Raw genomic sequence first — 221,688 nt, forward strand, 5'->3', positions numbered from 1 at the left:
CCGCCGACGAGTTGCGGCGCCGGGCGGACGAACTGCACGAGATAAACCCGATGCTGGGCAACCGGGGCGCCCGGCTTGCGATCTGCTATCCCGAAATCGCCGAGATGCAGACGCGCGCGGTCATCGAAGCGGCGATCATCGCCGGCCGGCGCAGCGATGCGCCGGTGGTGCCCGAGATCGTCGTGCCGCTGGTCGCCTACTATGCCGAACTGCGCCATCTGCGCGAACGGATCGACGCCATCGCCGCCGACGTGAAGGCGCGCCACGGCAGCGACATCAAGCATCTGGTCGGCTGCATCATCGAATTGCCTCGTGCGGCGATCCGCGCCGACCTGATCGCCGGTGCGGCGGACTTCTTCTCGTTCGGCACCAACGATCTGACGCAGACGACGCTCGGCATCTCGCGCGACGACGCCGCCCATTTCCTGTCGCGCTACCTCACCGAGGGCATCATCGAGCGCGATCCGTTCATCAATCTGGACCGCGAAGGCGTCGGGGAGGTCATTCGCATGGCGACCGACAAGGGTCGCGGCGCCCATCCGGGCATCGTCACCGCCATCACCGGCGAGCACGGCGGCGATCCCGAATCGATCGCCTTCTGCGAGCAGATCGGCCTCGATTACGTCTCCTGCTCGCCCTATCGCGTGCCGGTCGCACGGCTGGCGGCCGCCCAGGCGGCGATCCGCGCGCGACGCGGCGAACTGGCCTGATTGGTCTACACCGTCATCAGATCGAACCAGGCGCGGGCGACGTCGGCGGCGTGGTCCAGACAATCGCAGCGCCGGTCGATGGTGATGGTCGACCCGTCCGCGCCGAGCGTGACGAAGGCGAACTCCGGCTCCGCAGCCTTACCCTCGCGCCATCCGGCGGCGGCGACGCGCTGCGCCTCGTCGGTTCCGAACACGGGCAGGTTGAACAGAAAGGCGACGCCGCAATCGGCGCACGCATTGCGCACGGCCGCTTCGAAGCCCTCGACGCGGATATCCTGCGCGCCGAGCGCGAGTTCCAGTTCGACATGCTTGAGTGCCGGCCCGCCGGCCTGCGTGCCCGCTTGCGCCGGGCGATCCAGTACGCGCGTATCCATCGTGCTTCCTCCAACGCCGCCCCCGGCAACCCTACACTCGGCGCGCGGCGTGGCGATTTTCTGGCATCGCCCGCTGCATTGTTTAACTTTGCACGACAAGGCGGTAACGCTGCGTGAGACCGGGGCGCCGACGGCGCCCGCCAACCGGGGAGCCCGATGCTGCTGCTGACCGCCGATCTGCCGAGTCGCCGCGAATCGCGCAGCGCCCGCGCAGCGCTCTCGCTGGCCGTCTTCCTTCCGGTGCTCGCAGGCCTTTCGATTCTGGCCCATCGCGGCGGCGTGATCGACACCAGAGCCTTCCTCATTCTGATCGCGCTTTGCGGGCTGATCTGTCTCTCCGGGCTCGGCCTGATCGCGTTCGGCCTGCGAAGCCTTTGGACGCACGGAACGCGTGGCGGCCGCCGGCTGTCATGGGCGCTGTTCCTGTTCATGCCCTTCATCGTGCTCTACCTCGTCGCCGCCCTTGCCTATCTCGTCCGGCCGACCCTTGCCGATGTGTCGACCGATCTGATCAATCCGCCCCTGTTCGCCTCGGAAATGCGCACAAGCGGCGCCAATGCATCGGCGCTGGTCGCCGGCCGGCTGCAAGACGGCTATCCCGATATTCTGGGTGTGCGGTTCAAGGCGCCGCTCGACGCGACGCGTGAAGTGATCACGCAGGTCGCCGCCGATATGGGGTGGCGGCGCGTGCGCCAGCGCGGGCGCATCGGCGCGGACAATGATCTGTTCATCGAGTACGAGCACCGGACGCCGGTTCTCGCCATGCCCGTCGACATCGTCATTCGTGCGACGGACGAGGGCGAGACCACCTTCGTCGACATCCGCGCACGCATGCCGGACGTGCCGCACGATCTGGGCGTCAGCGCCGGGCTGATCGCACGCTTCATGGCCGATCTGGACTATGCGATGATCGGCATCGCCGAGCCGTAGGCGTCGATCAGGCCGGTCGGAAACGCCCGTTGATCGCCGGCGGTCCGTCGGTTTCGACCAGCCCGCGGGCGACCATGTCCTCGAGATGGGCGAGAACCGAAAGCCCGGCGGCGCCGTGCAGGCGCGGATCGGTGTCGCGATAGATGCTCGCCACCATCGCCGGGATTGCCGCATCGCCGGCCCGGACCCGTTCGAGAATGGCCCGCTCGCGCATCTTCCGGTGCGTCTTCAGCCCGCGCACGAAGGCGATCGGGTTGTCGACCGTTCCGCCATGGCCGGGCAGATAGCGCCGGTCGGTGCCGGCGCGGGCAGCCATCGTGTCGAGCGAGGCCATGTAGTCGGTCATCGCCCCGTCGGGCGGGGCGACGATGGAGGTGGCCCAGCCCATCACGTGGTCTCCGGTGAAGACCAGACCGGTGTCCGAGAGCGCGAACGCAAGGTGATTGGCGGTATGGCCGGGCGTTGCGATCGTCTCGATTTGCCAGCCATCGCCGTCGACGATGTCGCCATGGCCGAGCACCCGATCGGGTTCATGTGCGCGGTCGGCCGCGGCGTCGAGCGGATTGACCTCGCCGATATGCAGTTCGCGCGCCGGATGATGGGCGGCGGCGCCGACGATCTGCGCGCCGGTTTCATCGCGCAGCCTGCGGGCAAGCGGCGAATGGTCGGCATGGGTGTGCGTGACGAAGATGTGGCTGACCGGTCGCCCGCCGATCGTCGAAACCAGCGCGGCCAGATGCTGTTCGCTCTCCGGGCCCGGATCGATCACCGCCAGCGTCTGCGAGCCGACGATGTAGCTGTTGGTGCCATGGAAGGTGAATGCCGACGGGTTGTCGGCCGTCACCCGCAAGACACCGTCGGCAACGGCGACCGGCTCGCCGTGGCGCGGATCAAAGGCAAGCGAAAAGGAAGGTGTCGGCGTCACGATATTGGCCTGGGAAGCACGCGCGGGACTGTCTTGCTGGCGGTTCGGCCAATCGGTATAGGTGGCATCGGGGCGCGGCGAAAGCCCGTTATCTTCAACCCGACCCTGGGAGAACATCCGACATGGCAATGCCATCGAACGCACAGGCGCCGGTCTACGGCGCAGTCCCCACCGAAGGCGTCATGCGCCTCGTCGTCCTCGTCCTGCTGGCGATCGGTGGGTCCCTGCTGATCGCGCTGGCGGGCCAGATCAAGGTGCCGTTCTACCCCGTGCCGGCAACGCTGCAGACGCTGGCCTGCCTTCTCATCGGCGCCGCGTTCGGTCTTCGACTCGGTGTCGCGACCGTTGCCTTCTATCTCGCCCAGGGCGCGCTCGGCCTGCCCGTCTTCACCGGCGGCGCCGGCCTTGCCTATATGGCCGGACCGACCGGCGGCTTCCTGATCGGCTTCATGGCGTGTGCCGCTGCTGCCGGCTGGGCCGCCGACCGTGGCTGGAACGCCCGGCCCATGCTGATGTTCGCCGCCATGCTTGTCGGCAGCATCGTCATGATGACGCTCGGTTTTGCCTGGCTCTCGACGCTGATCGGCGCCGACAAGGCCTGGATCGCCGGCGTGCAGCCTTTCCTTTTGTCGGAACTGACCAAGGCCGTCCTCGCCTCCGGCGTGATGGCCGTCGCCGTCGGCTGGCTTCGCCGCCGCTGACCGAGCACCAGCGTCAGACGATCGGCCGCGGCCCGCGCCGCGGCCTTTTTCTTTGCCCGGCTTGCACTTGCCTGCGACCAAAGTACAAACTGGTTCGCGATCGTCCGGCCCGCCCGGCCGGGACGCAGGAGTGTTCATGACCACGCACACCAGCTTCACCCTCAACGGCCAGCCGGTCACGACGGCCGCCCGGCCCGACATGACCGTGCTCGATCTGCTGCGCAACGAAATGTCGGCGCGCGGCACCAAGGAAGGTTGCGCCGAAGGCGATTGCGGCGCCTGCACGGTGCTGTTCCGCCGCGGCGGGCAAGAGGGCGCGGAACTGCTGGCGGCCAATGCCTGCATCATGACCGTCGCGCAGATCGACGGCGGCGAGATCGTCACCGTCGAGGGGCTGGGCGGCACCAAAGGCGTGCTCAACGCGGTTCAGGACGAGATGGCCAGGAACGGCTCGTCGCAATGCGGTTTCTGCACGCCGGGTATCGCCGTCGCGCTGTCGGGCCTTCTGGCCCGCGATCCCGATCCCGACGAGGCGGCGATCCATGACGCGCTTGCCGGCAACCTTTGCCGTTGCACCGGCTACCGGCCGATCGTCGACGCCGCCAGGGCCGCCGCCGCGCGGCTCAAGGCCGTGGACGCCGAGCCGAACGCCGCAATCGCCGAGCGCACGCTGGTCTCCTCGCACACCGATGCGTCGGGCGTCACCGCGCACCGGCCGCACGATCTGCGCGGCCTGCTCAAGCTGCGGCGTGATCATCCCGATGCGGTGCTGCTCGCCGGCGGCACCGATCTGGCCGTGCCGCTCGCCGGCTACGAAACCCGCTGGCCGGTGATCATCCATACCGGCCATGTCGCGGAACTGAGGGCCATCGATACCGCCGACGAGACCTGGACCTTCGGCGCGGCGGTCACCTGGGAAGAAGCGCTCGAGTCCGTGCGCGAGGAGTATCCGTCGTTCGCCACGCTGATCCGGCGGTTCGGGTCGACCCAGATCCGCTCGATGGGCACGATCGGCGGCAATATCGGCACCGCCAGCCCGATCGGCGACGGCCCGCCAGCCCTGATCGCGCTCGGCGCGACGATCACGCTCGCCTCGCTCAAGGGCGGCGAGCGCACCATGGCGCTCGAGGATTTCTTTCTCGACTATCGCAAGACCGAACTGCGCGCCGATGAGGTGATCGTCTCGGTCACCGTGCCGCGTGCCCGCCAGGGCGAGGTGATGCGCACCTACAAGGTCTCCAAGCGTTACGATCAGGACATATCGACCGTCTGCGGCGCCTACTGGCTGCGGATGGACGGTGACATCGTCGGCGATGTCCGCATCGCCTATGGCGGCATGGCCGCGACCCCGAAACGCGCCCCGCACGCCGAGGCGGCGCTGCGCGGCAGGGCGCTGACCGTCGAAGCCGCGCGCGCGGCGGGCGCGGCGCTGGCCTCGGACTTCGCGCCGCTGACCGACTGGCGCGGTTCGGACCGCTACCGGGCGCGAGCGGCGGCCGGACTGCTCGAGCGGCTCGCCCGCGAGCTTTCGGGCGAAACGGTGGAGGTGATGGCGCTGTGAACGAGCACGTCAAATCGGTCCAGCGCGCGATCGTCGGCAAGGGCATCGCGCATGACAGCGCCGTCAAGCACGTCTCCGGCGAGGCGGTCTATATCGACGACATGCCGGACCTGCCGGGCACCCTGCATGCCGCGCTGATCCTTTCGCCGGTTGCCGCCGGCACGCTCAATGGCATGGATACGGCGCGTGCCGCCGCGATGGAAGGCGTCGTCGCCATCGTCACAGCCGCCGACATACCCGGCCACAATGACATCGCGCCGATCCTGTCGGGCGAGCCGCTGTTCGCCGAGCGCGACCTCGACTATCTCGGCATGCCGGTCGGCGCCGTTGCCGCGACCAGCTACGAGCAGGCCGTACGCGCCGCCCACGCGGTCGTCTTCGACATCGCAGAAACCGAACCGGTTCTCGACGTCGAGGAGGCGCATCGGCGCGGCGATTACGTGCTCGACCCGCAGGAACTGATCAGCGGCGACGTCGATGCCGCGCTTCAAGAAGCCGATCTGATCCTCGAGGGCCGCCTGCAGATCGGCGGGCAGGACCATTTCTATCTGGAAACGCATATCGCCTACGCCGTGCCCGGCGAGGACGGCGACATGACCGTCCATTCCTCCACCCAGCACCCGACCGAGGTGCAGCACCATGTGGCCCATGTGCTTGGCGGCTATGCCAACGCGGTCGACGTGCAGGTGCGGCGCATGGGCGGCGGCTTCGGCGGCAAGGAAAGCCAGGCGACGATCATCGCCTGCGCCGCCGCGCTTCTGGCGCGCAGGACCGGCAGGCCGGTCAAGCTGCGCCTCAAGCGCTCGGCCGACATGGCCGCCACGGGCAAGCGCCACGACATGGTCTCGCGCTGGCGCGTGGGCGTGACGAAGAACGGCCGCATCGTCGGCGCCGATGTCGAATATCTCGCCCGCGCCGGCAACACGGCCGATCTGACCGGCCCGGTGATCACCCGCGCCATCACCCACACCGACAATGCCTACCACATCCCCGCCGCCCGCTTCGTCGGTCATGCCTGCAAGACTAACACGGTCTCCAACACCGCCTTTCGCGGCTTCGGCGGGCCCCAGGGCGTGGTGACGTCCGAAGCGATGATCGATCAGATCGCCCGCGAGCTGCAGCTCGATCCGAACCATGTCCGCGCGCTCAACTATTACGGGCCCGACACCGGCGAGACGACGCCCTACGACCAGCCGGTCGAGCACAACCGCCTCGTCGAGGTGACCGAGGCGATCCTGCATTCGGCGCAATGGCAGCAGCGGCGCGCCGAGGTCGACGAACACAACAAGGCCGATCCGGTCATCCGGCGCGGCCTTGCCATGATGCCGGTTAAGTTCGGCATTTCCTTCAACCTGCCTTCGCTGAACCAGGCCGGCGCCCTCGTTCACGTCTATCAGGACGGATCGGTCCATCTGAACCATGGCGGCACCGAGATGGGGCAGGGGCTCTTCGTCAAGGTCGCCCAGGTCGTCGCCGAGGTGTTCCAGCTCGACATCGACCGCATCAAGATCACCGCCACCCACACCGGCAAGGTGCCCAACACCTCACCGACCGCCGCATCGACCGGCTCGGACCTGAACGGCATGGCCGCCTTCAAGGCGGCGACGGCCATTCGCGACCGGATGACCCCGATCGCCGCACAGCATTTCGACGTGCCGCCCGAGGACATCGTCTTCCGCGAGAACCGGGTGCATGCGGGCAACCGGTCGATCGCCTTTTCGGAACTTGCGAAGATGAGCTGGGCGGCGCGGGTCTCGCTGTCCGAAGCCGGCCACTATGCCACGCCCAAGATCCATTGGGACGGAAAGTCGATGAAGGGCCGGCCCTTCTTCTATTTCACCTATGGCGCGGCGGTGGCCGAGGTCGCCATCGACACGCTGACCGGCGAGAACCGCTGCCTGCGCGCCGACATCCTGCAGGACTGCGGCGCTTCGCTGAACCCGGCGGTCGATCTGGGTCAGATCGAGGGCGCGTTCGTGCAGGGAATGGGCTGGCTGACCTGCGAGGAACTGTGGTGGGACAAGTCCGGCCGGCTGCGTACCGTCGGTCCGTCCACCTACAAGATTCCCGGCTCGCGCGACGTGCCGCCCGCCTTCAACGTGTTGATCCTCGACGGCGCCCCGAACGCCGAGGAGACCGTCTTTCGCTCCAAGGCCGTTGGCGAGCCGCCGCTCATGCTGGCCGTCTCGGTCTGGCTCGCGCTGCGCGACGCCGTCGCCTCGTGCGGCAGGCCGGGCCTGTCTCCGAACCTTCGGACGCCGGCAACGCCCGAAGCCGTGCTCGACGCGATCGACGACATCCGGGCGCGCTCGGCATAGCGGCACCGGTGGGCGCGGCGGAACAAATTTTCCCGCAATCGTGCCCCATTAGGCTTTCACACTTCGCCAGGCGGTCGCGAACCGTCTACCCATTGCCCATCGTCACGATGAGCGATGGGCAAACCCGTATCAGGACAAATGAGCGCCATCATGCTGACATCGCTGATCCCGATCCTGCGCCGCGCCGGCCGCGCCGCGCTCGACATCTATGAGGGCGGCTTCACCGTCAGCCACAAGGCCGACTGCACGCCGGTGACCGAAGCGGACGTGGCGGTCGACGAGATCGTCGTCTCGGCGCTGCAGAAGGCCTATCCGGCGATTCCCGTCGTCAGCGAGGAGCGCGTGGCGAGCCTTGCGGCGGCGCGCGGCGCCCATCGCTTCTTCCTGGTCGACCCGATCGACGGCACCAAGGAGTTCATCCGCAGAACGGGCGAATTCACCATCAATGTCGGCCTGATCGAGGGCGGCGAACCGGTCGCCGGCATCGTCTACGCCCCCGCGCTTGGGCGGCTGTTTCTGGCCGAGCCGGGCGAGGCGGCGCAGGAGCTGTGCGAGAAGGACACGCGCACCCCGCTGAAGGTCAGGCCGTGCGCCGACGACAGCGATCTGGTCGCGCTGGCGAGCCGCTTTCACGATTCGCCCGAGACCCGCGACTTCCTGCGTCAGCACGCCATCGAAAGCTGCGTCACCGCCGGCTCGTCGCTGAAATTCTGCGTGCTCGCCGCCGGCAAGGCCGACATTTATCCGCGCTTCGGCAAGACCATGGAGTGGGACACCGCCGCCGGCGATGCCGTGCTGCGCGCCGCTGGCGGGGAGGTCGTCACGCTCGACAACGCCCCGCTCGCCTATGGCAAGCCCGGCTACGAGAACCCCGATTTCATCGCCTCCTCGCCGCAGGCGCGCGCCCGGTGCCTTGGGGCGAGCCGCGCTGCCGATACCGGCCCCTAGTTCATCCCGGAGCAACCGCCATGTCCACGCTGTCGCATCTCGACCGTCTCGAAGCCGAAGCTGTCCACATCATGCGCGAAGTGGTGGCCGAGGCCGAGAACCCGGTCATGCTCTATTCGATCGGCAAGGACTCGGCGGTCATGCTGCATCTGGCGAAGAAGGCGTTCTATCCCTCGTTGCCGCCGTTCCCGCTGATGCACATCGACACCACTTGGAAGTTCCGCGAAATGATCGCTTTCCGCGACCGTCTGCCGGCCGAGACCGGCATGGAACTGATCGTTCACACCAATCCCGAAGGGCTGGCGCAGGGCGTCAATCCGTTCACGCACGGCTCGTCGGTCCATACCGACATCATGAAGACCCAGGCGCTGCGTCAGGCGCTTGACAAGCACAGGTTCGACGTCGCCTTCGGCGGCGCGCGGCGCGACGAGGAGAAATCTCGCGCCAAGGAGCGCGTCTTTTCGTTCCGCACCGCCGATCATCGCTGGGATCCGAAGAACCAGCGGCCCGAACCCTGGTCGCTCTACAATCCCAGAAAGCGCGCCGGCGAATCGATCCGCGTCTTCCCGCTGTCCAACTGGACCGAGCTCGATATCTGGCTCTACATCCACCGCGAGAACATCGAACTGGTGCCGCTGTATTTCGCCGCGCCGCGCCCGGTTGTCAGTCGCGACGGCATGCTGATCATGGTCGATGACGACCGCATCCCGCTGCATCCGAACGAGGTGCCGCAGACCAGGATGGTGCGCTTCCGCACGCTCGGCTGCTACCCGCTGACCGGCGCGGTGGAGAGCGAGGCGACGAGCTTGCTCGACATCATCCAGGAGATGCTGCTGACGACCACGTCCGAACGCCAGGGCCGGGCGATCGACCACGACCAGTCCGCCTCGATGGAAAAGAAGAAGCAGGAAGGCTATTTCTGATGGCCCATCACGTTTCGGACCTGGCCGCCTCCGACATCGCCGCCTATCTCGCCGCGCACGAGGAGAAGTCGCTGCTGCGCTTCCTGACCTGCGGCTCGGTGGACGACGGCAAGTCGACGCTGATCGGCCGGCTGCTCTATGAGTCAAAGCTCGTTTTCGAGGACCAGCTCGACGCGCTCTACAACGACTCGCGCCGGCTCGGCACGCAGGGAAACCGGCCCGATCTGGCGCTTTTGGTCGACGGGCTGGCCTCCGAGCGCGAGCAGGGCATCACCATCGATGTCGCCTACCGCTTCTTTTCGACCGAAAAGCGCAAGTTCATCGTCGCCGACACACCCGGACACGAACAGTACACGCGCAACATGGCCACCGGCGCCTCGACGGCTGATCTGGCGATCATCCTTGTCGATGCGCGCAAGGGCATCCTGACACAGACGCGACGCCATTCGTTCATCGTCTCACGGCTCGGCATCCGCAATATCGTCGTCGCCGTCAACAAGATGGATCTGGTCGATTATGACCCGGCCGTCTTCCGCCGCATCGAGCGCGAATATGCGCTTCTCGCCCGTGCGCTGGGCGAAGACCTCGATATCACCGCGATCCCGATCTCCGCGCTCGAGGGCGACAATGTCATCGCGCCGAGCGCCGCCATGCCCTGGTATGACGGCCCGACCCTGATGGAGCATCTCGAGCAGGTCGAGGTCGAGGACGCTCGCGCTGCGGCGCCCTTCCGACTGCCCGTTCAGTGGGTCAACCGACCCGACCTCGATTTCCGCGGCTTTGCCGGCCAGATCGCCGGCGGCTCTGTGCGCGTCGGCGACCCCGTCACCGTTCTGCCCTCGGGGCTGACCAGCACCGTGACCGGCATCGTCACCATGGACGAGCAGCGCGCCGAGGCCATCGCCGGCCAATCGGTGACGCTGACCCTCGCCCACGAGATCGACGTCTCGCGCGGCGACATGCTCGTTGCGTCCGAAGCGCCCGCGCAGACCGGCGACCGGTTCGAGGCGACGATCCTCTGGATGGCCGATGAGAAGATGTTCCCGGGCCGGTCCTACTGGATCAAGACCGCCGGCGGTACGGCGCAGGCGACGATCGGCGCGCCCGACCACCGCGTCGACATCAACACGCTCGCCACCGAACCGGCGCGCAACCTGGCGCTCAACGAGATCGGCGTGTGCGCGGTCACGCTCGACCGGCCGATCGCGTTCGATGCCTATGCCGACAACCGCGACACGGGCAGCTTCATCCTGATCGACCGGCTGACCAACGCAACCGTCGGCATGGGCATGATCCACCGCGCGCTCAGCCGGTCCGCCAACATCCACTGGCAGGCGACCGAGATCGACAGGCAGGCTCGCGCCGCGCTGAAGGGCCATCGGCCCGCCGTGGTCTGGTTCACCGGCCTGTCGGGTTCGGGCAAGTCGACCATCGCCAATCTGGTCGAGGCGCGGCTGGCGGCGGCGCAGGTCCACACCATGCTGCTCGACGGCGACAATGTGCGGCACGGGCTGAACAGGGATCTTGGCTTTTCCGACACCGACCGGGTCGAGAACATCCGCCGCATCGCCGAGGTGGCGCGGCTGATGACCGAGGCCGGACTCGTCACGCTCGTCTCGTTCATCTCGCCCTTCCGGGCCGAACGGCGCATGGCGCGCAGCCTTGTGCCCGATGGCGAGTTCTTCCTGGTTCATGTCGACACGCCGCTTAAGGTGGCCGAGGCGCGCGACCCCAAGGGTCTCTATGCCAAGGCCCGAGCCGGCGAGATCGCCAACTTCACCGGCATCGGCTCGCCCTATGAACGGCCCGAACAGCCCGACCTGCGCATCGACACGACGGCTCTCACGGCCCAGGAGGCAGCCGATCTGGTGATCGCCGAACTCGCAAGGCGCGGGATCATTGCGGCGGCCGGCATCTAGTCGTTTCGGCCAACTTGCGTTATCGCTCCGGCTTGGCGAACAATGCGCCAAATGGGAGCACGCATGTCATTCTCACCGCCGAACGTCGCCCTGACGGGGCTTGCCGCCGAACTGCGCAAGCGTGCGGAAACCGGCAACCCCATCCGTATCGGCCTGGTCGGCACCGGCGAGATGGGCACGGACATCTTCACCCAGGTCGCCATGATGGACGGCATCGAGGTGGCGACGGTGATGGAGCGCACCCCGGGCCGGGCCGAGCAAGGCTGCCGGATGGCCTATGGCGAGGCGGGCCGGACCCGGTTCGCCGCCAGCCATGACGCCGCCTCCGCGGCGATCGAAGCCGGCCGGATCGCCGTGACCGACGATCTTGACCTCGCCCTTTCGCACGATCTGGTGGACGTGGTCGTCGACGCGACCGGCGTGCCCGAAGCCGGCGCCGACATCGGCATGCGGGCGATCTCGTTCGGCAAGCATCTGATCATGATGAATGTCGAGTGCGACGTGTGCATCGGCCCCTATCTGAAACACGAGGCCGACAGGGCGGGCGTCATCTATACGCTCGGCGCGGGCGACGAGCCTTCGTCCTGCATGGAGATCATCGAGTTCGTCACCGCCATGGGCCATTCGGTCGTTTCGGCCGGCAAGGGCAAGAACAACCCGCTCGATTTCTTCGCCCATCCCGACGACTATCGCGACGAGGCCGACCGCCGGAACATGAACGTCCGCATGCTGGTCGAGTTCGTCGACGGTTCCAAGACGATGGTCGAGATGGCCGCCATCGCCAACGCGACGGGCCTCGTCCCCGACGTGCCGGGCATGCACGGGCCGCGCGCCACCGTCGACCAGCTTGCCTCGGTGCTGATCCCCGAGGATGATGGCGGCGTGCTGTCGAAACCGGGCTGCGTCGACTATTCGATCGGCAAGGGCGTCTCGCCCGGGGTCTTCGTCGTCATCAAGGCCGAGCACCCGCGCATCCACGAGCGGATGGCCGATCTGAAGATGGGCGAGGGGCCCTACTTTACCTTCCACCGGCCCTATCACCTGACCTCGCTCGAGGTGCCGCTGACCGCCGCGCGGATCATGCTGACCGGCAAGCCCGACATGGTGCCGCTGCCGCGTCGGGTCGCGGAAGTCTGCGCCGTCGCCAAGCGCGACATCGCCGCCGGCGAGACGCTCGGCGCGGTTGGCGAGTTCTGCTACCGGTCCTTCACCATGACCGCCGAGGACGCCGCTTCGGCAAACGCCGTGCCCTGCGGTCTGCTCGAACGCGGCACGGCGATCGCGCCGATCGGCAAGGGCCAGTTGCTGACCTGGGACAATTCAAGGCCAAGCGCCCGCTCGCGGATCGCAGAACTGCGTGCCCGCCAGGACGCGATGATGCCCGCGCCTGCCCCGGCCCGGGCCGTGCCCGCCGAATAGCTGGTTCCTTTCATGCAGGTAGGCCTCTGGTATTACCGGAGCGCGACGAAAAGGCGCTGGAACCGAACCGCTTTTCGGGCCATTGGGCGTGATCGTCCTCATGATGCCATGTTATGCCATTTCATGGCGAAACCGCTGAAATCCGCACTGTCAATTTGGATTGACATCGGAAAGCACAGAAGTGACAATCAAACTTGACACATCGGGATGTCGCATCATCGGAACGGCCGGAACACCCTGCGGCACGGGAGGCAACGATCATGAGCACCGGACCTGAAACGCCACTTCTCGACACGGTCCGCACGCCCGCCGATCTGCGCGCGCTCAGCGACGACCAGTTGCCGCAGCTTGCCGAGGAACTGCGCGCCGAACTGGTCGACGCTGTTTCCCAAACCGGCGGACATCTGGGTGCCGGGCTTGGCGTGGTCGAACTGACGATCGCCATCCATCACGTCTTCAACACGCCCCATGACCGGCTGATCTTCGACGTCGGCCACCAGTGCTATCCGCACAAGATCCTGACCGGTCGCCGCGACCGCATCCGCACGCTGCGCAAGGAAAACGGCCTGTCCGGCTTCACCAAGCGCGCCGAGAGCGAATATGATCCGTTCGGCGCGGCGCATTCGTCGACCTCGATTTCCGCAGGGCTCGGCATGGTCGAGGCGGCGCGCCATCAGGGCATCGCGCGCAACGTCATCTCGGTGATCGGCGATGGCGCCATGTCGGCGGGCATGGCCTATGAGGCCATGAACAATGCCGGCCACATGGATGCCCGCCAGATCGTCATCCTCAACGACAACGACATGTCGATCGCCCCGCCGACCGGGGCGATGAGCGCCTATCTCGCCCGGCTCGTTTCGGGCCGCACCTATATCGGCCTGAGGGAGGCCGCCAAGCAGTTCTCCAAGCGCATGCCGAAGTTCATTCAGGACAAGGCGCGCAAGACCGAGGAATACACCCGCACCTTCTTCTCCGGCGGCACACTGTTCGAGGAGCTGGGCTTCTTCTATGTCGGGCCGATCGACGGGCACAATCTGAACCACCTGCTGCCGATCCTGCGCAATGCGCGCGACGCCGAGGTCGGGCCGATCCTGATCCATGCCGTCACCCAGAAGGGCAAGGGCTACGCACCGGCCGAACAGGCCGCCGACAAGTATCACGGCGTCGCCAAGTTCGACGTGATCACCGGCGCCCAGGCGAAGGCCAAGCCGAACGCCCCGTCCTACACCAAGGTTTTCGGCCAGGCGTTGGTGCAAGAGGCCGAACATGACGACCGCGTGGTCGCCATCACGGCGGCGATGCCGTCGGGCACCGGCGTCGACATCTTCGAGAAGGCGTTCCCCGACCGCACCTACGATGTCGGCATCGCCGAGCAGCACGCGGTGACCTTCGCCGGCGGTCTGGCGGCCGACGGCATGAAGCCGTTCGCGGCGATCTATTCGACCTTCCTGCAGCGCGCCTACGACCAGGTCGTCCATGACGTGGCCATCCAGAAGCTGCCGGTGCGGTTCCCGATCGACCGGGCGGGCTTTGTCGGAGCGGATGGGCAGACCCATGCCGGCTCGTTCGACATCGCCTATCTGGGCTGCCTTCCGGGCTTCGTGATCATGGCCGCCGGCGACGAGGCCGAACTCAAGCACATGGTTCGCACCGCGACCGAGTATGACGAGGGGCCGCTCGCCTTCCGCTATCCGCGTGGCGAGGGCGTCGGCGTCGAAATGCCCGAGCGCGGCGAGGTCTTGGAGATCGGCAGGGGCCGGATCATGCGCGAGGGCGGCAAGGTCGCCATCCTGTCGCTTGGCGGCCGGCTCAAGCATGCCCTGCTCGCGGCCGAAAGGCTCGACGGGTTCGGACTGCCGGCGACGGTTGCCGACGCGCGTTTTGCCAAGCCGCTCGACACGGCTCTGATCGAACAGCTCGCGCGCAACCACGAACTGCTGATCACCGTGGAGGAGGGCTCGATCGGCGGCTTCGGCTCGTTCGTCGCCCAGCACCTGTTCAACGAGGGCCTGCTCGACAACGGCCTGAAATACCGCTCCCTGTTCCTGCCGGACCGGTTCATGGACCAGGCTTCGCCCGACCGCATGTACGAGGTTGCGGGTCTCGACGCCGACGGCATCGTCAAGGCCGTCTTCGGCGCGCTCGGGCGCGAGGAAATCGCGCAGGAGGGCGGCGCCAGCATCGCCTGATCGCGTTCGCCACACGCTTGCTGCAGTCGCCGCGCACCTCGGGGCCGGGACCGCGCGAAAAATCCTTGGCGTGCGCTTTCGGCGTCTCTTGCTCAACCGCATTTGCTGGTCTACATGAGCGCGGTCGCGTCGGCGGCACGGGCCGGAGTGTAGCGCAGCCTGGTAGCGCACCTCGTTCGGGACGAGGGGGTCGCAGGTTCGAATCCTGCCACTCCGACCATCTTCCAGCCCGCCGCCGATGGCCGATCGCAGCCCACCCGGCCGGTCGATCTGACCGCGGCGCGGTCCGCCACCGCGGCGATTGCCGGTTGCCGCGCCCGCCCGTTTGCGTCTATCCCCATGGCACTCGCCCGTCCCGTCCGCGCAAGGAGCCGCCATGAAGCCGGTCGCCGATCTTCAGCCCAACACCTATGCTTTCGAGACGACCGCGCTGGTCAAGCCGACCGGCTTTCGCGAGTATGACGCGCGCTGGTGGTTCGGCCATCCCGGCTCGGACAAGCCACCCGAGATCAATCTGCTCGGCATCCAGGCGCTCGGCATGGGGCTGGGCACGCTGATCAGGCGGCTCGGCGCCGGCCCGAAGATCGTTGTCGCTCATGATTTCCGCTCCTATTCGCTGGGCATCAAGCTGGCGCTGACGCAGGGGCTGATGGCGGCGGGCGCCGAGGTCAAGGATATCGGGCTGGCGGTCACGCCGATGGCCTACTTCGCCCAGTTCGCCCTCGACGTGCCGTCGGTCGCCATGGTCACCGCCTCGCACAATGAAAACGGCTGGACCGGCGTGAAGATGGGCTGCGAGCGCCCGCTTACCTTCGGCCCCGACGAGATGGGCAAGCTGCGCGAGATCGTCCTTTCGGGCGATTTCGACCTGCCCGGCGGGGGCACCTACGAGCACATCGAAGGCTTCCGCGAGCGTTACCTCGACGATCTGGCCGAGGGCCACCATATCGAACGCAAGCTCAAGGTCGTCGCCGCCTGCGGCAACGGCACGGCCGGCGCGTTCGCGCCGCAACTGCTCGAGAAGATCGGATGCGAGGTGATCCCGCTCGATGTCGAGCTCGATCACACCTTTCCGCGCTACAATCCCAATCCCGAAGACATGACGATGCTGCACGCGATCCGCGACGCGGTGCTCGAACATGGCGCCGATGTCGGGCTCGGCTTCGACGGTGACGGCGACCGCTGCGGCGTCGTCGACAGCGCCGGCCGCGAGATCTTCGCCGACAAGGTGGGCGTGATGCTGGCGCGCGACATCTCCGCGCTCAACCCGGACGCCGTCTTCGTCGCCGACGTCAAGTCGACCGGCCTTTACAAGACCGATCCGGTGCTGACCGGGAACGGCGCGACGACGGACTACTGGAAGACCGGCCATTCCTACATCAAGCGCCGCGTCACCGAACTGGGCGCCATCGCCGGGTTCGAGAAGTCCGGCCACTTCTTCTTCAATCCGCCGATCGGCCGCGGCTATGATGACGGGCTGGTCACCGCGATCGCCATCTGCGAGATGCTCGACCGCAATCCGGGCAAGTCGATGGGCGAACTCTATGACGCACTGCCCATGACCTACGGCTCGCCGACCATGTCGCCCCATTGCGACGACGAGATCAAGTACGAGGTCGTCGACCGCGTCATCAAGCGGTTCACGGACATGCACGAGAAGGGCGAACAGGTCGCCGGCCACCCGATCGCCGAACTGGTCACCGTCAACGGCGTGCGCGTCGTCGCCGACGACGGCACCTGGGGTCTGGTGCGGGCGTCCTCCAACAAGCCCGAACTGGTCGTGGTCGTCGAAAGCCCGGTCTCCGAACAGCGCAAGGTGGAGATGTTCGAGGCGGTCGACGCCGTGCTGCGCGAGAACGACGAGGTCGGCGCCTACAACCAGACGCTGTGATCAGCGTGCCATGCCGATGCGGCCGATGCCGGGCAGCTTCAGGGCCGGGCGGGTAAGGTCGATGCCGAGCGCCTGGCCCAGAAGATGCACCTCGAGCCCCGAGGGCAGGCCCGCCGAAAGCCCTGCAAGGCCATAGAGCGAGAAATGCACGTCGCGGCCGTCGGCGTCGACATGCACGCGCGGCCCGTCGCCGAGATAGTCGCGGCCGACCGCGTGCGGCGGCAGCACCGCGTCGAGTTCGGGCACGGCGCGCAGGACATGGGCGACGAAGCTGTTCGAGTTCGGCCCGGGCCAGATCCGGTAGTCGCCGCGTCCGTCATGCGGATAGGCGGCGATCGCCGCCTCGACGGCCGGCACCAGCGCGGCCGCCTTTGCCCCATGCACGGCCTTGACCACGAAGGGGGCGTTCGAATACCAGCGCGCGTCGGCGGCATAGGCGTTCACGCGCACCGGCCGGCCCCAGCCGACCTTGTCGTAGCGGTCATAGCGCCGGGCGCCCGCCGGCTTGACCACCAGCCAGCTGTGAACGGAGACCGCGCCCTTCAGCCCGCCGGTTCGGGCCGCCATCACATAGATGGCCGCATCCGGGCTCGCTGCCGGATCGGGCAACACGCCGCTGGCCGACCAGTCCGCCTCGCGCCAGCTTGCAGGCCGGTCGACCGACAGCCACCATGCCGTCGCCGAGCCGAGCGGCAGGAAGAAGACCATGACGATGGCGAGTGCGGCGACGCGCATGCGAACCCTTGCCTGTTGCGGACCCGGAGAATAAGGCCGGCGATTGGGGTCAAAATGCGTTCCTGACCCGGTACCGACAAGGAGAGCAGATGGCCAATCCGGTGATCGCCGAAGTCACGCGTGGCGGACGGGTCGAGAGCGTTCATCGCGGCCGTGTGGTCGCGATCGATGCCGACGGCGCCGTGCTGTTCCATTCAGGCGATGTCGAAGAGCCCGTCTATCCGCGCTCGGCGCTCAAGCTGATGCAGGCCTTGCCGCTCATCGAAAGCGGTGCGGCGGACGCGCTGGGCCTGTCTGACCGCGAACTGGCGCTCGCCTGCGCCTCCCATTCGTCGCTGCCGATCCATGTGCAGACCGCGCTGGCGATGCTCGGCAAGGCCGGCCTCGATGAAACCGATCTGCAATGCGGGCCACACTGGCCGCTCAACCGGCGCGAGGAACTGGTCGCCATGGCGCGCGCCGGCGATGAGCCGACCCGGGCACACAACAACTGCTCGGGCAAGCATGCGGGGTTTCTGTGCGCCTGTGTTCATCAGGACCTCGAGACGGCCGACTATCTCGATCCGGACGCCGACATCCAGCGCCAGGTCCGGTCCGCCATCGACGCGGTCGCCGGAACCACGCTCGGCCCGGACACGTGCGGCCGCGACGGCTGCTCGGCGCCGACCTATGCGCTGCCACTCGATGCGTTCGCGCGGGGTTTCGCCCGTCTGGCGACCGGGCAGGGCCTGGAGCCGCAGCGTGCCGACGCGGCGATACGGCTGATGCGCGCCGCGATGGCCGAACCGGAGATGGTGGCGGGGCCGCACCGCCTGTGCACCGAGTTGATGTCCGCGTGCGGCGGACGCGTCTATGTGAAGACCGGGGCCGAGGGGGTCTACGTCGCGACCGTGCCGGAGGCCGGGCTGGCGCTCGCGCTCAAATGCGATGATGGCGCGACGCGCGCCGCCGAAGTGGCGGTTGCCGCGGCGCTCATGCGCGCGCTCGCCGCCGGTCACGATCTGGCGCCGGCTCTTGCGCCGTTCGCCCGAGCGCCGGTGCGCGACTGGAACGGTGTCGAGGTCGGCGCGGTGAGGGCGGTCGAGCCCGCCTGATCAGGCGATCCGGTTGTTGGCGAGCACGATGTTGCCGGGCACGCCGCGCCGCGCCCCGACCAGTTCGCCGGACGACAGTTCCGCCCAGCGATGGGCCCGGATGGCGCCGTTGCGGGCCGCGATCACGTTTGCGCTGATCAGCGCCTGACCCGCGCCGGGCGCATCGGAAACGCCGATGCCGATCCGGACATCGCGGATGACGTTCGACGAGATCACGCAGTCGCGCAGATAGGGCCCCCAGCCCACATTGATGCCGAACAGGGCCGTGCCCTCGATCATGTTGCCGGTCACCGTCGTGTCCGCCTCGATGCCGATGCCTGTGCCGAAGCCGGGTGCGTCGGGCGTGTAGGGGCCGCTTGCCACGATGTTGCGGATGACATTGCCCGAAACGGTGGCCGCGCGCCCGCCATCGTTGAAATTGGTCACCGAAATGCCGTTGGCCGCGCCGTCGATCAGGTTGTCGGCAACGACCGCGTTCTCGAAGCCGAACTCGGAGTAGATCGCGGTTTCGCCGAGCGCCCGGCAATTGTTGCCGATCACCTGCAGGCCGCGCGCCGCATTGCCGCGCACGGCAGAGAACGCCGCGCCCTCGATCCGGTTGCCGGTCACCAGCACATCGTCCGCCCGGAACAGGTTGATCGCGTTGCCCCACTGGCCGGTGCCGCCATTGGCAGCGCCGATATCGGCGATGCGGTTGTTGGCGATGATCGTGCCGTCATGGGCTTCGGACCAGCGATGCACGATGATCCCGCCATTGGCGCAGGCCTCGATCCGGTTGTCGCGGATGGTGAGCCCGGTGCTCTCGACCGCGAAAAGCCCAAAGCGCGCCGCGCCGGATATCGCGCAATCGGCGACGCGCCCGCCGCAGCGTTCCAGATGGATGCCGTCCTGGCCGGCGCCGCGGATCGTCAGGTCTTCGAGCGTCGCTTCGGTCACGCCGCGCAGATCGACCAGCCCGTCCGTGCCCGCGCCGGTCCACCGGTTGGCGCCGTCGATCACCAATCCCGACAGGCGGACCTGCTGCAGCGTCTGGCCGGACAGGAAATGGCCGTCCCCGCCATAGACGAGTTGCGTCCGGCCCGGCACGCCGGCGACGATTGCCCCGTCGGGCAGCTTGATGTTGGAGATCACATAGGTGCCGGCCGGCAGGAACACGGGAATGCCGCGCCGGGCGGTCTCGTCCAGCATGCGCTGGAAGGCGGTGGACTGGTTGTCGAGCGCGCCGGGCCGCACGTCGAAATCGAGCGCGCTCGTCGAGCCGCGCAGTTCCGCCAGCGACAAGCCCTGCGGTGCCGACTGTGCCAGAGCGGGACGGCTCGCGGCGAGCGCGGCCAGCCCGGTGCCGAATTGGGTCAGAAATGCCCGTCGTTGCATGCCCGGTCTCCTCTCGGGGAGACCGGTGCAAGCATCGTGCCGTCAGGCCGCCGTCTCAGACGAACTGGCTGAGACCGGGGATCGAGTTGATCACCTCGTCGACCGGCTCGTCGCCGGCCTGTTCCTTGGCATAGGAGATCGTCTCCTTGGAGATGCCGGAGATCTCGCCCATGCCCAGCCCGAGACCCATCAGCTTGGAGCCAAGGCCCATCACGCCGCCGCCCATCATGCCGCCGAGCATGCCGCCGCCACCGCCGCCGGCCTTCTCGATCAGGTCACGCGCGCCCGGCATCGCATCGAGCATTTCGGCGATCTTGTCCTGCGGTCCTTCGCTTTGAAGAAAGCCCAGGATCATGCCGACGGCGTTTTCCGCCTTGTCGGCGTCGATGCCGACGCTGGTGGTGATGCGGTTGATCAGTTCGTCCATGAATGCCTCCGGGCGCGAATTTTGACGTTTACGTCATAGGCAGATCGGCAGGCCCGTTGCAAGGGCGGGTCGAGGACGGCCCGTCAAATTCGCCCGCGCCGGCATTGTCGCGGTCGTGCGCCGTGACTATAGGCGATAGGGGGACGATCAGACGGGGCGACGATGAGCGACAACGAAGCAATCTATATCGGCACGAGCCGAAAGCCGGACGACTCGATCCAGCAGAAGGAACACCTGCAGCTCAGATACGCCAACCGGCACGGGCTGGTCACCGGCGCGACGGGTACCGGAAAGACGGTGACGCTGCAGATTCTGGCCGAGGGCTTTTCCAACGCCGGGGTGCCCGTGTTCTGCGCCGACGTCAAAGGCGATCTGTCGGGCATCGCCGCGATGGGAGAGGCCAAGGATTTTCTCGTCAAGCGGGCAAAGACGATCGGTCTCGATCCCTACGAGATGCAGGAGTTCCCGGTCATCTTCTGGGACCTGTTCGGCGAGCAGGGCCACCCGATCCGGACCACAATCTCCGAAATGGGACCGCTCCTTCTGTCGCGCCTGATGGACTGCACCGATGCTCAGGAAGGCGTGATCAACATCGCCTTCAGGATCGCCGACGAGGAGGGCCTGCTCCTGCTCGACCTCAAGGACCTGCGTTCGCTCCTGTCCAACATGAGCGAGCGCGCCCGCGACCTGTCGCACCGCTACGGCAGCGTCAACCGCCAGTCGATCGGGGCGATCCAGCGCAAGCTTCTGGTGCTGGAGCAGCAGGGCGCCGAGATGTTCTTCGGCGAGCCGGCGCTGCGCATCGCCGACATCATGCGCACGACGCCGGACGGACGCGGCGCGATCAATGTTCTGGCCGCCGACAAGCTGATGATGAACCCGCGCCTTTACGCGACGTTCCTGCTGTGGCTGCTGTCTGAACTGTTCGAGGAACTGCCCGAGGTGGGCGACCCGGACAAGCCGCGCCTGGTCTTCTTCTTCGACGAGGCGCATCTTCTGTTCGACGAGGCGCCGAAGATCCTGCTCGACCGGGTCGAACAGGTTGTCCGGCTGATCCGGTCCAAGGGGGTCGGCGTCTTCTTCGTCACCCAGAACCCGCTCGATGTGCCCGACACAGTCCTGTCCCAGCTCGGCAACCGCATCCAGCATGCACTCAGGGCCTACACCCCGCGCGAACAGCGGGCGGTCAAGACGGCCGCCGACACGTTCCGTCCCAATCCCGATTTCGATGCGTTCGAGACGATCACAAGGCTCGGTGTCGGCGAAGCGCTCGTGTCGACGCTCGAGACCAAGGGCGTGCCCGGTATCGTCCAGCGCACGCTGATCCGTCCACCGTCCTCACGCCTGGGGCCGCTGGAGGACCATGAGCGTGCCGAGATCGTCAAGCTGAGCCCCGTGATGGGCCAGTATGACGAGGCGGTCGACCGGGATTCGGCGTACGAGATGCTCGCCCGCCGCGCCGAGGAGGATGCGCGTCGGGAAGAGGAGGCGCGCCGGCGCGAGGAAGAGGAGGAGCGCCGCGAACGCGAGGAAGAGGCCCGCGAGCGCAATGCCCGTTCCCAATGGCGCCTTCCGGACGACGACGATTATGAACATGGCTATCCGAGCCGGCGTTCGCGCCGCTCGTCGTCGCGCAAGGGGAGCAGCCCCCGGCGCCGGCGTACCAGCTACAAGCGCCAGACGGTCACCGAAGCGGCACTGAAGTCGCTGGCCCGGTCCGTCTCGACCCAACTCGGCCGCGCGATCGCACGTGGCATCCTGGGAAGCATCAAGCGCGGCCGCTGACGCAGTGACCATTGCGCAATGAAAAGGGGACGCCGCAGCGTCCCCTTTCGCCCGTCCCCGGCGAAGTCGGTGGTCGTCGTCAGCGCACGACGATCGGCGTGCCTTCGGGCACCCGTGAATGCAGGTCGATCGCGTCCTGGTTCATCAGGCGCACGCAGCCCGACGAGACGGACTGGCCGATCGAACTCCAGACCGGATTGCCGTGCAGCCGGTAGAGCGTGTCCTTGCCGTCCTGATAGACATAGAGGGCGCGCGCCCCGAGCGGGTTCATGATGCCCGGCTCCATGCCGCCTTCCCAGATGCCGGTCGAGGCGTTGTAGCTGGCCCGGTATTTTTCCAGATCCGGTTCGCGGTCGATCATTTCCGCCGGCGGGAACCAGCGCGGCCAGCGCGCCTTGCGGCCCACTTCGGCGCGGCCCGACCATTCAAAGCCCTCGCGGCCGAGGCCGACGCCGTAGCGGATGGCGTTGCCGTTGCCGAGAGTCAGGTAGAGGTAGTGATTGCGGGTCTCCACGACGACCGTGCCGGGCTTTTCGCCGGTCGTGTCGCGCACGACCTGGCGCAGATAGCGCTCGGGCACGCGCTCATAGGGTATGGCCGGAATCGTGAACCCGTCATCGTTCTTCTGGCCGTACATTTCCGAGAACGGCGGAAAGCGCGGCTCGGGTCCGAACGGCATCGCGCCGGTGATGGTGGGGCGGGGCGTGGTGCCGCCCTCGGGCGGCGCCGTCTGGGTGCATCCGGCCACGGCAGCCAGCGGCGCGGCGGCGGCGAACCCCAAGAATTGACGGCGCGATGAAAGAATCATGACGGACCCCATGATGAAAACCCCAGCCTCTGCTACGCCACGCACCGAACCATTGGAATATGCGGTCGACGTGAAACACCCCGGTTTCACGTGTCTGTGAGCCCGATTGGCGGGTTTGGAACGAAGCGTTGCAAAGCTGCAACAGGGCGTCCGGCGTCCGCGATCACGTTTCGAACTGCTCAGAGGTCGGCAAGGGTCGCCACAACGCGGCTTGGCGCATAGTTCGAGTACTCGTCGGGAAGGCCGGCCCGGTTGATCCAGATCGCGTGGAAACCGAACTTGGCGGCACCGGCAACGTCCCACCGGTTGGCCGACACGAACACGACCTTCCTGGGCTTGCAGTCCCAGGCGTCGGTGACCATCCGATAGGTTTCCGGTGCGGTCTTGAACACCTTGACGGCCTCGATCGAGAACATGTCGTCGACCAGTTCGCCGAGCCGCGCCGACTCGACCGCCGCGGCGAGCATGTCGGGCGAGCCGTTCGACAGGATCGCGATCCGCGTGCCCTCCTTGCGCAGCCGCTCAAGCGTTTCGTGAACGTCCGGATAGCTGTCGAGCGTCCAGTATGCGTCGAGCAGCGTGTTGCGCAGGGCCGGATCGTCGATCCGGTGCAGGGCGAGGGCATGGTCGAGCGCTTCTTCGGTCAGTCTCCAGAAGCTGGTGTAGCTGCCCATAAGGCCGCGCACCCAGGAATATTCGAGCTGCTTGGTGCGCCAGGTCGCCGAGATCGCTTCCCACTTGTCGCCGAGCGCGCCGGCGTTGGCGCGCATCGCCGCGTGCACGTCGAACAGCGTGCCGTAGGCGTCGAACACATATCCGGTCGGGGTCATGGAATCCGCTGCGTTGAAGGCGCGGGCATCATCGGCGAAACGCTCGCCGCGTCAAGCCGTCATCCGCGTTGACCTTGGGGGCAAAACCGGCCAAGTCGGATCGTCCGTATCGAAGGAGCGATGCATGGCCACCATTCCCCCCGCCCAGAGCGCAACCTGGACCTATGTCGACGGCGACTGGCACGAGGGCAACGTGCCGATCATGGGTGCGCGCACGCATGCCGTATGGCTCGGCTCGTCGGTGTTCGACGGCGCGCGCTGGTTCGAGGGAGTCGCGCCCGATCTCGACCTGCATTGCGAACGGGTGAACGCCTCGGCGCGCGCGCTCGGGCTCGAGCCCACGATGGAAGCCGACGAGATGGTGTCGCTGACGCTCGAGGGCATCAAGCGCTTCGACGGCGAGACGGCGGTGTACATCCGCCCGACCTACTGGGCCGAGCACGGCGGCTACATGTCGGTGCCGGCTGATCCCTCGTCGACGCGCTTCGCCCTGTGCCTGTTCGAAGCGCCGATGATCACGCCCAAGGGCTTTTCCGTGACCGTTTCCCCGTTCCGCCGGCCGACCGTCGAAACCATGCCGACCGACGCCAAGGCCGGCTGCCTTTATCCCAACAATGGCCGCGCGATCATGGAAGCAAAGGCGCGCGGCTTCGACAATTGCCTCGTGCGCGACATGCTCGGCAATATCTGCGAGACGGCGACGTCGAACGTGTTCATCGTCAAGGACGGTCAGGTGATGACGCCGGCGCCGAACCGGACCTTCCTCGCCGGCATCACCCGCGCCCGCATCATCGATCTTCTGTGGCAGTATGGCTTCAAGACGGTCGAAAAGACCCTGACCATCGACGATTTCATGGACGCCGACGAAATCTTCTCGACCGGGAACCATTCCAAGGTGGTGCCCGTTATCAGGATCAAGGATCGGGAACTGCAACCCGGTCCGGTCGGGCAGAAGGCGCGCGAACTCTATTGGGAATGGGCGCGCGGCTGACGATCGCAAGCGGCGATCCGACCCTCAAATCGGATCGCCGATGGTTGCCCGGAGCCCGACTTAAGTCTACATCACCGATCAGGATTTGCCCGCCCGCCAGAGGCCCGGCGCATGTCCGACCATCCGACGGAGAGGACCCCGACACATGGCTTTCGAACTTCCCGACCTTCCTTACGATTACGACGCGCTCGCTCCGTACATGTCGCGCGAAACGCTCGAATTCCACCACGACAAGCACCATCAGGCCTATGTCACCAAGGGCAGCGAGCTGGCGGCCGAGGCCGGCATGGACGGTCTGCCGCTCGAGGAGATCGTCAAGCAGTCGCATGGCAAGAACCCCGGCCTGTTCAACAATGCCGGCCAGCACTACAACCACATTCATTTCTGGAAATGGATGAAGAAGGGCGGCGGCGGCACCTCGCTGCCGGGCAAGCTGCAGTCCGCCATCGACAGCGACCTTGGCGGTTATGACAAGTTCCGCTCCGATTTCATCGCGGCCGGCGTCGGCCAGTTCGGTTCGGGCTGGGCCTGGATCGCGGTCAAGGACGGCAAGCTGGAAATCATGAAGACGCCGAACGGCGAGAACCCGCTGGTGCACGGCGCCGAGCCGATCCTCGGTGTCGATGTGTGGGAGCACTCCTACTACATCGACTATCGCAACGCCCGTCCCAAATATCTCGAGGCGTTCGTCGACAATCTGATCAACTGGGATTACGTGCTCGAACGCTACGAAAGCGCCACGGCGTAAACACCTGAAAGAAATATACAAATTCGGAGAGCCCGGGCACTGCCCGGGCTTTCCTGTTACAAACTGTTCACGCTTTCGCGACTTGATTTTGAAGCGCGGCGACCATTTGCTCTCTTCAGCGGGCCTGTGCGCGCTGCAAGACACGATACCGGAGAGCCATATGTTTCTAAGAACAGTGACGACCGCCGCAACCTTGTTGGCGATGGGGGTGACGGCCTCGCTTGCGCAGGACCCGATCGAGGAGCGCCAGCAGATCATGAAGGACAATGGACAGGCGATGCGCGTCCTGGTTCCGATGGCCCGTGGCCAGGCCGACTATGACGCCGAGGCCGCGCTGGCAGCGTTCGTTTCGATCCGCGACGATGCCGCCCGGTTCGGCGAACTGTTCCCCGAAGGCACCGAGACCGGCGGCGACACGCGCGCCAAGCCGGAAATCTGGACCGACCGCGAGGGCTTCGATGCCGCCGTGGCGGCGTTCGTCGAGGATGCCGAAGCCGCCGTCGCAGCCGCGCCTGCCGACCTGGACGCCTTCCGTCCGGTCTTCGGTGCGATGGCCGAGAATTGCGGCGATTGCCACGAGGTCTATCAGGTTCCCGAGAACTGATCGATCGGAGCGGCCCGTCCGGGTCGCGCTCCATCTTGGCCGGGCGGCATCCGTGCCGCCCGTTCGCTTGCGTGAACAGGGCAGGGAGCCATGCGCCGAGTTCTGATCGTCTTGAGCCTGCTGGTGATCGCGGGCGTCATCGGCTTCTGGTGGTTGACCATGCCGCAGCCGTTGCCCGCCGACCGCCTGGCGGCCGTCGATGGCCATGAGCCCGACCTGACAAATGGCGAAGCGCTTTTCTGGGCCGGTGGATGCGCCTCCTGCCATGCCGGTTCGGATGCCGAGGGCGACGCACGGCTTGAACTTGGCGGCGGCGCGCCGCTCGAGAGCCGCTATGGCACGTTCGGCGTGCCGAACGTTTCGCCGCATCGCGAGGACGGCATCGGCTCTTGGAGCTTCGCCGATTTCGCCAACGCCATGACACGCGGAATCGCGCCGGACGGACGGCACTACTATCCGGCGTTCCCCTATGCGTCCTATGCGAAGATGCCGCTCGACGATCTGGCCGATCTGTGGACGTTCATGCAGTCATTGCCGCCGGTGGAGAACGGCCCGCAGGTCGCGCGCGCCGAACTGACCTTTCCCTACAATCTGCGACGCGGGATCGGTCTGTGGAAGCGGGCCTATCTGTCCGACGAGCCGGTGGTCGCCGATGCGGCGCTCGATGACGATGCGCAATTGCTGCGCGGCCGCTACCTGGTCGAGGGGCCCGGCCATTGCGGCGAATGCCACACGCCGCGCAACTGGGCCGGCGCGATGGACACGGGCCGCTGGCTCGCCGGCGCGCCCAACCCCGAAGGCGAGGGACGCATTCCGAACATCACCCCGCACGAGGACGGTGTCGCCGGCTGGACCGAGGACGATCTCGTCTACGGGCTTGAATCGGGTTTCACGCCCGAGTTCGATTCGATGGGCTCGACCATGGCCGCCGTGGTCAAGAACTTCGCCAATGTCAGCGCCGACGACCGCGCCGCCATCGCGGCCTATCTCAAGGCGATCCCGGCGCTGCCGGACGCGCCATAGCCATCGCCTCAATCGGCCGTCCCGACCGCCTTCAGCGCGAAGGCATAGACCTCGGCGATCTCCTCGAGCCGCGAGAAGCGTCCCGATGCCCCGCCATGGCCCGCGCCCATGTTGGTCTTGAGCATGTATGGCCCGCCCTGCGGCGCCATCGCGCGCAGTTTCGCCACCCATTTGGCCGGTTCCCAGTAGGTCACCCGCGGGTCGGTCAGCCCGGCGACGGCCAGCACCGGCGGATAGGGCAGGGCCGCGACATTGTCGTAGGGCGAATAGGCGGCGATGGTCGCATAGTCGGCCTGCGAGGCGATCGGATTGCCCCATTCGGGCCATTCGGGCGGCGTCAGCGGCAGCGTGTCGTCGAGCATGGTGGTCAGCACGTCGACGAACGGCACCTCGGCGATGATCGCCCCGAACGCCTCGGGTGCCATGTTCATCACCGCGCCCATCAGCATGCCGCCGGCCGATCCGCCCTGCGCGACGAGCCTGTCCGGCGCCGTGTACCCCTCGGCCGGCAGATGACGCGCCACGGCCACGAAATCCTTGAACGTGTTGGCCTTGTCCTGCCGTTTGCCGGCCTCGTACCAGGCAAAGCCCTTGTCCTTGCCGCCCCGGATATGGGCGATCGCATAGACGAAGCCGCGATCGACCAGCGACAGGCAGTTCGTGTTGAACGATGCGGGAATGGCGATGCCGTAGGAGCCGTAACCGTAGAGCAGGCACGGCGCCGATCCGTCGAGCGGCGTGTCCTTCCTCATCACAAGCGATACCGGTACCAGTTCGCCATCATCGGCCGGCACCTGCAGGCGGCGCGTGACATAGGCGTCGGCATCGTGGCCGGACGGCACTTGCTGCGTCTTCAGCAGCGTGCGTTCACGGGTGGCCATGTTGTAGTCGAAGACCTGGCTCGGCGTCGTCATCGACGAATAGGACAAGCGGATCACGTCGGTGTCGTATTCGTGGCTGCCCTGGACACCGAGCGAATAGGCCTCCTCCTCGAAGGCGATGTGATGGATGTCGCCGCTCGCGCGGTCCATGATTGCAATGCGCGGCAACCCGTCCTTGCGTTCGAGCCAGGCCAGATGCCGCTTGTAGGCCTGGTGCTTGAGGATCAGTCGGCCCGGTTCGTGCGGCACAATCTCGGTCCAGTTGGCCTTCTGCGGCGCGTCCACCGGCGCGGTCATGATCTTGAAGTCCTTGGCGCCGTCGGCGTTGGTGACGATGAAGAAGACATCGCCGCCTTCCTCGAGTTCGTATTCGACGCCGGTCACGCGCGGTTCGACGATGACCGGCTCGCTGCCGGGCGCATCGGCCCGGATCAGCCGGAATTCGCTGGTCTCGTGATCGTGGATGTTGACGTAGATGAAATCGTTCAGGCGGCTTGATCCGACGCCCATGAAGAAGCCGGCATCGGCCTCCTCGTAGATCAGGCGGTCATCGCTCTGCGGTGTGCCCAGCCTGTGGTAGTAGAGCTTCGAGGGCCGGTGGTTGTCGTCCATCCTGGTGTAGAAGAAGCCGTCGCCGGCCGCATCGAACACGCCGTTGCCCGACGTGTCCTCGACCATGTCGTCGAGATCGGCAAGGGTCGACAGGTCGCGCACGCGCGCGGTGAAATACTCCGAGCCCTTGTCGTCATAGGTCCACAGGAGCCGCGCGTGATCGGCCGAGTGGTCGGCGCCGGCGAGACGGAAATAGTCCTTGCCCTCGGCTTCCTTGTCGCCATCGAGCAGGATCGTGCGTTCCGCGTCAAGATCATTGCGGGGCACGCGGAAGAAGCGCGGCTGCTGGCCGCCGGTTGCGAACGAGGAACCATAGGCCCACGGCCCGTCGGGCGCCGGCACGGTTTCGTCGTCTTCCTTGATGCGGCCCTTCATTTCGGTGAACAGCGTCTTCTGCAGAGCCTCCGTGTCGGCCATCAGCGCCTTCTGGTAGGCGTTTTCGGCCTCAAGGTGAGCCCGGATGTCGGCCTCCAGCACGCCGGGGTCCTTGAAGACGGCCTGCCAGTTGTCGGCCCGCAGCCACGCGTACTCGTCCGTGCGCGTGATGCCGTGGCGCGTGTCGGAGACCGGGCGCCTTTCGGCCGATGGCGGTGTCTGGTCGGTCGTGAACGGGTGCGGCATGAAGGTCTCCGGCGGGCGTGTGCGTTGGCCGCTTAGGTACGATGCTGTGACGCAAATGCAATCGCCGTCCGGCGGAAAGTTCGGGGCGCGGCGTAGAGGCGCGTCGATCCCCGCGCGCTGAACGCCGGGTGAACGGTCGGGTCACCGCCGGTTCAAGCCGCAAGCCGCATTCTTCGTGCAGATCGACGCAATCGCATGGAGACCGACGATGACCCGCGCAACCACTGCACTCGCCGCCCTGATTGCCGCGACAGGCCTGGCTTTTTCGAGCCTGCCTGCGCAGGCAGGCGCCTTCTTCGCATGGGAGGTGACCGACGTTCCCTGGGGCGACGTCCTCAATGCACGCAAGTGGCCGGCCAGCTACTCGCAGAAGCAGACCGCCTACCCGAACGGCACGGTCCTCTCGATGACCGGCCGCTGCAAGGGCGCACCGGACCTGCTCGGCCGGATCACCGCACTGGATGATGTCCGGCAGCGCCAGGTCGTGCGGTACCGCTGGTGCGAAATCTGGCACGACCCGGCCCGCAACGGCAGGTACACGACCGGCTGGGTCTACATGAAATACATGAAGCCGGCCCGCTAGGCGGCGGCGCGAAAGACGATGGAGGCGACAATGCATCTCAGGCACGTGGCCCTTGCGGCTCTCGCGGCCTTCTCGATCACGCCAGCGGCTCATGCGGACGCATCGTGGCCGATCGCGACGCAGATCGTTCCGTCCGCTTCCGTCGCGCCGAGCTACTCGATCCGCACGATCGGTTCTGCACCGGGCGCGGCGCCGGCGCCGATCCGCAAGATGCCCTTCCGTGGCTCGCAGCAGATTGGTATCACCCCGGCCGGCGGCGCGGTGCTGGTCACCGGCCATTGCACCGCCGACTACGGCCACTCGCCGGTGCATCCCTACGCCTGGGGCGGCAAGAGTTTCCCGGCGATATCCTCGTTCTGGTGCGAGACGTTCACGCGCGCGCCCGAAACGGGCCGAAGGGTCGTTGGCTGGATTCGCCGCGACCGCCTTGTGATTGGCAGATGAGGCGCGGCTAGCCCTTTTCGTCCGGCTCGAACGTCATCGCCACACCGTTCATGCAATAGCGAAGACCGGTCGGTTGCGGACCATCGTTGAAGACGTGACCCAGATGGGCATCGCAATCCGCGCAGCGGATTTCCGTGCGCACCATGAAGAACGAGCGGTCCTTGTGCTCGGTGACGGCCTCGTCATCGACGGGCGCGAAAAAGCTCGGCCAGCCGGTGCCGGAATCGAACTTGGTTTCGGAGCGGAACAGCGGCTTGTCGCAGCACACGCAGCGATAAAGGCCGGCATCCTTGGTGTCCCAGTTCGGTCCGGTGAAGGCGCGTTCGGTGCCGTGCTTGCGGGTCACCTTGTACTGCTCGGGCGTCAACTGGGCGCGCCATTCGGCGTCCGACTTGACGATCTTCGGCGCGGTCTTGGTCGTGGTCATTGGGCCTCTCCGTTATCGCCGAGTAGATAGGCGTGCTGGCAATCGGCGGCAAGAGAAGGCAGGGTGGGGCAAAGCAAGCCGTTTCGGCCATGAGGGGGCAATTCGTCGCGATTCATGCGGAAATCGGCCAAATCGGAGGTGCGGCGTCTTGCCAGCCCATTTCTTCCCGCCTAAATCCGGCGCAATTTACGACAATCACGCCGCTTTTTTGTCCCCCGCAAAAAAGACAACCTGCGCCAAGACCCGATGGATCTGACGTTTCTTGCCTTCTTTGCGCCCTTCCTGGCGGCACTCTTTGCACCGTTTCTGGTTCAGGTCTTCCGGCACAACGCCGCCTGGGTGCTGGCGCTCGTACCGGCGCTGATCTTCGTCCATTTCACCGGGTTTCTGCCCGAGATTTCCGACGGTGGCCGCGTAACGGGCGGTTATCAGTGGATCCCGTCCTTCAACGTCAATTTCTCCTGGCTGATCGACGGCCTGTCGTTGACCTTCGCGCTGCTGATCTCGGGGATCGGCACGCTGATCGTGCTCTATGCCGGCGGCTACATGAAGGGCGACCCGCAGCAGGGGCGGTTCCTGTCCTTCATCCTGATGTTCATGGGCGCCATGCAAGGGCTGGTCCTCTCCGACAGCTTCTTCATGTTCTTCGTGTTCTGGGAACTGACCTCGATCACCTCGTTCCTTCTGATCGGTTTCAAGCACAATTACGAACGCTCGCGCCGCGCCGCCATGCAGGCGCTGGTCGTCACCGGCGGCGGCGGGCTGGTCATGCTGGCCGGCCTGATCGTGATCTGGAACGTGACGGGCGTCAGCGAGTTCTCGCTGCTTCTGGCGACCGACGGCCTGCTCCGCGAGAGCCCGTTCTACCTGGCCGCGCTGCTGCTGATCCTCGGCGGCGCCTTCACCAAATCGGCGCAGTTTCCGCTGCATTTCTGGTTGCCCAACGCGATGGAAGCGCCGACGCCAGTGTCGGCCTATCTGCATTCGGCGACCATGGTGAAGGCGGGCGTCTATCTGGTCATGCGCCTCAATCCCGTGCTCGGCGAGACGGTCGCATGGGAGACGATCCTGCCGCTGTTCGGCGGCGCCACCTTGCTGGTCGGCACGCTGCTCGCCGTGCGCCAGACCGACTTGAAGCTGATGCTCGCCTATACGACCGTCGCTTCGCTCGGCCTTCTGGTCATGCTGACCGGTTTCGGCACGGAAAAGGCGATCGAGGGCGCCGTCCTCTATCTGGTCGCTCATTCGCTCTTCAAGGGGGCGCTGTTCATGGTCGCCGGCAATGTCGACCATGAGGCCGGCACGCGCGACGTCACCAGGCTCGGCGGGTTGATGGCCGCGATGCCGATCACCTTCGGCGCGGCCATTCTGGCCGCCCTGTCGATGGGCGGCCTGCCGCCCTTCGTCGGGTTCCTCGCCAAGGAAGAGATCTACTATGGCATCGCCGCATCCGATCCCTGGTCGATCTTCATCACCGCCGTCGCGATCGTGGGCAACGCGCTGATGCTGGTGATCGGCTTCGCGGTCGCGCTCAAGCCGTTCCTCGGCCAGAAGGTCGAAACGCCCAAACAGGCGCACGAGGCGCCGCTGCTGATGTTCGCTGGCCCGGTCGTGCTGGCGATCGTCGGTCTTGCCGCGGCGTTGTGGTCGGGGCTCTTCCACGCGCTGATCTCGAGCCCTATGGCCTCGGCCGTCGCGGGCACCCCGCTCGAGATCACCATCTCGATCATTCCCAAGCCCGGCATCGCGCTGACGCTGTCGGTCGTCACCGTGGCGCTCGGCATCGTGCTCTATCTCGCGATCGGCCGGCTGCGCGGGGCCATGGCCGCAACGCTCACCGCGATCGGGTGGGGCCCCGATCTTGGCTTCGATCAGTTCATGCGGGGGCTTGTCCGGCTGTCCGTCTCGATGACGCGGACGCTGCAGAACGGCAAGATGGAATTCTACATGACGGCCACCTTCGTGCTGCTGGCGCTGTGGCTGTTCCGCACCATGTTCGCCGCCAACGAGTGGCCGGCCATCCCCGCCTTCCCGGTCCTGACCTTCTATGAATGGGCCGTATTCATTATTGCCGCGATCGGCCTGATCGCCGTCGTCTATGCCTCCAACCGGCTCACCGCGATCGTCTCGCTGGGCATCCAGGGCTTCGCCGTGGCGATCCTGTTCATGCTGATGGGCGCGCCCGACCTGTCGTTCACCCAGTTCATGGTGGAGACGCTGACGGTCGTCATTCTGGCGCTGGCGATGACGCGGCTGCGCCTGTCGCCGCAGGACCATCGCTCGCTCGCGCAGACGATCCTCGACGGCGTCGTCGCGATCGCGTGCGGCGTCGCGCTGACCTTCATCCTGCTGCAGGTGCTAGAAACGCCGTTCGACCGGACGCTGACCGAATTCTTCAACCTCTATTCCTATTCGATCGCCCAGGGCCGCAACATCGTCAACGTGATCCTCGTCGACTTCCGTGGCGTGGATACGTTCGGCGAGATCGGCGTGGTGATGGTCGCCGGCCTGGCGATCCTGGCGCTGTTGCGGATCGTGCCGAAGCGGTCGCTCGGCAGCGCGCCGTCGCCGGCCGCTGCCTCGGCGCCGGCCCCCGATGCTCCGGCGATGCCGCGCGAGCCGGCCGGCGCGGTGAAGGAGTGAGCCGATGCGTACGCTGATCTTCCGTTCGACCGCGCCCTATCTGACGGCCCTGATGATGCTCTATTCGGTGTTCGTGCTGCTGCGCGGCCACAACGAGCCCGGCGGCGGCTTCATCGGCGGTCTGATCGCCGCGTCCGCGCTCGCCATCTACGGTATCGCCTGCGGCGTCTCGCCCGTGCGGCGGGCGATCCGCTATCATCCCATGGCGATCGCCGGATTCGGCCTGTTCGTCGCGGCGATCGCGGGTCTGTTCTCGCCGTTCGTCGGCGTGCCCTACATGACGGGCCTGTGGATCTATCCGGTGGTGTTCGGCATGGAACTCAAGCTGTCGACGACGCTCATCTTCGACATCGGCGTCTATCTGGTCGTGCTCGGTTCGATCACCTCGATCGCGCTGGCGCTCGAAGAAAGGGAGCGTGACTGATGGAAGTCGCCGTCGCGGTCCTCACGGGCCTTTACTTTGCCGTCTCGATCTATCTGATGCTGTCCCAGCACATCATCCGCATCCTGCTGGGCACGGTGACGCTGTCGACCGGCGCAAACCTGACGATCTTCGCGATGGGACGGATCACCCGCGAGGTGCCGCCGATCATTCCCGATGGCCGGTACCTTCCCGCCGAAGGGGCGGCCAACGCGCTGCCGCAGGCGCTGGTGCTGACCGCGATCGTCATCGCCTTTTCGCTGTTTGCCTTTCTGCTCGTGCTGGTGATGCGCTCCTATCAGGAGCTCGGCACCGACGACACCGAGGCCATGCGCGACGCCGAGCCGCGTGGCGAACCGCTGCCGCCGCTGGGCTACTGAACCGCAGGAACCGCTGACCCGATGGCCACCGCCGAAAAGCCGAAGATCAATCTTGAGGACGCCTTTGTCATGGAGGCGCCGGCGCTTGCCGACTGGCTGATCGTCGCGCCGCTGGTCGTCGGCTTCATCTTCGCGGCGCTGTGCCTGATGACGCGCAAGAACACGAAGCTGCAGCCGCTGATCGCGATGTCCGGGCTCGTGCTCATTCTCGCCTGTGTGGCGGGGCTGTTCCTGCACGTGCTCTTCAACGGCACGGTGATCATGGCGATGGGACGGTGGCTGCCGCCGTTCGGCATCGCTTTCGTCGCCGACATGCTCGGCGCGACGCTGGCGCTGGTGGCGGGCATCGTCGGTCTTGCGACCGGCATCTATGCGCTGCGCGAGGCCGACGACACCGAGCGGCGCTACGGTTTCTATCCGTTTCTCCTGATGATGCTTGCCGGGGTTATCTGCGCGTTTCTGACCGGCGACATCTTCAACCTCTATGTCTGGTTCGAGGTTCTTCTACTGGGCTCGTTCGGCCTTCTGGTGCTCGGCTCGCGGCGCGAGCAGCTCGACGGCGCGACCAAATACGCCTTCCTGAACCTGGTCGCGACGACGCTGTTCCTGATCGCCGTCGCCTATGTCTACGGCCTGTTCGGAACGCTCAACATGGCCGACATCGCACGCAAGGCCGCCGCGATGGAGGATGTCGGCCCCCGCCTGACGATCGCCGCGCTGTTCTTCTTCGCCTTCGCGATGAAGGCGGCCGCCTTTCCGCTCAACTTCTGGCTGCCCGCCTCCTACCACACGCCAAGGCTTGCCGTCGGCGCGGTCTTCGCCGGGCTTCTGACCAAGGTCGGCGTGTACGCGTTGCTCCGGGTGCTTCTGACCCTCTTCCCGACGGATCGGGACGATCTGGCGATTTCGATCGCCGTGGTCGCGGCGGCGTCCATGCTGCTCGGCGCACTCGGCGCTCTGGCGCAGACCGACATGCGCCGCCTTCTCGGCTATCTGGTGATTTCCGGCATCGGCATCATGCTGGCCGGCCTGGCACTCGGCAGTGCCACCGGCCTGTCGGGCACCGCGTTCTACACGGCCCATTCCATGGTGGTGATGACCGCGCTCTATCTGATGGTCGGCGTGATCGGCGCCGCCGGCGGCACCTTCGATCTCAACCGGGCCGGCGGCCTCTACAAGGCCATGCCCTGGCTTTCGGTGATCGCGCTGATCCTTGCGTTTTCGGCGTCCGGCCTGCCGCCATTCTCCGGCCTGTGGCCCAAGATCTATCTGGTCAAGGCCTCGATCGATGTCGGCGCCTGGTGGCTGGCCGGCGCGATCCTCGTGTCCGGCTTCCTGACGACGATCGCGCTCGTGCGCCTTTTCGCCTATGCTTTCTGGCGTCCGGCCCGCGAGGGCGCGTCGGTCGGTGACGCTGCCGCGCGGCCGATCATCGCCATCGGCTATCCGGTGCTCGCCGGGCTTTGCGCGCTGACGGTCATCGCCGGGGTCTATCCCGAGCCCTTCATCCAGGTGGCCGACCGGATCGCTGTCGAACTGATGAACCCGGCCGGCTATGTCGAGGCCGTCTACGGGCCGGCGCAGGCGGCGGACGCCGCCGTTTCGACAGGGGAGACGACACAATGAACCTGTTTCTCGCCAACCTGCTTCTGGCGCTGGTCTGGGCTGCGGTGACCGGCAGCTTCGCGCTGATCAACATCGTCTTCGGCTTCGTTCTCGGCGCGATCGCCCTGACCATCATTCAGGAGCAGGTCGGCGCGGTCGGCTATCTGTCGCGCCTTTACCGCATCGTCTCGCTGCTGCTGCTGTTCGTCTACGAACTGATCCTGTCGGCAACGCGCGTCGCCATCCTCGTCCTGTCGCCGCGCATGAACCTCAAGCCCGGCATTCTGGCCTATCCGCTCAAGGTCGACCGGGACCTCGAGATCACCATGCTCGCCAACCTGATCACCCTGACGCCGGGCACGCTGTCGGTGGATGTGTCGGCCGATCGCAAGACGCTCTACATCCACGCGCTCGATTGTTCCGATCCCGATTCCATCCGCGCCGACATCGCCGAAGGGTTCGAGCGCAAGATCCTGGAGGCCTTCCGCTGATGGACGCCGCCGCCTTCCTCGACGGATCGGTCCGGATCGCGCTGGTCATCCTGAGCGTCGCGCTGCTTGCGACCGTGTTCAAGGTGATCCGCGGGCCGACCCTGCCGGACCGGATCCTCGCGCTCGACATGCTGGTCGCCACAGCGATCGGCTTCATCGCGGCGATCGGCATCAAGACCGGCTTCACGCTCTATCTCGACATCGCGATCACGCTCGGCCTCGTCGGGTTCCTCGCCACGGTCGCCTTCGCGCGCTTCGTGCTCACGCGCGGCCGCAGCGAAAACGATGTGGCGGACCGGAAGGAACTCGCTGACCGCGACGTCGTGATCGTTCCGGACACCAACAAGCTCGAGCAGACCGAACAGGGACCATCGAGATGACAGAGATCGCGGCCATCATCGCCGGAGTGCTCGTTCTTACCGGCGCCTTTTTCGCGCTGGTCGCCACGATCGGCCTGTGGCGCCTGCCCGATATCTACACCCGCTCGCACGCCGCGTCGAAGACGGGCACGCTCGGCTCCGGCCTCGTCCTGATCGCGCTCGCAGTCCATGCGGGGGACGCGAGCACCACCAGCCGCGCGCTGGCCGGTGTCGTCTTCTTCCTGCTCACCGCGCCGATCGCCGCCCATCTTCTCGCCCGCGCGGCCTATGCGGTCGGATATCCGCTGAGCGAGGAAAGCGTCGCCGACGACCTGGCGAACGGGGACCGAAACGAATCAGTTGGGCCAACTTGAACGCGTCGACGAAAGATTTGCCCGTTCAGGTTGTGGCGGTTCATCATGTACCGGGCAAATTTTAGCGTATTGAATACATAAGTTGATTGCAGCGCGCGAAGAAACCGTTGCGCAGTCAGACAAGTTATGACATGAAAACTTAGCGGGTGAGTCTATCATAAAAAAACAAAGAGGTTCCCCCTTGGACAACGATCAAAGACAATCGACCGATAGCAACCTGCTCGTTGAGCTGACGGCGGAAGTCGTGTCCGCATATGTCGGCAACAACCCGGTTGCCGCCACCGATCTTCCTTCGCTGATTTCGCAGGTTCATTCGGCACTTGGTCGCACGAGCGAGAGCGGCGAGGCGGCCGCTGCCGAGAAGCCGACGCCGGCGGTGAACCCGAAGCGGTCGGTGACGCGCGATTACATCATCTGCCTTGAAGACGGCAAGAAGTTCAAATCGCTCAAGCGGCACCTGATGAGCCATTACGGCATGACACCGGAAGAGTATCGTGAGAAGTGGGGCCTGGCGCCCGACTATCCGATGGTCGCTCCGTCCTATGCCGAGCAGCGCTCGCGCCTTGCCCGCGAAATGGGTCTGGGCCGCAAGCCGGGCACCAAGGTCAGAAAGAAGTCCTAGGTCCGACCGGCTTAGCGCTTGACGGCCGCGCGCCTTCGCTCGCGGCCATTCGCGCTTGTCCGGCCTTCGGTGGCCGGCCCTGAGTCTTTCGGTGATCCGAGCGCTTCGACAATGACATCGCGCGCCTGCTTCAGCGCGATGTGACGATTGAGATCATAGCTCCAATGGCGGGCGGTCCCCTTGTTGCGCTCGCGCGCGAGGCGGCGGTCGATTCTGTCAAGATGGCCGCGCAGCTCCGCCTTTGTCGCCCTTTCGACCCGGGCAATGGACGTTCCGCAGAACCGTCCGAGGAGCCCGTCGAGCCGCCCGCGCTCGGCCGCCTTCGCGCATCCCGTATCCCGCAGATCCATCATGTGTCCTCGATCGATGCGTTCCGTGCGGCAGGCTAGGCCGGCGGCACCGACGTTGGATAACTCGCGCTCCCAGGATCAGTGCTTCGGCTGCATTACCCATACGTCTCAGAGACTTAACCCTCGCAGGCAAAAATTCCTATCAAACCAGACCGCCGTTGATATAAGAAAATATTCCTCAAAACGGAGGTTGCCATGCAGGGTTTGGGTCGTGTCGGCGCATGCGAGTTCAGTCGGTTCGTCACCGACGGGGAGACGAGAGATCTCCCCGAGTCCGATGAGCACGCCGACCCGTCGTCGCCGCTCGTGCACGCGATGGGGTTGCCGAGCGAATGCGAGGCGACCGTGCTCTGTGACGGCGTGATCGACCTGATGGCCGCCCTTTTCTCGGTCAGCGGTCGCCAGTTGCGCTCGCCCAAGCGCCAGGGCCGCGCCGTTTCGCGTGTACGCCAGATCGGCATGTACATCGCCCACACGACGCTAGGGCTGAGGATGGCGGCGGTCGCCACCGGCTTCGGCCGTGACAAGAGCACGGTGATGTATGCCTGCCACCTCGTCGAGGACATGCGTGACGATATCGAGTTCGACCGGATCGTCGGACGGGCGGAACGCGTCGTCCGTGTGGCCTTCAACCTGCACGTCCGGGATGGTGGCGATGGGCAATGAACCCGACGCCAAGCGGGCGCTCCGACTCCTCGATGCGCTCGCAGGGGGCCATGCGGCGCGGATGCGGCCGGCTGGTCCTTCGGCCTGTGTCCTAGAGCTTTGCGATGGTCGTCGGCGCCGCTGTCCGATCGCGCTGATCGAACAGATGGCGGCGCAGGGCTGGATCGTGCGGCAATCCGATGCCGGCGGCAAGGGAGACCGGATCATCGCCACCGAGGACGGCCTGTCCTGGCGCAGGCGCATGGCCGCAGGAGGCGGATTTGCCGACCAGCACCGAGACATCGGCACGCTCCGCCTCGGCGATCGGGAGCGTGCGACCGCGAACCTTGCCGAGTCGCCGCTCGCCCGGCTGGCGCGATCGCGGGGCAGGGGACAACGGCCCTGGCTCGACGCGGCCCAGCTTGCCGCCGGTGAACGTCTGCGCGCCGATTTCGAGTTCGGACAGCTCAGGCAGAAGGTGACGGCCTCCTGGAACCCCGCGCGCACGGTCCGCGATGGAGCCGGCGCCGGTGGCGCGGCCGATCTGTCCGATCGCGCCATCGATGCCCGCGCGCGGTTCAATGCGGCGCTCGATGCGGTCGGCCCGGAGCTTGCCGGTCTGCTGGTCGACGTGTGCTGTTTTCTGAAGGGGCTCGAGGAGATCGAGTGCGCGCGCGGCTGGCCGCGCAGGTCCGCCAAGGTCGTCTTGCGCACGGCGCTGTCGGCTCTCGACCGGCACTACAATCCGCCGCGAAACCGGTCGGCGCCCATGCGCCACTGGGGCTCGGACGGCTACCGGCCTACCCTGTCGACCTAGGCGGCGATACGACCGCTCGCCTCGGTCTTCATCCGGTCGACCATGGCGCGCAAGCCGTTCGAGCGCTGCGGCGTCAGGTGGCTGTCGAGGCCGATCTGCCTGAAGAGCCCCTCGGCGTCGTAGCGGACCACCTCCTCGGCGGGCCGGCCGGAAAGCGCGCTGATCATGATGGCGACGAGCCCGCGCACGATATGGGCGTCCGAATCGCCGCGGAACGTCACGGTCTTGCCGTCGCCGTCTTCAGTTTCGGCAACCAGCCAGACCTGGCTGACGCAGCCATTGACCTTGTTGGCGTCGGTCTTTTCGGTCTCGGGCATATCGGGCAGTTCGCGGCCCAGTTCGATGACGTAACGGTACTTGTCTTCCCAGTCGTCAAGAAGCTCGAAATCCTCGATGATGGACTGAAGGCTGCGTGACATGCGCTTTCCGGTGGCCGATCCTGCTCACGCTTACATATGGAGCGGGCCCGAAATGCTCAACCCCGGTCATCGCCCGGCGCAACTTCGGTAGTCAGACGTCCGTGGGTTCCGGAGCCGGCTCGGCGGTGCGTGCGCGGGCAATCAGGCCCGACGCGACGACAAGGCCCTCCTGCGCCCGCGCGATGGCCGCGTCCGCCAGTGCCCGGCCGCTTTCGCACAGTGCCGGCTGGCGGCTGCAGATCGATCCCACTTCCTGCGCGACGGCCCCGGCGACACGCGCTGCATGCACTGTCGTCTCGAGGTTCGCACCGGTCTCGGGGCGAGAAGGCTCGGTCGCGGGCGTTTCGCCGGGCACCAGGCTCGGCAGGGCGATCAGCCCCAGAAACCCCCAGAATGTCATCTTGATCGCAAGGCGGATCATGCTCGTGTCCCCGGTGATGAATATCCCCGCCGGAGAAGATGACGGAAGGCGCTGAAGCCCCGGTGCGCCGCGGTTCCGGCATTTTCGCCAAAATCGGCTAAAATGCGCGCTATCGCCAAAAACCATGATGCGGAATGCACTTAGGCGACGCACCAAGCGTTAACCATAGCAGGATTTCGCTCCGTCGAGCCGCCCCAAAGCCGCCCTGCACGGGCGCCGCCGCCGGTGGCGTTTATCCATTCGTAAACTGCCCCGTGTGAGGGTGGAACCACCGCCGATCCGGCGGAGCGTACGTGAGTGTAGTGTTGCGTCTTCCCGTTCCGATAGTCAGGCTGTTGTCGTCCGGCACGCCGTCGCAGTCCATGCCGCTCCTGCGCGCCCGATCCGCCGCGTTGTGGGCGACGGCGCTCGCCGCCACGAGCGCGACCGCGGGCGTGCTGCTGACGCTCGGCGTTGCGGGACCCGCCGGGGTCCCCGCGGGAATCGCGGCTTCGCTGGCCGCGGCGTTCCTGGCGCTCGGCTCGGTCTTTCTGGGACGCGGCGCGGCGATCCCTCTTCACTCGCCCGTACCCGTGCCGCGCGACGACCGTGAAGAACCGATCGGCGCCGACAGGGAAGCGCCGCAGGGCCTGTTTGCGATCGACGCGGACGGTCGGCTCGGCGATGCGGTCGTGTTCGGCGATCATTCGATCGCGCCACTGGCCGCCGGACAATCGCTGATCGACCGCGTCCATGTCGCCGATCGCGTCGGTCTGCTCCGTACCCTGTCCGTGGCGCGCCAGAGTGCAACCGGCCCAATGGCAGTCGCAATCCGCTTCAACCGGCTGCCGCCGGCCGAGGGCCAGGCCTTCATTGACACCTCGATGATCGTGATGCCCGGCCGCGTCGGCGCGGCGGTCTTCGTCGCCATGGCCGTGGCGCCCACGGTCGAAGCCGAACCGGAGCCGGCACCGGGTTCCGAGCGTGATGCCGACCGGCTGGCGGTTGTCAGCCACGAACTGCGGACGCCGCTCAACGCCATCATCGGCTTTTCGGACCTGCTGCGGGGCGAGGCGGGCGGTCTCGTGCCGGTCGCGCGCCGGGGCGAATATGTCGACCTCATCCACGAGGCGGCGACGCACCTTCTGTCCGTCGTCAACACCGTGCTCGACGTCTCCAAGATTGGTGCCGGACGCTATGCGATCAGTCGCGAGAGCTTCGATCTCGGCGAAACGATACGTTCCGCCGCGACGATGCTGGCCCCACGCGCCGCCGCCAAGGGCATCCATATCAACCTGCATCTGGAGAACGTCACGGCTCCGGCGACGGCGGACCGCCGCGCCGTCAAGCAGATCGTCATCAACCTGCTTTCGAACGCCATCAAGTTCACGCCCGACGGTGGCTGCGTGACGATCGAGGCGGCATCTCGGCCGGACGGCGTCGTTCTGACTGTCGCCGACACGGGCATTGGTATCGCCGAGGACGAGATCGCAAAGCTCGGTCAGCCGTTCCGGCAGGTCGACAATTCCTACACCCGCCAGTGCGAGGGGACCGGGCTCGGCCTGTCGCTCGTCAAGGGTCTTGCGGGGCTGCATGGCGGCGACATGCGGATCGAGAGCGCTCCGTCGATCGGAACCCGCGTGACCATCACGCTGCCCGCCGCCGACCCGGCCCGCTGCGAGCAATCCGACGGGCGCGTCACCCCGCTGCCGGCACGCCCGGTCGCCGATGCGGACCAGAACTACGAGGAGATGATCCATGCGCCGCTACGATTTGGCTGATGATGATGTCCATGACAGCGTGATCGCCGAACTGGTCGGCGGCGTATGGCGGCTTGCGCTGCGCAATCGCCGCTTGGTCCTTGGCGGTCTCGCCGCGTTGGGTGTCGTCACCTACGCCAGCGTCAACGCGCTGTTCCTCCAGGATGGCGCCCATCCCTCGGCCTTCTTCGAAACGCGCGACGTATCGCGCGACAGGTTCGCGCTGCGGGCCGACGAGGCCGACGGCCCGGCGGCTCAGCCGTCCACGCAGGTCACCCGGATCGTATTCGACGGACAGGCTGGCGACACCGATGCGCCGGTGGCGCCGCGTCCGGAGCGCCGGCCGGTCGCCGAGACGTTGCCTGAAGCCGATCCGGTGGCCGAGACCATCATTGCGGCGCCGGCCCCGGTCGAAGAGAAGACCGACGATCCCGTCACGTCGATCCAGACGATGCTCGCATCGCTCGGTTTTTACGATTCCGAAATCGACGGCATCGTCGGCCCACGCACGACTGCGGCGATCGAAGCCTACAAGACAAGCGTCGGCCTGCGCGGCATCGAGCTTTCGACCGACGAACTGCTCACCAGCCTGAACAACAACATGATGGTCACGGCGGCCATTCCCCGCCCCCGGCCGGAGACCACCGAACCGGTGCCGATTCCGCAGGTGACCCCCGCACCGCAATCCGAAAGACGCATCGGCGCGGCGGCCGAAGCGCCCGTCGCCGATCCCACCGTTCTGCGGGTCCAGGCCGGGCTGAAGGCCTTCGGCAACGAGGACATCAGGGTCGACGGTGTCGCCGGCGAACGCACCCGGCTCGCCGTCCGCGAGTTCCAGTCGCTGTTCCGACTGCCCGTGAACGGCGAGATCGACGACGCGCTGGTCGAGAAGATGGTCGCCGTCGGGCTCATCGACTGACGCGATGGCGCCGCGCGTCACCTCCGAACTGTTCGTCGCGGTTCTGGTCCGCAACGCGCGCGCCGGTGGCGGCTTTGCCTATGTGGCGCGCCGCGGCAACGCCCAGGCGGGCGCGATCCTCGTCGCGTTTTATGCCGGCGGCGGCAGCGGCTACGATCTCTACCAGGCCGCGCCGCCGGCCCTGAGCGATGAGGATACGGGCCGGGACACGCGGCGTTTTCATCACGCGCGGACGCTGTCCGATGACGCGGAACTGCGGGCGATGATCGACAGCGAAGCGCGTTTCGATCCCGACTTCTGGCTCATCGAGATCGAGAACTGGAACGCGGACGTGGGCGAGCTTCTGCCGCTTGTCGAAGGTGACTGAACGCCGTCGCCTCAGGCGGCGCCGCGTTGCCGTTCTTGCGAAGGCGGCTCGTCCTGGCTGGCGGGTTGCAGGGTCGCCAGCGACCGGATCTCGTCGAGCTGCCAGCCGCGCACCCTTTGGGCCGCTTCGCTGGACGTGACCAGCCGATAGGCTTCCCGAAAACGTTCCTCCACATCGTCGTCCGTGGCGAGATCGGGTGCGAGCCCCTTGAAGACGGACAGGGCCTGCTTGTCGGAAAAGCCCATGAAGCGGAGCGCGAACAGGAAGTTCCGTGAGGTCGGATCGTCGCACAGGATGCGCGCGCTGGTCATCGACAGGCCCGTGCTGTCGGCGAGCGCGGTCTCAAAGAGCGGACGCGATTCAATGCCGGCAAGCGTTGCGACCTGACCGAGAACCTCGGCGTCGAGGCGCTGGGCGATGGTGCCGCGCGGCTGGCCCGGCGTCCCGGCGGGTTCGGATGGCCGTGCCGTCTGGCGCAGTTCGAGCGCCCGGTCGATGGCGGGATCCTCAAGCGTGCGCAGGCCCGCCCTGACGGGCCCGGACAGCGCTCTGCGCCGCGCGATGGCGCGCGTGCGCGCGCCGGCGCCGTGCCGGGCGATGATGTCGAGAAGGATCTGATCGTCGAGCACCGCAGACCGCGCGATGAAGGGTGCGGCGATCGTCTCTTCGACCTCGCAGAGGAAGTGGGCAACCTCGAGCGGCGTCGTTTCGAGCGGCGCCAGCGTCCCGGCGATCGCGCGCAGATGCTCGTCGGAGACCAGGTCGATGTTCTCGAGAAGCTGTTTCTCGAATCGGGCGCGATCCTCGGGCGAAGGCGCGCGCAGCCGAGCGAAGCGTTCGGCGTTCTGGTGCAGCATCAGGGCGATACGGTCGTTCGTCATGATCGGAGGCTAGCAGCCAAGCGTTAGCGATGCGTTAACCATAAGCGCGCACGCTGGCGTCGTTCGGCGCAGGTCTCGAAGGGGGTGCCCATGGCCGATATCGTTGCAATGTCCGCCTACCGGTCGGTCCATGACCGCCTCCGGCGCAAGCGTCAGTCCGCGCTACTGCCACTTGCCGGACCGGCGACCCTGCTTCTGTTCACCGGCGTCCGCCGCGAGCCGATCGGCACGCCGTCGGGCAAGGTTGTGGGCAAGAACCGAAAGGGTGGCGGGGCTGCCAAGGAGCGTTAGCTCCGGATCCTCAAAAGCCGAGCGGCTCGCAGGCGAGTTCGTCGACGAACCGTTCGATCACCGTGTCCCATGTCGGATCAGGCCTGAACGCGCGCACGGTCACAAATCCCGTCGGTCGCGCGGCCGGCGCGATGATCGCGTTGGTAAGTTCGGGCGGTGCGTTCTGCCGCACGAAGCGAAGCTGGCTCGCATCGACCACCGCGAGATCGAGCCGTCGACCGGCGACGAGCCGGTCGTTGGCCGAAAAGATCACGGTGCCAAGGCTGTCGTGGACGCCCACCGTCCAGAGCGGCGCCAGTCCCGGTGATCGCACGTGCAGGGCCCCGGCGCGCAGATCGTAGCGGCAGATCACGGTGACAAAGAACGGATCGGGTCCGTACGCGCCCGCGCCAAGCGCGTTCCGCTCGTCGCCGGGCCGCATCGGCTCGTGTTCCGCGATCTGCGCCGCGACACGGTTCCAAGCCGTATCGGTCGAAACGAGCGGCAAAAGGAAGATCACCACCAGATGCACGACCGCCGCGCCGACCAGTCCGACCAGGGTCGCGTAGAAGAGGCGCGTCATGCCTGGCACTCCACCTCCTCGATCACCGGAAGCGTGACGTCGGCGAGGCCGACATTGGCGGCCACCGTCGTGTCGTAGAGCGTGAGGATCAGCCGGATGGGCCCGTCATGGCCCGGATGCAGCCAGTTGCCGGGTTGCACGTCCGGGGCGAGCATGATCCGGAAGCTTCCGTCCGGCTCTCGCAGCACGCTGCGGCTGCTCAGATGGGATGGCAGGTCCGGCCGCCCTTCGATGGTCCCGGCGCCCGGGCGCGCCATGCGAAGGGTCCAGAGCCGCGCCGCCGGCGCACGCCCGGCGATTCGGTATGCGCACGCTCCGTTCAGGATCGCCCCGTCCGTATCGCGCGTGGCAGTCAGGACGAGCCCTTCCGCCGTTCCGAGCGGAACGTCGCTGGTACGGGCAGCGCGCGCCCGTGCGTATGGGTCCGCCCGGCCGGCGCCCGCCTGTGGAGAGCCGGTCCACTGACCGATCGTCAGCGGATCGAAGCCGGCAAAGCGCTCGGTGACATACCAGGCGCTGGCGCCGCCCAGCCCCAGAGCGAGGGCAAGCACGTAGAGGATCGTCAGGACCGTGCGAAACATGATGGGGATCTTGGGCGGGTTGTCCGATCGAAGGGGCGGCCCGGGCATGAGGCCATGCACCGCACCTGGGGAGGTCGACTTGACGCGCGTTGGCGCGACCTGTCAACGGGTGCGGGACGCAAGCTGCTGCTGGTCGGCTGCAAGCGGTTCGGTGGCCGCCAGCTTCTCTTCGAGCGCGAACAGGAACCGGACGCTCTCCTCGGACAGCACCAGCCGGCGCGCAAGTCCGTTCTGTGCCTCTTCCTCGGCGACCTCGACCGCCTCCTCTTCGCTCGCCGCCGGAATCGAGTCCTCGACACCGGCCAGCGGCACGAGGTCGGCGTTCGCGTGGGCGTATTCCATGATCCTCTGCCACGTCATTGCCGGAAGACGCCCGCCCGTGAGCCGGTTCGTCGGCGTGTAGTCGTCATTGCCGTACCAGACGGCTGCGGCATAGTTGCCCGTATAGCCGACGAACCAGGCATCGCGGTAAGCCTGCGTGGTGCCCGTCTTGCCGGCGACCTTGATGCCTTCGAGCGCAGCGCGACGCCCGGTCCCCCACTCGGTCACGTTCACCAGCATGCGGTTGAGCATCTCGACCTTTCCCTGCTCGAGAATGCGAGTCCCTGTCTCCGGCGCGCGGCGCCGGTCATAGATGATCTCGCCGCTCAGATCGCTGATCTGGGTGAAGGCGTGGCGCAGTCCGGCGATGCCGCCGCTGGCCAGCGACAGATAGCCGGTCGCCTGATCCATCACCGTCATGCCCGAGGTGCCCAGCACCATCGTGTGGTGGCTGATGATGTTCGACTCGACGCCCATCTTCCGCGCCATCTCGACGACCGGCGCCGTCCCGCCCAGATGGTCGCGCGTGATCCAGACCGGCACCGTGTTGATCGACCGGGCAAGCGCGGTCGCAAGCGTCACCCGTCCTGCGAACGAGCGGTTGTAGTTCTGCGGCGACCAGCCCCGCCACGTGATCGGCCGGTCCGCGATTACCGTCTCGTCGGTCAGCCCGTGATCGATGGCCGCGGCGTAAACGTAGGTCTTGAAGGACGAACCCGCCTGCCGTTCGGCGGCGGTAGCGCGGTTGAACTGGCTGACGCCGTAGTCGCTGCCGCCCACGAGCGCGCGGACGGCGCCGTTGCGTTCGAGCACGACCATGGCGGACTGGCCGACATTGTAGTCCTGTCCATGCTTGCGCAGGAAGAACTGCACGGCCTCGTCCGCCGCCCGCTGCAGATCGGTATCGATCGTGGTGCGAACGACGACGGAGCGGGTCGGAATGCCGTTCTCGACGATGAAGCTTTTGACTTCCTCATAGGCCCAGTCGAGGAAATAGTCCGGGCTCTCGGTCGAGGCGCGCAGTACGACATCGGCCGGCTCGCGCCGTGCGCCGGTGACCTGACCTTCGGTCATGAAGTCGGCCTGGACGATGTTGGTCAGCACCTCGTTGGCGCGGCCGCGCGCGGCGGGCAGGTTGATGTGCGGCGCAAAGCGTGCCGGCGCCTTGAACAGGCCCGCCAGCATCGCCGCCTCGGCGAGCGTGACGTCGCGCACGTCCTTGTCGAAATAGAACTTGGCTGCCGCCCCGACGCCGAAAGTGCCGCCGCCCATGTAGGCGCGGTCGAGATAGAGCTTGAGGATCTCCTGCTTGCTCAGATTGGCCTCGAGCCAGAGTGCCAGGAACGCTTCCTTGACCTTGCGCTCGATCGTCCGCTCGTTCGACAGAAACAGGTTCTTGGCGAGCTGCTGGGTGATCGTCGACCCGCCCTGGACGACCGAATTGGCGCGGACATTCTCGGTCATGGCGCGCACCAGACCCATCGCGTCGATACCGAAATGGTCGAAGAAGCGCCGGTCCTCGGTGGCGAGCACCGCCTTGATCAGATGGTCCGGCAGATCCTCGACCGGCACGGCATCGGTGTGCAGGATCCCGCGCTGGCCGATCTCGCGGCCGTAGCGGTCGAGGAACGTAACGGCGAACTGCTCCTGATCACGCCAGTTCTGGGCGATCTCGCGCGACGAGGGGATGGCGAGCGCCAGCATGACGATCATGCCGGCCATGACGAGCGTCATCGTCTCTCCGGCGATCTCGAAGATGGCGCGGTTTAGGCCGTAGGGGCGGAACCGGCGGAAGAATATCGTGATGTCTTCCCAGGTCTGGGCGGCCTGGAAGCTTGAATCGTAGAGCGCCGAATCGATCCAGGCGTCGACTTCCAGAAGGAAAGACGACTTCTTGTGCGGGCGCTTGCCCTTCTCGTCATCGGGCAGATTCAGATCGTTCATCTCGTACCGGACGCGGGCTCTTTCGGGCGCACATGCGGCGCGCTGTCATGCCGCGCGCTCCTATGTGCCGCATTTCCGGCCGTCGGGCAATCGCCGGCGCGGGTCGGCGTTAACGCCGTCCGGGACCATGCCGGTCCTCCGGGCCTGCGATCGCGCCCTCGTGGGCGTTGTGAATGAACTGCTGGGCGACCAGCAATCCCTTGAGCGGCCGCAGCGGCAGGATGCAGAACAGCACCAGAAGCGGCAGCGTCAGGAGGGCGTTCAGCCAGTAGGGCGCGCCGATCGCGACCTCCATCCAGACGGCAAAGGCGACCACCGGGATGCAGGCGAACGTGATCACGAAAAAAGCCGGTCCGTCGGCCGGATCGGCGAAATCATAGTCGAGACCACAGACCTCGCACCGGTCGGCCATCGCCAGAAAGCCCGAGAAAAGACGGCCGCGCCCGCATCGCGGGCACTTGCCGACAAGGCCTGTCTGCTGCGGCTTGAGCGGCGGATAATCCTCATATGGATCGGCGTGAGCCATGGGTCACCAAAAAGGTCAGCGTTATAGGAATATGTTCTTGACACCGTCACGGTGATCGGGTAGCTTACTGGCATAATCACCGAAATGGGTCGACACGGCGCTTCGTCGCATGACGGGCGCCTTTTTTGTGCCTGCGAAACGGGGCAGTCAGTCCGGTTTCGGCGGCCGGGAGACGTATGACATGACCGAACCTATCGACGAATTTGACATGGCGATCCTGTCGCCGACGCTCACCCGGTCGCTGGCCGAGACACTGCGCGAGCAGGCCGGACATCTGCTCGCCGAAGCCCGGAAGGCGGGGACCTTTCACAAGCCTTTCACCGACGGCGTGGCGGCGATCGGCAAGGCCGCCACCAACCTGGCGGATCTGGTGGATGCCGCCGCGACCCGGCACGCCGCCCGCAACGAAGACGAACTGATGGATGTCCGCGCTTTCATCGCCGCGGCCGAACAACGGATCGACGATCTTGCCCGAGAACGCGCGGCCGCCATGGTACCCGAACGAACCCTCGACACTTGTCCGGCGTGCGGCGCTCACCTCGGGCCCGCTGGCGCTGCGTGAAGCGCAGAAGCCGCCGCGTCACCGACGCTGGTCGACCTGGCTGCTGCTGGGGGGCAGAGGCTCGGGCAAGACACGCGCCGGCGCCGAATGGGTGCATGGGCTGGCCAGCGCTGTCCGCCCGTTTGCCCGGACGGTGACGAGCCCGATCGCGCTGGTCGGCGAGACGCTCGCCGATGTGCGCGAGGTCATGATCGACGGACCCGCAGGCATTCTGGCATGTGCCCGCTACAATCGGCCGGTCTATGAAGTCACGCGCCGGCGTCTCGTCTGGCCGAACGGCGCGGTGGCGCAGGCCTTTTCGGCGCATGACCCGGGCAGTTTGCGCGGCCCGCAGTTCGCCGCCGCATGGTGCGATGAAGCGATGAAATGGCCGCACCCGCGCGAAGCCTGGGACATGCTGCAGTTCGGTTTGAGGCTCGGCGACTGGCCGCGCCTGGCCGCAACGACGACACCGCGACCGCTGAAGCTGCTGGCCGAGATCATGGCCGACGCGGCGACGGTCACGACGAGGATGAAGACGGCCGACAACGCGGCCAACCTCGCCGGCACGTTCCTGGCGACGATGCGCAAGCGCTATGGCGGCACGCGTCTTGGCCGGCAGGAACTTGATGCCGAAATCCTCGCCGAGCGCGAGGACGCGCTTTGGACGCGCGCCATGCTCGATCGCGTCCGCATCGGCGCGCCCGCCGACTATGCGCGTGTCGTTTTGGCCGTCGATCCGCCCGCCAGCGCGAAGCATACGTCGGACGCCTGCGGCATCGTCGTCGCCGGCATGACCGACGATGGCGCGATCCACGTTCTCGGCGACCATTCGGTGAGCGCGGCCGCCCCGAGCCAATGGGCGGGCCGGGCGGTCGCGGCCTATCACGCGGCCGGGGCCGACATTTTGGTGGCCGAGGTCAACCAGGGCGGCGACATGGTCAAAAGCGTGATCGCGACCGTCGACTCAAGCATAAACGTGCGCGCCGTGCGGGCGACACGCGGCAAGTGGCTGCGCGCCGAACCGGTTGCCGCGCTCTACGAGCAGGGCCGGGTGCGCCATGTCGGCGTACTGGCCGAACTCGAAGACGAGATGTGCGATTTCGGCCTCGACGGGCTGTCCTCGAACCGTTCGCCCGACCGGCTCGACGCGCTCGTGTGGGCGATCGCCGAGCTCGTCGCGGGCGCCGGCGGCAAGCCGCGCGTTCGCGCGGTCAGATAGCAAGGAGCATTCATGAACCGGCTGTTCGACTGGCTCGCCAGAGGGCGCGCCGGCGTCGCGCCCGTGCGCGACCGCACCGAGGCGGCGCCGCAGGCCAAGTCCGCCGTGGCGCAGGGATTTGTCGCCATGCACACCATGCTCGATGCGGACTGGACGCACGCATCGTTCGCCGCGCTCGCCCGCGAAGGCTTCATGCGCAACCCGATTGTCCATCGTTGCGTGCGCATGATTTCCGAAGCGGCGGCGGCGGTGCCGTGGCTCGTCTATGACGGCGCGACCGAACTCTCCGACCATCCGCTTGCCGCCGCGCTCGCCCGGCCCAATCCGGCGCAGTCGCGCATGGCTTTCATCGAAACGGTCTTCGGCAATCTCCTGCTGTCGGGCAATGCCTTTCTCGAACGCGTCGAAGCGGTCGGTGAGCGGGTGCACCTTTACAGCCTGCGGCCTGACCGGGTGCGTTTCGAGACCGATGCCCGCGGATGGCCAGTGCGCTGCGTGCACGAGACCATCGACGGTCCGCGTGTGATCCCGGTCGACGATGCCGGCAGCGCGCGCCTTTTGCACCTGTCGCTCTACAATCCCCTGAGCGAGGCCGACGGGTTCGCTCCGCTCGAAGCGGCGCTGATGGCGCTCGATGTCCACAATGCCGCCGCCCAATGGAACAAGGCGCTGCTCGACAATGCCGCCCGCCCCTCGGGGGCGCTGATCTATGCGCCGGGCGATGGCTCCAACCTGTCGCCCGAACAGTACGACCAGCTCAAGAAGGAGCTCGAGGACGGCTATTCGGGCGCGCTCAACGCCGGTCGGCCGCTGCTGCTCGAAGGGGGGCTCGACTGGAAGGCGATGGGCCTGACGCCAAGGGACATGGACTTCATCGAGGCCAAGAACTCGGCCAGCCGCGACATCGCGCTCGCCTTCGGCGTGCCGCCCATGCTGCTCGGCATTCCCGGCGACAACACCTATTCGAACTATCAGGAAGCCCAGCGCGCCTTCTACCGGCTGACCGTGCTGCCGCTGCTGCGCCGCACGACCGAGGAGATCGGCCACTGGCTCGCCCCGCTCTATGCCGGCCGCGTGCGCATCGACGTCGACCTCGACCAGGTCGAGGGCCTTGCCGCCGAACGCGATGCGCTTTGGGCTCGGCTCGAGGGCGCGTCCTTCCTCACCGACGCCGAAAAGCGCGCCGCGGTCGGCTATTCGCCCGAGCCCTGACAAGGCTGAACCGATGACCGACATCAACCCGGCCGGCACGGTGTGGCTGGCCAAGGTGGCGGGCGCGGTCGCCGGCTCGGCGATCTCGCTCGCCTACCTGTTCCCGCGCACCCGGCGCGAGGCGGCGCTGCGCTTTCTGACCGGCGTTACCGGCGGGGTCGTTTTCGGCACGACGGCGGGCGTGGCGGTCGCCCAGCGGCTCGCGATCGCCGATGTGCTTTCGGACACCGAGACGGTGCTGATGGGCGCCGCGCTCGCCTCGGTCAGCATCTGGTGGGCGATGGGGATCGCCATCCGCTTCGCCGACCGCAACGGCCGCCTGACCGGTGCGGGCGGGCAGGCCACTTCCAGCAAGGACGAGGGATCATGAGCGTCACCGAGACCAAGTTCGCCGGCACCGAACTCACCCATGTCGACGAGACAGGGACCTTTTCGGGTTATGCCAGCATCTTCGACGCTGTCGATCTGGGCCAGGAACTGGTCGCGCCCGGCGCCTTTGCCCGATCGCTCGCCGAAAAGGGCGCCGGCGGCATCCGCATGCTGTTCCAGCACAATCCCGACGAGCCGATCGGCACCTGGCTGAAGATCGTCGAGGACGGCCACGGCCTGAAGGTGGAAGGACGCATCAACACAGATGTCGCGCGCGGCCGCGAGGTGCTCTCGCTGATGCGCGCCGGCGGCCTTGACGGCCTGTCGATCGGCTTCCGGACCGTGCGCGCCAAGACCGATCCGGCGACCGGCGTCCGGCACATTCTCGAAGCCGATCTGTGGGAGATCTCCATCGTCACCTTTCCGATGCTGCCCGAGGCGCGCATCGCGGCGGTCAAGGCCGCCTCGCTGCCGACCGTCAGGCAGTTCGAACGCTGGCTCGTGCGCGATGCCGGGCTGACGCGCAGGCAGGCCAGGACGGTCATCACCAAGGGCTTTGCCGCACTGGATCGCGGGCGGGACGCCGCATCCGGAACCGCCGCGCGGGACGGTTTGCGCCTTTCGGGCGCCATCCGCCGCGCGACAGACCTGATCAACCGCAAGACACAAGAACTGCGATCATGACGAAACTCAAAAGCCGGAAGCGTGCGCCCGCCACCAAGGCCGCACCCGCCGCCGCGCCGGTCAAGCCGCTTCCCGCCTCCCATGCCCAGGATGTCGCCGAAGCGTTCGACGACTTCATGCGCGCCTTCGAGGCGTTCAAGCAGGCCAATGACGAGCGCCTGCGCGAACTCGAAACCCAGCTCGGCGAGGACGCGGTCTCGGCCGACAAGGTCGACCGGATCAACGATGCAGTCGACGAGCAGAAGCGCGTGCTCGAACGGCTGATCGCCAAGGCCTCGCGTCCGGGCGCGGGCGGCGCGCTGTTCGGCGCATCGGGCGAGCACAAGGCCGCCTTCGAGCGCTATGTGCGCAAGGGCGACGAGAACGGTCTCCGGCGTCTCGAGGGCAAGGCGATGTCCTATGGCTCGGGACCCGATGGCGGCTTTCTGGTGCCGCCCGAGACCGAAACGGCCATTGCCGGCCGGCTGCGCGACCTGTCGCCGATCCGGGCGCTGGCGACCGTGCGTCAGGTGACCGGCGCCGTGCTCAAGAAGCCATTCGCCACCAACGGGCCCGAAGTTGGCTGGGTCGGCGAGACCGACGCCCGGCCCCAGACCGACACGGCGACGCTCGCCGAACTGTCGTTCCCGACCGCCGAGATCTACGCCATGCCGGCGGCCACCGCCATGCTGCTCGAGGACAGCGCCGTCGACATCGACCAGTGGATCACCGCCGAGGTGGAAGCGGCCTTCGCCGAACAGGAGGGCGCCGCCTTCATCGCCGGCAACGGCACCAACAAGCCAAGGGGCCTTCTGGACTACACCAAGGTCGACGAGACGAGCTGGAGCTGGGGCAATATCGGCTATATCGCCACCGGCACCGACGCCGATCTGCCCGCCGACGATGCCGCCGGTGTCCTTCTCGACACGGTCTACGCGCTCAAGGCCGGTTACCGCCAGAACGGCAACTGGCTGATGAGCCGCAAGACCCAGGCCGCGATCCGCAAGCTCAAGGACACGGACGGCAACTATATCTGGCAGCCGCCGGCCACCGCCGACCAGAAGCCCTCGCTGATGGGCTTTGCCGTCCACGAGGCCGAGGACATGCCGGTGATCGGCTCGGACAGCTTCTCGATCGCCTTCGGCGACTTCGCCCGGGGCTATCTGGTCGTCGACCGGCGCGGCATCTCGGTGCTGCGCGATCCCTATTCCGCCAAGCCTTACGTGCTGTTCTACACCACCAAGCGCGTCGGCGGCGGGGTCCAGGATTTCGACGCCATCAAGCTGGTCAAGTTCGGCGTGAGCTGACCGGCGCGCGGCCACGTCCGCCCGCGCCCGCAACACGCCGTGCGGGCGGCCCGGTCTCCTCCCTGCCGGGCCGCCCGTTTCCAACGATCTTCAAGGACAGCCCATGATTTCGATGCCGCTTGGCGGACCGGCCGCGCCGCCGGTGACCGTGAACGATGCCAAGGCGCATATGCGCGTCACCCATGATGCCGAGGACGCGCTGATCGGCGAACTGATCGACGCCGCCGGCCGCTTCCTGACCGAGGATACGGGCATCGCGCTGACCGATCAGGACTGGCGTCTGTCGCTCTCCGGGGCGCCGTCCGGCCCAATCGCTCTGCCGCGCTATCCGGTCGCCTCGATCATCGCGGTGACCGTCTATGACGCCGAAGGCGCGCCCGCCCTGCTCGATGGCGGCGCCTACCGGCTCGACTTCCGCTGCCGGCCGGCGACCCTGACGTTCGAACCCGGCACCGTTCCGGCGACGACCAGCGGCATCGAGGTCGATTTCCGCGCCGGGTTCGGCGCCACCGCCGTCGAGGTGCCCGATACTCTCCGGCGCGCGGTGATGGCGCTCGTCGCCCATTGGTATGAGTTCCGCGCGGCCTATGACGCCGCCGACCAGCCCGTCGCCATTCCCATGGCCTATTCGCGTCTGGTGCGCGCCTGGCGCCGGATCGGCGTCTGACCATGGCCCGCGAACCCGTCGATCCGGGCCGGCTGCGCACGCAGTTCGCGCTCCAGCAGCTCTCGGCCGCGCCCGACGCCCATGGCGGCTTCACCGAGGTCTGGACCCATGTCGCCTTCGTCTGGGGCGTGGTCGAGGCCACGGGGCCGAGCGAACCGGTGCGCGCCGGCGATGCCGAACCGGTCATCGCCCGCACCATCGTCCTGCGCGCCGATCCGCGCGTGCAACCCGCCATGCGGCTGATCGCCGGAACCGAACGCTTCATCGTCGGCACGGTCCACGATCCGGACATGACCGGCCGGTTCCTTGAATGCCGCGTCGAAACCGAGGTGCCCGCATGAACATCAATGTCCGCCTGACCGTGAGCGACCTGATCGCCGCGCTGCGCCGCGCCGCGCTTCACACCGCGGACGCGCGCGCACAACGCCTCGCCGACGAAGCGGCCAGCAACAAGGACGAGCGTCGGTGATCGACGATCTGCACCTTTGGCTGTTCGGGCTCCTGTCGGGCGATGCGGCGCTGCGCGCGGAGCTGGGCGATCCGCCTTCGATCTTCGACCGGCCGCCACCGCGCCGCGCCTTGCCGGCGGTCTATCTGGGCCGCATCGAGGCGAGCGACTGGAGCACCGACGACGGGCCCGGCCAGGCATTCATCGCCACGATCGAAGTCTATGCGCGCGGATCCAACCGGAGCGGCCTTTACCCGATCACCGATCGCATCGGCGCGCTGATCGCGGGCGCGGCACCGGTGACGGCCGGCGGCACGCGGATCGTTCTCGCCACCCAACTGACGGCGGCCTACGCGCACGAACGCGCGCAGTCCGCCTTCCGCGGCACGCTGCGCTTGCGCTTCCTGTGCGAGCCGGCCGCCTGACCAATCGTCCCCTGTTCGAAACGGAGACCTTCCCATGGCAGCCCAGCGCGGCAAGGACATCCTTCTCAAGCTCTTTGACGACGGCGCCCAGGCCTTCGTCTCGGTCGCCGGCCTGCGCACCAAGCGCATCGCCTTCGGCGCCCAGAGCGTCGACATCACCGACACCGAATCGGCCGGCCGCTGGCGCGAACTGCTCGGCGGCGCCGGCGTCAGGCGTGTCTCGGTCTCGGGCACCGGCATCTTCAAGGACGCCGCCTCGGACGCGCTGGTGCGGCAGGCCTTCTTCGACGGCACGATCGCGCAATGGCAGATCGTCATCCCCGATTTCGGCACGATCACCGGAGCGTTCTCGATCACCGCGCTCGACTATGCCGGCAACCATGATGGCGAGGTGACGTTCGAACTGGCGCTCGAATCGGCCGCTGAGCCGGCCTTCGGGGCGCTGTGATGCTGGTCAACCGCAAGCGCGGCGAGATCGTCGCCAATCTGGGCGGCAAGGACCGGTGCCTGTGCCTGACGCTCGGCGCGCTCGCACGGCTCGAAAGCGCCTTCGCCGTCTCCGATCTCGCCGCGCTCGGCGAGCGCTTTTCGTCGGGCAGGCTGTCGGCGCGCGATCTGATGGTGATCATCCATGCCGGGCTTGAAGGGGGCGGGCACACCTTCGCGCTCGACGATGTCGCCGAGATGCAGGTCGATGGCGGCATCGCCGGTTATGCGGCCATCGTCAGCGACCTGCTGGCGGCGACCTTCGGGGAAGCGGGCGCCGATGGCTGACCGGCCGTTTCCGTGGGCCGATGCGATGCGCTTCGGCCTGGGCGTGCTGTGCCTTGCGCCGGCGGACTTCTGGGCGATGACGCCGCGCGAACTCGCCGCGGCCATGGGCGCGCTCGGCGGCAGCGCGCAGCCACCACCCGACCGCTACGCGCTCGACCGGCTGCTCAGTGAGTTTCCCGACCATCAGGACATTGCCCATGGATGAGCAGATCGTCGTCACCGTCGATGCCGACACGACCAAGCTCGAGGAAGCCCTCGGCCGCGTCGAGCGAAAGGCCAAAGGCTTCGGCAGCACCGTCACCCGGGCCTTCCGCGACATCGCCTTCGAGGGCAAGTCGGTCGAGGACGTCTTCCGCTCGATCGCGATGAGCGTTGCCGGCCGCGCCCTCGATGCCGGGCTCGCCCCTCTCCAGAGTGCGCTCGACGGGTTCGCCGCGCGCTCCTTCGGTGGCCTTGTCGGCGGGATCAGGCCGTTCGCCATGGGCGGCGTCGCCACGACCGGCCTGTTCGCCGGCAATGGCGGCGTGCTCGCCGCACCGGCCTATTTTCCCCACGAAGGCGGCGCGGGCGTTGCGGGCGAGGCCGGCGCCGAGGCGATCCTGCCGCTCCGGCGCGGCGCCGACGGCACGCTCGGTGTGAGCGCCGGCGACCCGGGCGGGGCGGCACCCACCGTGGTCGTCAATATCTCGACGCCGGACGTCAAAGGCTTCGAGCGTTCGCAATCCCAGATCAGCGCGGCGCTCACGCGCGCGGTCATGCGTGGCCGGCGCGGCGTCTGAGGAGATCCGTCTTGTCCGCATTCCATGATGTGGCGTTTACCGTGCGCCAGCCCTTCGGCGTTCAGGTCGCAACGCAGCGCCGCGTCGATGTCGTCGCGCTCGCTTCGGGCCATGAGACCCGCAATGCGCGCACGGCCGATGCGCTGCGCCGCTACACGATTCCGGTGGGCACGCGGCCCATCGCCGAGATACGCGCCATCCTGTCCTTCTTCGAAGCGCGGGGCGGTCCGCTGCACGCGTTCCGCTTCCGCGATCCCGTCGAGCCGTCGACGGCCGCTGATGGCGGCGCGCCTTCGGCGGTCGATGCGTCGGTCGGCATTGGCGATGGCACCGTCACCGACTTCCAGCTTCGCACTGCGAGCGGGCGGACGATCCGCAAGCCCGACGCGCAAACCGTGCTCGTCGCGCTCGACGGTGTGGCGGTCGATCCCGCCGACTATACGGTCGGTCAATCGACGGGACTGGTCGCGTTTGCGACACCGCCCGGCAGCGGCGTGCTCGTCACCGCCGGCTGTTTGTTCGACGTGCCCGTGCGGTTCGAAAACCAGAGCCTTTCGGTGACGCGCGCCGATCCTGAAAGCGGATCGCTCGACGATCTGGTGCTGATGGAGGTGATCGCATGAAGACGCTGCATCCGGGCCTTCAGGCGCATCTTGAGGGCGACGTCACCACGGTCTGCATGGTCTGGATCGTCACCCGCGCCGATGGCGAAAGGCTCGGCTTCACCGACCATGACCGGCCGCTGACTGTCAGGGGCGTGACCTGCGAGCCCGAGACCGGCTTTTCGGCGGGCGCTGCGGAAGCCTCGCTCGGCCTTGGTGGCGACATCTCCGATGTTTCCGGCGCGCTTGCCTCGGACCGCATCGCCGACGCCGACATCGAGCGCGGCCTCTATGACGGGGCCGATGTCGCGCTCTATCTGGTCGACTGGCAGGCGCCGGAGACCGCAACGCTGCTGCGCCGGTTTCACGTCGGCGAGATCGTGCGCGAGGGACCGGCGTTCCGGGCCGAACTGCGCAGCCTGTCGGCGGCACTCGACCAGCCGCGCGGCCGCTACTTCACGCGCCAGTGCGACGCCGCGCTCGGCGATGCGCGCTGCGGCTTCGATCTGGCCGGCACGCCGGGCTTTTCCGATGCGGGGACCGTCGCGGCGACCGATGATGCCCGGGTCGTCGATCTCGGTGGCATCGCGCCGTTCGCCGACCGCTGGTACGACCATGGCACGCTGCGCTTCGATACCGGCGCGCGCGCCGGCGACTTGCTCGCCGTGCAGACCGTGCGTCCGCTCGAGGCCGGGCAGGTGCGCGTTGCGCTGCGCGAACCGGTCGGCGTTGCGCCGGCTATCGGCGATCAGGCAACGCTTATGGCCGGTTGCGACAAGCGCTTCGAGACCTGCAAGGCGAGATTCGGCAATCATCTCAATTTCCGCGGATTTCCGCACATGCCCGGCGACGACCGGGCGCTTGGCTATCTGCGCCAGGACGATGTGTTCGACGGTGGACCGCTTGTCCCCTGACCCCGACGCGACACGCTCGGCGATCCTGTCGGCGGCCCGCCGCTGGATCGGCACCCCCTATCGGCACCAGGGCTGCCGGCGCGGCGTCGGCTGCGACTGTCTCGGCCTGATCGCCGGCATCTGGGGCGAGGTCTATGGCGCGATTCCCGCCTACGACCGCACCTATTCGGCCGACTGGGCCGAAAGCGCCGGCCGGGGCGAACCGCTGCTCGCCGCCTGCCGGGCCCGCTGCGCAGCGATGTCCCTGCAGACGATGCGGCCGGGCGATCTTCTGGTCTTCCGGTTCACGCCGCTCGTCGCCGCCAAGCATCTGGCGATCCTGACCGGCGCGCAAACCATGATCCACGCACGCGAACGCCATGCCGTCTGCGAGACCGCGCTGACGGCGTGGTGGCGCCGGCGCATTGCCGGCGTCTTCGCCTTTCCCCCGATCGACGGAAACCAATAGCCCGCCATGGCGACAATTCTGCTTCAGGCCGCCGGCGGCATGCTCGGCGGTGTTTTCGGCTCGTTCGGCGCAACGGTGGGCACCGCCGCCGGCGCGCTTGCCGGCTACTGGGTCGACGGGACCCTGTTCGGCAAGTCGACCCATCGCGAGGGCGCGCGCCTGACCGAAGCCCGGCCGATGACCGCCGAGGAGGGCGCGCCGGTGCCGCGCGCCTATGGCCATGTGCGCCTCGCCGGAACCGTCATCTGGGCAACCCGGCTCGAGGAGCAGGCGACGACCGAGCGCCAGGGCGGCAAGGGCGGCCCGCGCGTGACGACGACGACCTACAGCTATTTCGGCAATGTGGCGGTGGCCCTGTGCGAAGGGCCGGTCGCCATGGTCAAGCGCGTGTGGGCCGACGGGCGCGAGATCGACCTGACCGAAGTCGACATGCGCATCTACACCGGCACCGCCACCCAGCCCATCGATCCGCTGATCGAGGCGCGCCAGGGGGCCGGCAACGCGCCCGCCTATCGCAACGTCGTCTACATCGTTTTCGAGCGCCTGCCGCTTGAACCCTATGGCAACCGCATTCCGCAGATCGAAGCGGAGATCGTGCGCCCGGTCGGCGAACTCGAAACCGCGATCACAGCCGTCTCGGTCATCCCCGGCGCGACCGAACACGGCCTGTCGCCCGACCCGGCGACCAGCCTCGTTGGCTCCGGCGAGACCGTCGAGCACAACCGCCATATCCTGCATGCGGGCAATGACTGGACCGCCTCGATCGACGAGTTGCAGGCGATCTGCCCGAACCTCCAGCATGTCTCGCTGATCGTCACCTGGTTCGGGGATGATCTGCGCGCCGGCGACTGTGCGATCCGCCCCGGCGTCACCGAACGACAGATGGGCGCCGAAACGCCGGCCTGGCGGGTCAGCGGTCTGACGCGGTCCGATCCGGATGCGCGGCTGGTTAGCCGCGTCGACGGCCGGCCCGCCTATGGCGGAACGCCGACCGATGCGTCCGTCATCACGGCCATCCGTGACCTGAAGGCGCGCGGCCTTTCGGTCACCTTGCATCCGTTCATCATGATGGACGTGGCGCAGGACAATGCGTTGCCCGATCCCTATGGCGGGGCGGCGCAGGCGCCCTATCCATGGCGCGGCCGCATCACCTGCCATCCGGGGCCCGGTCAGCCCGGCAGCGCCGACCGCACGGCGACGGCGCAAGGCCAGGTCGCCGCTTTCGTCGGCACCACGCAGGCGACCGATCTGGCCGTCAGCGGCGAGACTGTCTTGCCCGGTCCGGCGGCCGATTGGGGCTATCGCCGCATGGTGCTGCACATGGCCCGGCTCGCCCAGATCGCCGGCGGGGTCGATGCGATGCTGATCGGCTCGGAACTGCGCGGGCTGACCTGGCTGCGCGGGGCAGGGGACACGTTCCCCTTCGTCGACGCGCTGCGGCAACTGGCGACCGATGTGCGCGCCATCCTCGGTCCGGGCTGCAATCTGACCTATGGCGCCGACTGGTCGGAGTATTTCGGCTATCACCCGCCGGACGGTTCGGGCGATGTCTATTACCACCTAGATCCGCTCTGGGCGGCCCAGGAGATCGACGCGGTCGGTATCGACAACTACATGCCGCTCGCCGACTGGCGCGAGGGCGACCTTTCCGAGGCGGGCGGCAATCCCGACGGCATGCTCGCCCATGACGATGCGGCCGCGATGGGGGCGGCCATCGCGGCGGGCGAGGGGTTCGACTGGTACTATGTCTCGCCCGCCGACCGGCAGAACCGCGTCCGCACGCCGATCGCCGACGGCGCTCACGGCAAGCCATGGGTCTATCGCTACAAGGATCTCGTGGCCTGGTGGTCGAACGCCCATGTCGACCGGCGCGGCGGCATCGAGACCGGCCCACAATCGCCCTGGGTGCCGCATGCCAAGCCGATCTGGTTCACTGAACTCGGCTGTCCGGCCGTCCACGCCGGCCCCAACCAGCCCAACGTCTTCCCCGATCCGAAGTCGGCTGAAAGCGCTCGGCCGCATTTTTCCAACGGCGCCCGTTCGGACGGCGCCCAGCGCGCCTTTGTCGACGCCCATCTCGCCCATTGGGCGCAGGTCGGCTCGGCGGCCAACCCGCTCGCGCCGGGCGCGAGCACGCCGATGGTCGATCCCGGTCGCATGTTCCTGTGGGCCTGGGATGCCCGGCCGTTTCCGGAGTTTCCGCGCAACGGCGCGATCTGGGGCGACGGTGCGAACTGGCTCACCGGTCACTGGCTGAACGGGCGCCTTGGCGGCGCGCCGCTCGCCGGCCTGATCGCCGCCGTGTTCGCCGACCATGGCCTGCCGCCGCCGGACGTCAGCGCCGTGCGCGGCACGGTTCTGGGCATGAGCGTCGACCGCCCGGCCGGCATCCGCGCCACGCTCGAACCGCTGGTCGACACGTTCGGCCTTGTGGTGACCGACACGGGCACCGAAGACGCGCCGAGCCTGCGCTTTGCCAGCGAAGCGTACCGACCCGTCACGTTGCCGGCCGAAGCGATCTGCCTTGGCCGTGAGACCGGAAATCGCCGTCTGGCCACCGGTCAGGCCGACGAATTGCCGGCGGAGGTCGTGGTGCGCTATCGGGACGCGCTGACCGACTACCGGATGCAATCGGCCCGCTCGCACCGGCGTGAGGGGCCGTCCGCGCGCCTTGTCGATCTCAATCTGCCGTGCACGCTCGATGGCGACGCGGCCCGTCACGTCGCCGAGGCCGCGATCGGGCGCTTCTGGGCCGGGCGCGACGGACTGCGGCTCGAACTGCCGGTGCGCTTCGCCGGTCTCGAGCCGGGCGACGTCATCGCGCTGGACGATGCGCCATCGGCCCACTGGCGCATCACCGGCATCGATCTGACCGACCGGCTCGAGGTCACGGCCGTCTCGGTCCATGGCGCGCCGGCCGGTGCCGCGCGTCCCTCGCTGCCCGACCGCGCCGCTTCCCCGGAGGCGCTCGGCCTGTTCGGCGGCCCGCCCGAGGCGCTGTTGCTCGATCTTCCCATGCTCGACCAGTCGGCCCCGGAAGCCAATTTCAGGATCGCCCTGCGCGCCGTGCCCGCGCGCCCGCAGGCGGTGTTCGCTTCACCGGGCGCCGACGGGTTCGAGTTGCGCCGCACCGTGCCGGGCAATGCCCTGATCGGTCGGCTCACGGCGCCGCTCGCCCCCGGACCGTCCGGCCGATACGACCGGGCGAACGCGATCGAGCTGGTGCTGCCGTCCGGTGAACTGGCGTCGGTCGCTGAGGACCTGCTTCTGGCCGGGCGCAACACGGTCGCCATCGAGGTGACGGACGGGCTGTTCGAGGTCGCCCAGTTCCGGTTCGCCGAGGAGATCGCGCAGGGGCACTGGCGACTGACAGCATTGCTGCGCGGCCAGGCGGGCACCGAGGATGCCGCCGCGCTCGGCGCGCCCGCGGACGCCCGCATCGTTGTGCTCGACGACCGCGTGCCAGCCGCCGGCCTCCGGGCGACGGAGATCGGCATTGCGCTCAACTGGCGCATCGGACCGGTCGGGCGGACCTTCTCGGACCGCTACTTCGCCACGCTCTCCGCCACCGGCGGGGTTCGCGCCCTGACGCCGCTTGCGCCGGTCCATCTGCGCGCGAAGGCGGGTGTGGACGGCTCGCTCGCACTGCGCTGGGTTCGCCGGTCCCGTCTCGGCTTCGGCACGCAACTTGCCGCGGACGCGCCGCTCGGCGAGGACGTCGAACGCTATGCGGTGACGCTGTTCGATGCGGGCGGCGCATCCATCCACGCCGCCGAGACCGGCACGCCCCTTCTCGAACTCGAGCCGTCCCTCGTCGGCTCCCTCTACGGCGCGACACCGTCCGAGGTGGACTGCGAGGTTCGCCAGATCGGCACACGGATCGGCGCAGGCCTGCCGGCACGCGCCGTCCTGCCTGTGGACCTTCCCTGACAACAAACCGAAAGGAAACGTGATGAACACCGTCAAACCCTGGTATCTGTCCAAGACGATCTGGGCCGCCCTCGTCTCCATCGCCGCCACGTTCGGCTCCGCTCTCGGTATTCCCGTCGATCAGGCCGCCCATGAGGGTCTTGTCGAGGCGATCCTGCAACTGGTATCGGCTGGCGCGGGCGCCGTCGCCATCCTCGGACGGATGACGGCCCACAGCCGCATCGGCTGAACGCATGCACCGGGCAACGTTCAGTTTGTGTTCAGGTGCCCGTGACTATACGGAAGCCATGATGATCAAGCACGCATACATGGTTGGCGTATTGGCCCTGGGACTGGCGTATTCCGCGCCCGCCCCGGCTGCCGAAACGATGCAGCTCGCGACCGACAACTGCTTCCAGGTCGGCCAGAACCTCGCCGCGCGTCAGGGCGCCACCCTCGTGGGCGCCGAAGCGGCACAGCAGAACGGCGCGTCAGGATGCCGCGTCGTGCTCCTCTACGAGGCCCAGGGCGGCGAGCGGCCGCGCCGCGAGGAGATTTTCGTCGCACAATAGACCGTGATAGAACGCACAGTGCTTGTGCGTGTGCCGGGCTAGACCGGACACGCAGGAAGGGAGCGGGCCGATGCGCATTTTGCTGGTCGAGGACGACGCCGAACTCAATCGTCAGATCAAGGAATCGCTCGAGGACGCCGGCTATGTGGTCGATTCGGCGCTAGACGGCGAGGAAGGCCATTTCCTCGGCGACACCGAGCCCTATGACTGCGTCGTGCTCGATATCGGCCTGCCGCTGATGGACGGCATCTCGGTGCTGCAGCGCTGGCGCGAGGACGAGCGCACCATGCCGGTCCTGATCCTGACCGCCCGCGATCGCTGGAACGACAAGGTAGCCGGCATCGACGCGGGCGCCGACGATTACGTCACCAAGCCGTTCCACATCGAGGAAGTGCTGGCCCGCGTGCGGGCGCTGATCCGCCGCGCTTCGGGTCACGCCACTTCGGAACTGGCCTGTGGCCCGCTCATCGTCGACACCAAGACATCGCGGGCGCTCGTCGACGGCAAGGCGCTCAAGCTGACCTCGCACGAATTCCGACTGCTCTCCTACCTGATCCATCACAAGGCCGAGGTCGTCTCGCGCACCGAATTGACCGAGCATCTGTATGATCAGGATTTCGACCGCGATTCCAACACGGTCGAGGTCTTCGTCGGCCGGCTCAGGCGCAAGATCGGCCATGATCTGATCGAGACCGTGCGCGGGCTCGGCTACCGCCTGCGCGACCCCGGCGAAGAGCAGGCCGGAACGCCTGCCGCAAGCTGATCGATGCCGATAGCGCCCGGTTCGCTGCGCAACCGCGTCATCGCCCTTTCGACCGTGTGGACGGTGCTGGCGGTGGCGATCCTCGGCTGGCTTCTGGTCAGCCAATACAGGGCGAATGCCGAACGCGGCTTTGCCGACCTGCAACAGGCCCAGCTCTACAGCCTGATCGCCGCGTTCACGATCACCGCGGACGGCACCCTGTCCGGCGTGCCAAATCTCGGCGACCGCAGTTTCCTCGATCCCGGATCGGGCTGGTACTGGCAGGTCGGCCTGGTCGACGCCGATGGCGATATCCGCCGGTCTCCCTCTCTTGCCGACAGCACCCTTGCGCGACCCCCGCTGTCGGACATCCCCTATGACGACCAGTTCACCCGCACCTTCGCAACGCAGGGTCCGGCCGGGCAGACGCTCCGCGTGCTCGAGGCCGAAGTGCAGATCGGGCAGGGCGGCGAGATCGCCCTTTTCCAGCTTGCCGGCAATCAGAGCGAGTTCGACGACGCCATCGGTTCGCTCGCCCGCAGCCTGGCGCTCCTGCTGACCGTGTTCGGCGTCGGCGTCGTGGCCATCAACGCCGCGATCATCGTATTCGGCATGCGTCCGCTCGGGCGCGTGCGCCGGGCGCTGCGCGCCATCCACGCCGGCGAGGAACACGCGCTGCCGGGCCGCTATCCCGACGAGATCCAGCCCATGGTCGACGAGATGAACATGCTCATCGACAACAACCGCCGCATCGTCGAGCGCGCCCGCACCCAGGTCGGCAACCTCGCCCATTCCCTGAAGACGCCGATTTCCGTTCTCCGGAACGAGGCCGAGCGCGGCAGGCCCGTCGAACCGCGTCTCGTCGGCGAACAGGCAAGCGCCATGAAGGCGCAGGTCGAGCATTATCTCAACCGCGCCCGGATCGCCGCCCAGGCCGGCGGCACGGCCTTCCGCACCGATGCGTCCGAGGCGCTCGAACGCCTCGTGAAGGTCATGCGCAAGCTCAACCCCGACAAGACCTTCACCCTCGACCTGCCCGAGCGTCCGGTCGCGTTCGCGGGCGAGAAGGAGGATTTCGAGGAAGTCTGCGGAAACCTGCTCGAAAACGCCTGCAAGTGGGGCAACGGAAAGATCGCGATCACGCTCGGTGAGGCGAAAGGCGGTCTCTTCGAGGTCACCGTCGAGGATGACGGCCCCGGAATTTCGGCCGAACAGCGCGCCGTCGCGCTCAGGCGCGGCCAGCGGCTGGACGAAACAAAGCCCGGCACGGGCCTTGGCCTGTCGATCGTGGTCGAGACCGTGGACGCCTACAAGGGCGAGGTCACGCTGTCGGACAGCGCGCTCGGCGGGCTCAAAGTCACCCTCAGCCTGCCCGCCGCGCGGTCGCTTTCCTGAACCGCCATATTGCGGCCACGTCCATCGACCCGTAAATGCGGCACGTCCGACATTGCCTGCGAGGTTGAACGAGATGGGCCGCCAAGCCTTCCCTTTCCGGTCGATCGCCCTGACGGCACTTGCCCTGTCGACGCTGACCGGCTGCGTCAGCCTTGGCCTTGGCGGTGGCAGCGGAACCGCTGACGCCGGTGCAGGTGCTGGCGCCGCCGTGGCGCCCGCGGCCGGCCTGAACCTGCTCGAACCGCTCGGGGGCGGCCTTGTCGGCCGCATCGAGGGCGCGCGCATCGGCCGCGCCGATCGCATCGCTGCCCTCCAGAGCGAATACCGCGCGCTCGAGTTCACGCCACCCGGCGACATCGTTTCCTGGCAGGCCCGCAATGGCGGCCTCACCGGCCAGGTCGTTCCCTCCCAGCCCTATCGCGTCGGCTCGCAGGACTGCCGCCAGTACACGCATACGATCAACGCCGAGGCTGCCTCGGCACCGATCGTGGTGCGGGGCACGGCCTGCCGCAATCCGGACGGGAGCTGGTCGCTCCTGTCCTAGGCCTGCCCCTACCGTCTCCAAGCGACTGCACCTTTGTCGCATCCGGTTTTTCTTGGAAACGCCGCAGGCTGACGATATCTGAGGCCCATGTTGTTCTGGTTGACAGTGCTGGCCTTGACCGTCGCCGCCGTCCTGATCGGCTTCCGACCGCTTTTCGCGCCGGGCCGTGGCGCGATGCTCGACCGCGCCGAGGATCATGAACACGATATCGCGGTCTATCGTCACCAGCTCGAGGAGCTCGACGCCGAACGGGAACGCGGCGCGATTTCGCCCGCCGAAGCCCAACAGGCGCGCAACGAGATCGCCCGGCGCATCCTCGCCGTCGAGGACCGGATGCAGGCCGGCGACACCGATGCCGACAACGCCCCGGCCAGGCGGTCCGGCCGCGCCGTGCTGGCGCTGTTCGCACTTGTCTTCGTGCCGGGCCTGACCTTCATCGTCTACACCGGGATCGGCTCGCCGGGATACGAGGCGCAGCCGCTCGCCATGCGTGTTGAGGCGCTGCGCGACGCGCAGGCGGCCGCGAGCGATGCCCGCACGCAGCTTCGCGACCTGGTCGCCCGCGCCGAGGACCATCTGCGCGAGAACCCCGACGACGGGCGCGGCTGGGACGTGCTCGCCCCGGTGTATTTCCGACTCGGCGACGTCGGTCGCGCCGAAACCGCATACCGCAACGCCATCCGGCTGATGGGCGAGACGCCCGCACGGCTGTCCGGGCTCGGCGAGGTGTTGGTGACGACGGCGGGCGGCATCGTCACCGAGGAGGCTTCCTCCCTTTTCGATCGTGCGCTCGAGGCCGATCCGGCCGACCCCCGCGGGCGCTTTTTCGACGGGCTTGGCGCCGTGCAGATCGGTCGTTACGAGCAGGCCGAGCAGATCTGGACCGAACTCGCCGCCGATCCGGACGCCGATCAGGCCTGGCGCGCCGTCGCCGGCCAGAGCCTGGCGCGGCTCGCCGAGACCGCGCCGCGGGCCGAAACGCCCGGCCGTCCGCCTGCGCTCGATGACGAGACGATCGAGCAGGTGAGCGAACTCAACGACGGCGAACGTGGCGCGATGATCGAGGGGATGGTCGCCTCGCTCGACGAGCGGCTGCGCGCCGAACCGGACGACATTGAAGGCTGGAAACGCCTCATTCGCGCCCGGATTGTCCTTGATCAACCTGAGGCGTTGCGTGACGCGCTAGAACGGGCCCGGGCGGCCTTCGAGGACCGCCCCGACGCGCTTGACGATCTGCGCGCGTTCGCAAGCGGGCTCGGACTGGACGTGGAGGACTATTGGCGGTGACGCGCAAGCAGAAACGTTTTGCGGTGATCTTCGGAGCGCTTGGCGTGCTGGGCGCGGCCGTGGCGCTCGTGCTGACCGGGCTCAGCGAGCAGGTCACCTTCTTCCGCACACCGACCGACATCGTCGCGCCGGCGAACGCCGCCGAGAACGAGGGGCGGCTGCGGCTCGGCGGTCTGGTCGTGATGGGCTCGGTCGAAACGCTCGAGGATTCGTCCGTGCGCTTTGCCATCGAGGACGCCAATCACGCCGTCACCGTCCGCTATGGCGGCATTCTGCCGGACCTGTTCCGCGAGGGTCAGGGTATCGTCGCCGAAGGCACGATGCAGCCGGATGGCACGTTCAGGGCCGACACCGTGCTCGCCAAGCACGACGAGACCTACATGCCGCGCGAGGTCGCCGACGCTCTCAAGGAGCAGGGCGTCTGGAAGGGCGAGGCTGGCGGGGATGCACCGGCAGGCAACGAATACTAGGCTGGGTTGGGAGGCCTGACATGATCGTCGAACTGGGTCACTACGCGCTGGTTCTCGGCCTCGCGCTTTCGCTCGCCCAGACGATCGTGCCGATGATCGGCCTGCGCACCAACGATGCGCGCATGCTGCATGTCGCCCCGCCGCTGACCATCGCCACGTTCCTCGTCGTCGCCGTATCCTTCGCGGCGCTCACCTGGGCCTATGTCACCTCCGACTTCTCGGTCCGAAACGTCTGGGCGAACTCGTTCTCCGACAAGCCGATGATCTTCAAGGTCACCGGCGTGTGGGGCAATCACGAGGGCTCGATGCTCTTGTGGATCCTAACGCTCGCCCTGTTCGGCGCGCTCGTCGCCTTCTTCGGCGGCAATCTGCCCTCGCGGCTGAAGGCGGCCGTCCTCTCCGTGCAGGGTTCGGTCACCGTCGCCTTCGCGCTGTTCATCCTGCTCACATCGAACCCGTTCGAGCGCCTGTCCCCCGCGCCGATGGAGGGTCGCGACCTCAATCCGATCCTGCAGGACATTGGCCTCGCCGTGCATCCGCCGCTTCTGTACCTGGGCTATGTCGGCTTTTCGATCTGCTTCTCCTTTGCGGTCGCCGCGCTGATCGAGGGCCGCATCGATGCCGCCTGGGCGCGCTGGGTGCGGCCATGGACGCTCGTCTCCTGGCTGTTCCTGACCGCCGGCATCTCGATGGGCTCCTACTGGGCCTATTATGAACTGGGCTGGGGCGGCTGGTGGTTCTGGGACCCGGTCGAGAACGCCTCCTTCATGCCATGGCTGATCGGCACCGCGCTCCTGCACTCCGCGCTGGTGATGGAAAAGCGCGAGGCGATGAAGGTCTGGACGATCCTTCTGGCGATCCTCGCCTTTTCCTTTTCGCTGCTGGGCACCTTCCTTGTGCGCTCGGGCGTTCTGACATCGGTGCATTCGTTCGCCACCGACCCGCAGCGCGGCCTGTTCATCCTGATGATCCTGGTGTTCTTCATCGCCGGATCGCTGATCCTGTTCGCCCTGCGCGCGGGCACCTTGCGCAATGGCGGCATGTTCCATCCGATCAGCCGCGAGGGCGCGCTCGTCCTCAACAATCTGTTCCTGACCACGGCGACGGCGACCGTGCTCGTCGGCACGCTTTATCCGCTGCTGGTCGAGGCCGTGACCGGAGAGAAGATCTCGGTCGGCGCGCCCTATTTCAACTACACCTTCATCCCGCTGATGATACCGCTCTTGATGGCCGTGCCGTTCGGGCCGCTGCTGGCCTGGAAGCGCGGCAATCTGTACGCCGCCGCCGAACGTCTCTGGCTGGCGGCTGCCCTTTCGCTCGTCGCCGCCCTGTTCATGGCCTATGTGCGCTACGAGGCGCCGGTCCTGTCGGCGCTCGCCTATTTCGTCGCCTTCTGGCTGATCATCGGCGCGTTCGCCGACGTCTGGCAGAAGGCGGGCTTTGCCAAGAATGGCCTCTCAAAGGGCTGGTCTCGGTTGCGCGGCCTGCCACGCGCCAACTGGGGCACCGCGCTCGCCCATGCCGGCCTCGGCGTCACGACGCTCGGCATCGTCGGCGTGACCACGTTCGAGGACGAGACCGTGCTGCGCATGACGCCCGGCGAGACCACGAGCTTTTCCGGCTATGAGGTCGCCTTTGATTCGCTGACGCCCGGCAAGGGTCCCAACTTCACCTATGACCGGGGCGTCTTCACTATCACGCGTGACGGCCGCGAGATCGGCACCGTCGAGCCGGAGAAGCGGGTCTATGTGGCAAGCCGCATGCCGACCACCGAGGCGGGCATCCAGATGGTCGGGCTGTTCAGCCAGTACTATATCGCGCTCGGCGATCCCGCGCCCGACACCGACGCCATCGTCGTACGCATCTGGTACAAGCCCTATGTCACGCTGATCTGGCACGGCACGATCGTCATGGTGCTGGCCGGGCTGATCTCGCTGTCCGACCGGCGCCTTCGGATCGGCGCACCCGTCGCCGCGCGCCGGCGGCGCGAGCAGACGGCGGCCCAGGCGCGACCGGAGCCGGCCGAATGAAGCGCCTTGTCGCAACGCTCGCACTGATCGCAGCGCTGGGCGCCACGCCCGCGCTCGCCGTCAATCCCGACGAGATTCTCGACGATCCGGCGCTCGAGGAGCGCGCGCGCGACATCTCGGCGGGCCTCAGATGCATGGTCTGCCAGAACCAGTCGATCGACGATTCCGATGCTGAACTGGCGCGCGACCTGCGCGTGCTGGTGCGCGACCGGCTCGTCGCCGGCGACAGCAATGAGGAGGTCGTGGCCTACGTCGTCGACCGCTATGGCGAGTTCGTGCTGCTGCGGCCGACCTTCTCGGCCCGCAATGCGCTTTTGTGGGCGACGCCCGCCATCATCCTGATCCTTGGCGGCACGGCGGCCCTCGTCTTCAGCCGCCGCCAGAGCAACTCACGGCTCGGCGAGGCGCTGACCGCCGAAGAACAAGCGCGCGTCGCAAAGATTTTAGATGAAGGTGACCGGCAGGAGCGGTAGGGAGCCCTCACATGAGGGGAGCCTGCCATGCCAGTCGAAAAACGCACCTTCCAGTCCCACGACGGCCACCAGCTTGCGGCGCGCTTCGACCGTCCCGAGGGTCGCGTCCGCGGCGTCGCCCTGTTCGCCCACTGCTTCACCTGCACCAAGGACATCGTCGCCGCCCGGCGCATCGCCGCCAATCTGGCACGCCTTGGCGTCGCGGTCCTGCGCTTTGATTTCACGGGCCTCGGTTCCTCCGAGGGCGAGTTCGCCAACACCTCCTTCGTCTCCAACGTCGCCGACCTGATCGCCGCTGCCGACCATTTGCGGCAGACCGAACAGGCCCCGGTTCTGCTGATCGGCCATTCGCTGGGCGGGGCGGCGGTGCTCGCCGCCGCCGGCGACATCCCCGAGGTCAAGGGCGTGGTCACGATCGGCGCGCCGGCCGATGCCGAGCATGTCCTGCACAACTTCGAGGGTGATCTCGACGCGATCGAGCGCGAGGGTTCGGCCGAGGTGACCCTTGGCGGCCGCACGTTCCGGATCGGCAAGGGGTTCGTCGAGGCCGCCCGCGAGACCGAGCTCACCGGCCGGATAAAGGCCCTGCGCGCCTCGCTTCTGGTCATGCATTCGCCGATCGACCAGACCGTCGGCATCGACAACGCCACGCGCATCTTCACGGCCGCCAGGCACCCCAAGAGCTTCATCTCGCTCGACACGGCCGATCACCTGCTGTCGAAGGCCGAGGACGCCGAATTCGCCGCCGAGGTCATCGCCGGCTGGGCCTCGCGCCTTTTGCCCGGGGACCAGCCGCAGGGCGAGGAAGCGATCGAGCATGTCCGCGTCACCGAAACGCGCGCCAGCAAGTTCCAGAACAGCGTCCAGGCCGGACGGCATCGCTTCTTCGCCGACGAGCCCGCCTCGGTCGGTGGCACCGACACCGGCCCCACGCCCTACGACTTCCTGTCGGCGGCGCTCGGTGCCTGCACCTCGATGACGCTGCGCATCTACGCCGAATTCAAGAAGCTCGATCTGGGCACGGTGACCGTCGATGTCAGCCACGCCAAGGTGCATGCGAAGGACTGCATGGACTGCACCGAGGAGCAGAAGAACGGCAAGGGCAAGATCGACCGCTTCGAGCGCGTGATCACGGTCGACGGCAACGTGCCGCCGGAACTGGCCGACAAGCTTGAGGAGATCGCCAACAAGTGCCCCGTCCACAAGACGCTGGAAGGCAAGGCGAGCGTGATCACCAAGGTCGAGACGGGGTAGGTACCTCACGCGCCCGTGACCCAACCTTACCGATTTTTCATGTGACGGCCATGTTTGGGCAACCTTGGGTTTCCTAGATTGACGGCAACGGCGCTCGCCGCGCCAGAACGTCAATCAAGAGGATGACCCAGATGAGAACGCCCCGTTTCACCGCGGCCGTCATGGCCGCTGCCGTCGTCGGCGCGGGCTTTGCCGGCTACGGCACCGCGCAGTTCGCCAACCCCGCCTACGCCGAACCGGTCCGCCTCGAGGCGCCCGCCATGGCGCCGGGCTTCGCCGATGTGGTCGAGGCCGTCTCGCCGGCCGTCGTCTCGGTGCGCGTGCGCGCCAGCGTCGATGAGGTTTCCGACCGGTCCTTCGGTCGCCAGTTCCGCGGCAGCCCGTTCGAGGACCTGCCCGAAGGCCACCCCTTCCGCCGCTTTTTCGATCGCGAGTTCGGCGACCGGTTCAACGAACGCCAGTTCGGCGAGCGCGGTCCCGACCGTCCGCGCCGCGCGCGCCCGGTCAGCCAGGGTTCGGGCTTCTTCATCTCCGGCGACGGCTTCATCGTCACCAACAACCACGTCATCGACAATGGCGAGGAGTTCACCGTCATCATGAATGACGGCACCGAACTCGACGCCGAACTGATCGGCGCCGATGCGCGCACCGATCTGGCCGTGCTGAAGGTCGATGCCGACCGCGAATTCACCTACGTGACCTTCGACGACGACAATCCGACGCGCGTCGGCGAATGGGTGGTCGCGGTGGGCAATCCGTTCGGCCTTGGCGGCACCGTCACCGCGGGAATCGTCTCCGCCCGCGGGCGCGACATCGGCGCCGGCCCCTATGACGACTTCATCCAGATCGACGCGGCGGTCAACCGCGGCAACTCCGGCGGTCCGACCTTCAACCTCGCCGGCGAGGTCGTCGGCGTGAACACGGCCATCTTCTCGCCCTCGGGCGGCAATGTGGGTATTGCGTTTGCCGTCCCGGCGGCGGTGGCGACCGATGTCGTCGCCGACCTGATCGACGATGGCAATGTCGAACGCGGTTGGCTCGGCGTGCGCATCCAGGCGGTCACCGACGAGATCGCCGAATCGCTCGGCCTCGCCGACGCGAGCGGCGCCATCGTCGCCGAACCCGAAGCCGGCGCGCCCGCCGCACAGGCCGGCATCGAGGCCGGTGACGTGATCACGGCGGTCAACGGCGAAGCCATCGAGGGCACCCGCGAACTGTCGCGTGCCATCGCCGCCTTCGATCCGGGCACCGAGGTGACGATCACTGTCCAGCGTGATGGCGAGGCTCGCGACATCGCGGTCGAACTGGGCGAACTGCCTTCGCTGCAGGAACTGGCCGGCACGCCCGACGCCGATCAGGGCGGCGAGCCCGAAAGCGCCCAGCCGTCCTCGATGGACGATCTCGGCCTGACGCTCGTTCCCGCCGAAGACGGCCAGGGCGTGCTGATCACCGACGTCGTGCCCGACAGCCCGGCCTTCCAGGCAGGCATCCGCGCCGGCGACATCATCCGCGAGGTCAACAACGAGCCGGTCGCCTCGACCGCCGATGTCGAGCAGCGCATCGGCGAGGTCGCCGATGCCGGCCGCAGCGCGGCGCTTCTGCGGCTTCAGGGCGAGGATGCCAGCCGCTTCGTCGCCGTGCCGCTGCCGCGCGGCTGACGCGTAAACCAGTTCCGTCCGGGCCCCTTCCATGTCATCCCCTCCGGACGGTTCCCACGGCGGCGGGCCTTCCCCCTCCAGCCCGCCGCCGGCCTTTCGGGCCGCTTTCCCCCTTGCTAAGACGACGCCCATGAAGGTGCTGATCATCGAGGACGATCCGCAGGCCGCCGCCTATCTGAAGAAGGCGCTCGGCGAGGCGGGCCACACGGCCGATGTCGCCCATGATGGCGACGACGGCTACGCCATGGCCTCGACCGGCTCCTATGACACGCTGATCGTCGACCGCATGCTGCCCCGGCGCGACGGGCTTTCGATCGTCGCCCAGTTGCGCGCCGAGGACGACCGCACCCCGGTGCTGATCCTGTCGGCGCTCGGCGAGGTCGATGACCGCGTCACCGGTCTGAGGGCCGGCGGCGACGACTATCTGACCAAGCCCTATGCCTTTTCCGAACTTCTGGCGCGCATCGAGGTGCTGCACCGGCGCAGCCAGAACGGCGACGGCGAGACCGCCTACCGGGTCGCCGACCTCGAACTCGACCGGCTTTCGCGCCGCGTCACGCGCGCCGGGCAGGACATCGTGCTGCAGCCTCGCGAGTTCCGCCTTCTGGAATATCTGATGCGCAACGCCGGCCGGGTCGTCACGCGCACCATGTTGCTCGAACATGTCTGGGACTACCATTTCGACCCGCAGACCAACGTGATCGACGTGCATGTGTCGCGCCTGCGCGGCAAGATCGAAAAGGGCTTCGACAAGCCGCTGCTGCACACCATCCGCGGCGCCGGCTATGTCATGCGCGAATGATGAGCGCTCCCGCTCCCCGCCGCCGTCTGGGCGCCATCTTCAAGACCACCGCGGTGCGCCTTTCGGCGCTCTATCTGCTGCTGTTCAGCGTCTGTGCGGTGCTGCTGGTCATCTACATGACCTCGCTGGCGGCAGGCTTTTTCCTCAACGAGACCCGCATGGCGATCGAGCAGGAGTTGCGTTCGCTCGATCGCATCTATCAGCGCGGCGGCATGCGTGGTCTCGTCGTCGCCATCGACCGGCGGGCACGGGCTCCGGGCGCCTTCGTCTATCTGGTCGCCGACCCGACCGGGCGCATCCTCGCCGGCAATGTGCGCGCGCTGGAGCCCGGCGTCATCGATCACACCGGCTGGACCCGACGTCCGTTCAGCTACGAGAAGTTCCGCGAACGCGGCGAGAACGGCGACCAGCCCCAGGCGGTGGCCAACATCTTCCGGTTCGAGAACGGGATGCGCGTGCTCGTCGGGCGTGATCTGGGCGAACCGGAGCGGTTTCGCGTCGTGGTGCGCCGGGCGCTGGCGCTGGCCCTGGGCCTGATGGCGCTCGGCGGGCTGCTGATCTGGCTGTTCATCGGCCGCCGCGCCCTCAAGCGCATCGACGCGGTCTCGGCGGCCAGCGCCGGCATCGTCGCCGGCGATCTCGGCCGAAGGCTTCCGGTCTCCAGCGCGGGCGACGAGTTCGACCGGCTTTCGGCCAGCCTGAACACCATGCTGGCGCGCATCGAAACGCTCAATGACGGGCTGCGCGAGGTGTCCGATTCGATCGCCCATGATCTGAAGACGCCGCTGACCCGCCTGCGCAACCGCGCCGAGGAGGCGCTGCGCAAGGACGAGGGCGAGGCCGGCTATCGCGACGCGCTCGAGGACATGATCTCCGAGGCCGACCAGCTCATCTCCATCTTCAACGCCATGTTGCAGATCTCGCGCGTCGAGGCCGGCTACACGCGCTTCACGCCCGAGCCCGTCGACCTGGCCACTGTCGCCACCGAACTGGCCGATCTCTACGAGCCGCTGGTCGAGGACGCCGGCGGCCATCTCAGAAACGAGGTGACCGGTCCGCTCGTCGCCGAGGGAAGCCGCGAACTGATCGGCCAGGCGGTCACCAATCTGATCGACAACGCCATCAAGTATGGCCTCAAGGGCGAGGGCGCGACCGTCACCCTGAAGGGCCGCGCCGACAAGGCGGCATCGCGCGTCGAACTGCTCGTCTGCGACACCGGCGACGGCATTCCCGAAGCCGATCGCGAGCGTGCCGTCCGCCGCTTCGAACGCCTCGAGGAGAGCCGCAGCGCGCCGGGCTCCGGCCTCGGCCTGTCGCTGGTCGACGCGATCATGCGCCAGCATGGCGGCGAACTCAGGCTTCAGGACAACGAACCGGGCCTGTGCGCGGTCCTGTCGTTTCCGGCTGCCGCACCTTAGCCCACTTCCTTCCGTCGACGACGGGCGCTAGGTGTCACCGACATGATGCGGAGGCAGAGCGTGTCCCAAACCGTCGACGCCCAGACGACAACATCATCGCCGCGCCCGATCGCCATCACCGACGCGGAGGCGGCCGACACCTGTCGTCACGTGCTGGCCGAGGCGGCCGACAAGGCCGGGCTCGAATGGCTGTCGGCGGCGCTCGGCGGCAAGGCCGACCCCTGGGCGGAATTTCTCGTCGGCGTCGCCGGCAACGCGCCGTTCCTCGCCGGCGCCATGCAGCGCCATGTCACGCACCTGGAGAAGCTGCCCGATACGCCGGTCGCCGCCTTCATCGACGAGGCGATCGCCGCCATCGACGATCTGGCGCGCACGGCCTTTCCGGCCGATGTCTCCGAACAGTCCCTGTCGCGGCAACTGCGTGAACTCAAGAGCCGGGCGCACCTGTTCATCGCGCTGGGCGATCTGTCCGGCGCACACACGGTCGAGCAGACCACGATGTTCCTGTCGCGCCTCGCCGAGGCGGCGCTGGCGGCGGTTGTCAACTGGCTGCTGCGCGACCTGCACGACAGGGGCAAGCTGAAGCTCGCCAACCCGGACGATCCGGCGACGGGCTCGGGGCTGATCGTGCTCGGCATGGGCAAGCTGGGTGCGTGCGAACTGAACTATTCGTCCGACATCGATCTGATCGTCTTCTTCGAGCACGACGCCCCCGGGCTGACCTGGGACGAGCCCTACGAGGCCGGCGACCTGCTGTCGAAGGCGCTGCGCCGGCTGATACGCATCATGGGCGAGCGCACGGGCGACGGTTACGTCTTCCGCACCGATCTGCGCCTCAGGCCCGATCCGGGGGCCATGCCGCTTGCCATCTCGGTCGACGCGGCGCTGACCTATTACGAGGCGCGCGGGCAGAACTGGGAGCGCGCCGCGCTGATCAAGGCGCGGCCCGTCGCCGGGGACCGGAAGGCTGGCGACGACTTCCTGCGCCAGCTCACCCCGTTCATCTGGCGCAAATATCTCGATTACGCCGCCATCTCCGACGTCCAGTCGATCAAGCGGCAGATCCACGCCCACAAGGGCCATGGCCGGATCGCCATCGAGGGCCACAACGTCAAGCTCGGTCGCGGCGGCATCCGCGAGATCGAGTTCTTCGTGCAGACCCAGCAGCTCATCGCCGGCGGACGCGCGCCACACCTGCGCGACCGCAGGACGCTGGAGATGCTGAACCGGTTCGCCGAGGACGGCTGGATCGCCGAGACCGTCCGCGACGAGATGGTGGACGCCTACCGCTTCCTGCGCCGCGTCGAGCATGTCGTCCAGATGATCGGCGACGAGCAGACCCATACGCTTCCCGAAACGGACGAGGCGATGGCCTCGGTCGCCGCCCTGATGGGCTATCCGGACTGCGACGAGTTCCGGCAGCAATTGCGTGCGCAACTGGTCATGGTCGAACGCCATTTCGGCGCCCTGTTCCAGGAAGGCGAGACGCTGGCCGCGACCGCCGGCAATCTGTCGTTCACCGGCGACGATCCCGACCCGGACACGCTGACGACGCTGTCCCAACTGGGCTTCGAACGCCCCGCCGACATGTGGGGCGTCATCCGCACCTGGCATTTCGGGCGCTATGGCGCGGTCCAGTCCCAGCGCGCCCGCGAGAGGCTGACCAACATCACCCCGGCGCTGCTCGGGGCGTTCGCCGGCACCGGCCAGCCCGACGCGGCGCTGTTGCGGTTCGATGCCTTTCTCAAGGGGCTGCCGGCCGGCATCCAGCTCTTCTCGATGCTCGATTCCAACCGGCATCTTCTGTCGCTGCTGATGACCATCCTGTCGGCCGCGCCGCGCCTTTCGGAGATCATCACCAAGCGCCCGCTTGTCTTCGACGGCATGCTCGATCCGGCCTTCTATGAGGGCCTGCCCGACAAGGACGAGATGGCCGACAGCCTGACCGCCTTTCTCGGGGACGCGCGCCTTTACGAGGACCGGCTCGACCGGTTGCGCATCTTCGCCGCCGAGCAGCGCTTTCTGGTCGGCGTGCGCTTCCTGACCGGTGCGGCGACTGCCGAGCAGATGGGCGAGGCGCTGACCGCGATCGCCGATCTGGTCATTGCCGAGGCGCTCGACGCGGCACGCGAGGAGGTCGCCCGCCGGCACGGGCAGGTGCCGGGCGGCGAGTGCTGCCTGATCGCGCTGGGCCGGCTCGGCTCGCGAGAGATGACCGCCGGCAGCGATGTCGATCTGATCCTGATCTACGACCATCCCGAAGGCGCCGAGGAGAGCGACGGCGACAAGCCGCTCGCGCCCTCGCAGTACTACGCGCGCCTTACCCAGAGGCTGATCGCGGCCCTGTCGGCGCCGACCAGCGAGGGCGTTCTCTACGAGGTCGATTTCCGGCTTCGACCGTCGGGGAACAAGGGCCCGCTCGCCACCTCTCTACGCGCGTTTTCGCACTACCAGCGCGACAGCGCGTGGACCTGGGAGCACATGGCGCTGACCCGCGCCCGCATCGTCGCCGGAGACGCCGGGATCGGCGCCCGCGCCGAGGAGGAACTGCGCGCCGTGCTCGCCCTGCCGAGCGACGCCGACAAGGTGCGCGCCGACGTGCTTTCCATGCGCGCGCGCCTGCTGCGCGACAAGGCCCCGCGCGGCCCGTGGGACCTCAAGCGCATCGCCGGCGGCGTCATGGACCTCGACTTCCTCGCCCAGTACTGGCGGCTGGTGGCCTTACCAAAGCTTAATTTGATCGGCTCCAGCGCGGCCGGTATCTTCACGGTGCTTGACGATGCGGTGATCGGCCGGCGGGAACGAGAGGATCTTCAGTCCGCCGCGCACGATTACGCAACGGTCGGCCACATGCTGCGGCTGTGCACGTCGGAAGCTTTCGAGCCGGACAATGCGCCCCGCGGACTGGTCGATGCGTTGTGCTCCAGATTGCATGAGCCGGACATAGGCCATGTGGAGGCGCGTCTGGAAAGTCACCGGGAGCGGGTGGAAGAGATCTTCCACCAGGTCATCGGTGAACCGGTGCCGGAGGCGTGACGGGAAGCATGCCTATGGCTTTGCATCGGGGATGACGAACGATGCAAAGGAGCAAGACCATGACCACCTTCCGCAAGACGACCTTCCACAAGACCACCATCGCCCTTCTGGCCGCGATCGTCACCGTGACGGGCGCCGGCTATGCCATGGCCGACGAGCGCGGTCCGCGCGGTGCCGAGCGCTTCGAGCGCCTTGACGCCGATTCCAGCGGTTCGGTCACGTTCGCCGAATTCAGCGCGCCGATGCTGGAGCGCTTCAACGAGGCCGATGCCGACGACAACGGCGTCGTCACGGCAGAGGAGATCGCCGCCGCGCTCGAGGGCCGGCGCGCCGAGCGCATGGCCGAACGCATGATCGAGCGTTTCGACATCGACGGCGACGAGCAGGTGTCGGCCGACGAACTGGTCAACCGCCAGGAGAAGATGTTCGCGCTGATGGACCGTGACGATTCCGGTGCCGTCACCGAGGATGAACTGCCCCGGCGCTTCGCCCGCCACGGCGGCCAGCGCGGCGGGTCCGGCGACCGCAACTGATCGGTCTCAGACGACCTCGGACGCGGCGTCCTCGGCGACGTCCGCGTCCGGCCCGCATCCGCACTCGACCGGAATGCGGACGACCACGACGGTTCCCTCGCCGGGCTTGGAGCGGATCGACACCGTCCCACCGTGCAGTTCGGCGAGCGACCGCGAGATCGCAAGGCCGAGCCCCGATCCGCCATGGGTCTTGGAGAACTGGTTGGCGACCTGTTCGAACGGCCGGCCCAGCCGCTTGAGCGCCTCGTGCGGAATGCCGCAGCCATCATCGGCGATCATGACCCGCGCCGTCTCGCCGTCGAGCTTGGCGCGGATGCGGATATGGCCGTCGCGATCGGTGAACTTCACCGCGTTTGTCACCAGATTAATCAGGATCTGCTTCATCGCCCGCCGGTCGGCGTGAATGTGCATCTGCGGCGCGATGTCCTCCTCGATCGCGATCGCCTTGGCGCCGGCCTGCAGCGAAACCATGTGCACCACCTCGCCGATCAGCGGCGCGAGATCGATGCATTCGCGTTCGAGGACCACGCGGCCCGCCTCGATCTTCGACATTTCCAGAATGTCGTCGATCACGTTGAGCAGGAACGCTCCGCTGTCATGGATGTCGGCGATGTATTCGTCATAGCGCTCCGAGCCGAGCGGTCCGAACATGCGCTGCTGCATCATCTCCGAAAAGCCGAGGATCGCGTTGAGCGGCGTCCGCAGTTCGTGGCTGACATTGGCGAGGAACTCGGTCTTCGCCTTGCTGGCCGCCTCGGCCCGGTCCTTGGCCTCGAGGAACTTGCGGTTCATGTCCTTGAGCGCCTGCGCCTTTTCGTGTTCGGCCCTCTGGGCGACGGACAGGTCCTGGATCGAGGCCATCAGCCGGCGCTCGGAGTCGATCAGCCGCTCTTCCTGCAGCTTGAGCTGGGTGATGTCCGCGCCCACAGAGATCGTGCCCCCCGACGGGGTCGACCGTTCGTTGATCTGCAGCCAGCGCCCGTCGGCGATCTGCCGCTCCAGCGTGACGGCGCCGTCGCCGCCCTGCGGGATGCGCCGCTCGGTGACCGGCGCGCGCATGATCGCGTCGACATCGGCGCGCTTCATGCCGGTGCGGATGCGGTTTTCGTCGATGCCGTTGATCTCCATGAACTTGCGGTTGCACAGGACCAGCCGTTCCTGCTTGTCCCACAGCGCAAAGCTCTCCGAGGTGCTCTCGATCGCGGCCTTCAGGTTCTGGCTGGCGATCTGCGACAGCTCGGTCAGCCGGTGCTGCTCGGTCATGTCGACCGCGATGCCGATCAGATGATTGCCGTGGCCGGGATGCTCGGCCAGTTCGGTGCGGATGCGCAGCCGCACATAGTGGCCCTCGGCATGGCGCATGCGCAGGATCCGGTCGACGCCCTTGATCTCCATGGCGGCGGCCCGCTCGGCCAGGTCGAACAGGTCGGCGTCCTCGGGATGGACGAGCTTTGAGACCTCGCCGAACGACAGCACGTCGTTGACCGGCGCGTAGCCGAGAAGATCGAACATCGAGCGCGACCAGTAGATGCGCCCGCGCGCCAGGTCCCAGTCCCACAGCCCGCAATGGCCGCGCGACAGCGCAAGGTCCATGCGCTTGTGGGTCTCGCAATAGACGAGATCGGCCTCGTGCGCCCGCGCGACCTGCCCGAAATAGGCATAGAGCAGGATCAGCAGGATCGAGGCCATGGCGACGAACAGCGCCACGTTCATCGAGGCGCGCTGGCGCCAGGTCGCGTAGATCGCCTCGGAGGGCTGCAGCGCCAGCATCAGGAAACCGGCCTCGGCCGATGTGAGCGCCGCCGCGCCCAGGAACACCCGGTCGCCCATCGTCACCTGCAGCACGCCGGCGTCCGCGCCGAACATCATCAGCGGCTGCACGCCGTCGAAATGGGTGCGAACCGCGTCGCCCACCATGTCGAGCCCGCCGCCGCGCTGGCCGACGACCGTGCCGTTCGTGTCCGCGATCAGGAACATGCGCGCATCGGCCAGCGCCTCGGTCGGCAGCGCCCGCGACAGGACGCGGTCGAAGTCGCCCGGCGTTTGCGGCGTGAAGTCGTTGCGCCCCGCTTCGCGCAGCGCACCCGCGCCGGCATCGGCCATCAGCGAAAGGAAGATGCGGGCCTGTTCGCCGGCCGCCTCGCGGTCGTTCATCAGCGCGATCGCGCGCGCGGTGAAGACCACGGCGAGGAAGACCAGGATCAGGACGGGGATGGAGCGCTTCAGCCAGGGCTCGAGGGCAAGCAGTCGTTTGAAGGCCGGTTCTGCGAGAAACCGCGCAAGGCCCGTCATGCCTCCCGGTTCAGCCTTGCTGGTCTCGCTGAATGCCACGTGCTCTCCCCGGCAGCCGCATGGGCTGCCCTTCCCGCCAGGGTCCGCTTGTTGGTGTCGTTGGAACGCGACGCAGGTACTGGAACTGCCGAATCGCAGACAATGAATCAAAACCGATTCGGCCTGTCCAGACGGCGGTAACGATTTTTTAACCGGTGCGGCGCCGATGCCGGCGCTCGCGGCGGCCGTCAGGCGAGGGTCCGCTCGATGATGTCCTTGAGGTCGCGCGACAAATGCGCCTTGCGGCCGAGCGCCGTGATCGCCGCTTCGGCACGCTGGCGCCGGCCCCGCTCGAGATTTCGCCACGAGCGCATCGCCGTCATCAGCCGGGCGGCCACCTGCGGATTGGCGCCGTCGATGCGGCCGATCGCGCCGGTGAGCAGCTCATACCCCTTGCCGTCGGGCCGGTTGAACGCGACCGGATTGCCGGTGGCGAACGCGCCGACCAGGGCTCTGATACGGTTGGGGTTGTCCCAGGAAAAGCCCGGCGCGCGGGTCAGCGCCTGCACCGTCTCGACCGTCTCGTGCCGCGGCACGGTCGCCTGCATCGTGAACCATTTGTCGAGCACGATCGGCTCGGCGCGGAAGGCGGTCCGGAACGCGTCGAGGCCGCGGCGGGCCGCCTCGCTGTCGGGCGCCAGATGGGCAAGCACGGTCAGCGCATGCGCCCGGTCGGTCATGTTGTCGGCGGCCGCGAGCGCCCGTTCGGCCAGATCGGTGCTGCCGGCGGCATGGCAAAGAAGCGTGAGCGCCACATTGCGCAGGGCCCGGCGGCCTGCGCCTTCGGCACCCGGATCGTAGGCGCGCCGCGGCTGCAACTCGTGATAGACCCTGGCCAGCACGCGTTCGCAGGCCTTCGAGAGCTGAGCGCTGATCGCGCGCCGCGCCACATGGATGGCGTCGGGGTCGATGTCGTGCCCGATCTCGCGGGCGATATCGGCCTCGCCGGGCAACGTCAGGCACAGCGCGCGATAGGCGTTGTCGAGCTCGCTGTCGCCGGCAAGGGCTGCCACGCTTTCGGTAAGCGTCGCGCTGGCGGCGATCTCGGCGCCCGTGCGCGCCGCTCCCGTCGCCGCCTTCAGTTCGTCCATCACCAGGCTGTTGAGCGCTTCCCAGCGCGAGAACGGATCGCCGTCATGGCGCGCAAGGAAGGCGCGGTCGGCGACCGAAGCATGCGGCACCCGGGTGACCGGCGCCGAGAAGCCGCGCAGCACTGACAGGACAGGTGGCACTTCGATGCCCGAAAACACGATCAAGTGGCGCGGCGCGGTGATGTGCATGACCGCGTCCTCGCCCGGGTGCTGCGTGATCGCCGCGCCCTCGACCTCGCCGAGCGCCATGTCGGCGCCGTCCGGACCGACCAGGCCGAACGCGACGGGGATGTGCAGCGGGGCGCTCGAGGCGCCCGCGACGGGTGGTCTGAGGGCCTGATCGACGGTCACGGTCAACATCCGCGCGTCGGCGTCGTAGCGCGCGCCGATCGACAGGTTCGGCGTGCCGGGCTGCTCGTACCACAGCGCGAACTGACCAAGGTCGGTGTCCGTCGCCTCGGCGAAGCAGGCCAGGAACTGCTCTATGGTCGCCGCCTGTCCGTCATGGCGCGCGAAATAGAGATCCATCCCCGCCGAAAAGCCGGCCTCGCCCAGCATGGTGCGCAGCATGCGGACGATCTCGGCACCCTTTTCGTACACGGTGGCCGTGTAGAAATTGTTGATTTCCTTGTAGGTTTTCGGCCGGACCGGGTGCGCGAGCGGGCCGGCATCCTCCGGAAACTGGTGCGCGCGCAGAACCCGGACGTCGGATATGCGCTTGACGGCGCGGCTGCGCATGTCGGCGGAGAATTCCTGGTCGCGGAAGACGGTCAGCCCCTCCTTGAGGCACAACTGGAACCAGTCCCGGCAGGTGATCCGGTTGCCCGTCCAGTTGTGGAAATATTCGTGCGCGATGATCGCCTCGATCGAGGCATAGTCCTGATCGGTGGCGGTCTCCGGATCGGCCAGAACATACTTGTCGTTGAAGATGTTCAGGCCCTTGTTCTCCATCGCGCCCATGTTGAAGTCCGACACGGCGACGATCTGGAAGATGTCGAGATCGTACTCGCGGCCGAAGCGTTCCTCGTCCCAGGCCATCGACCGTTTCAGCGCGTCCATCGCGTAGGCCGCGCGCGCCTCCTTGCCTTGCTCGACATGGATGCGCAGATCCACCTTGCGGCCCGAGGCGGTCGTGAAGCTGTCCTCGACAACGCCGAGGCTGCCGGCGAACAGCGCGAACAGGTAGGACGGCTTGGGATGGGGATCGTGCCAGACGGCAAAATGCCGCCCGTCGCCAAGTTCGCCCTGCTCCACCGGATTGCCGTTCGAAAGGAGTAGCGGCGTGTCCTTGCGGTCGCCCTCGATCCGCACCGTGTAGACCGACAGGATGTCCGGCCGGTCGAGGAAATAGGTGATGCGGCGGAAGCCTTCGGCCTCGCACTGCGTGCAGTAGTTGCCGCTTGTCCGGTAAAGGCCCATGAGCTGCGTGTTCGCGGTCGGGTCGACGACCGTTTCGATCTCGAGCGTGAAGGTCTCGCCGTCGGGCGGTTCGTTGATCGTCAGCGCGTCCGGCGTCGCGCTCACCGCATTGTCGCCGGCCGCCTCGCCATTGATGCGCGCGCCCTTGAAGGACAGCCCGTCCCCGTCGAGCGACAGCGGCGTGCCGGCGGCGACGCCCTCGCGCCGGCGCACGGTCAGCCGCGCCGTCACGTGCGTCCGTTCGGGGTCGAGCCGGAAGGTCAGGTGCGTGGCGTCGATCAGATAGTCGCTGGGCCGGTACTCATCGAGCCTGACAACCTGTCCGTCCTCGGTCCGCATCGGCCTGTCCTTCGCTGTTTGGGCGCCTCGAACGGGCCGTGTACACGATCGGCGCTATGCCGTCATGGGCAATTGCTCGCGGGTTCGCGCGGCCTTGCATTCGCCCCGACCCGGGTTCATGGAAAGCCGGTGACCTCCCCGGACGACGCCTCCAGCACCGAAAAGAACCCGCTCCTCGGCATCGCGCTGAAGGTTTCGTCGGTCTGTGCCTTCATGGCGATGGCGACCCTGATCAAGCTGGCGGGCCAGTTGCCACCGGGCCAGATGGTCTTCTTCCGCTCCTTCTTCGCGATCGTGCCGATCGCCGTCTACCTGCTGGTCACGCGCCAGTTCACCGAGGCATGGAAGACCGACCGCCCGCTCAGCCACGTCCTGCGCGGCCTCGTCGGCGTGACGGCGATGGGGCTTGGCTTTTTCGGCCTGACGCGCCTGCCGCTGCCCGACGCGATCGCCATCGGCTATGCGCGGCCGCTGCTGACGGTGGTTCTCGGCGCGGTGATCCTGGGCGAGGTGGTGCGCCGCTATCGCTGGGGCGCGGTCATCGTCGGCCTGATCGGGGTCATGATCATCTCCTGGCCGAACCTGCAACTCGTGCGCGGCGGCGGCGATGCGGGGCAGGCGCTGGGCGCGGTCGCCACCTTCATCGGCGCGCTGTTCGCCGCCTTCGCCTTCGTGCTGGTCCGGCGTCTGGTCGACACCGAAAAGACCACCACGATCGTGCTCTACTTCTCGATCACGGCCAGTACGATCGCGCTGTTCACGGTGCCGTTCGGCTGGCACGCGCTGACCTGGGAACAGGCGGCCGCGCTGATCGGGGCGGGCTTCTTCGGCGGGTTCGGCCAGATCCTCCTGACCCAGAGCTACCGCTATGCGGAGACCTCGACCATCGCGCCGTTCGAATATGCCTCGGTCGTCCTGTCGATCGTCATCGGCATCTTTCTGTTCGCCGAATATCCCTCGCTGGCGACGCTCGTCGGCTCGGCGATCGTGGTCGCCTCGGGCATCTTCATCATCTATCGCGAACACCGGCTCGGGCTCGAGCGGGGCAAGGCGCGCCCGGTCACCCCGCCGCACGGGTGAGTTCGGCTTGGCTCAACCCGAGGCGCCGGCCTCGAAGGGCAGCCAAAACGGGCCGGTCATTCCTCTTCCGAACGCGGATCGAGATTGAACGTTTCGGGCGTTTGGCTTCGCGTCGTCGGCATGTAGGCATAGTCGGTCATCTCGTCGGCCGGGACGGCCGCGCGCCGGGTGATGCGCCACGCCGCATAGCCGCCGAACACGGCGAAGGCGAGCGCCAGCGCGATGAAGAAGCCGCTCGGGCCGAGCCCGTCGATCAGCACGCCGGCAAGCACCGGGCCGATCATCGCGCCAGCGCCGTTGACGATCAGCAGGCCCGAGGAAATCTCGACGAACGCGCTCGGCTCGGCATAGTCGTTGGCGTGCGCGACGACGAGCGAGTAGATCGGGAAAAGAACGGCTCCCAGCACGAAGATCGTCACGAACACGCCGGGCGCGGTCGACGCGCCGGGGATCACGTTGAACGCGGCGGCACAGCCGACGCCGATGATGCCGGCGAAGATCATCACATAGCGCCGGTCCATCCGGTCCGAGGCACGGCCGAGCGGGAACTGGAAGATCGCCCCGGAGATCATCGCCAGCGCCAGCATCAACGGGATCTGGTTGCCCGAAAGGCCGGCCTGTTCGGCGAACACCGGCGCCTGGAAGTTCCAGATGCCGGCGATGATGCCGGTCATCAGCATGCCGACCATCGCCGCCGGCGAGTTGCGGTAGAGCTTGCCGAGGTCGAGGCTGACCTCGGTCAGCGGCTGCGGCGAGACGGCGTTGGAGAGCCCCGTGGGGATGACGGCCATCGCGTAGAGCAGGGCCGCGATCATGAACAGGCTGGTGGTGGCCGGATCGCCCAGCAGCACCATGAACTGGCCGGCCATCATGCCGACCATGTTCATGATCATGTAGAACGAGAAGATCTGGCCGCGCGACTCGTTGGTGGCCTTTTCGTTCAGCCAGCTCTCGACGACCATGTAGGCGCCGGCCAGCGAAAAGCCGGCAATGCCGCGAATGGCGATCCATGCCAGCGGATGGACGAACAGGGCGTGCAGCAGCAGCGACATGGCGAGCAGCGTCGCCAGCACCGCATAGACGCGCACATGGCCGACACGGCGCACCATGCGCGGCACGACCACGCAGCCGGCCGTGAAGCACAGCGCATATCCGAAGCCGATCCAGCCGATCGTGACCGGGCTCCAGCCCTCGATGCCGGCGCGCAACGGGATGGTGATGCCGGTCAGTCCGCTGCCTGCGAGCAGGAAGAAGGTCGACAGCATCAGCCCCGTGACCGGAACGATGTTGCGCAGCATTGTTGGCTCCCGTGGGCGTCGCCGAAGGCATTTCGACGGTTAGATCAAGGATGTGAAAGATGCGCGTCAGCGGGCGACACGGTGTGACGAAGGCGCGCCGTTAGGCGTTCGCACCGTCCTGTGTCAAACGCTTTTTCAACGCAAGAAGGTCGAGCCAGGCCATTCGCTTGAAGCGCGGCTCGTCGCGCAGGAACGATGGCGCGAACAGCGCCGTGACCGCGACCGGGCCGTCGCCGAAATCGACCTCGGTCCATTGCCCGCGAAGCCGGGTGATCGGGTCGGACGCCTCGAGCAGCTGGCGCGCGGCCACGTTGCCCAGCGCGACGACGATGCGGGGGCCGGCGAGCGCAATCTGGCGGCGCAGGAACGGCGCGCAGATCTTGAGGTGCAGCGGGGTCGGCGCCTCGCCGCCCGGCACCGCCCAGGGCACGCAGAAGCCGCAATAGGCATCGGCCCGCAGATCGAGCCCGATCGCCGAGATCATCTTGCCGAGCATGATGCCGTCGAGCCCGCTCATCGCCTCGCCCGTCTTGTCGTCGTCGCGCGAGGGCGCACCGCCGACCAGCATCAATGGCGCGCCGCGCGCGCCGCCCTCGAAAACGCTGTGCCGCGCGCTGCGTTTGAGGTTGCATGCTTCGAACCCTTCGACGGCCGCCTTCAGCGCGTCGAGATCGGCGGCGGCTGCGGCCGCTTCCGCGGCCATCGCCACGGCCCGGTCGTCGGGAATGCGCGCCGGTGCGGACGGTGGCCGTGCGGCCTCGGGGGGCGGTTCCCGATCGGGCGTCGTCGCCGGCGCGGCCGGGGCAGGGGCCGGCGCGGCAGTCGCCCCGGCATTCAGGGCGAAGCGGTCGACCGGTTCGGGTTCGAGCGCGATGTCGAGCCCTGCCTCGGCGTAGAAGCGCAGCAAGTGCTCGATCTGCTCGCGGGTGATGTCGGCGCTGTCGGTCACGGGCCTGTTCCTTCGCCCGTCTCTTTCGCAGAGCGGACCGGAGGGCGCAATGTCACGAGGCCGGGATGCGCGGGTCGAACTGGATGTAGAACAGCGGCGCCGGCGTCAGGTCCGTGATCAGGAAGCGGAACGAAACCGTCTCGCCGGGGTCGACGAACCCTTCGTGGAAAAGGATGCGGTCGTAGGGCTCGAAATCCTGGCGGCTGTCCGAAAACCGGTCGGAGACGGTTTGGTAGTTGCCGGTGCGGCGCTGGTCGAACGACAGCCCGTCGCCATAGACGCTTGCCTTGCCGAGCAGTTCCTGCAGCTCGAACTCGGCGCCGGTCCAGGGCAGGCCGGAGGCGTTGCTGATCGTGATGTCGAAGTGCAGCGTTCCGGTGGCGTGCGTCTTGGGGTGGGCGAACGGATTGATCGGCTTGGTGGCGCGGATGACGAGGGTCGAGGGCGTTGCCGAAAAGACCTGCTGGTCGAGACGGATCGGATCGGTCCGCGTGCCAAGGCCGGACATGGCGGTGATCCGAAAGCCGCCGAGCGCATCCGAAAACGCATAGCCGGCCGTCAGCGCGGCGTCGCGCGCGATGGCCACATCCTGCGCCGCCACCGGCCCGGCCGACGCGAGCACCGCGGCGGTCAGCAGGATCGGCATCGGTGGTGATCGTCTGGCGCGCATGGTCAAGAGGATAGCGCACAAGGCCCGGCCCGCAACGTCGGCCGGGATTTTGGCTTGCACGGGTCGGACGATCCATGCCTAATCGAACGAAAAACGGCGGGAGACAATCGGCATGAAGACACGCGCGGCAGTCGCCTTCGAGGCGGGCAAACCCCTTGAGATCGTCGAAGTTGACCTGGAAGGGCCGAGGGAAGGCGAGGTGCTCGTCGAGATCAGGGCGACCGGCATCTGCCATACCGACGAATTCACCCTTTCGGGCGCCGATCCCGAAGGCGCGTTTCCGGCGATTCTCGGTCACGAGGGTGCCGGCGTCGTCGTCGAGACCGGGCCGGGCGTCACCTCGGTCGAGGTCGGCGACCACGTCATTCCGCTTTATACGCCCGAGTGCCGCGAGTGCGAATACTGCCTGAACCCGAAGACCAATCTTTGCCAGAAGATCCGGTCGACACAGGGGCAGGGCGTCATGCCCGACGGCACCTCGCGCTTTTCCTACAAGGGCGACAAGCTGCTGCACTATATGGGCTGCTCGACCTTCTCGAACTATACCGTGCTGCCCGAGATCGCGCTGGCCAAGGTGCGCAAGGACGCCCCCTTCGACAAGATCTGCTACATCGGCTGCGGCGTGACCACCGGTATCGGCGCGGTGATGTTCACCGCCAAGGTCGAGCCCAATTCCACCGCCGTCGTGTTCGGCCTTGGCGGGATCGGGCTCAACGTCATCCAGGGCCTGAAGATGATCGGTGCGCGCCAGATCGTCGGCGTCGACACCAATCCGGCCAAGGAGGCGATGGCGCGCAAGTTCGGCATGACCGACTTCGTCAATCCCAAGACCGTCTCCGGCGATCTCGTCGGCCATCTGGTCGAACTGACCGGCGGCGGCGCGGACTATTCGTTCGAATGCATCGGCAATGTCGACGTGATGCGAACCGCGCTCGAATGCTGTCACAAGGGCTGGGGCACCTCGGTCATCATAGGCGTGGCGCCGGCGGGCGCGGAGATCTCGACACGGCCGTTCCAACTCGTCACCGGCCGCAACTGGCGCGGTTCGGCCTTTGGCGGGGCGAGGGGGCGCACCGATGTGCCGAAGATCGTCGACATGTACATGGACGGGCGCATCGACATCGATTCGCTGATCACCCACACCATGCCGCTCGAGGAGATCAACACCGGGTTCGATCTGATGCATGCCGGCGAGAGCATCCGCAGCGTGGTGCTCTACTAGTGTCCTTGAGGAGGTGATAGCACTATGCTATCATCACGATCATGGGACAGATATTGATCCGGAACATCGATGACGAGGTGCATGCGCGTCTGAAAGCGCAGGCCGCCGCCAGAGGCCGGTCTTTGGAAGCCCATGTGCGTGACTTGTTGAGCGACAGTGCCAAGCCTTCTAAGACAGAAGTTCTGGCGCGGGCGGCCGAGATCCGGAAGTCGTTCCGTGGACCTCCGATGACGGCGGAGCAGCATCAGGCGCGGATCGAAGAGAGCAAACGCGCCCTGGATGAGCGGGCCGGCAGGTTGAGCGACCTGGCGCGAGGAACCAAGGATTAGGGTCGGGGCCCGCAACCTTGCTTTTTGATGCGAGCGCATTTGTGCCGATCTTTGTCCCCGGCCCGGTTTCCGAGGTGGCCGGTGCATATTTCGCGCGTGAGGAGGTCGTTTCGCTCAGCTTTGCTGCTGTGGAAGTTTCCAGCGCGCTGGTTCAGGAGATGCGGTTTCACGGCATGACCCAGCAAAGCGCCAGCGACGCATTCGATCACTTGTCGGGTTTGGTGGATTGGCTGGACTCCCGTGCGTTCACCCAGGCGGCCATGCCGATGGCGGTTTCCTATCAGCACGGGGTCTATGATTGTCATTATGTGGCGGCCGCCCAGTCGCTGCGTGTCCCGCTCATCACCGCAGACAAGAAGCTGGCACGCAAATTCGCCGACGCCGTGCCCGCCGGCATCATCTGCCTTTACGACGAGATTACCGCCAAATGACCATGAACCCCGTCCTTTCCCACAAATGCTTCGGCGGCCTTCTGACCGTGCACGATCACGACAGCGCGGTCACGAACTGCACCATGCGCTTTGCGGTCTATTCGCCCCCGCAGGCCGAAACCGAAGCCGTGCCGGTCCTTTGGTACCTGTCGGGCCTGACCTGCACCTGGCAGAACGTCAACGAGAAGGCCGGCATCCAGCGCTATGCGGCCGAGCACGGAATCATGGTCGTCTTCCCCGACACCTCGCCGCGCGGCGACGACGTCGCCGACGACGCGGCCTACGATCTGGGGCAGGGCGCGGGCTTCTACCTGACCGCGACCGAGGAACCCTGGGCGCGCCATTTCCGCATGGACCGTTACGTGGTCGACGAACTGCCCGGCCTGATCGCCGATATGTTCCCCAAGGCCGACATGGACCGGCAGGGCATCACGGGCCATTCGATGGGTGGGCACGGCGCGCTGACGCTGCACCTGAAACATCCCGAGCGCTACCGGTCGGTCTCGGCCTTCGCGCCGATCGTCGCGCCCACGCAGGTCCCGTGGGGCGAAAAGGCCTTCAGCACCTATCTGGGCCCGGACCGGACGGTCTGGAACGACTATGACGCAACGAAGCTCGTCGCGCGCCGGCGAACCGACGCCCACATCCTGATCGACCAGGGCGGTTCGGACCAGTTCCTCGCCGAACAGCTTCGGCCCGAGCTGTTCGCCGAGGCCTGCCGCCATGCCGGTCAGAAGCTGACGCTGAACATGCGCGAGGGCTACGATCATTCCTACTATTTCGTCGGCACGTTCCTGGCCGAGCACTTCGCACACCATGGCGTGACGCTGAAGGGCTGACCCGCCGCCCGGCATGTCGCCGCTGCGACAGCCGCCGACCGGTTGTCGGGCCATGATGGGCCTGACCGCCGACCAGTTGGAGCGTAACGATGAAGGCCGCGCTTCTGGAGCGTTATGACGCGCCCCTGACGATCGCATCGGTGCCCGATCCCGAATGCCCGGCCGACGGGGCCATCGTCGCAGTGCGCGCCTGCGGCGTGTGCCGGTCGGACCATCACGCCTGGAAGGGCCTCGACCCGGACGTCGTCCTGCCGCACGTGATGGGCCATGAACTTGCCGGCGAAATCGTCGAGACCGGGCCCGCCTGTCGCCATTTCAGGGTCGGCGACCGCGTCACGGCGCCCTTCATCCTGGGCTGCGGCCACTGCGCCGACTGTCAGTCCGGCCGTCCGACCATATGCGAAGACCAGTCCGGCATCGGCTTCACCGTCTGGGGCGCGTTCGCCGAACGGCTTGCGATCACGGCCGCCGACTTCAACCTCGTCCACCTGCCTGAGACGATGGATTTCGTCTCCGCCGCCGGCATGGGCTGCCGGGTCACCACCGCCTGGCGCGCGCTGACCGACCGCGCGGACATCCGGCCCGGAGAATGGCTGGCCGTGCACGGCGCGGGCGGCGTCGGCCTGTCGGCGATCATGATCGCCGCCGCGCTCGGTGCGCGGGTGCTGGCCGTCGATGTCAGCGACGCGGCGCTGGCCAAGGCCAGGGAACTGGGCGCCAACGCGGTGCTGAACGCGACCGGCATCCACGATGTCGGCCAGGCGGTGCGCGACCTGACAGGTGGCGGCGCGCATGTGTCGATCGACGCGCTCGGTAGCGCCGTCACCTTCGACAACGCGCTGCGGTCGCTGCGCAAGCTCGGCCGGCACGTGCAGATCGGCATGCCGGTCGGTGCGAGTGCCACCGTGCCGTTGCCGCTGCTCGAGCTGGTCTATGCGCGTCAGCTGACGTTGCACGGCACGCGCGGGCTGGGCGCCCGCCAGTTCGCGCCGATGATGGACATGATCGCCGGCGGCCGGCTCGATCCGGGCCAACTCGTCACGCGCACGATCCCGCTGTCGGCGGCCGGGGACGCGCTTGCCGAAATGGACGGAGTCCAGCCCGCAGGCGTCACCGTGATCGACATGGCGATGGGTTGACCAGCAGATTTCGGCGCCGCATCAGCAGCCGATCTGCGCGCGGATCTGGTTGACGATCCGCCGGTTCGGTCAGACGTTCTCGCACGGTATGCCGTCGCCATCGCCGTCCGCGCGAGGATGCGAACCGTTGCACCAGGCGCGCACGGCCTGTTCGCAGTTCCAGTAGTCCGTGCATCGCGCTGCGATCGCCGGACTTGCCGCCGATATGATGACGAGGCCAGCAACGCTCATTGCCGCGATCCGTCGTGTCATGGTGCCGCTCCGCGCCTTCCGAACGGCGCGATCGTGCCACCGACGAAGCGGCTCCGCCACAGACCGGATGCAGCGCAGGGTTGTGGCGCCCTTCGCCCGGAACAGGGCGGTCCGCCCTACATGTTCGGATAGACCGGGCCTTCGCCGCCCTGCGGCACCGTCCAGTTGATGTTCTGGTTGGGGTCCTTGATGTCGCAGGTCTTGCAGTGCACGCAGTTCTGCGCGTTGATCTGGAACCGCGCCGCATCGTCGGGCGTGCGCGTGGCGCCGTCGCCCAGCGTGTTGCCCTCGGCATCGATCCATTCATAGACGCCGGCGGGGCAGTAGCGCCACGAAAGGCCGGCGAACTCGGCATATTCCGAGCGCTTCTGCAGCGCGTCGTCCTGTACCTTCAGATGGATCGGCTGGTCTTCCTCGTGATTGGTGTTCGACAGGAACACCGAGGACAGCCGGTCAAAGCTGATCTCGCCGTCGGGCTTGGGATAGTCGATCGGCTTGTGCCGGCCGGCCCGTTCGGTCGCCGCATAATCCGCCTTGCCGTGGCCGAGCGTGCCCAGCGGCGACCAGCCGCCGGTAATCTGGTTGATCCACATGTCGAGGCCGCCGATGGCGACACCCATCATCGTGCCGAAGCGGGTCCACAGCGGCTTGACGTTGCGGACGCGCTTCAGGTCGTGGCCGATCGCGCCCTCGCGCCATTCGGCCTCGTAGGCATCGAGCGCCCCGTCGTTGGCCTTGCCGCCGGCGATCGCCTCGGCGCACTTGTCGGCCGCCAGAATGCCCGACAGCATGGCGTTGTGCGAACCCTTGATGCGCGGCACGTTGACGAAGCCGGCCGAACAGCCGATCAGCGCGCCGCCGGGAAACGACACCTTCGGTACCGACTGCCATCCGCCCTCGGTGATCGCGCGCGCCCCGTAGGCGATGCGCTTGCCGCCCTCGAAGGTCTCGCGGATCCTTGGATGGGTCTTGAAGCGCTGGAACTCCTCGAACGGCTTCAGGTAGGGGTTCTTGTAGTTCAGGTGCACGACGAAGCCGACGGCCACCTGGTTGTCCTCGAGGTGATAGAGGAACGAGCCGCCACCGGTGCCGTTGGGCAGCGGCCAGCCGAACGAGTGCTGGACCAGGCCGGGCCGGTGCTTGGCCGGATCGACCTCCCAGAGTTCCTTCATGCCGAGGCCGAACTTGCCCGGCTCGCTGTCCCGGTCCAGTTCGAACTTTGCGATGAGCTGCTTGGCGAGCGAGCCGCGCACGCCTTCGCCGATCAGCACATACTTGCCGTGCAGCTCCATGCCGCGCGCGAACGCGGCCGTCGGCTCGCCGTCGCGTCCGATGCCCATGTCGCCGGTCGCCACGCCCTTGACCGCGCCATTGTCGTCGTAAACCAGTTCGGCGGCGGCGAAACCGGGATAGATCTCCACGCCCAGCGCCTCGGCGCGTCCGGCCATCCAGCGGCAGACATTGCCGAGCGAAGCGGTGTAGTTGCCGTGATTGTTCATCAGCGGCGGCATCATGAAATTGGGCAGCCGGACGGCGCCGGCCGGCCCCAGATAGAGGAAATGGTCGGCGGTGACCGGCGTTTTCAGCGGCGGGTCGGAATCGTCGCGCCAGTCGGGGAACAGCCTGTCGAGCCCGACCGGATCGATCACCGCGCCCGACAGGATGTGCGCTCCCACCTCGGCGCCCTTTTCGAGCACGACCACCGAAAGGTTCTCGTCGATCTGCTTGAGCCGGATCGCCGCGGCGAGCCCGGCCGGGCCGGCGCCGACGATGACCACGTCGAACTCCATGGATTCGCGCGGCTCGTTCCTGGGGTCGTCCGCTGCGTTGGCGTCGCTCATCAAATTCCTCCGGTCGCTGCGGAATTGCGGGGCATGTGCACGGGCCGGCCCGTTCCGTCTGCCGGCGACTTAGCCCGCGCGCGCCGACCGCTTCAAGCCGTGTTTGCGACGCATGACGGGGTTTTCGCCGAACCAATGATGATGCCGAGGCTATATGCCGTTTACGTAAACGTCAATATCGCCGGTGTTCGTGCCCCGTGCCCCGACAGGTGGCCGGTGCGAACGGGCCGCGGCGACCCGGCGGTGCGGCCCATGCCGTTCCGGTGCCGCCGCCTGTTGCGCTCGGGCGCGAAAGCGTTACATCTTCGATGCTTCGACCGCCGAGGCCGCCTTGCCCGATGCCGATGACATCGAAAAGCTGATCGAACGCTGCTCGCTCGGCGATCGCGCGGCGTTTCGCGCCCTCTACGACCGCACCTCCGCGAAACTTTTCGGCATCTGCCTGCGTGTTCTCAAGGACAGGGGCGATGCCCAGGAAGCGTTGCAAGAGGCATATGTGAAGATCTGGCGCGGGTCGCAGGCGTTCGCGGCCAACGGTCACAGCCCGATGGGCTGGCTGGTCGTGATCACCCGCAACCAGGCGATCGACCGGCTGCGGGCGCGCCGGCCGGAGGCGGCCGACATCGACGAGGCGCTCGATCTGGCCGACGACGGACCCGATCCCGAGGGCGCCGCGGTGATCGCCGGGGAGAACCGCCGGCTCGCCGACTGCCTCGACGAACTGGAGGCCAAACGGGCCGACGCCGTGCGCTCGGCCTACATGGAAGGATTTTCCTATCGTGAGCTCGCCGAGCGTCACGATGTACCGATCAACACGATGCGAACCTGGCTCCGCCGGTCGCTGATGAAGCTGAAAGCGTGCCTTGAACGATGAGCGGCGATCCTGCCATGCCTGACGAGCGAGACGACCGGCTTGCGGCCGAGTACGCCCTTGGCGTGCTGCCGCACGCCGAGCGCCGCGCGTTCGCGGACAGGCTCGAACGCGAGCCGGCGCTGCGGCTGGCCGTCGAGCGCTGGCAGGAACGGCTCCTGCCGATGGCCGACGAGATCGAGCCGGCGCCGCCGCCCGTCGGACTCGCCGACACGATCGAGCAGCGCCTGTTCGGCGCCGCCCCCGCATCGGCGCCGCGCCGCGCGATCTGGCCGTGGCGTGCGCTGGCGTTCGCCTCGCTCGCCGGCATGATCGTCTTCGGCGGCCTCTATCTCGACGCCCTGCGTAACGGTGAAGAACTGCCACGCTATGTCGCCACGGTCAGCGGCGAGACCGACGCGGTGCGGCTCGCCGTGCTGGTCGACGGCGAGCGCGGCCAGGTGACGGTGCGCCATGAGGGCGCCACACCGCCTCAGGGACGCGACTACGAACTTTGGCTGATCGAGGGCGACAATCCGCCGGTCTCGCTGGGCGTCATTGACGCGAACGGCCGCACCGCGATCGATACGGCGCCCGACCTGCGCGACGCCCTTGCCGGCGCGGTACTCGCCGTCAGCGACGAACCCGCCGGCGGTTCGCCGACCGGCGCGCCAACCGGCGCGGTTCTCGCCACCGGCTCGCTGCTGCCGTTCTGATCTTTCTCGCGGACGGGTGAAACTTTCGGCACGCCGCCTTCGTCTCCTCGATCGTTCGCAACACGGCGAACGCAACAATGAGAGGAGACTATCATGTTCTACCGCCGCATTCTGACCGCCGCCGCGATCACCCTTTCGCTCGGCACCGCTGCCGCGCAGGCCGACAACCCCATGGTCGGCGGCGCCGCCATGTATGAGGACCGCAACATCGTCGAGAACGCCGTGAACTCGGCCGACCACAGCACGCTGGTCGCTGCCGTCAAGGCCGCAGGCCTGGTCGACACGCTGTCGTCTGAAGGCCCGTTCACGGTCTTCGCGCCGACCAATGACGCGTTCGCCGCGCTGCCCGACGGCACCGTGGAATCGCTGCTCCAGCCCGAGAACAAGGATCAGCTCACCAGGATCCTGACGTGCCACGTGATCGGCGCCGAAGCCATGTCGGGCGCGATCGCCCAGATGGTCGCTGACGATGGCGGCATGCATCCCGTCACCACGGTCGGCGGATGCGAGTTCACCGTCATGACCGACGGCGACGACATCAAGATCGAGGACGGGCAGGGCCGCGTCGCCACCGTCACGATCGCTGATGTGGACCAGTCGAACGGCGTCATCCACGTCATCGACACGGTTCTCCTGCCGGCTTCGTAAGCGCGAGCCCGCAGATTTCTTCCGGACGGATGGGGCGCCCTGTCCGGAACGGCCGGCGGTGGTCCTCCGCCGCCGGCCACAACCAGGAGGTACGATAAGATGAAACGCCGAACGCTTCTTCTTGGCGGCTCCGGTCTGGCGGCGCTCGCCGCCGGCGGCCTTGGGGCCTGGCGCATCACCGCCGCCGATGACGCCGCCGTAGGCCAAAGCGGCTTCGCCGTGACCCGCACCGAGGAGCGGTGGCGGATGCTCCTGACCGACGCCGAATTTCAGGTCATGCGCGAGATGGGCACCGAACGCCCCTTTTCGAGCCCGCTCAATGCCGAGGACCGCGCCGGCACCTATCTGTGCAAGGGGTGCGCGCTGCCGGTCTATGCCTCGGACACGAAGTTCGAAAGCGGCACCGGCTGGCCGAGCTTCACCGAGGCTTTGCCGGATGCGGTCGGCACGCAGGACGACGATACCCTGTTTGCAACGCGCACCGAGGTCCATTGCCGCCGCTGCGGCAGCCATCTGGGCCATATCTTCGATGACGGCCCGCCGCCCACCGGCAAACGCCACTGCTTGAACGGCCTTGCGCTGCAATTCCTGCCGGCGTGAGCGCGGGTCCGCCGGTCAGTAGGGGGTTCCGTCCTTGCGGGTGAAGACCCATCGCCCCGCATCGTCGAGCGTCGCCGTCAGGTCGTCCTCCGGATAGGTGACCGCATCGTCCGGCGTCCGGTCGCCGATCTCCAGATAGACGACATCGGCACCCGTCCGGTTGACCAGACGATGGGCCTGCCCGCCGGCCGGAAAGCCGGCGCACATGCCCGGCGCCAGCGCGGTCTCGCCGCTCTCGGTGACGAGCGTCGGGTTCCCCTCGAGCACATAGACGAACTCGTCCTGCCGCGAATGGCCGTGCAGCAGGGCGCTTTCGCCGCCGGGCGCGAGCCGGGTCAGGTTGACGCCGAAATTGGTCAGCCCGAACAGATCGCCGAGCGGCCGCTTGTCGCGGCCGGCCATGCGGCCGGCGAAAGGTTCGGGATAGTTCGACTTGCGGCCGCGCGGCGGCGCGCTCGCCGCTTCGATGGCGGCCGGCTGCGGCTTGTCCTGGCTCACATCGCGTCTCCGGGTCCGGCAAGACTAGGGAACGCACGGGCGCGCGCGGCGTTGTCGTGGCGCAAACGCCAAGCGAGGAGCCCCATGCGCAATATTTTCTACATCATCGGCGTCGTGGTCGTCATCATCGCCGTCCTGTCGCTGGTCGGACTGGTCTGACGGACCTTTTCAAGCCCGCTCGTCCTTCGGCGAGCCCATCACGACATAGGTGGTGATCGAGCGAACCTGCGGGATCGCGCCGAGCACGTCGGCGTGGAACCGCTTGTAGTCGGCGATGTCGGCGACCTCGACCCGGAGCAGATATTCGATCATCCCGGTCACGTTGTGGCACTCGCGCACCTCCGACGCGTGCGCGATGGCGCGTTCGAAGTCCTCCTGCGCGGCCTTGGAGTGCTCGGCGAGCCCGACGCCCACATAGGCCGCGAACGTCTTGCCCACCTTCGATCGATCGGTCACCGCCCGGTAGGCGGTGATCACGCCCGAACGCTCCAGTTCCTGCACGCGCCGCAGGCAGGCGGAGGGTGACAGGTTCACGCGCGCGGCCAGATCGATATTGCTGATCCGACCGTCGCGCGTCAGAATGCGCAATATTTCTTCGCTCTTTGGATCGAGTGTGTTCATCGATTGCGCACTTTGCGCGGTCCACACCGAAAAAGAAAGCACATTGCTCCATTTGCGGTGCACCATTGCGGAATGGACCCGCAGTTGCTCATCGCCTTTGCGACCTTCGCCTTCGTCTCCTCGATCACGCCGGGGCCGAACAATCTCATGCTGATGGCGTCGGGCGCCAATTTCGGTCTCAGGCGAACCATCCCGCACATGCTCGGCATCGGCATCGGCTTCACGGTGATGATCGTGCTGGTCGGCATCGGCCTGATGGGCCTGTTCGACGCCGTGCCCGCAAGTTACACCATTCTGAGGATCGTCTCGGTCGCCTATCTGCTCTGGCTGGCCTGGAAGATCGCCAACGCGGCCGCGCCCGGGACCAGGGGCCGGGCCTCCGGCAGGCCGCTGACGTTCCTGCAGGCGGCCGCGTTCCAGTGGGTCAACCCGAAGGCGTGGACGATGGCGCTGACCGCGATCACCGTCTATGCGCCGGACCGCAGCCTTGGCGCGATCGGGCTCGTCGCGCTCGTCTTCGGCCTGATCAACCTGCCGACCGTCAGCACGTGGACGCTGATCGGCCAGCAGATGCAGAAATTCCTGACCGACGAACGCCGGCTGCAGATCTTCAACTGGACCATGGCGGCGCTGCTCGTCGCCTCGCTCTGGCCGGTGCTGGCCTGACCGGGCTCGCAGAACGGGCGTCCCTGGCGCTGGCGGCGCTACGGCCGGTCCTCTTGGGGCTCGTCCGCCGCCCTGTCCGAGCGCGGATTGAGGACCAGCGTCTGCGGCGTCGAGAACCGCGCCGTCAGGATGCGCACGAAGCGCTCGCGGGTGTCCGACGGTGCGCGCTGGCTGATCCTCCAGGCGGCAAAGGCGATCAGCGCCAGATGCGCCCCGGCCGTCGTCCAGAACATGCCCTCGGGCCCTGCCACGTTCATCACCACGCCGGCGACCAGCGGGCCGATGATCGAGCCGACGCCGAACAGCAACAGCAGTCCGCCCGCCGTGCGCAGGAAATCGCCGTCCGGCGCATGGTCGTTGGCATGGCTGATCAGCAGCGGATACATGGTGTGGATGAAGGCGCCGAAGAAGGTCGCGCCGATCAGGATCGGCACGATCGCGCGCGGGCTGACCGCAACGAACCATGCGGCCGTCACGATCGCGGCGGCGCACACGGCGATCAGCACGTAGCGCCTGTCCGTTCGGTCCGAGGCGTAGCCGACCGGCACCTGCGCGGCCGCGCCGGCAAGCAGCGTCGCCGACACGAAAATGGCGATCGCCGTGACGCTCATGCCGATCTGGTTGCCGTAGACGGCCGCCAGCGTGCCGAACGCCGAATTGGCGATGCCGACCAGGAGGATGCCGGCGACCGCGACCGGCGAGTTGCGCCACAGCTTGGGGATGTCGAGAGACACCTTGGTCAGCGGCGCCGGCTGCTGGGTGGCGTAGAGCGCCGTCGGGATCAGCGCCAGCGCGTAGAAGATCGCGCCCAGGACGAAGAACGTCGCCGCCGACGTGTCGCCGAGCGGCAGCACCATCTGGCCGGCCGTGTTGGCCGACAGATTGACCATCGCGTAGAGCCCGAACACGCGGCCGCGCGATTCCGGCCCGCTGCGTTCGTTGAGCCAGCTTTCCATGATCTGCTGGGCACCGGCGAAACAGAAGCCCGACAGCGCCCTGAGCGGCACCCAGGCGATCGGATGCATCAGAAGCAGCGACAGCAGGATCGCGACGCCGGCGAGCGCGGTCATCGCGCCGAACGCCCGGATATGCCCGACCCGCTTGACCGTGCGCGGCACGATCAGGCAGCCGAGCACGAAGCCGATCGCCCAGCCGGTTCCCAGAAGACCGAGGGAGAAGGCCGAAAAGCCCTCCTGCGCGCCACGAACGGGAAGGATGAGCCCGTTCAGCCCGCCCGCGAACATCAGCGAGGCGGCGCCGAGCAGCAACGGGCCGGTGGACGTGGGCAGTGTGGGCATGATTGTCACCCATGCCAGCGACCGCGCCGTCCGGCAAGTGAAACCTGACCGGGGCGACCGGCCGGGCGACGGCGAAACGGCCTATTGGAAGGCGGTCTCCGAAAAGCTTCTGAGTTTCCGAGAATGCAGCCGTTCGGGCGGCATCTTGGCGAGCGTCTCCATCGCCTTGATGCCGATGATCAGATGCTGGCCGACCTGCGTGCGGTAGAAGTCCGAGGCCATGCCCGGCATCTTCAGTTCGCCATGCAGCGGCTTGTCGGAAACGCACAGAAGCGTGCCATAGGGCACCCGGAAGCGGAAGCCGTTCGCCGCGATCGTCGCCGATTCCATGTCGAGCGCGATCGACCGCGACTGGCTGAGCCGCTTGACCGGCCCGCGCTGGTCGCGCAGTTCCCAGTTGCGGTTGTCGATCGTCGCGACCGTGCCCGTGCGCATGATCCGCTTGAGATCGTAACCCTTCAGGCCGGTCACCTCGGCGACGGCCTCCTCGAGCGCCACCTGCACCTCGGCCAGCGGCGGCACCGGCACCGACAGCGGCAGGTCGTCGTCGAGCACCGAGTCCTCGCGCACATAGGCATGCGCCAGAACGTAGTCGCCGAGCTGCTGCGTGTTGCGCAGGCCCGCACAGTGGCCGAGCATCAGCCAGGCGTGCGGGCGCAGCACCGCGATATGGTCGGTGATCGTCTTGGCGTTGGACGGGCCGACGCCGATGTTGACCATGGTGATCCCGCTGCGATCGGACCGGGTGAGATGGTAGGTCGGCATCTGCGGCAGCCGCGAGGGCGGCGCGCCGCTCTCGGGCTCGGTCGCGCCGGCGCGCGTGACGATGTTGCCAGGCTCGACGAAGGTTTCGTAGCCCGAGGCCGGATCGGCGATCTGCTGACGGGCGAACGCGCAGAACTCGTCGATGTAGAACTGGTAGTTGGTGAACAGCACGAAGTTCTGGAAATGCCAGGGGCTGGTGGCGGTGTAGTGCGACAGCCTGTGCAGCGAATAGTCGACCCGCTGCGCCGTGAACGGGGCGAGCGGCGAGGGCTGCCCCGGCGCGGCCTCGAAATCGCCGTTGGCGATGTCGTCGTTGGTCACGTTCAGGTCGGGCACGTCGAACACGTCGCGCAGCGGCCGGACGAGCCGGTCGGCCTTGGCGCCGTCGACATAGGTGCCTTCGAGAAAGGCGAAATGCAGCGGGATCGGCGTGCCCGACTCGCACACTTCGACGGCCACGTCATGATTGCGGATCAGGAGACCGATCTGCGTTTCAAGATAGCTGCCGAAGAGATCCGGCCGCGTCACGGTCGTGGCGTAATGGCCGGGCTGGGCCAGATGGCCGTAGGCGAGGCGTGAATCGACCTGGTCATAGGTCGCCGTCTTGACCGATATCTGCGGATAGTAGGCGCGCACCCGCGCGTCGAGATCGCCCTTTTCGGTCATCTCGGCGAACCGGTCGCGGATGAAGGCGGTGTTGCGCTCATAGAGCGCCCGCAGGGCGGCAACCGCCTCGGCGGGATCGGTGTAGAATTTCGGCCGTTCGGGCGGCGGCGTCAGGAAACCCGCCATCTCCGGGCCAAGGCTGGGATGTGATTCGTTCGTTCTCTTGTCCATGCATCATCATATACGGGCAGATCATTGCACGCAAAAGACGTCCGATGCCCGAAGGCGCGTCGGCTCAGGGGCGCATCAGGCTGACATAGAGAACGAAGCCGACGCCGCCGCCCTTGCGCGCGCCCTCGTCGGCCTGCGCGACGGCGAAGCCGGCGAGCGGCCCGATGAACAGGCCGGCCAGAAGCGCGGCTCTCGCGCAGGTGCGCACGGTGCCGAGCGTCCGGCGGGTGATGGTGTTGGTCGCGCTCATGAGATGCCCCTGACGAACTACTTGCGCGGGATCGCGCAGGCGCCGGGGCGTTCGAAGACGCACGGCACCGTCGATTGAACCTTCCAGGAATAGGCCGGCCCGCTGGCACGCTCGATCATGCCGATCATCGCAAAGGCGAAGATCATCGCGATCAGACAGATGATGGTGAAGCGGCGTGCGAGCATCGGTTTCGTCCTTTCCCGACGCCCACACTAGCGGTGTGCCGCTGAACCCATGCTGAGATCGGCGTTCAGCCAGCGTTCAGATAGGTAAACGCCGCTTATGGCTTTGCGCTGGGCCGGCCAGCGCCTATGTGGAGGGCACAAGAAGGGAGTGCCCGATGCCGCAACAGACCGCGCCGATAGAGCTTCACTACTGGCCGACGCCGAACGGCTGGAAGATCACGATCATGCTCGAGGAGCTGGGCGTGCCCTACGAGGTCCATTATGTCGACATCGGCAAGGGCGACCAGTTCAAGCCGGACTTCCTGAAGATCGCGCCCAACAACCGCATGCCGGCGATCATCGACCCGGAAGGCCCGGGCGGCGAGCCGATCTCCGTGTTCGAATCGGGCGCTATCCTTCAATATCTGGGGCGCAAGTTCGACCGCTTCTATCCGGCCGACCCGCGCGCGCGGACCGCCGTCGACGAGTGGCTGTTCTGGCAGATGGGCGGGCTCGGCCCGATGGCCGGCCAAGCACACCATTTCCGTCAGTACGCGCCCGAGAAGGTACCCTACGCGATCGATCGCTACACCAACGAGGTCAACCGGCTCTACGGCGTCATGAACACGCGCCTTGCCGACCATGACTTCCTCGCCGGCGCCTATTCGATCGCCGAAATGGCCTGCATCGGCTGGGTCGTGCCCCATGAGCGACAGGGGCAGGATCTGAACGATTTCCCGCACCTCAAGCGCTGGTTCGAGGCGATGCACGACCGTCCCGCCGTCGTGCGCGGCCTTGCCGTCGGCAAGGACCGCCGCGAGCAGACGAACCTGCGCGACGACAAGGACGCGCAGGCCATCCTGTTCGGTCAGAAGGCCCGGTAGGGGACGGGCGCCGGGCTTACTGGCGCTGCCAGTCCTCGCCGCGACAGATCAGGCCCCCGGCGACGCAGCCCTGCAGCTTCATCGTGTTGCCGTTGACCCTTGCCTTGCCGCGATAGGTCTTGCCCTCGGCGAGGTCGGTGATCTGGCCGTCATAGTTGCTGCCGCCGCCCGAGAGCCGGCCGATCGACTGGCCGGCATATTCGCCATTGCGCACGGTGCCGCAGAACTCGGCGCCGCACGGCGCAAACCGCACCAGCGTTCCGGTGCTCGGGCGCAGCCACGTGCCCTCGATGGGTTCGGCGGCGAGCGCCGGCGTGGTGATCATCGCCGCCGCGGCGGCAAGTGCGAGAATCGTCGTCTTCATCTGGTCCTCCCGATGGTCCGGCAGTGCGGGCTGGTTCGGCGCACTATGATTGACGCACACGTAAAAGTAAACCGAAACCATGTGCCGCCCTGTGACCCCGCGCCGTGGCGGGTCTGGCGTCGCGAACGGCGGCCGGCGGTCACCATTTGCGCCATCGAACCGTTGGCCACGGTTAGCGAATGCTTGCCGCCCGCGCGGTGTATGGTCCGTGAACGCGCGGCTTTTCCCGTTCATTTGCAGCGGCTTGGCTGCTTAACGAACGGTTCGGTTTACCCCCTGTTTTTGTTTCGTTTGCGCCCCATTAAGCACCCTTGTTTGCCAGCCGTTGAAACGCGGGCGGCATGCTCCTCCCCATCGAAGGCGCGGAAACGAAACACGGCGCCAGTGGAAAACAGGGTTACGCTAGAGGGGTTCGACATGGCACGCCTTGAAATCGAAAACGCGGACTTCGCCGGCCTCGGCGCGAACGCAAACGCCGACATTCTCTTCGAGATGGGTCTGGCCTGCGCCACCGGCCGGGACGGCGAGACCGACCTGGTCGCCGCGCACAAATGGTTCAACATCGCCGCCATCAAGGGTTCGGCGCGCGCCGGCGCTCTGCGCGCCGAGATCGCCGAGACGATGAGCAAGGCCGAACTGGCAAAGGCGCTTCGCGACGCGCGCGAATGGATGACGCGCCACTGACATCGGAGCGGCCGGCCGCATGACGGCTGGCCTCCGCCATTCAGCGGGTGGGCGCCGGGCAGGGGACGGCGCTTTCGGGGACCGCTGATCGGGCCGCGCGCCATGGGGGCAGGGCGCGCGGCCCCATTCCCTTTGCCGCCGCCCGAAGCGGGCGATCAGCTCACCCCGACATAGCGGCCCGGCTTGTGATTGACGCCGAGGATCAGGTTGAACATCACGGCCCCGGCGACAGACCAGATGATCCCCTGCCAGCCGATCACCAGCGCCGCGCCGGCGAGGATGACGGCGTCTATGCCGAGCTGGACGTAGCCCGCGCGCAGGCCGCGCGTCGACTGCAGCCAGTAGACCAGGATGTTGATGCCGCCCAGGCCCGCGCCGTGCCGGAACAGCGCCAGAAGTCCGAGGCCGATCATGATGCCGCCGATCAGGCCCGCGAAGGCCGGCTCGAGCGCCGCGATGTCGATCAGGGCGGGGTAGGTTCGGACCAGAACGCTCATCAGCGCGATCGCGCAGAAGGTCTTGATGACGAAGCGCCAGCCCATGCCGCCGACGGCCAGCGCATAAAAGGGTAGGTTGAGCGAAAAGAACAGCACCGAGAAGTCGAGCCCGGTTGCATAGGACAGCGCCAGCGCGATGCCGGCGACGCCCGAAACGACAAGCTCGGCCTGCTGGAACAGGAACACGCCGAACGAGACGAGCGCCACCCCGATCGTGATGGCAAAGACGTCCTCGGGCAGCGTGTGCCGGCTGGGCCGGATCATCATCACGTCCGGCGGCTTGCGCGTGCCCGCCTCGGACGCGCCCGTGCCGGATGCGGTGTCGGTGTTCATCGGATCGGGACCCTTTTCGTGTTTGCCCGTCATGATGGCCCAGATCACCGCCGCAGGGTGCGGCATCGGCGCGTCGCGATCAACCCGTCCCGCGCGCGGTCTCCAGCGCCGCGGGCAGGGCGGCCGCGAACGCTTCGAGTTCCTCGGCGCGGCCGACGCTGACCCGGATGCACCGGTCGAGCCCGGGCGCCATCGGCTTGCGCACGAAGATGCGCGCCGCCATCAGCGCCTTGAGGACGTTCATGGCGAAGGCGCCGTCGCCGCCACAGTCCAGCGCCACGAAATTGGTGGCCGAGGCGATCGGCACGAGCCCGGCGTCATGCCCGATCGTGGCGATCGTCTCGCGCGCGGCCGCGATCTGCGCGACCGTCTCGGCCAGCCAGAGCCGGTCATCGAGCGCCGCCCGCGCGGCGCGCTGGGCGACGAGATTGACGCCGAAATGGTCGCGCACCTTGTCGAACGGCGCGATCAGGTCGCGGTGGCCGAAGCCATAGCCGCACCTGAGGCCCGCCAGCCCGTAGGCCTTCGAAAAGGTGCGCAGGCGCAACAGGTTCGGCCGGGACGTGTCGACCGGCGGCAGCGTGCCTTCGGGCGCGGTCTCGCCATAGGCCTCGTCGAGCACGATCAGCGTGTCCTCGGGCACCGCATCGAAGAAGCGTCCGAGCGCGGACGCATCCCACCAGGTGCCCATCGGATTGTCGGGATTGGAGACATAGACGATGGCGGCCGCCGCGTCGCGGGCCGCAGCCGCCAGCGCCTCCAGATCCTCGTGATCGTCGCGATAGGGTACGGTGACCAGATTGGCGCCATGGCCGGCGACGTGGAAATTGAAGGTCGGATAGGCGCCAAGCGAACTGACGACCGGGGCGCCGGCACCGGCGAAGATGCGCACGACCAGCCCCAGCAGCCCGTCTATGCCCGGCCCGACGACGATCTCGTCCATCTTCGTGCCCAACTCCATGGCGAGCCGCTCGCGCAGGGGCCAGCATTCGGGATCGCAATAGCGCCACGCATCGCCCGAGGCCGCCTGAATGGCCGTCATCGCGGCGGGAGAAGCACCCAGATTGCCCTCATTGGCACCGAGCCGGGCGAGGAAGGGCCGGCCGGTGTCGCGCTCGGTGCGCTCGGGCGCGACGAACGGGATGGTCGCCGGCAAGGCCGCGACGAGCGGGGTGGGGCGGGGCGGCATCGGCGCGGCTCCTGCGGGGTGCGATCGTGCGCTGATAGCAGATTTTCCCGCTGCGGTAAGCCGCACGGCGACGACCGCCCGCGCCTGCGCGGACCAGGTCGTGTCAGGCCGCCGTGCCCGCCGCAGCGGGAGGCACGCCACCGTGCAGCCCGCCATCCTTGCTATCGCGCGGTCGGATCCCTCGTCGTCCCGGCACGCGGCCACAAGACAGAGTGCATCCGAAGTCCTGGCACGCGCCCACCAGGCAAGGTGCGCACCAAGCCCCGGCATGCCGCCGCCGGGCAGGATGCTTCCCAAGCCCCCACGCCGCCGCCGGACAGGTGCGCCCCAAGCCCCGGCACAGGGCCACCACGCACGGTGCGCACCTCGCCTCGGCAAGACGCCGCCGGGCAGGGTGGACCTCAAGCCCCCCACGACGCCGCCGGGCAGGATGCGTCCCTCGTCTGGGCGGCGGCAGGAGACCGAATTTGCGCTGTTTCCCTTCGAAGACATCTGGCGCGGAAGTTGGCCGCCGGTCTTCCAGGGCCTGTGCCTGGGGCGGGGCGGGCCTTGGCTGTCCGTTTTCGAAGGCGCATGCCGGCGAAGGCCGGATGGGTGGCGTCGGCGCTTTGACGGGCCGGAAAATCGTGATAGGCGGATTGCCGCGCGGAGAGGTGGCCGAGTGGTCGAAGGCGCTCCCCTGCTAAGGGAGTATACCCCAAAAGGGTATCGAGGGTTCGAATCCCTTCCTCTCCGCCATTGCTCGCCGAGTTCACCAGTGATTTGAAGTGGTTATGGGATTGGTGCCCGTGTGCGCCCCACATTTTGCCCCACATTGCAATGTGAATCATCCGCCCCTTCGTTCTTGCGAGTTCGATAAAGCCCCGGCGAGGACTAAGCTCATCTATTCGCTCCTTGGCTAAGTGCTAAAGACCTTCTGCACTTCGTCGCCGAAATGGTTGATCACCTTCACGCAGATGAGCCCGCCGTCCGGGCGCGGGAAGGGCGCGGAGACGGTGGTGTGCAGCGTCGCCCATGCTTCCTCGTCGATCTCGGCTTTCAGCGCGCGTTTGAGCGCCTTGTAAGGATCGCCTGATGCGCCGCCGAGGAAATAGGCCTGACGCACGAAGAAGCTCTCCTGATCATAATCATCGTCGATGAACCAACAGGCGATGTCCTCGGCCGGATCGTTCGACGAGTTCACCTCGCCCGTGGTCGGGTCGAAGATGTCGACGCCCTTGATCTCCACCTCGATCTGGCCCTCGCCCGCCTCGCGCACATCGATGTCCGGCTCGCCGAAGACGACGAACAGGTTGCCCGCGCCGGTGTTCTTCAGCTTGTCGCCCATGCGGATGTCCTGATTCATCCGCGCCTTCAGCACCTTCAGACGCCCGAAGTTGAGCATCGAGTCATCCACCTCTGGGGCGAACTGAAAGCCGCAAATGATCAGGATATCGAAGGCGTCGCGCGCCTCGCGAGCCGCGTTGCGGACGAATTCATAGCCGACAGCATCATATTCCGGGCCAATGGCAATGGCCGCGCGCCGGGTCGCACCACGTTCCTCGTAGCGCCCCTCGAAGGCGACGTATCCCTTGCCGGGCCATGGCTCGATGCAACCGAATTCCAGCCGCTCGCCCTTCTTGGTGTTCTGTACGCCCGCCGTCTTCAAGTGCTCCATGACGACTTCGGCAAAGTCTGTCTGCTCTTTGGGCAGCATCCGGGGTGGCAGATCGCCTTCCTCGTCGCGTAGCATGTCGAGAATGCCGAGATCGTCCTCGGACGGTATGACGCGGTAGGGCGACAGGCTTTCCACTGTGAAGGGTCCGGCGACGCGGACGACCTTCCTATCCTCATAGGGCTGGTCGTAGAGGAACTCGGCGTTCCGGTTGCCCTCGCGCTCGATGGAGGCGTCGATGGCCTGTTGCCGGGCGATGCGCGCGTTCCAAAAGGCTTCGAGTGCGGTCTTCGCTGCAATCGGCCAGCTTTCCGGTGCATCGCGCGGCACTTCCCATTCCATGAAGCCGTTTGCGGGTGCCAACTCACCGGACGGCATCTCAACGTCACCAGCGGCGGTGAAGTCGATAGCCTTGTCCGCGCGTCCGCCGGTCGTAACGGGGAAGGGTGTTCCATGGCCCTTCAGACTGTCATTGAGGGATGCCAGCGCCGTTTCGACGGCGGGGTGATAGTCATCCCACAGATCGTCGATCTCGGCATTGTTGGCCATAACAGCGGATGTGATTCTTGGAATGCGACGGTAGACAAAGCCAAGCGATAGATCGGGTCTGTGCCCCGCCCGGCGCACCTCGGCCAGCCGGTCGGCATGGGCGGCAAGGCCAGTGATCTCTGCTTCCTTCTCCAGCCCCGCTTCGGAATCCTTGAGATGGTAGAAGGGATAACAGGCGTCCATCAGACGCGCTCGAGCGAGCGCCAGCGCTACACGAGACGTATCCATGGTGATCCAGCGGCGCCCCCATTGCTCGGCAACATAAGCGGTCGTGCCTGAGCCGCAGCTTGGGTCCAGGACAAGATCCCCGGGGTCGGTACTCATAAGAATACAACGTTCCACCACCCGCTCGTTGGTTTGCACAACGTATCTTCTGTCGGATGCGCCCCCAAAGCCGCTCCACCAGTTCGAAACGGCTTGCATGCCGAAGTCACTGAATTTTCTGATGTACCTTATCTGTTTGTCGCCCACGTAGAGTCGGTCAGAGCGCGCAAGACGAGACATGCCGCTCTTTGTGCCCTGGTCCGGGTGGGCTGTATGTTTCCAGCAGTTGCCCTTTGCCAAACCCGGGTCGAACAGCCGACCCTGGTAGGGGAACAGGTGACTCTGATTAATCCGAACGCCTCCAGCGACGATGTTCTCTGACGTGAACAACTCAGAGCTTGGATGCGCGCGAGTCACTTCGGATGGTCGAATGGCATATAGCGAACCGACAGCGTCTTGCTTGGCCAAAGCCGCGATGGTTGTGAAAGAGCCGTCCAAGAGCCGAACATTCTTGAAGTCTTCTGCAATCTCGCTTTCATCGGATGGAGCTTCAAAAAGTGCATTAAACTTTGCTTTTCCCCGGTCTTTGAAGAACCAAACGATGTAATCATTGATTTCCTCAATGAATCCTGCCTTTTGCCCTCCCTTCTTTTTAACTAGCAGCAGCGCAACCCGGTTCTTCTCCCCAAACACCTCATCCATCAGCGCGCGGACGCGGTGTACGTTCTCATCCCCGATCTGCACGAAGATCGAGCCGCTCTCGGTGAGCAGGTCGCGCGCCACGGTTAGTCGGTCGCGCAGGTAGGAGAGGTAGGAGTGGATGCCGTCCTTCCAGGTGTCGCGGAAGGCCCGGATGACCTCCGGCTCCCGGCTGACATAGGCCGCCTTGTCATCCATGTTTCGCGAGCCAGTGGTCGCCTGCCAGTTTGAATTGAAGCTGATGCCATAGGGCGGGTCCATGTAGATGCACTGCACCTTGCCGCGCAGGTTCTCGCGCTCCGCGAGGTTCGCCATGACCATCAGCGCATCGCCGAGGATCATGCGGTTCTGCCAGTTCTGCTCGTGGGCATAGAACTCGGTGCGGGCTTCAAGGTCGTCCGGCCTGCCGTTGAAATCGGCAAACAGGTCCGGCATGTCGGCGGAAGCCTCACGCCTCGCCGCGGTCTCGCGTTTCAGCCGCTCGATGATCGCGCGCGGATGGATCTTTTCCTGAATGTAAACAGGGGGCGCATCGACATAGAGATCGGTCGCGTCCTCGGCATCCCTGCCGCGCCAGACAAGCTGCGGATCAAGGTCGGTATTGCGCGGATAGCGCAGCTTGATTGGCCGCGCCTCGTCCTCCTCCACAAAGCCCTGCTGCTCGGCCGTGGGGATCATGGTGCGCTTGGCGGCGTCGTGCTTGTAGTTTTCAACGTCCTGCGGTTTCGAGGGTTTCTTGGCCATCTTGTTATTCCTCTGCCCGCGCTTCGGTGGCGTGGATCAGGACGGCCTGTTTCACGCGGAATTCTTCTGTCATCATCTCAAGGCTTTTCTTGCTCAAATCGCCCAGCCGGTAATCGCCGCTCCACGACATGAACGCACGCGTCATGAAGCCGTGGAGGCTCTGGCGGCGCATCTGCGGTATCAGCTCGGGCGCGGTGTTCACCATCGATCCCGCCCGCAAGATCGAGATGCCAGCGGGTGAATAGAGCCAGACGTAGGCCTCGGAGGTGGTACGAAGCATGTCTTCGCACTGACCGAAAACACGGTCCGATTTCGAGAAAGGTGGCTTGCTGAACAGTTCGAGGTCGATGTGGTCGACCATCTTTGCCTGGATCAGGTAGCCTTTCGAGACGTCGAAGCCCTTGCCCGACATGCGCAGGACCAGGCCCAAGTCTGCCCCAAAGCGACGTTCTTCCGACTGAGGGCCGCGCCAAGGGAGCTTTCGAGTCTCAACGCTCCAAGTCATGCCGCCGACAAATGCACCATCGACGCTGCGCTCGATCCTGTCGGCCATACGCGAAGTGAAGTCGTCCTCGTCGTGAACGGATCGGCCAATGCGTCCGCAAAGATCATCGGTCTGCGACACGATCTGTCCGACAACAGCTTGAATGCCTTTATTATATCCGTGGAACATGCTTGCCGCTTCCAGTCACATGCACACGCCGCAGGTCGCCGCATCGTCATAGCCAAGCCCATCGAGGTATGTTCTGGCCGCTTCAATATCGGGGAAGGGTCGCCACTCCCCCGTGCTGCGGCTGTCCACGCCCTGCGTGCCTTTACCGAAGTTGCAGTAGCCACAAGACGGGCGATGCAGTCGGGCGCGCTTATGGACCCAGTTGCGATAAACCCAGTATTCGCCGGCCTCCGCTTTAGGTGGAGTGCTTTCTGGTTTAACGTCGTCGCGCTGCAAGCCCTGCATCGCTCTGACAAACAAGTTGATGGTGCGCAGTGTGTCGTCAGTAAAGTAGGCGCGCTGATGCCGGATACTGTTGGCGATCTCGGCCATGATGGACTGGAAGCTCCAAAGCTCAATGCCCGCCCTCGTGGCGGCTTCCTCGGCTTCGGGCGTCCAGTCCCAAGTGACAACGACCTTGTGTGAGTTGTCGTCGGTGAAGCCGTATTCTCTCAGCTTCGCGGCGATCTGCGGTTGGCCGAATTTGCGTTCGACGAAAAAGCCCACTGTGCGACGCTGGCCGGCCTTCTGGACGCGCTGGTTGTGCTTTTCGAGCGAGAATTCCTTGGCTGTCAGTTTCGAATAGCTTTGCGAGCCGGAGACGGTTGTCTCAATGTGGTAGCGCCCGAGGTTGACCGGGTCGATGGCGATCAGATCGATCTCGAACTGCCCGTCGCAACGCAGATTCGGTATAGTCGCCCATCCCTTCACGTAGCGCACATATGCTTCGACGATCTTCTCCGTGGTCTCCATCAGGCAGCCACCTTGCTTTGGCCGGCTATGAGAAGGCCGCGAACCCCGCCCGCGAACGTGTATGGATTGTCGAACTCCACGAAAGCCCAACGCCCGAAGCGACCAAGCGCGTTGACGCCCGGCACCCAGCGGGTCGCCATGGTGTCAGCCTTGGCCGCGTCCGGCTCGCCGCGCCGGCCCTTCACCTCGACGACGAGGTTCAGCGGATTGTCGGGACCGTGGCCGTCATCGAGGGAGAGGATGTAGTCGGGCCGGTAGCGGTGGGTCTCGCCGCGATACTCATACGGCACCTCGAAGCCGAGATTGTGGTTCTTCACATAGGCGCGGCAAACGTCCGAAAGCTCGCGCTCGATGGCTTCGGCAAAAGCTTTCTCCCAGTCCTGATCGGCGACGACAAACTCGACGTGGCAGAGGTTCGGATCGGTCTTGAACAGGTCAGCCTTCGAGGTTGCGAAATCGACGAAGCGGGTGGAGCCTTCCTCGTTGTAGGGATTGGGGATGGCTCGGACGAATTCCTGTGCTGACGACGGCGCACAGGCCCGCGCGATGCGCTCGGCCGCCTTCTGTGCCAGCGGACGCCAGAGGAACAGCCGCTTCATCGCCTCGCGGTTCTGGCCGTAGCAGGTCAGGCATTCATCGAACCAGCGCTCGGTGATCTTCAGCAGTTCGCCGAAGCGGTGGAGCGGGATTTCAGGCGCCGGTGACCGGTCCGGTTCCTCGCCGGGTGTGAATGCCTTGGGCTTGGAGTCCTCGCGGATGTAGCGGCGCAGCGTGTAGCCCGCGACGGCGTAGTAGACCGATTTCATCCGCTGGGTCTCGTAATTGTCGAGGGTCAGCTCGATGCCCTCGCCGACGATGGGTTCGACATCGGTCGTCGTTGGGATGTCGTCCGGCGTGACGGTGAGTTTGGAATCATCGGTGAAGTTCGCCACCAGCGGCCCCGGCGGATAGGCAACGCGATAGCCAGAGATGTTGGGGAAGCGGATTTCGCAGGCCGCCCGCTCGGGTAGCGCGCGAACCCGCGTCATGCGTGGCGGTGGCGTGATCTTCGCCGGCGACGGGCTTTGCGTGAAATCGAAGGGCACGCCCAACACATCGGCATATTCGGGCAACAGCTTGCCGTCCGCGCCCGGCGTGTAGCTGACCCGGCGAAGGCCGCGACCGACGACCTGCTCGCACAGAAGCTGGGTGCCGAACGCGCGCACGCCGAGAATGTGGCTGACCGTGTTGGCGTCCCAGCCTTCGGTGAGCATCGACACTGAGACGACGCAGCGGATGTCGCCGCCGAGCTTGCCGGTCTGGCCGACGGTGTTCATCACCTCGCGAAGGATTTGCGCGTCCGCTAATTTTTCCGCCGCTGCCGCACCGTCCCGCCGGGCGACTTCTGCGCGGAACTCTTCGATTTCCTGCGCTGCCGCCTTTCGGAAGTCATCGGGCAGGGAGTCGCCCGCTTCCAGCGCTTCGCTGTCGAGGAGGACCGTGCGCGGGCGATCCCTCCAGCCACCATTTTCATGCACATTGGAGAAGAGCTTCAGCTTGCCCTCGACCAATCGGCTTGTCGTTTGGTCGCCAACGGTCTGGCTGCGCTCATAACCGGAAATAAAATCGTAGATCAGCTTGGATGTCGCGGTGTTGTTGGCCACGACGATGAAGACCGGCGGACGGTCGATGCCCGCGTCCTCCCATTCGTCGAACGTCGTTTCGTAATGACGGTAGAGCGCTTCCAGCGCACCGCGCAGAAGCTCTGGCAGTTCCTCGGGGTCGAGTTCGTTCGCCGTCTTGCGCCGCCCCTTCTTGGGCAACGCGTTCTTGGGCAGATTGGCGTAGAGCGCGCGATATTTCGGCATGTCGCCAGAGACGGCATCGTCCAGCACTGGCAGGCGCGGCGTCTTCACGATGCCGCATTCGATGGCATCCATCAGCGTGAAATCGGAGACGACCCACGGAAACAGTGTGCCTTCCGGGTAGCCGGAGCCGCGCAAGAAGAATGGCGTGGCGGATAGGTCGTAGACAGCCTGAACACCGAGCTTGCGGGAGACGGCTTCCACGCCGGAAATCCAGACGCGGGCGGCCTCGTTGTTCTTTTTCGCCTCGTCCGCTTCCTCGCTGTCGAGCTCGCGTTCCTCGCTGTCACCTGGCTTCTCGCGATAGCAATGGTGCGCCTCGTCATTCAGGACGATGACCCGCTTCAGGCCCATGAGCTTGCCCGCGACCCGATGGATCATCTGCCCTTCCGTTTCGAGGAATTTTTTCGGCTCCTCGCCCCGGTCTGCGAGGAGCTTCCTCGCCTCCGGTTTCACGGCCATCGTCTCGCGAAGCTGGAAAGCGTGGTAGTTGGTCACCACCACCCGCGCCTTGCGCAGATCACCCAGCATCTCCGGCGGCACGATGCGCCGCTTGGGGTCTTCGAAGTAATTGCCGTTTTCCTCCGGCTGGAGCACCCGAAGCCGGTCGCGGATGGTGATGCCGGGCGCAATGAGCAGGAAGCCGCGTGTGAAGCGGCTGCTGGTCGGACGGCGCGCCGCGTTGATCGCCTGCCAAGCAATCAGCAGCGCCATGACGGTCGTCTTGCCCGACCCGGTCGCCATCTTGGCCGCGATGCGGAACAGGCCCGGATTGGCCGTGTCGTTCGCTACGATCAGTTCTTCGCGATAGGATTTCGGCGCGACCTCGGTTAGCCAGATGATCGTCTCGACGGCTTCCAGCTGGCAGAAGAAGAATGGGAACTCGCGCACAGACCTGTCACGCCACCAACGCAGAAGGCGTTCGGTCTCCGGGGTGACGTTCCATTTCGAAGGTGGCAGGGCGCGCCAGCGGTCGACCTCCGGACGGACCAGTTTGACCAGAGTGTTTTGCGTTGCGATCTTGTCGGCACCCAGGTTGAGCTCGTCTTGATTGTTCGAACGACGCGGTGCGGCAACGGGAACCACATAGCCCGGGTCGCGCCTGCCTTGTCTCACATCCCTGGTAGGCTGCCCCTTCGAGTCGAGAACCCAATGAGAAGTTGGCTCGGAAAAGGGGGTGTTCAGTATTGGACTTTGCTCAAATGAAGACATTCGAATGACGCTTAGTCGCCTCCCCGCGCACGTCGCAAGGCTCGAATCAGTAAATCATTGTAGCTCACAATGAAACGGTGCCTGGCGCGCTCCGTTCACGAGGGCGTCCGCTGTCGTTTCGCCTTCATTCGGGTGGCAGACCGGTCCCGGAATGTCGTCTTCGGTGTCGGTGGTGCTGTTCTCAAGTGCGAGATATCCGTTCGCGTCGGATTCCATGTGGTGCGGCGAACTCACTTGCTGTGCCTGAGACAGCCAAGGGCCGCGAGACGAGATGGATGCATCGTCAACGCGCTTCAGGCCATCAATCGTCGTGATGATACCCTCGTTGGTCCGACAACGCCTTTGCAGCAACGATTGATGCGCGACTTGCGCATCGGATCACCGATCACCCTTTTTGTCGGAGCAGTTCCTGCGCGCGGCGGTTCACTTCCGCCTCGAAGGCGTCCTTCTCGGCCTGCCGTTGGGCGTGCAGCTCCACCATAAACGCCCTCCGAAACTTGCCCCGGTTCTTGTCGGGAAACGCCTGCCTGACGAACCATACAATCAAGAGGAAGCACCCAAAGATCGCCCATTGACTGCCACCGCTGTAGCCGATGGCGAAGCCGACCCATCCGGTCATGGCGGCCAGCCAGATGAAAAACAGAAATCTGATCATCATTCTCTCCGGGCGACTTTAGTCCCGATCTGCATCAACCAGATGCCAAGGTGGCGGCGCAAATGGCAGCCGCGTCTCGAAAATCCAGACTCTGCTGCTTGTATACCGGGCTACCGAGCACAAGCGCACATTGCAGCACTTGCATTTCGGTTACCCCGTTCATGCCTGTGCGCAATGCGACCAACACATCACCGATTTCGTAATAGCTGCTGGACTGCTGCGGCATGTCATACCGATGGGCGGCTTCAACGACGAGGCGTCGAATGTGCGAAGCCGACGCGTTGCCCAAGAACACGTTCTCCAACTTCTGGAAGACGTCATGGGATTGGGCGAACGCCGTGCCAGGCGTGAAGATGGTGATGCAAGTCAGCGAAATCATGGTGGCCACGACCCAACTGCGTCGGTGAGCCCGACGGCTCCTTCTTCGCATGCTCTTTGATGCCTTCTTTTTCATTTCCGCTCCGCTCCGCTTAGGAACTCGGGTGAGGATTGCTGTGAGTACGATGTTAAACCCTTAGTATTGAAAAAACCCTAATCTAAATCCCTGCCGTCTCCCCGCAGCGCCTCTAAAGCTGCCGTGGGAGATTGCTTTGTCCGATCTGAAACGACGCTTCGGCCACCTTGTTGCTGCACACCGCAGGCGGTCCGGCATGACGCAGCAGCGGCTTGCCGAGCTCGTCGACGTAAGCGTCGACACAATTTCGAAAATTGAGACAGGCGCGTCAGGAGCTCGGTTTGCTCTTATCGAACGTCTTGCTCAAGCACTATCAGTTGATCCCGCCGAATTGTTCACGACCGAGATTCCGAGCGGAATCCTGCGAACGAAGGCCTACGCCGAATTGGCGGCACGACTCGCCAGGCTCGATGACAATGATCTGCGTTGGATTTCCGATCTGATCGACGTCGCGCTACGCTCCAAACACTGAGCATCGCTACAGAACCGCCCCCGCCGCGTTGTCTGTGAAGAGATCGCCGTCACGTATGTAGCGCGCGAGCATGGCGTCGTTGGCGTGACCGGTTTGCCCCCGGATTTTGAGCATGGATGCCCCGGCCATTGCCGCGCTGGTGGCAAAGCCCGCGCGCAGGGAATGACCGGAATATCCGGCCGGATTGATGCCGGCTTGGCGAAGTCGTGTCTTCAATATGATGGAGACGGCCTCGCCCGAGAGCCGCTTGTCACGCGTTCGCCCGTGTCGATCCATGACGACGAAGATCGGGTCGCGGTCAATCGCCGAATTATCCAGCCAACCTTCGAGCGCCTTGACAGGGCAATGGCGGGTTCGGCCGAAGGGGATGCCGATCTTGCGCCCCGCGCCGTCCTGATCGGTCTTGGAGCGCCGTAGCGTGATGACCATGCCCTGGCGGGCAAAGTCGATGTCCTCGGCGTTCAACCCTATGAGCTCGGATCGGCGGAAGGCGCCTGCAAAGCCGAGCAGGAGCAGCGCACGGTCACGCACGTCTTTCGGCCGATCTCCCATCCGTTCGAGGACGGCGAACAGATCGTCCCGCAATAGCGGCTTGGCCTCCACCTGGGCGGTGCCGTTGGTTCGCCTGATCCCGCGCATCGTGGCCTTGACCAATTCGGACTTGGTCGGGTCGGCGAGCCCGCGCGCACGATGTGTCTTGCCAATGGCGGCAAGCCTTCGCGCGATCGTCGAGACCGCATGCGTCTGAGCCAACAAGGCGATGTAGCCTGCGATCATCGCATCAGTTGAGGGGATGGTTCCCCCCACGCCTCATAGGCGGCCATGTCCGCCTTGTAAGCCCGTTTGGTGGCCGGGCTGAGGGATTGGGAAAGGAAGGATTGGACGGCTGTATCCGTGGATATGGGCGGAAATTGCCCCGAGTTTGCTTGGCCCTGTGAATTTGCAATTGATTGCACTGGGTTTTCTATGCGCCGATCAGTGCAATCAATTGCAAATTCTGCGGCACCCTCGTCTCGATTTGGTTCACGCATCGGCGTTTCCACGAAAGTCGTGATAATTGGGAGTTATAGCGAGTTAGCCGTGTTTGCGGCTTCGGCTCGGATTGCATCCAGAAGCGGAAGATCGGAGCGCATCTGGTTTAGGATTAGGTCGGCATCGGAACCGAACCGTGCGCTGACAATCGCAGTCGCTCTGTGCCGTAGGTCCGCTCCGGTCGTCCAGACCAGCCGCTTCTTCAGCAGACTGCTATCGGCATAGAACAGCAGCAATCCGAAAACCGAGCGCCGCTCATCGACAGCGATGTGATTGCGGACAAGGCGCGCCGTTTCAGATGGTCCTTGCAGGAACCGGCGCATCGCCCATTGCCCCTCGCGCGTGAACTGATCAAGGGCGAACAACGGAATTCCGAACGCGTCGTCAGTCTTGAGCGGCGGAATGGCATCGTCCCGCACTTGCCATCTTGGCGCTTGTGGGGATGGGCAGGTGATGTCCCCCACGTCGTCAAGCGAGCGCCAATCTGCAAGAAGCAGGGGAATGAAAGCGCAGATGATCTCGCCCGTCTTGGCATATCCGGCCCGAGCGATCTCGACCAGCGTATGCGGCCAACCCAAATCGATCATCAGATCAAATGTGGCCTTTGGTTGCCCTCGTCTGACGGGTAAACCGGTCACGCCCTTTTGTTGCGTACCCAACGCCAGCCACAGTGCAGAGGTACGTTCTTCGATAGGTATTTGGCTATCCATCACGCAGGCCATCAGGTCGGGCAGCGGCCAATCGAACCTCTCTTGCATGAAGCGGCTAATCTCCGATGAACCTTCAATTGTTGTATAGCTATCGTCACTGGCTCGACATTTGGGTGACGCGGCCAGTTCCTTCGCCATGAAGTGGACCGCTGTCGCTGCCATTCCCCGCTGTTCATAGGTTCGACGAAACTGAGTGGCGGCGGTCGCCTGTGCAATCAATTGCAAATTGGCGATGCCGACATCCTCGAAGGCTATGATGAGCAGCCGCCGCCAAAGGCGATCTGGATCGATGCGCAGCATGTGATCGGCGGCAGCCATTGCCCATTGTGTCTGTCCACGCCGGATCGATTTCTGCAGCAGGCTCGCTGCCAACCACGGGCTGACCCGCCGATTGAGTGGTCTCGGTGGCGCAGCGCCGGTCGTGCCAGCAAGAGCTGCATCCAGTTCCTGTTTGATGTCGTTGAAAAGCGCAGTTCGGCCCACGGTTCACCTCCTGTTTTTCCAGGGGGCAGACCAAATCGGGCGATCCCATCATTATCGTAGCTGATGGCGGGCGGGAACCAAGCGGAAAGCGCGCGATAAGGCCATGTTTGTACTTCCATTGTCGCACTGAAAATTCCATTCAAAACAATGACTAGACCGACCTTTTTTGTATTCTGACGCGAGTGCGAAGAATGGGTACACAATCGCTGTGCACCTCCTCCAACCGGGAAATCTGTACCTTTGAGTGCCTCCGGTTTGCCGCCAACATGCGGCTGATCTCACGCAAGAAGTCGCGTGTACGACTTCCGACACCAATTTGTATGTGTTGAGAGAGCCGGTTTATGGCTCAAAGATGGATGTACTTCGGCTTGAGCAGCACGATGTTATATTGGTCAAGAACTTTCGGCCAATCCTCCCAGAGGGCCTCGAACTCAGCGTCGGCACTGCCTTGGCTCTTGAGAGCCTTCCTTAGGATGTTGCGATCGGGTTTCGGCAGTTCCGAAAGGCCCCGATTGATACCGCGAAGTCGCAAACTGTCTTCGATCTGCTGCTTGTAAGGGCTGGGCGGAAGACAATCGAGAATGCTGACGTGCCATGCTCGAATGCCGCAAAAAGGGTTCTTGAGCGCAATCAGATCAGCACCGAACACGGCCGGATATAGCCGTCTCTCCAGCCGCAAAAGTGGTTTCTTCTTCGGTGGCTTTTGCTTGTCATACACCACAACCCTAGAACGGTTTGAGGCACCAAAATACTGGGTCTCGGGATAAGAATTGCGATCACCGTATACGCCATGCTTTTGCTTACGGCTTGAGCCAAAGAGCAGCTCAGACAACTGGCGGCCTGGCATGTCAATGGCCAAATCCAAGCGCGTGATCTTTCCTTTCCAGACAAATGTCTGCCATTCGAAGTTGGTTGAGCTCGCAATGAAAGCTTCCAATTCAATCCAGTCGTGAGGCTCGAAGTTGCTAGGATTGAGCTCAAGCCGATAGGTCGGAACACCAGGGGCTTTTGGCCCAGCCTGGAAAAATGCTTTTGCTACCGATGTCTTTCCCTTGAGAGGAGAGTGATTGCTCAGCAGGCCCAACGGAAAATCGAGCTTTACATCAATGACATAGCGGCTTCCCGGTCGGACCTTTATTCCTGAGAGTTCCTCAATGAAATTGGTGTGCATGAGGTGCTTGATACTGGCTTGGGCAAACTCGTGGTTAGGTTCATTTGTGCATATGGTGATCCGGTCGATCTTAATCTCTGATTGTAGGATCGTTTGGTTGAGCTGGAAGGACATGGTTTTTGCTCTTATTGAGGCTTTAAGACGAAAAGTTCGAAACAGCGGTCGCAGAGGCCCTCGACTGGACGCCAGCGGTTGGCGCCAATTCAAATGATCGATCAGGCATTTTCGGTCGGTGCTTTGCAGTCGTTCTCGAGCCAATCGTCCAACTCACTGCGGACGTACAGCACGACGCGGGAGCCAAATTTGCGATACGGCGGCCCGTCGCCGCGCATTCGCATTTTTGCAAGTACGGAATTGGAAACGCCCAGATAGCGGGCCGCTTCTTTGGCGCGAAGATATCTCTGATTATCGGTCATAGACGGTCCTCCTAATTTTGGGTGAGGACAGTCTGACTTGGTGCGACGGTGGGAAAAGAGGTGAATTAACTGTGAATTCGCCCCTTGACTATTTCTAGTTTTTCTGAGAGTGCCAGCTGGCGAACGCGGTCGGAAGGGTAGAACTTCTCTTGCAGAGGCTGCTTCTTGATAGCCGTACTCATGCCTCGCACGGACTTCTTTATGCTGCTTGCGACCGCATAATCATACTTGCGCTCCGCCAGCATCTCGGCTGCCCGCTCAAAGCGGTCGTCATCTTTAAAACCCTCCTGCATGGCCACGCGTACGGCGACCCACCTCAACAGCTCTAACTCGGATTGCTCATCTTTATTAGGTCGCGGAACGAGCTGAGAAAAAGACCGATTGCCAAAACTGCTCGAAGCGTCCTTTAGACCCGGCGCAATCCATTGGTGCTTTTTGAAATCGATGCCCGCGTCGGCAATCTGATCGAGCGCACCACGTTCCAACTGGCCTATCCAAAAGGCTGCAGCATCAAACAGCGCGGCGATCACGCCAATCTTGTAGAACTGATGATATGCGTCTAGGCGCGTGAACGGATTGACGTTGTAGGATACCAAGAGGCCGAAATGCCCATAGGCTAATGACGGGTGTCGTTCTTCTTTCCTCAGCATGAAGCCAAGATGGCTTCACTCAGTTGAAATTGCGTAACTGGCCCAGTTCATCATGGCACGTCGTCGTTGATCCAGCAGATCAGACCTTGCATAGGCGCGCTCCGTCGCATCGCCTCGCTGATGAGCTAGTGCCTGTTCCGCAACTTCCCAGGGTACATTGCCGGCTTCGGAACACCAATCGCGGAAAGTGGATCGAAACCCATGCGTGGTGATGTTCACGTAGCCCATGCGGTTGAGCAGCTGACTGAACGCCATGTCCGATTGCGGCTTGCTGGTGTGGGGAGATGGGAATATCAGCCTATCATGTAGCCCTTCGCAGCATCTCAAGACCATGATGGCCTCGTCGGACAACGGAACGCGATGCTGCCTGCCCATTTTCATACGGTCGGCAGGAACGGTCCAGAGCCGCTGTTCGACATCGATCTCGGACCATTCAGCAAACCGAACTTCACCGGATCGCGCGGCCGTCAGGATTGCAAACCGCAGCGCATACGCTGAAACGCTCGTCTGCGCGGCCAACACGGCGTAGAAAACAGGCAGTTGCCGCCAAGGCAACGCCGGAAAGTGCCGCACTTGCCGTCGGCGTTTGGGGAGAACGTGCGCCACGCCTTGGACCGGATTGGCATCCTTACGAAGCCCTTTGACGATGGACCATTCAAACACGACGTTCATACGTTGACGGACGCGGTTGGAGGTTTCGGGCTTGCTTAGCCAGATCGGCAGGAGGATTTCGATGATGTGATCGCTCGTCACATCGGCAACATGACATTTGCCGATCACTGGAAACGCATATGAGCGCAGCGTGTTGATCCATTGATCGGCGTGTTTCGGGTTACGCCAACTCGGACGGTTGTGGCGCCAAACCTCATCAGCCACCTTTTCGAATGTGTGTTCGCTATCGTCGCGCTTGCGCTGGTCAATTGGATCATCACCGGCGCGGATGGTCTTCTTGATCTCAAGGGCTTTAATCCGTGCATCGGCGAGCGTGACCGCGTCAGCCGGGCCGATACCGATATCTCTACGCTTATGGCCAGCGGCGGTGTATCGGACGATCCACTGCTTTGATCCGCCCGAACGAACGTGAAGGTAGAGCCCGTTGCCGTCCGAGTAGCGACCGGGCCGGGTCAACTCGCCAACCTGCTTTACCGTCAGTCCGTTGCGTTTGGGTCCTTGCCCCACAGTTTGTCCCACGAATTCCATTCCAAGACTGGAGCAAACGGTAGGCTTTGGTGTTCTTTGGGGTCAATTAAAAGAGCGATTTCAGAATGTTAAAGTGGCATGATCCATGGTAAAGAAACGCCTGTGGATATCCTTCCTCTCCGCCAGCCAGTCCCAGGTCCATTCCGGACACATGGGTTACAGTTTATTGCCGAGACATAGGTAACACATTTTGTCCGAAGGGGTCTTTGATCGGTTCCAGTCGGCAGGTGTCCTCGTCAAAGTATCCCAGATCGTAGCTCATGAAGCTGGCGAGCCAGAGGCGGTCTTCGACCTGACGGATGCCGACCTTCTGTCCTGCAAAGACTGTCGACAGGTTGACCTTTTTGCGCCTGACGCAGATGCGGCCGCAGCTGGTGGCGGTGACAGTCTTGTCGTGGAAGGGGTAGTCGATCTCCGGCAGCCCGCGATAGGGCCGCGTGTTTTCTTCGTAGCGCTCGGCGGGGGTCGCCATGCCGAGGCCCTGATGCGGACGTTCGGTGTTGTAGTACTCGATGAAGTCATCGAAACGGCCCTGCTGCTGCAGGACGTTCTCGCCTGCGGGCTTGGTGGCGTTGTCAAAGGAAACGGCGTTGATCGGGCGAGGGCGGTCTCGTAGCGTTGGGGTATGAGCAAGGCCAACCCGTTTCGCTACTTCAAGACATCACCAGAGATCATCCGCCTGGCGGTCATGATGTATGTGCGCTTCCCGCTGTCGCTGCGCAATGTCGAGGACCTGCTGCACGAGCGCGGCATCGATGTCAGCCATGAGACGGTGCGCTACTGGTGGAACCGGTTCGGGCCGATGTTTGCCGGAGAGATCCGCAAGCGCCGGATTGAAGCGATGCGCTCAAGCCGCTGCCGCTGGCATCTGGACGAGATGTTCGTGAAGGTGAATGGCGAGACTTGCTATCTGTGGCGTGCCGTTGACCACGAAGGCGAAGTGCTGGACGCGGTCGTTACGAAGACGCGTGATCGCAAAGCAGCACTGAAATTGCTGCGAAAACTCCTCAAACGCCATGGCAAGCCCGCGGCCATCGTCACCGACAAGCTGAAGTCCTATGGCGCGGCGATGCGGGAGCTGGGTATCGACGAAAGCCGTCATGAAACAAGCGGCCGCTGGATCAACAACCGGGCCGAGAACAGCCATCTACCGTTACGAAGACGAGAACGGGCGATGCTCCGGTTCCGGCAAATGCGAAGTCTGCAGAAGTTCGCCGCCATCCACGGCTCGGTTTATAACCACCCCCGGGTCAAGCCCGAGGGCGTGCTTCAATCAGGAACGCCACCTCTACAGCCGATCAAACTTCAAGCAAAACCGCACCGCCGCTCTTGCCGAGTGGCGTCAGCTTCTGGCGGCATAGGGCAGGGCACGTCCGGCAATCGGAGACTGGTTCGAGTTGGTCTGACAGCTCCATCGCGCCTGAACGTCCCGCGCCCGCGCGCGAGGAGTTCGCGGCGCTGGACGATGAGCCGGACGACGACGCGCAGCGGGCGAAGCAACTCCGGGACCGGTTCCGGGGCGTGGCGCGTCAGGCCTCGCTCGATCCTGAAGACGGGATCGAGCTTTGAGAGGGCCTAGATTTTGAGAGAACCTAGATGAAGAAGGATCGCCTCAACGTCTATTTCGATCCCACACTGGCGGCCGAGCTGGAAAGTCTCGCGGCGCGCCGAAAGGTGTCCAAGTCGCAGATCGTCGAAGCCGCGCTCGCCTCCTACCTCTCGCCCGACGGCGCCGATCAGCGCGAAGCCGCCATCGTCCGCCGGCTCGACCGGCTCACCCGCGCCATCGAACGCCTGGAACGCGACGTCACGATCTCCACTGAAGCTGTGGCGCTCTTCGTCAAGTTCTGGCTCACAACCACGCCGCCGCTGCCCGATGCGATGCGCGATGCCGCCCAGGCGAAGGGCCGTGAACGCTATGAGGGCTTCGTCGAGGCGCTCGGCCGGCGACTCGCCAAAGGCAGCACGCTGACGAAGGAGGTATCCCACGAGGCAGCTCCCAACCATGAATCAAAGAGCCCGACAAATGGGGCTTAGCTTCCTGCGCTCCGCCATGCGGCGCTAATGACCAAAAGGGTCATTGCTCAACTTTTTCAAGCACGCCCTTTCATGTTGCGATCGACTGATGCAGCGCGATGCGGTTGCCCTCGCTGTCCTCGATTTCGGCGACGAAGCCCTGATCGCCGATATCCTTTTTGGAATAGAGCACCTGCGCGCCGTTTTCCGCCGCCAGGGTCAGTGCCCTGTCGATGTCGGCAACCGAGAGATAGACGATCGCGCCGGCCTTTGACGGCTCATAGACATCGCCCTTGACCAGCGCGCCGCTTGCGCCGGGCTTGCCCTCGGCATGCGGGAAGAGCGCCATCTCGTAGCCGTCGATCGTCGCCCGTTCGAGTTCGAAACCGAAGACGGCACTGTAGAAGGCGATCGCCCGGTCGAGGTCGTTTGCCGGTATCTCGATGTATGAAACGGGATTGGCGGTCATGGGCGGATGTTCAAAGTTGCGTCTCCGGTTCGCAGTGCAGCCTACCGACCGGGTGTTGGAAACCGGCGATGGCGAAAGCGCGGGGTTACAAGACGAGTTGGGTCTGAACCGACAGCGCGATCGCACGTTTGGCCTCGTCCTCGATGGTCGTCTGCCACACCGAAACGCGCCTGCCCACCGAAACCGGCAACGCCGTACCGACGAGTCGCGTACCGCTCGCGGCGCGCCCCAGAAAATTCGTCTTGCTCTCGATGGTGATCGTGCCGGCCGCCCTCTCCGGCCGATTGAGATGGGCGCCGATCGCGGCGAGACAGTCGGCGAAGGCCATCAGCGTGCCGCCATGGGCGCTCTCGCCGATGGTGCACAGTTCCGCTCTGACCGTGACCGCACCGACCACCTTTTCCGGCGTCGCCTCGGTCACCTCGAGCCCGATAAGTCGGGCGAACGGCATCGCACGGGCGAAGTCCGCCTCGGCGAAGTTCGTCATCGCGAAGTCCGGCATGGCAACCTCCGATCCGCTGTTGTCACGCCCAGTCGGCCCGAACGAGGTACTGGAATCAATAACGTCAGGCGTTATGATGCTGCCGAAAGACACGCGCCCGTCTGTCGGGTGGCGGAGGCCAGATCCTTGAAGGCATTCGGACAGACATTGAAGGCCTGGCGAAGCCGGCGGCGGATGAGCCAGATGGCGCTGGCGCTCGCCGCCGACGTCTCGACGCGGCACATCTCCTACCTCGAAACCTCAAAGGCGGCGCCGAGCCGCGACATGGCGCTGCGCCTTGCCGAGGCGCTGAACGTGCCGGCTCATGCCCGCAATGACTGGCTGACGGCGGCGGGCTTCGCGCCGATCTATGAAAGCCGGCCGCTCGACAGCGCCGAACTTGCACCGTTCATGGAGGCCGTTACCCGCCTGCTGGATCGGCACGATCCCTATCCGGGCTGGGCGCTCGATCCGGACTGGCGGATCGTGCTGTGCAATCGCGTCGGCGAAACGCTGCTGCGCCGCGTCGGCATCGCGCCGGGCGACAGCCTCGTTGCCGCCCTGGTTGACGACCCGACGCTCGGCGGCGCCCTTCTCAACTGGCGGGAGGCGACATTGACCCTGTCCCAACGGCTCGGCGCCGAGGCAAGACGGCGCAACGATGCCGAGACGGCGAAGGCGGCGGAGACGCTCGCCGCGCTCAGCGGCCAGAGCCCGCTTGCCGCGCCGGCGTCGGCCGCCGTCACCACGAGGCTCGGTATCAACGGGCGGGTGATCGAGCTCGTCTCGATCCAGGCGGCCTTCAACACCGCGAACGATCTGACGCTCGCGGATCTGCGAACGGAACTGTTCTTTCCCGTCGGCGCCGACAGCGAACGCAATCTTGCCGAGACGTTTCCGCCGTAAGCCTTTAGCCCGATCAGGCGGCGCGCTTTTGCGCCTCGAAATAGTGGTTCTCGCCCTCGTCGACATGTTCGGCGATCACGTCCAGTCCCGCCTCGTCGAGAACGCGGATGTATTCCTCCGCCCCAAGCGACGACGACCGCCGGCCGGTCAGCACATCGTCCCAGGCGCAGGCCTGGCGCGGCGCAGTGAACAGGAACCGCCCCCCGGGCTTCAGCGCCCCGGCGACCTGTCCGATCAGGTCGCGCTGGGCGGTATCGGGCAAAAGGAACATCAGGCCGATCGCGACGGCGCCGTCGAAGCGGCGACCGAAGAACCGGCTGCGTTCGGCCGGCTCGCATGCCACCTCGACATCGGGGAAACGCCGCCGGAACGCAGCGACCAGCGCCGGCGAGGCATCGAGGGCGGATACGGTCAGGCCGGCGTCGAGCAGAGCGGCGGTGACCGGCTCGCCCGAACCGCAGCCGATATCGACAACCGTTCCAACGGCCGGAAGCGACGCCGCCCATTGGCGGACGATCGCGACGCCGGTGGTCGTGCGCGATCGCGCCGCCACGAACGCATCGGCGACCGCTTCATAGCCGTTGGACGTGTCGTCGATCATCAGGTCTTTCCAATGCCGAGAGCCGCGGCAAGCACCGTTCGGTGACTTTGCATTCGACGAGCAGGTAAAACGCCCACCTTGGCCGAACAATAACCTTCGACGTTATTGTCCTTCGGGCGGCTCCCTTGCCAAGTGGCGGCAGATGATTTGGCCAAGCCGACGGAGAACAGCCGCCATGGTCCGCTTTCGCAAGACGACGCCGATCCTGCTTGCCGAGGACGTCAAGGCGTGCGCCGAATTCTGGACAGCGCTCGGGCTTCAGGTGCCCGTGACCGTGCCCGAAGGCGACGGCATTGGCTTTGCCATCATCGCCGGCGACGGCGTCGAGCTGATGTACCAGTCGTTTTCGTCGGCGCGCGCGCAAAGGCCCGAAGCGGTCGACCGCGTCGACCGCTCCGTCGTCTTCCTCGAGGTGACCTCGCTCGACGCGGTGCTCGCCGCGCTGCCTCAGACCGAGACCGTCGTGCCCGATCACGTCACCGACTATGGGGCGCGCGAAATCTATGTGCGCGATCCGGCCGGCAACCTGATCGGCTTTTCGCAGTTCGGCTGGCAGGAGTGAGGCAGGAGACCGGCGCCGCGACACGGTCTCGCCCTCATGATCGGCGCATCTGCGCCCGACGATCCGATCCGAAACCATTCGACGAGAAACAAGCATGAGAATCCTGCGTGTCCTGCTGGCGATATTCGTCGCCATCGCTCTGGGGCTCTATCTCAACAACGCGTCCTGGCTGGCGCCTGCCCCCGAGGGCGAACCGAAGCTCTATGCCCATCGCGGCGTGCATCAGCCCTATGAGCGGGCCGGACTGACCAACGACACCTGCACGGCCGAGCGCATGCTGCCGCCCGCCCACGACTATCTGGAGAACACGATTGCCAGCATGGAGGCCGCCTTCGCCTACGGCGCCGACCGTATTGAGATGGACATCTACCGGACCGCGGACGGCGACTGGGCCGTCTTCCACGATTACGGCCTTGCCTGCCGGACCGACGGAGAGGGCCGCATCCGCGACCACACCATGGCTACGCTCAGGACGCTCGATATCGGCCATGGCTATACCGCCGATGGCGGGCAGACCTATCCGTTCCGGGGACGCTTCGTCGGCGCGATGCCGTCGCTGGCCGACGTGCTGACCCGTTTCCCGGACGAGGCCTTCGAACTGCATGCGAAGGGCGCCACTGCCGAGGAGGCCGACGCGCTCTGGGCCTATTTGCGGGAGATCGGGAACGTGAATGTCTCGCGCCTGACGGTCTTCGCGCTTCCGGCCTTCGACGCGCGTTGGAACGAACTCGACAACGGCGTGCCGGTGATCGGCAAGCACCGGGCGGCAGCGTGCGTCCGATCATACCTGCTCACCGGATGGACCGGGCGCCTGCCGGCCGCCTGCAATATGGGGATCGTCGTTCCGCAGGACATCGCCTGGCTGTTCTGGGGCTGGCCGGACCGGCTGCAGCAGCGCTTTGCCGACACGCCCGGCGGCGTCATGCTGATCGGCCCGGCGCTCAAGGAGAACGGCTCACGCGCCATCGACAGCCTCGAGGAACTGGCGCGCGTGCCCGACAGCTTTGCCGGCTGGATCTACACCAACCGCATCGAACTGATCGGCCCGGCCATCGAGGCGCGTTCGGATGGTCGATCAACAAGTGCAGCGATGCGGTGATCCCGACAGACGTTTCAATGCGAAACACCTTCCTGCTCCGCTTACACATCACGAAACACGGCTCTTTTTGAAGAGGTTTGAGCACTCGATCCCTTCGTTTGAATGCTTTGCGGTGCGGGCATAAGAACCGTCACAGGAGTTCTTGCTGGGCAAAAAGGTGAACCATGTTTGAGACATTGCTGATTGTGGCCATCGGCTTTGCCGGCGGCATCGCCGTCGGGACACAGGCGCCCATTGCCGGCGCGATGGGCCACCGCATCGGCGGCGCGGCCGGCAGCCTGATCGTTCATCTGGGCGGCGCGGTGGCCTCGCTCGCGCTGCTGATCGCCCGCGGCGGCGAAGGCATTCGTGAGTGGCGCAGCCTGCCCTGGTACATGCTCGGCAGCGGCGTGTTCGGGCTGATCCTTTACCTGTCGCTGAGCCAGACCATACCGAGGCTCGGCGCCACCACGGCGATCACGCTGGTCGTCGTCGGCCAGCTCGTCGCCGGCATGATCATCGACCATTTCGGTCTGTTCGACGTGCAGGTCCGGAGCGTCGACCTGCAAAGGGTCCTGGCGACCCTGCTGCTGCTCGTCGGTGCCTATCTGATGTTGCGATGAGACGTCATGAAGACCTCCATGCATGATCCGGGCGGATCGTAGGCTTTCTGTCACCGTTCATTTTTCAGCGCGAAACGGCGAAGCTGATCTCTCCGGCCACCGGGGCATTTCGCGCCAGTTCATGCTGATAGAGCGCCATCCGGGCATGCCGACCCCGATCCGGACCGAACAGGTCGAAAAGCAGGTCGGAAGCGCCGTCGAGCACCGCCGGCGCATCCCGAAAGCCGGGAGCGGCATTGACATAGCCCACGAGCCTTACGGGCCGCTCGATGTGTCGGAGATCGCCCAGAACAGTCTTGGCAAGGGCCAGGTGGTTGAGCATCATCTGACGCGCCGAAGCATAGCCGTCCTCGATGGTGAGTTCGGCGCCCAGCTTTCCGGGCATGTCGATGATATCTTGCCCGTCGTCGCTTCTGACTGTGCCGTATGTGCCCGACAGATAGAGCAGCCCGGCATGCACGACGCCTGGTGCGAAACGGCCGATCGGCATTGGCGGCACCGGCAGGCGCAGACCGTTCTGCGCAAGCCTTTCCTCGAGTGTGCCGGGGTCGAACATCTGCCCGTTCTCCTTCACGCCGCACCGAGCGCCCGGTGAACGATCGCCCCCATGCCGCGAAGGCGCTCGACCGGCTCGTTGGAAAACACGAAACGAATGTACTGGTCACCGTGGTCGACGCCCCAGCCGGCCATCGCGGTCGCGGCGATGCCATGCTCCATCAGGCGCGCAGATGCCGTTGCACCGGTATGGCCGAAGTCGGTCACCCGCATGAGCAGGGACCAGCCGCCCGCAGGCACGCCGACCGGCATGCCGTCCAACTCTTCCAACAGGACATCGCGGCGACGCTGCAGTTCGGAGACATAGGCCGGCAGGGTCTCGACGGACCGTTCCAGCGCCAGCGCGGCCGCGTCCTGGGCGATGCCAACGGGCACGACGACATTCGCCAGGTTGACGGCGATCAGGTCCTCCATCAGCGGCTCGGGCGCCACGATCCACCCCACCCGCCAGCCGATCATGCGCAGTTCCTTGGACGCACTGCCGACGGTGATCGTGCGCTCGGCCATGCCGGGCAATCCCGCCGCATGCAGCACCGGCCTACCATCAAACACCAGCCGTTCCATTGCCGCATCGACGATGAGCAGCAGATCTTTGGCGACGCACAGCTCCGCGACGAGCGCCCAGTCGTCAGCGTCCAGCCAGCCGCCCGACGGCATGGACGGGGACGTCAGAAGCATCGCCCGGCTCTCCGGGCCGACCGCCTCGCGCAGTGCCTGCCGGTCCAGGCGCCACGCGCCACCCGGCGTGAAGATGAAGGGAACAAAGCGCGGCACGCCGCCGGCCAGGTGGACCCGGTTGATCAGACCCGCATAGGTCGGGTCGGTGACGACCACTTCGTCGCCCGTGTCGACCGTGGCCAGAAGCACGTTGAGAACGCCGGACAGCCCGCCCGCGCAGATCAGGCAGTTGCGATCCCCATCGTAGCGGACGCCCGACAGGGCGGAGACATGGTCGGCCGCTACGCTGCGAAGTCGCGTCTGACCGATGAAGGGCAGATAGCTGTTGTCCTCATCGCGATCGACGGCTTCCCTGGTACGGGCAAGTGCGACTGGATCGACGGGTATATCGACATCGAGGTTCTCCAGCCGCAACAGATCGGCCGAGGAGGCGTCGGCGACGCGCCCAACGGCATCGACGCCGATACCGGCTATGTGAGCAAGTCGTGCGGGCCGCCTGCGGGCCATGACCGTTTCCTTCCATGTCTCTGCGCCGCTCGGCCAGTTTCGGCGGGCACTACAACAGTGTATCCTTCTTGAGTAAATTGGATACAAATTGACAGTTTGTGTCAAGGTCGCCATAGGAGACCGATGAGCACATCACCGTCATCCCGGATGTTGTTGGAACGCCAGCGCGGCGCGCAGGCCGGCGAGATCGCGGCAAGGCTGCGCGACGAGATCGTCTCGGGCGCGATCGAGGGCGGCGCGCGGCTCGGTCAGGACGCGCTCGCCGCGCGGTTCAGCGTCAGCCGCATGCCGGTGCGCGAGGCGTTGCGCCTTCTGGAAGCGCAGGGGCTGGTCGATGTGCCGCCGAACCGTTCGGCCATCGTGGCGCGGTTGAGCCGCGACGATCTTGTCGACATTTTCGACATGCGCGCGTGCGCCGAACCGCTGGCGCTCGGGCTTGCCCTGCCGCACCTGACCAACGCACAGATCGACCGCGCCGCCGAAATCCAGCGCGAGATCGAGAACGCGCCGCTCGACCGGTTCGGCGACCTCAATGCCGAATTCCACCGGACGCTGCATGCGCCCTGCGGCCGGCCGCGCCTTCTGGCCCATATCGAGAGCCTGAACGCGCTCGCCGACCGCTATCTGCGGCTCGCCATCGGCACGATGGACCATCAGGGCCCGTCCGATGACGAACACCACGCGTTGCTGGAGGCCTGCCGCGCCCGCGACGAGGCCAGTGCCCGCGCCGTCCTGACAGCGCATATCATGCGGGCGCGCGACGCGCTCGCGGCGGCTTTCGACGAGCGGGCGCATGAGCCCGACCGAGAGGACGCGTCCTTGTGATGGATTTGGAAGACCGGGAGCCGCGCGCCCTGTTCCGACCCCTCACGCTGCCCTGCGGCGCGGTTCTGAAGACCCGCATCGCCAAGGCGGCGATGTCGGATTCGCTGGGCGACGGGCGCGGCGCGCCGACGAACGCGCAGATGCGCCTTTACGAACGCTGGGCCGAAGGCGGCGCGGCGCTGTCGATCGTCGGCGAGGTGCAGGGCGATCCGCGCTTCGCCGAAAAGCCGGGCAATCTCGTGCTGGCCCCGGAGATGGACGAAGCCCGCTTTGCCGAACTCGCCCGGCGCGGCGGCGCCAATGGGTGCGCCTTGTTCGCTCAGCTCGGCCATGCCGGCGCCATGGCGCATCCGCCGATCTCCACCCCGAAGGGGCCCTCGGCGCTCGACCTGCCGGGCCTGACCTGCGAAGCCCTGACGCCGGCCGAGATCGAGGCGTTGCCGGCCGGCTTCGCCCGCACCGCCGCGATGGCGCAAAGGCTCGGCTTCGCCGGCGTGCAGGTCCATGCCGCGCACGGTTTTCTCTTCAGCCAGTTCCTGTCGCCGCTGTTCAACCGGCGTACGGACCGCTGGGGCGGGTCCCTCGCCAATCGCATGCGCGTGCTTGCCGAGACCATCGCCGCGGTGCGTGCGGCGGTGGGTCCCACCTTTCCGGTCGCGCTCAAACTCAACGCCACCGACCAGCTCGACGGCGGGCTGACCGAGGCCGAGGCGCTCGACATCATCGCCGCGCTCGACGGCGCCGGCCTCGATCTGATCGATATCAGTGGCGGCACCTATTTCCCCGGCGCGGCCTCCGCCTCGGATCGGCGCCAGAGCGGTCCCTATTTCGTCGATTTCGCAAGGCGGGCACGGGCCAGGACAACCGTGCCGCTGATGGTCACCGGCGGCTTCAAGCGGCGGACCGAGGCCATCGCAGCCGTGACGAGCGGGACGACTGACATGGTCGGGCTTGCCCGGGCGCTGGTGCTCGATCCGGACCTGCCGAACCGGTGGCGCATGGTGGAGGGCGACGATCCGGCCTTTCCGCGTTTCGCGTCGAGCCCCGACGGCGGCGTCACCGCCTGGTACACGATGCGGCTGACGGCGCTTGGCGAGGATCGCGTGCCGGACGACACGCTCGACGCGCATGCGGCGCTCGCCGCCTACGAGGCGCGCGATGCGAATCGGGTGGCGAGCTGGAACGCACGGTTTGCCGGGTAAGGTGACGTGCGCGCCGCTCTGCGTCACCGGGCGAACACGATCACGTCAAGCTTCGCGCCCAGTCATGCAGCCGCCTGACCGGCGCGGCGCCCCGGTCGGCGCGGCGCGTCACCAGATGATAGGTGGCGTTTCCCGGCGCGGTCCGGCGGGCCAGCACGCGCAGCCCCGGCCGGCCGCCGACATTGCAGGCGCGCACGCTGGCAATGCCATGGCCGAGTTCGGCGGCCCGCAGGCTCGCCGCATCGTCGCTCACGCGCGGTCCCCACGCGACGGCCTCAGGCGAGACGGTCAGTGCCTCAAGCCAGACCGGCCACTCCTCGAGGCCCGGCTGACAGATCAGCGGCTGGCTGCGCAGCAATGCGGCCGGGTTGTCGGTGGTCCGCGCGGTCGAAGCGACCAGCGCGATCTCCGAGGGCACCAGCGGCGTCGCCATCAGATCGGCGGCGAACGATGCGCCGTAGCGGATGGCGATGTCGGACGCCGTCCAGCCGCGCGTCTCCTCGAAGGGCGTGGCCGCCGTGACGAGGTCGACCGCGAAAGGCGCGGCCAGCGTCCGGATCGCCTCCAGCCGTGGCATCAGCCAGGCATCGGCGAAGGCGGGCGTGGCATGCAGGCGCAGCACACGGTCGCGCCCTTTCGGCGCCAGTGCGTCCTCGATCGCGCCAAGATGCGGGTGCACCTGTTCGTAAAGGGCGAGGCCGTCGCTCGTCGGCACGAGCTTGCGGCCGCGCCGCGTCACCAGCGTACGACCGAGATGGACCTCGAGTGCCGCAATGCGCTGGCTGACCGCGCCGGGCGTCACGTTCAGCCGCTCGGCGGCCTCGGCCGCGCTCGCGCCGCGGGCGATCTCCGCGAAGGTTCTGAGCGCGTCGAAGGGCAGGCGTGAGGTCATGAAAACAGTTTAGCATGGCTAAACCCGGCGTCGAGTGATCTCGCTTGTCCGGCGGACGATCCGGCCCGAAATGGCCGCCATGACCGATCCGCGCACGCCGCTCACCTTGTCCTCGGCCCTCCTGCTTGTCGTCGTCTTCGCCGCCTTCGGCGCGCAGCAGACGGCCGTCAAGCTCGCCGTCGCCGATATCGGCCCGATCATGCAGGCGGCATTGCGCTCGGCCGGCGGCGCGGCGCTGCTCGCCCTCTGGTTCGTCCTGCGCCGCACCAACCCGTTCGCCGCGCCTCTTGCGCTGTCCGTGCTGCTCGGCGTCCTGTTCGCCGTCGATTTCGGCCTTCTTTATGTCGGCATCGCGCTGACCTCGGCGAGCCATGCGACGGTGCTCTATTACACCGCGCCGATGATGATCGCGCTCGCGGCCATGACAGCCATTGCCGACGAGCCCTTCGACGCCGGCAAGATCGCCGGCATCGCCATCGCCTTTGCGGGTGTGGCCATTGTCGCGCTGATCCGACCGTCCGGCGGAACGGGCGGGGCGACGCTTGCCGGCGATCTTCTGTGCCTTGGCGCGGCGGCGGCCTGGGCGCTGACCGTGCTCACCATCCGTGCAACCCGCCTTAAGTCCGTCGACGCCTCGGTCGTGCTGTTCCATCAACTGTTCTGGTCGGTGCCGCTGCTGGCGGCGACGGCTTTTGTCCGGGGCGATGCGACCCTCCGCTGGAGCGCCACGGCGCTCGGCTCGCTTGCCTTCCAGACCGTTGCCGTGGCCTTTATCGGCTATCTGGTCTTCTTCCGGCTGATCCAGCTTCATCCGGCCTCGCAGGTCTCGGCGATGAGCTTCCTGGCGCCGCTCTTCGGCGTGCTCAGCGCCTGGGCCGTACTTGGCGAGAGACTGACGCCGGGCTTTGCCGCCGGCGCCGGGGCCATCCTGGTCGGGCTTTGTCTGACGAACCGGTCCCGACGGGGCCTTTCGTGAGCGCGGCCGCGTCGTCGGTGAGCCCCATACGGCGGCGCTTCGAGATCCCGCGCCGATCGCGGCCAGGGTTTTGGCGCTCGCCAGCAGAAAACCGGGGAAGAAAGAAGGAACCCCGCCGTCGAGACTCAAGCGGTACCATTGTCAGAAGGCCAGATTCCAATTAGTTGTGTGATACAACTGAATGGACGCTTCCATGCCTACAGACGCCGCAACCATCGCGCATATCCGGGATGCCTCGCGTCGGCTGGTGCGCGAACTGGGCTTCATGCAGGCAACGCTCGCCGGCACCGACCTGTCGCCATCGGCTGTGCACGCGATCATCGAGATCGGGCTCGGCGCAGTGTCAGCGCGCGCGATCTCGTAGCCGCTTTGCGGCTTGAGAAATCGACGGTCAGCCGGCTGGTGGGGGCGCTCGCCGCTGACGGCTATCTGAGCGAAACGCGCAATCCGGACGATACGCGCCGCAAGCGCTTGACGCTGACTGACAAGGGCCGGCGGGCCTACAGAGCCATCAATGATTTTGCCGACGATCAGGTTAAAGGCGCCCTCGACAGGCTCGACGGGCTGAGTGCGCCCGATCTGGCCCGCGCGCTCGACGGCTATGCCAGGGCACTCGATGATAAACCACAAGAACAGCCCGTGACTGAAATCGTCGAGGGCTACGTGCCCGGACTGATCGGACAGGCGGTTGCCATGCACGCGGCCTACTACAGCCGCGCGGCCGGGTTCGGTGCATCCTTCGAGGCAACGGTCGCCGGCGACATGGCCGCTTTCGTGCCGCGACTGGGTCGGTACGGCAACGCCATCTGGTGCGCAAGCAGCGATGGCGCGATCGTCGGCACCATCGCCATCGACGGCCAGGATCTCGAACCGGGCGTTGCGCATCTGCGCTGGTTCATCGTCGCCGAAGGCCTGCGCGGGGCGGGCATCGGCCGCGCGTTGATGCAGGCCGCCATGGGGTTCGTCGACGCCAACGGTTTCGCCGAGACCCGGCTCTGGACCTTTCCGGCTTGAAGGCGGCCCGCGCGCTTTATGAGCGCGCCGGCTTTCGGCTCGTCGAGGAGAAGCCGGGCCGGCAATGGGGCGAACAGGTGCGCGAGCAGCAATTCGTACGCCCCCACCCTGATCGCGTGTCCAACAATCAGGATCGCTAGTTCCACCCCGAACGAGAATTGGTTTCTCTAGTTCTATGATCGCGTTCACGACGCGCCCGACGGCAATCGGACGACAAGCGGAGCGGCTCCATGCAGATCGATCTTACAGGCAGAATAGCGGTCGTGACTGGCTCGACGAAGGGCATCGGCCTTGCCGCCGGCGCTGATGCTGCTGACGGTCGCCCTGTTCCATCTGCCGGCATCGGTCCCGGCGGAGCGGTCGTGGCTTCTGCTCCATATCGGGCTCGCGCCGACGGGATTTGCCGTCGTCTTCTTTGTTGGCATGAAGCGGGCGGGCGCGACCGTCGCCAGCATCCCCGCGCTGACCGAAGCGCTGACGGCAACGCTTCTGGCCTGGCTGGTGTTCGATGAGCGCCTCGGCGCGCTCGGCCTGATCGGCGCGGCCCTGCTCGTCGGCGCCATGGTGCTGCTGACGCGGAGCACGCGCGCGCCACGCTGACGGTGTGGTCAGAACCGGACCTGCCGCGATCACCGATTGCATGGCTTACGCTGCGCCCTGTCGGCCAGCTGCGCAGCGAGAACCTCAGTCGTGATGATGCCGCTTCGCCTGCGCGACCAGCCAATCGCGCACGCGCCGCACCGGTCGCGACACTTGCCGCGTGTCCGGCACCAGCATGAAGTAGCGCTCGCGGCTGGTCAGGGCCGGCCCGGGTAGCCGGACGAGCGCGCCCGCACGCAGCGCCTCGTCGCAGATGACATTGTCGCCGATGGCGAGGCCGGCGCCCCGCATCGCCGCATCGATGCACAGATGCGAGCGGTTGAAGTACAGATGGCCGGCCGCATCGTCGAGCGACAGGCCGAGCGCATCGAAACAGCGCCGCCACCAGTAGATGCCGCGCTCGTGGATCAGCCGGTGCGCCAGGAAGAAGGCCGGATCCTCCGGCGGCGAGCCTCTTTCGATCAGCGCCGGTGCTGCGACCGGAAAACCCTCGAAATCGAGGAACGGCTCGGTGCGGAAGCCTGTGCACTGCGCCGCGCCCCAGGTCAGCGCCAGATCGGCGTCGCCAAGGACGGCGCGCGGTGGATCGGGCCGCACGCGAATGTCGAGATGAACGTCGAGATCATCGAGCGCCGCGTCGGTCAGAAGCGGCATCAGCCATCGCGTGGCGAGATCGGATTCAACGTCAAGAACCACCGTGCGCCGGCCGACACCGCGCCTGAGGCGCCCGGTGTCGATCTCGAGTGCCGAAAGGGAATCGGCGACGGTGCGGGCAAAGAGGCTGCCCTCGCCGGTCAGCACCACATGGCGGGCATGGCGCTCGAACAGCGCCACGCCCAGCTCGGTCTCCAGATTGCGCACGTGGCGGCTGACGGCGGCATGGCTGACGCCAAGCTCGTCGGCGGCGCGGGCGAAGCTGCCTTGGCGGGCGGCGGCGTCGAAGGCGCGCAGGGCATTCAGATTGGGCAGTTTGCGCATGCAGTGAGCGTAACCAAAACGCACGCTGGGGCAAGAATTGATCGTTTGAGCCACACGCTAGTCTTCGCTTGTCTGCGCGCGAACGATCGGAGCGCAGCCATGAACGCATCCACCTTGCAAGCCGGCCGGGTCATCGCCGCGCTGATCGTCGGCGTGCTGATCTATGGCCTTGCCATGGGCACCACCTATCCGCTGCTCGGCGTGGTGCTGTCGGCTGAGGTCTCGGACGCGCTCAACGGTCTCAATGCCGCCGCTACCGGGCTCGGCCTGATCGTCGGCGTTCTCGTTATGCCGCAGGTGGCGCGGCGCGCCGGCGCCGGCACCACGGCGCTGATCGGCGTCGGCGTGATGGCGGCGTCGCTGGTCGTGCTGGCTCTCGCGCGCGATTTCTGGCTGGTCTTCATCGCCCGCATGGCGCTGGGGGTCGGCGCCAACCTTCTCTTCATCGTCGCCGAGACCGCGCTCAACACCTTCGCCGATCCGGCGCGACGCGGCCGGGTGATGGGGCTTTACAGCACCGCCGTGGCGGTGGGATTCGTCCTCGGCCCGGCCGTTGTCGCGGCGCTGCCCAACCGTCCGCTGCCGATCCTTGCCGCCTGCGCCATTGTCACCGTGCTGGCCGCGCTGCCGCTTTTGCGCGCGCGGCGGCCGGTCGATACGGCCGTGCGGCCCGCCTCGGCGCGCGCCGTGCTTCCGGCCATCATCGGCTATCCGTCCGCATTCGTCTTCGTCTTCATCGGCTCGTGCATCGATGCGGTGGCGATCAGCCTTCTGCCGGTGATCTCGCGCGGCCAGGGCTTTTCGCTGCAGGAGGGCGCGCTGTTCGTCACCGTCTTCCATATCGGCCTGCTCGCCGGCCAGCCGCTGATCGGCCACGCGCTCGACCGGATCGGCCGGCGCCGCACCGTGCTCGCCTGCGGGGGGATCTCGCTGGTCTGCACGCTCGCCATCGTGGGCGGGAGTTCGCTGGGCTTCTGGCCGGTCGCCGCGCTGATGCTGGTCTGGGGCGGCGCCAATTACGGCCTCTATACGGGCGGGCTGGCGCTGATCGGCGACCGGTTCGCGGGCGAAGCGCTGACCGCGGCGACGATCGCCTTTGCCGCCGTCTATGCCATCGCCTCGACCATTGCCCCGGCGCTCGCCGGCGGCGCCACGGCGCTTCTCGGCGCGACCGGCTTCTATGCCTTGGCGGCCAGCATCTACCTTGGGGCGACGCTCATCGGCGCGGTCGCCTTCCGGCCGGCCGAACCGACCCTTGAAGGCCGTGGCGCCCGCCGCCCGCAACGCTAAAGGCCCGCCTGATCGCCGTGCTCATCGCCTCAAGGGCATCGCCACCGGTCGAAGGCGCCCGGCGCAACACCAGAAAGGAGGGATGGCTGAAATCAAGGTCCGGCACCGGGCCGAGCGCGTCCGTGCCGTTGCCCCGATCGAGCAGGCCCGCGGCGATGCCCGCCTCGACCGCCGCGCGCACGCCCAGCGCGCTCTCGCTCGTGAACACGATCCGATAGGACTGCCCCGCGCTCTCAAGCCCCGCCAGCGCCACATCGCGCCACCAGCAGTCGCGATCAAACAGCGCCACGGGCAGTGTGCCCTCGGTTGCAAGATCGCGGTCGGTACGCGCCATCCAGACAAGGTCATCGCGCCGCAGCACCACATCGCGCGGCGCCGGCTCGGGCACCGCGAACACCGCCAGATCGAGCGCGCCCGCGCCAAGGGCCGCGTCATAGCCGGCCCCCAGCGCGCAATGGACATCCAGCTGCACCTCGGGATGACGTGCCGCAAAGTCGGCGACGATCCCCGTCAGCACGGCGCGGTCCTGATCGTCGGGCAGGCCGATGCGCAATCGGCCGCGAAGGCTTTCGCCGCGCAGTTCGGTGAGGACCGCATCGAGCGACTGCGTCACCCGCCGTGCCACCGGGACGAGCCGTTCGCCGGCATCGGTCGGCCGCACGCCGCGGCCGTGCCGTGCAAACAGCCGCTGGCCGACGATCCCCTCCAGTTGCTTGATCTGCAGGCTTGTCGCCGACTGCGACCGGCCGATGCGTGCCGCTCCGGCGGTGACGCTGCCGGTCTCGGCGACGGCGAGAAAGGTGCGCAGCAGGTCGCTGTCCAGTTGCGGCATGGATATTGGCATTTCCGATGACTGAGTTTGAAACTACGCGTTTCTCAAATGGCTGTCCACCCGCCACAGTGGCGCCGGAACGCAATCGGGAAACGCCATGTCCATCGCCGACACCATCCGCGCGACACGACCGACGGTCCGCCATGTCTATGGCGCGCTGGCGGTGATCCTCGTCGCCCTGATTGCCTGGCAGCCCGTGCTTGCCCGCGACACGGTGATCTTCGCCGTGACCGGTCTCATCGACGTGACGCCGATCGTCATCCCCGGCGTCCTGCTCGCCGCCTGGATGATGGCGAGCGGGGCCAGCGACCGGGTCGCCCGCCTGTTCGAGGGGCGAACGGTCCACACGGTCGTGTCGGCCACGGTGATCGGCGCATTGCTGCCGGTCTGCGGCATCACCGTGCTGCCGCTGATGGCCGGGCTTCTGGCCGCCGGTGTGCCGCTGGCGCCGGTGATGGCGTTCTGGCTCGCCTCGCCGATCACCGGGCCGGCCATGCTCGCGGCGACCATCGCCACGCTCGGCTGGCAGTTCGCGATCGGCAAGGCGCTGGCGGCGATCGGGCTCGGCCTGCTGGGCGGGTTGGCGACGTCGCTGTTTGCCGGGCGCGGTTGGGCGAAGGCGCCGCTGCGGTCGAACCGGCTGGTCGCCTCGCTGGGAGCCCCGTGCGGCGCGTCCGGAAACGAGCCGGCATTCGAGCCGCGCCTCTGGCGAAGCGCCGAGCGGCGACGGCGCTTTGTTCGGCAGTGCTGGTCGATCGGCCGGCTGATCGTCATCGTTCTGGTGCCCGCCTTCGCCGCCGAGTTCCTGCTCAATGCCTGGCTCGCCCCGGACGCGCTGAGCGCCTATGTCGGCCGCGACAACCCGATGGCCGTGCCGCTGGCCGTCATCGTCGGCGGGCCGGCCTACATCGACGGCTATGCCGCGCTGCCGCTGACGCGGGCCCTGCTCGAAGCGGGCATGTCGCCGGGCGCCGCGATGGCGTTCCTGGTCTCGGGCGGCGTCGCCAGCGTCTGGGGCGCGATGGCGATCGTGCCCGTGCTGCGCCTCCAGCCGTTCCTTCTCTATCTGGCGCTGGCAGCCGTCGGATCGATGCTGTCGGGCTGGGCGTTCGGGCTGGCAAGCTGACCGGCTCCCCGGGCCGGCTCGCTGGCTCGGCCTGCATGGGCGTTGCAGTGGCCCCTCATGCCATGGTCGCGCGCCCGCTCATGCCCGTCTCCGCACGCGCGCCTTCAGGCACACCATCATCGCCGCGAAGACGATGACGGCGCAGATGAACGCGGTCGGCGTGATCGTCTCGCCGAGAAAGAGCGCCGGCCAGACAAGCGCCGCCAGCGGCAACAGGAGATTGATCTGCCCGATGCGGGCGATGCCGCCGGCCGCCAGGCCGCGATACCAGAAGATCGCCGCAAGGAACATGCTGACGACGCCGAGATAGGCCATCGACACCCAGCTCCATGGCGCCACCGAGGCAAGGTCCACGCCGCGCAGCGACCAGACGAGCGGGCCGGCGGCAAACGGCGTCAGGAACAGCATCGCCCAACACAGCGTCGTGGTGCCGCCGAGCTCGGTCGAGACGCGCCCGCCTTCCACATAGGCCAGGCCGAGGCAGAGGAGCGCGAGAAGAAGCCAGCCGTCGGCCACACTGAACGCGCCGCCACCGGCGTCGTAGGCGTAGGTGAGAACCGCCGCCAAACCGATTGCGCAGGCCAGCCAGAAGACCGGCGGCGGGCGTTCGCCGGCGCGAAAGACGGCGATGATGGCGGTCGCCGCCGGCGCGAGGCCGGTGACGACGGCGCCATGCACCGCCGGAACCGATTGCAGCGCAACCGCCAGAAAGAACGGATAGCCCACCGCGAGCCCGAGCCCCATGACAGCGATGGCGACAAGGTGCCTTCGTTCCGGCAGCGCGGTTCTGCCCGTGAGAACGAGCGTGACGCCACCGAGAAGGCCGGCGACCACGATGCGCGCGCAGGTAATCGCGAGCGGCGAGAAATCCGCGACCGCGACGCGGGTCGCGGCCAAGGTGCCGCTGAAACCGAGCATGCCGACAAACCCGAAGAGGACGCCGACGGTCCAGGGCGCGGGTCGCGCACTCATCTCACGGCCGGCCGGTGAAGGGCGATGCCGGCCATGACGAACGCGACCCCGACCAGATCGCGCGAGCCCGGAAGCTGGGCCAGCACGATGGCACCGATCGCGGTCGCCGTCGCCGGCAGGAGCGCCAGAAGCAAGGCGAAGGAGGCGCGCGGCAGCCGCGCCATGGCGAGCTGGTCGCACACGTAGGGGATGACGGAAGACGCCAGCCCGACGCCGATTCCCGCCAGCACGATCAGCGGCATGCCGAAAACGCGCGCCGCCTCCAGAAAGCCGATGGGCATGAGAAGGACGAAGGCGATCGCCATGGCCGCGCCGAGCCGCTCGACGCCGCCGCCCGCGCCCGCTTCGGCAGCTCTATGGCCGAGGACGATGTAACCGGCAAAGAGCGCGGCGTTCAGCGCCGCCCAGAACAGGCCGAGCGGGTCCGACGCCCAGGCGACGTCGATCAGCAGGACGACGCCGAACGCGGCGAGACCCAGCGCCAGAAGGTTCCGCCCGGTTCTGAGGCCATGGAGCGCGACGATGAGCGTTCCGAGAAACTCCATCGCCGCGACGTGGCTTATGGGCAGCCGGTCGAGCGCAAGATAGAAGGCGGTGTTCATCGCAGTGAGACAGACGCCGAGACCCAGGAGCAGGAGCCGCGTGCGTCCGTCCGCCTCGCGCAGGGTCCGCCACGGCCGGGTCAGGGGCGCAAGGACAAGCGCCGCCGTCGCGATCCGGAACCAGGCGATGCCGAGCACGCCGACGGCGGGGAACAAAAGCACGGCGAAAGCGGGACCGAGATAGCGCGAGGTTGCGCCGACAATGAACCATCCATGCGGCGGCACCGCATTGGCGGCGCGGTCGAGCCCGGGGAACGGCGCGCGTGCGGAGGCGGTGGGCGGCACATTCATGCCTGAAATCATGAAGGGCCTTACGGCCTTTTCATATGCTCGAACGGCGTTATCCTGGGCCTTGATCGCAGCAATCGAAGGCCAACCCCATGAAACGCCTTGGATACCAAAACGGCGCACTCGACGCGGCTGACCGGAAGATCCTGACCCTGCTTGTCGAAAACGCCCGCACGACCACCGCCGAACTGGCGCGCGCTGTGGGGCTGTCCGCGCCGAGCGTCGCCGAGCGCGTCCGTCGCCTCGAGGAAGCCGGCGTGATCGGCGGCTATACGGCCGAGATCGCGCCGGAGGCCATCGGCCTGCCGGTCTCGGTCTGGCTGCGCATCCGCCCCGTTCCGGGTCAGCTGGAAAAGGTCGTCGAGATCATCCGGAGCATCGCGGAAATCACCGAGTGCGACCGGGTGACGGGCGAGGACTGCTTCCTCGCCCGCGCGCATCTGGCCTCCGTCGCCGAGATGGAGCGGATCATCGACCGGATCATTCCCCACGCGATGACCAACACCTCGGTCATCCAGTCCTCGCCGGTGAAGCGCCGCCTTCCGCCTTTGCCGGGCGCGTCGACCCGATGACGGCCAGGCGAGAGGCTCGGCGGTTCGTTGGGTGGACATTCTCATGCGGCGACCAGCGCCAGCCCGACCGAAGCCAGCAGCATCAGCGCGAACGCGATATTGGCCGCGCGGCCGATTCTCGGATGGCGCAGGAGACGCGAAAAGCCCGCGCCGAAGGCGAGCCAGGCGGTGTTCACGATGACGATGACAAGGACGAGCGCGGCGAGCTTGACGCCCGTATCCGCGCCGAGATGGCCCGGAACCAGGGTCTGGCTGGCATAGACCGCGCCGATGGCGGCAAAGGCCTTCGGATTGGCGATCGCCAGCAGAAAGCCCGGCACGAAGGCGGGCGCCGTGGCGCCATCGAGGGCCATCTTTCCGACCGGGGCCGTCGCGATCTTCCAGGCGAGATAGACGATATAGGCCGCCGCGATCCCGGTCAGGACCATCACAAGCTCCGGCCGCGCCAGGATCAGCGCGGTGACACCGGTCGCGATCATCAGGAGCACGCCGGTCGTGCCGGCGACGATGCCGGCGAGATAGGGCAGGCCCGGCCGGAAGCCGAAAGCCGTGCCGATCCCGGCAAGGCTGAGTGTCGCCGGGCCCGGGCTTCCCATCAGCGGGAAAGCGGCGAGCCAGAGCAGGCCGAGCGCGTTTGCAAGATGCGGCAGATCCTCCATCATCGGGCCATGATCGCCGCCGCGCTTCCCCCTGTCTTGAACGATTGTGCGCCATGACCCGCCCCGGCGCCGGCCTGATCCGCTCCCGCCCCATCGCGGCCGGGCTGGAGATCGTCGAGACGGCGGGCCTGAGAACCGGCTACAGACCGCATCGCCATGACAGCTATGTCATCGGGACGACGGCGCATGGCGTGCAACGCTTCCGCTACCGGGGCGAGGAGCGCCACGCTTTGGCCGGCCAGGCCTTCATCCTCCATCCCGACGAGCGGCATGACGGGCGGCCCGGCACGGACGACGGCTATGGCTATCGCGCGATCCACATCGCGCCCCGGCTTGTCGCGGAGGCCAACGGGCTGGGCCCGCTGCCTTTCGTCGCCTGCCCCGTCCTGGCCGATGCCGGGCTGATCGAGGCGATCGGCGCCCTGATCGAAACGCGGGACGATGCGCCATCGGACATTGCCCTCGTCAGCGCGCTCGCCGATCTCACCGACGCTCTGGAGCGCCTCGCCGGCCGGCCGCGGCGCCGGGCGCCCATCGCCGAGGAGACGCTGCGGCGCATCAAGGCCGAGCTCGACGAAACGCCCGGCTCCGCCGTCTCGATGTCGGAACTTGAGGCCACATACGGTCTCAGCCGCTTTGCGATCGCGCGGCAGTTCCGCCGGTGCTACGGCGTCAGCCCGATGCGTTACGGCCTGATGCGGCGGCTCGATGTGGCCAAAAGCTGGATCCTTGCGGGCGAAAGCCTGGCCGATGCGGCGCTCGCCGCCGGGTTCAGCGACCAGAGCCACATGACGCGGCACTTCCTGCGGGCCTTCGGCATGACGCCGGGGCGCTGGCGGGCGCTCCACGAGAGACGTTGAATTCGCTTGGAACCGAGCCGCTTCGCTGCGGCAGATCCCGCGTAGCATGGGCAATTGCTATCGCAACGCCAGTGGGCTCCGGAGCGCCGGTCATGCCCGCGGAAATTGCGCACGACATCATAAGCCGAACAGGGGTCCGATTCCGCGCATCGGAATTACCAGGTTCTCGCTTGCGGCATCCCGCTTGACTTGAGTCTGGAACCGGGCGTCCACCTCACCATCTCGGCCCAGGCCGGGCGGAAGCCGGCACTGGAAAAAAGGCGAATGGCCCCTGCGTTTCCGGCAATCGCCCCAACGCAGCAATCGCTGACGCCGCGTGCTTCCAGAAGCCGTCCCGCCGCCGCCAGAAGCGCCTTGCCGATACCGCGGCCACGCGCGTCTGCGCGCACGGCCATGACATCGATCTCCGCGACCGCGTTCCCGGTGGGCCAAGTGTCAGCGAAGTCGTCCCGCCCCACAGCAATGTCCAACACCGCAATGCCGAGTGGTGCGGCTGCCGGCCCTGCACGTAGCAGCAGCCCCCTGCGTGCGGCAGCCTCGAAAATCGGCAGGAATACACCCCATGAAGTATCGTCGTCGACAAAGGGGCCGAGCTCGGGGCTGACGACCTGATGGTGTCGATGTACCGGTAACCACAGCTCGCGCACGCCTAGCACTTCAACTGGATCCGCCGTTTCGATGGGCACGTCGGCGCCAACCAGGGATGGTATGGGGGCGCCAAGGCGAAGCAGCGTCATCCAGGCGGGCTGGAACCCGTGGCAGGCATAGAAGACGGCAGCCCGATCGTCGCCCGCAACGTGTCCGACATGCTGCGCGTTCACCCCGATTTCCGACGAGAAGTCGTCGACTGCGGCCATCAACCGGTTGCACAGACCTGCCTTGCGCATGTCCGCGCGAACGACCAATGTGAGGATGTCGACCCACTGTGCTTCGGCGTCGAACGTCGCTGGCCAAGCCATGCGCCGGGGCCGCATCGCGACGTAACCGAGCACCTCGCCGCCACGCTCGGCGACGAGGACACGTCCGCCTGTAGCGATCGCGCGATCGTAGGCTTTTCGCCTCTGCTCCCATGACAGGTCATCGGATACGAAGGGGCCAAGGTCTGGGTTGATCGACCGATGATGGCGATGCAGAGCGCGCCACAGCTCCTCGACCCGTCCAAGCTCGTCAGCATTTCCCGCGCACCATGGACCGCGGCCGCTTGGCCGTTCCCCGCACGCGCGGGGATGAACCGTCTGGCGGCCAACATCGACCGCGCCCGGAGGCGCCGTTCCCCGCACGCGCGGGGATGAAGACGCGTGATCGCAAAGCGGCACTGAACCGACGATCCGCGTAGCGAAATTGCTGCGAAAACTGCTCAAACGCCATGGGCAGCCCGAGGCGGTCGTCACCGACAAGCTCAATTCCTATGGCGCTGCGTTGCGCGAACTGGGTGTCGACGCCGGCAGCCACGAGACGTCTGGCCGCTGGATCAACAACCGTGCCGAGAACAGCCACCTGCCATTGCGAAGACGGGAGCGTGCGATGCTCCGGTTCCGGCAAATGCGAAGTCTTCAGAAATTCGCCGCCGTTCACGGCTCGGTCCATAATCGCTTCAACCTTGGGCGCGAGTTCTACTCGCGACACTACGTCAAGGAAAACCGAACCAGTGTTTCAACGAGTGGCGAAATAGCGACTTGCGGCCCGAGCAGATACCTCCATTCGCAGACCGGTTCGCGTTTGTCTGACAGCACCGCCACCTCCCATCTCCCCACGGAAATCCCCTCCAAATACCTGAACTGTGTGCTGGTTCTGGTGTTCGGGTTCGTCCACATGCTGGCCCCTTCCAGGGTTTTCCAGGAAGTTGAACGCGGGTTGAGCTACGCCTCGAATGTGCCGCGTCTTTCGGGATCTTTCTCGCCTCTTCCTGTGGCACCAGCTTCTGGCGCCCCGGCTTTGCGGTCGGCTTCTCGTACGCGCCCGGGTCCGCATCGCTTCCAACGTCGACGATTCGTGCCAGCAGGGCTTCGATCTGCGCTTCGGTTCCCGACGCCTCTCGCGGCGATCTCCTTGCCTCTGCAGCCCGAGCGAGGCGCTTGCTCCATACACCTGTGAATGTCGCGCACAAGCCGTCGCGCAATGTCGGTGCGGGTGTCATGCTTGCGCCGTTCGATGCCTTCTGATCGTGCGGCCTTTTCTCCCGAACGAAGGGATGCGCTATGGGACAGGCATTCAACGGCAGCGCATGCCGGGACGCCCTCTGGCGGGTGTATGCCAATCCGTGCGACGCGCACGGTATCGAACGCCGAAACCACGCGGTGGAGAGCGTGACATGACCAAAGCCCGACTGACGCAGGACCCGCACAAGACGCGCGCGCCCTCGGCGCAGCCCCTCGAGGTGGCGATCGGCCGCGCCGTGCGGAAGTTCCGGACCCAGCAGAAGCTGACGGTCGCCGAACTGTCCAGACTGACAGGCCTTTCGATCGGCATGTTGTCGAAGATCGAGTCGGGCTCGACCTCGCCGTCCCTGACGACGCTCCAGAGCCTGTCGAAAGCGTTGCGCGTGCCGCTGACAGCGTTCTTTCGCGGCTTCGAGCAGAGGCGCGAATTCGCGCACACGCCGGCGGGGAGCGCCGTCGAAGTGGAGCGGCCGGCAACGCGCGCGGGCCACCAGTACAAGCTGCTCGGCCACATCACGTCCCATGCGAGCGGGGTGATCGTCGAGCCCTACCTGATCACGCTGACCGACCAGAGCGACACCTTTCCGAGCTTTCAGCACGATGGCATCGAACTGCTCTACATGATCGAGGGCGAACTCGATTACCGGCACGACAAGCAATCGGTCCGGATGAAGCCGGGCGACACGCTTCTGTTCGAGGCCGACGCGCCGCACGGACCGCACAATTATGTCCGCCTTCCGGCGCGTTTCCTGTCGATCATCGCCTATCCGATCGACGACTGATCGCTCTCGAATAGCAAATGACAGGAATATTTGTTTCCTGACAGTTGCATGCCCGGGTTTTGCTTGATAGCCTGCCGTCATTTGTAGACGGAGGAGGGCGATGTGCGGGATCGTGGGCCTTTTTGCCAAGGACAAGCGCCTCGAGCCCCAGCTCGGCGCGCTTCTCTCGGACATGTTGATCACCATGAGCGACCGTGGTCCCGACAGCGCCGGTGTTGCCGTCTATGGCCACGGCCATGATGGCCGCGCGAAGATCACCCTTCAGAACGGCGACCCCGATGCCGATCTCGACGCGCTGGTGGCGGCTTTGCGCCATGCCACCGGCGAAACGATCGCGGCCACGCGGCGCGGCACGCACGCCGTGCTCGAGCTTGGCGCCGGGGCGGTGAATGCGGCACGCCGCATACTGATCGACCGGTTTGCGGAGTGGCGCGTGATGAGCACCGGCGGCGCGATCGAGATCTACAAGGAAGTCGGTCTGCCGGCCCGGGTGGTCGAGGCTTTCGACGTGCCCGGCATGACCGGGACCCATGGCATCGGACATACCCGCATGGCCACCGAATCCGCGGTGACGACGCATGGGGCGCATCCGTTCTCGACCGGCGCCGATGAGTGCCTGGTGCACAATGGTTCGCTGTCCAACCACAACAACATTCGCCGCGACCTGGCCCGCAAGGGTCTGACGTTCGAGACCGAGAACGACAGCGAGGTCGCCGCGGCCTATCTGACCGACCGGATGAACGACGGCGCCGATCTCGGCCAGGCGCTCGAATGTGCGCTGCGCGACCTCGACGGTTTCTTCACGTTCGTCGTCGGCACGCGCGACGGGTTCGGCGTGTTGCGCGACCCGATCGCCTGCAAGCCAGCCGTGATGGCGGAGACAGACAGGTTTGTCGCTTTCGGTTCGGAGTACCGGGCGCTGGTCGACCTGCCTGGCATCGAGGGCGCGCGGGTGTGGGAACCCGAGCCCGCCACGGTCTACTTCTGGAGGCACTAGGTGACCGCCGAGCTGCTCGATCTTGCGCAAACGCCGCTGCGCGACATCAACGCCGCCCTGCAGGCGCAGGCGCGCGGCGGAAACCGGACCCGATGGGAGATCGCCAATCCCCGCGGCTCTCATGCGCTGGCCGTCGGGCTTGACGCGCCGATCGAGGTCACGATCAGGGGGTCGACCGGTTATTATTGTGGCGGCATGAACAAGCAGGCGACCGTGCGCATCGCCGGTTCGGCTGGGCCGGGCGTGGCCGAGAACATGATGTCGGGAAGAGTGATCGTCGACGGCGATGCCAGCCAGTATGCCGGCGCCACCGGGCGCGGTGGCCTTCTGGTCGTCAACGGCAATGCAGCGTCGCGCTGCGGTATCTCGATGAAGGGCATCGACATCGTGGTGCGTGGCAATATCGGGCACAGTTCCGCGTTCATGGCGCAGAAGGGCAATCTGGTCGTGCTCGGCGACGCGGGCGAGGGACTGGGCGATTCCATCTACGAGGCACGGCTGTTCGTGCGCGGCACCGTCAGCAGCCTCGGCGCCGACTGCACCGAAAAGGAAATGCGCCCCGAACATCTGGCGCTTCTGGATCGGCTCCTCAAGGACGCCGGCATGGATGATGCCCGGCCCGATCAGTTCCGCCGCTACGGTTCGGCGCGCACGCTCTACAATTTCAACATAGACAACGCGTCGGCCTATTGAGATCGAGACCCAATGAGCCAGGCCCGTCCCAAAGTCCGCACCGAGCCCGTCCAGTCGGCGACATTCTCCAAGGCGGTGAACGCGGAGATCCGCCGCGCGGCCGAAACAGGCATTTATGACATTCGCGGCGGCGGATCGAAGCGGCGCGTGCCGCATTTCGACGACCTGCTGTTCCTCGGCGCATCGATCTCCCGCTATCCCCTGGAAGGGTATCGCGAAAAGTGCGCAACGAACGTGACGCTCGGTACGCGCTTCGCCAAGACGCCGATCGAACTGGCGATCCCGATCACCATCGCGGGCATGAGCTTCGGCGCCCTTTCGGCCCAGGCCAAGGAGGCGCTGGGACGCGGCGCGACGATCGCGGGAACGTCGACGACGACCGGCGATGGCGGCATGACCGAGGAGGAGCGCGGCCATTCGAAGACGCTGGTCTACCAGTATCTGCCGTCCCGCTATGGCATGAACCCGGACGACCTGCGCCGCGCCGATGCGATCGAGGTGGTCGTCGGCCAGGGCGCAAAGCCGGGCGGCGGGGGCATGCTGCTCGGCCAGAAGATCACCGACCGGGTCGCCGAGATGCGCGACCTGCCCAAGGGGATCGACCAGCGCTCGGCCTGCCGGCATCCGGACTGGACCGGGCCGGACGATCTGGAGATCAAGATCCTCGAACTGCGCGAGATCACGGGCTGGGAGAAGCCGATCTACATCAAGGTCGGCGGCGCGCGCCCCTATTTCGACACCGCGCTTGCGGTCAAGGCGGGGGCGGACGTCGTCGTGCTGGACGGAATGCAGGGCGGCACGGCGGCGACGCAGGATGTCTTCATCGAGCATGTCGGCCAGCCGACGCTGGCCTGCATCAGGCCCGCGGTCCGGGCGCTGCAGGAACTGGGGATGCACCGCAAGGTCCAGCTTGTCGTCTCCGGCGGCATCCGCACCGGCGCCGATGTGGCCAAGGCGCTGGCGCTGGGGGCCGACGCGGTCTCGATCGGCACCGCCGCGATGGTCGCGCTTGGCGACAACGATCCCAGATACGAGGACGAGTACCGCGCGCTCGGCACGACCGCCGGCGCCTATGACGACTGGCACGAGGGACAGGATCCCGCTGGCATATCGACGCAGGATGCAGAGCTTGCCGCACGGCTCGATCCGGTGCTGGGCGGCCGGCGGCTGGCCAACTATCTGGGGGTCATGACGCTCGAGGCACAGACCATCGCGCGCGCCTGCGGCAAGAGCCATGTCCACAATCTCGAACCGGAGGATCTGTGCGCGCTGACCATAGAGGCGGCCGCCATGGCCCGGGTGCCGCTCGCCGGCACCGACTGGATTCCGGGACAGACGCCGATTTGAGAGCGCGCTAGCACAAGGAGAGCACCCCATGACCCAGAGCCTGACGGACTTCGCCAAGGAGCATGGGGTGAAATACTTCCTGGTCTCGTTCACCGACCTTTTCGGCGCGCAGCGGGCCAAACTGGTTCCGGCGGCCGCGATCGGCGCGATGGAAGCGGACGGCGCGGGCTTTGCCGGCTTTGCCGCCTGGCTGGACATGACACCGGCCGACCCGGACGTTCTCGCCGTGCCCGATCCCGCTTCGGCGGTGGCTTTGCCCTGGAAGCCGGACGTTGCATGGGTCGCGGCGAACTGCACGATGGAGGGCGAGATCGTCGCCCATGCGCCGCGCAACGTGCTGCGCGCCCAGATCGCGCGGGCCACCGATCGGGGCCTGCGCGTGAAATCGGGCGTCGAAGCGGAGTTCTTCCTGCTCGGCGCGGATGGCTCGGACCTTTCCGATCCGGCCGACACCGCCGTCAAGCCTTGCTACGACCAGCAGGCGCTGATGCGCCGCTACGAGGTCGTCGCCGAGATCTGCGACTATATGCTGGATCTGGGCTGGCAGCCCTATCAGAACGACCATGAGGATGCGAACGGCCAGTTCGAGATGAACTGGCGGTTCGACGACGCGCTCACCACGGCCGACCGGCATTCCTTCTTCAAGTTCATGGTCAAGTCGGTGGCCGAGAAACACGGGTTCCGCGCGACCTTCATGCCCAAACCGTTCCAGAACCTGACCGGGAACGGCTGTCACGCCCATATCTCGGTATGGGATGCCGCCGGTGAGACGAACCTGTTCGCGGACGAAGCCGGCGAGACAGGCCTGTCCGATCTGGGCCGGCACTTTCTGGGCGGCATCATCGCGCACGCCGCCGCACTGACCGCGATCTCCAATCCCACCGTCAATTCGTTCAAGCGGATCGCCGCGGCGGGCACCGCATCGGGGGCGACCTGGGCGCCCAACGCGATCAGCTGGTCGGGCAACAACCGCACCCACATGGTGCGCGTGCCGGAGGGTGGACGCTTCGAACTGCGCCTCGCCGATGGCGCGGCCAACCCCTATCTGTTGCAGGCCGCCATCATCGCCGCTGGCATCGAGGGTATCGACGCCAAGGCCGACCCGGGCGAGCGGCTCGACTTCAACATGTATGCCGAGCCGCACAAGGCCAAGGATGTCGCCAAGCTGCCGGTCAACCTGCACGACGCGCTGCGCCTTCTGGACGGGAACAAGGCCCTGCGCGCGTCGCTGGGGGCGGAGTTCGTCGATGCGTTCGTCAAGCTGAAGACGCAGGAATGGCAGACCTATCTGTCCAAGCTGACCGACTGGGAGCGCGAGACGTATCTCGACGCCTGAAGGTCCCCGATCGCACGGTGCGGCAGACCGGCCCGTGCCGCTGCTGGATTGCCATTGCCGCGGGAAGCCGTGAAATTCGCTCCGATCACCTCCCAAGTGCGGCTGTGGCGCCGTCACCGTCGCGCCGTCTTGCTCCCTGGCCCCCGATCGCCATAATCGCCCGTGAGGGCCGCGGCCTGTCGCGCTGGGGTGCGGTTGCCGGTTCCCCGGCGAAAACCGCGATGGTTCCATTTCGGAGAGCGTCCGATGTTCCGCAAAGGGTCAACGGGATCGGTAGCGAGGCGTGGCGGGGCCATTCCGACGAACAAAGCGCGGCCGGTGGGCCGGTCATGCATGGCACGTCTGGGTAGGGCGCGGTGATGCGGCAGAACACGCTCGACAAGATCGACAGGATCCGCGCCCGGCTGGAAGAGCAGATCGCCGAGGCCAGTCCGGGGGACCGGCTGCCGACGGTCAAGGCGCTGATGCGTCAGCACCGGACGGCGCAACGCACGGTCGAAGCGGCATTGCGGCCGCTGCTGGAAGCCGGTCGCCTGCAGGCCAGGCCCGGTGTCGGCCTCGTCGTGCCGGGCGCGGAGGCCGCCATGGAGGAAGACGCCTGGGAGGGCGATCTTCTGGTCCTCTACCGGATCTCCGAGAGCCGGCTTGCCCGGTCGGTCCTGTTGGAGATGGAGCAGCGTCTGAAGCTGCGCGGCCGCACCGTCCTGCAGATCGGCTATTCGAGTGAAGCCCAGGCGCTCGACCTGCTCGCCCGGATGGGTCGGTTCAAGGCGTGCCTGATCCAGATCCATTTCGAGATCGTCTCGATCGACTTTCTTGCCGCCCTGCAGAGACACGCCCGAGCGATCATCGTCGACGGCGTTTCGGCCGTCGGCATCAATGCCGATGCCATCGGCACGAACTGGCGCGAGGCGCTGTCGATCGCGTTCCGTACGCTGCAGGCCCATGGCCATACGCGAATCGGCTTCCTCACCTCCGGACACGAGGCGCGCCAGATCGCCATGGCGCGGCGCGAGTTCCAGATGCTGTCGGGCTGGCTGCCCGAGGCCGACGCGAACTGGCTGATCGAACTGGACACGCTGCCCGGCGCGACGCAGATCGCCGACATCACCGCGGCGCTCGGCCCGCTGCGCGACGATAACGGCCGGCTGCCCTTCACCGCGCTGATCGCGTGGGGCATCGTCGAGGGCTTCGTGCTCGAGCGCGCGCTCACCGATCTCGGCCAGAGCATCGGTGAGGAACTCAGCGTCCTGCTTCTGGGAAGCACCGATTTTCCGTCCGAGCACGTGCGCCGCTTCGACGTCATCGGCAACTCCCAGCGCGAGAAACTCGACACGTTCGAGCGCGTCATCATCGATCGGATCGACGACCGCGGCGACGCGTCGCGCGTCCATTATCTGCCGATCAGCCATGTCGTGCATGGCAGTATCGTGCGGCTCGACCCGGATTGAGTATAACCAAGATTGTAGCCAAATCCGTACTCAATTAGCGTGCCCGCATCGGTTTCGGTGTTCGGCGGACAAAGTGCTACAGAAATCTCCCACCCAGGCCACAATCGGGGTCTCGATCATCGGAGCGGGTGAACGCGGCATCTACTATATCGGCACGCGGATGGCCGAGATCGCCGCCGATACCGGCTTCCGGATCGTCAACGTCCACGACACACTGGCGGATCGGGCGCGCTATGCCGCCGAGCATCTGAACGGCGTCTACGCCGCCGGCGGGTTTTCCCACACGGTTTCGCCGGTCGCCGATCTTCAGGCGGCCATCTGCGATCCGGCCGTCGATCTGGTCGTGGTGACGACCCATACCGACGCGCACCGCACGCCCGTCGAGATCGCCGCGCGGGCGGGCAAGCGCGTCTATCTCGACAAACCGATCGCGGTCACGCTCGAGGACGCGAGCGCGATCCTGGAGGCGGAGGCGCTGTCGGGCGAGCCGGTGATGATGGGTTTCACCCGCCGCTACGAACGCCCGTGGATCGAGGCCGTCGACATCGCCCGGAAAGGCCGTATCGGCGATCCGCAGATGATCCTGTTGAGGTCGGTCATTCCCTACACGCGCTACCTGCAGCTGTGGCATCGCAACCAGGCCAAGTCGGGCGGTGCCATCAACGACAAGTGCTCGCACCATTTCGACGTGCTCAACTGGATCGCCGGCAGCCCTGCGGTCTCGGTCTCGGCCATCGGCGGGCGCAGCGGCATCTTCAAGCCCGATCCGGGCGCCCCGCAGCGCTGCAGCGAATGCGCGCGCCAGTGCCCCTATCGCCGCCATCACACGCTGGTCGACAAGTTCGAGGGCGTCGGCCGGGTCGCAAACGACAGCTGGACCCATGCCGACCGCATCGAGGACCGCAACGACAATTGCGTCTATCTGCCCGGCGCCGACATCGACGATCACGCCATCGTTTCGGTAACCTACGAGAACGGCATGACGGCGTGCCTGTTTTTCACCATCTTCGGTCCCTGGGCGCCCGATCAGGAAACGCTGGAGATCGTCGGCTCGTCCGGCCGGCTCCGCATGGAGCGCCATTCCGGCGAGATTGACCTCGTCTCCGCGCACGGTCACAGGAACGAGACGATCCGTTTCGCCGATCCCGATCGCGGGTCGACCCATTTCGGTGCCGACCTCGAACTGGTTCGCACAATGCGCGGCTTCATGGATGGCGACGCTCCGCCGGTCGGGCCGAAAGACGGGCTGATGTCGCTGCGCATGGTGCATGCCGCCCTTTGGTCGCTGCGCAACAACGGACAGCCGATCAATCCGGCGCTGGCCATGGACATGGTGGAGGCCGCCTGATGCCAGCCAGCCTGCCAGAGCGCCTGACACCGATGGCCGCCGAGCGCGGTGTGCGCGCCTATTACGGCGACATCCACAATCACTGCGCGCTCTCCTACGGCCATGGAAGCCTTGATGGGGCGCTCAGGCGCGCCGCGCTGCAGCTCGACTTCGTCTCGATCACCGGCCACGCGCATTGGCCGGACATGCCCGTCGACGAGCCGTCGGTCGCCCACATCGTCGACTTTCACGAAAAGGGCTTCGCCAAGCTGCGCGCCGGCTGGCACGACCATTTCGGCACGCTCGCCGCCCATGACGACGAGGACGGGTTCTGGGTGTTTCCGGGATACGAGATCCATTCGTGCGCCGATGGCGACTACACGATCGTCTACGCCGACCTCGATCCGGATCCGATCGTGCTGGCCGACACGCCGGCCGAACTGAAGGCGCGGCTCGGCGAGGCCAAGAACGGGCGCGCGCTGACCTTCCCCCACCATATCGGCTACCGCCGGGGCGCCCGCGGCATCAATTGGGACACGTTCGATCCGGACCTGTCGCCGTTCGTCGAGATGTTCTCGATGCACGGCTGCGCCGAAGCCTCCGAAACGCCGCGCGGCTATCTGCACTCGATGGGGCCGGTCGACGGGCGCTCGACCATGGCCGAAGGGCTTCGACGCGGCATGCGGTTCGGCGTCGTCGGAAACACCGACCATCACAGCGGCTTTCCCGGCTCCTACGGTCACGGCCGGATGGCCGTTTATGGCCAACCCGGCGGTCGGGACGCCATCTGGGCCGGATTGAAGCACCGCCATACCAACGCCCTGACCGGCGACAACACCCACCTTCTGATTACGACCGGCGATGCGATCCAGGGCGATGTCGCCGCACCATCGAAGAACACGGTGCTGGCTGTGGAGGCGGTCGCCGGCGGGTTCATCGATACGATCGACATTATCCGCAATGGTCGCCTTTTCGATCGCATATCGCCCGATCTGGCGCCCGCGCCGGTCGATCCGGGCACTCCCGACACGGTCGAGACGGTTCTCTATCTCGAACTGGGCTGGGGCGCGCGGCGGACGGCCCATCACTGGACCGGGCGGATCGCCATCGAGAACGGGTCGATCGAGCAGGCGACGCCACGCTTTCGCGGGCCGGAGGTGGTCTCTCCGCTCGAAGGCGGCGACAACGCCCATCCGCTGCCGCAGCTCTGGCGTGACGAGGACGCGGTCGGCTTCGCGGTCACTGCCGACGCCAACCCCAACAACGTCACGTCCGCCACGCAAGGCTTCGCACTGCGCATCAAGGCGAGCCCCGATGCCATGATCCGGGCCGAGCTGAGCGGCATGCGGATCGACGTGCCGGTGACCCGGCTCGTCGAAGGCGCGCTCAGCGGAAATCTTGGCCCGATCGACACGCCCGCCTTTCGCTTTCACATGCTGCCGCAGGCGCATCAGTGGCAGTGGGCCGGAACCATCGATCTGGGCGAGACCGGGGCGGGCGAAAGCGTCTATGCGCGCCTGACCCAACGCGACGGCCAGATGGCCTGGACGTCACCGATCTTCTTTGGAGACGCAATGAACTGACGCGTCTCCTTCAACTGCCCACGTTTCACCAAAAGGGAGGATTCCAGATGAAACGACACCTTGCATTTCTCACCGCGCTGGCCGGCGCCACGGTGCTTGCCGGTACGGCGATCGCCGCCGAGTTGAACATCGTGCACGGCTCGGTCGGTCGAGACCAGGAGATCCTGCGCAGCCAGCTCGACAAGTTCGAGGCGGAGACAGGGCATACCGTGACGATCGTGTCGATGCCCGAATCGACCACCGACCAGTTCGCCCAGTACAAGCTGTGGCTGGCCGCCCAGTCGTCCGACATCGACGTCTACCGGCTCGACGTGATCTGGGCGCCGCAGATCGAGACCCACTTCATCGATCTCAAGCCGCATGTCGAGGACATCATCGACGACTACGTCCAGGGCGCCATTGAAAGCCAGATGGTCGGCGACAAGCTCGTCGCACTGCCCATGTTCCTGGGTGCGCCGGCGCTCTACTACCGTTCGGACCTGCTCGAAAAGCACGGTAAGGACGTGCCGGCGACCTGGCAGGAGATGACCGAGACCGCCAAGGCGATCATGGAAGCCGAGCGTGCCGAGGGCAATGAGGACATGTGGGGCTTCGTCTTCCAGGGCGCGGCGTATGAGGGCCTGACCTGCAACGCGCAGGAATGGATCGCCAGCTTCGGCGGGGGGCGCATCGTCGAGAACGATGGCACGATCGCCATCAACAACCCCAAGGCTGCCGAGGCGATCAACCTCGCCGCATCCTGGGTCGGCGACATCGCTCCCGATGGCGTCCTCAACTACAAGGAAGAAGATGCCCGCGGCGTCTTCCAGTCCGGCAACTCGGTGTTCATGCGCAACTGGAACTACGCCTATGCGCTTGGCAATGGCGACGACAGCCCGATCAAGGGCAAGTTCGGCGTCTCCACGCTGCCGACGGGCGGCGAGGGCATGGAACCGGCGCACACGCTGGGCGGCTGGCACCTGGGCGTTTCGAAGTATTCGGAGAACCAGGAAGAGGCGATCGAGCTGGTGCGGTTCCTGAACAATTACGAGAACCAGAAGGAACGCGCCATCGTCACCTCGCGCCCGCCGACCCTGACGGCGGTGTACGAAGATCCCGAAGTCGCCGCCGAGCAGGAGTTCATCCCGCTGTGGAAGCCGGTCGTCGATGGGGCGCTTCCAAGGCCCTCGGCCGCGACCAAGCGCCAGTACAACGAGGTTTCCTCCGAGTTCTGGACCGCCGTTCATGACACGATGAGCGGCAAGGGCACGGCCGAGGAGAACCTCGCCCGGCTCGAGGCACGCCTGCAGCGCCTGAAGGGCGCCAACTGGTAAGCCGACACTCCCCGCGCGTGGGCCCACGGGCCCGCGCGCAAACCGAACCGGGGACCGAGCCATGAGCCTGACATCGGATGCGGCCGCGACCGGCGCGCTGACGCCAACCAAGCCCAAGGCCTCACGCCTTTCGCGCGAACGCATCCGCTCGGCATGGCTGTTCCTGGCCCCGATGCTCATCGTGCTGGCCGCGGTGGCGCTCTATCCGCTCTACCGGACCATCTATTTCAGCTTCACCGATGCCTCGCTCGATCTGCTCGGCGAGGCGCGCTGGGTCGGCTTTCGCAACTATCTGGAATATCTCGACTACGGCAACGGCCAGGGCGAGTATTTCGGCCTTCTGGTCGACGCGCGCTGGTGGCGTTCGGTCTGGAACACGGTCTGGTTCGCCGTCGTCTCGGTCGCCCTCGAAACCGTATTCGGGCTGATCATCGCGCTGGTGCTGTTCAGGAAGTTTCCCGGCCGCGTCTGGGTGCAGGCGGCCGTGCTGATCCCCTGGGCGATCCCGACCATCGTGTCGGCGCGGATGTGGGCGTGGATGATGCATGACCAGTTCGGCATCCTCAACGACATGCTCGAGCGTGTCGGCCTGATCGACACGCCGATCGCATGGACCGCTTCTCCCGAGACCGCGATGATCGCGGTGATCATCGTCGATGTGTGGAAGACCACGCCCTTCATGGCGCTCTTGATCCTGGCCGGGCTCCAGATGGTGCCGCAGGACATCTACGAGGCCGCCAAACTCGACGGCGTGCCGCCGTTCCGCCTGTTCCGCAAGGTGACGCTGCCGCTGATCATGCCGGCGGTGCTGGTCGCCGTCGTCTTCCGCGCGCTCGACGCGCTGCGCGTCTTCGACATTATCTACGTGATGACGCCGAACACCGATTCGACCCGCTCGATGAGCGTGTTCGCCCGCGAGAACCTGTTCGATTTCGACCAGTTCGCCTACGGCTCGGCCGCATCCACGCTGCTGTTCTTCATCATCGCGCTGATGACCATCAGCTTCATCTATCTCACGCGCATGAACCTTGAGGGGGACGAGCGATGACCGCCCCCCGCTGGCTGAAGACCGCGGGCTTCTACGTGCTCGTGGCGATCATCTTCCTGCAGGCGGTGTTCCCGTTCTACTACGCGATCCTGACCTCGCTGGAGGACGGGCAGGCCCTGTTTGACGTCAACTACCTGCCGGCCGTTTTCGATCTGTCCAACTACCGGTCCATGCTGGCCGACGGCGTGTTCGGCAAGCAGATCCTCAATTCGGTGTTCGTGGCGACCGTCACCGTGGCGATCTCGCTGTTCCTGGCGATAACCGCCTCCTTCGCGCTCGCCCGCATCCGCTTCAGGGGCAGGGGTCTGCTGCTGCTGACGATCCTGTCGGTGTCGATGTTCCCGCAGATCGCGGTCCTGTCGGGCCTGTTCGAGCTGGTCCGCGCCTTCGGCCTGTTCAACTCGCTTTGGTCTCTCGTCTTCTCCTACATGATCTTCACCCTGCCGTTCACGGTCTGGGTGCTGACCACCTTCATGCGGGCGCTGCCGGTCGAGATCGAGGAGGCGGCGATCATGGACGGCGCCTCCTCGTTCACGATCATCCGGCGCGTGTTCCTGCCGCTGCTGTGGCCGGCGATGGTGACCACCGGGCTTCTTGCCTTTATCCAGGCGTGGAACGAGTTCCTTTTCGCGCTGACCTTCCTGTCCACCGATAGCCAGCGCACCGTGCCCGTCGCCATCGCGCTCATTTCGGGGCGCAGTGAGTTCGAGGTGCCCTGGGGCAACATCATGGCCGCCTCGGTCATCGTCACGCTGCCGCTGGTCGCGCTGGTCCTCATCTTCCAACGCCGCATCGTCTCCGGACTGACCGCCGGCGCCGTCAAGGGGTGATCCGTCATGGCTTCCGTCGAACTTCACAATGTCAGCAAGGCGTTCGGCGCCGTGAAGGTGCTGCACGATGTCAATCTGGCGCTGGAGAAGGGTGAGTTCATCGTCTTCGTCGGGCCGTCCGGCTGCGGGAAGTCGACGCTCCTGCGGCTGATTGCCGGGCTCGAGGACATCACCTCCGGCGATCTTCTGATCAGCGGCGAGCGCATGAACGATGTGCTTCCGGCCAAGCGCGGCATCTCGATGGTGTTCCAGTCCTACGCGCTCTACCCGCATATGACGGTGTTCGAGAACATGGCCTTCGGCCTCGAACAGGCAAAGCTTTCGCCCGACGAGATCAGGAGCCGCATCGCCCAGGCTGCCGAGATGCTGCAGATCAGCGACTACATGGACCGCAAGCCGCGGCAATTGTCTGGCGGCCAGCGCCAGCGTGTCGCCATCGGCCGCGCGATCACGCGACAGCCGCGCGTGTTCCTGTTCGACGAGCCGCTGTCGAACCTCGATGCGGCCCTGCGCGTCGACACGCGGCTGGAGATCGCCGCGCTTCACAAGCGGTTGTCCGATACGACCATGATCTATGTCACGCATGACCAGGTCGAGGCGATGACGCTCGCCGACCGCATCGTCGTGCTCAATGCCGGCAATGTCGAACAGGTCGGCACGCCGATGGACCTTTACCACAACCCCGCCTCGCAGTTCGTGGCCGGTTTCATCGGCTCGCCGCGCATGAACTTCATCACCGGTGCGGTCGCCGACAGGCATGGCGCGGCCGTCTACGGCATCAGGCCCGAACACGTCGATCTCTCCACCGACGGCGGCGACTGGGGCGGCCGTGTCATGCTGACCGAGGCGCTCGGTTCGGACACGTTCGCGCACGTGCAGACCGAGGAGGCCGGGATGGTCAATGTCCGCCTGCGCGGTTCGCGCCGGGTGCGCGAGGGCGAGCCCGTGTTCCTGACGCCGCAGACCGAGGCAGCGCACCTCTTCGACGCCGGCGGCAAGCCGATCCGGGTCGCCCGGGCGGCCTGACGATGATGGCGCCCGCCACCGAAAGCCCCCGTGCGATCCTTGTTCTGGGGAATGCCAATCTCGACGTCATCGTCGGCCATGTCGACAACTGGCCCGAACGGGGAACGGAATCCTTCTTCCCGCACGGCGATCTGCGCATTGGCGGTTCGGCGGCGAACACGGCGCGCGTGCTGCAGCGACTCGGCGCCCGGTCGGGCCTCGTGTCGGCGCACGGCGGCGACTTCGCAGGCGCGGCGATCGGCCAGGCCTTTGCGGGCGTGCGCGACCGCGTGGCTTCCCTGGACGGGCCGACCGGGTTCACGGTCGGCCTGCTCCACCGGCCGAGCGAACGAACCTTCCTGTCATCGGTCGGCCATCTTGACCGGCTCGATGCCGCCTTCTTTCGCAGGGCGCTCGACGGAGTAGCGCTGGAGGGCGCGCTGGTCCTTCTCAGCGGCGGGTTTGCCATGCCAGCCCTGATCGAAGGCCATCGCGCCCTGCAGGATTTCCTGCGCGATCGCGGCGCGGAACTGGCGATCGATCCGGGCTGGCCGAACGGCAACTGGACCGACACCGAACTGCGCCAGGCGCGCGCCTGGCTCGCTGCCAGCGACCATGCGCTGCTCAACGACAAGGAGGCGGCCGCGATCGCCGGCACCGTGGACCTGGAGGCGATGATCGGCGCTCTGGCTGACGCATTGCCTTACGGCGCCACGCTCATCATCAAGCGCGGCCCCAAGGGCGCGATCGCGCACCGGGCCGGCCGGACCATCGAGGTGACGGCGGAAGCGCTCGATCCGGTCGACACGGTCGGCGCCGGCGACGCCTTCAACGCCGGCTATCTCGATGCGCTCGCAAAGGGCATGTCGCTGCGCCCCTGTCTGGAGCGGGCGGTCACTGTTGCCGGGCACATCGTGTCCGAGTTTCCGCGCGCCGCATCGCCCATCGACCCCGCACGGCAATCGGAGCCCGCATGAAACGCAACATTCTGCTGATGATCGCCGACGATCTGGGCCGCATGACCGGCTGCTATGGCGAACCGGCGATCAGCACGCCGAACATCGACGCGCTGGCCGGGCAGGGTACGCGTTTCGACATGGCTTTCGCCTCGACCGCATCGTGCTCGGCGAGCCGTTCGGTGATCTTCACCGGCCTGCACACGCACGAGAACGGCCAGTACGGCCTCCACCACGACCATCACCACTTCATGACCTTCCATCACGTCGAGACGGCGCCGGCGCTCTTCAACGCTCTGGGCTACCTTACCGGCATCATCGGCAAGGTCCATGTCGGCCCGCCATCGGTCTATCCCTGGACCGTGCGGGCGGAGAGCGGCACGCGTGACATCGGCTGGGTCGCCGAGCAGGCAGGAGCCTTCCTTGAGACCGCGCGCCACGCGGACAAGCCCTTCTTTTTGACGGTCGGCTTTATCGACCCGCATCGGGACGCGACGCGGTCCGGATTTGGCAACGACGATTTCGACGACGACGACGAAGAACGCGCGTTCCGGCCCGAAGACGTCTCGGTGCCGCCCTTCCTGAGCGACCTGCCGGAAGTGCGGCTGGAACTGGCCGAGTACTACCGCTCCGTGCATCGTCTCGACCGGGGCGTGGGGCGGGTGCTCGCCGCGCTCGAAGCGTCCGGGAAGGCCGACGAGACGCTGGTCGTCTTCGTCAGCGACAACGGGGCGCCGTTTCTCAACTCGAAGACCACGCTCTACGACGCCGGCGTTCACCTGCCGCTTCTGATGCGCGTGCCAGGGGCGAGGGCCGGCGTGGCCAACCCCAACCTCGTCTCGTTCATCGACATCCTTCCGACCATGCTCGACTGGGCCGGCGCGCCGGCGGCCGAAAGCGCCCGGCGGGGTCGTTCGCTGCTGCCGATCATGGAGCACGAAACGCTGGAAGACGACTGGCGGCTCGTCTTCGGCTCGCACACCTTCCACGAGATCACCAACTACTGGCCGACGCGGTTCGCCCGCACGCCGCGCTACAAGTACCACCGCAACGTTGCCTGGCAGCTCGACTTCCCGTTCTCCGGCGACCTTTACGGCTCGCTCTCCTGGGAGGGGATGCGCAACGCCAACCCGTCCACGATCGGCCGCCGCCCGCTGAAGGCCTATGTCCGCCGTCCGCCCGAGGAATTGTACGATCTCGTCGACGATCCGTTCGAGGTGAACAATCTGGCCGATGTCCCCGAACACCAGCGCACGCTGCACGAGTTGCGCGCCCGCACCGAAGCTTGGCAGAGGGAGACGGACGACCCCTGGCTCTATCGGGATGGCATGTCGGTGCGCGCCATCGCCCATCATCTGGAGGCCGGATTGAAGCTGCCCGACCGGTTCGATTTCGACCCGGACGCGCCGGGCAACCGCTAGGGCAGGACGAAGCGCGCGACCACCAGGGCAGAGCGAAGCGCGCGACCGCAATGCTCGCCCCCTCGGACGAGCGAATGGCACCGGATCGAAAGGACCGTTCGTCGGGCAGGGGCTCACGGCCCTTGCGATCGCCACGACGTCCCGGCCGGCGCGTTCATGGGCGCCGGCGCCAGCGTTCCTTATCCGCCGATCCGCGGAAGGATCTGCGGCGCGCGCGCCGACAACAGCTCGGGCCCGTTCGCACGCAGCACGATATCTTCCTCGTGAACGAGGAAGCGTCCGGGCACGACCTCGGCCGACGGCTCGAGCGTCAGCACCATGTTCTGTCGCAACACGGTATCGTCGAGGGGTGAGAACGAGGGCCATTCGGTGAGGCTGATGCCAAGCCCGTGGCCAAGACGGCCGCGTGCCGGTTGCACGCCCCGCCGGAGCAGGTCGGCGGTCATGAACGCGTGCACATCGCTCGCGCGCATGCCCGGGCGCAGCGTTTCGAGCGCCGCCTCGGTGGTCAGCCAGAGCGCGTCCTGGGTCTTGCGGATCGCGTCCGTCACCGGTCCGATCGCGAAGTTCCGGTCGAAGTCGCAGAAATAGCCATCGCGCACGGCACCGGTATCCAGCATCAGCACGTCGTCCGTCGTCAGCGGCTCGGGCGATGCCGGCGAGATCACATCGGCGTAGCCCTGCCGGCCGGCGCCGCCGGCGAGATAGCCGACCCAGTCCGCGCCCTCCTCGAGCAGCGCGATCTGGAAGTCGCGGAACACGCTCTCAAGTGCACGTCCGGCCTGCGCGAACTCCGGGACCCGCGCGAACGCCCGATCCGCGATCTCGCAGACGGTCCGGAGCTTGTCGATTTCCGCCTCGGACTTGATCTCGCGCACGCGCCTGACCTCCGCCGTCGCATCGACGAAGCTGCGCGGCACGATGCGCTCGGCCACACGCGCGAAATCGGCCATCGGCATGCGCAGATGGGTCTCGGATCCCATCGGCACGCCGATCCTCGCCTGCGATCGCGACAGGCTGCAGATCACGTCGACCAGCAGCGTCACACCGTCATCGGCCGGGTCGGGCGCGTTCCAGGTGCGAATGTCGCCGATCCATGTGCGCGCCATCAGTTCGGCCCCGATCGCCGGGATCACGGCCACGGGCTCGCCCGCCTCCGGTACGACGACGAACCAGGGTCGGGTGGGGCTTTCCCAGAAACGGGTCAGAAAGCCCGTCGCGTAGAACACGTCCGCCGGCGTCGTGAGCAGCAGCGCGGCCAACCCTGTTTCCGCCATCTCCGTCTGCAGGCGCCTGATCCGGCCCCGATACTCGTCCGCGCCGAAGATCAGCGATCGTTCAGCCATCCTCGGCGCCTTCGCTGAGGATCGCGAGCACCCGGGCATCGGCCCCGGGGTCGAGGCCCGCAAGCAGCGCCGCGATCCCGGCTCCACCCGATGGCGTGGAGGCGAGATCGAGCTCTTCGAGGACAGCGACCGCCGCGTCCGCTTCGGCGTCGCTGATCGTCACGAACAGGTCGGCATCCCGCGACAGGCCGGCAAGGGCGATCAGCGATGGCTCCTTGCAGTCGAGCCGCCCCATGTTCGACACGGCGCCTTCGGTGATCACCGGAGCGCCGGCGGCAATGCTCGCAAACAGGGCAGGCGCAGCGTCCGGTTCGACGATGACGATCTGCGGATCATCGCCCCAGACCAGGCGTGTATGGGCTGCAACCGCGCCCGCCAACCCGCCGACGCCGGCCTGCAGCACGATGTGGGTCGGCGGCTGCGGCATCTGCTCGACGGCCTCGGCCGCCATCTGCAGATACCCCTCCATCACCCGGCGCGGCAACTCGAAATAGCCCGGCCAGGAACTGTCCGACAGGAGGGTCCAGCCATTGGCCTTGGCGGCGTCGGCGGCCGCCGCCATGCTCGCCTCGTAGTCCGCGCCCGAGCGCACGACCCGCGCGCCCTTCGCCTCAAGCCGCGCGGCAAAGGCGGACGGCACCGTTTCGGCCAGGTAGATGACGGCGACTGCGCCAAAAAGGCGGGCGCCGGCGGCCACCGAAAGGCCGTGATTGCCCGCGCTTGCGGCGACGTAGGTGCGACCCGTCAGAGCTTCGGACCAGGTGTCCTCCCGTACCGCCGCAGCGGCATCGCGCGCGACGGCGTGCGCCGCGCCGAGCGCCTTGAAGCTGCCAAGGCCCATGCGCCTGCGCTCGTCCTTGAGCCAGATTTCGCCGACACCTGCGCGCGCCGCCAGTTCAGGTGCGGCAAGCAGGGGCGTCGGCTGGTGAGCCGGGCAAAGCGCCAGAAGCCGGCCAACGCCTCCCGCATCGGGCAGGGGCAGCGGACAATCAAGATCGATGCCGCGCCCGCGCCACGGATTTCGTTGCACCGTCGGCACATTGCCTCCCTTGCCGCATGGCGATCAGAGCATCCCTTCACATCGATCACGTGTGGCGCCGCAATTGCAAGCCTGCACGGCCCCGATTGGCGCTTCTGATAAAGGACCGTTGCTCCCGCGCCGGAGGGCTACGATCGCGCCAGGACGAAATCGTGCTCGACCTCGAGGAACGGGCCGTCGAATCCGGCCTTGTCGATCCTGGCGGGGTCGTCGACCGGCTTGAACTCCGCCATCAGGCTCTGCTTGACGCCGAAGACGGCATCGGAGGCGATGTAGGGGTCGTCCGGATCGAAGATGTGGGTGGTCAGCGTCTCGTAGCCGTCGGCCGCGATGATGTAGTGCAGATGCGCCGGCCGGTAGGGATGGCGGCCGAGCGATGCCAGGAGCTTGCCGACCGGCCCGTCGTCGGGGATCGGATAGAACTTCGGCTTGACGCCCCGGAACCAGTATTCGCCCTCCTCGTTCGAGCGGAACACGCCGCGCAGGTTGAAGTCCGGCTGGATGCCCTTCTGCTGGACGTCGTAGAAGCCCTCGTCGTTCGCCTGCCAGACGTCGATCTTCGCGCCGGCGATGGGCTTGCCGTCTGTGTCGAGGATGCGGCCACGCACCAGCATCGGCTCGCCCTTCTGGTCGAGGCAGATGTTCGACCCGAGCGGCAGTTCGGGCGCGCCCTCCACGTGGAACGGCCCCAGCACCGTCGATTCCGATGCGCCGGACGGCTTGCGGTTGTTGATGGCGTCGACCAGCATCGACACGCCCAGAACATCCGACAGCAGGATGAACTCCTGCCGCCATTCGTTGCACATGTGGCCGGTGTCGGTGAGGAACATGATCGCCTTGAACCATTCCTCCTGGGTCGGTTCGATCTCCTTGACCGCTTCGTGCAGGTGACGGATCAGCACGTCCATGACCTGACGCAGCCGCGCATCCTCGGCGCCTGCGTTCCGCGCGATGACAACCTCGGCCGAATTCTCCTCGGTGAAGAAGCCGCTCTCGTTGTGGGCGTTCATGTCGTGTCCTTTCATTCGGCGGCCGCGGCGGCGCGCCGGTCCGGCTGCAGGATGGTCTCGAAGACGCGGCGCAGTTCCGCTTCGGGGTCGGCCGCCATGCCGGCGATGCGGTAGCAGACGTGCTGGTCGGGCCGGGTCATCACGGCGCCGGCGTCGCCGGTCTCGCGGATGCGTGCCCAGTCGCCCAGATGGTCCTGCACGGCCATCCTTGGCCCGATCACGTGCACGACGATCTCGACGCCGGCCTCGCGGGCGACCGTCGCGGCGGCCGTCGCCCATGCCTCGCCGCCGATCCCGGTGAAGATCGTCCAGCGGCCCTTGCCGCACAGATCCAGCGTCGACAGTTTCGATCCGTCCTCGCCGAACAGCCAGCAATGGGGAATGCGCGCCCCGGGCCACGTGGTCGGCTGGTAGTGGAGCTCGGGATCGACCGCGAAGCCCGGATCGGGGTGATCGTCCTTGACCACCGCGCCGCTGTCATAGCGATGGTTCATCTCCACGCCGTGGCAATCGAACTCGTACTTCTTGAACTCGATCGCCTTGCGCAGCGCCTCCCGCTGCGCTTCGGCATCGGCGTCCGAATTGCAGCGCTTGTCCATGTTCTGCTGCATCTTCACCGGATCGACGGTGCCGGTCATGCCGAGCGCCTCGAAGATCGGGCCGAACTCGGCGATCGACTGGTTGGCGCGGGTCACGATCTGCCGGGCGACCGGTGCGCGCTCCTGCGAATAGCTCTTCAGCAGTTCGGGGCCGGCCGCGCCCTTGAGCACGTGGGCGAGCTTCCAGGCCAGATTGTAGCCGTCCTGGATCGACGTGTTGGAGCCGAGCCCGTTGGAGGGCGGATGCCGGTGCGCAGCATCGCCCATGATGAAGACGCGGTCGGTCTGCATGTGCGTGGCGTACATGTTGTTGACGGTCCAGGTGTTGGCCGAGATGAGGTCGATCTCGAGGTCCGGATCGCCGACGAGCTGGCGGGCCACCTCGGTGGCGTAGGCCTCGTCGACTTCCGGTGCCGGCTCGTTGATGTCGTAGCCCCAGACGATCAGCCACTCGTTCCACGGCCGCACCATGCGCACCAGGCCCATGCCGATGCCGCCGACATTGGCGCCCGGCTGCATGACCCAGTAGAGCACCGACGGCCGGTGGGCGACGTGCCTTGAAAGGTCCGCCTTGAACAGGATGTTCATAGATCCGCCGACGCCCATCTGCCCCTCGAAGGGAAGTCCGGCATTTTCCGCCACGAGCGAGTTGCCGCCGTCGGCGCCCACCAGGAACCGCGACCGGATCGTGATGTCCCGGCCCGTCAGCCGGTCCCGGCAGGTGGTCAGCACGCCGTCGGCATCTTCCTCGTGCGACAGATATTCGGTCGACATCCGCGACTGGGTCCCGCGCGAGCAGGCGGTCTTGAACAGCAGCGGCTCCATGAAGGTCTGCGGCAGGTCATTCATCATGCACGGCGAGGCGATCTCGTGCTCGGCCTTGGAGGCGGGCGCGTTGCCCCAGCTCTGCATCCGGCCCAGTTCCTCGCCGGCGAGGCTCTCGCAGAACACGTTGTTGCCCATCAGGTCACGCTCGGTGGCGAACAGGTACGCCTCCTCCTCGACCTCGCGGCCGAGATCGCGCAGCACTTCCATCGTGCGCTGGTTGGTGATGTGGGCTCGCGGCGTGTTGGCGAGCCAGCGGTAGCGGTTGACGACCATGTTCTCGACCCCGTAGCTCGACAGCAGCGCTGCGGTCGCGCTGCCGGCGGGCCCGGTTCCGATGATGAGGACGTCGGTGGTGATGTCGGCCATGATCGCTTGTCTCCTCTGTCGACTTCACGCGCTTGCGGTCAGCGTTTGATCTCGAGCCTGCGCTGCGTGGGGAACAGCGCGATTCCGGTTCGTCGGGCGAAGAACCCCCACAGGCCCGTCGGCGCGAACAGCATGATGACGATGCCCAGGAGCCCCAGCACGATCAGGTAGACCGCGCCATAGTCGGCCAGCAGTTCCTGCAGGAAGAAGAAGACGAGCACGCCGACGATGGGGCCCTCGAGCGTGCCGATGCCGCCGATCACCACGATGAAGATCACGAAGGCGGTCCACTGCGTCACCGCAAAGGCGCTGTCTGGGCTGATGCGGCCGTTCTGAAGAAAGATCAGCCCGCCCGCGATGCCCGCGCCGAAGGCCGCCACGAGGAAGACGATCCACTTCATGCGCGCGGCGTCGACGCCCACGGACTTGGCGGCCTCGACATTGTCGCGCAGCGCCGCGAGCGCCAGGCCACGCCTTGTGCGCAGGAACCAGTAGATGCCGCCGATCGTGGCGGCCGCGAGCGCCAGAGCGAGCCAGTATGCCAGGATGTCGCGCGCGGCCGAGGCGCGGACGTCGAAAAGCGCCTCGATCCATTCGACGCCCCACATCTTGTCCCGCGCATCACGCGGCAGCGAGGTGCCCGTGCCGCCGCCCACCGCCTGCCATTGCGCAACGCTCAGGCGGACGACTTCGGCAACCACCCAGGTCCCGATCGCGAAATAGGCCCCGCTGAGACGGAACACGAAAAACGCCGTGGGGATGGCGAGAAGAAGCGCGAAGACGCCCGAAAGGAACAGCGCCGCGACCGGGTTGACGCCCCAAAGTATGGTCGCGCCGAACAGCATGTAGGCCCCGAAGCCCACGAACGCCTGCTGGCCGACGCTGACCAGGCCGCTATAGCCCGCAAGAAGGTTCCATAGTTGCGCAAGCGTCAGCATGGTCAGGATGAAGAAGAGGTCTTGGATCAGGCTGCGCGAGGCGAAGGCCGGCAGCACGATCGCAACGCCGAGGAGCGCTATGGCGGCAATGCCGCTGATCGTGGCAACCCGCGTGCGGGCGGAGACGGAATAGGTGGTAGCCATCAGTCGACCGCCCTTGGAAAGAGGCCGCGCGGCCGGATCAGCAACACGATCAGAAACGCGACATGGCCGGCAAGGATCTGCCATTCGGGGTTGATCGCGGCGCCCACGGTCTGCGCCACGCCGATGATGATGCCGCCCGCCAGCGTCCCCCACAGGGAGCCGAGGCCACCGATGATCACCGCCTCGAAGGCGTAGATCAGCCGTGCCGGGCCGACATAGGGGTCGAAGTTCGATCGTGTCCCCAGGTAGAGGGCCGCGATCGTCACCACGACCAGCGCCAGGCCCATCGCCGTGGCGAACACGCGGTCGGGCCGGATGCCCATCAGGCTGGCGGTGACCGGATCGTCCGAGGTCGCCCGGAACGCCCTTCCGATGGCGGTGCGATAGAAGATCTGGTTGAGCCCCACGATGACGACGATCGCCGAGGCGAAGGTCAGAAGCGGCAGCAGGCCCACCGTGACCGGGCCGATATCGACCGAGGCGGTCTCAAGGGCGCCCATGGAGATGCGCTGGCTGTCGGCCGAAAAGCCCTCGAGCAGGCTGTTCTGGATCACGACCGACAGGCCGAACGTCACAAGCAGCGGCGGAAGGATGTCCTCGCCGAGCGTCCGGTTCAGGACGGCCTTCTGCAGGACCCAGCCGAACACGAACATCACGGGAGCGGCGAACAGCGCCGCCACGAACGGATCGAGACCGAGCACCGAGACGATCACCAGGATCAGATAGGCGCCCATGACGATCAGGTCGCCATGGGCGAGGTTGACGAGCCGCATGATGCCGAAAACCAGGCTCAGCCCGGCGGCGAACAGGGCGTAGAGCCCGCCCAGCAGCACGCCTTGCACGATCGTGTCGATCCAGATCACGCCGTTCCTCCCTGCCGCTTGTGCGGGTTCATGCCGGCGCTCCGAAATAGGCCGCGTGGATGTCGTCGCGGCTGATCTGGTCGGGTCGCCCTTCCAGGGTGATCCGGCCTTCCATCATGCAATAGACCCGGTCGGCGACCTTGAGCGCTTGGCCGATGTCCTGCTCGACCACGATGACGCTGGTGCCCGCCTCCTTGATCTTCGGGAGCGCCGCATAGATGTCGCGGATCACGACCGGCGCGAGGCCGAGACTGATCTCGTCGCACAGAAGGATTTCGGGGTTCGACATGAGCGCCCGCCCGATGGCGACCATCTGCTGCTGGCCGCCCGAAAGCGCCGTACCGGGATTGTGCCGGCGTTCCTTCAGCACCGGAAAAAGGGTGTAGATCGCATCGAGCGACCACACGCCCGAGCCATCGTGCCCGGCCGCAAGCTCCATCGGATTGGGGCCGCCGGTGAACCGGCTGATGAACCCGTCGATCCGGTCGCCGAGGTCGCGCCCGCCCTTGTGCTGCCCGCCGATCAGCAAATTCTCCTCGACCGTCAACGACGGGAAAAGGCGGCGTCCCTCGGGCACCATGACGATGCCGCGCTTCATGATCGTATCGGGCATCAGGTGGCCGATGCTGACGCCCTTGTGGCAGATCTCGTCGGGAGCGCCCCGCAGCACACCGGTGATCGAGCGCATCAGCGTCGTCTTGCCGGCTCCGTTCGCGCCGATGATGGCGACGGTCTCGCCCTCTTCGAGCCGGACGTCGACGCCGAACAGCGCCTGGAAGTCACCGTAGCGGGCCGTCAGCCCTGTGGTCTCGAGCAGCGCCATCAGACCTCGATCCCCAGATAGATCTCCTTGACCTCGCGGCTGTCCATGATCTCGGCCGGGTCGCCCAGCCCGATCACCCGCCCGAAATCCAGAACGAGCAGGCGTTCGACGACGGCGGTGAGCGCGTGAAGGACATGCTCGATCCAGATGATCGTGACGCCGCCTGCATGCAGCGCGCGGATGGTCTCGATCAGCGCGGTGCATTCGGCGTCGGTCAGTCCGCCGGCGATTTCGTCCAGCAGCAGCAGCCGGGGCTGCGTCGCCATCGCCCGGGCGAGCTCCAGCCGCTTGCGCTGCAGCAGCGTCAGGCCGCCGGCCGGCCTGTTGGCCACCTCGATCAGTTCGGTCCGCTCGAGGATGCGGGCGACGTCGTCAACGACATCGCTCTCCGTCCGATCCTGCCCGTGGGTCGCGGCGACCAGCAGGTTCTCGAACACGGTCAGTCGGTTGAAAGGCTGCGGTATCTGGAACGACCGGCCCATGCCGGCCAGGCAGCGCTGCATCGGCGGGGTCCGGGTCACATCGCGCCCCAGATACTCGATGCGGCCCGCATCGGGTGCGAGATTGCCGGTGATCAGATTGAAGAGCGTCGACTTGCCGGCGCCGTTTGGCCCGATGATGCCAAGCGCCTGCCCCTCGGGCAGATCGAAGCTGATGGCGTCGGCGACCTTCAGGGCGCCGAAGCTCTTCGAAACATCGTGCAGCGAAAGAATGGCGCTCCTCCCCGGTTCCTCGCTTGAGGAAGGCGGCCCGGCATCATGGCCGGGCCGCCGCTTTCTGTCAGGCCAGCGGCTCCATGACGCCCTGGGTCGGGATGTCGGGCGCGGTCTTGTTGTCGACGACGACGAGGTCGAAGGCGCCATCGTCCTGGCGGCGCCACTGACCGCCCACCAGCGGTGTCTTGCAGACGTTCTGGGCGGCAAAGGGCGGCACGCCTTCGCCGTTCCAGGCAACGCGGCCGACGATCGTCTGAAGGTCGGTGGCGGCGATCGTCTCGGCCATCAGGTCCGGGTCGGTCGGATCATCCGCCCGCTTGATGACATCGGCCGCCATCTCGAACAGCGAATGCACGAAACCGATCGGCTGCGTCCAGGGGCGTCCGGTGGCCTCGGTGAAGGCCGCGGCGAGTTCGCCGCAGCCCTGACCGGTCAGCGAGGAGGTGAACGGGTGATTGGCCGACCACCACACTTCCGACGACAAGTTGTGGCCCGCTTCGCCGAGCGTCTCGACCGACTGCGGGAAGAGGATCGCCTTGGCGACGGTGATCGCCTTGGGCTCGAAACCCTGCTGGATCGCCTGGTTGCGGAACGTCGTGAAGTCGGGCGGAATGACGACGCCCGTGACGATCTCGCAGTTGGCCTGCCGGAACGCGTTGATCTGCGCGGAAAAGTCGTCGGTCAGGTTCTGGTAGCGGCCCGGATCGACGGTGGTGTATCCGGCCTGCGCAAAGCCCGGCGCGACGCCCACGTTCGGATCGCCCCAGGCATTGCCGTCCGCATCGTTCGGGAACAGGCCGCCCACCTGCTTGTTGGTGTCGAGCTGGTCCCACATGTTGGTGAAGACGGCAATGACGTCCTCGAGCCCCCAGAAATAGTGGAACGTGTAGTCGAAGGGCCGCCAGCTGTCGGGCGCGCCGGGATTGCCCTGCTGTCCGATGAACCATGGCTGCCAGGGCGCCTTGGTCGAGATCGTCGGGATGCCCTCGCTCTCGCAGACCGTCGAAACGGGGTTGGTCGTCTCCGGTGTGGAGGCGACCAGCATCAGATGGATCTCGTCGTCGATGATGAGTTCCTGCGCCACGTCCGCGGCGCGGTTGGGATTGGACTGGCTGTCCCGGACCAGCACCTCGACGTTCAGTCCCTGTTCGGCGGCGACCCGGTTGAACATCTCGATGGTGAACGCGTCCGCCTCGGCGAAGCCGGCAAGCGGCCCGGTCTGGGGACTGACATAGCCGATCCGGACCGTGGTTCCCTGTGCCAGCGCGGGCGCGGCGAGCCCGCCGGCGGACAGGACGAGGCCGCCGGCGGCGCCCGATTTCAGAAGTCTTCTTCGCGTGATCATTGTCTATTCCTCCCTTTTTCACTGCTCAGTCGGGCCGGCTGCCCTCCCAGGCAGCCTGTAGGAGCGCCCTGATATCGTTCTGGTCAAACGGGCGCGGGTTGGCATAGCTGTTCTCGACGGCGATCGCCGAAGCGCGATCGAGATCGTCCTCGCTCAGACCGAGATCGGACAGCCGCAGCGGCGCGCCGAGAGACCTGGCGAAGTCCCAAAGGCCACCGCCGACCGAACCGCCGAACATCTCCGCGATCGCGCCGAGCCGGTCGGTCGCCGCCGCGTTGAAGCCCGCCGTGTGCGGCAGGAGGATCGCGTGCGTTTCCGCATGGGGCGTCCCGAAGCTGCCGCCGAGCACGTGCGCCAGCTTGTGGTGCAGCGACATCGTGGTGTAGCCGAGCGCAAGCGAGCACAGCCACGCGCCGTAAAGGACCTTGGACCGCGCGTCCCGGTCGGTGGGCTCCTTCGAAACCGCCGGCAGACCGTCGCGGAAGGCGCCGATGCCGTCCACCGCCAGAAGGCTCGTGACCGGGTTGGCGTCCGGCGCGTAGAGCGCCTCGACCCCGTGCGCGATCGCGTTGAGCGCGGAGGTGACGGTCATCGCCGAGGGCAGCCCGAGCGTGAGGTCGACATCGTAGACGACCACCTCCGGACGGATCGAGGCGTCGCGCCGCGTTGTCTTCCGGCCGGCGTCGGTCTCGCCGAGAATGTCGGTCATCTCCGAACCCGCATAGGTGGTCGGAACGGCGATCTGGTCGGCGCCGGTGCGCGTGGCGATCGCCTTGCCAAGGCCGATCGTCGATCCGCCGCCAAGCGCGACCACGCAGTCCGCGCCGGACGTCCGATAGGCGTCGAGGGCCCGTTCGGTGACAGAGACCGGCGTGTGCATCGCCGCTTCGGTGAAGGTGCCGACGGCGCGTTCGCCAAGCGCGTCCGCAAGTTTGCCGGCTTGGTCCGACTGGTGCGGGGTCGACAGGACGAGCGCACGCGCCCGGCCAAGCTGACCGACCTCGTCGCCGACCTGGGCAAGCGTGCCCGCCCCGAACAGCACGCGCGTCGGCACGCCTGGAAACACAAAGCCGTCGAGAAGAGTGCTCATTGTGTCCGCTCCAGCGCGCGTCCCGAAGCCGCCACGGCCGCCAGAAGCCGCGAGAACGCCTCGCATTCCTCCGCATCGACTTCGTGACCGCGCCCGGGAATGATGTCGGCCCGCAGCCGGGCGCCCGATGCGGCGATATCGGCGAGCACACGCTGGAAGGCGGGCAGCGGAATCCACGGATCGTCATCGCCGCAACTGGCGTAGACGGGCATGCCGCCCAGCGCGGCGCGGGGCAGGTCGTCCTCCTCGCCGCCGACGCGGCATCCCGTCAGGATCGCCGCCGCGTCCGCCCGGCCGCCGCGCATCAGATATTCGACGGTCAGGCACGCACCCTGCGAAAAGCCGGCAAGCACGACCGGCATCCCTGGACAGTCCCGCCGCGCCCGCTCCATCTCGTCGGCGATGATGTCCAGCGCCTTGCTCACCTGCGCCGATGTCTGCCCATTGAGCGGATCGATTGCGCGCGCATCGTACCAAGCCTCACCCGGGGAGCGCGGCAGACGGAAGCTGACGCCGGCCGCATCGAGGCGCGGCAGGACGGTTTCCACCATCTGTTCGGGTGTCTGGCCGCGCCCGTGCACGAACACGCAGACCGTTCGTGCCTGATCGGCGGATGCCCCGTGATGGATGGCTTGCGACACCGGTTCGCTCCTCAGGCGTCCTGGAAGCTGGCGGGCTCGAGGCCGGCCTTCAGCTCTTCCTTGCGATCCTCGAACCATGGCGGGAAGACGAGCGTCGTGCCGATCGCGTCGGCCGGTTCGTCCTTGGCCCAGCCCTCTGGGACCGTCCACGCCAGCTCGAACAGCGCGCCGCCGGGCGAACGCACGTAGCAGGACTTGAAGTACATCCGGTCCTTCTGCTCGGAGATGTCGGTGAACCCGAGGCCCTCGATATGGGCGCGCAGCTTGAGCTGGCTTTCCTCGTCGCCGGTGTTGAGCGCGAAATGGTGGATGGTCCCGCCCGACAGGGTCCATGTGCCCTGCGGCTCGTCGCGCACCTCGGTGATCTCGACGACGCTCGTCGGCCCGTTCGGATTGGGGACTTCGTAGGCCATGCCGTCTTCATCGTCCGCCATCTTCCTGAGCGGCAGCGCGATGGTCAGGAAGTCGTCCATCGCATTGCGGTCCGTGACCGCCACGACGCCGCCATAGATGCCCTTGATGCCGTGCTCGGACGAGATCCCCTGGGCCTCGTTGGCGATCGGCGTGCGGTTGTCGCCGGGGTTCTCGACGAGCTGCATCTCGATGCCCGAGGGGTGGCGGAAATCGACCCGGTCGAGGCCGAAGCGGTTGGCCTTCCTCGCCTCTATCCCGCGCTCGTTCAGGCGGTCGATCCAGAACCCGGATGCGCCCACGGGGATTGCCTGCTGCACGATCTTGGACTGGTTCGTGCCGCGCCGGCCATAGATGCCGGGCTTGCGGAAGGGAAAGGTCGTGATGATCGTCGATTCGTCACCGTTTCTGGAGCCGTAATAGAGGTGGTAGACGGGCAGCACTCCGTCGAACAGCACGGTGCGCTTCACCGAGTAAAGACCGAGATCCTTGGTGAAGAAGTCGTAATCCTCCTGAGCGCCATCGGTGCTCATGGTCAGGTGGTGGTAGCCGCTGATTGCCGACATGGCGTTCGCCTCCCTCTCGTCTTGTCAGGTGTCTTCCCGCCCCGGCCGTGCCCGGGCGAGAATGAAACGGTGGCTCGCCTCGAAGCTCCCGTCCTTGCAGCGCGCAAAGCGGGTCACGAGCGCGGGGTGGACCGCAAAGAGCGGATCGGTCTCGATGGCCGGGTCCTCGCCGTCGAACACGTGCGTGGTCAGGGTCTGGAACCCCGGCGCGGAAATGCGGAAATGCAGGTGGGCAGGGCGGTTCGGACTGAGGCCGAGCCGCGCGAGCAGCGCGCCCACCGGGCCGTCATGCGGGATCGGATACCCGCCCGGTCGCACCGTGCGGACGACGACCCGGCCGTCCTCGCCGGCGCGATAGATGCCGCGCAGGTTCTGGTCGGGCTGAAGGTCGGGCGCCTGGTTCTCGTAGAGTCCGTCGCCGTTCGCCTGCCACACTTCGATCGCTGCCCCGGCGACGGGGTCGCCATCGAGATCGGTGACCTCGACGGTCAGGACCAGCGGGTCTCCGCGTCCATCGATCGAGATGCTCTCACCGTCGCCCTTGGCCGGCGCGTCGGTGCGGTAGAAGGGGCCGGCGGTCGTGTTGGGCGTCGCGCCGGCCGGCCGATGCGTGACCTGGGCCTCCACGAGGCTCGTGATGCCGAGCGTGTCGGCCAGAAGCACCCATTCCTGGCGCCGCGGATCGGATGCGTGGCCCACCTCGGTCAGAAAGCCGATCACCGCCCTCAGATCCTCGCGTCCGATGCCCTCTTCCTCGACAAGGCGTCCGACCACCTCGACCAGCCGGATCAGCCTTCTGGCGAGCAGGGGATCGGGGCCTCCGTTCACCCGTGCCGCGAACTGGTCGGCAAGGCGTCGCTCCGGCAAATGCGTGATCCGCGCTTCCATCGATCTCCTCCCGGCGACCACTATAGGCGGCACACAACGCTTGATTATTGTTTTGTTCGCCCGCAACATAACAATTTGTTATGAAGCTCGAAGAGAAGCACCTCGCACAGCTCGCCGCCGTGGTCGAGACGGGCAGCGTCACCGACGCCGCCGCGCGGCTCGGCCTGTCGCAGCCGGCCCTGTCGCGCACGCTCTCGGCGATGGAAAAGCGGCTGGGCGAGCCGATCTTTGAACCCGGCCGCCGGCCGCTTCGTCCGACAATCATCGGTCAGCAACTGGCCGAGCACGGCCGGATCATCCTTGAGGCATCGCGCAAGGCGTCCGAGACCGTCCAGCGCTTCCGGACCGGCTCGGTCGGCACCGTGCGCATCGCCGGCGTGCCGTTCTTCATGGATGCTTTCATCAGCCGTATGATCGGCGAGTTCCAGACGCAGCAGCCCGACATCCGGGTCGACCAGTCCTACGGAAACCTTCCCGAACTGCAGAGCGGGATTTCTTCCAACCAGCTCGATCTCGCCATCACGCCGCTCGGCATCGTCGACGCCTCGCTCGGTTTCGTCTTCACGCCGATCCTGCCGGGCCGCAACATCGTTGCCTGCCGCACCGGCCATCCGCTTTTGCAGAAGCGGCGCCTGACCACAAAGGACCTGATCGACTATCCGTGGATCGCACCGCTGCCGGGATCGCCGCTGCTTGCCGATCTGCATGCCATCTTGCTGTCGATCGGCATGTCGGAGATCAACGTGCGTTACTCGGGCGGCTCGCTCCTGTCGGTCTTCAACTATCTGGAGGAGACCGATGCCCTGACCGTCCTGCCCCACTCGGTGGTCTTCGCGCACCGCAAGGACAGGCGCATCACGGTTCTGCCGGTGGAAATCCCGCAGCCGGCGCGGACGCTCGGCATACTGCGGCTGGCGGACGGGCCGCGCCTGCCGGCCGCCGAGCGCCTGGCGCAGCACATCACCGACCGGTTCGACGATCTCAGGCAGCTGATCAAGCGGCACGAGAACTCGATCGTCTGGGGTATGAGCGGCGAGGGCGGAAGCGGCCGCTGACCGGCGGTCCGCCCCACGCAATGCCCGGCCAAATCACTCGCCGAGCGCGATGCCCTCGCGGCGCGGATCGGCCCCGCCGGACAGACCGTCCTCGCCGATCGCGATCGCCTGCAGGCCCGATGTCAGGGCGCGCGTGTTCACCTCGTAGCCGAGCGCCTGCAACGGCTCGCCCAGGTCGGTCGCGCGCGTTGCCTCCTCGAGATCGTAGGTTCCGAACCGGTTGACCAGGTGCGGCAGCGCGATCGCGGTCTGGATGTCCATGTCCCAGTCGACATGGGCGATGATCGTCTTGGCGACATAGCCGATGATGCGGCTGCCGCCGGGCGATCCGATCACGAGAACCGGCGCGCCGTCGGCCATCACGATGGTCGGAGACATGGACGAACGCGGACGCTTGCCCGGCTCGACCCGGTTGGCGATCGGCACGCCGTCACTGTGCGTGCGGAAGGAGAAGTCGGTCAGTTCGTTGTTGAGCAGGAACCCGCCCGGCGTCATCAGCCGCGAGCCGAACCCGTTCTCGATCGTCGTCGTCATCGACAGGGCGTTGCCGTCCGCATCGACGATCGAGATGTGGCTGGTGGACGGCAGTTCGAGCGACTGGTCGTCCGCCCACAGGCTCGCATGGCTCCAGCCGGGATTGCCGGGCGCGACCTCCGGCAGCGCATCGTCGCCGGACAGCAGCGTTGCGCGTTCGGACAGATAGTCCGGGTCGACGAGCCCTTCGGTCGGCATCGGCACGAAATCGCTGTCGGCCATGTACCGGCCGCGATCGGCGAACGCCAGCCGCGAGGCATCGCCGATGATGCGCCAGCTTTCGGGGCTGTCGGGGCCGAGATCGGCCAGATCGAAGGCATCCACCATGCCGAGGATCTGCCCGACCGTGAGCGCGCCGGACGATGGCGGCCCCATGCCGCAGACGTCAAGCGAACGGTAGGCCGCGCACACGGCGGGCCGTTCGATGACCCGGTAAAGGGCCAGATCCTCAAGGCTCAGCAGGCCCGGATTGCCGTCGGCCGAGCGCACCGTGTCGACGATCCCTTCGGCGATCGGTCCCTCATATAGTGCCGCCGCGCCCTGCTCGGCCATCGCCCGCAACGTGTCGGCGTAGGCCGGGTTCTGCAGCATGCTTCCCGCCGCGATCGGCTCGCCGCCGGGAAGGAAGTAGGCCGCCGTGCGGGGAAAGGCGCCGAGGCGCTCCTGATCATCGGCCACCGAGGTGGCAAGCCGCGGCGAGACCTCGAACCCCTCGTCGGCCAGCGTGATGGCCGGCTCCAGCAGGGCGCGCCAGTTCGTCCGGCCCCATCGCCTGTGAGCCTCCTCCATCAGGGCCGGCGTGCCGGGCGTTCCGACGGAAAGGCCGCCGACGACGGCGTCGAAGAACCCCAGCGGTTCGCCGTCCTCGTCCTGGAACAGGGTCGGCGTCGCCGCGAGCGGCGCGGTTTCGCGCCCGTCGAGCGTCGTCAGTTCCCCGGTTGCCGCGTCGTACCAGACCAGAAACGCTCCGCCGCCGAGCCCCGACGACTGCGGTTCCACAAGACCGAGCACCGCCTGGACGGCGACCATGGCGTCCGCGGCGCTGCCGCCGTCGCGCAGAACCGCCGCGCCGGCCTCGACCGCGAGCGGATTGGCCGCGCTGACCATCCAGTCATTCGCCGACACCGGCCGACCGGCCGCCTTTGCGTCCTGCGCCGCGCGCGCCTCGGCCGAAAGGCCGGAGATCATGCCGCCGCCGGCGGTCTCCGGCGCGACCGCGTCTGTCGACTGTTGCGCGAGCGCCGACGTCGTCAGCACCGCGATGGCGGCCATGGCCATGATTGCACGCATCATGTTTTCCTCCGGTTCGGCTGGAGCGTCCAGTGAACCAGAAAGATGCGTCCGCGTCTCGGAAAGAATTCGTCGCCGGTTGCCGGCCCCGCTCGGCTTATCGGCGCAGCTTGCCGTGCCCGGCCTCTTGCGGCGCCGGCGCGGGCACCGAGGCCGGATGGACGGCCCCGCTCTCGGCGGACCGGGCGCGCAGGGCCACGACCCGGCGCCAGAGCATGACCGAATATCCGAGCACGCCGATCGCGATCGCGAATTCGCGCACTTCGGTCAGTTCATGCCCCCAGGCCAGCGTCTCGCCGCGCATCAGGAAGATCACCTGTGACAGGACAAGCATCGCGCCCATCACCAGCGAACCCGAAACCGTGCCGGGTCCTGTCGCCCTGCGGGCGATGTCGACCGCAATGAACAGCGAAGCGACGAACCAGATGCCGAAGAAGACCCAGTTCCAGTTGAAGTACATGAAGCCCGACAGCGGCAGGAACGCGACCGCGAACAGGGGCGGGGGGACGAACAGGCTGGCGCCCCGCAGCGCGCGGGGCGGCTCGGCCGGCCAGGCGTAGGGCAGCAGCACGAAGGCGATGATCGCGGCCGAATAGTAGGCCATCTCGAACCGGTACGTGTAGAAATTGTGCAGGTTGGTCTCGTTCTGAAGGTTGCCCTCGAAGATGCCCGGCGTCGCCCAGCCGATCCAGTGCTGCCCCCAGGATGCTTCCTCCATCAGGACGATGAACGCCACGGCCGCGATGGCCATGATGATCAGCGGCGCGCCGAGGCCGAAGAGCCGCTCGGTCCGCACGTGCCGTGCCCGCCGGGCGGCGATGCAAAGAAAGACGAGGGCCGCAACGAACAGCACCTCCGTCATGATGCTGAGGAAATCGCCCTCGCGGACATGATGCTCAAGCTGGTCCGGCCAGTAGATGACCGCCAGCGCAGCCGCGTAGAGCAGCAGAAACGAGGCCGTCCACATCGCGACGAACAGCCATCCCGGCAGATCGCCCTGAACCGGCTGCTGCCCGCCGAACTGGCGCAGCGCCGCCATGAGCAGGAGCGCGGCCACGGCGCTTACGGTCAGCCGCACCAGTCCGATCGTCGTCCAGTCGGGCTCGTACTTCTCAAGTGTGCGATAGCCGGCCTGGAGCGTCAGAAGATGCGCCGCAAGCGCAAGCAGGGCGAAGCCCGCAAGACAAAGGACCTGGCGTGTCCTGCCTGACGCAATTGAAAGCACCATCCCGTTTCCCCGACGTCCTAATGCCCAAAGATCATGAACAGCAGAATTGGGCACGATGGCCAAGCTGTTCATCGTCACTCTGGTTAACGGTCAGGTTTAGGCCGGGATGGTCAAGAAATGGTCAACGCGGGCGCAGCCTTGTCGTTTTGGGCAACTGGCGGGCGCGCCCGCCAGCCGGAAGAGAAAAGAGCGCGGCCCGCAGGCCGCGCCCTCGTCAGGCGCCCGATCAGGCCAGATCGAACCGGTCGGCGTTCATCACCTTGTTCCAGGCGGCAACGAAGTCGCGCACGAACGTCTCCTGCGCGTCGTCCTGGCCATAGGCTTCGGCGAGCGCCCGCAGCTGGGAGTTCGAGCCGAACACCAGGTCGACGCGGGTTCCGGTCCACTTGACCTCGCCGGTTGCGCGATCGCGGCCCTCGAAGACGGTCTCGTCATCGTCCCTGGGAGCCCAGGCGACGCCCATGTCGAGCAGATTGACGAAGAAGTCGTTCGTCAGCTGGCCCGGCCGGTCGGTGAAGACGCCATGCGCGGTGCCGCCATGATTGGCGCCGAGCGCCCGCATGCCGCCGACCAGAACGGTCATTTCCGGCGCGGTCAGCGTCAGGAGCTGCGCCCGGTCGACTAGCAGCGCCTCGGTGGGCACAGCGTAATCGGCCTGGACGTAGTTGCGGAAGCCGTCCGCGCGCGGCTCGAGCGGTTCGAACGACTCCGCATCGGTCTGCGCTTCGGTCGCATCGGTCCGGCCCGGCGCGAACGGCACCTCGATCTTCTGGCCGGCATCGGCGGCCGCCTTTTCGATCGCCGCGGCGCCGCCGAGCACGATCAGGTCGGCGAGCGAGACCTTCTTGCCGCCCGACTGGGCGTCGTTGAAGGCCTTCTGGACGCCCTCGAGCTCGGCCAGCACGCGTGCGAGCTGGTCGGGCTGGTTGACCTCCCAGTCCTTCTGCGGCGCAAAGCGGATGCGCGCGCCATTGGCGCCGCCGCGCTTGTCCGAGCCGCGGAAGGTCGAGGCCGAAGCCCAGGCCGTGGCGACCAGTTCGGAAACCGAAAGGCCGGTGGCCAGGATCTTCGCCTTGAGATCGGCGATGTCGGCCGCGTCGATCAGTTCATGGTCGACGACCGGCACCGGATCCTGCCAGATCAGGTCTTCGTCCGGCACTTCCGGGCCCAGATAGCGGACCTTCGGACCCATGTCGCGGTGGGTCAGCTTGAACCAGGCGCGGGCGAACGCGTCGGCGAACTGGTCGGGGTTGTCGTGGAACCGCCGCGCAATCGGCTCGTAGTCAGGGTCCATGCGCAGCGCCAGGTCGGTGGTCAGCATCATCGGCTTGACCTTCTCGCCAGAGCCGTCGACCTGCGGCGCCATGTGCGCCTCGTCCACGTCCTTGGGCGTCCACTGCCACGCGCCGGCGGGGCTCTTGGTCAGCTCCCACTCATGGCCGAACAGCATCTCGAAGAAGGTCATGTCCCACTTGGTCGGCGTCGGCGTCCAGGGGCCTTCCAGACCGCTGGTGAAGGTGTGGACGCCGCGACCGGTCTCGTGCCGGCTGGTCCAGCCCAGGCCCTGCTCGATGATGTCGGCGCCTTCGGGCTCCGCGCCCACCTGCTCGGGGTCGCCGATGCCGTGGGTCTTGCCGAACGTGTGGCCGCCGGCGATCAGCGCGACGGTCTCCTCGTCGTTCATGGCCATGCGCGCGAAGGTCTCGCGAATGTCGCGCGCCGCCTTGACCGGGTCGGGCTCGCCGTTCGGCCCTTCCGGATTGACGTAGATCAGGCCCATCTGCACGGCCGCAAGCGGGTTCTCGAGCACGCGATCACCCGAATAACGCTCGTCGCCGAGCCACTCTTCCTCGGTGCCCCAGTAGACGTCGTCCTCGGGCTCCCACACATCCTCGCGGCCGCCGCCGAAACCGAACGTCTTGAAGCCCATCGATTCGAGCGCGCAATTGCCGGCCAGGATCATCAGGTCGGCCCAGGACAGCGCGTTGCCGTACTTCTTCTTGATCGGCCACAGCAGGCGACGCGCCTTGTCGAGGTTGGCGTTGTCGGGCCAGGAGTTGAGCGGGGCGAAGCGCTGGCTGCCCGAGCCGCCGCCGCCGCGGCCGTCGCCGATGCGATAGGTGCCGGCCGAATGCCAGGCCATGCGGATGAAGAACGGGCCGTAATGGCCGTAGTCCGCCGGCCACCATTCCTGGCTGTCGGTCATCAGCGCGTAGAGGTCCTTCTTGACCTCGCCCAGATCGAGCGCCTTGAACGCCTCGGCGTAGCTGTAGTCGGGCTGCATCGGGCTGGTCAGCGCCGAGTTCTGGTGCAGGATCTTCAGGTTGAGCTGGTTCGGCCACCAGTCGCGGTTCGAGCGCGCGCCATAGGCGGTGTGGATGAACGGGCACTTGCCCGTCTTGTCGTCAACGATAGCGTCCATCATTTCCTCCGGTCATTGTCCGTTTCTCGCGCGGTTCAGGCGCCCCATGTCCCGCTCATGTCCCGGTTCGTCCGGCGTTTCGCCGGGTCCGGGCTTCATCGTCGGTGGACCGATAGACCGCAACGATGACGTTTTGGCGTCATCGGAAGAGGTCGCTCCGTAGGCCGTCCTGCGGTGACGGGGGCCGCGTGCGCACCGCGTCACGCGCCGCTCCCGGATCGGCGATAGCAGAGGGCCATGATCAGGGGAATTTGATTCTTTTGATTTGCGCGATAAGACAGCCTTATGAATTCGCTGACTCTCAAGCAGCTCCGCTACTTCGAGGCGCTGGCGCGACATGGCCATTTCGGTCATGCCGCCCAAGCCTGCGCCATTTCGCAGCCGGCGCTTTCCATGCAGATCAAGGAGCTCGAGGAAGCGCTTGGCGCGATGCTGGTCGAACGCGGACCGCGGCGCCTGCGCCTGACGAGCTTCGGCGAGCAGGCCGCCGAACGGGCGCGCGAAATCCTGCGGGCCGTCGACGAACTGGGCGACCTGGCCCGTGCTTCGGGCGAGCAACTCGTCGGGCGGCTGCGGCTCGGCGTCATCCCGACCGTTGCGCCCTATCTGCTGCCGAAGATTGTCGGCGCGCTGGCCGAAGCGCATCCGGCGCTCGAGGTGCGGGTGCGCGAGACGGTCACGCCGAGGCTTATCGCCGAACTGGGCGAGGGGCGGCTCGACGCGGCGCTCGTGGCGCTGCCGGTCTCCGAGCCCTCGCTGACCGAGGTCGCTCTGTTCGCCGAGAATTTCGTGCTGGTCCGGCCCGGCGCCGATGACGGCAAGCCCGTGCCGAGCGCCGAGATGCTGCGCGAGATGCGCCTGTTGCTGCTCGAGGAGGGCCATTGCTTCCGCGATCAGGCGCTCGCCTTCTGCAAGATGCGAACCGCACCCCCGCGCGAGGTGCTCGATGCCAGTTCGCTGTCGACGCTCGTGCAGATGGTCGGCGCCGGCATCGGCGTGACCCTGATCCCGGAAATGGCGGTCCCCGTCGAGACCCGGTCGGCCTCCGTGTCGGTGGCGCGCTTTCCCGCGCCCGAACCGTCGCGGACGATCGGCATGGTTTGGCGGCGGACCAGTCCGCTCGCCGGCCAGCTCGAGCAGATCGCCGGCGAGATCGGGCGCGCGACGGGCGAGCCCCACCGCTGACGCCGTCCGGCCACGCCCTACAAGAGCCGGGCGACGACCTTGGCGCACTCGCGCAGTGCCTCGACGATCTCTTCGCGTCGCGCCGGATCGGCAAGGCGGATCGCATCGCCCGAGACGCCGAGCGCCGCCGGCTCGCCTCCGTCCGCCGGCACGGGCGTGGCGAGCGCGGCAACTCCGGCTTCGAACTGCCCTTCGACGAAGGCATAGCCGCGGCGTCGGCTTTCGGCGACGTCCTCGGCGATCGCGACACGGTCCAGCATCGTGCGTTCGGTATGCGCTTCGAGCGGCGCTTCCGCGACGAGCGTTTCCGCCGTTCCCGCATCGCATCCCGCAAGCAGCGCCCGGCCGATCGCCGTGGTCAGGAGCGGCACCTTCGAGCCGATCGTGAACCCGATGCTGACCGCTTCGGGCCGCGCGCCGGCATGGGCGACATAGACGGCCTGGTGGCCGTCGATCATGGCCATCGAGATCGCCTCGCCGATGCGGCTCGAGAATGTGCGGATCACCGGCTCGATCACCTTGCCGAACTGGCGCGCATGCAGAAAGCCGCCGGCGAGGACGAGGATGCGCGGGGTCAGCGAGAAGACGCGCCCGTCCTGCCTGACATAGCCAAGATGAACCAGCGTCAGCACGAGCCGTCGCGCCACCGCGCGGTCGAGCCCGGTCGTCTCGGCGATCCGTGGCAGTGTCAGATGGGTCTCGCCATGATCGAACGCCTTCAGCACGGCCATGCCCTTGGCGAAGGTCAGCGATATGTCGCGGTCCTCGATGGTCCTGGCGCCGGTCGGGTGCGTGTCGTCGATGCTCATCGAACGTCTCTTCGAGCCGCGCGCATCCGTCTTGACAGGCGCGGGGAAAGTGAATTTGATACGTATATAAGAACATATGTGCGATTATCGCACAAGACAAGCGCGGTCACCTTGTGACGCCGGAGGAACATTGCCGCCATGATGAGCCAGGAAAAGAACGATCTGATCACCCGCATCGGGCCGGGAACCGGCGCCGGCGCGGTGTTGCGCCGCTACTGGCAGCCAGCCGCGCTCGCCGAGGAACTTGTCGGCGCCCGGCCGGTCGTGCCGGTGCGGCTTCTTGGCGAGGATCTGGTCCTGTTTCGCGACAATGAGGGCGAGCTTGGCCTTATCGGCCGCCACTGCCCGCACCGCGGCGCCGACATGGCCTTCGGCCGCTGCGAGGACAATGGCCTGCGCTGCCCGTTCCACGGCTGGCACTTCGACCGCACCGGCCAGTGCGTCGAACAGCCCGGCGAGCCCGAAGGCAGCCGCATGCACGAGAAGATCAAGGCCAAATCCTGTCCCGTGGTCGAAAGGAACGGCATCATCTTCGCCTACATGGGGCCGGGCGACCCGCCGCCGTTCCCCGCGCTCGACTGTTTCATCGCGCCCGACAGCCATGTTTTCGCCTTCAAGGGCCGCTGGGACTGCAACTGGCTGCAGGCGATGGAGGTCGGCATCGATCCGGTCCACGCCTCGTTCCTGCACCGTTTCCTGCAGGACGAGGACCCCGACGAAGGGTATGGCAAGCAGTTCCGCGACCGCGCCGCCGACACCGACATCCCGATGACGCGCCTGCTGCGCGAATATCCGCGCCCCGACATCAAGGTCGAGGAGACCGACTACGGCCTCAGGATCATCGCCCTGCGCCACATGGACGATGGTCGCACCCATGTGCGCGTCACCAACCAGCTCTTCCCCGAGGCGATCGTCATTCCGATCTCCAACGAGATGACGATCACCCAGTGGCATGTGCCCGTCGATGACGAGAGCTGCTACTGGTATTCGATGTTCACCAGCTTCGGCGAGCCGGTCAACAAGACGGTGATGCGCGAACAGCGGCTGAAGGAGCATCGCCTGCCGGACTATGTGCCGCTCAAGAACAAGCACAACAATTACGGCTACGACCCCGACGAGCAGGAGAAGCTGACCTATACGGGCATGGGCTTGGACATCAATGTCCACGACCAGTGGGCCGTCGAATCCATGGGCACCATCCAGGACCGCACCCAGGAGCATCTGGGCCGCACCGATGTGGCCATCACCCGCTACCGGCGCATGCTGGTCAACGCCATCAAGGCGGTCGAGGAGGGCGACGGCACGGCGCTGCCCATGGCCCCTGGCACGATCGATCCGGCAACGGTGCGCGGCCCCCTGTCGATCGACGCCATCGGCGACACCGACACTTGGAACGAGGTCTGGGTCGAGGCAGACGGCAGGCGGCGCGCCAATTGCCAGTGGCCGGCCGCGCTCTGATCGGCTCTACTGCGGCAGTGGCAATGTGCAGGGCGGCCCGCCCGGGTCGCCAGTCTTCGGGGGATGTGCGCGATGGGCGCTGACAGGACGGCCGACCTGCGGTCGGACAAGAGCCTTCTGACCGACGCGCAGATCGCGATCGCGCACGACGTGCTCGACCGCGTGGCGAGCGACGGCATCGAGACCGTGCGGCTCGCCTTTGCCGACCAGCACGGCGTGCTGCGCGGCAAGACCATCGTCGCCGGTGCGCTGGCCTCGGCCTTCCGCAACGGCATGACGATGACCTCGACGCTGCTGCTCAAGGACACCGCGCACCGCACCGTCTTCCCGGTCTGGGAGGACGATATCGGCTTCGGCGCGGGCACGCTGACCGGGGCGGGGGACGTGCTGATCGTGCCCGATCCGTCCACCTATCGGCGCCTTCCCTGGGCGCCCAATTCGGCGTGGCTGCTATGCGACGTGCGCTACCGGGACGGCTCGCCCATGCCGTTCTGCGTGCGGTCGCTCCTGAAGAAGGCGGTCGACGATCTCGCCGCCGACGCCATGGCCCTGGTCTGCGGGCTCGAGTTCGAGTTCTACGTCTTCAATGTCGAGAACGCCCATCTTGCCCATGCCGACGCCGGCATGCCGGCCACGCCGCCTCAGACCAGCCTGATCGCGCATGGCTATCAATATCTGACCGAGGCGCGCTACGACGCGCTCGAACCGGTGATGGAGGAACTGCGCGTGGCCTGCGCCGAGGTCGGCCTGCCGGTGCGCTCGATGGAAGCCGAGTTCGGCCCCAGCCAGTGCGAATTCACCTTCGAACCGGCCGATCCCCTGAAGAGCGCCGACGACACCGTGCTGTTCCGCTCGCTCGTCAAGCAGGTCTGCGCCCGCAAGGGGTTGCACGCCACATTCATGTGCAGGCCCAAGCTCGATGGCATCATGGCGAGCGGCTGGCACATGCACCAGTCGGTGGTCGATGCGCGGGACGGCACCAATCTGATGATCCCCGCCGCGCCGGGCACATTGTCGAAGACCGCCGATGGCTGGATCGCGGGCCTGCTCGAACACGCCGCCGAGAGCTGCGTTCTGACCACCCCCACGGTCAACGGCTACAAGCGCTACCAGCCCTTCCAGCTCGCCCCCGACCGCATCCAGTGGGGCCGCGACAACAAGGGCGCGATGATCCGCGGTCTGATGGAGCCGGGCGATCCTGCCTCGCGCATCGAGAACCGCGTCGCCGAGCCGACGGCCAACCCCTACCTGTTATTCGCCTCGCAGATCCTGTGCGGCCATGACGGGGTGCGCCGTGGCCTCGTTGCGCCAGCGCCGGTCGAGAACCCCTATTCGAGCGATGCGGTCAGCCTGCCAAGTAGCCTGATCGCCGCGCTCGAACGGTTCGATGCGAGCGACTTCTACCAAAAGGCGCTCGGCGAGGATTTCGTGCGCTATCTTTCGCACATCAAGCACGCCGAATGGGACCGCTACCTGATGACGGTCTCCGAGTGGGAGCAGCGCGAATATTTCTCGCTGTTCTGAGCGCCTCAGGCGGCTGATTCCTGCCTGCCCGCGCCGACGCGCGACCGGTGCGGGCCGTAAAGGCAGGCAAGGCCCAGGATGATGCCCGAGACGGCGGCGATCATGCCGGCCGCGCTGACCGCGTTCTGTCCGCCGAACCACAGCGGCCCGTAGCCGGCGAACACATAGCCCAGCACCGCCGAGACGATCGCGAAGGCGACGCTCCAGAAGACCTGCCGTTCGAGCGAGTTGGTCATCAGCCGCGCCGCCGCCGGCGGGCAGATGAACATGGCGATGACGATGATCGAGCCGACCGCGTCGAATGCCGCGACGGCGGCGATAGCGGCGGTGACGACAAGGCCGAAGCCGATGGCGCCGACCGGCAGGCCGAGCGCCTGCGCGAAACCCTCATCGAAGGTGGAGATCTTCAGCGGCCGCCAAAAGATGACGGTCAGCGCGATGACCAGAAGGCAGACGACGAAGATGCGGGCCAGTTCGTCGGGCAGGGCGGCAAGCGCGGCCGGATCGAAAAGCGAATGCCAGCCCTCGGCCCGGAACCAGATCAGGCTTTCCAGATTGCCCATCAGCGCATGCTCGACATCAAGGTGCACGTTGGACGTGTCGGACTGGTCGAGCAGCAGCACGCCCGCGGCAAACAGCGTCGTGAAGGTCACGCCCATCGCCGCGCCGGGCTCGATTCGTCCCAGCCGCTTGATCGCCTCGATCATGATCACCGCGACGATCGCCGCGCCGGCCGCGCCCAGCAGCATCGGAATGGCGGCGACCGTGCCCGTGATCAGGAAAGCCACGACAATGCCCGGCAGCACGACATGGCTGATCGCATCGCCGATCAGCGCCTGTCGGCGCAGCACCAGGAAATTGCCCGGCAGGGCGCAGGCGATCGCCGCGAACACGCCGATCAGGATCGGCGTCAGCGAGAACTGGACGAACTCGGCGCCCATCACGCGGCTCCCTGCGGCTGGACGGGGGAAGGCCCACCGATCCGCGTGTCGAACTCGGCGATCTCGTCGGGCGTGAACACCTGCTCGATCGGCGTCAGCCCGTCATAGCGACCGGTCAGGCCGGCATCGAGGTGGATCTGCCGGGCGACGTCCCAGCGCCGTTCGTCGCGCGCGATCTTGGCGGCCTGCGCCCGGCCCGCGTCGGTCGGCACGCCGTCCTTGCGGATCAACCCCTCGGCGCGCAGCACGCGCAGCGTGAACGGCTCGTGGATCGGTTCGGCCCGCGCCATGGCCAACAGGCCCTGCCGGCGATGGACGCGCCACTGGAAGCGTCGATGGTTGATGACCGCCGCCGCCACGCCGCGCACCGGCGCGAACAGCAGCGAAAACACAAAAAGCGTCGCCGCGACCAGCACGATGATCGAGCCGGTCGGCAGCGCCGGGGCCGAGGCCGAGATCGCCGCGCCGACATAGCCGGACACGCCGCCGAACAGGCCGGCCGACCAGAACACGCGCCCGCTGCGCTCGGTCCAGAAGCGTGCGGTGACCGGCGGAATGATCAAAAGCGCGATGATCAGGATCAGCCCGACCAGCTTGAGCCCGATCACCGTGACCGCCATCACAAGGCCCATCATGGCGATGTCGATGCGGTTGACGTTGGTGCCCGAGGCCGCGGCATATTCGGGATCGAAGGCAACCAGCGTCATCGGCCGCCGCAGAAGCCATGTGGCGAGCACGGCGAGCGACCCGCCGATGGCGATGATCAGCGCATCGTTGAACAGCATGCCCGCCGTCGAACCCAGAAGAAAGCTCTCGAGCCCGGCCTGCCGGCCCGAACTCATCGTCTGGATGATGGTCAGGATCACGATGCCGAGCCCGAAGAAGACCGACAGCACCGCGCCGATCGCCGCGTCTTCGGACAGCCGCGTCGCCCGCGTCATCCATTGCACCAGCCAAAGGCCAATGAACGCCGAGATCGCCGATCCGGCGAGCAGGCCGAGCAGATTGCGGCCATCACCGCCAAGCAGGACCATGACGATGAAAGCAAGGCCGATGCCGGGCAGGGTGGCGTGGGCAAGCGCGTCGGAGACCAGCGCCCGCTTGCGCAGGAACAGGAAGGTGCCCACCGCGCCGCCGGCAAAGCCGAGCAGGCCCGCGCCGATGGCCACCAGCGCGGCATTGTAACCGGCCTGCAGGAGCAGTGCGTCGACGAAAGGGTTCATGAAGCCTGATTTGCGACCTGCAACTGGTCGACCTGCGCCGTCGCCAGCCGGCCGCCATAGGTCGCCTGCAGATTCTCGGACGTGAACGCCTCCGCGACGGAGCCCTCGGCGATCTTGCGCACATTGATGAGGAACACATGGTCGAAATAGTCGCGCACGGTCGCAAGGTCGTGATGAACGCACACGACCGCCTTCGACTGCGCCTTGAGCGCCTTCAGAACGTCGATGATGGCCTTTTCGGTCGCCGCATCGACGCCGGCGAACGGCTCGTCGAGCAGGTAAAGATCGGCGTCCTGGGCGAGCGCGCGGGCGAGGAACACGCGCTGCTGCTGGCCGCCCGAAAGCTGGCCGATCTGCCGGTTGGCAAAATCGGCCATGCCGACCCGGTCGAGACAGGCGCGCGCGGTCTCGGTATGAGCGGCCCGCAGCCGCCCGAGCAGGCCGAGGCGGCGATAAAGGCCCATCAGCACCACGTCGATCACCGTGGTCGGGAAATCCCAGTCGACGCTGGCGCGCTGCGGCACATAGGCGATCCGGTCGCGCGCCTTTTCGATCGGCTGGCCGAACACGGCGATCTCGCCCGAAAGGCGCGGAATGACGCCGAGCGCTGCCTTCAGCAGCGTCGACTTGCCGGCGCCGTTCGGCCCGATGATCGCCGTCATCGCCTCGGCCTCAAAGGTCGCGTCGACCGAAAAGACCGCCGGCTTTTCGCCATAGGAGACCGTCAGCCCCGAAATGGCGAGCGGGATGTCGCCGTGTGCCGGCGCCGGGCCGTGCAGTCGGCCTTGGTCGGCCGCGAGCGATAGGGCGGGCTGAGCCATCATGGGTTCCTCAGTTCAGAAGGTCCGCCATGCCCTTTTCGGGCGCATCGCCCCCGAGCGCGCGGGCGATGACGGTCGCGTTGTGGTCGATCATGCCAAGATAAGTGCCCTCATAGGTGCCCGGTTCCCCCATCGCGTCCGAATAGAGTTCGCCGCCGATCACCACCTCGTGGCCTTCGGCCGCAGCGCCCTCGATCAGCGCGCGGATGTTGCGATCGGACACCGAGGTCTCGACGAAGACCGCGCCGATGTCGCGTTCGACCAGCATGTCGACCAGTTCGGCGATGCGCCGAAGGCCAGCCTCGCTTTCGGTGGAAATGCCCTGGATGCCGACGACCTCGAAACCGTAGGCCGAACCGAAATAGTTGAACGCATCGTGCGCGGTCACCAGCATGCGGCTTTCGGCCGGCACCGACGAGAGAACCTCGGTCGTATAATTGGCAAGCGCGCTCAGCTCTTCCAGATGCGCCTCGGCATTGGCCCGAAGCGCCTCTTCCTGTTCCGGCAGCGCCTCGATCAGCGCGTCGCGCACATTGAGCACCACGCGCGACCACAGGTTCGGGTTCATCCACACATGCGGATCGTAGCGGCCTTCATAATCGTCATGGCCGATCAGCAGGTTGCGCGGCATGTCCTCGGCGACCGCGACCACGGCATTGTCCCGGGCCAGTTCGAGCAGGAACTGTTCCATCTGCGCCTCGAGATAGAGCCCGTGCCACAGCACCAGATCGGCATTGGCCATGGCGACGATGTCGGTGCGGGTCTGGCGGTAGGCGTGCGGGTCGACACCCGGTCCCATCAGTTCGCGCACATCGACCAGATCGCCGCCCACTTCGCGGGCCGCATCGGCGATCATGCCGGTTGTGGTGACGACGTCGATCTTCTCGGCGGCCATGGAAAGACTGGCCTGGGCGGCAAGGGTAACGGCGGCTGCGGCACCGATAACGAACCGTCGGGTCAGCATGGGTCGGGGTATCTCCATCGGGTTGGCTTGCATCATCGCCTCTATTGCTAGTGCAACCGGTTTGCAAAATCAATGCATGTGAGAACGATTTGCAAGAAGAAATTGCGGTTCGATGCTGTCAGGCGTCGCCGGAGGGCCGCCTTCAGGCCGGCCTAAGCGACCCGGTAGGGTGTTTCGAACCAGTGTTCTTCCAGATTGGCGCCTTCGCCGATCCGGTCGATGACGGCGAACAGACCCGGTTCTGACAGTGGCGTCAGCACGCCATGCCATGTGCCGCGCCGGTAGTTGACACCTTGCCCCGGCGCGGTGCGGAAGGCGAGGGGGCGGCCGGGCATCCCTTGTTCGTCGGGCGCGACGATCACCAGGAACGGGTTCTGCGTCATCGGGATGAACGCCTGCGATCCGAGCGGATGGCGCTCGACCATGGTGAGCGACAGCGGCAGGGTGCGCGGCTCGGCCTGGAACAGGCTGATGCCCGCGCGCCCGTCGACGTACTCGAGCCTCGCGCGGTCGTGATAGCGGCCGCAAAGGCCCTGATTGATCAGCCTGTCGGGGGCGCCCGCCGCTTCGAGCACGTCGCCGAACGGCGCGAACGCTTCGGCGGTAAGCGGTTCGATGGCGATCGTTTCGGTCATGGCGGCGGGCTCGGCAAAGGGCGGGGCGAAGGACGCACTAAGCCGTTGCGCGTCCGCCCGGTCAATCCCCGGCCTTGTCGACCAGCGCGATGCGCGTGCCCCACGGGTCTTCGAGGACCATTCGGCCCTCGGCGGTCTCGTAGTCGGCGGCAGTCCCGACGACGCGATCACGCACGTGAGGCGCCACGACGAGGGTGACCTCGGCAAGACCGGCGTGGCCCAGGAGGCGGTGCCCGGCGCTGCCGCTGCGCCAGTGATTGGCGGCAAGCTGGTGGTGATAGCCGTCCGCCCCGAAGAAGGACGCACCCGGATAGCGCGCCATCACCTCGAGGCCGAGCGTGCCTGCGTAGAAGCTTTCGGCCGCGCGCGCATCGCCGACCTGCAGGTGCACGTGGCCGATGAAACCGTCTTCGGGAAAGCCCGCCCAAGGCCGGTCGGCATGGGCGGCAAGAGCCTGCAGATCGAGCGGATCGGTCGCCATGGCGATGGCGCCGTCGTCGTCATGCCAGGCATTGGTCGGGCGGTCGGCATAGATCTCGATGCCGTTGCCCTCAGGGTCCGACAGATAGAGCGCCTCGCTGACCTTGTGGTCGGAGGCACCCTCGAGGCGCACACCGCTCTCGGCGGCATGAACCAGCCAGCGCGCAAGGTGCGCCCGGGAGGGCAGCAGGAACGCGGTATGAAAAAGGCCCGCCGCCGACGGATCGCGCGGTTTCAGCGCGCCGTCGCCCACGAGCGTCAACAGCGGCGTGTTGCCGGCGCCCAGCACCGTCTGTCCCGTCGTCGAGGAAAGGACGTTCAGGCCGAGCGCGGACGCGTAGAACTCAGCGACGCGGCCCATGTCGCGCACCATAAGGGTGACATCGCCGATGCGGACCGAGGCCCGGCTCCAGTCGAAGGCTTCTTCGTCAGTGATCGTTGCCGTCCGGGACATTACAGGCGCGCTCCGCTGCGTTGCGATAGCCCAATCTAGGCATGAAGTCGCCAACGCGCATCAGCGCGTCCAAGGACGCACCGTTCACAATCGGCGCCTCAGCCGTCGGCCTCGTCCATGCGGCGCTTGATGCGTTGCGCCCAGTCGCGTCCCGGATCGCCGCCCCACAGAAGCCAGGCGACATAGCCCGCCGACGGGTCGGCGTCGTCGCCGAAGTTCTTCGCCTTCTTGTCGACGGCATGGCGCGCGAAATAGGCGTCCATGCGCCGCACGGTCTGTGGCGAGACCGGCTGGCGGTTCTTCAGGTCGCGCGCCCGGGCAAGGCCCACCGGCGTTCCGCCGCGCCCGTGTTCACGGCGCAGCCTGAGCCCCTTTTCGGCCTGGGCGGCAACGGCGTCGGGCGGGCGGAAGTCGATATCGGCATATTTCTTCGGAACAGCCATCAGGCCGCCCTCAGTTCGCTTCCACTCTTGAGAACGCGGTCGCCATCATCCTGCTCGATCAGATAGGCCGGCTCGTCGTCGCTGGCGTTGCGCTTGATCGTGCTGCCCTTGATGGTCTTTTCGACATCGTCGGTGTGCCGCTCGACGATCCGGCCGGCGCCCGTCCCGGGGCCCCAGTTCCATTCCACCGTATCGCCGACCTTGAACTGCTTGCTCATGCAGCCTCCTTTAAGCGCCCGAAAGGCGCGTTCGAGGAGCTAACGCATTGAAGCGGCTTGAGTTCAGGGCAAAGGTCGGCCCGGATTCATTCGCCGTACGGCACCCAGATGTTCTTGACCTGCGTCGCCCGATGCAGGAATTGCCGGCCGAAGCCGTCCTGTCCGGTCCAGTCGCGCGCCGCGCCGTTCTCGCACCAGGTCTGCTTGAGATTGCCGGCCGAACGTTCCTCGGCCGTGGCGATGCCGGCGTTGGAACCGAAATACCAAAGTCCATCGACACCGTCATGGTCGGCGAGCGTCTTCACCAGTTCGTCCCGCTCGCCGGTGACGATGTTGACGACGCCGCCCGGCACGTCGGACGTGTCGAACACTTGGTACAGATCGGTCGCCGCCAGCGGGTGGGTCTGCGACGGGATCGCCACCACGCGGTTGCCCATGGCGATGGCCGGCAGCACGAGGGAAACGAAGCCGAGCAGCGGGAACGCGGTCGGGCAGGCGATGCCCATCACGCCAAGCGGCTCGTGCATGGCGAGCGTGACGTGGGCACTCTTGGTCTGATGCACCGCGCCGTCGAACTTGTCGGCCTGGGCGGCATACCAGAAGCAGCGTTGAATCGCCGTCTCGACTTCCCGATTCGCTTTCGACGCCGATTGGCCGAAACCCTTGAGACGGCTGGCGAATTCTTCGGCGCGCGCGGCGAGGTTCTCGGCCACATAGTAGAGCACCTGCGCCCGGTTGTGGCCCGTCGCCGCGCCCCAGCCCGTCGCCTTGTGCGCCGCCTCGACCGCATCGCGGATGTCCTTGCGGTTGCCATGACCGGCAAGCCCGAGCGCTTCGCCCTTGGTGTTCGTGACCGGATAGGAATAGCCGCCATCGGGCCGCTTCTGCTTGCCGCCGACATAGAGTTTCGCGGTGCGGTCGATGCCGACGACGGCACCGCCGAGCCCCGGCGCAGGCGGGATGGGAGCGGGCGCGTCGTCCGCCTTGGGCGGCTTCGGGGCGGGCATTGCGAGATAGGCATGCATGCCTTCGCGGCCCCCCTCGCGTCCGAAGCCGCTTTCCCGGTAGCCGCCGAAACCGGCGCCCGCATCGAACACGTTGGTGCAGTTGATCCAGACCACGCCCGCCTTGATCTCGGCGGCGACGCCAAGGCACAGATTGACGTTCTCCGACCAGATCGAGGCGGCAAGCCCGTAGCGCGTGTTGTTGGCAAGCGCGATGGCGTCGGTTGGCGTGCGGAACGTGGTCAGCGTCGCCACGGGCCCGAAGATCTCCTCGGTCGCGAGCGTCGACGCCGGTTCGACGCCGGTCGCCAGCGTCGGCGGGTAGAAGCACCCCTCGGGCGCCGTGCCCTGGTGGAGTTGAGCGCCTTCGCTGACGCCCTTGTCCATCAGTTCGCGGATGCGGGCGAGTTGCACCGGATGGACGATGGCGCCGACATCGGTCGATTTGTCGAGCGGATCGCCGACGCGCAGATGTTTCATGCGCTCGCGCAGCAGCGCGCCGAACCGGTCGGCCACCGCCTCGGCGACCAGGATGCGCGCGCCCGCGCAGCACACCTGGCCCTGGTTGAACCAGATCGCGTCGACCACGCCCTCGACGGCCGCGTCGAGGTCCGCGTCGGCGAAGACGATGAACGGGCTCTTGCCGCCAAGCTCCAGCGTCAGTTTCTTGCCCGTGCCGGCCGATGCGCGGCGGATCAGCCGGCCGACCTCGGTCGAACCGGTGAAGGCGAGCTTGTCGATGTCCGGATGATTGACGATCGCTTCGCCCGTCGCGCCGTCGCCGGTGACGATGTTGACGACGCCCCTGGGCAGGCCGATCTCGTCGCAGATTTTCGCGAAGGCGAGGGCGGTGAGCGGGGTGTACTCGGCCGGTTTGAGCACCACCGTGTTGCCGGCGGCAAGCGCGGGCGCGATCTTCCAGGCGAGCATCAGAAGCGGGAAGTTCCACGGGATGATCTGGCCGCACACGCCGACCGGTCTCGCATCGGGAAACTCGGTCTCGACCAGCTCGGCCCAGCCGGCATGGTGATAGAAGTGTCGGGCCACGAGCGGCACGTCGATGTCGCGCGCCTCGCGGATCGGCTTGCCATTGTCGATCGATTCGAGCACCGCCAGAAACCGCGCATGCTGCTGGATGCGCCGGGCGATCGCATAGAGCCAGCGCGCCCGCTCATGGCCCGACAGCGCCGCCCATTTGCCGTGCGCGGACCGTGCCGCCTTGACCGCCGCGTCGACGTCGTCTGCCGTACCCTGCGTGACATGGGCGATGGTCTCGCCGGTCGCCGGGCTGATGACTTCGAATGTCTTGCCCGGCTTGGTAAAGACCCCGCCGATGAAGTGGCCGAAGCCGACTTTGTTCTCGGCAAGCCAGGTCTTGACGATGTCGTCGCTTTCCGGCGCCGGGCCGTAATCCATGGTCTCGATCAGTTCGGCGATGGAGTTCATGGGCGTTGATCCTTACGCGATTGCGTGGCGGTGGGAGGCGGCATAGCGGCCGGTGACATGGTGTTCGAGCTGCCGCTCGATATCGGCGAGCATGGACGACGCGCCAAGCCGGAACAGGTCGGGCCTGAGCCAGTCATTGCCCAGCTCTTCCTTCATCAGGATCTGCCAGGCGAGCGCGTCTTTCGCCGTCTTCATGCCGCCGGCGGGCTTGAAGCCGACGCGGTGCCCGGTCACCATCTCATAGTCGCGGATCGCGCGCACCATGACGAGCGAGACGGGCAGGGTGGCGTTGACGCCTTCCTTGCCGGTCGAGGTCTTGATGAAGTCGGCGCCAGCCTGCATGGCGACCATCGAAGCGCAATAGACATTGCGCAGGGTCTCCAGTTCGCCGGTGGCGAGGATCGCCTTCAGATGCGCATGGCCGCACGCTTCGCGCATCTGCCGCACCTCGTCGTGAAGGGCGGTCCAGTCCCGCCTGAGCACATGTTCGCGCGTGATGACGATGTCGATCTCGTCCGCGCCCGCCTCGACCGCATAGCGGATCTCGGCGAGCCGGATCGCCAGCGGCGTCAGCCCGGCCGGAAAGCCCGTGGCGACCGAGGCGACGGGAATGGACGTCCCCTCGAGCGCGGCGACCGCATGCGGCACCATCGTCGGATAGACGCAGACCGCGCCCGTGTGCAGCTCCATCTCTGCGATCCCGAGCCCCTCCACGATGTGCGCGGCGAGCGGCTGGCGCGCCTTGGCGCAAAGCCGGTGCACGCGCCCTTCCGTGTCGTCGCCGGCAAGCGTCGTCAGGTCGATGCAGCGGATCGCATTGACCAGCCAGGCCGCCTGGTTGGCCTTCTTGACCGATCGGCGCGCGGTGAGCGTGCCGGCACGGCGCTCCGCTGCGGCCCTGTTCACCGGGTGGCCCTCGAACATCGCCGGGTCCAGCGCGATGCCGGGATTGCGCGCGTGATTGTGGCGCGCGGGCGGCGCGTTGGCGATCTGTGGCGCGGAAGCGCTCATGGCGTTCTCCATGGAAAACGGTCAGGCGGGCATTGACCATGGATCGACAGCCGACCGCAAGCAAGTCGTGAGCCCGCGCCCGCCCAATGGCCAATTGCGCGAGGCGACGCTGCGTGCTGTTCTTCGGTGATGATCTCGCTCGATGACATTGTCGGGATGTGCGATCTGACCGAGGCCGAAATCCTCGCCATCGCCGAGCACGAGCACATGCCCGAAGGCGTCGCCGCCGCCTATGGCGAGTACCTCGCCGATCAGGCGCACGGCTTCGAGCGGATCGGCGCGATGATCATCGATGATGTGCGAGAGGCGCAGGCGCGGGGCGACCGAGCCCATGTGCTCGCGCTCCTGCACGTGCTGCACCATTTCATCCGCAACCATCCCGAGGCGGCCCCGGACGTTCATCCTTGGAGCGCGATGCGCTGACCTCGGCCGTCACGGCTCTTTCGACAAGGGCTGGCGTCCCGAAAAGAAAAGACCCGGCGGTTTCCCGCCGGGTCCGAAGTTCAGCCGTAGGTCGACCGATTAGTACGAGCGCTGGAAGCGCAGCGTACCGCCGAAGATGTCCTGACCGGCGTTGTTGTTGTAGTAAACAACTTCCGGACGAACGATCAGGCCGTCGACGGGCTCGTAGTTGACGTTGGCGGCAATCGCCCACTCGTCGCCGATGCCGTTGCCTTCGGCCCACTGGACCTGGCCGTTCAGAGCGACCTGGTCGTTGACGGCGAAGGAGGCGCCACCGATGACCGAGAAGGTTTCTGCGGTTGCGGCACCGTTCGCCCACGTGGTGTAGGCCGAGGTGTTTTCACCGTACATCAGCATGACGAACGCGGAGAACGGATCGAACGAGACGTCGCCGCGGATTTTACCGGCCCAGCCACCCTGGCCAGCGCCGTTGCGGGTGTCATAGCCGAACACGCCGCGGACCTGGAAGGCGCCCGAGTCGTAACCTGCGCCGGCCACGATGTGCGGCACGTAGTCGTCGATGCCCCAACCCGAAACGGTGATCACCGGATCGAGATCGCCATCGCCATTGGTGTCGACCCAAGTCGTCGAGGACGAGTTGGAACCCTGCTCGAGCGACAGACCGGCCGAGAAGCCACCGTTGGAGAAGGTGTAGCTCATCAGGTTGGTGTCGAACGGACCGTAGCCACCAGCGGTCGTGTCGTTGATGACCGAACCGGCATAGCCGGTGAAGGTGGTGAAGTACGATTCGTCCTTACCGATGCGCAGACCGGCCAGATCGATGTAGGCGAAGTTGATCGAGAACTCACCAGCGTTCGTGTAGCCGCTCGTCGAGTCGAAGACCTGCGGGTTGGCATTGGTTGCCGTGTCGGCACCGCCGTTGGTGTCGTACTGCCAGCGGGTCTCGATGTAGGTGCGAAGCGGGCCGAGCTCGGTGTCCGCCCAGGTCGAAACACGGAACGATGCGCGTGCGCGCTTGTTCCAGGTTTCGTCGCCAGCCGGCGCACCCGGGATCGCCCGAACGCCATTCAACTCACCGAAGCCGATGTCGTAACGGATGTAGCCGTGGATGCGAAGGCAGGTTTCGGTGCCCGGGATGTAGAAGAAGCCGCTGCCGGCTGCTTCGCAGACGCGGACATATTCGACCACTTCGGGTTCCGGAATGAAGACATCGGCTGCGTTGGCAGTCGTAACCGCCATCGTCGCCGCTGCCGAGCCGAGCAGAAGGCTCTTGATTTTCATAATTGACCTCCAGTCAAAGTTCGAAACGGGTCTGGGGTTTCTACAGGACTGCCTGTCCCATCCCCTACGCAGAAACAGGCAGACCCGCCCGTTTCCTGTCCTGTTCATGACCCAAGCCCCGGGACCGCGCAACACGCAATTGGCTCGATGCGGCCCGCTGCGGCGCGATAGGAATTCGATGTTGCACAAATGACACGATTTGGGTGAGGAACCGTTCATGGAGTTTAACAGCCGTTAACAATCGTCCAGCGATCCGGGCGTCCGTGCCGCGAAAAAGGGCGGCAAACGGCCTGTTTTCGGGCCCTGCAGACGATTCTCGCCATATCCTGCCGATTCGTCGCCGTGACAAGCGGACCGGCATCGCCGGGAGGCTCCGCCTATCGCAGGCGGCCGACGAACGCCTCGATCGCGGCAAGGGGCTGCGGCGTGTGCAGCATTGGGGCGTGGCCCTGGCCGGCAATGTCGACCCGTGTCAGAGCGGGGTGGATGGCGGCCATGCGCCCGGTTGTCTCCTCGGACAGCAGGGTCGAGTTCTCTCCGCGCAGGAGCAGGGTCGGCACCGACCGCAGCCCGGCGAACTGCGGCCAGACGGTGGGCAGGCGGTCGCCGGGGTCGATCGCCGTCAGCGTCCGGACCAGCGCCGGATCATGATCGGGGCGAATCGCGCCATCGATCTCGCGGAAGCGGGCATGGGCCTCGAACCTCCAGTCGTCCTCGGTCAGGCTGGTAAACGCCCTGGCCATGACCACCTTTTGCGTTTCGACCGCCTCTGCCCAGCCGTGCGGTTGCGGTAATTGCTTGAGGTACAGGCGAATCTGGATGAGGCCCGCGCCCTCGATGGCCGGGCCGATATCGTTGAGTATGGCCGCGCCGATGGCTCCGGGCCGCATGGCGGTCAGCAGCATCGTGACAAGGCCGCCGCGCGAGGTGCCCACGAAGACCGCGCGGTCGATGTCGAGCGCGGCGAGCACCGAAAGCACGTCTTCCGCCTCGGTCATCACATTGTAATTGCGCCAGTTGGCATCGTAGCCGGAAAGGCCGCGCCCGCGGAAATCCATCGCATAGACCCGGCGCGGCGCCTTGGGATGATTGGCGAAATGGGCGGCTAGGCCCAGGAAATCGCGACTGTTGCGGCTCAGCCCCGGCAGGCAAATGAGGGGCATCCGGTTGCCGTGCCGCGGCCCGAAGGCCCGCACATGCAGGCGCAGCCCGTCGCGTGCCGAGACGAAGATGCTTTCGCCATTGTCGAAGTCGGCTGGCATTGAAGCGGAAGACACGGGTATCGGGCACCGGTTCGGAGAGCAAGGGTTCTCTTAGCGCACTCGCCCCCATTCTTTCCAGCCATCCTGTGAAGGGACAACCCCCGCGCCGCCGCGAGCCATCTGCGGTTGTCGCCGATTGTCGGTTGACTGGAGGTCAATTATGAAAATCAGGAGCCTTCTGCTCGGCTCGGCGGCGGCGATGACAGCGGTTACGACCGCCAACGCGGCCGATGTCTTCATTCCGGAACCCGAAGTGGTCGAATATGTCCGCGTCTGCGACGCGGCCGGTGAGGGCTACTTCTACATCCCTGGTAGTGAGACGTGCCTCAAGATCGGCGGCTACGTCCGTTACCAGATCGATGTTGAAACGCGCTATGCGGGCGGCGTCGCAGTGGCGGGAGCATTCCCTCCCGGCGTTGCCGTCTTCCAGAACGGCGCTGCCCGAACGGGATGGACCAAGAATACGCGCGGTCAGCTTACGTTCGAAACCTGGACGGATAGCGATCTGGGGGCGCTGACCAGCTACATTGCCCTGCAGGGGAATTCCAACCCTGGCGTCACGCGCACAGTAGCGCTGGACGCTGCATGGCTCGATCTGGCGGGCCTGCGAATGGGTGTCAACGACAATGCCTTCGACGGCGGAATTGTCGGGGAATCCGACAGTCTGGGCGGTGCGAAAGTTAACTTCATATCGTACACGTTCACTAATGGCCCGTTCTCGGCCACTCTCTCGTTGGACGACGACAACGCTGCGGACTCAATCGTTGCGCCCGGGTTGCCCGACTTCGTGCCTCACGTTTCCGCCAATGCGATGTACGACTTCGGTTTGGGTGAAGCCGCACTTTTCGCCGCTTATGACAACCTGACTGATGAATGGGCGGTCAAAGGACGTGTTGGAGTAGATGTCGGAGAAGCCGGTCGTTTGGAGGTCGCTGCTTACTACACGTCCGGTGCCACTTACGTCTTGAGCGGCACTTCGACCTTCGGCGTGAAGGAGGGCATTGTCGCTCCGCCGCTTGCGGCATCGGCGTATGCGACCGGTGTGCCGCTCTGGTCCGAATGGTCAGTCCAGGCAGGGTACCAGCATCAAGTCACTGATGCCCTCGCTTTGACCGGCAATGTTGGCTACTGGGATAACCTGGGGCATGCCGACAACTTCATCGTCGGGCCGAACAACAACTATGACATCTGGAATGTTGGCGCAGTGCTCGACTACGAGATCACCGAGGGCTTCGACGTGAAGCTTGCCATTACGCACTGGATGCCGCTAGCTGACGCCGGGACGGTTCTCGAAAGTAAGACGACGGGCTTCGCCCGCTTCCAGCGTTCGTTCTAAGCGAGCGCATAGCTCTATCTGAATACCAACCCGGCGGGCAACCGCCGGGTTTCTTCTTCCAGCAATCTATCGGGTGGGGTCAGGTCAGGCCGATTGACTTGGCAGTGGTGAACAGATGAATCTCTCGTCTGCACAAAAGAATAAGAACGGAACCCATGCCGCTAGAAATACTTTCAATCTACGCGCGATATCACAGCATTTTGTGGGACGAGGGATCGCACAAGCGTAATGTCGCCGCGTTCGTCGCGGAAATTTCGGAGTTTATCCAAAGAAATAAGATAGAAACAATCAATGACGACCTTGTCGATCGACTCATCATGTATTACCGTTCCAAAGGTAATTCAAATTCGACGATAAATAGAAAACTGGCCGCACTCTACAAGTTGTTGCGGCGAGCGGAGCGTGCCGGGCTGATCAAGAAACTGCCGACATATGTAAGACTGCCCGAAAAGAACGCGCGGGTTCGTTTCCTGACGCGCGAGGAGGAGCGCGTGCTGCTCCGAAAGCTTGCCTCGCGGGACGAAGCCTTCAGTGATCTTTGCCTCTTTCTGGTCGACACCGGCGCCCGGGTCGGCGAGGCGCTCAATCTCAGGCATGGCGATGTGCACCATGGCAAAGCCACGTTCTGGGTCACGAAATCAGGGCGCAGCCGCACGGTCCCGCTGACGGACCGAGCGGTCGTTGCGCTGGCGAACCATCGCCATCGCGCCGGCGGGCCGTTCAGCCATGTCCGGTACCAGGCATTCCGTTATCACTGGAACGCGGTGAAGAAGCAGATGGGGCTCGCCGGGGACAAGCAGTTCGTCCCGCACATGCTGCGCCACACCTGCGCGTCCCGCCTTGTCCAGGCGGGCATCGATCTGCGCCGGGTCCAGGCCTTCCTGGGGCACCAGACAATCCAGATGACCCTGCGATACGCGCATCTGGCCACCGACGATCTCGACCAGTGCGTCATGGCCCTTGACCGGATCAACGCCCGCGCGGCGAGGGATGCCGATAAGGCCGGCAACCCGAAGGCGAACAAGGCCGTTCATGCCGGAGAGGAAGCAACCGCTCCGAAGATCGCCGACGGTCGGCCGGTGTTCGCCGAGTGACCGGATACGGCGCGGGAGCGCCGTACCAGAGTTCCGTCCAGATCATTGATTCTGAATGACATTGTCATCGCGTCAATTCGGGCCCGGATGCCGCGTATCGTATTGCGGGATATGCGTCACGGGGCTTGTCTTTGCGATGAGCGCCGGCAATCGCAGGTTGTTCACCGATTGGGCGCCAGGCTAGCCGGCCGACCCCGTCAGATCGTCCTTGATCGTGAGCGGCAGGCCGAAGCGCGCCTTGTAGACCGTCAGGTTCTCCATCACCTTCTGAACGTACAGGCGGGTTTCCGGAAAGGGGATCTGCTCGATCCAGTCGATCGTGTCCTCGAGCGACAGGCCGGTCGGATCGCCGAAGCGCCCGACCCACTCGCGCGCCCTTCCGGGCCCGGCATTGTAGGCGATGAAGGTCAGGACGTACGAGCCGCCGAACCGTCCGCGCTGTTCGCCGAGATATTGCGTGCCCAGAAGCGCGTTGAAGGCCGGGTCGGCCGTTAGCCGGCCGGCGCTGTAGGACAGTTCCATCCGGCCGGCCAGGTCGCGCGCGGTCGAGGGCAGCAGTTGCAACAGGCCACGCGCGTCGGCCCGCGAGACGGCATTTGTGTCGAATTCGCTTTCCTGACGGGCGACCGCGTAGGCGAGCGCGCGGTCGGCCGGTGCGATCAGACCGTCCGAGGGTATCGCGCCCACCGGATGGGTGGCAAAGCCCAGATCATGGCCGCGCCACTGGCCGCGCTTGGCTATGCGAAGGCCGATCGCGGGGTGGCCGGCGGAGGCGGCGTGCGCGGCAAGCGCTGCATAGTGCGCCGGCGTGTCCAAGGCGTCCGCCAGCCCGGCATAGAGCGTTTCGAGGTAGCGCCTCTCGCCCGTGGCCGACTGGCGTTCGATCGCGCGCAGCACGGGCGACCGTGAAAGGTCCTGCTGCGCCGACGCCACGTCCGGCGCCTGATCGCCCAGAGCGAGTCTTTCGCGTCCGAGCCCCTGCGCGGCAAGCTGGCCATAGAACGCTGTCGGATGACGCGCGGCGTCCTCGAAATGGCGCCCCGCTTCGGCCTCGTCACCGGCCGCGAGCGCGGTGCGTCCGAGCCAGTAGGCGGCGCGGGCACGCGAGGACGGGCCGACGGCAATCGCTTCGATCGCTTCGAAATGCGGCCGGGCCCGCGACGGATCATCGAGCCCGCGCAGCGCGTACCAGCCGGCATGAAACGCCGCGTCCACCTGCGTCTGCGGGCTGCCGCCCTGGTGCCGGGCGACGATCGCATAGGCGCGCGCGGTATCGCCTCGTTCGCGCAGCGAGCGCGAGACGATGCGCCGCTCGTTCCACCACGCGTCGGGGTTGGTCAGGGCGGCGGGATCGGACGGCACGTCTTCGAGCAACTCCGCCGCTTCTTCGAACCGGTCCGTGCGGCGCAGATGTTCGATGCGCATGTAAAGGCCGGCCTCGGTTTCGAGCAGATCCTCGGGCACGTCCGCGAGCATCGCGTCGACGCCGGCCGCGCGCCGGATCACCGCCGTCCAGGCGTCGTGCAGGCCGGCCATGCCGGCCGGCGCGGCCACGCGGCCCGCCGCGCCGATACGCTCGCGCACCATCATGTTGAAATAGCGTGCGAAATGATCGTCCTCGGTGAGCGCGTCGGCGAACAGGTCGAGCGCCTCGCGTTTGATCGCGGCCGACAGGACCTGCCCGTGCCAATAAGGCGCGAACAGCGCGCGCGCCGTGTTCGCATCCCCGGTGCGCAGATGGCTCTTGGCCAGCGCGTAGGCGGCTTCGAAGGTCTGCGGCGGGTTCGCCGCGAACGCGGTCCGGAGCTTGACGTCAGCGAGCCAGCCGCGCGCCAACGCCCGATCGTGATTGCGCGCAAGCGCGTCCTGGCCGGGCCAGTCGCTCAGGCGCCTTGCGATGCGGCTGATCTCTCCGGCCCCGACCGAGCGGTCGCCGGACATGGCGATCGTCCAGTCGATCAGGTCGCGGTCGACCGAGCCCGCCGGAAGAGCCCCGGCAATGTCGCGCGCTTCGCCGATCCGGCCGGCATGGACGGCCTCGAGCGCCGCGCCAAGGCGGGCGGTCTCCGCCGGCGTCGACACCTGCGCCGCCTGCGGCACGCTCGCGGTGGTCATCGGGTCGAGCGCGATCCTGTCCGTCTTGCCGGCGGATGCGATCCGTTCGCCCGGCCGCTCCGTGACCGACAGCGCGCCGAGCCCGGCCAGCGCGGAAAGCCCCAGCACGGCAAGGCCGGCCATCAATGCATGGTTGAGCGCCATCTCACTCCGATGCCATTCGCTCATGGCAGCAATGGGACGAGCGTCGGCCGGCAAGGTAAACCGGCGGTTAACGAACCTGCACAGTTGAACGCCCGTAACACGCGGGCGCCGCTTGCCCGGCGCGGCCCGCCGCCTTATGGTGCGCCGACCTTTGCGGGTGCGCTGCGCGAGTCTCTCGCGCGGCTTTTGTTTTGCGCGCACGCCGCGTACCGATTGGAGCATGGCCATGGCAGACCGGCCGACCGATGAGCGCAGCCGCCTGCGCGGCTCGATGGTGGCGCTCGTAACACCTTTCGACGCCGCCGGCGCGGTCGACGAGGCGGCCTTCCGGGCGCTTGTCGACTGGCAGATCGACGAAGGCACCAAGGGCCTCGTGCCCGTGGGCACGACGGGCGAATCGCCGACGCTGACCCATGACGAGCACAAGCGCGTGGTCGAACTGTGCGTCGATCAGGCGGCGGGTCGCGTGCCCGTCATCGCGGGCGCGGGCTCCAACAACACGCTGGAGGCGGTCGATTTCGCCCAGCATGCCGAGAGCGCCGGCGCCGACGCCGTGCTCGTCGTCACGCCCTATTACAACAAGCCCAACCAGCGCGGGCTTTACGCCCATTTCGCCGCGATCGCCCAGGCCGTCGACCTGCCGATCATCATCTACAACATTCCGCCGCGCTCGGTGATCGACATGCTGCCAGAGACGATGGCGCGCCTTGCCGCCGATTTCCCGACGATCTGCGGCGTCAAGGACGCCACGGCCAAGCTCGATCGCGTCCCCGAGCAGCGCATGGCCTGCGGCAAGGATTTCATCCAGCTTTCCGGCGAGGATGCCACGGCGCTCGGCTTCAACGCACAGGGCGGGGTCGGCTGCATCTCGGTGACGGCCAATGTGGCGCCGCGGCTTTGCGCCGAATTCCAGAACGCGATGGCCACCGGCGACTTTGCCTCTGCACTCGACTATCAGGACCGGCTGATGCCGTTGCACAAGGCGCTGTTCGTCGAAGCGGGCCTGACGGGTGCCAAGTATGCGCTCTCGCGCCTTGGCCGCATGCACAATGTCGTCCGGTCGCCAATGGTCCCGGTCGAGGCGGCGAGCGCGGCGCTGATCGACGATGCCATGCGCCACGCCGGCCTCTTGAACTGATCGCTGCCGGCGACCACTTCGCTTCCATGGCCTCGTCCCGCAAAGAACAGACCGCTCGCAAGCTCATAGCGGACAATCGCAAGGCGCGCTTCAACTACGAGATCAAGGATGTGGTCGAGGCGGGCCTGGTCCTGCGCGGCACCGAGGTCAAGTCCCTGCGCAACGGACAGGCCAACATCGCCGAGAGCTATGCGAGCTTCGAGGACGGCGAGATGTGGCTGATCAACAGCCATATCCCCGAATACCTGGAAGCCAACCGGTTCAACCACGATCCGCGCCGGCGCCGCAAACTGCTGCTGAGCAAGCGCGAGATCGCCCGCATGGCCAGCGCCACCGATCGGGAAGGCATGACGATCGTGCCGCTCAAGCTCTATTTCAACGATCGCGGCATGGCCAAGCTGGAAGTCGCCATCGCGCGCGGCAAGAAGATGGTCGACAAGCGCGAGACCGAAAAGAAGCGCGACTGGGACCGCCAGAAGGCGCGGCTCTTGCGCGAGCACGGGTAGTCGATCACCAATCGACAGTCGTCGTTCGCAAGGCTGATCTAATCCCAAATGGTTAGTTTCGTCCGACGACCTGCGAGCAGCGAACCACGACTTCATCGAACATCGCTTCGGTCAGCCGGCCCGTGTTCATGTTGTAACGCGAACAGTGATAGCTGGAGACGATCGTCAGCGGGCCCACGGAGCTTTGTCGGTCGTGGCCGAACGGGTGGTCCGCCACGCGCTCGCCGAGCGCCCTGATCGTGGCATCGTGCGCGATCCGGCCGAGCGAGAGGATCACGCGGAGGCCCGCAAAGCGCGCGATCGTCGCTTCGAGATGGGCGCGGCATTGCGTGATTTCCGGTCCCGTCGGCCGGTTCTGCGGCGGCACGCAGCGCACCGCGTTGGTGATCGCGGTCCCGACCAGTTCGACGCCCGCGCCGGCGGCATCCGGCCTGTGCCCCCGGGCGAGGCCGTGTCGTTCGAGCGCGCCGAAGAGCACGGCGCCCGACGCATCGCCCGTGAACGCGATGCCGGTCCGGTTCGCGCCGCGCAGCCCTGGCGCCAGACCGACGATCAGCAGTCGAACGGCGTCCGGCCCTTCTTTCGGCAGCGACGTCGGAACCGGCCCATTGTGCCAGCCCGGTTCAACGTCCCGCCAATGTTCGCGGAAAGCGGAAAGACGCGCACAGGCGGTGCAGTTGGTCGGCGGATCGGCTGCGGCAGGGTTCGAAACGCAGCGTGTCATACCGCTCAATCCTCGTCTTCGTCGTCCTCGTCGTCCTGGACATGGCGCGACGCGCGCTCCGAATGGGTCCGGCCGATCTGGTCCTCGAGCGACTTCAGATCGATGAAATGGTCGGCGTTGCGGCGCAGATCGTCGGCGATCATCGGCGGCTGCGACGCCATCGTGGAGACGACCGAAACCTTGCAGCCGTTGCGCTGCAGTGCGTCGACCAGCACGCGGAAATCGCCGTCGCCGGAGAACAGCACCGCATGGTCGATCGACCGCGACAGTTCCATCGCGTCGATCGTCAGTTCGATGTCCATGTTGCCCTTGACCTTGCGACGGCCCGATGAGTCGGTGAACTCCTTGGCCGGCTTGGTGATGACCTTGTAGCCATTATAGTCGAGCCAGTCGATCAGGGGGCGGATCGACGAATATTCCTGGTCCTCGATCAGCGCGGTATAGTAATAGGCGCGCAGAAGGTAACCGCGCTTCTGGAAGTGTTCGAGCAGCTTTCGATAGTCGATGTCGAAGCCAAGCGCCTTTGCCGCCGCGTAAAGGTTGGCGCCATCGATGAAGAGGGCGATCTTCTCGCGCTGGTCGAACATGGCGAAGTCCTTTCGTGAAAATGGCTTTCAGTATGGCCGACGCTTTCCACGGGAATGCGTCGAAATCAAGCAGGTCCCGCCAGTATTGGTCCGTTATCGCAAGAGGTGCCCTGACATCGGCCTTTCGCCATGGTTTGGCCGCATCGGCATGCTTGCACACGTCCGGTGCCGCGTGTATATCGCTGCCAAATCCCGACACGACCGAATTGCCAGAGGAACGCCCATGGCCCGCGTGACCGTCGAAGACTGCATCGACAAGGTAGACAACCGTTTCGATCTCGTCCTGCTTGCCGCCCATCGCGCGCGGCAGATCTCGCAGGGATCGCAGATCACCGTCGACCGCGACAACGACAAGAACCCTGTCGTCGCCCTGCGCGAGATCGCCGACGAGACGCTGTCGCCCGGCGACCTGGAAGAAGATTTGATCCATTCGCTGCAGAAGCATGTCGAGGTCGACGAGCCCGAGAGCGAACTGGGCGAGAACACCGCCGAGACGCCCGATGCGCCCGAGACTCCCGAGCAGATCACCTTCGGCGGCGGCCAGATGTCCGAGGAAGAGCTTCTCGCCGGCATCGAAGGGCTGGTTCCGCCCGAAAAGTCGGACGACTGAGCCGACCGGACGCTCTTTTGCGGGCCATGCCCGCATGACTATATTGAGCGCGTGGGCACCGCAGCCCGCGCGCTTTTTCTGTGAGGTCGCCAGCCGATGATGCGGCAGTACGAGCTTGTCGAGCGCGTCCAGCGCTACAAGCCGCAGGTCAACGAGGCCCTTCTGAACAAGGCCTATGTCTATGCCATGAAGAAGCATGGCGGGCAGACGCGTGCCTCGGGCGACCCCTATTTCTCCCATCCGCTCGAGGTCGCCGCGATCCTCACCGACATGCGCATGGACGAATCGACGATCGCCGTCGGCCTTTTGCACGACACGATCGAGGACACTTCGGCGACGCGCGTCGAGATCGAGGAACTGTTCGGCGAGGACACGGCGCGCCTCGTCGAGGGGCTGACCAAGCTCAAGCGGCTCGATCTCGTCTCAAAGAAGGCGGCGCAGGCCGAGAACCTGCGCAAGCTGCTTCTGGCGATTTCGGAGGATGTGCGTGTCCTTCTGGTCAAGCTGGCCGACCGGCTGCACAACATGCGCACGCTCGACTTCGTGCCCGAGCACAAGCGCGCCCGCATTGCCGAGGAAACGATGGACATCTATGCGCCGCTCGCCGGCCGCATGGGCATGCAGGACATGCGCGACGAGCTCGAGGAGCTCGCCTTCCGCCATCTCAATCCCGAGGCCTACGCCACCGTTTCGGACCGTCTGGCGCAAATCGCGACGCGCCATGCCGGCCTGCTCGAGGAGATCACCGGCACGCTACGCGGCCTGCTTGCCGACAACGGCATCCATGCCGAGGTGGACAGCCGCCGCAAGAAGGCCTGGTCGGTCTTCAACAAGATGGAGACCAAGGGCCTTTCCTTCGAGCAGCTCTCGGACATCTTCGGCTTCCGGATCATCGTCGGCACGATCGACGAATGCTACCGTGCGCTCGGTGTCGTGCACCGCAAGTGGAAGATGGTGCCCGGCCGTTTCAAGGACTACATCTCCACGCCCAAGCAGAACGACTACCGGTCGATCCACACCACCATCGTCGGACCGTCCAAGCAGCGCGTCGAGCTGCAGATCCGCACCCGGCACATGCACGAGATCGCCGAATATGGCGTCGCGGCCCATGCCATCTACAAGGACAATGGCGGGCTGGCGGGCGGCGATGCCCGGCCCAGCGGCAAAACGAACGGCAAGACCAACGGCAAGGCGAACGGCAGGGCGCGCCCCACCTTCGAGGACACCAACGCCTACGCCTGGCTGCGGCGGACCATCGAATCGCTGTCCGAAGGGGACCATCCCGAACAGTTCCTCGAACACACCAAGCTCGAACTGTTCCAGGACCAGGTGTTCTGCTTCACGCCCAAGGGCCGGTTGATCGCGTTGCCGCGCGGCGCCATTCCGGTCGATTTCGCCTATGCGGTGCATACCGACGTCGGCGACAGCTGCGTCGGCGCCAAGATCAACGGGCGCATCATGCCGCTGGTCACCCAGCTTCAGAACGGCGACGAGGTGGAGATCATCCGTTCCGCCTCGGCCTCGCCGCCAGCCGCATGGGAAGCGCTCGTCAAGACCGGCAAGGCGCGCGCCGCGATCCGTCGCGCCACCCGCGCCGCCGTGCGCAAGCAGTATTCGGGCCTCGGCCACCGCATTCTCGAGCGCGCCTTCGAACGGGCCGGCCGGCCGTTCTCCCGCGAGATACTCAAGGAGGGCCTCGGGCGCCTGGCGCACACCGATGTCGAGGACGTGCTCGCGGCGGTCGGCAGGGGGGAACTGGCCTCGGCGCATGTCATCAAGGCCGTGTTCCCGGACTTCCAGGACGAAAGGCTCGCCGCGCCGGCCAGCGCCGAACTGCTCGGGGAGGGATGGTTCAACCTGACCGACGCGTCGGGCATGATGTTCCGCTTTCCCGGCAGTGGAGCGAAGCCCGACGGCGCGCCCGACCCGGACATCGGCGCCGGGGAAACGGGCGCCGAGGGCGATCGCATCCTGCCCATTCGCGGCGCGGCCGGCGATCTGCCGGTGCGGTTCTCGCCGGAAGGCGCGGTGCCCGGCGACCGGATCGTCGGCATTTCGACGCCGGGCAAGGGCATCACCATCTATCCGATCCAGTCGCCGGCGCTCGCCGCCTATGACGACCAGCCCGACCGCTGGATCGACGTGCGCTGGGACATTGATGGCGCCAACCGCACGCGCTTTCCCGCGCAGATCATCGTCACCGCGATCAACGCGCCCGGCTCGCTCGCCGAGATCGCCCAGGTGATCGCCAACAATGATGCCAACATCCACACGCTCGCCATGGTGCGCACCGCGCCCGATTTCACCGAGATGATCTTCGATCTGGAGGTCTGGGACCTGCGTCACCTGACGCGGCTTCTGGGCCAGTTGCGTGAGTCCGAAGCGGTCTCGACGGCCGAACGCGTGAACGGGTAGCGCGCCAGCGCCGTCAACTTGAAGGAGAAGCCCCGCCAAATGAACACCGACGAAGTCCTGTCGATCTTCAAGTCCGCCGGCGCGGTGCTGGAGGGTCATTTCATCCTGACGTCCGGCCTGCACAGCCCGGTCTTCCTGCAGAAGGCCCGGGTCTTCATGCATCCGGACAAGACCGAGACGCTTTGCCGGGCGCTCGCCGAAAAGGTCCGCGCCCAAATCGCCGGTGACCTTGACTATTGCGTCGGTCCGGCGATCGGCGGGCTGATCCCGGCCTACGAGACCGCGCGGCATCTGGGTGTGCCCGCCATCTGGGTCGAGCGCGAGGAGGGCGCCTTCCGCCTGCGCCGCTTCGAGATCGAGCCGGGCGCGCGCGTCGTCATCATCGAGGACATCGTCACCACGGGCCTTTCGATCCGCGAGACGGTCGACTGCATGAAGGCGCTCGGTGCCGAGGTGGTCGCGGCGGCCTGCCTGATCGACCGCTCGGCGGGCAAGGCCGATGTCGGCGTACCGCTGATCGCGCTTGCCGAGTACGAGGTTCCCGCATTCGCCCCCGACGACGTGCCGCCCGGACTGGCCGCCATTCCCGCCACCAAGCCGGGGAGCCGGTCGTTGTGAGGCGCGCGGTCAGGGCCGCGCCGGCCCGGCGACACGCTTGAACGGAACCCGAGCCGGCCGTATCTGTCCGATGGCGATTTTCTGACCATTTTTCGACTATGATCGTCCGGCGCGCACGCGCCAGGACAATGGAAGCCCACTCATGCTGTTCAAGCGCCGCAACCAGGAAAACAGATGGACGCGCCTGCGCGTGTCCATGCTGCCGCGGCGCAGCTACGGTCGCTCGATGCGCTACTACGCCAAGCGCGTCATGCGCATCCGGGCGACGCCGCACGCCATCGCCGCCGGCGTCGCGGCCGGCGCGTTCGCCTCGTTCACGCCGCTGATGGGCTTTCACTTCATCCTTTCCTTCCTGCTCGCCTTCCTGCTGCGCGGCTCGATGATCGCGGCCGCCTTCGGCACCGCCGTCGGCAACCCGCTGACGTTTCCGGCGATTTGGGCCTCGACCCTGAGCCTGGGTCGCTGGCTGCTCGGCGTCGACGGCAACGGCGCCGACGGGACCGAGTTCGGCTCGGTGTTCGCCGAGCAGGGCTTCGTTGCGCTGTGGCAGCCCTTCATCAAGCCGATGCTGGTCGGCGGCGTACCGATGGGCCTGCTCGTCGGCGTTCTCATCTACATCCCGACCCGCATGGCCGTCGCCGCCTTCCAGATGCGGCGCGCCGCGCAGAAGGCCGAGCGCGCGATCGCCCTGCAGGAAAGCCAAGCGAGCGGGCACGATGTCACCGAACACGACCGGCGCGGCATCGCCTCATGATCATCGGCCTCGGCAGCGACCTGATCGACATCCGCCGCGTCGAGCGCACGCTCGAGCGCCACGGCGAGCGCTTCGTCGCCCGCGTCTTCACCGATATCGAGCGCGAGCGGTCCGAGCGCCGCCGCATGCGCGCGGCCTCCTACGCCAAGCGGTTCGCGGCCAAGGAAGCCTGCGCCAAGGCGCTCGGGACGGGCATCGCGCGCGGCGTCTACTGGCGCGACATGGGCGTGGTGAACCTGCCCAGCGGCAAGCCGACCATGGCGCTCACCGGCGGCGCCGAGACCCGGCTGCGCATGCTGCTGCCCGACGGCCATGAAGCGGCCATACATCTGACCATAACCGACGACCATCCGCTGGCGCAGGCTTTCGTCGTCATCGAGGCCGTGCCCGCCCGATTTGCCCCCTCCGGCGATTGATGACCGTGCGCCCAAAGGTTAAGAGGCGCTGATCCGGCGCCCCATCCGGCGCGAGCCGGCAGCAACGAGCAGGACGATGACCGTGGCAGAAAAAACCGAGAAGAAGTCCGGCGGAATCGGCGAGGTCATCTCCGTGATCGTCCAGGCGCTGATCCTGGCGCTGCTGATCCGGACATTTCTGTTCCAGCCCTTCTCGATCCCGTCGGGATCGATGCGTCCGACGCTGCTCGAAGGCGACTATCTGTTCGTCTCCAAGTTCTCCTACGGCTATTCGCGCTACTCGTTTCCGTTCGGTCCCGACCTGTTCGAGGGCCGCGTCTGGGCCGATGCGCCCGAACGCGGCGACGTGGTCGTTTTCAAGCTGCCCTCCAATCCGCGCCTCGACTACATCAAGCGGGTGATCGGCCTTCCCGGCGACACGGTCCAGATCCGCGAAGGCGCGCTGATGCTCAATGGCGAACCGGTCGAGCGGGAGGCGGTCGGCACGATCGACGATGTCGACATCACCGAGCAGAACCGGCCGGTGCAGGTCTATCGCGAAACGCTTCCGAACGGCGTTTCCTACCGCACGCTCGATGTCACCCAAGGTACGGTCGGCGACGACACGCGCGAGTTCGTGGTGCCCGAGGGCCATTTTTTCATGCTCGGCGACAATCGCGACAACTCCGCCGACAGCCGCTTCAACGTCGGCTACGTCCCGCACGAAAACCTCGTCGGCCGGGCCAACATCATCTTCTTCTCGATCGCCGGCGGCGCCTCGCCGCTCGAGATCTGGCGCTGGCCGACCGAACTGCGCTTTGACCGCTTCTTCCGGTCCGCCTCGCGATGACCACCGGTTCCGCCGCCGAACCGCCCGTTTCCGATGCGACGCTGGCCCATCTGCATCGGGTCACGGGACATGCCTTCGCCGACCTTGAACGGCTCGACCGGGCGCTGACCCATTCGAGCGCCCGCGCCCGCACCGGCACCGATTACGAGCGGCTCGAGTTTCTCGGCGACCGGGTGCTCGGCCTTTGCGTCGCCGAACTGCTGTTCGCCGAGTTTCGCGATGCCGACGAGGGCGAACTGTCGGTGCGCCTGAACGCGCTGGTCAATTCCGAAACGCTGGCGTCGGTCGCCGACGAACTGGGGCTGACCCCGTTCATCCGCACCGGGGCCGACATGGGCGATATCGGCTCGGCGCGGCTCAAGAGCGTGCGCGCCGACGTGGTCGAAGCGCTGATCGCCACCATCTATCTCGACGGCGGGCTCGAAGCCGCGCGCGCCTTCATCACCCGTTGCTGGACCGAGCGCGCCCGCCACGTCATGGCCGCCCGGCGCGACGCCAAGACCGAATTGCAGGAGTGGACGCACAAGACCTTTTCGGAGACGCCGAGCTACCGGGTGGTTGGGCGCGATGGGCCCGACCATGCCCCGTCCTTTACCGTCGAGGTGCGGATCGGAAAGCTTCGCCCCGAACAGGCGACCGGCCCCTCCAAGCGTCAGGCCGAGCAACTTGCCGCCACCGCGCTCCTGATCCGCGAGGGCATCTGGCCGGTCGACGGGTTGGCGTCATGACGGACGGGGACGCGACCGAGGGTGCGGACACGCGCGCCGGTTTCGTCGCGCTGATCGGCGCGCCCAATGCCGGCAAGTCCACTCTGGTCAACCAGCTCGTCGGCGCCAAGGTCACCATCGTCTCGCGCAAGGTGCAGACGACGCGCGCGCCGATCCGCGGCGTCGCGATCCACGGGCAAAGCCAGATCGTCTTCGTCGACACGCCCGGCATCTTCGCCCCCCGGCGACGGCTCGACCGCGCCATGGTCCGCGCCGCATGGGCCGGCGCGCACGATGCCGACCTGGTGCTCGTGCTGATCGACGCGCGCAAGGGCATCGGCGAGGAGGAGGAAGCGATCCTTCAGGCGCTGCCGGACGTCAGTACCGAAAAGTGGCTGGTCCTCAACAAGGTCGACGCGATCGAGCCGCCGAAGCTGCTCGAACTGACGGCCACGCTCAACGAACGGGCCGAGTTCGCGCGGACCTTCATGGTCTCGGCGCTGAAAGGCTCGGGTTGCGGCGACCTTCTCGATGCGCTTGCAGGCGCCGTGCCGGAAAGCCCCTGGCTCTATCCGGAGGACCAGCTCTCCGACCTGCCCATGCGGATGCTGGCGGCCGAGATCACCCGCGAGAAACTCTACGAGCGCCTCCACCAGGAACTGCCCTACGCGGCGACCGTGGAGACCGAGAAATGGGAAGAGCGCAAGGATGGCTCTGCCCGGATCGAGCAGGTCATCTATGTCGAGCGCGACAGCCAGAAGAAGATCGTGCTGGGCAAGGCCGGAACGACGATCAAGGCGATCTCGATGGCGTCGCGCGGCGAGATCGCCGAACTGATCGGCCAGCCCGTGCACCTGTTCATCTTCGTCAAGGTGCGCGAGAAGTGGGGCGACGATCCCGAGCGCTACCGTGAGATGGGTCTGGACTTTCACGACTAGGAACGCATTGTCGACGCCATGCAGTGGTCCGACCAAGCCATCATCATCGGTACGCGCAAACACGGCGAGACCAGCCTGATCGTCGAACTGATGACGCGCGCGCACGGTCGCCATCTGGGCCTGGTGCGCGGGGGCCGTTCGCGCAGGGTCCAGCCGCTGCTGCAGCCCGGCAACCGTGTCGAGGCGACCTGGCGCGCCCGGCTCGACGAGCATCTGGGGACCTATGCGCTCGAGCCGGTCAGCCTGCATGCGGCCACGCTGATGCAGAGCGGCTGTGCGCTCGCGGGCATCCAGCTTCTGGGCAGTCATCTGCGCCTTCTGCCCGAGCGCGACCCGCACGGCGCGCTCTACGAGGCGGCCTGCATCGTCGCCGACCATCTGACCGAACCGTCGCTCGCCGGCCCGCTGATGGTTCGGTTCGAATTGCGGCTTCTGGACGAGCTCGGCTTCGGCCTGAACCTGTCGCGGTGTGCCGGCTCCGGCGCCACCGACGATCTTGCCTACGTCTCGCCGAAGAGCGGGCAGGCGGTCAATCGCGAGACGGGCGCGCCCTGGGCAGCAAAGCTGTTGCCGCTGCCGGCATTCCTGACCGCGCGGCAAGGACGCCATTGCGCGCCGTCCGACCTCGAGGACGCTTTCCGGCTGACCGGCTTCTTCCTGGACCGTGATATCTGGGCCGCTCGCGGCATTGCCCCGCCGGAGAGCCGCGAGAGCTTCCTGCGCGCCGCCCTCAGGGCGATGCGCGAACCGGCCTGATCATTCCGCAGGGGCAGCCAGGCCGGGACGTTCCACCGGCCGTTCGCTGATCGGCCAGTGCACGACCGCCGCGAACAGGCCGAGCGCCACGCCGAGCCACCAGACCGGATCGTACGAGCCGAACCGCTCGAACAGGTAGCCGCCCATCCACACGCCCAGAAAAGAGCCGACCTGGTGCGACAGGAACACGATGCCGCCCAGCATGCCGAGATATTTCGTGCCGAACATGATCGCGACCAGCGCGTTCGTCGGCGGCACGGTGGAGAGCCACAGAAGGCCCATCACCACCGAAAACACGATCACCGACGTGCCCGTTTGCGGCAGCAGCAGGAAGACCGTGACCGCGATCGAGCGGCCGATATAGATCAGCGCGAGGAAGATCGGCTTGGAGTATTTCTGGCCGATGATGCCCGAGGCGAGCGACCCGATGATGTTGAAGAAGCCGATCGCCGACACGCCGATCACCGCATAGCGCGCGTCGATGCCGATGTCGGCGACATAGGCGGGAAAGTGCGCGGTGATGAAAGCGACCTGAAAGCCGCACACGAAAAAGCCCGCTGTCAGAAGCAGGTAGGATGAATGGCCGAACGCCTCGCGCAGCGCCGCGCCGATCGACTGGTCGATCTCGACCTGGCTCGTGCGGCCCGATGTCGAGTTGCCGCGCAGCGGGATCGCAAGCACCGGCACGAGCAGCATCAGCGCCGACATGATCAGCAGCGAATCCTGCCAGCCGAACGCATCGATCAGCGCCTGACTGAACGGCGCGAACACGAACATGCCCGCCGAGCCTGCCGCCGTCCCCAGGCCGAACGCGAACGAGCGTTGCTCGGCCGTGACGTTGCGGGCGAACGCGGCGAGAATGATGCCGAACGAGCCGGCGGCGATGCCGAGCCCGACAAGCACGCCGCCGCCCAGATGCAGGAACCACAGCGAATCGGGCGTCGCCATCAGCAAGAGGCCGGCGGCGTACATCAGGCCGGCCAGCGCCAGCACGCGCCATGTGCCGAACCGGTCGGCGACCGCGCCGAAGACCGGCTGGCCGAGGCCCCACATCAGGTTCTGGATCGCCAGCGCGAGGCCGAAGTCGGCCCGCGTCCAGCCCGTATCGGCCAGCATCGGGATCTGGAAGAAGCCGAGCGCCGAGCGCGGCCCGAACGTCAGCGCCGCGATCAGGCACCCGGCCGCGATGATCAGCCAGGGATAATCCGAGCGCGCCTCGGCGGCGGGCGATGTCGACATGGGCGGCCCTCTCCACGGATCGGCCGAGCATAGGTGGAGCCCGCACGCGCGACAAACCAAATATTCTCGTGCACCGGTGCAGGTTTCCTGATGCGGCCGCTGGCGGTGTCGGCGGAACCGGCATAGGCTGCGCCGATGTCAGCCGAGTTCCTGATCACCTCGATCATCGTCGTCCTGCTTCCCGGCACCGGCGTGCTTTACACCTTGGCGGTCGGCCTGGGGCAGGGGACGCGTCCGTCGATCTACGCGGCCTTCGGCTGCACGCTCGGCATCGTGCCGCATATTCTCGCCTCGATCATCGGGCTTGCGGCGCTCCTGCACGCCAGCGCGGTGGCGTTTCAGGTGATCAAATATCTGGGCGTGATCTACCTGTTCTACATGGCCTGGTCGGTGCTGCGCGAGGGCGGCGCGCTCGACGTCGGCGAGAACCGCATGGCCATGTCCCGGCGCAAGATCGTCACGAACGGGATCGCGCTCAACGTGCTCAATCCCAAGCTGTCCTTGTTCTTCCTGGCGTTTCTGCCGCAGTTCGTGCCGGCGACCGCGACCAGTCCGACCGCGCTGATGGTTGGCCTGGCGCTGGTCTTCATGGCGCTGACCTTTGTCGTGTTCGTCTGCTATGGCGCTTTCGCCGCCTTCGCTCGCGACCGGGTGATGCGCAGGCCCGCGGTCGTGCGCTGGATGAAGCGGTCATTCGCCGCCGCCTTTGCCTTCCTGGGCGTGCGGCTGGCGTTCGCAGAGCGCTAGATGCTTCGAATGCTCACCCGCCTGTGCACCTGTTCGGCGGTTTCCACGCGCTCCGAATAGCGATCGGTCAGATAGGCCGAGCGGTCCCGTGTGAGCAGCGTGAACTTCACCAGTTCCTCCATAACGTCGACGACGCGGTTATAGTAGGCAGACGGCTTCATCCGGCCGGCCTCGTCGAACTCCTGCCACGCCTTGGCGACCGAGGACTGGTTGGGAATGGTGATCATCCGCATCCAGCGGCCCAGAATGCGCATCTGGTTGACCGCGTTGAAGCTCTGGCTGCCGCCGCTGACCTGCATCACCGCCAGCGTGCGCCCCTGCGTCGGCCTGATGCCGCCGATCGGCGACAGGGGCAGCCAGTCGATCTGTGTCTTCATCACGCCGCTCATCGCGCCGTGCCGCTCGGGCGACGACCAGACATGGGCTTCCGACCACAATGAGAGTTCGCGCAGTTCGGCGACCTTTGGGTGATCGGCGGTCGCGTCGTCGACCAGCGGCAGGCCGTCGGCGTGAAAGACGCGCACCTCCGCCCCGAGCCGCTCGAGAATGCGTGCCGCCTCGTAGGTCAGAAGCCGTGAGTAGGAGCGCTCCCGGAGCGAACCGTACAGCATCAGCACGCGCGGCCGGTGCAGCGAAGGCGCGCTGTTGTGGATGGCGTGGAAGTCGATCTCGCCGAGCTCGTCGCCGGCGAGATTGGGCATTGTGGGGTCGTCGCGCCACGGCGCGGCGGTGTCATCTGTCATGCAAACGAACTCAAGTGCGGCCGATATCGTCGAGCCGCTTCTGCAGGCTCAGCCGGTCGATGCGCTCGAACGGCAGGCTGGTGAACACCGAGATGCGGCTTTCGAGCATCCGGTGCGTGTCGTCGAAGGCAAAGCGCCGTTCGGCTTCGGTCCCCGTCGCGGCAACCGGATCGGGCACGCCCCAATGGGCGCTCATCGGCTGACCCGGCCAGACCGGGCAGGTCTCCGCGGCGGCCGAATCGCACACCGTGAAGACGAAATCCATCTGCGGCGCGTCGGGGCTCGCGAACTCCTCCCAGTTCTTCGAGCGCGCGAAATCGGTATTGTAGTTCAGCGCCTTGAGCAGATCGAGCGTATAGGGATGCACTTCTCCCTTGGGCTGGGAGCCGGCCGAATACGCCGTGAAGCGCGGCCGGCCGACCCGGTTCATGATCGCCTCGGCGATGATCGAACGGGCCGAATTGCCCGTGCACAGGAACAGCACGTTATAGGTCTTGTCGGTCATGGTTTCACCTCAGCAGGCGCAGGCTATCTCGTCGAGAACGGGCTGACACAGCGCGGGATTGCCGCCGCAACAATCCTCCATCAGGAAGCCGAGCAGCCCGCGCATGCCGTCGAAGTCGGCGAAATAGGTGATCGACCGGCCCTCGCGTTCGGAGCGGATCAGCCCGGCCCGGCTCAGAACGGCGAGATTGGCGCTCATAGTGTTCTGTCTCACCCCGAGCGTCTCGCCGATTTCGCCGGCCGCCATGCCCTTCGCGCCGCGCTTGACCAGCAGGCGGAATACGTCGAGCCGGGTTTCGTGTGCGAGCGCCGCGAGCGCCTCGATTGACTGTGTGCGATCCATATATCAATAATTCATGATGTTTTGATGAATGTCAACCGACCCGGTGGCCGATGTCCGATTGCCTTGACGGCCCGTGTTGTCCTAGAACCGCGCGGCCCCCACATGAAGGGCATGACTGATATCTGGGAGGCTCCCATGCGAGCGGAGGCCGAGACCCGCAAGCCGGCACGACCGGGAAAGAGCGCGGCCGAACGCTTCGGCGTCATCGCCCGACCGCCGCTCGAATGGAACGCCGAGGTGGAGCGCGAGACGGCGCACCTTTACGAGCGCGTGCGCCATCACATTCCCGAATTCGAATGGCCGGTCTATGCGCCCTATGTCGCCGCGATCAACCGGCTGAAGGCGGAGCGCGGCGCGGTCATCCTGGCGCACAACTACCAGACGCCGGAGATCTTCCATTGCGTGGCCGACATCGTCGGCGACAGCCTGCAGCTCGCCAAGGAAGCCGGCAAGGTCGATGCCGACATCATCGTCCAGTGCGGCGTGCACTTCATGGCCGAGACCTCCAAGCTGCTCAATCCCGAAAAGACGGTTCTCATTCCGGACATGAAGGCCGGCTGCTCGCTGTCCGAATCGATCACCGGGGCCGACGTGCGCCTGTTGCGCGAGCGCTATCCGGGCGTGCCCGTCGTCACCTATGTGAACACGTCGGCCGAGGTGAAGGCCGAGACCGACATCTGCTGCACCTCGTCCAACGCCGTGCAGGTGGTGGAGAGCTTCGGCGTCGATACGGTGCTGTGCATTCCCGACGAATATCTCGCCCAGAACGTCGCCGCCCAGACCGACGTCAAGATCCTCACCTGGAAGGGCCATTGCGAGGTGCATGAGCGCTTCACCGCCGAGGAGCTGCAGGCCTACAAGGACGCCGACCCCGAGATCGAGATCATCGCCCATCCCGAATGCCCGACCGATGTGGTCGAGATGGCCGACTATGCCGGTTCGACGGCGGGCATGATCAACTATGTGCGCGACCAGCGGCCGCCAAAGGTTCTGCTTGTCACCGAATGCTCGATGGCCTCCAACATCCAGTCCGAGGTGCCCGAGGTCGAATTCGTCAAACCGTGCAATCTGTGCCCGCACATGAAGCGCATCACGCTGCCGAAGATCCTCGATTCGCTGTGCGAGATGAAGGAGGAGGTCACGGTCGACCCCGCCATCGCCGAACGGGCGCGGCGTGCGGTGGAGCGGATGGTGAATTTGACGAATTGAACACCGTTTCCCTCTTCCTTGCGGGGAGGGTGGACAGCCGGCTTGGCCGGCTGGACGGGTGAGGGACTAGGATGGTCGAAAAAGCGCAGCGCGATCACGCAAGGATGCTTCGGCACCAGGCGACCGTCGCCGAGCGGCTTTTATGGGACGAGTTGCGCCGGTTCCGGAAACAAGGCTATCCCTTTCGCCGGCAGGTGCCCATCGGACCCTACATCGCCGACTTCGCCAGCCATCGGTTGCGGCTGGTCGTGGAAGTCGATGGCGACAGGCATGAGACCAGCGCGGGCAGGCGCCACGATGTGAGGCGCGACAGTTTCCTTCGCTCGATCGGATACGCGGTGATGCGCTTTGACGAACCCGATGTGCGGGCAAACCCGTGGGCTGTCGCCGAAGAGATCAGAGCGGCGATCGGCGACCTTTCGCGACGCACCCCCACCCGTCCCGGCGCAGCTGCGCCGGTCCACCCTCCCCGCAAGGGGGAGGGAAACGCGTGATCGCCCTCCGATTCGTTTCCCTCGGAGCAATGGCGGGGTTCGATCCGATCGGGACCGGGCCGGCGCCGAGGGTTGCGGTGGTCTCCCTCCCCCTTGCGGGGAGGGTGGACAATTCGCGCCAGCGAATTGGACGGGTGGGGGGCTTCCACGATTCGGCAAGCGGCCGTTCATGACCCGCCCCATCGTCATCATCGGCGGCGGGCTGGCCGGTCTGTTCTGCGCGCTCAAGCTCTCGCCGCTGCCCGTCACCATCCTTGCCGCCGCGCCGATCGGACGCGGGGCCTCGTCGGCCTGGGCGCAGGCGGGCATCGCGGCCGCCGTCGGTCCCGGTGACACCGTCGACGCCCATGTGGCCGACACGATCGCCGCCGGCGACGGCATCGTCGACGAGGCGATCATCGCGGCCATGGCGGCCGAAGCCTCCGACCGCGTCCACGATCTGCTCGAATTCGGCGTACCTTTCGACCGCGATCTGGAAGGCCATCTGGCCGTCAGCCGCGAGGCCGCCCACAGCCATTCGCGGATCGTGCGGGTCAAGGGCGACATGGCCGGCCGCGCCATCATGGCGGCGCTGGTAGATGCGGTCGCAAAGGCGGGCCATATCCGCGTCCTTGAAGGCTACGTCGCCGAAGAGCTGATGGTCGAGGCCGGCCGCGTGGCGGGCGTCATCGCGCGCGGCGAAGCCGGGCAGGGGTCAAGCCAGACGATCGACGCATCGGATGTGATCATGGCGACCGGCGGGGTCGGCCACCTCTACGAGGTGACCACCAACCCGACCGAGGCGCGCGGCGGCGGCATCGGCATGGCGGCGCGCGCCGGCGCCCGCATGGCCGACATGGAATTCGTGCAGT

Annotated in this window: 228 protein-coding genes, 2 tRNA genes and 2 pseudogenes (2 of these 232 cut by a window edge); 137 read left to right on the top strand and 95 right to left on the bottom strand. The window is 66.4% G+C overall.

Features of this window, described 5'->3' with window-relative positions; translation table 11 throughout:
• Positions 1–710, top strand: partial view of a pyruvate, phosphate dikinase gene (gene ppdK, locus E0E05_RS05150; protein WP_131617904.1) — the end only. Its footprint begins 1,924 nt before the window's first position; the window shows 710 of its 2,634 coding nt (coding positions 1,925–2,634); the start codon falls outside the window, past its left edge; the stop codon is at positions 708–710.
• 5 nt (positions 711–715) lie between these two features.
• Here ppdK and E0E05_RS05155 read toward each other — a convergent pair whose 3' ends face one another.
• Positions 716–1,084, bottom strand: a complete 369-nt coding sequence (locus tag E0E05_RS05155) for a hypothetical protein (protein WP_131615744.1) — start codon at positions 1,082–1,084, stop codon at positions 716–718.
• 156 nt (positions 1,085–1,240) lie between these two features.
• Between E0E05_RS05155 and E0E05_RS05160 the strand changes: the two genes are divergently transcribed.
• Positions 1,241–2,014 (top strand): DUF1499 domain-containing protein, encoded by a 774-nt coding sequence (locus tag E0E05_RS05160; protein ID WP_131615745.1) that lies wholly within the window; start codon positions 1,241–1,243, stop codon positions 2,012–2,014.
• Between the two features lie 7 nt (positions 2,015–2,021).
• Here the strand turns inward: E0E05_RS05160 and E0E05_RS05165 are convergent, their stop codons facing one another.
• On the bottom strand, positions 2,022–2,939 hold the full coding sequence (locus E0E05_RS05165; RefSeq protein ID WP_244597947.1) for an MBL fold metallo-hydrolase: 918 nt from the start codon (positions 2,937–2,939) through the stop codon (positions 2,022–2,024).
• A 122-nt stretch (positions 2,940–3,061) separates the two neighbouring features.
• On the opposite strand from E0E05_RS05165, the gene E0E05_RS05170 reads away from it, so the two are divergent.
• The 10 genes from E0E05_RS05170 to E0E05_RS05215 all read left to right on the top strand — a co-directional run bounded on the left by E0E05_RS05170 (position 3,062) and on the right by E0E05_RS05215 (position 16,808).
• The gene (locus E0E05_RS05170) at positions 3,062–3,640 is read left to right on the top strand and encodes a biotin transporter BioY (RefSeq protein WP_131615747.1); all 579 of its coding nucleotides are present in this window, start codon (positions 3,062–3,064) and stop codon (positions 3,638–3,640) included.
• 136 nt (positions 3,641–3,776) lie between these two features.
• Positions 3,777–5,201 carry a xanthine dehydrogenase small subunit gene (gene xdhA / locus E0E05_RS05175; protein ID WP_131615748.1) on the top strand — a complete coding sequence of 475 codons (1,425 nt, stop codon included), beginning with the start codon at positions 3,777–3,779 and terminating at the stop codon, positions 5,199–5,201.
• Positions 5,198–7,519 carry a xanthine dehydrogenase molybdopterin binding subunit gene (gene xdhB, locus E0E05_RS05180; RefSeq protein ID WP_131615749.1) on the top strand — a complete coding sequence of 774 codons (2,322 nt, stop codon included), beginning with the start codon at positions 5,198–5,200 and terminating at the stop codon, positions 7,517–7,519. Before xdhA ends, xdhB begins: the two co-directional genes overlap by 4 nt.
• A gap of 150 nt (positions 7,520–7,669) precedes the next feature.
• Positions 7,670–8,467 (top strand): 3'(2'),5'-bisphosphate nucleotidase CysQ, encoded by a 798-nt coding sequence (gene cysQ / locus E0E05_RS05185; RefSeq protein ID WP_131617905.1) that lies wholly within the window; start codon positions 7,670–7,672, stop codon positions 8,465–8,467.
• Positions 8,468–8,487: 20 nt separating this feature from the next.
• On the top strand, positions 8,488–9,390 hold the full coding sequence (cysD, locus tag E0E05_RS05190; protein WP_131615750.1) for a sulfate adenylyltransferase subunit CysD: 903 nt from the start codon (positions 8,488–8,490) through the stop codon (positions 9,388–9,390).
• A complete protein-coding gene (cysN, locus tag E0E05_RS05195) occupies positions 9,390–11,309 on the top strand; it encodes a sulfate adenylyltransferase subunit CysN (protein WP_131615751.1) in 1,920 nt (639 codons plus the stop codon). Before cysD ends, cysN begins: the two co-directional genes overlap by 1 nt.
• Before the next feature lie 63 nt (positions 11,310–11,372).
• Positions 11,373–12,728, top strand: a complete 1,356-nt coding sequence (locus E0E05_RS05200) for an NAD(P)H-dependent oxidoreductase (RefSeq protein ID WP_131615752.1) — start codon at positions 11,373–11,375, stop codon at positions 12,726–12,728.
• 260 nt (positions 12,729–12,988) lie between these two features.
• Complete coding sequence (gene dxs, locus E0E05_RS05205) at positions 12,989–14,917, top strand: 1-deoxy-D-xylulose-5-phosphate synthase (RefSeq protein WP_131615753.1); 1,929 nt, start codon at positions 12,989–12,991, stop codon at positions 14,915–14,917.
• A 143-nt stretch (positions 14,918–15,060) separates the two neighbouring features.
• Positions 15,061–15,137, top strand: a tRNA-Pro gene (locus tag E0E05_RS05210).
• A gap of 156 nt (positions 15,138–15,293) precedes the next feature.
• Complete coding sequence (locus tag E0E05_RS05215) at positions 15,294–16,808, top strand: phosphomannomutase/phosphoglucomutase (RefSeq protein ID WP_131615754.1); 1,515 nt, start codon at positions 15,294–15,296, stop codon at positions 16,806–16,808.
• On the opposite strand, the gene E0E05_RS05220 is transcribed toward E0E05_RS05215, so the two are convergent.
• Positions 16,809–17,543 carry a DUF3750 domain-containing protein gene (locus E0E05_RS05220; RefSeq protein WP_131615755.1) on the bottom strand — a complete coding sequence of 245 codons (735 nt, stop codon included), beginning with the start codon at positions 17,541–17,543 and terminating at the stop codon, positions 16,809–16,811.
• Positions 17,544–17,632: 89 nt separating this feature from the next.
• On the opposite strand from E0E05_RS05220, the gene E0E05_RS05225 reads away from it, so the two are divergent.
• Positions 17,633–18,637, top strand: a complete 1,005-nt coding sequence (locus tag E0E05_RS05225; RefSeq protein ID WP_131615756.1) for an asparaginase — start codon at positions 17,633–17,635, stop codon at positions 18,635–18,637.
• Here the strand turns inward: E0E05_RS05225 and E0E05_RS05230 are convergent, their stop codons facing one another.
• Together E0E05_RS05230 and E0E05_RS05235 are read right to left on the bottom strand one after the other, a co-directional pair.
• Positions 18,638–20,011 (bottom strand): TIGR03808 family TAT-translocated repetitive protein, encoded by a 1,374-nt coding sequence (locus E0E05_RS05230; RefSeq protein WP_131615757.1) that lies wholly within the window; start codon positions 20,009–20,011, stop codon positions 18,638–18,640.
• A gap of 55 nt (positions 20,012–20,066) precedes the next feature.
• Positions 20,067–20,438 carry a DUF2267 domain-containing protein gene (locus tag E0E05_RS05235; protein WP_131615758.1) on the bottom strand — a complete coding sequence of 124 codons (372 nt, stop codon included), beginning with the start codon at positions 20,436–20,438 and terminating at the stop codon, positions 20,067–20,069.
• Positions 20,439–20,600: 162 nt separating this feature from the next.
• Between E0E05_RS05235 and E0E05_RS05240 the strand changes: the two genes are divergently transcribed.
• Positions 20,601–22,223 carry a helicase HerA-like C-terminal domain-containing protein gene (locus tag E0E05_RS05240; protein ID WP_131615759.1) on the top strand — a complete coding sequence of 541 codons (1,623 nt, stop codon included), beginning with the start codon at positions 20,601–20,603 and terminating at the stop codon, positions 22,221–22,223.
• A gap of 79 nt (positions 22,224–22,302) precedes the next feature.
• Here the strand turns inward: E0E05_RS05240 and E0E05_RS05245 are convergent, their stop codons facing one another.
• Both E0E05_RS05245 and E0E05_RS05250 read right to left on the bottom strand, forming a co-directional pair.
• Positions 22,303–23,031, bottom strand: a complete 729-nt coding sequence (locus E0E05_RS05245) for a L,D-transpeptidase (RefSeq protein WP_131615760.1) — start codon at positions 23,029–23,031, stop codon at positions 22,303–22,305.
• 179 nt (positions 23,032–23,210) lie between these two features.
• On the bottom strand, positions 23,211–23,861 hold the full coding sequence (locus tag E0E05_RS05250) for a haloacid dehalogenase type II (RefSeq protein WP_131615761.1): 651 nt from the start codon (positions 23,859–23,861) through the stop codon (positions 23,211–23,213).
• A gap of 124 nt (positions 23,862–23,985) precedes the next feature.
• Here E0E05_RS05250 and E0E05_RS05255 point away from each other — a divergent pair, with 124 nt between their 5' ends.
• The 4 genes from E0E05_RS05255 to E0E05_RS05270 all read left to right on the top strand — a co-directional run bounded on the left by E0E05_RS05255 (position 23,986) and on the right by E0E05_RS05270 (position 27,227).
• Positions 23,986–24,852 carry a branched-chain amino acid aminotransferase gene (locus tag E0E05_RS05255; protein WP_131615762.1) on the top strand — a complete coding sequence of 289 codons (867 nt, stop codon included), beginning with the start codon at positions 23,986–23,988 and terminating at the stop codon, positions 24,850–24,852.
• Positions 24,853–24,997: 145 nt separating this feature from the next.
• The gene (locus E0E05_RS05260) at positions 24,998–25,600 is read left to right on the top strand and encodes a superoxide dismutase (protein ID WP_131615763.1); all 603 of its coding nucleotides are present in this window, start codon (positions 24,998–25,000) and stop codon (positions 25,598–25,600) included.
• Positions 25,601–25,760: 160 nt separating this feature from the next.
• Positions 25,761–26,204: a c-type cytochrome gene (locus tag E0E05_RS05265; RefSeq protein WP_131615764.1), complete on the top strand. Its 444-nt coding sequence runs from the start codon at positions 25,761–25,763 to the stop codon at positions 26,202–26,204.
• A gap of 90 nt (positions 26,205–26,294) precedes the next feature.
• On the top strand, positions 26,295–27,227 hold the full coding sequence (locus E0E05_RS05270) for a cytochrome c (RefSeq protein WP_131615765.1): 933 nt from the start codon (positions 26,295–26,297) through the stop codon (positions 27,225–27,227).
• Between the two features lie 8 nt (positions 27,228–27,235).
• Here E0E05_RS05270 and E0E05_RS05275 read toward each other — a convergent pair whose 3' ends face one another.
• A complete protein-coding gene (locus tag E0E05_RS05275; RefSeq protein WP_131615766.1) occupies positions 27,236–29,341 on the bottom strand; it encodes a S9 family peptidase in 2,106 nt (701 codons plus the stop codon).
• Between the two features lie 208 nt (positions 29,342–29,549).
• On the opposite strand from E0E05_RS05275, the gene E0E05_RS05280 reads away from it, so the two are divergent.
• A complete protein-coding gene (locus tag E0E05_RS05280) occupies positions 29,550–29,924 on the top strand; it encodes an SH3 domain-containing protein (RefSeq protein WP_131615767.1) in 375 nt (124 codons plus the stop codon).
• A 30-nt stretch (positions 29,925–29,954) separates the two neighbouring features.
• Positions 29,955–30,368, top strand: a complete 414-nt coding sequence (locus tag E0E05_RS05285) for a hypothetical protein (protein ID WP_131615768.1) — start codon at positions 29,955–29,957, stop codon at positions 30,366–30,368.
• 7 nt (positions 30,369–30,375) lie between these two features.
• Here the strand turns inward: E0E05_RS05285 and msrB (E0E05_RS05290) are convergent, their stop codons facing one another.
• Positions 30,376–30,795 carry a peptide-methionine (R)-S-oxide reductase MsrB gene (gene msrB / locus E0E05_RS05290; protein WP_131615769.1) on the bottom strand — a complete coding sequence of 140 codons (420 nt, stop codon included), beginning with the start codon at positions 30,793–30,795 and terminating at the stop codon, positions 30,376–30,378.
• Between the two features lie 246 nt (positions 30,796–31,041).
• Between msrB (E0E05_RS05290) and E0E05_RS05295 the strand changes: the two genes are divergently transcribed.
• The 8 genes from E0E05_RS05295 to E0E05_RS05330 all read left to right on the top strand — a co-directional run bounded on the left by E0E05_RS05295 (position 31,042) and on the right by E0E05_RS05330 (position 37,690).
• A complete protein-coding gene (locus E0E05_RS05295) occupies positions 31,042–33,438 on the top strand; it encodes a putative monovalent cation/H+ antiporter subunit A (protein WP_131615770.1) in 2,397 nt (798 codons plus the stop codon).
• Positions 33,439–33,442: 4 nt separating this feature from the next.
• Positions 33,443–33,862 (top strand): Na+/H+ antiporter subunit B, encoded by a 420-nt coding sequence (locus E0E05_RS05300; RefSeq protein ID WP_131615771.1) that lies wholly within the window; start codon positions 33,443–33,445, stop codon positions 33,860–33,862.
• Complete coding sequence (locus E0E05_RS05305; RefSeq protein WP_131615772.1) at positions 33,862–34,239, top strand: Na+/H+ antiporter subunit C; 378 nt, start codon at positions 33,862–33,864, stop codon at positions 34,237–34,239. The genes E0E05_RS05300 and E0E05_RS05305 overlap by 1 nt, the downstream gene beginning before the upstream one ends.
• 21 nt (positions 34,240–34,260) lie before the next feature.
• The gene (locus E0E05_RS05310; RefSeq protein WP_131615773.1) at positions 34,261–35,865 is read left to right on the top strand and encodes a Na+/H+ antiporter subunit D; all 1,605 of its coding nucleotides are present in this window, start codon (positions 34,261–34,263) and stop codon (positions 35,863–35,865) included.
• Complete coding sequence (locus E0E05_RS05315; RefSeq protein WP_039723033.1) at positions 35,862–36,335, top strand: Na+/H+ antiporter subunit E; 474 nt, start codon at positions 35,862–35,864, stop codon at positions 36,333–36,335. Before E0E05_RS05310 ends, E0E05_RS05315 begins: the two co-directional genes overlap by 4 nt.
• Positions 36,335–36,715, top strand: a complete 381-nt coding sequence (locus E0E05_RS05320; protein ID WP_131615774.1) for a cation:proton antiporter — start codon at positions 36,335–36,337, stop codon at positions 36,713–36,715. The genes E0E05_RS05315 and E0E05_RS05320 overlap by 1 nt, the downstream gene beginning before the upstream one ends.
• Positions 36,712–37,068 carry a monovalent cation/H(+) antiporter subunit G gene (gene mnhG, locus E0E05_RS05325; RefSeq protein WP_039723035.1) on the top strand — a complete coding sequence of 119 codons (357 nt, stop codon included), beginning with the start codon at positions 36,712–36,714 and terminating at the stop codon, positions 37,066–37,068. The genes E0E05_RS05320 and mnhG overlap by 4 nt, the downstream gene beginning before the upstream one ends.
• A 181-nt stretch (positions 37,069–37,249) precedes the next feature.
• Complete coding sequence (locus E0E05_RS05330) at positions 37,250–37,690, top strand: Ros/MucR family transcriptional regulator (protein ID WP_039723036.1); 441 nt, start codon at positions 37,250–37,252, stop codon at positions 37,688–37,690.
• Positions 37,691–37,701: 11 nt separating this feature from the next.
• On the opposite strand, the gene E0E05_RS17470 is transcribed toward E0E05_RS05330, so the two are convergent.
• Positions 37,702–38,043, bottom strand: a complete 342-nt coding sequence (locus E0E05_RS17470) for a hypothetical protein (protein WP_192900442.1) — start codon at positions 38,041–38,043, stop codon at positions 37,702–37,704.
• A gap of 192 nt (positions 38,044–38,235) precedes the next feature.
• Between E0E05_RS17470 and E0E05_RS05340 the strand changes: the two genes are divergently transcribed.
• Together E0E05_RS05340 and E0E05_RS05345 are read left to right on the top strand one after the other, a co-directional pair.
• Positions 38,236–38,706, top strand: coding sequence for a helix-turn-helix domain-containing protein (locus tag E0E05_RS05340; RefSeq protein ID WP_342212197.1), 471 nt, complete (start codon positions 38,236–38,238; stop codon positions 38,704–38,706).
• Positions 38,696–39,502, top strand: a complete 807-nt coding sequence (locus E0E05_RS05345) for a DUF6456 domain-containing protein (RefSeq protein ID WP_131615775.1) — start codon at positions 38,696–38,698, stop codon at positions 39,500–39,502. The genes E0E05_RS05340 and E0E05_RS05345 overlap by 11 nt, the downstream gene beginning before the upstream one ends.
• Here E0E05_RS05345 and E0E05_RS05350 read toward each other — a convergent pair.
• Positions 39,499–39,921: a SufE family protein gene (locus E0E05_RS05350; RefSeq protein ID WP_131615776.1), complete on the bottom strand. Its 423-nt coding sequence runs from the start codon at positions 39,919–39,921 to the stop codon at positions 39,499–39,501. The genes E0E05_RS05345 and E0E05_RS05350 overlap by 4 nt on opposite strands.
• 91 nt (positions 39,922–40,012) lie before the next feature.
• Positions 40,013–40,342 (bottom strand): DUF5330 domain-containing protein, encoded by a 330-nt coding sequence (locus tag E0E05_RS05355; protein ID WP_131615777.1) that lies wholly within the window; start codon positions 40,340–40,342, stop codon positions 40,013–40,015.
• 293 nt (positions 40,343–40,635) lie between these two features.
• On the opposite strand from E0E05_RS05355, the gene E0E05_RS05360 reads away from it, so the two are divergent.
• From E0E05_RS05360 to E0E05_RS05375, 3 genes are read left to right on the top strand one after another with little or no spacing between them, the layout of a single operon-like run.
• Complete coding sequence (locus E0E05_RS05360) at positions 40,636–42,102, top strand: sensor histidine kinase (RefSeq protein ID WP_131615778.1); 1,467 nt, start codon at positions 40,636–40,638, stop codon at positions 42,100–42,102.
• The gene (locus E0E05_RS05370) at positions 42,080–43,000 is read left to right on the top strand and encodes a peptidoglycan-binding domain-containing protein (RefSeq protein WP_158629276.1); all 921 of its coding nucleotides are present in this window, start codon (positions 42,080–42,082) and stop codon (positions 42,998–43,000) included. The genes E0E05_RS05360 and E0E05_RS05370 overlap by 23 nt, the downstream gene beginning before the upstream one ends.
• 4 nt (positions 43,001–43,004) lie before the next feature.
• Complete coding sequence (locus tag E0E05_RS05375) at positions 43,005–43,367, top strand: DUF1491 family protein (protein WP_131615781.1); 363 nt, start codon at positions 43,005–43,007, stop codon at positions 43,365–43,367.
• An 11-nt stretch (positions 43,368–43,378) separates the two neighbouring features.
• Here the strand turns inward: E0E05_RS05375 and E0E05_RS05380 are convergent, their stop codons facing one another.
• Positions 43,379–44,248 carry a hypothetical protein gene (locus E0E05_RS05380; RefSeq protein WP_131615782.1) on the bottom strand — a complete coding sequence of 290 codons (870 nt, stop codon included), beginning with the start codon at positions 44,246–44,248 and terminating at the stop codon, positions 43,379–43,381.
• A 90-nt stretch (positions 44,249–44,338) separates the two neighbouring features.
• Here E0E05_RS05380 and E0E05_RS05385 point away from each other — a divergent pair, with 90 nt between their 5' ends.
• Positions 44,339–44,539: a hypothetical protein gene (locus tag E0E05_RS05385; RefSeq protein WP_131615783.1), complete on the top strand. Its 201-nt coding sequence runs from the start codon at positions 44,339–44,341 to the stop codon at positions 44,537–44,539.
• A 10-nt stretch (positions 44,540–44,549) separates the two neighbouring features.
• On the opposite strand, the gene E0E05_RS05390 is transcribed toward E0E05_RS05385, so the two are convergent.
• The 4 genes from E0E05_RS05390 to E0E05_RS05405 form a co-directional block, all read right to left on the bottom strand.
• On the bottom strand, positions 44,550–45,101 hold the full coding sequence (locus E0E05_RS05390; RefSeq protein ID WP_131615784.1) for a DUF1254 domain-containing protein: 552 nt from the start codon (positions 45,099–45,101) through the stop codon (positions 44,550–44,552).
• Positions 45,098–45,682 (bottom strand): DUF1214 domain-containing protein, encoded by a 585-nt coding sequence (locus tag E0E05_RS05395; RefSeq protein WP_131615785.1) that lies wholly within the window; start codon positions 45,680–45,682, stop codon positions 45,098–45,100. The genes E0E05_RS05390 and E0E05_RS05395 overlap by 4 nt, the downstream gene beginning before the upstream one ends.
• Positions 45,683–45,784: 102 nt before the next feature.
• Positions 45,785–47,947: a transglycosylase domain-containing protein gene (locus E0E05_RS05400; RefSeq protein ID WP_131615786.1), complete on the bottom strand. Its 2,163-nt coding sequence runs from the start codon at positions 47,945–47,947 to the stop codon at positions 45,785–45,787.
• Positions 47,948–48,056: 109 nt separating this feature from the next.
• Complete coding sequence (locus tag E0E05_RS05405) at positions 48,057–48,473, bottom strand: DUF983 domain-containing protein (protein ID WP_131615787.1); 417 nt, start codon at positions 48,471–48,473, stop codon at positions 48,057–48,059.
• A gap of 109 nt (positions 48,474–48,582) precedes the next feature.
• Here E0E05_RS05405 and E0E05_RS17625 point away from each other — a divergent pair, with 109 nt between their 5' ends.
• The 33 genes from E0E05_RS17625 (at position 48,583) to E0E05_RS05560 (ending at position 78,967) form a co-directional block, all read left to right on the top strand.
• Positions 48,583–49,035 (top strand): hypothetical protein, encoded by a 453-nt coding sequence (locus E0E05_RS17625; RefSeq protein ID WP_244597950.1) that lies wholly within the window; start codon positions 48,583–48,585, stop codon positions 49,033–49,035.
• Positions 49,022–50,236 carry a DNA-packaging protein gene (locus E0E05_RS05410; protein WP_244598047.1) on the top strand — a complete coding sequence of 405 codons (1,215 nt, stop codon included), beginning with the start codon at positions 49,022–49,024 and terminating at the stop codon, positions 50,234–50,236. The genes E0E05_RS17625 and E0E05_RS05410 overlap by 14 nt, the downstream gene beginning before the upstream one ends.
• Positions 50,237–50,248: 12 nt before the next feature.
• Entirely contained in the window at positions 50,249–51,448 is a 1,200-nt protein-coding gene (locus E0E05_RS05415; protein ID WP_131615789.1) for a phage portal protein, read from the top strand.
• Between the two features lie 13 nt (positions 51,449–51,461).
• Entirely contained in the window at positions 51,462–51,818 is a 357-nt protein-coding gene (locus E0E05_RS05420) for a DUF6107 family protein (RefSeq protein WP_131615790.1), read from the top strand.
• Entirely contained in the window at positions 51,815–52,501 is a 687-nt protein-coding gene (locus tag E0E05_RS05425) for an HK97 family phage prohead protease (RefSeq protein WP_131615791.1), read from the top strand. The genes E0E05_RS05420 and E0E05_RS05425 overlap by 4 nt, the downstream gene beginning before the upstream one ends.
• Positions 52,498–53,787, top strand: coding sequence for a phage major capsid protein (locus tag E0E05_RS05430; RefSeq protein WP_131615792.1), 1,290 nt, complete (start codon positions 52,498–52,500; stop codon positions 53,785–53,787). Before E0E05_RS05425 ends, E0E05_RS05430 begins: the two co-directional genes overlap by 4 nt.
• A gap of 103 nt (positions 53,788–53,890) precedes the next feature.
• Positions 53,891–54,454 carry a head-tail connector protein gene (locus E0E05_RS05435; protein ID WP_131615793.1) on the top strand — a complete coding sequence of 188 codons (564 nt, stop codon included), beginning with the start codon at positions 53,891–53,893 and terminating at the stop codon, positions 54,452–54,454.
• A gap of 2 nt (positions 54,455–54,456) precedes the next feature.
• Complete coding sequence (locus E0E05_RS05440; protein ID WP_131615794.1) at positions 54,457–54,795, top strand: head-tail adaptor protein; 339 nt, start codon at positions 54,457–54,459, stop codon at positions 54,793–54,795.
• Positions 54,792–54,923, top strand: a complete 132-nt coding sequence (locus E0E05_RS17775; RefSeq protein WP_280176654.1) for a hypothetical protein — start codon at positions 54,792–54,794, stop codon at positions 54,921–54,923. The genes E0E05_RS05440 and E0E05_RS17775 overlap by 4 nt, the downstream gene beginning before the upstream one ends.
• Positions 54,920–55,327 carry a DUF3168 domain-containing protein gene (locus E0E05_RS05445; protein WP_158629277.1) on the top strand — a complete coding sequence of 136 codons (408 nt, stop codon included), beginning with the start codon at positions 54,920–54,922 and terminating at the stop codon, positions 55,325–55,327. The genes E0E05_RS17775 and E0E05_RS05445 overlap by 4 nt, the downstream gene beginning before the upstream one ends.
• A 34-nt stretch (positions 55,328–55,361) precedes the next feature.
• On the top strand, positions 55,362–55,775 hold the full coding sequence (locus tag E0E05_RS05450) for a phage major tail protein, TP901-1 family (RefSeq protein ID WP_131615796.1): 414 nt from the start codon (positions 55,362–55,364) through the stop codon (positions 55,773–55,775).
• On the top strand, positions 55,772–56,101 hold the full coding sequence (locus E0E05_RS05455) for a gene transfer agent family protein (protein ID WP_192900443.1): 330 nt from the start codon (positions 55,772–55,774) through the stop codon (positions 56,099–56,101). The genes E0E05_RS05450 and E0E05_RS05455 overlap by 4 nt, the downstream gene beginning before the upstream one ends.
• Positions 56,094–56,306, top strand: coding sequence for a rcc01693 family protein (locus E0E05_RS05460; protein WP_131615797.1), 213 nt, complete (start codon positions 56,094–56,096; stop codon positions 56,304–56,306). Before E0E05_RS05455 ends, E0E05_RS05460 begins: the two co-directional genes overlap by 8 nt.
• Positions 56,299–56,880: a phage tail tape measure protein gene (locus E0E05_RS05465; RefSeq protein WP_131615798.1), complete on the top strand. Its 582-nt coding sequence runs from the start codon at positions 56,299–56,301 to the stop codon at positions 56,878–56,880. Before E0E05_RS05460 ends, E0E05_RS05465 begins: the two co-directional genes overlap by 8 nt.
• 11 nt (positions 56,881–56,891) lie before the next feature.
• A complete protein-coding gene (locus E0E05_RS05470; protein WP_158629278.1) occupies positions 56,892–57,503 on the top strand; it encodes a DUF2460 domain-containing protein in 612 nt (203 codons plus the stop codon).
• Positions 57,500–58,396 (top strand): DUF2163 domain-containing protein, encoded by an 897-nt coding sequence (locus E0E05_RS05475; protein WP_131615800.1) that lies wholly within the window; start codon positions 57,500–57,502, stop codon positions 58,394–58,396. Before E0E05_RS05470 ends, E0E05_RS05475 begins: the two co-directional genes overlap by 4 nt.
• Positions 58,386–58,844, top strand: coding sequence for an NlpC/P60 family protein (locus E0E05_RS05480; protein WP_244597952.1), 459 nt, complete (start codon positions 58,386–58,388; stop codon positions 58,842–58,844). The genes E0E05_RS05475 and E0E05_RS05480 overlap by 11 nt, the downstream gene beginning before the upstream one ends.
• Before the next feature lie 6 nt (positions 58,845–58,850).
• Entirely contained in the window at positions 58,851–62,774 is a 3,924-nt protein-coding gene (locus tag E0E05_RS05485; RefSeq protein ID WP_131615802.1) for a baseplate multidomain protein megatron, read from the top strand.
• A gap of 22 nt (positions 62,775–62,796) precedes the next feature.
• Positions 62,797–63,003, top strand: a complete 207-nt coding sequence (locus tag E0E05_RS05490; protein ID WP_131615803.1) for a hypothetical protein — start codon at positions 62,797–62,799, stop codon at positions 63,001–63,003.
• Positions 63,004–63,061: 58 nt separating this feature from the next.
• Positions 63,062–63,325 (top strand): hypothetical protein, encoded by a 264-nt coding sequence (locus E0E05_RS05495; RefSeq protein ID WP_131615804.1) that lies wholly within the window; start codon positions 63,062–63,064, stop codon positions 63,323–63,325.
• 70 nt (positions 63,326–63,395) lie between these two features.
• Positions 63,396–64,088, top strand: a complete 693-nt coding sequence (locus tag E0E05_RS05500; protein ID WP_131615805.1) for a response regulator transcription factor — start codon at positions 63,396–63,398, stop codon at positions 64,086–64,088.
• Positions 64,089–64,091: 3 nt separating this feature from the next.
• Positions 64,092–65,462 carry an ATP-binding protein gene (locus tag E0E05_RS05505; RefSeq protein WP_131615806.1) on the top strand — a complete coding sequence of 457 codons (1,371 nt, stop codon included), beginning with the start codon at positions 64,092–64,094 and terminating at the stop codon, positions 65,460–65,462.
• A 73-nt stretch (positions 65,463–65,535) separates the two neighbouring features.
• Entirely contained in the window at positions 65,536–66,006 is a 471-nt protein-coding gene (locus E0E05_RS05510; RefSeq protein WP_131615807.1) for an RT0821/Lpp0805 family surface protein, read from the top strand.
• An 87-nt stretch (positions 66,007–66,093) separates the two neighbouring features.
• Entirely contained in the window at positions 66,094–67,293 is a 1,200-nt protein-coding gene (gene ccmI, locus E0E05_RS05515; protein WP_131615808.1) for a c-type cytochrome biogenesis protein CcmI, read from the top strand.
• Positions 67,290–67,763, top strand: coding sequence for a cytochrome c maturation protein CcmE (gene ccmE / locus E0E05_RS05520; RefSeq protein WP_131615809.1), 474 nt, complete (start codon positions 67,290–67,292; stop codon positions 67,761–67,763). The genes ccmI and ccmE overlap by 4 nt, the downstream gene beginning before the upstream one ends.
• 20 nt (positions 67,764–67,783) lie before the next feature.
• On the top strand, positions 67,784–69,793 hold the full coding sequence (locus E0E05_RS05525; protein WP_131615810.1) for a heme lyase CcmF/NrfE family subunit: 2,010 nt from the start codon (positions 67,784–67,786) through the stop codon (positions 69,791–69,793).
• A complete protein-coding gene (locus E0E05_RS05530) occupies positions 69,790–70,266 on the top strand; it encodes a cytochrome c-type biogenesis protein (RefSeq protein WP_131615811.1) in 477 nt (158 codons plus the stop codon). Before E0E05_RS05525 ends, E0E05_RS05530 begins: the two co-directional genes overlap by 4 nt.
• Positions 70,267–70,293: 27 nt before the next feature.
• Complete coding sequence (locus E0E05_RS05535; RefSeq protein WP_131615812.1) at positions 70,294–71,520, top strand: bifunctional alpha/beta hydrolase/OsmC family protein; 1,227 nt, start codon at positions 70,294–70,296, stop codon at positions 71,518–71,520.
• 131 nt (positions 71,521–71,651) lie between these two features.
• Entirely contained in the window at positions 71,652–73,178 is a 1,527-nt protein-coding gene (locus E0E05_RS05540; RefSeq protein ID WP_244597955.1) for a Do family serine endopeptidase, read from the top strand.
• A 130-nt stretch (positions 73,179–73,308) separates the two neighbouring features.
• The gene (locus E0E05_RS05545; RefSeq protein WP_131615814.1) at positions 73,309–73,980 is read left to right on the top strand and encodes a response regulator transcription factor; all 672 of its coding nucleotides are present in this window, start codon (positions 73,309–73,311) and stop codon (positions 73,978–73,980) included.
• Positions 73,980–75,398 carry a sensor histidine kinase gene (locus E0E05_RS05550; protein WP_131615815.1) on the top strand — a complete coding sequence of 473 codons (1,419 nt, stop codon included), beginning with the start codon at positions 73,980–73,982 and terminating at the stop codon, positions 75,396–75,398. The genes E0E05_RS05545 and E0E05_RS05550 overlap by 1 nt, the downstream gene beginning before the upstream one ends.
• 60 nt (positions 75,399–75,458) lie before the next feature.
• On the top strand, positions 75,459–78,434 hold the full coding sequence (locus tag E0E05_RS05555) for a bifunctional [glutamine synthetase] adenylyltransferase/[glutamine synthetase]-adenylyl-L-tyrosine phosphorylase (protein WP_158629279.1): 2,976 nt from the start codon (positions 75,459–75,461) through the stop codon (positions 78,432–78,434).
• A 59-nt stretch (positions 78,435–78,493) separates the two neighbouring features.
• Positions 78,494–78,967 carry an EF-hand domain-containing protein gene (locus E0E05_RS05560; protein WP_244597956.1) on the top strand — a complete coding sequence of 158 codons (474 nt, stop codon included), beginning with the start codon at positions 78,494–78,496 and terminating at the stop codon, positions 78,965–78,967.
• Positions 78,968–78,973: 6 nt separating this feature from the next.
• Here E0E05_RS05560 and E0E05_RS05565 read toward each other — a convergent pair whose 3' ends face one another.
• Both E0E05_RS05565 and pepN read right to left on the bottom strand, forming a co-directional pair.
• Complete coding sequence (locus tag E0E05_RS05565) at positions 78,974–81,298, bottom strand: ATP-binding protein (RefSeq protein WP_244597958.1); 2,325 nt, start codon at positions 81,296–81,298, stop codon at positions 78,974–78,976.
• 188 nt (positions 81,299–81,486) lie between these two features.
• The gene (gene pepN / locus E0E05_RS05570; RefSeq protein WP_131615818.1) at positions 81,487–84,147 is read right to left on the bottom strand and encodes an aminopeptidase N; all 2,661 of its coding nucleotides are present in this window, start codon (positions 84,145–84,147) and stop codon (positions 81,487–81,489) included.
• 213 nt (positions 84,148–84,360) lie between these two features.
• Between pepN and E0E05_RS05575 the strand changes: the two genes are divergently transcribed.
• A complete protein-coding gene (locus tag E0E05_RS05575) occupies positions 84,361–85,227 on the top strand; it encodes a DMT family transporter (protein WP_131617909.1) in 867 nt (288 codons plus the stop codon).
• Between the two features lie 56 nt (positions 85,228–85,283).
• On the opposite strand, the gene E0E05_RS05580 is transcribed toward E0E05_RS05575, so the two are convergent.
• From E0E05_RS05580 to E0E05_RS05590, 3 genes are all read right to left on the bottom strand, one after another.
• Positions 85,284–86,525 (bottom strand): MFS transporter, encoded by a 1,242-nt coding sequence (locus E0E05_RS05580; RefSeq protein WP_131615819.1) that lies wholly within the window; start codon positions 86,523–86,525, stop codon positions 85,284–85,286.
• A 100-nt stretch (positions 86,526–86,625) separates the two neighbouring features.
• Positions 86,626–87,474, bottom strand: coding sequence for a uracil-DNA glycosylase (locus E0E05_RS05585; RefSeq protein WP_131615820.1), 849 nt, complete (start codon positions 87,472–87,474; stop codon positions 86,626–86,628).
• Positions 87,475–87,526: 52 nt separating this feature from the next.
• Positions 87,527–88,120: a hypothetical protein gene (locus E0E05_RS05590; RefSeq protein ID WP_244597960.1), complete on the bottom strand. Its 594-nt coding sequence runs from the start codon at positions 88,118–88,120 to the stop codon at positions 87,527–87,529.
• Between the two features lie 136 nt (positions 88,121–88,256).
• Between E0E05_RS05590 and E0E05_RS05595 the strand changes: the two genes are divergently transcribed.
• From E0E05_RS05595 to E0E05_RS05615, 5 genes are all read left to right on the top strand, one after another.
• Positions 88,257–89,366 carry an S-(hydroxymethyl)glutathione dehydrogenase/class III alcohol dehydrogenase gene (locus E0E05_RS05595; RefSeq protein WP_131615821.1) on the top strand — a complete coding sequence of 370 codons (1,110 nt, stop codon included), beginning with the start codon at positions 88,257–88,259 and terminating at the stop codon, positions 89,364–89,366.
• Positions 89,367–89,407: 41 nt separating this feature from the next.
• Positions 89,408–89,695, top strand: a complete 288-nt coding sequence (locus E0E05_RS05600) for a FitA-like ribbon-helix-helix domain-containing protein (RefSeq protein WP_131615822.1) — start codon at positions 89,408–89,410, stop codon at positions 89,693–89,695.
• 17 nt (positions 89,696–89,712) lie between these two features.
• Entirely contained in the window at positions 89,713–90,126 is a 414-nt protein-coding gene (locus tag E0E05_RS05605; RefSeq protein WP_131615823.1) for a type II toxin-antitoxin system VapC family toxin, read from the top strand.
• A gap of 2 nt (positions 90,127–90,128) precedes the next feature.
• Positions 90,129–90,965, top strand: coding sequence for an S-formylglutathione hydrolase (gene fghA / locus E0E05_RS05610; RefSeq protein ID WP_131617911.1), 837 nt, complete (start codon positions 90,129–90,131; stop codon positions 90,963–90,965).
• Between the two features lie 89 nt (positions 90,966–91,054).
• Positions 91,055–92,104: a zinc-dependent alcohol dehydrogenase family protein gene (locus E0E05_RS05615; RefSeq protein ID WP_131615824.1), complete on the top strand. Its 1,050-nt coding sequence runs from the start codon at positions 91,055–91,057 to the stop codon at positions 92,102–92,104.
• Positions 92,105–92,173: 69 nt separating this feature from the next.
• Here the strand turns inward: E0E05_RS05615 and E0E05_RS05620 are convergent, their stop codons facing one another.
• The gene (locus E0E05_RS05620; RefSeq protein ID WP_131615825.1) at positions 92,174–92,356 is read right to left on the bottom strand and encodes an excalibur calcium-binding domain-containing protein; all 183 of its coding nucleotides are present in this window, start codon (positions 92,354–92,356) and stop codon (positions 92,174–92,176) included.
• A gap of 116 nt (positions 92,357–92,472) precedes the next feature.
• Positions 92,473–94,197: an electron transfer flavoprotein-ubiquinone oxidoreductase gene (locus E0E05_RS05625; protein ID WP_131615826.1), complete on the bottom strand. Its 1,725-nt coding sequence runs from the start codon at positions 94,195–94,197 to the stop codon at positions 92,473–92,475.
• A 331-nt stretch (positions 94,198–94,528) separates the two neighbouring features.
• Here E0E05_RS05625 and E0E05_RS05630 point away from each other — a divergent pair, with 331 nt between their 5' ends.
• The 4 genes from E0E05_RS05630 (at position 94,529) to msrB (E0E05_RS05645) (ending at position 97,011) form a co-directional block, all read left to right on the top strand.
• A complete protein-coding gene (locus tag E0E05_RS05630) occupies positions 94,529–95,071 on the top strand; it encodes a sigma-70 family RNA polymerase sigma factor (protein ID WP_131615827.1) in 543 nt (180 codons plus the stop codon).
• A 14-nt stretch (positions 95,072–95,085) separates the two neighbouring features.
• Entirely contained in the window at positions 95,086–95,763 is a 678-nt protein-coding gene (locus tag E0E05_RS05635; RefSeq protein ID WP_158629280.1) for an anti-sigma factor, read from the top strand.
• Between the two features lie 93 nt (positions 95,764–95,856).
• Positions 95,857–96,411, top strand: coding sequence for a fasciclin domain-containing protein (locus tag E0E05_RS05640; protein ID WP_131615829.1), 555 nt, complete (start codon positions 95,857–95,859; stop codon positions 96,409–96,411).
• A gap of 99 nt (positions 96,412–96,510) precedes the next feature.
• Complete coding sequence (gene msrB / locus E0E05_RS05645) at positions 96,511–97,011, top strand: peptide-methionine (R)-S-oxide reductase MsrB (protein ID WP_131615830.1); 501 nt, start codon at positions 96,511–96,513, stop codon at positions 97,009–97,011.
• Positions 97,012–97,026: 15 nt separating this feature from the next.
• On the opposite strand, the gene E0E05_RS05650 is transcribed toward msrB (E0E05_RS05645), so the two are convergent.
• Both E0E05_RS05650 and E0E05_RS05655 read right to left on the bottom strand, forming a co-directional pair.
• Positions 97,027–97,509: a cupin domain-containing protein gene (locus tag E0E05_RS05650; protein ID WP_192900444.1), complete on the bottom strand. Its 483-nt coding sequence runs from the start codon at positions 97,507–97,509 to the stop codon at positions 97,027–97,029.
• A 168-nt stretch (positions 97,510–97,677) separates the two neighbouring features.
• On the bottom strand, positions 97,678–98,130 hold the full coding sequence (locus E0E05_RS05655; protein ID WP_131615831.1) for an Lrp/AsnC family transcriptional regulator: 453 nt from the start codon (positions 98,128–98,130) through the stop codon (positions 97,678–97,680).
• Between the two features lie 72 nt (positions 98,131–98,202).
• Here E0E05_RS05655 and E0E05_RS05660 point away from each other — a divergent pair, with 72 nt between their 5' ends.
• A complete protein-coding gene (locus tag E0E05_RS05660) occupies positions 98,203–98,796 on the top strand; it encodes a LysE family translocator (protein WP_131615832.1) in 594 nt (197 codons plus the stop codon).
• A 38-nt stretch (positions 98,797–98,834) separates the two neighbouring features.
• On the opposite strand, the gene E0E05_RS05665 is transcribed toward E0E05_RS05660, so the two are convergent.
• The 4 genes from E0E05_RS05665 to E0E05_RS17475 all read right to left on the bottom strand — a co-directional run bounded on the left by E0E05_RS05665 (position 98,835) and on the right by E0E05_RS17475 (position 102,131).
• Positions 98,835–100,094, bottom strand: a complete 1,260-nt coding sequence (locus E0E05_RS05665) for an MFS transporter (RefSeq protein WP_131615833.1) — start codon at positions 100,092–100,094, stop codon at positions 98,835–98,837.
• An 81-nt stretch (positions 100,095–100,175) separates the two neighbouring features.
• Positions 100,176–101,696 (bottom strand): AMP nucleosidase, encoded by a 1,521-nt coding sequence (locus tag E0E05_RS05670; protein WP_473665498.1) that lies wholly within the window; start codon positions 101,694–101,696, stop codon positions 100,176–100,178.
• 64 nt (positions 101,697–101,760) lie between these two features.
• Positions 101,761–101,946, bottom strand: coding sequence for a hypothetical protein (locus E0E05_RS05675; protein WP_131615834.1), 186 nt, complete (start codon positions 101,944–101,946; stop codon positions 101,761–101,763).
• Between the two features lie 17 nt (positions 101,947–101,963).
• Positions 101,964–102,131, bottom strand: a complete 168-nt coding sequence (locus E0E05_RS17475; RefSeq protein WP_192900445.1) for a hypothetical protein — start codon at positions 102,129–102,131, stop codon at positions 101,964–101,966.
• Between the two features lie 155 nt (positions 102,132–102,286).
• On the opposite strand from E0E05_RS17475, the gene E0E05_RS05680 reads away from it, so the two are divergent.
• Positions 102,287–102,994 (top strand): glutathione S-transferase N-terminal domain-containing protein, encoded by a 708-nt coding sequence (locus tag E0E05_RS05680; protein ID WP_131615835.1) that lies wholly within the window; start codon positions 102,287–102,289, stop codon positions 102,992–102,994.
• Between the two features lie 16 nt (positions 102,995–103,010).
• Here the strand turns inward: E0E05_RS05680 and E0E05_RS05685 are convergent, their stop codons facing one another.
• Entirely contained in the window at positions 103,011–103,358 is a 348-nt protein-coding gene (locus E0E05_RS05685) for a DUF2147 domain-containing protein (protein WP_131615836.1), read from the bottom strand.
• Between the two features lie 417 nt (positions 103,359–103,775).
• On the opposite strand from E0E05_RS05685, the gene E0E05_RS05690 reads away from it, so the two are divergent.
• The gene (locus tag E0E05_RS05690; protein ID WP_131615837.1) at positions 103,776–104,042 is read left to right on the top strand and encodes a sel1 repeat family protein; all 267 of its coding nucleotides are present in this window, start codon (positions 103,776–103,778) and stop codon (positions 104,040–104,042) included.
• Between the two features lie 155 nt (positions 104,043–104,197).
• Here the strand turns inward: E0E05_RS05690 and E0E05_RS05695 are convergent, their stop codons facing one another.
• Positions 104,198–104,905, bottom strand: a complete 708-nt coding sequence (locus E0E05_RS05695; RefSeq protein WP_244597961.1) for a YitT family protein — start codon at positions 104,903–104,905, stop codon at positions 104,198–104,200.
• Positions 104,906–104,951: 46 nt separating this feature from the next.
• Positions 104,952–106,061 (bottom strand): pyridoxal phosphate-dependent aminotransferase, encoded by a 1,110-nt coding sequence (locus tag E0E05_RS05700; RefSeq protein ID WP_158629281.1) that lies wholly within the window; start codon positions 106,059–106,061, stop codon positions 104,952–104,954.
• A 647-nt stretch (positions 106,062–106,708) separates the two neighbouring features.
• Here E0E05_RS05700 and E0E05_RS05705 point away from each other — a divergent pair.
• Positions 106,709–106,799: transfer RNA gene (locus E0E05_RS05705), tRNA-Ser, on the top strand.
• Between the two features lie 160 nt (positions 106,800–106,959).
• On the opposite strand, the gene E0E05_RS05710 is transcribed toward E0E05_RS05705, so the two are convergent.
• The 6 genes from E0E05_RS05710 to E0E05_RS05735 form a co-directional block, all read right to left on the bottom strand.
• The gene (locus E0E05_RS05710) at positions 106,960–109,971 is read right to left on the bottom strand and encodes a site-specific DNA-methyltransferase (RefSeq protein ID WP_131615839.1); all 3,012 of its coding nucleotides are present in this window, start codon (positions 109,969–109,971) and stop codon (positions 106,960–106,962) included.
• A gap of 4 nt (positions 109,972–109,975) precedes the next feature.
• Positions 109,976–110,644, bottom strand: a complete 669-nt coding sequence (locus E0E05_RS05715) for a hypothetical protein (protein WP_131615840.1) — start codon at positions 110,642–110,644, stop codon at positions 109,976–109,978.
• A gap of 15 nt (positions 110,645–110,659) precedes the next feature.
• Entirely contained in the window at positions 110,660–111,436 is a 777-nt protein-coding gene (locus E0E05_RS05720) for a hypothetical protein (RefSeq protein ID WP_131615841.1), read from the bottom strand.
• Entirely contained in the window at positions 111,436–114,492 is a 3,057-nt protein-coding gene (locus tag E0E05_RS05725) for a BPTD_3080 family restriction endonuclease (protein ID WP_131615842.1), read from the bottom strand. The genes E0E05_RS05720 and E0E05_RS05725 overlap by 1 nt, the downstream gene beginning before the upstream one ends.
• A gap of 385 nt (positions 114,493–114,877) precedes the next feature.
• Positions 114,878–115,147 (bottom strand): hypothetical protein, encoded by a 270-nt coding sequence (locus tag E0E05_RS05730; RefSeq protein ID WP_131615843.1) that lies wholly within the window; start codon positions 115,145–115,147, stop codon positions 114,878–114,880.
• A 34-nt stretch (positions 115,148–115,181) separates the two neighbouring features.
• Entirely contained in the window at positions 115,182–115,535 is a 354-nt protein-coding gene (locus E0E05_RS05735) for a hypothetical protein (protein WP_131615844.1), read from the bottom strand.
• A gap of 202 nt (positions 115,536–115,737) precedes the next feature.
• Between E0E05_RS05735 and E0E05_RS05740 the strand changes: the two genes are divergently transcribed.
• Entirely contained in the window at positions 115,738–116,073 is a 336-nt protein-coding gene (locus E0E05_RS05740) for a helix-turn-helix domain-containing protein (protein ID WP_131615845.1), read from the top strand.
• Positions 116,074–116,079: 6 nt separating this feature from the next.
• Here E0E05_RS05740 and E0E05_RS05745 read toward each other — a convergent pair whose 3' ends face one another.
• The 8 genes and pseudogenes from E0E05_RS05745 to E0E05_RS17885 all read right to left on the bottom strand — a co-directional run.
• Positions 116,080–116,850, bottom strand: a complete 771-nt coding sequence (locus tag E0E05_RS05745; protein ID WP_210215764.1) for a site-specific integrase — start codon at positions 116,848–116,850, stop codon at positions 116,080–116,082.
• A gap of 287 nt (positions 116,851–117,137) precedes the next feature.
• A complete protein-coding gene (locus tag E0E05_RS05750) occupies positions 117,138–118,298 on the bottom strand; it encodes an AAA family ATPase (protein WP_131615846.1) in 1,161 nt (386 codons plus the stop codon).
• A 346-nt stretch (positions 118,299–118,644) separates the two neighbouring features.
• Complete coding sequence (locus E0E05_RS05755; RefSeq protein WP_131615847.1) at positions 118,645–119,583, bottom strand: hypothetical protein; 939 nt, start codon at positions 119,581–119,583, stop codon at positions 118,645–118,647.
• 101 nt (positions 119,584–119,684) lie between these two features.
• Positions 119,685–119,885 (bottom strand): helix-turn-helix transcriptional regulator, encoded by a 201-nt coding sequence (locus tag E0E05_RS05760; RefSeq protein WP_131615848.1) that lies wholly within the window; start codon positions 119,883–119,885, stop codon positions 119,685–119,687.
• 65 nt (positions 119,886–119,950) lie between these two features.
• Complete coding sequence (locus E0E05_RS05765) at positions 119,951–120,535, bottom strand: hypothetical protein (RefSeq protein ID WP_131615849.1); 585 nt, start codon at positions 120,533–120,535, stop codon at positions 119,951–119,953.
• A gap of 15 nt (positions 120,536–120,550) precedes the next feature.
• Complete coding sequence (locus tag E0E05_RS05770) at positions 120,551–121,735, bottom strand: tyrosine-type recombinase/integrase (protein WP_131615850.1); 1,185 nt, start codon at positions 121,733–121,735, stop codon at positions 120,551–120,553.
• Between the two features lie 163 nt (positions 121,736–121,898).
• A complete protein-coding gene (locus E0E05_RS05775) occupies positions 121,899–122,207 on the bottom strand; it encodes a transposase (protein WP_244597964.1) in 309 nt (102 codons plus the stop codon).
• A 33-nt stretch (positions 122,208–122,240) separates the two neighbouring features.
• Positions 122,241–122,330 (bottom strand): annotated as a pseudogene (locus E0E05_RS17885) (hypothetical protein); the annotation flags it as partial.
• Positions 122,331–122,360: 30 nt separating this feature from the next.
• On the opposite strand from E0E05_RS17885, the pseudogene E0E05_RS05780 reads away from it, so the two are divergent.
• Positions 122,361–123,096: pseudogene (locus tag E0E05_RS05780) on the top strand (IS6 family transposase).
• Positions 123,097–123,331: 235 nt separating this feature from the next.
• On the top strand, positions 123,332–123,772 hold the full coding sequence (locus E0E05_RS05790) for a ribbon-helix-helix domain-containing protein (protein WP_131615853.1): 441 nt from the start codon (positions 123,332–123,334) through the stop codon (positions 123,770–123,772).
• 70 nt (positions 123,773–123,842) lie between these two features.
• On the opposite strand, the gene E0E05_RS05795 is transcribed toward E0E05_RS05790, so the two are convergent.
• Entirely contained in the window at positions 123,843–124,220 is a 378-nt protein-coding gene (locus E0E05_RS05795; RefSeq protein WP_131615854.1) for a VOC family protein, read from the bottom strand.
• A gap of 85 nt (positions 124,221–124,305) precedes the next feature.
• The gene (locus E0E05_RS05800; RefSeq protein ID WP_244597966.1) at positions 124,306–124,722 is read right to left on the bottom strand and encodes a PaaI family thioesterase; all 417 of its coding nucleotides are present in this window, start codon (positions 124,720–124,722) and stop codon (positions 124,306–124,308) included.
• Between the two features lie 126 nt (positions 124,723–124,848).
• On the opposite strand from E0E05_RS05800, the gene E0E05_RS05805 reads away from it, so the two are divergent.
• On the top strand, positions 124,849–125,607 hold the full coding sequence (locus E0E05_RS05805; RefSeq protein ID WP_131615855.1) for an MmyB family transcriptional regulator: 759 nt from the start codon (positions 124,849–124,851) through the stop codon (positions 125,605–125,607).
• A 13-nt stretch (positions 125,608–125,620) separates the two neighbouring features.
• Here the strand turns inward: E0E05_RS05805 and E0E05_RS05810 are convergent, their stop codons facing one another.
• Positions 125,621–126,208 carry a class I SAM-dependent methyltransferase gene (locus tag E0E05_RS05810; RefSeq protein WP_131615856.1) on the bottom strand — a complete coding sequence of 196 codons (588 nt, stop codon included), beginning with the start codon at positions 126,206–126,208 and terminating at the stop codon, positions 125,621–125,623.
• Between the two features lie 175 nt (positions 126,209–126,383).
• On the opposite strand from E0E05_RS05810, the gene E0E05_RS05815 reads away from it, so the two are divergent.
• The 3 genes from E0E05_RS05815 (at position 126,384) to E0E05_RS05825 (ending at position 128,471) form a co-directional block, all read left to right on the top strand.
• On the top strand, positions 126,384–126,770 hold the full coding sequence (locus tag E0E05_RS05815; RefSeq protein ID WP_131615857.1) for a VOC family protein: 387 nt from the start codon (positions 126,384–126,386) through the stop codon (positions 126,768–126,770).
• A 94-nt stretch (positions 126,771–126,864) separates the two neighbouring features.
• On the top strand, positions 126,865–127,869 hold the full coding sequence (locus tag E0E05_RS05820) for a glycerophosphodiester phosphodiesterase family protein (RefSeq protein WP_131615858.1): 1,005 nt from the start codon (positions 126,865–126,867) through the stop codon (positions 127,867–127,869).
• A gap of 164 nt (positions 127,870–128,033) precedes the next feature.
• On the top strand, positions 128,034–128,471 hold the full coding sequence (locus E0E05_RS05825) for a DMT family transporter (protein ID WP_131615859.1): 438 nt from the start codon (positions 128,034–128,036) through the stop codon (positions 128,469–128,471).
• A 64-nt stretch (positions 128,472–128,535) separates the two neighbouring features.
• Here the strand turns inward: E0E05_RS05825 and E0E05_RS05830 are convergent, their stop codons facing one another.
• Both E0E05_RS05830 and E0E05_RS05835 read right to left on the bottom strand, forming a co-directional pair.
• Positions 128,536–129,027 carry a RidA family protein gene (locus tag E0E05_RS05830; protein ID WP_131615860.1) on the bottom strand — a complete coding sequence of 164 codons (492 nt, stop codon included), beginning with the start codon at positions 129,025–129,027 and terminating at the stop codon, positions 128,536–128,538.
• A 14-nt stretch (positions 129,028–129,041) separates the two neighbouring features.
• Complete coding sequence (locus tag E0E05_RS05835) at positions 129,042–130,211, bottom strand: pyridoxal phosphate-dependent aminotransferase (protein WP_131615861.1); 1,170 nt, start codon at positions 130,209–130,211, stop codon at positions 129,042–129,044.
• 153 nt (positions 130,212–130,364) lie between these two features.
• Between E0E05_RS05835 and E0E05_RS05840 the strand changes: the two genes are divergently transcribed.
• Positions 130,365–131,036, top strand: coding sequence for a GntR family transcriptional regulator (locus tag E0E05_RS05840; protein WP_131615862.1), 672 nt, complete (start codon positions 130,365–130,367; stop codon positions 131,034–131,036).
• Positions 131,036–132,238: an NADH:flavin oxidoreductase/NADH oxidase family protein gene (locus E0E05_RS05845; RefSeq protein WP_131615863.1), complete on the top strand. Its 1,203-nt coding sequence runs from the start codon at positions 131,036–131,038 to the stop codon at positions 132,236–132,238. Before E0E05_RS05840 ends, E0E05_RS05845 begins: the two co-directional genes overlap by 1 nt.
• A 40-nt stretch (positions 132,239–132,278) precedes the next feature.
• On the opposite strand, the gene E0E05_RS05850 is transcribed toward E0E05_RS05845, so the two are convergent.
• Positions 132,279–133,130 carry a LysR family transcriptional regulator gene (locus E0E05_RS05850; protein ID WP_131615864.1) on the bottom strand — a complete coding sequence of 284 codons (852 nt, stop codon included), beginning with the start codon at positions 133,128–133,130 and terminating at the stop codon, positions 132,279–132,281.
• A 79-nt stretch (positions 133,131–133,209) separates the two neighbouring features.
• On the opposite strand from E0E05_RS05850, the gene E0E05_RS05855 reads away from it, so the two are divergent.
• From E0E05_RS05855 to E0E05_RS05865, 5 genes are all read left to right on the top strand, one after another.
• Positions 133,210–134,106, top strand: a complete 897-nt coding sequence (locus E0E05_RS05855; RefSeq protein WP_158629283.1) for a DMT family transporter — start codon at positions 133,210–133,212, stop codon at positions 134,104–134,106.
• 193 nt (positions 134,107–134,299) lie between these two features.
• Positions 134,300–134,470, top strand: coding sequence for a hypothetical protein (locus E0E05_RS17815; protein WP_342212198.1), 171 nt, complete (start codon positions 134,300–134,302; stop codon positions 134,468–134,470).
• Positions 134,471–134,475: 5 nt separating this feature from the next.
• Positions 134,476–135,120: a bifunctional helix-turn-helix transcriptional regulator/GNAT family N-acetyltransferase gene (locus tag E0E05_RS05860; protein ID WP_342212199.1), complete on the top strand. Its 645-nt coding sequence runs from the start codon at positions 134,476–134,478 to the stop codon at positions 135,118–135,120.
• The gene (locus E0E05_RS17820; RefSeq protein WP_342212200.1) at positions 135,117–135,260 is read left to right on the top strand and encodes a hypothetical protein; all 144 of its coding nucleotides are present in this window, start codon (positions 135,117–135,119) and stop codon (positions 135,258–135,260) included. Before E0E05_RS05860 ends, E0E05_RS17820 begins: the two co-directional genes overlap by 4 nt.
• Before the next feature lie 151 nt (positions 135,261–135,411).
• Entirely contained in the window at positions 135,412–135,720 is a 309-nt protein-coding gene (locus E0E05_RS05865; protein ID WP_158629284.1) for a DMT family transporter, read from the top strand.
• Positions 135,721–135,804: 84 nt separating this feature from the next.
• Here E0E05_RS05865 and E0E05_RS05870 read toward each other — a convergent pair whose 3' ends face one another.
• The gene (locus E0E05_RS05870) at positions 135,805–136,698 is read right to left on the bottom strand and encodes a LysR family transcriptional regulator (RefSeq protein ID WP_131615867.1); all 894 of its coding nucleotides are present in this window, start codon (positions 136,696–136,698) and stop codon (positions 135,805–135,807) included.
• A gap of 99 nt (positions 136,699–136,797) precedes the next feature.
• Here E0E05_RS05870 and E0E05_RS05875 point away from each other — a divergent pair, with 99 nt between their 5' ends.
• On the top strand, positions 136,798–137,988 hold the full coding sequence (locus E0E05_RS05875; protein WP_158629285.1) for an MFS transporter: 1,191 nt from the start codon (positions 136,798–136,800) through the stop codon (positions 137,986–137,988).
• On the opposite strand, the gene E0E05_RS05880 is transcribed toward E0E05_RS05875, so the two are convergent.
• The gene (locus E0E05_RS05880) at positions 137,915–138,820 is read right to left on the bottom strand and encodes a LysR family transcriptional regulator (protein ID WP_131615869.1); all 906 of its coding nucleotides are present in this window, start codon (positions 138,818–138,820) and stop codon (positions 137,915–137,917) included. The genes E0E05_RS05875 and E0E05_RS05880 overlap by 74 nt on opposite strands.
• A gap of 97 nt (positions 138,821–138,917) precedes the next feature.
• On the opposite strand from E0E05_RS05880, the gene E0E05_RS05885 reads away from it, so the two are divergent.
• Positions 138,918–139,946, top strand: coding sequence for a permease (locus E0E05_RS05885; protein WP_131615870.1), 1,029 nt, complete (start codon positions 138,918–138,920; stop codon positions 139,944–139,946).
• 78 nt (positions 139,947–140,024) lie between these two features.
• Here E0E05_RS05885 and E0E05_RS05890 read toward each other — a convergent pair whose 3' ends face one another.
• Positions 140,025–140,918: a DMT family transporter gene (locus tag E0E05_RS05890; protein ID WP_131615871.1), complete on the bottom strand. Its 894-nt coding sequence runs from the start codon at positions 140,916–140,918 to the stop codon at positions 140,025–140,027.
• The gene (locus E0E05_RS05895) at positions 140,915–141,811 is read right to left on the bottom strand and encodes an EamA family transporter (protein WP_131615872.1); all 897 of its coding nucleotides are present in this window, start codon (positions 141,809–141,811) and stop codon (positions 140,915–140,917) included. The genes E0E05_RS05890 and E0E05_RS05895 overlap by 4 nt, the downstream gene beginning before the upstream one ends.
• A gap of 89 nt (positions 141,812–141,900) precedes the next feature.
• On the opposite strand from E0E05_RS05895, the gene E0E05_RS05900 reads away from it, so the two are divergent.
• A complete protein-coding gene (locus tag E0E05_RS05900) occupies positions 141,901–142,380 on the top strand; it encodes an Lrp/AsnC family transcriptional regulator (RefSeq protein WP_131615873.1) in 480 nt (159 codons plus the stop codon).
• Positions 142,381–142,421: 41 nt separating this feature from the next.
• On the opposite strand, the gene E0E05_RS05905 is transcribed toward E0E05_RS05900, so the two are convergent.
• Complete coding sequence (locus tag E0E05_RS05905; RefSeq protein ID WP_244597968.1) at positions 142,422–143,042, bottom strand: LysE family translocator; 621 nt, start codon at positions 143,040–143,042, stop codon at positions 142,422–142,424.
• Positions 143,043–143,092: 50 nt separating this feature from the next.
• Between E0E05_RS05905 and E0E05_RS05910 the strand changes: the two genes are divergently transcribed.
• Entirely contained in the window at positions 143,093–143,899 is an 807-nt protein-coding gene (locus E0E05_RS05910) for an AraC family transcriptional regulator (RefSeq protein ID WP_131615874.1), read from the top strand.
• A 155-nt stretch (positions 143,900–144,054) separates the two neighbouring features.
• Here the strand turns inward: E0E05_RS05910 and E0E05_RS05915 are convergent, their stop codons facing one another.
• Positions 144,055–145,290, bottom strand: a complete 1,236-nt coding sequence (locus E0E05_RS05915) for a GNAT family N-acetyltransferase (protein WP_244598049.1) — start codon at positions 145,288–145,290, stop codon at positions 144,055–144,057.
• Between E0E05_RS05915 and E0E05_RS17890 the strand changes: the two genes are divergently transcribed.
• From E0E05_RS17890 to E0E05_RS05990, 15 genes are all read left to right on the top strand, one after another.
• On the top strand, positions 145,241–145,993 hold the full coding sequence (locus E0E05_RS17890) for a DDE-type integrase/transposase/recombinase (RefSeq protein ID WP_210215766.1): 753 nt from the start codon (positions 145,241–145,243) through the stop codon (positions 145,991–145,993). The genes E0E05_RS05915 and E0E05_RS17890 overlap by 50 nt on opposite strands.
• 217 nt (positions 145,994–146,210) lie before the next feature.
• Entirely contained in the window at positions 146,211–146,840 is a 630-nt protein-coding gene (locus E0E05_RS05925) for a helix-turn-helix domain-containing protein (RefSeq protein WP_131615876.1), read from the top strand.
• A 100-nt stretch (positions 146,841–146,940) separates the two neighbouring features.
• Positions 146,941–147,837, top strand: coding sequence for a class II glutamine amidotransferase (locus E0E05_RS05930; protein ID WP_131615877.1), 897 nt, complete (start codon positions 146,941–146,943; stop codon positions 147,835–147,837).
• Complete coding sequence (locus E0E05_RS05935; RefSeq protein ID WP_192900446.1) at positions 147,838–148,530, top strand: GltB/FmdC/FwdC-like GXGXG domain-containing protein; 693 nt, start codon at positions 147,838–147,840, stop codon at positions 148,528–148,530.
• Between the two features lie 12 nt (positions 148,531–148,542).
• A complete protein-coding gene (locus E0E05_RS05940; protein ID WP_131615878.1) occupies positions 148,543–149,877 on the top strand; it encodes an FMN-binding glutamate synthase family protein in 1,335 nt (444 codons plus the stop codon).
• Between the two features lie 28 nt (positions 149,878–149,905).
• Positions 149,906–151,213 (top strand): type III glutamate--ammonia ligase, encoded by a 1,308-nt coding sequence (gene glnT / locus E0E05_RS05945; protein WP_131615879.1) that lies wholly within the window; start codon positions 149,906–149,908, stop codon positions 151,211–151,213.
• A gap of 359 nt (positions 151,214–151,572) precedes the next feature.
• Entirely contained in the window at positions 151,573–152,664 is a 1,092-nt protein-coding gene (locus tag E0E05_RS05950) for a GntR family transcriptional regulator (RefSeq protein ID WP_131615880.1), read from the top strand.
• A 73-nt stretch (positions 152,665–152,737) separates the two neighbouring features.
• Positions 152,738–154,012 carry a Gfo/Idh/MocA family protein gene (locus E0E05_RS05955; RefSeq protein WP_158629286.1) on the top strand — a complete coding sequence of 425 codons (1,275 nt, stop codon included), beginning with the start codon at positions 152,738–152,740 and terminating at the stop codon, positions 154,010–154,012.
• On the top strand, positions 154,012–155,574 hold the full coding sequence (locus tag E0E05_RS05960; RefSeq protein WP_131615882.1) for a CehA/McbA family metallohydrolase domain-containing protein: 1,563 nt from the start codon (positions 154,012–154,014) through the stop codon (positions 155,572–155,574). Before E0E05_RS05955 ends, E0E05_RS05960 begins: the two co-directional genes overlap by 1 nt.
• 47 nt (positions 155,575–155,621) lie before the next feature.
• Positions 155,622–156,887 (top strand): ABC transporter substrate-binding protein, encoded by a 1,266-nt coding sequence (locus tag E0E05_RS05965; RefSeq protein ID WP_131615883.1) that lies wholly within the window; start codon positions 155,622–155,624, stop codon positions 156,885–156,887.
• 61 nt (positions 156,888–156,948) lie between these two features.
• Positions 156,949–157,935, top strand: coding sequence for a carbohydrate ABC transporter permease (locus E0E05_RS05970; RefSeq protein WP_131615884.1), 987 nt, complete (start codon positions 156,949–156,951; stop codon positions 157,933–157,935).
• Positions 157,932–158,765, top strand: a complete 834-nt coding sequence (locus tag E0E05_RS05975; protein WP_131615885.1) for a carbohydrate ABC transporter permease — start codon at positions 157,932–157,934, stop codon at positions 158,763–158,765. The genes E0E05_RS05970 and E0E05_RS05975 overlap by 4 nt, the downstream gene beginning before the upstream one ends.
• A 6-nt stretch (positions 158,766–158,771) precedes the next feature.
• Positions 158,772–159,791, top strand: a complete 1,020-nt coding sequence (locus E0E05_RS05980; protein ID WP_131615886.1) for an ABC transporter ATP-binding protein — start codon at positions 158,772–158,774, stop codon at positions 159,789–159,791.
• Positions 159,792–159,793: 2 nt separating this feature from the next.
• Positions 159,794–160,747, top strand: a complete 954-nt coding sequence (locus E0E05_RS05985; protein WP_131615887.1) for a carbohydrate kinase family protein — start codon at positions 159,794–159,796, stop codon at positions 160,745–160,747.
• A complete protein-coding gene (locus tag E0E05_RS05990; RefSeq protein WP_131615888.1) occupies positions 160,744–162,147 on the top strand; it encodes a sulfatase family protein in 1,404 nt (467 codons plus the stop codon). The genes E0E05_RS05985 and E0E05_RS05990 overlap by 4 nt, the downstream gene beginning before the upstream one ends.
• 179 nt (positions 162,148–162,326) lie before the next feature.
• Here E0E05_RS05990 and E0E05_RS05995 read toward each other — a convergent pair whose 3' ends face one another.
• The 13 genes from E0E05_RS05995 to E0E05_RS06055 form a co-directional block, all read right to left on the bottom strand.
• Complete coding sequence (locus E0E05_RS05995) at positions 162,327–163,493, bottom strand: M24 family metallopeptidase (RefSeq protein ID WP_131615889.1); 1,167 nt, start codon at positions 163,491–163,493, stop codon at positions 162,327–162,329.
• Positions 163,486–164,523, bottom strand: coding sequence for a pyridoxal-phosphate dependent enzyme (locus E0E05_RS06000; protein WP_131615890.1), 1,038 nt, complete (start codon positions 164,521–164,523; stop codon positions 163,486–163,488). The genes E0E05_RS05995 and E0E05_RS06000 overlap by 8 nt, the downstream gene beginning before the upstream one ends.
• A gap of 137 nt (positions 164,524–164,660) precedes the next feature.
• Positions 164,661–165,542: an intradiol ring-cleavage dioxygenase gene (locus tag E0E05_RS06005; RefSeq protein ID WP_131615891.1), complete on the bottom strand. Its 882-nt coding sequence runs from the start codon at positions 165,540–165,542 to the stop codon at positions 164,661–164,663.
• Positions 165,543–165,553: 11 nt separating this feature from the next.
• Entirely contained in the window at positions 165,554–167,335 is a 1,782-nt protein-coding gene (locus E0E05_RS06010; protein ID WP_131615892.1) for an FAD-dependent oxidoreductase, read from the bottom strand.
• Positions 167,336–167,373: 38 nt separating this feature from the next.
• Positions 167,374–168,417 (bottom strand): branched-chain amino acid ABC transporter permease, encoded by a 1,044-nt coding sequence (locus tag E0E05_RS06015; RefSeq protein WP_131615893.1) that lies wholly within the window; start codon positions 168,415–168,417, stop codon positions 167,374–167,376.
• A complete protein-coding gene (locus E0E05_RS06020; protein WP_131615894.1) occupies positions 168,417–169,280 on the bottom strand; it encodes a branched-chain amino acid ABC transporter permease in 864 nt (287 codons plus the stop codon). Before E0E05_RS06020 ends, E0E05_RS06015 begins: the two co-directional genes overlap by 1 nt.
• 28 nt (positions 169,281–169,308) lie before the next feature.
• Positions 169,309–170,103 (bottom strand): ABC transporter ATP-binding protein, encoded by a 795-nt coding sequence (locus E0E05_RS06025; protein ID WP_131615895.1) that lies wholly within the window; start codon positions 170,101–170,103, stop codon positions 169,309–169,311.
• A complete protein-coding gene (locus E0E05_RS06030; RefSeq protein ID WP_131615896.1) occupies positions 170,103–170,966 on the bottom strand; it encodes an ABC transporter ATP-binding protein in 864 nt (287 codons plus the stop codon). The genes E0E05_RS06025 and E0E05_RS06030 overlap by 1 nt, the downstream gene beginning before the upstream one ends.
• Entirely contained in the window at positions 170,884–172,164 is a 1,281-nt protein-coding gene (locus E0E05_RS06035) for an ABC transporter substrate-binding protein (protein ID WP_131615897.1), read from the bottom strand. The genes E0E05_RS06030 and E0E05_RS06035 overlap by 83 nt, the downstream gene beginning before the upstream one ends.
• A gap of 25 nt (positions 172,165–172,189) precedes the next feature.
• Positions 172,190–173,254 carry a maleylacetate reductase gene (locus E0E05_RS06040; RefSeq protein WP_131615898.1) on the bottom strand — a complete coding sequence of 355 codons (1,065 nt, stop codon included), beginning with the start codon at positions 173,252–173,254 and terminating at the stop codon, positions 172,190–172,192.
• Complete coding sequence (locus tag E0E05_RS06045; protein WP_158629287.1) at positions 173,251–173,895, bottom strand: alpha/beta hydrolase; 645 nt, start codon at positions 173,893–173,895, stop codon at positions 173,251–173,253. Before E0E05_RS06045 ends, E0E05_RS06040 begins: the two co-directional genes overlap by 4 nt.
• Before the next feature lie 11 nt (positions 173,896–173,906).
• Positions 173,907–174,872: a VOC family protein gene (locus E0E05_RS06050; RefSeq protein WP_131615900.1), complete on the bottom strand. Its 966-nt coding sequence runs from the start codon at positions 174,870–174,872 to the stop codon at positions 173,907–173,909.
• 24 nt (positions 174,873–174,896) lie between these two features.
• Complete coding sequence (locus tag E0E05_RS06055) at positions 174,897–175,760, bottom strand: dioxygenase family protein (RefSeq protein ID WP_131615901.1); 864 nt, start codon at positions 175,758–175,760, stop codon at positions 174,897–174,899.
• Between the two features lie 80 nt (positions 175,761–175,840).
• Here E0E05_RS06055 and E0E05_RS06060 point away from each other — a divergent pair, with 80 nt between their 5' ends.
• Positions 175,841–176,815: a LysR family transcriptional regulator gene (locus E0E05_RS06060; protein WP_131615902.1), complete on the top strand. Its 975-nt coding sequence runs from the start codon at positions 175,841–175,843 to the stop codon at positions 176,813–176,815.
• 33 nt (positions 176,816–176,848) lie between these two features.
• On the opposite strand, the gene ggt is transcribed toward E0E05_RS06060, so the two are convergent.
• The 3 genes from ggt to katG all read right to left on the bottom strand — a co-directional run bounded on the left by ggt (position 176,849) and on the right by katG (position 182,289).
• A complete protein-coding gene (gene ggt, locus E0E05_RS06065; protein WP_244598051.1) occupies positions 176,849–178,639 on the bottom strand; it encodes a gamma-glutamyltransferase in 1,791 nt (596 codons plus the stop codon).
• A gap of 97 nt (positions 178,640–178,736) precedes the next feature.
• A complete protein-coding gene (locus E0E05_RS06070; RefSeq protein ID WP_131615904.1) occupies positions 178,737–179,867 on the bottom strand; it encodes a hypothetical protein in 1,131 nt (376 codons plus the stop codon).
• Positions 179,868–180,093: 226 nt separating this feature from the next.
• Complete coding sequence (katG, locus tag E0E05_RS06075) at positions 180,094–182,289, bottom strand: catalase/peroxidase HPI (RefSeq protein WP_131615905.1); 2,196 nt, start codon at positions 182,287–182,289, stop codon at positions 180,094–180,096.
• A 285-nt stretch (positions 182,290–182,574) separates the two neighbouring features.
• Between katG and E0E05_RS06080 the strand changes: the two genes are divergently transcribed.
• Entirely contained in the window at positions 182,575–183,474 is a 900-nt protein-coding gene (locus tag E0E05_RS06080; protein ID WP_131615906.1) for a LysR substrate-binding domain-containing protein, read from the top strand.
• Between the two features lie 17 nt (positions 183,475–183,491).
• Here E0E05_RS06080 and E0E05_RS06085 read toward each other — a convergent pair whose 3' ends face one another.
• Complete coding sequence (locus tag E0E05_RS06085; RefSeq protein ID WP_131615907.1) at positions 183,492–184,283, bottom strand: IclR family transcriptional regulator; 792 nt, start codon at positions 184,281–184,283, stop codon at positions 183,492–183,494.
• A 138-nt stretch (positions 184,284–184,421) separates the two neighbouring features.
• On the opposite strand from E0E05_RS06085, the gene E0E05_RS06090 reads away from it, so the two are divergent.
• Together E0E05_RS06090 and E0E05_RS06095 are read left to right on the top strand one after the other, a co-directional pair.
• Positions 184,422–185,741 (top strand): Rieske 2Fe-2S domain-containing protein, encoded by a 1,320-nt coding sequence (locus E0E05_RS06090; protein ID WP_131615908.1) that lies wholly within the window; start codon positions 184,422–184,424, stop codon positions 185,739–185,741.
• A gap of 72 nt (positions 185,742–185,813) precedes the next feature.
• Positions 185,814–187,265 carry a glutamine synthetase family protein gene (locus E0E05_RS06095; RefSeq protein WP_244597971.1) on the top strand — a complete coding sequence of 484 codons (1,452 nt, stop codon included), beginning with the start codon at positions 185,814–185,816 and terminating at the stop codon, positions 187,263–187,265.
• Between the two features lie 5 nt (positions 187,266–187,270).
• Here the strand turns inward: E0E05_RS06095 and E0E05_RS06100 are convergent, their stop codons facing one another.
• The 10 genes from E0E05_RS06100 to deoC form a co-directional block, all read right to left on the bottom strand.
• Positions 187,271–188,206, bottom strand: coding sequence for a metal ABC transporter permease (locus E0E05_RS06100; RefSeq protein WP_131615910.1), 936 nt, complete (start codon positions 188,204–188,206; stop codon positions 187,271–187,273).
• Positions 188,206–189,429, bottom strand: a complete 1,224-nt coding sequence (locus tag E0E05_RS06105) for a metal ABC transporter permease (RefSeq protein WP_131615911.1) — start codon at positions 189,427–189,429, stop codon at positions 188,206–188,208. The genes E0E05_RS06100 and E0E05_RS06105 overlap by 1 nt, the downstream gene beginning before the upstream one ends.
• On the bottom strand, positions 189,426–190,250 hold the full coding sequence (locus E0E05_RS06110) for a metal ABC transporter ATP-binding protein (RefSeq protein ID WP_131615912.1): 825 nt from the start codon (positions 190,248–190,250) through the stop codon (positions 189,426–189,428). The genes E0E05_RS06105 and E0E05_RS06110 overlap by 4 nt, the downstream gene beginning before the upstream one ends.
• 10 nt (positions 190,251–190,260) lie before the next feature.
• Positions 190,261–191,214 carry a metal ABC transporter solute-binding protein, Zn/Mn family gene (locus E0E05_RS06115; protein WP_131615913.1) on the bottom strand — a complete coding sequence of 318 codons (954 nt, stop codon included), beginning with the start codon at positions 191,212–191,214 and terminating at the stop codon, positions 190,261–190,263.
• 152 nt (positions 191,215–191,366) lie between these two features.
• Positions 191,367–191,849, bottom strand: coding sequence for an ureidoglycolate lyase (locus E0E05_RS06120; protein WP_131615914.1), 483 nt, complete (start codon positions 191,847–191,849; stop codon positions 191,367–191,369).
• Positions 191,850–191,910: 61 nt separating this feature from the next.
• Positions 191,911–192,783 carry a VOC family protein gene (locus E0E05_RS06125; RefSeq protein WP_131615915.1) on the bottom strand — a complete coding sequence of 291 codons (873 nt, stop codon included), beginning with the start codon at positions 192,781–192,783 and terminating at the stop codon, positions 191,911–191,913.
• Positions 192,784–192,881: 98 nt separating this feature from the next.
• The gene (locus E0E05_RS06130; RefSeq protein WP_131615916.1) at positions 192,882–193,226 is read right to left on the bottom strand and encodes a hypothetical protein; all 345 of its coding nucleotides are present in this window, start codon (positions 193,224–193,226) and stop codon (positions 192,882–192,884) included.
• On the bottom strand, positions 193,226–193,444 hold the full coding sequence (locus E0E05_RS06135) for a hypervirulence associated TUDOR domain-containing protein (protein WP_131615917.1): 219 nt from the start codon (positions 193,442–193,444) through the stop codon (positions 193,226–193,228). The genes E0E05_RS06130 and E0E05_RS06135 overlap by 1 nt, the downstream gene beginning before the upstream one ends.
• Before the next feature lie 86 nt (positions 193,445–193,530).
• Positions 193,531–195,894: an aldehyde dehydrogenase family protein gene (locus tag E0E05_RS06140; RefSeq protein WP_131615918.1), complete on the bottom strand. Its 2,364-nt coding sequence runs from the start codon at positions 195,892–195,894 to the stop codon at positions 193,531–193,533.
• 12 nt (positions 195,895–195,906) lie between these two features.
• Positions 195,907–196,905: a deoxyribose-phosphate aldolase gene (gene deoC / locus E0E05_RS06145; RefSeq protein WP_192900447.1), complete on the bottom strand. Its 999-nt coding sequence runs from the start codon at positions 196,903–196,905 to the stop codon at positions 195,907–195,909.
• Between deoC and E0E05_RS17780 the strand changes: the two genes are divergently transcribed.
• Together E0E05_RS17780 and E0E05_RS06150 are read left to right on the top strand one after the other, a co-directional pair.
• Complete coding sequence (locus E0E05_RS17780; RefSeq protein WP_280176655.1) at positions 196,904–197,035, top strand: hypothetical protein; 132 nt, start codon at positions 196,904–196,906, stop codon at positions 197,033–197,035. The genes deoC and E0E05_RS17780 overlap by 2 nt on opposite strands.
• Positions 197,035–197,328, top strand: coding sequence for a hypothetical protein (locus tag E0E05_RS06150; RefSeq protein WP_131615919.1), 294 nt, complete (start codon positions 197,035–197,037; stop codon positions 197,326–197,328). Before E0E05_RS17780 ends, E0E05_RS06150 begins: the two co-directional genes overlap by 1 nt.
• 99 nt (positions 197,329–197,427) lie before the next feature.
• Here the strand turns inward: E0E05_RS06150 and E0E05_RS06155 are convergent, their stop codons facing one another.
• Together E0E05_RS06155 and E0E05_RS06160 are read right to left on the bottom strand one after the other, a co-directional pair.
• Positions 197,428–198,609 (bottom strand): porin, encoded by a 1,182-nt coding sequence (locus E0E05_RS06155; RefSeq protein WP_131615920.1) that lies wholly within the window; start codon positions 198,607–198,609, stop codon positions 197,428–197,430.
• A gap of 377 nt (positions 198,610–198,986) precedes the next feature.
• Positions 198,987–199,871, bottom strand: a complete 885-nt coding sequence (locus E0E05_RS06160; protein WP_131615921.1) for an alpha/beta fold hydrolase — start codon at positions 199,869–199,871, stop codon at positions 198,987–198,989.
• Positions 199,872–200,031: 160 nt separating this feature from the next.
• Here E0E05_RS06160 and E0E05_RS06165 point away from each other — a divergent pair, with 160 nt between their 5' ends.
• Both E0E05_RS06165 and E0E05_RS06170 read left to right on the top strand, forming a co-directional pair.
• Positions 200,032–201,207: a porin gene (locus E0E05_RS06165; protein ID WP_131615922.1), complete on the top strand. Its 1,176-nt coding sequence runs from the start codon at positions 200,032–200,034 to the stop codon at positions 201,205–201,207.
• Between the two features lie 155 nt (positions 201,208–201,362).
• Positions 201,363–202,301: a tyrosine-type recombinase/integrase gene (locus E0E05_RS06170; RefSeq protein WP_131615923.1), complete on the top strand. Its 939-nt coding sequence runs from the start codon at positions 201,363–201,365 to the stop codon at positions 202,299–202,301.
• A gap of 180 nt (positions 202,302–202,481) precedes the next feature.
• Here E0E05_RS06170 and E0E05_RS06175 read toward each other — a convergent pair whose 3' ends face one another.
• Complete coding sequence (locus E0E05_RS06175; RefSeq protein WP_158629288.1) at positions 202,482–204,584, bottom strand: lytic transglycosylase domain-containing protein; 2,103 nt, start codon at positions 204,582–204,584, stop codon at positions 202,482–202,484.
• 202 nt (positions 204,585–204,786) lie between these two features.
• Here E0E05_RS06175 and dapA point away from each other — a divergent pair, with 202 nt between their 5' ends.
• A complete protein-coding gene (gene dapA / locus E0E05_RS06180) occupies positions 204,787–205,698 on the top strand; it encodes a 4-hydroxy-tetrahydrodipicolinate synthase (RefSeq protein WP_131615925.1) in 912 nt (303 codons plus the stop codon).
• A 26-nt stretch (positions 205,699–205,724) separates the two neighbouring features.
• Positions 205,725–206,204 (top strand): SsrA-binding protein SmpB, encoded by a 480-nt coding sequence (gene smpB, locus E0E05_RS06185; RefSeq protein WP_131615926.1) that lies wholly within the window; start codon positions 205,725–205,727, stop codon positions 206,202–206,204.
• 52 nt (positions 206,205–206,256) lie between these two features.
• Here smpB and E0E05_RS06190 read toward each other — a convergent pair whose 3' ends face one another.
• Complete coding sequence (locus E0E05_RS06190; protein WP_131615927.1) at positions 206,257–206,928, bottom strand: uracil-DNA glycosylase; 672 nt, start codon at positions 206,926–206,928, stop codon at positions 206,257–206,259.
• A gap of 5 nt (positions 206,929–206,933) precedes the next feature.
• Complete coding sequence (locus tag E0E05_RS06195) at positions 206,934–207,515, bottom strand: LabA-like NYN domain-containing protein (RefSeq protein ID WP_131615928.1); 582 nt, start codon at positions 207,513–207,515, stop codon at positions 206,934–206,936.
• Between the two features lie 223 nt (positions 207,516–207,738).
• Between E0E05_RS06195 and rpoZ the strand changes: the two genes are divergently transcribed.
• From rpoZ to recO, 9 genes are all read left to right on the top strand, one after another.
• The gene (gene rpoZ, locus E0E05_RS06200) at positions 207,739–208,125 is read left to right on the top strand and encodes a DNA-directed RNA polymerase subunit omega (protein ID WP_131615929.1); all 387 of its coding nucleotides are present in this window, start codon (positions 207,739–207,741) and stop codon (positions 208,123–208,125) included.
• 96 nt (positions 208,126–208,221) lie between these two features.
• The gene (locus E0E05_RS06205; protein ID WP_131615930.1) at positions 208,222–210,540 is read left to right on the top strand and encodes a RelA/SpoT family protein; all 2,319 of its coding nucleotides are present in this window, start codon (positions 208,222–208,224) and stop codon (positions 210,538–210,540) included.
• A gap of 39 nt (positions 210,541–210,579) precedes the next feature.
• The gene (gene pyrE / locus E0E05_RS06210) at positions 210,580–211,158 is read left to right on the top strand and encodes an orotate phosphoribosyltransferase (protein ID WP_131615931.1); all 579 of its coding nucleotides are present in this window, start codon (positions 210,580–210,582) and stop codon (positions 211,156–211,158) included.
• Between the two features lie 142 nt (positions 211,159–211,300).
• Entirely contained in the window at positions 211,301–211,912 is a 612-nt protein-coding gene (locus E0E05_RS06215; RefSeq protein WP_131615932.1) for a DUF2062 domain-containing protein, read from the top strand.
• Positions 211,909–212,328, top strand: coding sequence for a holo-ACP synthase (gene acpS, locus E0E05_RS06220; protein WP_131615933.1), 420 nt, complete (start codon positions 211,909–211,911; stop codon positions 212,326–212,328). The genes E0E05_RS06215 and acpS overlap by 4 nt, the downstream gene beginning before the upstream one ends.
• Positions 212,329–212,404: 76 nt before the next feature.
• Positions 212,405–213,157 (top strand): signal peptidase I, encoded by a 753-nt coding sequence (lepB, locus tag E0E05_RS06225; RefSeq protein ID WP_131615934.1) that lies wholly within the window; start codon positions 212,405–212,407, stop codon positions 213,155–213,157.
• Positions 213,154–213,885 carry a ribonuclease III gene (gene rnc, locus E0E05_RS06230; protein ID WP_131615935.1) on the top strand — a complete coding sequence of 244 codons (732 nt, stop codon included), beginning with the start codon at positions 213,154–213,156 and terminating at the stop codon, positions 213,883–213,885. The genes lepB and rnc overlap by 4 nt, the downstream gene beginning before the upstream one ends.
• On the top strand, positions 213,882–214,802 hold the full coding sequence (gene era, locus E0E05_RS06235; protein WP_131615936.1) for a GTPase Era: 921 nt from the start codon (positions 213,882–213,884) through the stop codon (positions 214,800–214,802). The genes rnc and era overlap by 4 nt, the downstream gene beginning before the upstream one ends.
• Positions 214,803–214,820: 18 nt before the next feature.
• On the top strand, positions 214,821–215,558 hold the full coding sequence (gene recO / locus E0E05_RS06240; RefSeq protein ID WP_131615937.1) for a DNA repair protein RecO: 738 nt from the start codon (positions 214,821–214,823) through the stop codon (positions 215,556–215,558).
• Here the strand turns inward: recO and E0E05_RS06245 are convergent, their stop codons facing one another.
• Positions 215,559–216,797 carry an MFS transporter gene (locus E0E05_RS06245; protein ID WP_131615938.1) on the bottom strand — a complete coding sequence of 413 codons (1,239 nt, stop codon included), beginning with the start codon at positions 216,795–216,797 and terminating at the stop codon, positions 215,559–215,561. It lies immediately after the preceding gene.
• 135 nt (positions 216,798–216,932) lie between these two features.
• Here E0E05_RS06245 and E0E05_RS06250 point away from each other — a divergent pair, with 135 nt between their 5' ends.
• Complete coding sequence (locus E0E05_RS06250; protein WP_131615939.1) at positions 216,933–217,544, top strand: LysE family translocator; 612 nt, start codon at positions 216,933–216,935, stop codon at positions 217,542–217,544.
• On the opposite strand, the gene arsH is transcribed toward E0E05_RS06250, so the two are convergent.
• The 3 genes from arsH to E0E05_RS06265 are packed head-to-tail and all read right to left on the bottom strand — an operon-like array spanning position 217,541 to position 219,134.
• On the bottom strand, positions 217,541–218,245 hold the full coding sequence (arsH, locus tag E0E05_RS06255) for an arsenical resistance protein ArsH (RefSeq protein WP_244598052.1): 705 nt from the start codon (positions 218,243–218,245) through the stop codon (positions 217,541–217,543). The two genes, E0E05_RS06250 and arsH, sit on opposite strands and share 4 nt — an antisense overlap.
• Before the next feature lie 52 nt (positions 218,246–218,297).
• On the bottom strand, positions 218,298–218,792 hold the full coding sequence (locus E0E05_RS06260) for an arsenate reductase ArsC (protein WP_131615941.1): 495 nt from the start codon (positions 218,790–218,792) through the stop codon (positions 218,298–218,300).
• Positions 218,793–218,801: 9 nt separating this feature from the next.
• Positions 218,802–219,134, bottom strand: coding sequence for an ArsR/SmtB family transcription factor (locus E0E05_RS06265; protein WP_131615942.1), 333 nt, complete (start codon positions 219,132–219,134; stop codon positions 218,802–218,804).
• 135 nt (positions 219,135–219,269) lie between these two features.
• On the opposite strand from E0E05_RS06265, the gene nadA reads away from it, so the two are divergent.
• The 3 genes from nadA to E0E05_RS06280 all read left to right on the top strand — a co-directional run.
• Complete coding sequence (gene nadA / locus E0E05_RS06270; protein ID WP_131615943.1) at positions 219,270–220,343, top strand: quinolinate synthase NadA; 1,074 nt, start codon at positions 219,270–219,272, stop codon at positions 220,341–220,343.
• Positions 220,344–220,414: 71 nt separating this feature from the next.
• Positions 220,415–220,837 carry an endonuclease domain-containing protein gene (locus tag E0E05_RS06275; protein WP_131615944.1) on the top strand — a complete coding sequence of 141 codons (423 nt, stop codon included), beginning with the start codon at positions 220,415–220,417 and terminating at the stop codon, positions 220,835–220,837.
• A 169-nt stretch (positions 220,838–221,006) separates the two neighbouring features.
• On the top strand, positions 221,007–221,688 hold the beginning of the coding sequence (locus tag E0E05_RS06280) for an L-aspartate oxidase (RefSeq protein WP_131615945.1). The gene runs 869 nt beyond the window's last position; only the first 682 of its 1,551 coding nucleotides appear in the window; the start codon lies at positions 221,007–221,009; its stop codon lies off the right edge, out of view.

Origin of the sequence: Roseitalea porphyridii, assembly GCF_004331955.1 — a bacterium.
In the GTDB taxonomy this organism is placed as follows: Bacteria; Pseudomonadota; Alphaproteobacteria; order Rhizobiales; family Rhizobiaceae; genus Roseitalea; species Roseitalea porphyridii.

What these genes read in the sequence shown, in the direction of transcription:
- E0E05_RS06025 (WP_131615895.1), bottom strand. Translation starts at nt 170,103, where the DNA reads ATGGCGCTGCTCGAGACCACAGGGCTGACGGCCCGCTACGGTGACTTC.
- E0E05_RS05905 (WP_244597968.1), bottom strand. Translation starts at nt 143,042, where the DNA reads ATGATGGAGGATCTGCCGCATCTTGCAAACGCGCTCGGCCTGCTCTGG.
- E0E05_RS05375 (WP_131615781.1), top strand. Translation starts at nt 43,005, where the DNA reads ATGGCGCCGCGCGTCACCTCCGAACTGTTCGTCGCGGTTCTGGTCCGC.
- acpS (WP_131615933.1), top strand. Translation starts at nt 211,909, where the DNA reads ATGATCATCGGCCTCGGCAGCGACCTGATCGACATCCGCCGCGTCGAG.
- E0E05_RS05970 (WP_131615884.1), top strand. Translation starts at nt 156,949, where the DNA reads ATGAGCCTGACATCGGATGCGGCCGCGACCGGCGCGCTGACGCCAACC.
- E0E05_RS06205 (WP_131615930.1), top strand. Translation starts at nt 208,222, where the DNA reads ATGATGCGGCAGTACGAGCTTGTCGAGCGCGTCCAGCGCTACAAGCCG.
- E0E05_RS05940 (WP_131615878.1), top strand. Translation starts at nt 148,543, where the DNA reads ATGAGCCAGGCCCGTCCCAAAGTCCGCACCGAGCCCGTCCAGTCGGCG.
- E0E05_RS05220 (WP_131615755.1), bottom strand. Translation starts at nt 17,543, where the DNA reads ATGCGCGTCGCCGCACTCGCCATCGTCATGGTCTTCTTCCTGCCGCTC.
- E0E05_RS05810 (WP_131615856.1), bottom strand. Translation starts at nt 126,208, where the DNA reads ATGATCGACGACACGTCCAACGGCTATGAAGCGGTCGCCGATGCGTTC.
- E0E05_RS06150 (WP_131615919.1), top strand. Translation starts at nt 197,035, where the DNA reads ATGATCTCGCTCGATGACATTGTCGGGATGTGCGATCTGACCGAGGCC.
- E0E05_RS05590 (WP_244597960.1), bottom strand. Translation starts at nt 88,120, where the DNA reads ATGCCGATCCTGCTGACCGCCGCGGTGCTCGCGTCGGCCGGGCCGGTG.
- E0E05_RS05820 (WP_131615858.1), top strand. Translation starts at nt 126,865, where the DNA reads ATGAGAATCCTGCGTGTCCTGCTGGCGATATTCGTCGCCATCGCTCTG.
- E0E05_RS05255 (WP_131615762.1), top strand. Translation starts at nt 23,986, where the DNA reads ATGGCCACCATTCCCCCCGCCCAGAGCGCAACCTGGACCTATGTCGAC.
- E0E05_RS17625 (WP_244597950.1), top strand. Translation starts at nt 48,583, where the DNA reads ATGACGGGCGCCTTTTTTGTGCCTGCGAAACGGGGCAGTCAGTCCGGT.
- pepN (WP_131615818.1), bottom strand. Translation starts at nt 84,147, where the DNA reads ATGCGGACCGAGGACGGACAGGTTGTCAGGCTCGATGAGTACCGGCCC.
- E0E05_RS05155 (WP_131615744.1), bottom strand. Translation starts at nt 1,084, where the DNA reads ATGGATACGCGCGTACTGGATCGCCCGGCGCAAGCGGGCACGCAGGCC.
- E0E05_RS05465 (WP_131615798.1), top strand. Translation starts at nt 56,299, where the DNA reads ATGGATGAGCAGATCGTCGTCACCGTCGATGCCGACACGACCAAGCTC.
- mnhG (WP_039723035.1), top strand. Translation starts at nt 36,712, where the DNA reads ATGACAGAGATCGCGGCCATCATCGCCGGAGTGCTCGTTCTTACCGGC.
- E0E05_RS06265 (WP_131615942.1), bottom strand. Translation starts at nt 219,134, where the DNA reads ATGGATCGCACACAGTCAATCGAGGCGCTCGCGGCGCTCGCACACGAA.
- E0E05_RS05880 (WP_131615869.1), bottom strand. Translation starts at nt 138,820, where the DNA reads ATGCCGCAACTGGACAGCGACCTGCTGCGCACCTTTCTCGCCGTCGCC.
- E0E05_RS05890 (WP_131615871.1), bottom strand. Translation starts at nt 140,918, where the DNA reads ATGAGTGCGCGACCCGCGCCCTGGACCGTCGGCGTCCTCTTCGGGTTT.
- E0E05_RS06005 (WP_131615891.1), bottom strand. Translation starts at nt 165,542, where the DNA reads ATGAACGCCCACAACGAGAGCGGCTTCTTCACCGAGGAGAATTCGGCC.
- E0E05_RS05925 (WP_131615876.1), top strand. Translation starts at nt 146,211, where the DNA reads ATGACCAAAGCCCGACTGACGCAGGACCCGCACAAGACGCGCGCGCCC.
- E0E05_RS05690 (WP_131615837.1), top strand. Translation starts at nt 103,776, where the DNA reads ATGGCACGCCTTGAAATCGAAAACGCGGACTTCGCCGGCCTCGGCGCG.
- E0E05_RS06090 (WP_131615908.1), top strand. Translation starts at nt 184,422, where the DNA reads ATGATGAGCCAGGAAAAGAACGATCTGATCACCCGCATCGGGCCGGGA.
- E0E05_RS05320 (WP_131615774.1), top strand. Translation starts at nt 36,335, where the DNA reads ATGGACGCCGCCGCCTTCCTCGACGGATCGGTCCGGATCGCGCTGGTC.
- E0E05_RS05595 (WP_131615821.1), top strand. Translation starts at nt 88,257, where the DNA reads ATGAAGACACGCGCGGCAGTCGCCTTCGAGGCGGGCAAACCCCTTGAG.
- E0E05_RS05665 (WP_131615833.1), bottom strand. Translation starts at nt 100,094, where the DNA reads ATGCCCACACTGCCCACGTCCACCGGCCCGTTGCTGCTCGGCGCCGCC.
- E0E05_RS05675 (WP_131615834.1), bottom strand. Translation starts at nt 101,946, where the DNA reads ATGAGCGCGACCAACACCATCACCCGCCGGACGCTCGGCACCGTGCGC.
- cysN (WP_131615751.1), top strand. Translation starts at nt 9,390, where the DNA reads ATGGCCCATCACGTTTCGGACCTGGCCGCCTCCGACATCGCCGCCTAT.
- E0E05_RS05745 (WP_210215764.1), bottom strand. Translation starts at nt 116,850, where the DNA reads ATGATCGCAGGCTACATCGCCTTGTTGGCTCAGACGCATGCGGTCTCG.
- E0E05_RS05275 (WP_131615766.1), bottom strand. Translation starts at nt 29,341, where the DNA reads ATGCCGCACCCGTTCACGACCGACCAGACACCGCCATCGGCCGAAAGG.
- E0E05_RS05960 (WP_131615882.1), top strand. Translation starts at nt 154,012, where the DNA reads ATGCCAGCCAGCCTGCCAGAGCGCCTGACACCGATGGCCGCCGAGCGC.
- E0E05_RS05620 (WP_131615825.1), bottom strand. Translation starts at nt 92,356, where the DNA reads ATGACACGACGGATCGCGGCAATGAGCGTTGCTGGCCTCGTCATCATA.
- E0E05_RS06060 (WP_131615902.1), top strand. Translation starts at nt 175,841, where the DNA reads ATGAAGCTCGAAGAGAAGCACCTCGCACAGCTCGCCGCCGTGGTCGAG.
- E0E05_RS05495 (WP_131615804.1), top strand. Translation starts at nt 63,062, where the DNA reads ATGATGATCAAGCACGCATACATGGTTGGCGTATTGGCCCTGGGACTG.
- E0E05_RS05400 (WP_131615786.1), bottom strand. Translation starts at nt 47,947, where the DNA reads ATGAACGATCTGAATCTGCCCGATGACGAGAAGGGCAAGCGCCCGCAC.
- E0E05_RS06080 (WP_131615906.1), top strand. Translation starts at nt 182,575, where the DNA reads ATGAATTCGCTGACTCTCAAGCAGCTCCGCTACTTCGAGGCGCTGGCG.
- E0E05_RS05680 (WP_131615835.1), top strand. Translation starts at nt 102,287, where the DNA reads ATGCCGCAACAGACCGCGCCGATAGAGCTTCACTACTGGCCGACGCCG.
- E0E05_RS05825 (WP_131615859.1), top strand. Translation starts at nt 128,034, where the DNA reads ATGTTTGAGACATTGCTGATTGTGGCCATCGGCTTTGCCGGCGGCATC.
- E0E05_RS05420 (WP_131615790.1), top strand. Translation starts at nt 51,462, where the DNA reads ATGACCGACATCAACCCGGCCGGCACGGTGTGGCTGGCCAAGGTGGCG.
- E0E05_RS06195 (WP_131615928.1), bottom strand. Translation starts at nt 207,515, where the DNA reads ATGTTCGACCAGCGCGAGAAGATCGCCCTCTTCATCGATGGCGCCAAC.
- E0E05_RS05200 (WP_131615752.1), top strand. Translation starts at nt 11,373, where the DNA reads ATGTCATTCTCACCGCCGAACGTCGCCCTGACGGGGCTTGCCGCCGAA.
- E0E05_RS05755 (WP_131615847.1), bottom strand. Translation starts at nt 119,583, where the DNA reads ATGTCCTTCCAGCTCAACCAAACGATCCTACAATCAGAGATTAAGATC.
- E0E05_RS05545 (WP_131615814.1), top strand. Translation starts at nt 73,309, where the DNA reads ATGAAGGTGCTGATCATCGAGGACGATCCGCAGGCCGCCGCCTATCTG.
- E0E05_RS05885 (WP_131615870.1), top strand. Translation starts at nt 138,918, where the DNA reads ATGTCCATCGCCGACACCATCCGCGCGACACGACCGACGGTCCGCCAT.
- E0E05_RS05250 (WP_131615761.1), bottom strand. Translation starts at nt 23,861, where the DNA reads ATGACCCCGACCGGATATGTGTTCGACGCCTACGGCACGCTGTTCGAC.
- E0E05_RS06135 (WP_131615917.1), bottom strand. Translation starts at nt 193,444, where the DNA reads ATGAGCAAGCAGTTCAAGGTCGGCGATACGGTGGAATGGAACTGGGGC.
- E0E05_RS06070 (WP_131615904.1), bottom strand. Translation starts at nt 179,867, where the DNA reads ATGGTGCTTTCAATTGCGTCAGGCAGGACACGCCAGGTCCTTTGTCTT.
- E0E05_RS06055 (WP_131615901.1), bottom strand. Translation starts at nt 175,760, where the DNA reads ATGGAAGCGCGGATCACGCATTTGCCGGAGCGACGCCTTGCCGACCAG.
- E0E05_RS05355 (WP_131615777.1), bottom strand. Translation starts at nt 40,342, where the DNA reads ATGATCCGCCTTGCGATCAAGATGACATTCTGGGGGTTTCTGGGGCTG.
- E0E05_RS05600 (WP_131615822.1), top strand. Translation starts at nt 89,408, where the DNA reads ATGGGACAGATATTGATCCGGAACATCGATGACGAGGTGCATGCGCGT.
- arsH (WP_244598052.1), bottom strand. Translation starts at nt 218,245, where the DNA reads ATGCCCAATCTCGCCGGCGACGAGCTCGGCGAGATCGACTTCCACGCC.
- E0E05_RS05715 (WP_131615840.1), bottom strand. Translation starts at nt 110,644, where the DNA reads ATGTTCCACGGATATAATAAAGGCATTCAAGCTGTTGTCGGACAGATC.
- E0E05_RS05160 (WP_131615745.1), top strand. Translation starts at nt 1,241, where the DNA reads ATGCTGCTGCTGACCGCCGATCTGCCGAGTCGCCGCGAATCGCGCAGC.
- E0E05_RS05635 (WP_158629280.1), top strand. Translation starts at nt 95,086, where the DNA reads ATGCCTGACGAGCGAGACGACCGGCTTGCGGCCGAGTACGCCCTTGGC.
- E0E05_RS05530 (WP_131615811.1), top strand. Translation starts at nt 69,790, where the DNA reads ATGAAGCGCCTTGTCGCAACGCTCGCACTGATCGCAGCGCTGGGCGCC.
- msrB (WP_131615769.1), bottom strand. Translation starts at nt 30,795, where the DNA reads ATGACCACGACCAAGACCGCGCCGAAGATCGTCAAGTCGGACGCCGAA.
- E0E05_RS05540 (WP_244597955.1), top strand. Translation starts at nt 71,652, where the DNA reads ATGAGAACGCCCCGTTTCACCGCGGCCGTCATGGCCGCTGCCGTCGTC.
- E0E05_RS05795 (WP_131615854.1), bottom strand. Translation starts at nt 124,220, where the DNA reads ATGACCGCCAATCCCGTTTCATACATCGAGATACCGGCAAACGACCTC.
- E0E05_RS05700 (WP_158629281.1), bottom strand. Translation starts at nt 106,061, where the DNA reads ATGCCGCCCCGCCCCACCCCGCTCGTCGCGGCCTTGCCGGCGACCATC.
- E0E05_RS05500 (WP_131615805.1), top strand. Translation starts at nt 63,396, where the DNA reads ATGCGCATTTTGCTGGTCGAGGACGACGCCGAACTCAATCGTCAGATC.
- E0E05_RS17780 (WP_280176655.1), top strand. Translation starts at nt 196,904, where the DNA reads ATGGCGTTCTCCATGGAAAACGGTCAGGCGGGCATTGACCATGGATCG.
- E0E05_RS05285 (WP_131615768.1), top strand. Translation starts at nt 29,955, where the DNA reads ATGCATCTCAGGCACGTGGCCCTTGCGGCTCTCGCGGCCTTCTCGATC.
- ccmI (WP_131615808.1), top strand. Translation starts at nt 66,094, where the DNA reads ATGTTGTTCTGGTTGACAGTGCTGGCCTTGACCGTCGCCGCCGTCCTG.
- msrB (WP_131615830.1), top strand. Translation starts at nt 96,511, where the DNA reads ATGAAACGCCGAACGCTTCTTCTTGGCGGCTCCGGTCTGGCGGCGCTC.
- E0E05_RS06130 (WP_131615916.1), bottom strand. Translation starts at nt 193,226, where the DNA reads ATGGCTGTTCCGAAGAAATATGCCGATATCGACTTCCGCCCGCCCGAC.
- dapA (WP_131615925.1), top strand. Translation starts at nt 204,787, where the DNA reads ATGGCAGACCGGCCGACCGATGAGCGCAGCCGCCTGCGCGGCTCGATG.
- E0E05_RS05405 (WP_131615787.1), bottom strand. Translation starts at nt 48,473, where the DNA reads ATGGCTCACGCCGATCCATATGAGGATTATCCGCCGCTCAAGCCGCAG.
- E0E05_RS05760 (WP_131615848.1), bottom strand. Translation starts at nt 119,885, where the DNA reads ATGACCGATAATCAGAGATATCTTCGCGCCAAAGAAGCGGCCCGCTAT.
- E0E05_RS05430 (WP_131615792.1), top strand. Translation starts at nt 52,498, where the DNA reads ATGACGAAACTCAAAAGCCGGAAGCGTGCGCCCGCCACCAAGGCCGCA.
- E0E05_RS05850 (WP_131615864.1), bottom strand. Translation starts at nt 133,130, where the DNA reads ATGACCTCACGCCTGCCCTTCGACGCGCTCAGAACCTTCGCGGAGATC.
- E0E05_RS05985 (WP_131615887.1), top strand. Translation starts at nt 159,794, where the DNA reads ATGATGGCGCCCGCCACCGAAAGCCCCCGTGCGATCCTTGTTCTGGGG.
- E0E05_RS05625 (WP_131615826.1), bottom strand. Translation starts at nt 94,197, where the DNA reads ATGAGCGACGCCAACGCAGCGGACGACCCCAGGAACGAGCCGCGCGAA.
- E0E05_RS05385 (WP_131615783.1), top strand. Translation starts at nt 44,339, where the DNA reads ATGGCCGATATCGTTGCAATGTCCGCCTACCGGTCGGTCCATGACCGC.
- E0E05_RS05485 (WP_131615802.1), top strand. Translation starts at nt 58,851, where the DNA reads ATGGCGACAATTCTGCTTCAGGCCGCCGGCGGCATGCTCGGCGGTGTT.
- E0E05_RS05790 (WP_131615853.1), top strand. Translation starts at nt 123,332, where the DNA reads ATGAAGAAGGATCGCCTCAACGTCTATTTCGATCCCACACTGGCGGCC.
- E0E05_RS05775 (WP_244597964.1), bottom strand. Translation starts at nt 122,207, where the DNA reads ATGGCGACCCCCGCCGAGCGCTACGAAGAAAACACGCGGCCCTATCGC.
- E0E05_RS05370 (WP_158629276.1), top strand. Translation starts at nt 42,080, where the DNA reads ATGCGCCGCTACGATTTGGCTGATGATGATGTCCATGACAGCGTGATC.
- E0E05_RS05345 (WP_131615775.1), top strand. Translation starts at nt 38,696, where the DNA reads ATGGGCAATGAACCCGACGCCAAGCGGGCGCTCCGACTCCTCGATGCG.
- smpB (WP_131615926.1), top strand. Translation starts at nt 205,725, where the DNA reads ATGGCCTCGTCCCGCAAAGAACAGACCGCTCGCAAGCTCATAGCGGAC.
- E0E05_RS06030 (WP_131615896.1), bottom strand. Translation starts at nt 170,966, where the DNA reads ATGGCGCCTTCGACCTCGTCGTCGTCGACAACAAGACCGCGCCCGACA.
- E0E05_RS05695 (WP_244597961.1), bottom strand. Translation starts at nt 104,905, where the DNA reads ATGACGGGCAAACACGAAAAGGGTCCCGATCCGATGAACACCGACACC.
- E0E05_RS06050 (WP_131615900.1), bottom strand. Translation starts at nt 174,872, where the DNA reads ATGTCGGCAATCAGCGGCTACCACCACCTGACCATGAGCACCGATGGC.
- E0E05_RS17470 (WP_192900442.1), bottom strand. Translation starts at nt 38,043, where the DNA reads ATGATGGATCTGCGGGATACGGGATGCGCGAAGGCGGCCGAGCGCGGG.
- E0E05_RS05305 (WP_131615772.1), top strand. Translation starts at nt 33,862, where the DNA reads ATGGAAGTCGCCGTCGCGGTCCTCACGGGCCTTTACTTTGCCGTCTCG.
- E0E05_RS06010 (WP_131615892.1), bottom strand. Translation starts at nt 167,335, where the DNA reads ATGGCCGACATCACCACCGACGTCCTCATCATCGGAACCGGGCCCGCC.
- E0E05_RS05340 (WP_342212197.1), top strand. Translation starts at nt 38,236, where the DNA reads ATGCAGGGTTTGGGTCGTGTCGGCGCATGCGAGTTCAGTCGGTTCGTC.
- E0E05_RS06165 (WP_131615922.1), top strand. Translation starts at nt 200,032, where the DNA reads ATGAAAATCAGGAGCCTTCTGCTCGGCTCGGCGGCGGCGATGACAGCG.
- E0E05_RS06095 (WP_244597971.1), top strand. Translation starts at nt 185,814, where the DNA reads ATGGGCGCTGACAGGACGGCCGACCTGCGGTCGGACAAGAGCCTTCTG.
- E0E05_RS05615 (WP_131615824.1), top strand. Translation starts at nt 91,055, where the DNA reads ATGAAGGCCGCGCTTCTGGAGCGTTATGACGCGCCCCTGACGATCGCA.
- E0E05_RS05730 (WP_131615843.1), bottom strand. Translation starts at nt 115,147, where the DNA reads ATGATCAGATTTCTGTTTTTCATCTGGCTGGCCGCCATGACCGGATGG.
- E0E05_RS05215 (WP_131615754.1), top strand. Translation starts at nt 15,294, where the DNA reads ATGAAGCCGGTCGCCGATCTTCAGCCCAACACCTATGCTTTCGAGACG.
- E0E05_RS05230 (WP_131615757.1), bottom strand. Translation starts at nt 20,011, where the DNA reads ATGCAACGACGGGCATTTCTGACCCAATTCGGCACCGGGCTGGCCGCG.
- E0E05_RS05380 (WP_131615782.1), bottom strand. Translation starts at nt 44,248, where the DNA reads ATGACGAACGACCGTATCGCCCTGATGCTGCACCAGAACGCCGAACGC.
- E0E05_RS05460 (WP_131615797.1), top strand. Translation starts at nt 56,094, where the DNA reads ATGGCTGACCGGCCGTTTCCGTGGGCCGATGCGATGCGCTTCGGCCTG.
- E0E05_RS05240 (WP_131615759.1), top strand. Translation starts at nt 20,601, where the DNA reads ATGAGCGACAACGAAGCAATCTATATCGGCACGAGCCGAAAGCCGGAC.
- ggt (WP_244598051.1), bottom strand. Translation starts at nt 178,639, where the DNA reads ATGCGTGCAATCATGGCCATGGCCGCCATCGCGGTGCTGACGACGTCG.
- E0E05_RS05950 (WP_131615880.1), top strand. Translation starts at nt 151,573, where the DNA reads ATGCGGCAGAACACGCTCGACAAGATCGACAGGATCCGCGCCCGGCTG.
- E0E05_RS05910 (WP_131615874.1), top strand. Translation starts at nt 143,093, where the DNA reads ATGACCCGCCCCGGCGCCGGCCTGATCCGCTCCCGCCCCATCGCGGCC.
- E0E05_RS06035 (WP_131615897.1), bottom strand. Translation starts at nt 172,164, where the DNA reads ATGATCACGCGAAGAAGACTTCTGAAATCGGGCGCCGCCGGCGGCCTC.
- E0E05_RS06015 (WP_131615893.1), bottom strand. Translation starts at nt 168,417, where the DNA reads ATGGCTACCACCTATTCCGTCTCCGCCCGCACGCGGGTTGCCACGATC.
- E0E05_RS06245 (WP_131615938.1), bottom strand. Translation starts at nt 216,797, where the DNA reads ATGTCGACATCGCCCGCCGCCGAGGCGCGCTCGGATTATCCCTGGCTG.
- xdhA (WP_131615748.1), top strand. Translation starts at nt 3,777, where the DNA reads ATGACCACGCACACCAGCTTCACCCTCAACGGCCAGCCGGTCACGACG.
- fghA (WP_131617911.1), top strand. Translation starts at nt 90,129, where the DNA reads ATGAACCCCGTCCTTTCCCACAAATGCTTCGGCGGCCTTCTGACCGTG.
- era (WP_131615936.1), top strand. Translation starts at nt 213,882, where the DNA reads ATGACGGACGGGGACGCGACCGAGGGTGCGGACACGCGCGCCGGTTTC.
- dxs (WP_131615753.1), top strand. Translation starts at nt 12,989, where the DNA reads ATGAGCACCGGACCTGAAACGCCACTTCTCGACACGGTCCGCACGCCC.
- E0E05_RS05310 (WP_131615773.1), top strand. Translation starts at nt 34,261, where the DNA reads ATGGCCACCGCCGAAAAGCCGAAGATCAATCTTGAGGACGCCTTTGTC.
- E0E05_RS05260 (WP_131615763.1), top strand. Translation starts at nt 24,998, where the DNA reads ATGGCTTTCGAACTTCCCGACCTTCCTTACGATTACGACGCGCTCGCT.
- E0E05_RS05895 (WP_131615872.1), bottom strand. Translation starts at nt 141,811, where the DNA reads ATGAATGTGCCGCCCACCGCCTCCGCACGCGCGCCGTTCCCCGGGCTC.
- E0E05_RS05525 (WP_131615810.1), top strand. Translation starts at nt 67,784, where the DNA reads ATGATCGTCGAACTGGGTCACTACGCGCTGGTTCTCGGCCTCGCGCTT.
- E0E05_RS05770 (WP_131615850.1), bottom strand. Translation starts at nt 121,735, where the DNA reads ATGGAATTCGTGGGACAAACTGTGGGGCAAGGACCCAAACGCAACGGA.
- E0E05_RS06120 (WP_131615914.1), bottom strand. Translation starts at nt 191,849, where the DNA reads ATGACCGAAACGATCGCCATCGAACCGCTTACCGCCGAAGCGTTCGCG.
- E0E05_RS05225 (WP_131615756.1), top strand. Translation starts at nt 17,633, where the DNA reads ATGGCCAATCCGGTGATCGCCGAAGTCACGCGTGGCGGACGGGTCGAG.
- E0E05_RS05435 (WP_131615793.1), top strand. Translation starts at nt 53,891, where the DNA reads ATGATTTCGATGCCGCTTGGCGGACCGGCCGCGCCGCCGGTGACCGTG.
- E0E05_RS06105 (WP_131615911.1), bottom strand. Translation starts at nt 189,429, where the DNA reads ATGAACCCTTTCGTCGACGCACTGCTCCTGCAGGCCGGTTACAATGCC.
- E0E05_RS05930 (WP_131615877.1), top strand. Translation starts at nt 146,941, where the DNA reads ATGTGCGGGATCGTGGGCCTTTTTGCCAAGGACAAGCGCCTCGAGCCC.
- E0E05_RS05710 (WP_131615839.1), bottom strand. Translation starts at nt 109,971, where the DNA reads ATGGCCAAGAAACCCTCGAAACCGCAGGACGTTGAAAACTACAAGCAC.
- E0E05_RS06170 (WP_131615923.1), top strand. Translation starts at nt 201,363, where the DNA reads ATGCCGCTAGAAATACTTTCAATCTACGCGCGATATCACAGCATTTTG.
- E0E05_RS05875 (WP_158629285.1), top strand. Translation starts at nt 136,798, where the DNA reads ATGAACGCATCCACCTTGCAAGCCGGCCGGGTCATCGCCGCGCTGATC.
- cysD (WP_131615750.1), top strand. Translation starts at nt 8,488, where the DNA reads ATGTCCACGCTGTCGCATCTCGACCGTCTCGAAGCCGAAGCTGTCCAC.
- E0E05_RS05990 (WP_131615888.1), top strand. Translation starts at nt 160,744, where the DNA reads ATGAAACGCAACATTCTGCTGATGATCGCCGACGATCTGGGCCGCATG.
- E0E05_RS06260 (WP_131615941.1), bottom strand. Translation starts at nt 218,792, where the DNA reads ATGACCGACAAGACCTATAACGTGCTGTTCCTGTGCACGGGCAATTCG.
- E0E05_RS05815 (WP_131615857.1), top strand. Translation starts at nt 126,384, where the DNA reads ATGGTCCGCTTTCGCAAGACGACGCCGATCCTGCTTGCCGAGGACGTC.
- E0E05_RS05830 (WP_131615860.1), bottom strand. Translation starts at nt 129,027, where the DNA reads ATGTTCGACCCCGGCACACTCGAGGAAAGGCTTGCGCAGAACGGTCTG.
- E0E05_RS05450 (WP_131615796.1), top strand. Translation starts at nt 55,362, where the DNA reads ATGGCAGCCCAGCGCGGCAAGGACATCCTTCTCAAGCTCTTTGACGAC.
- deoC (WP_192900447.1), bottom strand. Translation starts at nt 196,905, where the DNA reads ATGAGCGCTTCCGCGCCACAGATCGCCAACGCGCCGCCCGCGCGCCAC.
- E0E05_RS05995 (WP_131615889.1), bottom strand. Translation starts at nt 163,493, where the DNA reads ATGGCTGAACGATCGCTGATCTTCGGCGCGGACGAGTATCGGGGCCGG.
- rpoZ (WP_131615929.1), top strand. Translation starts at nt 207,739, where the DNA reads ATGGCCCGCGTGACCGTCGAAGACTGCATCGACAAGGTAGACAACCGT.
- lepB (WP_131615934.1), top strand. Translation starts at nt 212,405, where the DNA reads ATGACCGTGGCAGAAAAAACCGAGAAGAAGTCCGGCGGAATCGGCGAG.
- E0E05_RS05980 (WP_131615886.1), top strand. Translation starts at nt 158,772, where the DNA reads ATGGCTTCCGTCGAACTTCACAATGTCAGCAAGGCGTTCGGCGCCGTG.
- E0E05_RS05655 (WP_131615831.1), bottom strand. Translation starts at nt 98,130, where the DNA reads ATGAACACACTCGATCCAAAGAGCGAAGAAATATTGCGCATTCTGACG.
- E0E05_RS05975 (WP_131615885.1), top strand. Translation starts at nt 157,932, where the DNA reads ATGACCGCCCCCCGCTGGCTGAAGACCGCGGGCTTCTACGTGCTCGTG.
- E0E05_RS05660 (WP_131615832.1), top strand. Translation starts at nt 98,203, where the DNA reads ATGGACCCGCAGTTGCTCATCGCCTTTGCGACCTTCGCCTTCGTCTCC.
- pyrE (WP_131615931.1), top strand. Translation starts at nt 210,580, where the DNA reads ATGAACACCGACGAAGTCCTGTCGATCTTCAAGTCCGCCGGCGCGGTG.
- E0E05_RS05350 (WP_131615776.1), bottom strand. Translation starts at nt 39,921, where the DNA reads ATGTCACGCAGCCTTCAGTCCATCATCGAGGATTTCGAGCTTCTTGAC.
- E0E05_RS06140 (WP_131615918.1), bottom strand. Translation starts at nt 195,894, where the DNA reads ATGAACTCCATCGCCGAACTGATCGAGACCATGGATTACGGCCCGGCG.
- E0E05_RS05475 (WP_131615800.1), top strand. Translation starts at nt 57,500, where the DNA reads ATGAAGACGCTGCATCCGGGCCTTCAGGCGCATCTTGAGGGCGACGTC.
- E0E05_RS05800 (WP_244597966.1), bottom strand. Translation starts at nt 124,722, where the DNA reads ATGCCGGACTTCGCGATGACGAACTTCGCCGAGGCGGACTTCGCCCGT.
- E0E05_RS06100 (WP_131615910.1), bottom strand. Translation starts at nt 188,206, where the DNA reads ATGGGCGCCGAGTTCGTCCAGTTCTCGCTGACGCCGATCCTGATCGGC.
- E0E05_RS05265 (WP_131615764.1), top strand. Translation starts at nt 25,761, where the DNA reads ATGTTTCTAAGAACAGTGACGACCGCCGCAACCTTGTTGGCGATGGGG.
- E0E05_RS05170 (WP_131615747.1), top strand. Translation starts at nt 3,062, where the DNA reads ATGGCAATGCCATCGAACGCACAGGCGCCGGTCTACGGCGCAGTCCCC.
- E0E05_RS05835 (WP_131615861.1), bottom strand. Translation starts at nt 130,211, where the DNA reads ATGGCCCGCAGGCGGCCCGCACGACTTGCTCACATAGCCGGTATCGGC.
- rnc (WP_131615935.1), top strand. Translation starts at nt 213,154, where the DNA reads ATGACCACCGGTTCCGCCGCCGAACCGCCCGTTTCCGATGCGACGCTG.
- E0E05_RS06215 (WP_131615932.1), top strand. Translation starts at nt 211,301, where the DNA reads ATGCTGTTCAAGCGCCGCAACCAGGAAAACAGATGGACGCGCCTGCGC.
- E0E05_RS06275 (WP_131615944.1), top strand. Translation starts at nt 220,415, where the DNA reads ATGGTCGAAAAAGCGCAGCGCGATCACGCAAGGATGCTTCGGCACCAG.
- E0E05_RS05235 (WP_131615758.1), bottom strand. Translation starts at nt 20,438, where the DNA reads ATGGACGAACTGATCAACCGCATCACCACCAGCGTCGGCATCGACGCC.
- E0E05_RS17775 (WP_280176654.1), top strand. Translation starts at nt 54,792, where the DNA reads ATGAACATCAATGTCCGCCTGACCGTGAGCGACCTGATCGCCGCGCTG.
- E0E05_RS06040 (WP_131615898.1), bottom strand. Translation starts at nt 173,254, where the DNA reads ATGAGCACTCTTCTCGACGGCTTTGTGTTTCCAGGCGTGCCGACGCGC.
- E0E05_RS05550 (WP_131615815.1), top strand. Translation starts at nt 73,980, where the DNA reads ATGAGCGCTCCCGCTCCCCGCCGCCGTCTGGGCGCCATCTTCAAGACC.
- E0E05_RS06110 (WP_131615912.1), bottom strand. Translation starts at nt 190,250, where the DNA reads ATGGCTCAGCCCGCCCTATCGCTCGCGGCCGACCAAGGCCGACTGCAC.
- E0E05_RS05725 (WP_131615842.1), bottom strand. Translation starts at nt 114,492, where the DNA reads ATGTCTTCATTTGAGCAAAGTCCAATACTGAACACCCCCTTTTCCGAG.
- E0E05_RS05425 (WP_131615791.1), top strand. Translation starts at nt 51,815, where the DNA reads ATGAGCGTCACCGAGACCAAGTTCGCCGGCACCGAACTCACCCATGTC.
- E0E05_RS05315 (WP_039723033.1), top strand. Translation starts at nt 35,862, where the DNA reads ATGAACCTGTTTCTCGCCAACCTGCTTCTGGCGCTGGTCTGGGCTGCG.
- E0E05_RS17815 (WP_342212198.1), top strand. Translation starts at nt 134,300, where the DNA reads ATGCCTACAGACGCCGCAACCATCGCGCATATCCGGGATGCCTCGCGT.
- E0E05_RS06155 (WP_131615920.1), bottom strand. Translation starts at nt 198,609, where the DNA reads ATGAAAATCAAGAGCCTTCTGCTCGGCTCGGCAGCGGCGACGATGGCG.
- E0E05_RS05270 (WP_131615765.1), top strand. Translation starts at nt 26,295, where the DNA reads ATGCGCCGAGTTCTGATCGTCTTGAGCCTGCTGGTGATCGCGGGCGTC.
- E0E05_RS06085 (WP_131615907.1), bottom strand. Translation starts at nt 184,283, where the DNA reads ATGAGCATCGACGACACGCACCCGACCGGCGCCAGGACCATCGAGGAC.
- E0E05_RS05415 (WP_131615789.1), top strand. Translation starts at nt 50,249, where the DNA reads ATGAACCGGCTGTTCGACTGGCTCGCCAGAGGGCGCGCCGGCGTCGCG.
- E0E05_RS06250 (WP_131615939.1), top strand. Translation starts at nt 216,933, where the DNA reads ATGTCAGCCGAGTTCCTGATCACCTCGATCATCGTCGTCCTGCTTCCC.
- E0E05_RS05535 (WP_131615812.1), top strand. Translation starts at nt 70,294, where the DNA reads ATGCCAGTCGAAAAACGCACCTTCCAGTCCCACGACGGCCACCAGCTT.
- E0E05_RS05580 (WP_131615819.1), bottom strand. Translation starts at nt 86,525, where the DNA reads ATGCTGCGCAACATCGTTCCGGTCACGGGGCTGATGCTGTCGACCTTC.
- E0E05_RS05765 (WP_131615849.1), bottom strand. Translation starts at nt 120,535, where the DNA reads ATGCTGAGGAAAGAAGAACGACACCCGTCATTAGCCTATGGGCATTTC.
- E0E05_RS17475 (WP_192900445.1), bottom strand. Translation starts at nt 102,131, where the DNA reads ATGCTCGCACGCCGCTTCACCATCATCTGTCTGATCGCGATGATCTTC.
- E0E05_RS05505 (WP_131615806.1), top strand. Translation starts at nt 64,092, where the DNA reads ATGCCGATAGCGCCCGGTTCGCTGCGCAACCGCGTCATCGCCCTTTCG.
- E0E05_RS05280 (WP_131615767.1), top strand. Translation starts at nt 29,550, where the DNA reads ATGACCCGCGCAACCACTGCACTCGCCGCCCTGATTGCCGCGACAGGC.
- E0E05_RS06160 (WP_131615921.1), bottom strand. Translation starts at nt 199,871, where the DNA reads ATGCCAGCCGACTTCGACAATGGCGAAAGCATCTTCGTCTCGGCACGC.
- E0E05_RS05510 (WP_131615807.1), top strand. Translation starts at nt 65,536, where the DNA reads ATGGGCCGCCAAGCCTTCCCTTTCCGGTCGATCGCCCTGACGGCACTT.
- E0E05_RS05870 (WP_131615867.1), bottom strand. Translation starts at nt 136,698, where the DNA reads ATGCGCAAACTGCCCAATCTGAATGCCCTGCGCGCCTTCGACGCCGCC.
- E0E05_RS05440 (WP_131615794.1), top strand. Translation starts at nt 54,457, where the DNA reads ATGGCCCGCGAACCCGTCGATCCGGGCCGGCTGCGCACGCAGTTCGCG.
- E0E05_RS05900 (WP_131615873.1), top strand. Translation starts at nt 141,901, where the DNA reads ATGAAACGCCTTGGATACCAAAACGGCGCACTCGACGCGGCTGACCGG.
- E0E05_RS05395 (WP_131615785.1), bottom strand. Translation starts at nt 45,682, where the DNA reads ATGTTTCGCACGGTCCTGACGATCCTCTACGTGCTTGCCCTCGCTCTG.
- E0E05_RS05295 (WP_131615770.1), top strand. Translation starts at nt 31,042, where the DNA reads ATGGATCTGACGTTTCTTGCCTTCTTTGCGCCCTTCCTGGCGGCACTC.
- E0E05_RS05670 (WP_473665498.1), bottom strand. Translation starts at nt 101,696, where the DNA reads ATGGACAAGAGAACGAACGAATCACATCCCAGCCTTGGCCCGGAGATG.
- cysQ (WP_131617905.1), top strand. Translation starts at nt 7,670, where the DNA reads ATGCTGACATCGCTGATCCCGATCCTGCGCCGCGCCGGCCGCGCCGCG.
- E0E05_RS05560 (WP_244597956.1), top strand. Translation starts at nt 78,494, where the DNA reads ATGACCACCTTCCGCAAGACGACCTTCCACAAGACCACCATCGCCCTT.
- E0E05_RS06125 (WP_131615915.1), bottom strand. Translation starts at nt 192,783, where the DNA reads ATGTCCCGGACGGCAACGATCACTGACGAAGAAGCCTTCGACTGGAGC.
- E0E05_RS05390 (WP_131615784.1), bottom strand. Translation starts at nt 45,101, where the DNA reads ATGACGCGCCTCTTCTACGCGACCCTGGTCGGACTGGTCGGCGCGGCG.
- E0E05_RS05300 (WP_131615771.1), top strand. Translation starts at nt 33,443, where the DNA reads ATGCGTACGCTGATCTTCCGTTCGACCGCGCCCTATCTGACGGCCCTG.
- katG (WP_131615905.1), bottom strand. Translation starts at nt 182,289, where the DNA reads ATGGACGCTATCGTTGACGACAAGACGGGCAAGTGCCCGTTCATCCAC.
- E0E05_RS05245 (WP_131615760.1), bottom strand. Translation starts at nt 23,031, where the DNA reads ATGATTCTTTCATCGCGCCGTCAATTCTTGGGGTTCGCCGCCGCCGCG.
- E0E05_RS05720 (WP_131615841.1), bottom strand. Translation starts at nt 111,436, where the DNA reads ATGGAGACCACGGAGAAGATCGTCGAAGCATATGTGCGCTACGTGAAG.
- glnT (WP_131615879.1), top strand. Translation starts at nt 149,906, where the DNA reads ATGACCCAGAGCCTGACGGACTTCGCCAAGGAGCATGGGGTGAAATAC.
- E0E05_RS05855 (WP_158629283.1), top strand. Translation starts at nt 133,210, where the DNA reads ATGACCGATCCGCGCACGCCGCTCACCTTGTCCTCGGCCCTCCTGCTT.
- E0E05_RS05965 (WP_131615883.1), top strand. Translation starts at nt 155,622, where the DNA reads ATGAAACGACACCTTGCATTTCTCACCGCGCTGGCCGGCGCCACGGTG.
- E0E05_RS05685 (WP_131615836.1), bottom strand. Translation starts at nt 103,358, where the DNA reads ATGAAGACGACGATTCTCGCACTTGCCGCCGCGGCGGCGATGATCACC.
- E0E05_RS06190 (WP_131615927.1), bottom strand. Translation starts at nt 206,928, where the DNA reads ATGACACGCTGCGTTTCGAACCCTGCCGCAGCCGATCCGCCGACCAAC.
- E0E05_RS06175 (WP_158629288.1), bottom strand. Translation starts at nt 204,584, where the DNA reads ATGAGCGAATGGCATCGGAGTGAGATGGCGCTCAACCATGCATTGATG.
- E0E05_RS05845 (WP_131615863.1), top strand. Translation starts at nt 131,036, where the DNA reads ATGGATTTGGAAGACCGGGAGCCGCGCGCCCTGTTCCGACCCCTCACG.
- E0E05_RS05490 (WP_131615803.1), top strand. Translation starts at nt 62,797, where the DNA reads ATGAACACCGTCAAACCCTGGTATCTGTCCAAGACGATCTGGGCCGCC.
- recO (WP_131615937.1), top strand. Translation starts at nt 214,821, where the DNA reads ATGCAGTGGTCCGACCAAGCCATCATCATCGGTACGCGCAAACACGGC.
- E0E05_RS05575 (WP_131617909.1), top strand. Translation starts at nt 84,361, where the DNA reads ATGGCGATGGCGACCCTGATCAAGCTGGCGGGCCAGTTGCCACCGGGC.
- E0E05_RS05640 (WP_131615829.1), top strand. Translation starts at nt 95,857, where the DNA reads ATGTTCTACCGCCGCATTCTGACCGCCGCCGCGATCACCCTTTCGCTC.
- nadA (WP_131615943.1), top strand. Translation starts at nt 219,270, where the DNA reads ATGCGAGCGGAGGCCGAGACCCGCAAGCCGGCACGACCGGGAAAGAGC.
- E0E05_RS06115 (WP_131615913.1), bottom strand. Translation starts at nt 191,214, where the DNA reads ATGCTGACCCGACGGTTCGTTATCGGTGCCGCAGCCGCCGTTACCCTT.